Origin of the sequence: Streptomyces sp. NPDC017246 (genome assembly GCF_044331325.1) — a bacterium.
GTDB lineage: Bacteria > Actinomycetota > Actinomycetes > Streptomycetales > Streptomycetaceae > Streptomyces.
Window position 1 is genome coordinate 1 of sequence record NZ_JBIRMW010000017.1, and the last position, 188,445, is coordinate 188,445.

Here is a 188,445-nt window from a genome sequence, read left to right on the forward strand (position 1 = left end):
CCTGTGGGAGAGTAGGACGCCGCCGAACAATCATTGTGGGAAAGCCCCGCACCTCATGGTGCGGGGCTTTTCTGCGTTTACGGTCCGGATCCCTTCCGGGCCCGCCCGGACCGGGCCGTGCGGTGGGCGGGACCCGGCGGAAAAGACCCGTTCAGGTCAGGCCGGCGTGACGAGTTGGGTGTCGTACGCCAGGATCACCGCCTGGACGCGGTCGCGGGCGCCGGTCTTCGCGAGAATGCGGCCGATGTGGGTCTTCACCGTCGATTCCGCGAGGTGGAGGCGCTCGGCGATCTCCGTGTTCGTCCACCCCTGGCCGATGACCGTGAGGATTTCGCGTTCCCGTTCGGTGAGGGCGGTGAGGCGGGCGTCCTCGGGGCCCGGGTCCGTCGTGGCGGACGCCGGCAGATGGTGGATGTAGGCGTCCAGGAGACGGCGGGTGAGGCTCGGGGCGACGACCGCGTCGCCGCTCGCCACCGCGCGGATGCCCGCGAGGAGTTCCTCCGGCTGGGCGTCCTTCACCAGGAAGCCGCTGGCGCCGGCCCGTAGGCCGTCGTACGCGTACGCGTCGAGGTCGAAGGTGGTGACGATCAGGATCCGGGTGCGGGCGCCCGTGGCGATGATGCGACGGGTGGCCTCGATGCCGTCGAGGCCGGGCATCCGGATGTCCATCAGGACGACGTCGGGGTGGTGCCGGTCGACCAGCCGGATCGCCTCGGTGCCGTTCGAGGCCTCGCCGACGACGGTCATGTCGTCCTGGCTCTCCAGCAGCATGCGGAAGCCGAAGCGCTGCATCGGCTGGTCGTCGGCGATGAGAACGGTCGTCACGAGGGGGAGCCCTCCCGGGGGAGTCGGAGTCTGACGAGCCAGCCGCCGGTCGGCAGCGGGCCGCTTTCGAGTGTGCCGTCGTAGAGGGCCGCGCGTTCGCGCATTCCCGTGAGGCCCTTGCCGTGAGCCTGCCCCTGAGCTTGTCCCTGGCCCTGGCCCTGGTCCTGGGCGGTCGGCGGGGTGTCGTTGCCGGTGCTCGTGTTCGTGATGTCCGCCCGTACCTCCAGGGGGGTGTACGTCAGGAGCACGGTCGCCCTCGCGCCCTCGCCGGCGTGCTTGAGGGTGTTCGTCAGGGCTTCCTGGACGGTCCGGTAGACCGTCAGCTGGGCGCCCGGTGTGAGTGGTTGGGCCATGGGGGCGTCCTGGACGTCCAGCCGTACCGGCAGACCCGCGTTGCGGACCCCGGTGATCAGGGTGTCGAGGTCGGCCAGGGTGGGCTGGGGCGCGCGGTCCGCCGCCTCCTCGTCGTCGCGGAGGACGCCGAGGAGGCGGCGGAGTTCGGCGAGGGCCTCGCGGCTCGTCGTACCGATGGCGTCGAGGGCCTGGGCGGCGCGCTCGGGATGCCTGGCGGCGGCGTACCGGCCGCCGTCCGCGAGGCCCGTGATGACCGCGAGGTTGTGCCCGATGATGTCGTGCATCTCGCGGGCGATCCGGGTGCGTTCGGCCGCCGCGGCGAGCCGTACCTCCTGGTCGCGTTCGATCTCCAGTCGGCGGGCCCGGTCGACGAGTGACGCCGTGTGGTCCTTGCGGGAGCGGACCGCGATGCCCAGGAGGGCGACGAGCGCGTAGGTCCACAGGGTGGGGACGACGTGCTGGTCCCAGCTTCCCCGGGGGAAGCGGACGGCGCCCGTCACGAGCGGGGGTACGAGCAGGGCGGTGGCCCACAGAAGGGCGCGGGGCCGGCGGGTGAGCGCGATGTGGAAGAGCGGGATCAGCTGGAGGTAGCCGGCCTGGAGGAAGGCGCCCGAGGCGGCGCTGACGAGCGCGGCGCAGGCCATCACGGCGAGGACGGCCGTGGGTTCGCGGCGGCGCCGGTACAGCGGGAGGGAGAGGAACAGGCTCAGGGTGACCACGAGCCAGACCGGGACGGTCGGGTCGGGGGCGGTGTTCCGCCAGCCGCCCGACGCGTCCACGAGCGCCGCCGCCGTCCAGAAGAGGGTGAGCGCGGTGTCCCACGGCCAGGGGCGGCGGGCGTCGAAGGTCCGGACGCGGGTGAGGAGCCGCTGGATGTGGGTGCTGAGGCCCGTCGTTCCGGTCGTCTCCGTGGTCACGTGATCATCATCCTCATACGTCCCGGCGCTTGAGCAAGAGCGCGGGCACGGCGATGGCCGCGGCCGCCCACAGGAGCAGGGCGAGGAGGGCGGCGCCGGGGGACGCCGCCCCGGGCAGCGGGGTCGCGGAGCCGAGTGCGCCGGCCGCCTGGGTGGGGAAGTGGCGGACGACCGTCTCCATCACCTCGTACGGGAGCATCCCGAGGACCTCGGGCAGGATCATCACGCCGCCGACGAAGGCGCCGATCGCGCCGGGCACCGAGCGGAGGCCGGCGCCGAGTCCGAGGGCGATCACACCGAGGAGGGTGAGGCCGACGGCGTTGCCCGCGAGGGCGGCGAGGACACCGTCGTCGCCGAGGGAGGCGGCCTGGTCGGAGTCGGAGAGGAAGACCTGGGCGGCGAGGAAGGTCGTCACGTTGGTGAGGAACGAGACGGTGAGGACGACCCCGGTGTAGACGGCGGCCTTCGCCGCCAGGACGGGGAGGCGGCGCGGGACGGCGGTGAGCGTGGCGCGGATCATGCCGGTCGCGTACTCGCCCGCCGTGACCAGGATGCCGAGGACGGCGAGGGCGATGGCGCCGAGCTGGGAGCCGTAGAGGGTGAGGATGACGGTGTCGACGTCGGAGTCGCCGCCGTCCGAGGTGTAGGTGGCGCCCATGAGGATGCCGACGCCGAGGACGAGTGCGACGGCGCTGAGGACGGTGATCCAGGTCGAGCGGACGGTCCACAGCTTGTGCCACTCGGAGCGGAGCACGCGCGCGTGGGTGAGGGACGGCGTGAAGACCGGTGCGGCGGGCGGCGCCGGGGTCGGGGTGACGGCCGGGGCGGCGGACCGAGTGGTGGTCATGCGGTGGCTCCCTGGTACTCGACGGAATCGTGGGTGAGGGCCATGAACGCCTGCTCCAGCGAGGGGGCCTGCGGGGTGAGTTCATGGAGGGGGACGCCGTGGGCGGCGGCCGTCCGGCCGATCTCCGGTGCGTCCGGGCCGGTGACGAGAAGGGTGTCGGGGTCCTCCGTGGTGATCCCGGCGCCGGGAAGCAGGGTGCGCAGTCGGCCGGCCTCCGGGGTGACGACCTTGACGGAGGTGCCGCCGGAGGTGCGGACGAGCTCGTCGACCGTGGTGTCGGCGAGGAGCCGGCCCCTGCCGATGACGATGAGATGTTCGGCGGTGAGGGCCATCTCGCTCATCAGGTGGGAGGAGACGAGGACCGTACGGCCCTCGGCGGCCAGGGACTTGAGGAGGGTGCGGATCCAGAGCACGCCCTCGGGGTCGAGGCCGTTGACCGGCTCGTCGAGGACGACGGTGGCCGGGTCGCCGAGGAGTGCCGCGGCGATGCCGAGGCGCTGGCCCATGCCGAGGGAGAAGCCCTTCACGCGCTTGCGGGCGACATGGCCGAGGCCGGTGAGGGCGAGGACCTTCTCCACGCGGGCCCGGGGGATGCCGTGGGTGTGGGCGAGGGCCGTCAGATGGTGGTGGGCGGAGCGGCCGGGGTGCACGGAGCGGGCTTCGAGGAGGGCGCCGACGCGGGTGAGCGGGGCGCCGTGCCGGGTGTAGGGGCGGCCGTCGACGGTGGCGTGGCCGCGGGTGGGGGCGTCGAGGCCGAGGATCATGCGGAGGGTGGTGGACTTCCCGGCTCCGTTGGGGCCGAGGAAGCCGGTGACGACGCCGGGGTGGACGGTGAAGCTGAGGTCCTGGACGACGGTGGTGTCCCCGTACCGCTTGGTGAGGTTCTCTGCTCGGATCATGTCTTCGACGTTAGGGAGCGGGCGGCGGTGGGACGTCCGACCGCGGGCGGGAGCCGGGCGGTGGGCGTAGTACCCGGGTACGACAGGGGAAAAGCCCTTGTCAGGGGCGTGCGGTGGTGGGGAGGATCGGGCGCATGGACTTTTCGATACGTGTCATCCGCGCCGACGAATGGGAGCGGACCCGCGAGATCCGCCTGGCTGCCCTGCGGGACCCGGTCGCGCATCTCGCGTTCCTCGAAACGTACGAGACGGCCGTGCGGCAGCCGGACTCCTTCTGGCAGGACCGTGCCGAGGGGGCGTCCGACAGCGGTGGCGGGAAGGTGCGGCAGTTCGTGGCCGAGGCTCCGGACGGGAGCTGGGCGGGCACGATCTCGCTGCTGGTGGAGCGGACTTCGGACGAGGTGCGTTTCGGTGATCCGGCGAAGGTCGACCAGACGCACATCGTGGGTGTCTATGTGCGCCCCGAGGCGCGGGGGACCGGTGTGATCGACGCGCTGTTCCGTGCCGGTGTGGAGTGGTCCTGGTCGCTGGCGGAGCGGGTCGAGCGGGTGCGGCTGTACGCCCACGAGGACAACGCGCGCGCGGCCGCCTTCTACCGCCGCTTCGGGTTCGTGGCGACGGGGGACCGGGTGGCGGTGCCGGGGAACGACAAGGCGATGGAGATCGAGTACGAGATCAGGCGCACCGCTTAGCGGCTCGGCGGCTTCCGGGACCGGTGTCTCGCGCGGCCTCGGGACCTCGCGCGGCCTCGGGACCTCGGCGGGCCGGTCTTTCGGGGCCTCAGCGGCTGAGGGAGGTCTCCGGCCAGCGGCTGCGGGCCTGTTCGCGGGAGCGGAGCAGCGCCAGGGTCGGGAGGCCCTGGGTGTGTCCGGTGGCGAGGAGCTCAGGGAGCTGCGGGAGCGGGGCCACGGCCGCGACGTCGTCGAGGACGAGCGTCATTGGTGGGTCGAGCCGACCGTCGGATGACCGTGCGGCCATGCGGCGGCCGTGCTCGACCACGCTTGCGGCGAGCGCCGTCAGGAGCGGCATCGCGCCGGGGTGGGTGCGGGGATCCTCGATCGGTTCCCCCACCACGTAGAGGGTGCCCCCCTCGGGCAGGAAAGATGCCAGCGCCAGCGAATCCGTTCGATTCGGTGTGCAGGCCTCGCGGATGTGGATCGAGGACAGCGAGGCGAGCGCACGGGCCGTCAGTTCCTGTGCCAGGCGGCGGCTTTCCGGGTGTGCGGTGAGGGCCGATTCGAGGAGCCCCGCGTGGCCGGAGGCGGCCTTGGGGTGGCTGCGGAGGATCCGTACGGGCTCGTGGGCGCCGGCGCCCTGTGCCCAGCGGTGGACCTGGCGGAACGGGCGCCCGTCGACGGCGGCGGCGTGCAGCCAGCAGCGCAGGAGCGTTTCCGCGGTGTCGGCGGTGGCCGCGTCGAGCCGGGAGTGCGGGCGCACGGGAGCGAGCAGGGCGATCGCCCGCTCCGTCGCCACGGCCGGGTCCTCGCAGCGTTCGGACGGCGACCAGTGGAGCCGGGCGGGGGTGTCGCAGAGATGGCCGGGGTCGTGGACGAGGACCGGGCCGAGCTTGCCGCGCGCGTCCTTGGTCGCGGACCAGATCGTGGGGTCGGAGGTGACGACGAGGACCGGGCCCTCGGCGTCCTGGATCGCCTGTACGGCGGCGGGACGGCGGGCCTCCGGGGGGCCGTAGAACGTCCGGGGAGAGCCCTGGGGGGTGGGAGCGGGGATCGCGGCCGCGCGGGGCTCCGGCGCGGGTGGCTCCGGAGCGCGCTCCGAAGCGGGCTCCGAGGCCGGTTGGCGCGGGGCCGGGGGAGCGTCCTTGCGCACGGACTCCCCGGCGAGGGGCTGCCCCGCGGTGGACTCCCCGGCGACGGACTGCCCTACGGCGGACTCTCCGACGGTGGCCTTCTCGGGGACGGAGCCCTCGGCTGAGGTCTTCTCGTGCGCGGCCGTCCCGAGCGGCTGCTCCTCGTCCACGGGCTTCTCGTGTACGGGCTCCTCCCGCGCGTGCCTCCGCGGCTGCCGCCCGGGCTTCTCGCGTACGGGCGCCCGCCTCTCCCGTACGACCGGCTCCCGGGTCTCCCGTACGGACTCAGGGGCCGTCCCGTACGCCCCGGCCTTCCTGCCCGCCCGCACCGCTCGCCAGCGGGCGATCGTGCCCAGGGCGAAGACGGCGAGGACGAGGAGGATCATCGCCTCGCCGATCAGCAGGCCCCAGAAGAGCCCGTACCCCGACAACTGGCCCGGCGGGGCGGTCGGCCAGGCCGCCGCGAGGTCCGTCGGGGCCGTCACCAGGGAGCGCAGAGCCGCAGGGGTGCCCGTGTAGGCGACCCCCTGCGGCCAGGCGCCGTGGGAGAACAGCCCCGCCAGACCGGTCGCCGTCCACACCAGGACCGTGAGACAGAGGAGGAGGCCGAACAGGCTGAGCAGCAGCCCGTCGGAGACCCCTCCCCCCTTCCGTGCCGTGTCCATCTAGGCCACCGTCGACTGCGACGTGCCGTTCATCTGCTGCTCGACCAGGATCGCGCGCTGCTCCGTCTCCCACTCCAGCTCCGGGTCGACGGAGGGATCCGAGGACTCGGTCATGGCGCGGTCGGTGTAGACCAGCGGGCGTTCTCGTTCGGTGATGAGGTGTTTGACCACCTGTACGTTGCCGTTGACGTCCCAGACCGCGATGCCGGGGGTGAGGGTCGGGATGATCTCGACCGCCCAGCGGGGCAGGCCGAGGACCCGGCCCGTGTTCCGTGCCTCGTCGGCCTTCTGGGCGTAGATGGTCCGGGTGGAGGCCATCTTGAGGATCGCCGCCGCCTCCTTCGCCGCCGCTCCGTCGACGACGTCGGAGAGATGGTGGACGACGGCGACGAAGGACAGGCCGAGGCGCCGGCCGAACTTGAGCAGCCGCTGGAACAGCTGCGCCACGAACGGGCTGTTGATGATGTGCCAGGCCTCCTCGACGAGGAAGATGCGCTTCTTCCGGTCGGGGCGGATCCAGGTGTGCTCCAGCCAGACGCCGACGATCGCCATGAGGATCGGCATCGCGATGGAGTTGCGGTCGATGTGGGAGAGGTCGAAGACGATGAGGGGCGCGTCGAGGTCGATGCCGACGGTCGTCGGACCGTCGAACATGCCCCGCAGGTCACCGTCGACCAGCCGGTCCAGGACGAGGGCGACGTCCAGGCCCCAGGCCCGTACATCGTCTATGTCGACGTTCATCGACTCGGCCGATTCCGCCTCGGGGTGGCGGAGGCGCTCGACGATGTCGGTCAGGATCGGCTGGCGGTGGGTGGTGTGCTCGGTGACATGGGCGTGGGCGACCTTGAGGGCGAAGCCGGAGCGCTCGTCGAGGCCGTGACCCATCGCCACCTCGATGATCGTACGGAGCAGGGCGAGCTGTCCCGTGGTCGTGATCGAGGGGTCGAGCGGGTTGAGTCGGATCCCGGAGTCGTTGGCGACCATCGGGTCCAGGCGGATGGGGGTTATTCCCAGCTCCTGGGCGATGAGGTTCCATTCGCCGACGCCGTCCTCGCCCTGGGCGTCGAGGACGACGACCTGCCGGTCGCGGAAGCGCAACTGGCGGAGCACGTACGTCTTCTCGAGGGCCGACTTGCCGTTGCCGGACTCGCCGAGGACCAGCCAGTGCGGGGCGGGCAGCTGCTGCCCGTACAGCTGGAAGGGGTCGTAGATGTAGCCCTTGCCGCTGTAGACCTCGCGGCCGATGATGACGCCGGAGTCGCCGAGCCCGGGGGCGGCGGTCGGCAGATAGACGGCCTGGGCCTGGCCCGTGGAGGTGCGGACGGGCAGCCGGGTCGTCTCCACCTTCCCGAAGACGAAGGCGGTGAAGGCGTCGGTGAGGACGGACAGCGGATCTCGCATGGGTCTGTGCCCCTTCGGCCCTAGCGGCGGATGCCGGTCGCGAACGGCAGGGTGTTCACAAAGGCCCGGTGGTGCTCGCGGTCGCACCACTCCAGCTTCAGATACGACTTGCCGGCGGAGGCCCTGATCGTGCGCTTGTCCCGGGCCAGGGCCTCGGGCGAACGCGACGACACCGTGATGTACCCGACCAGGTTCACTCCGGCCGCGCCACTGGCGAGATCTTCACCCCGCTGGTCGAGCCGGCCGTGCGCGGCGATGTCGCGCGGGTCGACCGTGCGGTTCATCTTGGCGGCGCGGCTGGCGTCGGCCTCGTCGTTGGTCTTCTCGGTGAGCATCCGCTCGATGGCGACCTCGGTGGGCTCCAGGTCCATGGTCACGGCGACCGTACGGATCACGTCCGGGGTGTGGACGAGCAGCGGGGCGAGGAAGTTGACGCCGACCGGGGTCATCGGCCACTCCTTCACCCAGGCCGTGGCGTGGCACCAGGGGGCGCGGGTGGAGGACTCGCGGGTCTTCGCCTGGAGGTACGTCGGTTCCATCGCGTCCAGTTCCGCGGGCCAAGCGTTTCGTTTCGTCATGGCCTGGATGTGGTCGATGGGGTGGTCCGGGTCGTACATGGAGTGCACGAGGGAGGCGAGCCGCGACTGGCCCAGGGGCTGGCGGACGCGGATGTCCGCCTCGGCGAGGCGGGCGCAGATGTCGGTGAGCTCGCGGGCCATGACGACGGCGAGGCCGGCGTCGCGGTCGAGCTTGCGGGCGCCGGAGGCGTGCTTGGCGGCGCGGGCCATGGCGTTGGCCTCGGCGGCGAGATCGCGCGTGTAGTGCATACAGGCGACGAGGTAGGCGCGGTGCTGCTCGCTGGAGGTGGAGACCATCGACTGGAGCTGGTCGTACGACTCCATGAGCCAGGTGGGCGCGTGCGGGTCGCCGCGCTGGCCGACGTCCTTGGCGTGCGCGTCGGGGTCGGCGGGGAGGGTGCGGGCCAGCATCTGGAGGCGGGTCACGAAGCCGTCGCCGTTGGCGACGTGCTTCAGGAGGGTGCCGAAGCGGTCGACCAGGGCCTCCTGGTCCTCGCTGTCGCGCAGGCCGACGCCGGGGCCCTCGATCTCGATGGCGGCGGTGACCGTACGGCGGTCCGCGTGCAGCAGGACGGCGATCTCGTCGGGGCCGAAGGGGGCGGCGAGCCAGCCGACGCGGCCGATGCCGGGCGGCGGGCCGACCTCGACCTCGCGTCCGTCGAGGCGGGTGCCGGCCTCGGTGACGACGGAGCGGTAGGCCGTGCCGCGCTTGAGCATCCGCTTGTAGCTGCGGTTGATCTCGAACCACTTGTAGAAGGTGCGGTGCTTGTACGGGAGGTACACGGCGGCGATCGCGACCATGGGCAGGCCCGCGAGGAGCGCGATCCGCAGGGGGAGGAGGGGGACGAGGAGTCCGCTCATCATGCCGAGGAAGGCACCGACGATGATCAGGGCGATCTCGCCGGTCTCGCGGTTCTTGCCGACGATCGCGTTCGGCCGGGCCCGGCCCACGAGATACGTACGGCGGGGCGCGACCGGCTGGGACTGGGTCGTCAACGCCCTGCACCTCCAGAGTTCTTGCGGTTGCTGTGCGGGGTGCCCGCGGTGGGGCTGCTGCTACGGGGCGCGGGCGGGGGAGTCGCGCCGCCGCCGCTCCCGCCGCGGCTGCTGTGGGCCGCCATGCCGCCGGACATCGGGTTGGCGGGGCGGGCGGGCTGGGCGCCCTGGCCACCGCCGCCGTCGCCGCGGGCACTGTGGGTCTTGATGCCCTGGGAGACGAGGGAGGCGGGGGAGGAGATGACGGCCGCGGCCGCGTTCTCGCCCGCGCGGTGGAGGCGGTTGTTGCGGGAGGCGGCGATCTCGTCGCCGAAGCCGGGGACGAAGCGGTAGATCATCGCGGAGGCGAAGATCGCGAGCAGGATGATCGCGAGGCCGGACACGACGGCGGAGAAGGAGTCCGGGCCGGTGCCGGAGGAGAGCGCGCCGGCCAGGCCGAGCACGATGACGATGACCGGCTTGACCAGGATCACCGCGATCATGATGCCCGCCCAGCGGCGGACGTGGCCCCACATGTTCTTGTCGACGAGCCCGGCGTAGACGACGACACCGAGGAGGGCGCCGACGTACAGCATGACGGCGCGGAGGAACAGCTCCAGGTACAGCACGCCCGCGGCGAGGACGGTCACCAGGGACACGATGATCAGCATGATGGGGCCGCCACCGATGCTGTCGCCCTTCTGGAGGGCCTGCTTGAAGCTGCCGAAGAAGATGTCGGTCTGCTGGCCGGTGCCGGAGGCGATGACCTCGGTGACGGCGTCGGTGGCGTTGACGACGGTGTAGAGGATCAGCGGGGTGAAGGCGGAGGCGAGGACCGTCAGCCAGAGGAAACCGATGGCCTCGGAGAGCGCGGTGGTCAGGGGAACGCCGCGGATCGCCCGCTTGGCGACGGCGAGCAGCCACAGGAGGAGCGTGAGGAAGGTCGCGGCGGCGAAGACGATCGCGTACCGGCCGAGGAACTCCAGGTTGGTGAAGTCGACGTCGGCGGTCTCCTTCACGGCTTTGGAGAGGTAGTCGATGGTGGCGATGGCGGCGTCGGCGCAGCCGCGGGCGAGGGAGGAGAGGGGGTCGACCGCGGAGGTGGGGTCGGTGACGGGGGCGCCGCCGCCGCTGCCGCCGGTCTGGCCGCGTTCGCAGAGATCCCTTGCCGGGCCGCGAATCAGGTCGCAGTCGCTGTTGCCGGCACTGGAACTCGGGCTCGGGGTGGGGGTCGGTGCCGCGAAGGCACGGCCGGAGAGCAGGATGAGGGCTGTCTGTGCCGCGCCGAGCGTGGCCGCGATTCTGGTGCCGCGCGAAAGGCGCTTACCGGGCATAGGTGAAGCCTCCGAACTGGCCGACAGCGTCGCTCATCTCCTGCGCCGTGGACGCCCGCTGGTCGCGGCCGACGGGAACAGGACCGTCCTTCTGGCTGAGGCCGGTGACCTTCCAGTCGCCGTCCACCCACTGCAGTTCGATCGAGTTGGTGTACCAAGCCTCGGAAACGGGGTGCTTGGAACCGTCGCCGGCCAGACCGAACAGGGACGAGTACCAGACGGATACCGTCGCTTTGTCGTCGGCGTAGCTATCCACCTTCGAGCCCACGGGGATGGTGCGGGAGATGAACGTCAGCCCCTGCGGAGCGGTGCCGTCCTCCTGGAGGCCGACTCGGTTCAGGAACCCCTTGTCGGTGTACACCTTGTCGAAATCGCCCTGGCGCGCGGTAGCGACGGCGGGTGAGTAGACCGTGGTGACGATCTCGTTCCGCGTGGCGGTCGCGAACATCTCCGCAGAGCCCAGCGCCACCGCGTAATTCGTCGCCGCGCTCTGCGCGCCCTGGTCGTCGTGTGCGTAGCCCGTGGGGATCCGGCCGTTCTCACCGGTGACCGGGCGGACGCCGGTCGCCGCCGTGGGGGCCGATGTGCCGGGGGTGTCGGAGGAGGGGCCGGCCGCGTCCGCGGGGTCGCCGCCGCCGCGGTTGGCGAAGGCGATGGCCGCGACGAGGAGGACCACCACGCCCACGACCGTGATGAGGGAGCGGGAGCTGCGGACGGGGCGGCGGGCTCCGCCGTAGACGTCGCCGCTGTTGCCTTCGGGCAGGCGGGTCCGGGTCTGGCCCGAGCCGCCCACGCCGCCGAAGCTGTCGTGCTCGTCACCGGGACTCATGCCGGGAACGCCCCCTCACTGGTTCGCGGTACGGGCAGTGCTGCAACATGACTGGACATCAGGGAACGCAATCTCAGGTGGATGGAGTCCGACGGGGAATCAGACGGCCATCCCGTACACGATGGTGAAGAGGGTCCCCAGGGATCCGATGATGAAGACACCGGTGAGTCCGGCCACGATCAGGCCCTTGCCCTGTTCCGCGCTGAAGGTGTCGCGGAGGGCGGTCGCACCGATGCGCTGCTTGGCCGCTCCCCAGATGGCGATGCCGAGGCAGAGCAGGATGGCCACGGCCATCACCACCTCGATCATGATCTTGGCCTCGGCGCCCAGGCTGCCGAAAGGGCCCCAGTTCGGGGCGATTCCACCGATGATGGTGGTGATGTCGCCCTTTTCTGCCGCCAGGTACATGTAACTCACCGCCCCTGTTGGGTAGTTAGTTGCCCCTGCCGGACGGCATGGGTCATCGCCCTATCTTCGCTGATGAAACCGCTCGCGTGTGACGGCTTGACGGCTCTCTTTACCCGATCCCCGCACACTTGACCGGTCTGACCGTCTTGACCTGCGGTGGTGTGGCCGGTTTCTATGCGAAGAAGCGTATGGTCACTCTGTGTATCACGCAGAGTGACTCCGGGCAATGATTGTCGTTGTTGCACTCTTGGGGCGGCGTCGGGTGGCGCCTCGCCGCCTAGACTGGCCCGGGGGCGTACTGCCATGAGCCGAGGGGTGGTTGACGGTGCGTAGGGCCGGCAAGGCGTGGCTGTGGGGTGGCGGGGCCTTCGGGGTCTGCATGAGCTTTGTCGCACTGCTCGTCGTCGGTACGTACTCGGCCGCGGCCGGGCTCGTCGGCGGTGCGGGCAGCGGCAAGAACGGCACGGTGGCCCTCGCGAAGGGCTCGGTCCCCGCGCTCTACCAGGGGCTGGTGCAGCGGTGGGGGAACCTCTGCCCCGCGATCAACCCGGCCCTGCTCGCCGCCCAGCTCTACCAGGAGAGCGGCTGGAACCCGCGGGCCGTGTCCTCGGCCGACGCCCGGGGCATCGCCCAGTTCATCCCCGGTACGTGGGCCGGGCACGGCGTGGACGGCGACGGGGACGGGGACCGTGACATCTGGGATCCCAAGGACGCGATCCCGTCGGCCGCCTCGTACGACTGCGAGCTCGCCGGCTATGTGAAGAACGTGCCCGGGGACCCGGCGAACAACATGCTGGCCGCGTACAACGCGGGCGCGTACCGAGTGATCAAGCACGGCGGGGTGCCGCCGATCAGCGAGACCCGGAACTACGTGCGGATCATCCGGTCCCTGGAGAAGAGCTTCGCCCGGCCGCTGGGCCGGGTCGATCCCTCCCGGCAGGCGGCGGGCGCGATCCACTACGCGCAGCAGAAGCTCGGTACGCCGTACCTCTGGGGCGGTACGGGCACGGCCGCGCAGAATGGCCGGTTCGACTGCTCCGGGCTCACGCAGGCCGCGTACGAGAACGTCGGCATCGATCTGCCGCGCGTCGCCAACGACCAGTACAACGCCGGGCCGCACCCCTCGCGCGAGGAACTGCTCCCCGGGGACCTGGTCTTCTTCTCCGACGACCTGACCAACTCCCGGGCCATCCGGCACGTCGGCATCTACGTCGGCGGCGGATACATGATCGACGCTCCGCGCACCGGCGCGGTGATCCGTTTCGACCGGATCGACACCCCGGACTACTTCGGTGCGACCCGGGTCACGGCGGAGGGGGCGGCGGCGCTGCCGACCCATCTCCCGCAGGCCTGAGCGGAGTGGACGGGCCGTCCGGTCGTACCGGACATGGCCGGAACTCTCCGTCATGCACAGGCCCTGAGCTGCGGTGAACCGTCACTCTTCGATAACGTCATCATGATCCACCGGAGAGAGCGGAACGTGCGCCTCAGGCGGTTCGTTCCCTGATCCGACCGCTCTGACCACGGGGGTTGGAAAACCAGACACGACAGCAAGGGGCCGCAGCTCATGGCTGGACTCGCATCGGACGGTTCGAACCCCGATGTCAGCCTGCTCTACGACATCAACGGGCTGGCCAAGGCCGCCCCGCCGTGGTTCGACCGCGTCATGGGGTTCGTCGGCGAGTACGGGATCATGCTCGCGATGGCCCTCGTCGTGCTGTGGTGCTGGTGGAGCGTCCGCCGCCGCGGTGCCCTCGCCGACTCCGTCTCGGCCGTCACCGGGCTCGTCTGGGCCCCGCTGGCCGCCGGAATCGCCCTCCTGGTCAACATCCCCATCCGGGGCTTCGTCGAGCGCCCCCGGCCCTTCAAGGACCATCGGGGGCTGGAGGTCCTCGTCGGGGGGAAGACCGACTTCTCGTTCGTCAGCGACCACGCCACCCTGGCGATGGCCCTCGGCGTCGGTCTCTTCGTCGCCCACCGCAGGTTCGGGCTCGCGGCCATCGGTCTCGCCCTCGCCGAGGGCTTCGCGCGCGTCTACATGGGCGTCCACTATCCGACCGATGTGATCGGCGGCTTCGCCCTCGGTACGGCGGTGGCGCTGCTCCTCGCCCCGCTCGCCCTCGCGCTGCTCACCCCGGTGGTGTCCGCCGTCGCCCGCTCGGGCCGCGTCGGCCGGCTGGTCCGCTCCCGCCGGGCCGACGTGCCGCGGCACCCGGAGACGGTCGGCATCCCCGAGCCCCGGATCGGCGGCGCGGCCCCCGGCTCCGACCGCAACGACCTCGCGGCCTGAAGACCTCGCGGCCTGAAAACCCGCGGCCCGGGGGCCCAGGGGTGTTCTCCCGCTCGGGCCGGACCGGGGACGGCAGCCCCTAGGGCTCCTCGCCGCCCGCGCTGCGGGCGTGGTCCGCCGCGTCCGTACGGGCGCGGTCGCGGGATCTGCGGGCCGGCCCCGTCCAGCCGCAGCTGCACCGTGCCAGCGCGAACGATCCGCGCTCCGTCGTCGTGGTGGTGTGGGGAGAGGCCTGCGCGTGCACCCGACCACCGTACTGCGCGTGACGACACGCCCCGACCGTCGTTATGCGGATCGGGTGTCCCCGGGCCCGCGGGTCCCCGGGCGGGTCGGGTCCCGGGCAAACAGCGGTGAGGCGTTGGGGGTTGGCAGGCGATGGTGGTGCAGCGGTACGTGCGTCCGCAGGGTCGCGGGAGCGGGGCGTTCGCCGTCACCGCCGTCCTGGTCGGCTCCCTCGTCGGAACCGCGGCGGTCACGGGCTGCGCCGCCCCCGAGGACCCGAAGCCGACGGTCGATCCCACCCTCGCGGTGCGGAGCGCGGCGGACGCCCTGACGAAGGCCGGCAGCTCCAAGGCGAGCACCTCCATGGAGATGGCCGCGGGCGGGACCCGGGTCACCATCCGGGGCGAGGGCGGCTACGACTTCCGGCGCCGTACCGGCCGGCTCCAGGTGGTGCTGCCGAAGGACGCGGCGGGCTCCAGTGAGCACCGGCCGATCACCGAGCTCCTCACCCCCGGCGCCCTCTACATGAAGAACCGGGGGGCCGGGGTGCCGGCCGACAAGTGGGTCCGCGTCGACACCACGACCCTCGACGACGGGAACCTCGTCACCGGAGGGGCCACCGACCCGGCGGCCGCGGCGGAACTGCTGCGGGGCGCCCGTCGGGTCACGTACCTCGGCGAGGTCGAGCTGGCGGGGGTGCGAGTCCGCCACTACCGGGGGGTCGCGGACATCGCGCACGCCGCCCGGGTCGCCTCGCCGCAGCTCCGGGGAGCGCTCGCCGCGGCGGCGAAAGGGTTCGCCAAGGACACCGTGCCCTTCGACGCGTACCTCGACGGGGAGGGGCGGCTGCGGAAGGTCCGCCACCAGTTCAGCTTCAGCAACCAGGGCCGTACGGTCGCGGTCGCGTCGACGACCCTGCTCTACGGCTTCGGGATCCCCGTCCAGGTGACGCTGCCGGACCACCGGGACATCTACGCCGGGAAGATCAGGACCTGAGGGCCCGACCTGGCCGGGTACGGGCGTGGACCATCGGCAAAATGGTCCGGACGTGTCATGCGCGGTGCGTGTCGCCGTCCCTACGCTGGGAGACCGCTGGGAGACCGACGCCGGCAGGAAGAGGTGGATGCGCGTGGCCCCGCCCGGTACAGCAACCGTGCCCGCAGACCCGGACTGCGTCGCCCTTGCCGAGATCGAACTGTGCGGCGAGCTGATCATCGCCGCCTCCGCCGCGGACGAGGAGCGGCTCAGCGCCGACCGGATCGACGAGGTGCTGAGGGTGGCGGCGGAGCGGGCCGTGGAGGATCGCTGACGGTACGGCCCGGCTCACCACCCCGTACGGAAGGAGGGCCTCAGGTGCGCATCATGCGGGCGATGGCCTTCGTGGCCTCCTCGACCTTGGCGTCGATGCCCTCGCCGCCCTTGGCCGCCGCGTCGGCGACGCAGTGCCGCAGGTGCTCCTCCAGGAGCTGGAGCGCGAAGGACTGGAGCGCCTTCGTCGAGGCGGAGACCTGCGTGAGTATGTCGATGCAGTAGACGTCCTCGTCGACCATCCGCTGGAGACCGCGGATCTGGCCCTCGATCCGGCGGAGTCGCTTGAGGTGCTCGTCCTTCTGCTTGTGGTAACCGTGCACGCCGTGCTCGTGGTCGGCCGGCCCGACGGCCTCGGGGGTGACCTGGTCCGCCTCGGTGGTCGTCATCGCGTCCTCCCGTTGTCCATTAAGGGGGTGTATACCCCTCGTGGGTATATGGTACCGATCCCCGCCGATCCGAACGGGGGTCCGTGCTGTTCACTGTGCCTGATGGGCGACACTGAGAGACGCCGGTTAGCCGTGGCCGGATGATGCGCCTAGCATCAGCCTGACCGAAACCCAGCACCCCGAGGACCTCACGTGCGATTTCGTCTGACCCCCAGGGAGACGAGCTTCTACGACATGTTCGCCGCGTCCGCGGACAACATCGTCACGGGCTCCAAGCTCCTGATGGAACTGCTCGGCGCGGAGCCTTCCGCCCGGGCCGAGATCGCGGAGCGGATGCGGGCAGCGGAGCACGCCGGCGACGACGCGACCCATGCGATCTTCCACCAGCTGAACTCCTCCTTCATCACGCCGTTCGACCGTGAGGACATCTACAACCTCGCGTCGTCCCTCGACGACATCATGGACTTCATGGAAGAGGCCGTCGACCTGGTCGTCCTCTACAACGTCGAGGAACTCCCCAAGGGCGTCGAGCAGCAGATCGAGGTCCTCGCGCGGGCGGCGGAGCTGACCGCCGAGGCGATGCCGAACCTGCGGACGATGAAGGACCTCACCGAGTACTGGATCGAGGTCAACCGGCTGGAGAACCAGGCGGACCAGATCCATCGCAAGCTGCTCGCCCAGCTCTTCAACGGCAAGTACGACGCCATCGAGGTGCTCAAGCTCAAGCAGATCGTCGACGTGCTGGAAGAGGCGGCCGACGCGTTCGAGCACGTGGCCAACACGGTGGAGACCATCGCGGTCAAGGAGTCCTGAGGCTTCGTGGACACCTTTGCTCTGATCGTGACCATCGGTGTCGCGCTCGGCTTCACGTATACGAACGGTTTTCACGACTCGGCCAACGCCATCGCCACCTCGGTGTCGACGCGGGCGCTGACGCCTCGGGCCGCCCTGGCGATGGCCGCGGTCATGAACCTCGCCGGTGCCTTCATGGGCAGCGGGGTCGCCAAGACGGTCAGCGAGGGGCTGATCGAGACGCCGCACGGCGACAAGGGGATGGGCATCCTCTTCGCCGCGCTGGTCGGCGCGATCATCTGGAACCTGGTGACCTGGTACTTCGGTCTGCCGTCCTCCTCCTCGCACGCACTGTTCGGCGGCATGGTGGGTGCGGCGCTGGCCGGTGGCACGGAGGTCATCTGGGGCGGGGTGCTCGACAAGGTCGTCATCCCGATGTTCGTCTCGCCGGTCGTCGGTCTGATCGCCGGTTACCTGGTGATGTGCGCGATCATGTGGATGTTCCGCAAGGCCAACCCGCACAAGGCCAAGCGCGGCTTCCGGATCGCGCAGACCGTGTCGGCGGCCGGTATGGCCCTCGGTCACGGTCTGCAGGACGCGCAGAAGACCATGGGCATCGTGGTGATGGCCCTGGTCATCGCCGACGTCCAGGACGCCGGCGACGACATTCCGGTGTGGGTGAAGATCGCCTGTGCCGTGATGCTCTCGCTCGGTACGTACGCGGGTGGCTGGCGCATCATGCGGACGCTCGGCCGGAAGATCATCGAGCTGGACCCGCCGCAGGGTTTCGCGGCGGAGACCACGGGCGCGTCGATCATGTTCGGCTCCGCGTTCCTCTTCCACGCGCCGATCTCGACGACCCATGTCATCACCTCCGCGATCATGGGTGTGGGTGCGACGAAGCGGGTCAACGCGGTCCGCTGGGGTGTCGCGAAGAACATCATCCTCGGGTGGTTCATCACGATGCCGGCGGCCGCGCTCGTCGCCGCCGTGAGCTACTACGTGGTGCAGCTCTTCTTCGGCTGAGGCCGGCACTGGCTTGAAATGGTCGGGCCCGGCTCCCCTGTGGGGGAGCCGGGCCCTTCGTCGTACGGTGGCACCGCCATGCAGCACCGCAGACGAGTCTCTGTCCGAGGATTTATCCGAAGCGGCCGGAGATGTAGTCCTCGGTCGCCTGGACGCTCGGGTTGGAGAAGATGCGCTCGGTGTCGTCCAGCTCGATCAGCTTGCCGGGCTGGCCGACGGCCGCCAGGTTGAAGAAGGCCGTACGGTCCGAGACGCGGGCGGCCTGCTGCATGTTGTGCGTCACGATGACGATCGTGAAGCGCTCCTTCAGCTCGCCGATGAGGTCCTCGATCGCCAGCGTCGAGATCGGGTCCAGGGCCGAGCAGGGCTCGTCCATCAGCAGGACGTCGGGCTCCACCGCGATGGCGCGGGCGATGCACAGACGCTGCTGCTGACCGCCGGAGAGGCCGGAGCCCGGCTTGTTGAGGCGGTCCTTGACCTCGTTCCAGAGGTTGGCGCCCTTGAGGGACTTCTCGACGATCTCGTTGAGCTGGGACTTCTTGTACTTGCCGTTGAGACGCAGGCCCGCCGCCACGTTGTCGAAGATCGACATGGTGGGGAAGGGGTTGGGGCGCTGGAAGACCATGCCGACCGTACGGCGCACGGCGACCGGGTCGACGTTCGTCCCGTACAGGTTCTCGTCGTCCAGCATCACCTTGCCCTCGACGCGGCCGCCGGGGGTGACCTCGTGCATGCGGTTCAGGGTGCGCAGGAAGGTGGACTTGCCGCAGCCGGAGGGGCCGATGAAGGCCGTAACGGAGCGGGGTTCGACGGTCATGGAGATGTCGTCGATCGCCTTGTGGGCGCCGTAGTAGGCGGAGAGGCCGCTGACGTCGATTCGCTTGGCCATATCAATTCACTTCCAGGGTGACCGCGTCAGCGGCCGGTCTTGGGGGCCTTCCAGCGGGCGATGCCGCGGGCCACCATGTTGAGGATCATGACGAAGGCGATCAGGACGAGCGCGGCGGCCCAGGCGCGGGCCACGGCGGCGTCGGTGCCGACCGCGTACTGCTCGTACACGTAGAGCGGCAGGGAGGACTGGGCGCCTTCGAAGGGGTTCGGGTTGATGAGCTTCGTACCGAACACGAGGAGCAGGATCGGGGCCGTCTCACCGGTGATACGGGCGACCGCGAGCATGACGCCCGTGGTGATGCCGCCGATCGCGGTGGGCAGGACCACCTTCAGGATGGTGCGCCACTTGGGGATGCCGAGGGCGAGGGAGGCCTCGCGGAGCTCGTTCGGGACGAGCTTGAGCATCTCCTCGGTGGAGCGGACCACGACCGGCATCATCAGGATGGCGAGGGCCATCGCGCCGGCGAAACCGGAGGGGCCGAAGCCCAGCATCAGGTTCCAGGTGGCGAGGATGAAGAGGCCGGCGACGATCGACGGGATGCCCGTCATGACGTCGACGAAGAAGGTGACGGCCTGGGCGAGCTTCCCGCCGCCGTACTCGACGAGGTAGACGGCGGTCAGCAGGCCGATCGGGGCGGCGATCACGGTCGCGATGGCGACCTGCTCGATGGTGCCGAGCAGCGCGTGGTAGACACCGCCGCCGGCCTCGGCGTCGAGGACGCCGTTCATCGAGTGGGTCAGGAAGTAGACGTCGAAGACGGCCATGCCCTTGCTGATCGTGACCCAGGCCAGCGAGACCAGCGGGACGACGGCGAGGACGAAGCAGACCCAGACCAGGCTGGTGGCGACGTTGTCCTTGGCCTGACGCCTGCCCTCGACCTTGGTGGTCAGGGCGTACGTCGTGAGGACGAAGAGCAGGGCGGCGATCATGCCCCACTGGATCTTGCTGTGCCAGCCGGCGGCGAGGCCGATGCCGATGCCCGCGGCGACGGAGCCCGCGGCCACGGCGGCCGGGGTCCAGCGGGGGAGGCGGGCGCTGGAGAGGGATCCGGTGTGCTTGACCGTCGTGACCGGACGATCCTGAATGGCGTGGCTCATGCCGCTGCCCCCGAGTACTCCTTGCGGCGGCCGATGATCCAGCGGGCGGCGCCGTTGACCAGCAGGGTGATGGCGAACAGGACGAGACCGGAGGCGATCAGCGCGTCCCGCCCGAACTCGTTGGCCTCGTTGAACTTGGCGGCGATGTTCTGCGCGAAGGTGCCGCCACCCGGGTCGAGCAGGTGGCCCGAGATGAGGAAGCTGGGGGAGAGGACCACGGCCACGGCCATGGTCTCGCCGAGCGCGCGGCCGAGGCCCAGCATGGAGGCCGAGATGATGCCGGAGCGGCCGAAGGGCAGCACCGACATGCGGATGACCTCCCAGCGCGTGGCGCCGAGGGCGAGGGCGGCTTCCTCGTGCATCTTCGGGGCCTGGAGGAAGACCTCGCGGGAGACGTTGGTGATGATCGGCAGGATCATGATCGCCAGGAGGATGCCCACGGTGAAGAGGTTGCGGGCGACGCCGTCCTGGGACTTGTCGAAGATGTACGTCCAGCCGAGGTACTGGTCGAGCCACTCGTTCAAGCCGGCCAGGTAGGGGACGAGGAAGATCGCGCCCCAGAGGCCGTAGATGATGCTGGGCACCGCGGCGAGCAGGTCGACCACGTACGCGAGCGGCTTGGCCAGCTTGCGCGGGGCGTAGTGCGAGATGAAGAGCGCGATCCCGATCGCGACGGGCACGGCGATGAGCATCGCGATGATCGACGAGACGACCGTGCCGAAGGCGAGGACGGCGATGCCGAAGACCGGCGGGTTGCCCGCCGGGTTCCACTCGAAGGTGGTGAAGAAGTTCGTGCTGTCCTTCGAGATGGCGAGGACGGCGCGGTAGGTGAGGAAGCCGGCGATCGCGGCCATGATCACGAGGAGGGTGATGCCGGAGCCTCGGGAGAGTCCGCTGAAGATGCGGTCCCCGGGGCGCGAGGCGCTCTTGGCGCGCCGGCTCCTCTTTATGTCTGGTGTGGTGGTAGCCATCTGCTTCTCCGGTCTGCGGGGCCCCTACGGACGTACGGGCTCCTGGCGGCGGTGCACCGGATGCCGGGTCCGGCCCCCCGCGTGGGGGCCGGACCCGGCCTGGGGTCAGGACAGGGTGGGGACGATCGCGCGGACCTTCGCGGCGATCTCGGCCGGGAGCGGGGCGTAGCCGGCTTCGGCGAGGACCTTCTGGCCCTCCTCGCTCACGGTGTAGTTGAGGAAGGCCTTCAGGGTCGGCAGGGTCTCCGCCTTGTTGCCCTTGTCGCAGGCGATCTCGTAGGTGACGAGGACGATCGGGTAGGCACCCTCGGCCTTCGTCGTGTAGTCGAGGGAGAGGGCGACGTCGTTGCCCGTGCCCGTGCCCTTGACCTTGGCGGCGGCGATGGCCTTGGACGCGTTCTCCGAGGAGGCGGCGACCGGGGCGGCGGCACCGGTGTTGATGCTGACCGTGGAGATCTTGTTCGCGGTGGCGTACGAGAGCTCGAAGTAGCCGATGGAGCCCTCGGCGTCCTTGACCGCGGTGGCGACACCGGAGGAGCCGTTGGCGGCCTGGCCGCCCTGGGCGGGCCACGACTTCGACTTCGGGTCGTGCTTCCAGTCGGCCGCGGCGGCGGTCGAGAGGTACTTGCCCAGGTTCTGGGTGGTGCCCGACTCGTCCGAGCGGTGGAAGGCCTGGATCGTGGTGTCCGGGAGCTTGGCGCCGGGGTTGAGCTTGGCGATCGCCGGGTCGTTCCACTTGGTGATCTTGTTGTCGAAGATCTTGGCGATGGTGGAGGCGTCGAGGATCAGGTTGTCCACGCCGTCCAGCTTGTAGCCGATGGCGATGGGGCCGCCGACCATCGGGAGGTTGACGCCCTTGCCGCCCTTGCAGATCTTCTGCGACTCGGCGACCTCTTCGTCCTTCAGGGCGGAGTCGGAGCCGGCGAAGGCGACCTGGCCCTGGTTGAACTTGGTGATGCCGCCGCCGGAGCCGATGCCCTGGTAGTTGATCTCGACACCGGAGCACGCGGCCTGGAAGTTCTTGACCCACAGGTCCATCGCGTTCTTCTGCGCGCTGGAGCCGGCGGCGAGGAGCTGGCCCTTGGCGCCCTCGCAGGCGATGTTCGAGGCGGCGGCGGAGGTCTTGGTGTCGCCTTCCTTGGCCGGCGTCTCCGTGTTGTTGTCCGAGCCACACGCCGAGAGGACGAGCGCACCGGAGACGACGAGGGCACCGATCGCGGAGGCGCGAAGCCCGTTCTTGCGCGAAAGCTTCACTTTCGGGTGTTCCTTCCAGAAGCCGCCTGTCGCGGACCGAGTGTCCCGAACGTTCTACGGCGGCGTGTGTCGGTGGGCGGTGCATCGCTGTGCTCTCTGCACCGTGTAAGGCCGAAATTAGGCAGAACAGGTGAAGCGGTCGACGGGAGAGGGTGAACGGGAAGTGAACCGTGCCGTAAGCCCGGGTGCGGGGTCCTCGGGCGGACGGCGGCGGGGGGTGCTGCCGGGGGCGCTTCGGGGGGCGCTGACGGGGGTGCTTCCGGGCCCTGGCAGGGCCCGGCCAGCGGTGTCGCCGTCGGGCCGGCCGCCGGTGGCGGGCCTTGTGCGGCGACCGGTGGGGGTCAGCCGGTGGTCGTGGTGACCGCCACGTCCAGGAGTTCGCGGTCCCTGGGCTGGGTGAGGCGGGCGCGGGCCGCGGCCGGGGGGAGCCAGACCAGGTGGTCCACCTCGTGGCTCGGGGTGAAGGTGCCGTCCAGGGCGCGGGCCGACCAGTACTCGACCGTCTTCGGGCGGCCGTCCACGGTGTAGTGGACCGTCGGCAGGCGCGGGCCGAGCGCGCAGCGCCGGCCCGTCTCCTCCTGGACCTCGCGCAGCGCGCATGCCTCGGCCGGCTCCCCGCGCTTCCGCTTGCCCTTCGGGTGGGACCAGTCGTCGTACTTCGGCCGGTGGACGAGGGCGATCTCGATGCCGTGGCCGGAAAGCGCCGGGCGCCAGAGCACGCACCCGGCAGCCAGGATCGGGGGATCGGGAGCGGTGCTCATGGGACCGGTGCCGTCGTTCTCCGCCAGGCGCGCTGGAAGGCGAAGCGGGCGGCTTCGACCTCGTGGCGCTGGTCGGCGTGGAGGACGCCCAGGGCGTACGCGGTCGCGGGGGCGATGCGCGGGGTGCGGGCGGCGGTGGCCGCGGCGGTCGCGGCCTCGGCGGCGTCCCGGTGCCGGTCGAGGGCGCGGGCGGCCTCGTACAGGGCGGAGTCGGGTTCGCCGCCGGTGTGCAGGGCCTCGGTGGCGTACCGGTGCAGCCGCAGCAGGAGCCGGGTCTGGTGCCAGGGCGCGTCCTGGCTCTCCCCGGTGGCGAGGGCGAGGGCGTCGGCGTTGTACGGGTGGGCGGCCCGGCTCAGGGGCAGGGCTCCGACCGCGTCCAGGAGGCGGCGTTCGGCGACCTCGGCGGGGCCGTCCAGGACCTCGACGGCCGGGGCGGTGCCCACGGGGCCGAGGGGGACTTCGGAGGCGAGGAGCGCGACGGCGTCGGCGACCGCGTGGAAGCGGGCCGAGCCCAGTGCCTGGAGGGACGCCGAGTGGGCGCGTGTCCGGGCCAGGGTCAGCTGCCGTTCGAGGAGGGCGCCGGCGCGGGCGGCGCCCACGGTGAGCCCGGCCGCGTCGCCGCCCCGGGCGGCGGGGACGGGTCCGCCGCCGCTCGTGGCGTTCGGCGCGCCCGTACCGTTCGACAGCCGGGACAGCGCGTCCACCAGGCGGATCAGCCGGGACATGCAGGCCTGTTCCAGGGCGAGCGTGCCCGAGAGCCAGGCGAGCTCGGTGCGCAGCTGGTCCGCCCAGGCCGGGTCGAGCAGCGGCCGGAACGTGTGGAGCGTTCCGCTGATCCGGCGGGCGGCGCCGCGCAGGGTGCGGGCCGCCTCCTCCGCTCCGGCCGTGTCCGAGCGGCTCTCGCCGTGGAGCCGCAGGCCGCGGAGGAAGTCCGCGGCGCGGGCGTGCAGGTAGGGGGCCAGGACCTCGCCCGCCGTGACGTCCTGCGTGTGGTCAGGGTTGTGCACGCCGGCGCCTCCGCGCGTCGATGAGCATCTCCTGGACGTGCCGTAGGGGGCGGCCCTCGGGGTCGGTCGCGTGCCGCGTCCAGTTCCCGTCGGGGCCGAGGTGCCAGGAGGAGGTGGTGTCGGACATCCCGGTCTCCAGGAGCCGGGAGAGCGCTGCCCGGTGCGCCGGGTCGGAGACCCGTACGAGGGCCTCGATCCGGCGGTCCAGGTTGCGGTGCATCATGTCGGCGCTGCCGAACCAGACCTCGGGTTCGCCGCCGTTGCCGAAGGCGAAGACCCGGGAGTGCTCCAGGAAGCGGCCGAGGATCGAACGGACCCGGATGTTCTCCGAGAGGCCGGCGACCCCGGGGCGTACGGCGCAGATGCCGCGGACCCAGATGTCGACCGGGACGCCGGCCCGCGAGGCCTGGTAGCAGGCGTCGATGACGGCCTCGTCGACCATCGAGTTGACCTTGATCCGTACGTACGCGGGCCGGCCGGCGCGGTGGTGGGCGATCTCCTTGGTGATCCGGGAGACCAGTCCGTCGCGCAGTGACTTCGGGGCGGTGAGCAGCCGGCGGTACGTCTCGCGGCGGGAGTAGCCGGAGAGCCGGTTGAACAGGTCGGAGAGGTCCGCGCCGACCTGCGGGTCGGCGGTCAGCAGGCCCAGGTCCTCGTAGAGGCGGGCGGTCTTCGGGTGGTAGTTGCCGGTGCCGACGTGGGAGTAGCGGCGCAGCAGCTCGCCCTCCTGCCGGACGACGAGCGACAGCTTGCAGTGGGTCTTCAGGCCGACGAGGCCGTACACGACGTGGCAGCCGGACTCCTCCAGCTTGCGCGCCCACTTGATGTTGGCCTGTTCGTCGAAGCGGGCCTTGATCTCGACGAGGACGAGGACCTGCTTGCCGGACTCGGCGGCGTCGATGAGGGCGTCGACTATCGGGGAGTCGCCGGAGGTGCGGTACAGCGTCTGCTTGATCGCCAGTACGTCGGGGTCGGCGGCCGCCTGCTCCAGGAAGGCCTGCACGGACGTCGAGAACGAGTCGTACGGGTGGTGGAGGAGCACGTCCCGCTCGCGCAGCGCGGCGAATATGTCCGGCGCGGACGCCGACTCGACCTCGGCGAGGTCCCGGTGGGTGCCGGCCACGTATGTGGGGTACTTCAGCTCCGGCCGGTCCTGCCCGGCGATCCCGAAGAGCCCGGTCAGGTCGAGCGGTCCGGGCAGCGGGTAGACCTCGGCGTCGGAGATCTTCAGTTCGCGGACGAGGAGATCCAGGACGTACGGGTCGATGGACTCCTCGACCTCGAGGCGGACCGGCGGCCCGAAGCGGCGCCGCATGAGCTCCTTCTCCAGGGCCTGGAGCAGGTTCTCGGCGTCGTCCTCCTCGACCTCCAGGTCCTCGTTCCTGGTCACCCGGAACATGTGGTGGGCGAGCACCTCCATGCCGGGGAAGAGCTCCTCCAGGTGTGCCGCGATCACGTCCTCCAGGGGCACGTACCGCTGCGGGGAGGCCTCCGGGAAGCGGGAGAGCAGCGGGGGCACCTTCACGCGCGCGAAGTGGCGGTGGCCGCTGACGGGATTGCGGACGACCACGGCGAGGTTGAGCGAGAGCCCCGAGATGTACGGGAAGGGGTGTGCCGGGTCCACGGCCAGCGGGGTGAGGACCGGGAAGATCTGCTGCCGGAACAGGGTGAAGAGCCGCGCCTGTTCCTTCTCCGTGAGCTCGGGCCAGCGGATCAGGTGGACGCCCTCGTCGGCCAGGGCCGGGGCCACGTCCTGCTGGAAGCAGGCGGCGTGCCGGGCCATGAGCTCGCGCGACCGTGTCCAGATCAGGTCGAGGACCTCGCGGGGCTGGAGGCCGGAGGCGGAGCGGGTGGCGACGCCGGTCGCGATGCGGCGCTTGAGGCCGGCGACCCGGACCATGAAGAACTCGTCGAGGTTCGAGGCGAAGATCGCGAGGAAGTTCGCTCGTTCGAGGAGGGGGGTCGTGGGGTCCTCGGCGAGTTCGAGCACGCGCTCGTTGAAGGCGAGCCAGCTGCGCTCCCGGTCGAGGAAGCGTCCCTGCGGCAGCTCGTCGCCGAGCGCGCCGTCGTCCTCGTACGTGTCGGGATCGGCGTCCAGGTCGGGGTCGAGATCGGTCACGACGGCGCCGTTGGTCACCTGCCCGCGGTGTGCGGCGATGGGGCCGAGCGACGACGGAGTGGACGACGAACCGGACGACGGCGCGGACGGCGCGGCGGTCGGCGTGGCGGAGGGCTGGACCGGGACCTCGGCGGGCTGCTGGCTCATGGCCCCATTCTTCCGCGCGAAGGGGTGGTCGGGCGCGTCGGAGCGGGCCGTGGGGGAGGGAAGTCTCCCTTTGGGGAGAGCGGACACGGAGCGCTTCATTGCGTGAGCGTCGCAAGCGCGTCTGAATGGCCGGTAACGACGACATGTCGTTCGGGAATCGGGGGCGGGGCCGTGTGCGGGCCCCGCCCCCGATTCTCCTGCGGGTTTCTCAGGGGTGCCGGGCGCGCAGGACGCGGAGGGCGGCGATGAGCGCGAGGGCGGCGAGGGCGAGGACGATGCCGCTCTCGATGAGCTGGGTGGGCCAGAAGTGGGACTCGGGGTGGTAGTCGAGGTACTGCGCGGCGATCGGCTCGTCGGTGCGGCAGGCGCCGACGGGGGTTCCGTCGGTGAAGCAGAACCAGCCGGGCAGCCGCTGCCCGGCGGTGCTGATCAGGCCCTGCTCCACGAGCAGGCCGTGCTCGGGCATGGCGAGGGCGGCCCCGTTCTCGAGGGCCGGGCCGGTGATCGTCGTCACCGGGAGGAAGTCCCAGCGGAAGGCGCCGAGGACGAGCAGGACCAGGCCCACGACTCCGCCGGTGACGGCCATGGCCACGAGGGTGCGGCGGATCAGCTGGCCGACGAGGGCGCCGACGGCGATGCCGAGCAGGACGTAGGCGACGAGGACGGGGCCGGTGGCCTCGTACGGCCCGGCGTCCGACCAGCGGAACTTCCAGGTGTCGGAGATCTTCGTCCAGCCGATGAGGTAGACCGCCATGAGGGCGAGCGTGGCGGTGAGGCCCGCGGCGGTCGCGGTGAGGAGCTTGGCGCGGAGCCAGGCGCCCGGACCGATCGACTGGGTGAGGGAGAGTCTGTACGTCCCCGACTCCAGCTCGCGGGCGATGAGCGGGCCCGCGACGAGGGCGCCGATGACCAGGGGCAGGGCGACCATGCCGTAGGAGAGCAGTTCCATGGCCCCGCGCAGGAGGTGATAGCCCCTGTTGTAGTCGGCGAGGACCTCGGTGCCGTTCTCGACGCGGACGTGCTCGGTCTGCGCGGCCCACAGGCGCAGACCGCCGATGACCGCGAGGGACACGGCTGCCAGGCCGCCCGCCAGCCACAGCGTCCGCCGGTACTGGCGGACCGTCACCCAGTAGGGGCCTCTCAGGGCGAGGCTGCTCATGCCGGGGCTCCTTCGGTGGTGCGGAGGTGGGCGAGGAGGAGGTCCTCCAGGGAGGGTTCGGTCGTCTCCCAGGGTCCTTCGACCGGGCCCTGGCGGCGGATCAGGGCGGTGAGCTGACGGCCCGTCGTGCGGGATTCGACGACCGTGTGCGGGGCGAGGTCGGCGACGGGGCCCCTGAGCAGGGTGTGGGCGGAGAGGAGTTCGTCGACGGGGCCGTCGAGGCGGATCCGGCCGCCGTGGAGCAGGAGGAGGTGGTCGCAGGCGCCCTCCAGCTCGGTGAGGATGTGCGAGGACATGACGACGGTGGTGCCGTGTTCGGCGGCGTCGGCCATGAGCAGGCCCATGAGCTGGTGCCGGGCGAGCGGGTCGAGGTCGGCCATCGGCTCGTCGAGGAGCAGGAGTTCGGGCCGCTTGCCGAGGGCGAGTGCGAGGGCGACACGGGTGCGCTGGCCGCCGGAGAGGGTCCGTACGACGGCGTGGGGGTCGAGCGTGTCGGCCATGACCCGCCGGGCGGCGGCGTCGTTCCAGCGGCCGGGGTTGAGTTCGCGGCCCATGCGCAGGGTGTCGGCGACGGTGAGCCGGGGGTGGAGCGGTTTGTCCTGGGCGACGTAGGCGAGGTGTTCGCGGGCCGGTGCCTGGATGGTGCCCTCGGTGGGGCGCAGGAGCCCGGCGGCGAGGGCGAGGAGGGTGGACTTGCCGGCGCCGTTGGGGCCGACGAGGGCGCAGACCCGGCCGACGGGGAGGGCGAACGCGCACTCCCGCAGGGCCCAGCGGCCGTTTCCGCCCCCGTATCTCTTGCCCAGGAGACCGGCCTCCAGCGCGATGCCGTCTCTTGTCATGCGTCGTCCCCCTCGAAGTGTTCCTTCAGTACGGATGTGAAGAGCGCGGCCACGTCCTCGCGGTCCAGTCCGGCGGCGCGGGCACGGCGGGCCCAGTCGGCGAGTTCGCCGCGCAGGGGCGAGTCGGCGGGGCCGGTGCCGAGCGTGGCGCGGACGAAGGTGCCGAGGCCGCGGCGGGCCTCGACGAGGCCTTCGCGTTCGAGCTCGCGGTAGGCCTTGAGGACGGTGTTGGGATTGATGGCCGTCGCTTCGACGACCTCGCGTGCGGTGGGCAGTCGGTCGCCCGGCTCCAGGAGGCCCATCCGGAGGGCCTGTTTCGTCTGTTGGACGATCTGGAGGTAGGTGGCGACGCCACTGCGCCGGTCGATGCGGTACTCGACCACGATCGCTTCCACCACCCTTTCACTAATCAAGTAGTGAAAGGGTGGTGGAAAGAAGGGGGCGGTGTCAACCGCCCCCCCCGTTACTTCCGTGTTCAGGACTCCGTGCGGTACATCAGATCCACCTCGTGCGTGACGAAGCCCAGCCGCTCGTACACCGTCACCGCCGCCGTGTTGTCGGCGTCCACGTACAGCATCGCCGTCGGCAGACCCTGCGCCGCCAGGTGCCGCAGACCGGTCGCGGTGAGGGCCTTGCCGAGGCCGCCGCCCTGCGCGTCGGGCAGGATGCCGACGACGTACACCTCGCCGAGCTGCTCCTCGGCGTGCGTCTTCGTCCAGTGGAAGCCGACGAGCCGGCCGTCCTTCTCGGCGAGGAAGAAGCCCTTCGGGTCGAACCAGGGCTCGGCGATCCGGTCGTCGAGGTCCCGCTGGGTGAGCGAGCCCTGCTCCGGGTGGTGGGCGAACGCCGCGGAGTTGACGGCCAGCCAGGCCGTGTCGTCCTGACCGGGGACGAAGGTACGGACGGTGACGCCCTCGGGGAACACCGGCTCCGGGATGTCCAGCGGGGTCAGGGTGCGCCGGAGCTGGCGCAGCTCGCGGAAGAGCGTCAGGCCGAGGACCTGGGCGAGGTGCCGGGCGGCGGACTTGCCGCCGTGCGCCCAGACGCGCAGCCGCTTGCCGGAGGCGCCGAGCAGGGCGGTGCCGAGCGCCCGGCCGTGGCCGCGGCCGCGGTGGGAGGGGTGGACGACCAGCTCGGCGGCGGGCGCCTCGATGGGATCCGTCTCCTCCAGCTGGGCGTAGCCGTACAGGTGGGTACCGACGGTCAGCAGGAAGTGCCGCACGCCCTCGCGGCTGCCGTGACGGAGGTAGAGCCGGCCCTGTTCGGACACGGCGTGCATGCCGTCGGACTGGGCCGCGGCCTCCAGGAGATCCAGTACGTCCTGGATCTGCTCGGGTGTGAGCTCGTCATACGTGTGGATCTGCCGTCCGGGTTCGAGGGCCGGCGCCGCGTCGGAAGTCATGGACCGAGCCTACGGCGACCCGCCGCCGCGCCGGGGAAAGGCGGCGGCAACTGTCTCGTAACCTGCTACCCCCTGTTGCGCTACGCGCGTTGACTCTAGGCTGCACCGGCAGACGTGGGAGTACGTCAAGACCGCAAATGGGGCAAGGGGAGAGATGGCAGCGACACCGAGGAAGAACAAGATGGCGCGGCGAATTCTCGCCGCCGGGGCGGGACTTGTGACGGTGGGGGCGCTCGTCGCCGCCATGCCGTCGGCCGGGGCCAGCGGCGACGCGTTCGCCGCCGGGCACGGCGAGGGCTGGGGCCGGATGGTCGACGTCCAGCTGCTCTCCTTCAACGACCTCCACGGCAACCTGGAGGCGCCGGCGGGTTCGTCCGGGCAGGTCACCCGGGTGAAGGAGGACGGCACCACCGAGAAGATCGACGCGGGCGGCGTCGAGTACCTGGCCACGCATCTGCGCCAGGCCCGCGAGGGGAATCGTTACTCCGTGACGGCGGCGGCCGGTGACCTCATCGGTGCGTCGCCCCTGCTGTCCGGGCTCTTCCACGACGAGCCGACCATCGGGGCCCTGAACAAGCTGGACCTCGACGTCACCTCGGTGGGCAACCACGAGTTCGACGAGGGCGCGGTCGAGCTGGCCCGTATGCAGAACGGCGGCTGTCACCCGACCGCCGGCTGTTTCGTCCAGGGCAAGAAGTTCAAGGGCGCCGACTTCCCCTACCTCGCCGCGAACGTGACGAAGGAGAAGACGGGCAAGCCGCTGCTCGACCCGTACTTCATCTGGGAGAAGAACGGCGTCCGGATCGGCTTCATCGGCGTGACCCTGGAGGGCACCCCGAACATCGTCACCGCCGAGGGCGTCAAGGGCCTCGCGTTCGGCGACGAGGTCGAGACGATCAACAAGTACACGAAGATCCTGGAGCGCAAGGGCGTCAAGTCCATCGTCGCCCTGATCCACGAGGGCGGCTCGCCGGCCTCCAGCTCGTACAACTACAACTGCGACAGCCCCGGTCCGGGCGACGGCATCTCCGGCCCGATCACCGAGATCGCCAAGAACGTCTCGCCGCAGGTCGACGCGCTGGTCACCGGTCACACGCACCAGGCGTACGTGTGCACCGTCCCCGACCCGTCGGGCAAGCCGCGTCTGGTCACCTCGGCGTCCTCGTACGGCAAGCTCTACACGGACACCACGCTGACCTACGACCGCCGCACCAAGGACATCGTGCGGACGGCCGTCGCCTCGGCCAACCACGTCGTCACGCGTGACGTGCCGAAGGCCGCGGACATGACGAAGCTGATCCAGGACTGGAACGCGCTGGCGGCGCCGATCGCCAACCGTCCGCAGGGCTGGATCGCCGCGGACATCAACGGCCGCGGCTCCACGGCGTACGAGAAGCCGCTCGGCGACGTGATCGCCGACGCGCAGCTGGAGGGCCTGGCCCCGGCGGACAAGGGCGGCGCGCAGCTGGCCCTGATGAACCCGGGCGGCATCCGCTCGGACCTCGTCCACAAGGCGTCCGGCGCCGAGGGCGACGGTGTGGTGACGTACGGCGAGTCGTTCACCGTGCAGCCCTTCACCAACATGATGAACGTGGTCGACCTCAGCGGCGCGAACCTGATCGCCGCGCTGAAGCAGCAGGTCAGCGGCTCGAACCTGAACGCCATCAAGATCCTCCAGGTCTCGAAGGGCCTCACCTACACGCTCGACATGACCAAGACGGGCGCGGACCGCGTCGTCGATGGCACGGTCAAGCTGAACGGCGAGCCGATCGACCCCTCGAAGTCCTACCGCGTCGCGATGAACGAGTTCCTCGCGGGCGGCGGCGACGGCTTCCCGGCCCTGGCCACCGGCACGAACAAGCTGGTCGGCGCCTCGGACCTGGACGTCTTCAACGCCTACCTGGCGGCCCACTCCTCGGCGGCGGCCCCGCTGCCGGTCCCGGCGGCGGACCGCATCACGGTCGTGCAGCCGTAGTTCCGACAGGCCCCTGACGGGGGCGGCGGTCCGCTTCGGCGGCCCGCCGCCCCCGTTCTCCGTTCTCCGTCGCTGTGCCCGGAGGGGCGACGCACCCTGGCGGGCTTTGTTGTGGACCTGTCATAGTGCGGCCCATGGAGCGACGACGCTTTCTCACAGGAGCCGTGGGCGCCATGGGCGCCGGGGCACTCCTCCTCGCGGGAGCCCCCACCGCCTCGGCCGTGGACACGCGCGCGTGGATGGGCGGACACGCGGACGGAACACCCCTCCAGCGGCTCACCATCCCCGGCACACACGACTCCGGCGCCCGGTTCGGCGGACCCTGGTCACAGTGCCAGAACACCACCATCGCCCAGCAGCTGGACAGCGGCATCCGGTTCCTGGACATCCGGTGCCGGGTGACCGGCGGATCCTTCGCCATCCACCACGGCGCCTCCTACCAGAACATGATGTTCGGGGACGTCCTCGTCGCCTGCCGGGACTTCCTCGCCGCACACCCCTCCGAGACCGTCCTCATGCGGGTCAAGCAGGAGTACTCGGAGGACTCCGACGCCACCTTCCGCTCGATCTTCGACGACTACCTCGACGGACGCGGCTGGCGCTCCCTCTTCCGGATCGGCAACGGGGTACCGCTCCTCGGCGAGGCCCGCGGACGGGTCGTGCTCATCGCCGACAACGGCGGCCTGCCCGGTGGCCTCAGATGGGGCGACAGCTCCGTCCTCGCCCTCCAGGACGACTGGAACGCGCTCCCCGACCCCAAGTACGCCAAGATCGAGGCCCACTTCCGCGCGGCCGTCCAGCAGCCCGGGCGGCTGTACGTGAACTTCGTCAGCACCTCCGCCTACCTGCCGCCCGTCTGGAACTCCGACCGGCTCAACCCGCGCGTGCACGGCTATCTGGACAGCGCGGCCGCGTCCGGCGCGAAGGGACTCGGGATCGTCCCCATGGACTTCCCGAACACCCGCTCAGGACTCGTCGAGGCCCTGCTCCGGCACAACTGACCCCTCCGGCGGTGGTGTCGGCGCCCCCGGCAGCCGTACCGTCGCCACCGTCCCGCCGTTCTCCGCCGGGGACAGGACGACCGTGCCGCCCGCGTGGTGGACCGTACGGGCCACGATCGAGAGGCCCAGACCCGAACCCGGGAGACTGCGGGCCGAGGGCGAGCGCCAGAAGCGGTCGAAGACGTGCGGGAGCTCGTCCGGGGGGATGCCGGGGCCCTGGTCGCGGACCGTCAGCTCGCCCCGCATCAGGACCACCTCGACCGTGCCCCCGGGCGGCGAGAACTTCACCGCGTTGTCCAGGACGTTCATCAGCGCCCGCTCCAGGGCGGCCGCGTCCGCCCGCACGTACCAGGGCGCCAGGTCCGTGACGAAGCCGAGCTCGGGGCCGCGCAGCCGCGCCCGGTCCAGGGCCGCCCGCAGAATCGTGTGGAGCGGCACCACTTCGAGCGGGCCCGGCTGCGCCGTGTCCGGGCGGGCCAGCTCCTGGAGGTCGCCGATGAGCGCCGCCAGCTCCGTCATCTGGGCCTTCACCGAGGCCATCAGGGCCCGCCGGTCCTCCGGCGGGATCGCCCGGCCCGTCTCCTCGCTGCGCGCGAGCAGTTCGACGTTCGTCCGGAGGGAGGTGAGGGGCGTGCGGAGTTCGTGGCCGGCGTCCGCGATCAGCTGCGACTGCCGGTCCCTGGACGTCGCGAGCGCCGCCGTCATCGCGTTGAACGAACGGGACAGACGGGCGATCTCGTCCTCGCCCTCCACCGGGATGCGGACGGTCAGGTCCTCGGTCGCCGCCACGTGCTCGACGGCGCCCGTCAGCCGGTTCACCGGTTCGAGGCCGGTCCGCGCCACCCACAGGCCGGCCGCGCCCGCGCCGACGACGCCGATCCCGGAGACCAGGAGCAGCACCCAGCGCAGGGTGGACATCGAGTTGTCGATCTCGGCGAGCGGCCGGGCGACGGAGACCGCGAGCCCGATCGGGCCCTCCTGCGGGTAGGTGTAGACCCGCATCTCCCGTCCGGTGTCGTCCTTGACCGTGTGCAGGACGAACTCCAGCTGCCCCCGGGCCACCGCGAGATCGCCGTCCCCCGCGGGGATCGCGGCCTTCCCCGAGGTGCACACGCTGCCGTTGGCGAGGATCACCTGCACCGTGTACGAGCCCGCCACCGGCGGCGGTGTGCTGCCCTGCCGGCAGAGGGCGAGCAGGCTCTGCACCCCGTTCGGGTCGAGCCGGGTGCTGCGCAGCGAGGAGTCCATCTCGGCCTCCAGCTGCGCGCGCGTCACGAACCAGCAGGCGAGCGAGACGGCCGCCACGGCGACCGCGACCGCGACCGCCGTGAGCAGCGCGAGGCGGGAGCGCAGGGGTCGCGAGCGGAACCAGGTCAGGGGCCGGAAGCGCGCCAGGGGACCCGTGCGGGGACCGTTCACTCCCCGCCCCCTCCGCGCAGCGCGTATCCCACGCCCCGCACCGTGTGCACGAGGCGCGGCTCGCCGCCCGCCTCCGTCTTGCGTCGCAGATACATCACGTACACGTCCAGCGAGTTCGAGCTCGGTTCGAAGTCGAAGCCCCACACGGCCTTGAGGATCTGTTCCCGGGTGAGCACCTGCCGCGGGTGCGCCAGGAACATCTCCAGGAGCGTGAACTCGGTGCGGGTCAGCTCCACCGTCCGCCCGCCGCGGGTCACCTCGCGGGTGGCCAGGTCCATCCGCAGGTCCTCGAAGGCCAGCACGTCGCCGTCGGCCGGGGAGGCGGCCGTGGCCCGGGCGTACGAGCTGCGCCGCAGCAGCGCCCTGATCCGGGCGAACAGTTCGTCCAGCTCGAAGGGCTTCACGAGGTAGTCGTCGGCGCCCGCGTCGAGCCCGGTGACCCGGTCGCCGACCGTGTCGCGGGCGGTGAGCATCAGGATCGGCACGGTGGAGCCGGAGGCCCTGATCCGGCGGGCGGCCGTCAGCCCGTCCATCCGGGGCATCTGGACGTCGAGGACGACGAGATCGGGGGCGTACGACTCCATCCGGGAGAGCGCGTCCAGACCGTCGACGGCGTCCTGCGTCCCGTATCCCTCGAAGGCGAGGCTGCGGCGCAGGGCCTCGCGCACGGCGGGCTCGTCGTCGACGATGAGGATGCGTTCGGCTTCGTGTCGCTGGTCGGTCATGGGCTCAGCGTCGCATGCCGCTCGTTCGCCGGTCAGCTGTCTCCGCCCGAGCGCAGGCTCTCCAGATCGGCCTTCACCGTGTCGACCGGGATCGCGAATCCGAGGCCGACGCTGCCGGCGGTGGAGCCGCTCGAAGAACTGGGCGAATACATGGCCGAATTGATTCCGATGATCTCCCCGTTCATATTGATCAACGCGCCGCCGGAATTACCCGGATTCAGCGAGGCGTCGGTCTGGAGCGCCTTGTACGTGGTCTTCGAGGAGCCGGTGTCGCCGTTGAACTGCTGTCCGCCGAACTCGAACGGCCAGCCCTGTCGCGGATCGTTCTGCTGTTCCTGCTGCCCGCTCCGGCTGTCGTCGTCCTTGGCGACGGTGACGTCCCGGTCGAGCGCGGAGACGATGCCGCTGGTGACGGTGCCGGTCAGACCCTCGGGGGAGCCGATGGCCACGACCTGGTCGCCCACCCGCACCGTGGACGAGTCGCCGAGCTTGGCGGTCTTGAGGCCGGAGGCGCCCTGCAGCTTGATGAGCGCCAGGTCCTTGTCGGGGTCGGTGCCGACGACCTCGGCCTTGTAGGACTTGCCGCTGCTGAGCTGCACGGTGATCTCGGACGCGCCGGAGATCACGTGGTTGTTGGTGACGATCTCGCCGTCGGAGGTGATGATCACGCCCGAGCCGGTGGACTTGCCGGCGTTCGAGCTCGCGGAGATCTCGACGATGGAGGGGGAGACGGCCTGGGCGACGCCGGCGACCGTGCCCGCGGTGCTCGCGGAGACGTTGGTGCCGCTCACCTGTGAGGAGGCGGTGACGGGGGTGTCGGAGGCGAGCTGCTGGACCAGCGTGGCGGTGCCGCCGCCGATCGCCGCCGCGGCGATGGCCACGGCCGCCATGAGGCCGACCCCGCGCTTGGCGCGACGGCGGGAGCCGGGGCCGCCGGCAGGAGCGGCGGACGGGGCGGACCCGGTGACGGGAGGGACCGGGGGGACGGTCGGCGGGACGTGCCCACCGGACGGCCAGACCGTGGTGCCGGGCTCGGTGACGATCGGCCGGGTGGAGAACGGCTGCGTGGCGTGCGGCTCGGTGACGATCGGCTGGGCCGCGGTCTGCTCGGCGCCGGTCGGCTGCGGGCCGCCCGGGGCGTACGGCGGCCTCGGCGGGTGCGGCGGGTAGTAGGGCTGCTGCTGCGGCTGCTGCTCCTGGAAGTCCGTCATGGCTCTGACTCTCGGATCCGTACATGAGAGCCGTCTGAGGACCGGCTGAGAAGCCCGACAGAAGCCTGTATGCCCGATATAAAGAACCCTCCCCGGGGGGAGGGTTCTCAGGGATCACAGGGCTCTCGTGGCTCAGCCGCCGTCGCAGCCGCAGGAACGGCGGACGACCAGGGCCGACGGGAAGAGCTTCACGCGCTCGCGGCGCGAACCCGCCACCCGGATCGAGTCGTCGAGGACCAGGTCCACCGCCGCCCGGGCCATCGCCGGCCGGTCCGAGGAGATCGTGGTCAGCGGCGGGTCGGTGAGCGCCGCCTCCTTCACGTCGTCGAAGCCGGCGACCGCCAGCTCCGAGGGCACCTCGATGCGCAGCTCGCGTGCCGCGCGCAGCACACCGAAGGCCTGGTCGTCGGTGGAGCAGAAGATGGCCGGCGGCCTGTCCGGGCCGGCGAGCAGCTTGAGGGCCACCTGATAGGCGTCGTAGCGGTTGTACGGGGCCTGGAAGAGCCGTCCCTCGATCGAGCGGCCCGCCTCCAGCATGGCGCGGCGCCAGCCCTCCTCGTGGTCGGCGACGGGGTCGCCGACGGCCGGGGTGTTCGGGATGCCGCCCATGCACGCCACGTACGCGTGGCCGTGCTCCAGGAGGTGCCGGGTGGCGAGCTGGGCGCCGCCGATGTCGTCGGTGACGACGGCGACGTCGTCCAGGGCCTCGGGCCGCTCGTGCAGCAGCACCACGCGCGCGTCCCAGGCCTCGATCTCGCTCGCTGCCCGCTCGCTCATGCCCTGGCTGACCAGGATCAGTCCGGAGACCCGCATGCCGAGGAAGGCGCGCAGGTAGTGGACCTCGCGCTCGTCGCGGTAGTCCGAGTTGCCGACGAGGACCATTTTTCCGCGCTCGGCGGCGGCCTGCTCGACCGCGTGCGCCATCTCCGCGAAGAACGGCTGCCGCGCGTCCGGGACGATCATGCCTATGAGGTCCGTGCGCCGGGACGCCATCGCCTGGGCGACCCGGTCGGGGCGGTAGCCCAGTTCCTTGATCGCGGCGAGGACACGCTCGCGCGTGGCCGGGGCGACCGGCCGGGGTCCGTTGTTGATGACGTAGCTCACGACCGCGGTCGAGGTACCTGCCAGTCGAGCTACGTCATCCCGCGTCACCTTGGCCACGCGCGGCAGTCTACGCGGGGTGACCTACCTACCGGCAGGTCGCACTGTGGCATCCGCCACGTTCCTGTCCTCCGAGGGGGTGACGTCCCCCGTGGCGTCCTTGACGCGGGTGTCCGCGCGGGCGCCCTCCTTGGTGCGGGCCTCCTCCTTGGCACGCGCCTCCTCCGCCGCCCGCTCGACCTTCTCGGGGGTGACGAAGCGGTAGCCGACGTTACGGACGGTGCCGATCAGCGACTCGTGCTCCGGGCCGAGCTTGGCCCGCAGACGCCGTACGTGGACGTCGACCGTCCGGGTGCCGCCGAAGTAGTCGTACCCCCACACCTCCTGGAGGAGCTGGGCACGCGTGAAGACCCGGCCCGGGTGCTGGGCCAGGTACTTGAGGAGCTCGAACTCCTTGAAGGTCAGGTCCAGGACCCGGCCCTTGAGCTTCGCGCTGTACGTCGCCTCGTCGACCGACAGGTCGCCGTTGCGGATCTCCATGGGGGAGTCGTCGGCGACGATCTGCTGGCGGCCCATCGCGAGGCGCAGCCGCGCCTCGACCTCGGCGGGGCCCGCGGTGTCGAGGAGGACGTCGTCGATGCCCCAGTCGGCGGTGACGGCCGCGAGACCGCCCTCCGTGACGACGAGGATCAGCGGACAGCCGGGCCCCGTGGAGCGCAGCAGCTGGCAGAGCGAACGTACCTGCGGCAGGTCGCGCCGCCCGTCGACGAGGATCACGTCCGCGCCGGGGGTGTCCACGAGGGCGGGGCCCTCCGCCGGGGCGACCCGGACGTTGTGCAGGAGAAGGCCGAGGGCGGGCAGCACCTCGGTGGACGGCTGGAGGGCGTTGGTCAGGAGCAGCAAGGAGCTCATGCCGCCTCACCCGCCGTCGGTCGGTCGTGCTTCGTTCGCTCGCTCATCACGCGGTTCCTCCTCGGTCCCTGCGAGGACGTGCACTGCTTCGTACAGATCACTGCCGGCCCTCGCGCCCTGAGAGCTCTTGTTCATCCGTCCGTAACAACGGTCGGAAAACGCAAAAGGACCCGGGGGCTACGTCGCCCGGATCCTCTGCACAGGAGAATAGCCCACATGAGTTCAGAGGGAGAGGGTGGATTTCATATGGTGGATGTCTCCCTGATCACTTCCGGCTCCCGTCGGGCAATGTTGCGTACCGATGACGGTGTCCGTATCGAGGCGGTTTACGAACCCTCCACGGCAAGTGTCACCGATACGGCGGACACCGGTACGGCGGTGGTCGTGGCCCACGGGTTCACCGGGGCGGCCGACCGGCCCGCCGTCCGGCGCGCCGCCCGGGTCCTCGCGGAGCGCGGCGCGGCCGTCGTCACCTTCTCCTTCCGCGGCCACGGCGGCTCCGGCGGCCTCTCCACCGTCGGCGACCGGGAGGTCCTCGACCTGTCCGCCGCCGTCCGCTGGGCACGTGAGCTCGGCCACGCGCGCGTGGCGACGCTCGGCTTCTCCATGGGCGGGTCCGTGGTCCTGCGCCACGCCGCCCTGGACCGGGAGACGGAAGGACGCGCCGACGCGGTGGCCGCCGTCTCCGCGCCCGCCCGCTGGTACTACCGGGGTACGGCTCCGATGCGCCGCGTCCACTGGGTGGTCACCCGCCCGGCGGGCCGCCTCGTCGGGCGGTACGGCTTCCGCACCCGGATCGACCGGCGCGCCTGGGACCCCGTGCCCCTCTCCCCCGTGGAGGCGGTGCCGCTGATCGCGCCGACCCCGCTGCTCGTCGTGCACGGCGACCGGGACGCCTACTTCCCGCTCGACCACCCGCGGATGCTGGCCGGGGCCGGCGAGGCGGAACTGTGGCTGGAGCGGGGGATGGGCCACGCCGAGAACGCCGCCGACGAGGAGCTGCTCGCCCGGCTCGGGGACTGGCTCACCCGCGCGTAGCCCATCATGGGGGGCGGCGCGCACACGAACGAAGGGAGCGCCGCTATGGCAGCGGGAACCATCCGCTACTGGGCCGCGGCCAAGGCCGCCGCCGGTGTCGCGGAGGAGCCTTACACCGCCGAGCACCTCGCCGAGGCCCTCGACGCGGCCCGCGCGAAGCACCCGGGCGAGCTCGTCCAGGTCCTCCGCCGGTGCTCGTTCCTGGTCGACGGCGACCCCGTCGGGACCCGGAGCCATGAGACGGTACGGCTTGCCGAGGGCGGCACGGTCGAGGTGCTCCCCCCGTTCGCAGGAGGGTGAACCCCACAGCATGAGCAATGACCAGCACTACGGCGGTCAGCAGTACGACCCGTACGCGAACGGGAACGGGCAGCCGGACCAGGGTGAGCGGAGCCGCGAGCAGAGCCGCGAGCAGAGCCGCGAGCAGAGCCCCGACGTCACGCAGACGTGGGAGGGGCAGACCTGGGACACCCAGTACCAGCCGGCCGTCTCGTACGAGCAGCTCCAGGCCGACCGGGCACAGGCCGCGCAGGCGCAGGCGCAGGCACAGGCCGCCCAGGCCCAGCAGCAGTACCAGGGTCAGGCCCCCGCGCCGGTGTCCTACGGGGCGCAGGAGGGGTACCCGCAGCAGCCGTACGAGCCGTACCGGTCCGCGCCCACGCCCACGTACGAGTCGTACGGGACGCCCGCCGCGTACTACGCCGAGCCGCAGCAGGCCCAGGCACACGCCCAGGCACACGCCCACGCGCAGGCGCAGGCGCAGGCGCCGGCCCCGGTCCAGGCCCCCGCGGCCCCGGTGGAGACCGCACCCGCGCCCGCCCCCGTGGCCGAGGCGGGGCCGTCCTACTCCTCGCCCACCACCTCCGGGAACACCCGGATCACCGATGCCCAGCGCGCCCGCGCCGAAGGGCGCTCGCCCGTGATCGAGCCCGGGATGCAGCCCGCCGCGCTGACCGCCGTCCTCGGACTGCTGATCGCCGGCGGCGCCGCCCTCGGCACCTACGGGCTCCTCCTCCCGCTCGTCCTGCTCCAGGGCCTCACCGCCGCCGGCTGGTTCCGGCTCAACGGCATGTGGCCCGCCCGGCAGGGCATCGCCCTCGCCTTCGCGGGCGGTCTCGTCGCCGACGCCGCCCTGCTCGCCACCGGCCGGGAGAACGCGGCCCCCGCGATCCTCGGCACGCTCGGCGTCTGGGTGCTGCTCTGCCTGGTCCTCCAGCTGCGCAGCCACGCCGACCCGGACGAGCGCATGTACGGCCTGATGGCCACCATCGCCTCCGCCGCGCTCACCGTCGTCGCGACCGGACTCCTCGGCGCCGATCCCGACGCGGTCGTGGTCGGCGGGATCGCGGTCGCCGCCGCCGTCCTCGCCCGGGCGCTCCCGCTGCCGGGACCCGTCTCCCTGGTCGCCGCGCTGCTCGCCTCCGCGGGCGCGGGGATCGCGGCCGGCGGCTTCACCGACCTGGGCGCCTCCGGGGCGCTCCTCGGCCTCGGTGCCGGGGTCTGCGCGCTGGTCGGCCTGCGGGCGGCCAGTTACGACTACCCGTCCCGTTTCGTGCACATGACGGCCGGTGTCGCGCTGCCGCTGACGGCCGCCGCGCCCGCCGTCTACCTGCTGGGCCGGGCCCTGGTCTGACCCGGACCGGACCCTGATCCGGCATTCCACGGGAACCAACCGGCCCCCCGGCACGTCGATCTTCGTGTCGGGGGGCCGAACGCATATTCACTTCCATCGGGGGGACACACAGCCCATGCGAGCACTGCGGATTCTGTTGATCGTGGCCGTCGTGCTGGGCGGGGTCCTCGTGGGGATCGACCGGCTGGCCGTGGCGTGGGCGGAGGACGAGGCGGCGGGCCGGGTGAAGCTGTCCGCCGCGCGCACCGAGTCGATCGAGGTCGACATCAAGGGCTTTCCCTTCCTCACCCAGGTCGCCGGCAAGCGGTTCGACGAGGTGGACGTGAAGGCGGCCGGGATCACCGCGACGGCGGGCGACAAGCAGATCCGGGTCGGCGAGCTGACCGTGGCGCTGCGGGACGTGACCGTGACCGGTGACTGGGCGGGCGCGAAGGCGGGTTCCGCGAGCGGGACCGCCCTCATCTCGTACGCGGACCTCACGGCCGCCTCCGACCAGGAGGCCACCGTCGCCTACGGCGGCAACGGCAAGGTGAAGGTGACCGGCGGAGTGAAGGTCATGGGCCGCACCCTGACCCGCACGGTGGTCTCGACGGTGAGCGTGGTGAACGGCGACACGATCCGGGTCCGCGCCGACGAGGTGCCCGGCGAGGGCATCCCCGGCATCGAGGAACTGGTCCGCGCGCGCACCGACTTCGAGCGGCCGATCGGTGCGATCGCCGGGATGAAGGTCGAGAAGGTCGAGCCGCGACCGGACGGTCTGGCCGTCTCCGTGACCGGCAAGGACGTCGTCCTGGCGGGCTGACAGCCCCCCGCTCGGCGCTCGGATACTCCTCGGTACGTACCCGTTGGTCACATGCTGAGACGCAGCTGTCCGATCCGTAGAAACACTGGCGGACGCCTCGCTCCGGAGGCGCCCGGAGCCCCCTCGCGCAGTGATCGCGTCTCGCATCTCGGACGATCGCGTCTCAAAATACGACACGCCGGTGACACGGCCGCCTGTCCGTCCCTACGATCGTGGGCATGAAGCGACAGGCGGATCTCACGAAGCGGCGGGCAGTAGACCTGTGCCGCGTCGCCGCCATGCTCTGTCGCTCCGTCTGAGCGGGACTCACCACTCCCGTATTCCTCAGGCCCTCCGACGAGGTCAGGGCCGCCCTGTGTAGAGCCGTACGCACGTCCGTTCCGCACGTCCCTCACGCCCGTGACGACGCGTACGCAGCCACACCCGCACCACACCGCCGCACACTGCCCCGGAGGAGAACAACATGGCTCGCAGCGACGTCCTGGTCGACGCGGACTGGGTCGAGGCCAACCTCGACAACCCGCAGGTCGCCATCGTCGAGGTCGACGAGGACACCTCGGCCTACGAGAAGAACCACATCCGCAACGCCGTCCGTATCGACTGGACCCAGGACCTGCAGGACCCGGTCCGCCGCGACTTCATCGACCAGGAGGGCTTCGAGAAGCTCCTCTCGGCCAAGGGCATCGCGAACGACACCACGGTCGTCCTCTACGGCGGCAACAACAACTGGTTCGCCTCCTACGCCTACTGGTACTTCAAGCTCTACGGCCACCAGGACGTGAAGCTCCTCGACGGCGGCCGCAAGAAGTGGGAGCTCGACTCCCGCGACCTGGTCGACGGCTCCGCCGTGCCGGCCCGCCCGGCCACCGCGTACAAGGCCCAGGCCCAGGACTCCTCGATCCGCGCCTTCCGCGACGACGTCGTGGCCGCGATCGGCGCCCAGAACCTGGTCGACGTCCGCTCGCCCGACGAGTTCTCCGGCAAGCTGCTCGCCCCGGCGCACCTCCCGCAGGAGCAGTCGCAGCGCCCCGGCCACGTGCCGAGCGCCCGCAACATCCCGTGGTCGAAGAACGCCAACGACGACGGCACCTTCAAGTCGGACGACGAGCTCAAGGCCCTCTACGAGGACGAGCAGGTCGATCTGGCGAAGGACACCATCGCCTACTGCCGCATCGGTGAGCGCTCCGCGCTCACGTGGTTCGTCCTGCACGAGCTGCTCGAGGTCACGAACGTCAAGAACTACGACGGCTCGTGGACCGAGTACGGCTCCCTCGTCGGCGTGCCGATCGAGCTCGGCGCCAACAAGTAATTCCCCGGATCCTCCCTCCTCCGGACCCCTCGACCGTAAGGACAGAACGACATGTGTGGAGCGCAGCCCGGCGGCCCCGACGCCTCGACGATCAAGCCCGGTGAGACCACCATCCAGGGCTTCGTGACCAAGGACGGCCAGCCCGTCACCGGTTACGTCCGCCTCCTGGACTCGACCGGCGAGTTCACGGCCGAGGTCCCGACCTCCGCCACCGGCCAGTTCCGTTTCTACGCGGCCGAGGGCACGTGGACCGTCCGCGCCCTGGTCCCCGGCGGCACCGCCGACCGTCAGGTCGTGGCGCAGCACGGTGGCCTCGCCGAGGTCGCCATCGCGGTCTGACCCGCGACACCGAACCGGCCGAAGGGTCGTGCCTCCTGGGGGGTTGGACGCCATTTCCAGGACTTGAGGCACGGCCCTTCGGTCGTACCCTGAAGGTGTGTACGCACGACGTCGCCACGTCTACTTCTGGATGATGGGCGCCTGCCTGCTGCTCTTCGTGGGCGCCTGGGCCGTCGTGCGGCTCTTCTCGATGCCGGTGGCCATCGGCATGTGCGTGGTGGCCATGGTCATCCCCCCGGTCGCCGCGATGGTCGCGAACCGCAGGGGCCCCGAGGACCGCTGGTGGGACGACCCCTCGGGGGACCCGAAGTCGGACGAGTGGTGGGACGAGCTGGACGGCAAGAAGCGCCGGGAGCCGTGACGGCGGCCGGCTAGTAGACGAGCGCCTGCGTCCCGTCCGCCATCGCCTCCTGGACGAAGAGCTGGGCGCCGGCGATGCGGAAGCCCTCCAGGAGGTCCTTCTCCTCGATCTCGCGGCGCGCGGCGCACTGGGTGCAGACCGTGATGCGGCCGCCGGCCGCCAGGATCGAGTCGATCAGGTCCGGCAGCGGCGCGGCGTGCGGGAGCTCGAACTCGGCGGCGCGGCCCGGGAGCGCGAACCACGAGGACTCGCCGGTCAGCCAGAGGGACACCTCGACGCCGCTGGCGGCGGCGACGGCGGCCACCGTGAAGGCCTGTGAGCAGCGTTCGGGGGCGTCGGCCCCCGCGGTCACCTTGAGCACGAGCTTGTTCGGCATATACCGAACTGTAATGTGCCGCACCGCAACCCCCTGTGCCCCTCGCGTGTCTCGTGGGTGCGCGGATGACGGAATCCGCGCTTCAGGTCTCGTGGGGGGACTCTTGAGCGTCGAAGAAAGTATCCAAAATCCGGAAACGGCTCCGCCGCCGGAACCGGAGCCCGGGGCGGAAACGGTCCCTCCGGTCGCCTCGGAAGGCGAGCCGGCGGATGTGTCTCCGGCCACACCGGCCGCCGCACCTGCCGCTGCCGCACCGGCTGCCGCACTGCCGGCCCAGCCGTCGGACGCACCGTCGGACGCGCCGTCGGACCCGCAGCCGGCCGTACGGCCCCGCCGCCGTGTCCTCCGTACGGTCGGGCTGATCGCCGTCGCCGCCGTCATCGGTCTCGTCGGCGGCACCGCCGTCGGCTACCGCATCCAGGCCGACCGCGAACCGACCGCGCTTCCGCCGCTGAACCAGCCGGATCTCGCGTACCCGGCGAAGCTCACGAAGGGCGCGAAGCCGAAGCCGCTGCCCGCCTCCGAGGACCTCCGGGCCAAGGCGGAGGGCGACCTGCGGAAGCTGCTGCTGCCGAGGCCCGCCGGATCGAAGAAGAGCGACTTCGCCGACCGTGACGGCTGGATGCCGGTCAACGAGTTCGCCGCGAACTTCAAGGACCAGGGCTCCGCCCTCGACCACCAGCTGGACCTGGGGGTCCGGCGGATCGCGGTCACGTCCTGGAAGACCGGCCGGTTCAAGACGAGCGAGATCCGGCTGGTCCAGTACCGCTCGGGCGACGTCCTCGGAGCGCAGGAGTTCGTCGACGACCAGCAGTCGTACATGCCGGACGAGGACTTCGCCGACAGCGAGGGCACGGAGCTCAAGGGCTCGACCAACGGCCGCTACTACCTCTTCCCGGTGAGCCGGGAGGCCGGGTACATGGACCTGTACGAGGCCCGGGCCTACTTCTACCGCGGCGACATCGCGGTCGAGATCTTCGTCGTGGACACGAAGAAGATCTCCGAGAAGGACATCCGTTCGCTGGCCGAGCGACAGCTGGGGCGCCTGTGAGTGAGGACCGGAACGACGTGACCGAACCCCTGACCGACTCCGTTCACGAGGTGCGGCCGGCCGGGAGGAAGAAGGGCGCCCGGCGAGTTCTGCTCGGTGTGGTCCTGCCCGCCGTGGTGGTCCTCGGCCTGGTCGGCGGCGGCGTCACGTACACCGCCGTCACCGTCTCCTCCGCCGACCGCACCGCGCCGACGGAGCTGTGGGGTGCGACCGGGAAGACCGCGCAGGACGAGGACCCGGCCGCCGCGCTGACACGCGGCAAGGCCGGAACACCGCTGAGCAAGCTCCTGCTGCCGCTGCCGGAGGGATACGAGTTCGGTCCCGACGAGGAGCTGTACGGGAACGACGGCGAGCTCGGCGCCGCCGAGGCCACCGCGCTGATGAAGCAGGTGGGCGAGGGGCTCTCCGGCAAGAAGCGCCGCGCGTTCGAGAAGAACATCGACAAGCTCGGGGTCGAGGGCATCGGAGTCCGCTCCTTCGCCGATCCGGACAACGACGTCGTCGTCTCCATCGAGATCGCGCGGATGAAGGACAAGAAGCGGATCAAGGAGAGCTACCGGCTGCGCACGGAGGTCATGGACGCCCTGGAGGCCCGGAAGGGCCCCAAGGTGAAGGACCACCGGAACGCCGTCTGCTACCGGTCGCCCGTGGACGATTCGCTGGACAAGAAGGAGCGGGCCACCGCGCTGGAGGAGATGATCTGCCTCGCGTACGACTCCGAGGTCCTCGTCACCGTCAAGGCGGCGGGTGCCAAGCCGTTCGACATGACGCGGGTGGCGGACCTGCTGAAGAAGCAGCTCGACCACATCGAGTCTCCGGGGGAGTACGTATGACCGAGCAGACCCAGACCCAGACGCAGCCGGAGCCCGAGACGCGGCCGGAGCCCCAGGCCCAGCCGGAGCCCCAGGCCCCGCAGGTGCCCGTGCTGCCCGCCCCCGCGCCGAAGAAGTCGAGACGGCCGCTGCTCTGGGGGATCGTCCGCTGGACCGCCGCCGTGCTCGTCTGCGGCGGTGTCGGCACCGGTGCGGCCATGGGGATCACCGCCATGGAGCGCACCGACGTGCCGGGGCTCGCGACCGAGTCCGACGGCCGCTGGGAGTACCCGAAGCTCGCCCTACCGGCGCTGCCCGAAGGCACCCTGCGTCCCTACACCGACGGCAACGACGGCGAGATCCACCACGCCGACCTGCGGAAGCTCCTGCTGCCCGCACCGACGGGCGCCACGGTCGACCCGAAGCTGAAGGGCGGCTGGGCCGGCCTCGACTCGTACCTCGCGCTGCTGGCGGAGAAGGACCGCGGCGAGGTGAAGGAGTACATGGCGGACTCGGCACTCCGGCACGTCGCCGCCCGCGGCTGGACCACGCCGGACGGCACGACCACCCGGATCCACCTGCTGCGGTTCTCCTCCGTTGCGTACTCGGAGGCGTTCAAGGACGAGGTCACGCGCGAGATCTCCCAGAGCAGCCGGCTGCCCCTCGGGGTCGAATCGGCGGAGATCGACACGGCCACCCAGGGCGTCGACGTGCCGTACCTCTCGCTCTACTCCTACAAGGAGACGGAGCCGTACGGCCCCCTGCAGACCCGCTGGTCGTACATCCAGGCGGGTGACACGTTCGCGGTGATCACACAGACCCGGAAGGGCGAGGTGCTGACCGTGCCGTTCCAGCAGACCGTGGCCCTCCAGGCACAGCTGCTGGGCTGATCATCGGCGAGACCCACCTCACCGAGTGGGCCGGGCCCCCGCCCACTAAGCTGGGGTCCGGCCCGTTCCGCCTTCACCGCTCAGTCGAGGAGCACCCTGTGATCATCTTCTTCGAAACCCTCCTGGTCCTGGTCGCCGTCGGCGTGATCGCCTTCGCCGGTCTGGCCGTGAAGAAGCTGTACCAGGGCCAGCGCTAACCACTTCTAGAGAACGCCAGAGCTGCTCATGATCGAGATCCCGTCCGACCTCAACCCGGACCTCGTCCCCCTCGCGTTCCTGCTCGGTACGTGGGAGGGCGCGGGCGTCTCCGACTTCCCCGGCGCCGAGAAGTGCAACTTCGGCCAGTCCGTGACGTTCAGCCACGACGGCCGGGACTTCCTCGAGTACACCTCCCACTCCTGGGTCCTGGACAACGAGGGCAACAAGGTCCGTCCGCTGGAGAGCGAGAGCGGCTACTGGCGCATCGACAAGAACCGCCAGGTCGAGATCGTCATGGTCCGCGACCAGGGCATCGTCGAGATCTGGTACGGCGAGCTCGCCGACCAGAAGCCGCAGATCGACCTGGCGACGGACGCCGTCGCCCGGACCGCGGCCTCGGGCCCGTACACCGGTGGCAAGCGCCTCTACGGCTACGTCAAGAGCGACCTCATGTGGGTGGGCGAGAAGGCGACCCCCGAGGTCCCGCTGCGGCCGTACATGTCGGCGCACCTGAAGAAGGTCGTGACGCCGGAGGAGGTCGCGGAAATGGCCCGCAACCTCCCGGACATGCCGGACGACGGCATCGCCTTCTTCCGCTAGGACCTGGGGTGACGCGCCGCGTCCTCCTACACTGGGGGGCGTGGTGAGCACCGACTGGAAGAGCGACCTGCGGCAGCGCGGCTATCGGCTGACGCCGCAGCGCCAGCTTGTCCTGGAGGCGGTCGACGCGCTGGAGCACGCGACGCCCGACGAGATCCTCGTCGAGGTCCGCAGGACCGCCTCCGGGGTGAACATCTCCACCGTCTACCGGACCCTGGAGCTCCTGGAGGAGCTCGGGCTGGTGAGCCATGCCCATCTGGGGCACGGGGCTCCGACGTACCACCTCGCCGACCGGCACCACCATCTGCACCTGGTCTGCCGGGACTGCTCCGGGGTGATCGAGGCGGACGTGGAGGTGGCCGCCGAGTTCACCGGGAAACTCCGTGAGACCTTCGGGTTCGACACGGACATGAAGCACTTCGCGATCTTCGGGCGGTGCGCGGACTGCGCCGCGAAGGCCGAGGAGGCCGGGAAGGCCGCCGCCGGCGGCGCCGAGAAGCCGGCCGCCGACGGTGCCGCCGACCGCGCCCGGAAGGACACCCCCGCCGAGTCGTAGGCTTTCTTCCATGAAGAGCCCTCTGCTGTCCCTGCCCGGCGCCGTCGCCGCCGAAGGCCGCGACGAAGGTGTCGCCGCGCACTACGGCGACCTGTTCCGCGAGCAGCGCGCACTCGCCGGCGGACACGGTTTCGTCGACCTCTCGCACCGCGGTGTCGTCGCCGTCACCGGTGACGACCGCCTGAGCTGGCTGCACCTGCTCGTCACCCAGCACATGACCGACCTGCCGCCCGGGCAGGCCACCGAGGCGCTCATCCTCTCCGCGAACGGGCACATCGAGCACGCCCTGTACCTCGTCGACGACGGCGCGACGCTGTGGGCGCACGTCGAGCCGGGGACGCGGGAGGAGCTCGTCGCGTACCTGGAGTCGATGAGGTTCTTCTACCGGGTCGAGGTCGCCGACCGTACGGACGACATCGCCGTCGTCCACCTCCCGGCCGGCTCCATCGCCGAGGTGCCCGAGGGCGCCGTCGTACGGGAGACCCCGCACGGCCGCGACCTCTTCCTGCCGCGCGCGGACCTGGAGGCCTTCGGCGCCTCGCACGGGCCGGCCGCCGGGATCCTGGCGTACGAGGCGCTGCGCGTCGAGGCCCACCGGCCGCGGCTCGGCTTCGAGACCGACCACCGGACCATCCCGCACGAGGTCGGCCTCATCGGCAGCGCCGTCCATCTGCAGAAGGGCTGCTACCGGGGCCAGGAGACCGTCGCCCGGGTGCAGAACCTGGGGAAGCCGCCGCGCCGCCTGGTCTTCCTGCACCTGGACGGCAGCGAGGTGCTGCTGCCCGGTCACGGCACCCCGATCCGCCTCGCGGCGGACGGCGAGGAGGGCCGGCAGCTCGGCTTCGTGACGAGCTCCGTCCGCCACCACGAGCTGGGGCCGATCGCCCTCGCCCTGGTGAAGCGGAACGTGCCGGTGGACGCCCCGCTGGTCGCCGGGACGACGGCGGCGGCCCAGGAGACCGTCGTCGAGCCGTAGGCCGCAGGCCGGGGCCCCGGCCTCTCAGACGTCGATCAGGACCGTGAACGGGCCGTGATTCGTGAGCGAGACGCGCATGTCCGCTCCGAACCGGCCCGTCTCCACGTGCGCGCCCAGTTCCCGCAGCCGGTGCACGACCTCGTCGACGAGGGGCTCGGCGACAGTGCCGGGCGCCGCCGCGTTCCAGGTGGGCCTGCGGCCCTTGCGGGCGTCTCCGTAGAGCGTGAACTGGGAGATGACGAGCAGCGGCGCGTTCACGTCCGAGCACGACTTCTCGTCGTCCAGTACCCGGACGGACCAGAGCTTTCTGGCCAATTGGGCGGCCTTCTCCGGGGTGTCGTCATGGGTCACCCCGACCAGCACGCACAAGCCCTTGCCGGTGATCTCACCGACGGTCTCCCCTGCGACGACGACACTCGCGCCGTCCACCCTCTGCACCACTGCACGCATACGCCCCAACCTACCGAGCGGCCGCCAGTCCGGCGGATGAGGGGCCGAACGGGTGCAGAGCGCCTGCACGCGTGCGTGCAGGAGTGGCACCATGCGTGTCAGGCGGTGCGGCTCCGCACCGGTCGAGGGGACGATTCTCATGAGTGCACCTGGCACCGGGCCGACGCCGTCCGGCCCCGTACCGCTGATCCGCTCCGGAACCCGGGGTGGTGGACCGGGCGGAGGCCCGGCCTCGCGACCACCCGTGCAGCGGACCGCCGAGCCCGCCCTGCCGGACCGGGCGCAGCCGGACCTCGGCGCGCTGCGGCTGCCGGAGCTGCGCGCGCTGCGCCGGGAGGCGCAGAGCGACGAGGCGGACCTGAGCTATGTGAGGCGGATGCTCCAGGGCCGGATCGACATCCTGCGGGCCGAGCTGGCACGCCGTACCGATCCGGAGTCCCCGGTCCTCGACCGGCTCTCCGAGATCCTCGCCGACGTGCCCTCCCGGCACCGCAGTTCGGCCCGGCACGTGACGCTGTCGACGCCACGCAGCGAGGAGTACCGGCGGCTCGCGACCGAGATGCTGTCGGAGGTCGAGCTGTCGGACCTGACGGCCCGGACCGACGACGAGCTGCACACGGGGATGGGGCGGCTCGCGGGGTACGAGCAGCAGATCTCGCGCCGTCGGCAGCACCTCCAGCGGACCGCCGACGACTGCAGCGCGGAGATCGCACGCCGCTACCGGGAGGGCGAGGCGCAGGTCGACGACCTGCTCGCGTGACCGTGTCGGGGCCCGGAGCCGCCCTTTCGCCGTGCGGGAAAACTCGGGTGCGGGTGCGCCGGGGCCGTGCGTAGGGTCGAAGGATGACTGTCGACGTACGCGCGGTGGCGGAGTCCGAGTTCTCCGGCTGGCAGCGCGCCCTGCGCACCGGATTCCTCCGCCCGCCGGTCGTGACCGACGCCGAGACCGCCGACCGGCTGGCGCACGCCGATCTCGCGCGGACGCTCGGGGCCTTCGACCGGGACCGGATCGTCGCCACCTTCCGGTCCTTCCGGCAGGAGGTCAGCACGGTCGGCGGGGGCAGCCTCACGGCCGACGCGATCACCCAGGTCACGGTCTCCCCGACGCATCGAAGGCGTGGGCTGCTCAGCCGGATGATGACCGCCGACCTGGCCGCCGCCAAGGAGCGGGGCGACGCGATCGCGACCCTGATCGCCGCCGAGTACCCGATCTACGGGCGGTTCGGCTTCGGCCCGGCGAGCTGGGCCGCCGAGTGGAGCGTGGACGTGCGCCGGGCCGGTCTCGACCCGCGCCGTTCGGGCCGCCCGGAGGACGGGGGCCGGATCGACCTCAGCGACGCCGAGGAGATCCGCAAGGTGGGCCCCGAGGTGCACCGCCGGCTCGGGGGTGTCCGCGCCGCGGTCACCGACCGGTCCCCGCGCGACTGGGCGGTCGGCACCGGCCTCGGTGTGCGGAGCGAGCCGTGGAAGGAGCCGTTCTACGCGATCTACCGCGCGGAGTCCGGCGAGGCCGAGGGGTTCGTGGCCTACACGGCCGACGACAAGTGGGACGACGCCAAGCAGCCGTTGAACACGGCGACCGTACGGGACCTGATCGCGGTCACCCCGGCCGCGGAGCGCGCCCTCTGGCACTACCTCTGCTCCGTCGACTGGATCACCACGGTCCGCTCCGGCTACCGCGCCACCGACGATCCGCTGCCGCTGCTCCTGCCGGACCCGCGTGCCGCGAAGGTGCTGACGCACGCGGACATGCTGTGGGTGCGGGTCCTCGACGTCGTCCGGGTCCTGGAGAGCCGGACGTACCCGGTGGCGGACGGTCTGGTGCTCGATCTGCGGGACGGGGACGGGCTCGCGGGCGGGCGCTATCGCCTGGACGCCTCCCCGGACGGCGTCTCCTGTGTCCGTACGGCGGAGTCCGCCGATCTCGCCTTCGACATCGCGGAGTTGGGCACGCTCGTCTTCGGCGACGAGTCGGCGGTACGGCTCGCCCGGCTCGGGCGGATCGAGGAGCTGACGGCGGGCGCGGCGGGCCGCGCCGACCTGCTGTTCCGTACCTCGCTGCGCCCGTTCTCGCCCGACATCTTCTGATCCCGGGGAGCCTTCCGGCCCCGCGCATGGCTCACCTCGCGCACGGCCGGCCCCCGCGCACGGCTGCCCCGCGCATCGGTGGACCCGGTGCGACCGTGTGGACTGGCACCCGTCGGCGTACTGCGTATGCCATACGCGTTACTGCGTAAGGGTTACGCATTACTAGGATGGGCGTCAAGCGTGCGAGGTGGCCGGGAGGCGGCGGGTTGTGACGAACGGCGAGGAACGTGCGGGCGGCGGCGCGGAGGCCGACGGTGGCGCCGGGGGCGGCGGGAGCTTTCTGCCGCCGAGCATCGAGGCGGCCTGGGGGCTCCGGGAGCGCCCCTCGAAGGGGCCCAAGCCCGGCCTGACCCTGGACCGGATCGTCGACGCGGCCGTCTCCCTCGCCTCGGCCGAGGGGATCGGCGCCGTCTCCATGGGCCGGGTCGCCAAGGAGCTCGGCGCCTCGACGATGTCGCTCTACCGGTACGTCTCCGCCAAGAGCGAGCTGTACGTCCTCATGCGGGAGGCCGCCACGGGCGCCCCGCCCGAGCTCTTCCCGCCCGGCACCGGCTGGCGCGAGGCGCTGGAGTCCTGGGCCTGGGCGCTGCGCGAGGTCTACATCCGCAACCTCTGGATGCTGCGGCTCCCCGTCTCGGGCCCGCCCGCGACACCGCATCTGGTCGCCTGGTGGGAGAAGGCCCTCGTCGCCCTGGAGGGCACCGGCCTCGACGCGGGCCGCAAGATCTCGGTGACCCTGCTGGTCGGCGGTTTCGTCCGGAGCGACGCCCTGGTCATGGCCGACCTCGCCGCCGTCATCGCCACGGGCGGCGCGAGCCCGGAGGAGGTCCTCGCCCGCTACGGCCGCACCCTGCGGCGGCTCGCCGACCCGGAGAGGTACCCGGAGGTGGCGCGTGTGCTGGCCTCGGGGGTGATGGACGTCGCCGACGACCCCGAGACCGAGTTCCGCTTCGGACTCACCCGGATCCTGGACGGGGTCGCCGTGCTGGTGGAAGGGCGTGCCTCATGACCTCGGACCGCGGCGCCGCCGCTCCCGGGCTGCGCGAACGGAAGAAGGAGCGCACCCGGCAGGCCCTGTCGGACGCGGCCGTCGCGCTCTTCCTGGAGCGGGGCTTCGACGCCGTCTCGGTCGCCGAGGTGGCCGCCGCCGCCGAGGTCTCCAAGCCGACCCTCTTCCGGTACTTCCCCGCCAAGGAGGACCTGGTCCTCCATCGGTTCGCCGATCACGAGGACGAGTCGGCCCGGGTGGTGGCCGAGGGGCGTCGTGCCGGTACGGCGCCCCTCGACGCGCTGTACGCGCACCTGCTCGACGGCCTCGCCCGGCGCGATCCGGTCACCGGGCTCTGCGACCACCCGTCGGTCCTGTCGTACCTCCGGCTCCTGTACGGCACGCCGGCCCTGGTCGGCCGCCTCCACGCGTACCGGGTGAGGTCGGAGGCGGCCCTCGCGGACGCGCTGGCCGCCGGCCCGGGCGACCCGCTCCTGGCGCGGCTCGCCGCCGGGCAGATCGTGACCGTGCTCCGGGTCCTCGCGGAGGAGAACACGGCCAGGATCGCGGGCGGGGAGACGGCCGACGGGCTGGAGGCGGAGGCGGTGGCGGCGGCGGGTCTCGCCTTCGGGGCGCTGCGGGAGGGGCTCCCGTACTGAGCCCGGCCAGGACCCGTACGAGGGGCCGCTCCGGTGTGCCGCCCGAAAACCGCTCGTAGACAAGTAAAAAATGTAACCCAGTAACGTTTTCGGTTAGGCTTGCCGGAATGACGGAACTGGACCTTGAGCTCGCCCGCGAACGCTCCCATCACGACGCCTGCCGCGCCGCCCTGATCCGCATGACCGAGAACGTCGCCGAACAGGTCGTCACCGGCGAGGACACCGCCGCGTCCGGCGCCGACGCCGAGGCGCTCGGCCGGCACCTGCGCAGCCGCGCCAAGGAGATGAGGGAGCAGCCGCCGGGGCCGCTGTTCTTCGGGCGCCTCGACCTGGACGACGGGCGGATCCACCACATCGGCCGCCGCCGGATCGGCGAGGACCCCGCCGCCCCGCCGCTCGTCGTCGACTGGCGCGCGCCCGTCTCCCGCGCCTACTACCAGGCAGGCGCCCACGACCCGCAGGGCGTCCTCCGGCGCCGCCGCTTCGGCTGGGCCCCGTACAGCGGCGGCGTCTCGGAGGACCTGACCGCACTGGAGGACGAACAGCTCACGGCCGGCGGGGCGGTGACGGTCAGCGCCCTGCTCGCCGGGGAGATCGAGCGCCCCCGGGTGGGCCCGATGCGGGACATCGCCGCCACCATCCAGCCCGAGCAGGACGATCTCGTACGCTCCGACCCGGCCGCCTCCCTCTGTGTGCAGGGCGCGCCCGGCACCGGCAAGACCGCCGTGGGCCTGCACCGGGCCGCGTACCTCCTCTACACCCATCCGCAGCGGATCCGCCGCTCCGGCCTCCTCGTCCTCGGCCCCCACCGGGCCTTCCTCTCCTACATCGCCGAGGTGCTGCCCTCGCTCGGCGAGACCGGTGTCCGCCAGGCCACCCTCGACGAGGAGATCGCCCGCCACCCGGTCCGCGCCGAGGACGGCGGGGCGGCGGCCCGGATCAAGCACGACGCGCGGATGGCGGGGGTGCTGCACCGGGCGCTGTACGGCAGGGTCGACCCGGCCCCGGCGGACGACCTCGCCGTCCCGGACGGCTCGTCCCACTGGCGGCTGCCGGCCGCCCGGCTCGCCGAGATCGTCGCGGACGTACGGGAGGAGGCGCCGCCCTACGCGACCGGCCGCGAGCGGGTCCGCGCCCGGATCGTCCGGGCCCTCCAGCTCCGTGCCGAACGCCGCTGGGGCCCCATGGGCGCGGCCTGGGCGCGGCGGATCGAACGGGCCGGGGCGCTGACCGCGTTCCTCGACGCGTGCTGGCCGAGGACCACCCCGGAGGAGGTGCTCGCGGACTTCCTCACGGACCCCGCCGACCCGGCCCTGACCGGGGCCGAGCGGGCGGCGATCCGCTGGGAACGGCCGCCGCGGTCCTTCCGCTCGGCGCGCTGGACCGCCGCCGACCTCGTCCTCCTCGACGAACTCGCGGGCCTGATCGAACGGCCCGAGAGCTACGGCCACGTCGTCGTCGACGAGGCCCAGGACCTCTCGCCCATGGAGTGCCGGGCGATCGCCCGCCGCACCGCCTTCGGTTCGCTCACCGTCCTCGGCGACCTGGCCCAGGGCACCACGCCGTGGGCGGCCCGCGACTGGCACGAACAACTCGCCCACCTGGGCAAGGCCGGGGCGCCCGTGGTGCCCCTCACCCTCGGCTACCGGGTCCCCGCGGCGATCGTGGACCTCGCCAACCGGCTCCTTCCGCACCTGGGCGCGGACGTACCGGCGGGCCGATCGGTCCGCGGGGACGGCGAGGTGACGTTCCGCCGGGCGACGGACCTCCTCGCCGCCACGCGCGAGGCCGTACGGCAGGCGCTCGCGTCGGAGGGCTCGGTCGGGGTGATCACGGCCGACGGCCCGGCGGGCCGGGTGGCGGAGGCACTGCACGGGTGCGGGGAGCGGGTGACCGTGCTGCCCGCGAGCCTCGTCAAGGGCCTGGAGTTCGACCATGTCGTCGTGGTCGAGCCGGCCGCGATCGTGGCCGCCGGGGCGCGCGGACCGAACCGGCTGTACGTGGTGCTCACACGGGCCGTGTCCCGGCTGACGCTGGTGCACGCGGCGGAGCTTCCGGAATGGCTGACGGCGCCGACTGCTCGTAGAGCAGGGTGAGTTCGGCTCCGATGCGGGCGAGGGCCGTACGCGCCTCGGGCGGGTCGAGGAGTTCCACGCGGGCGCCGAGACCGGCCAGCCGGGCGGCGATCACCTCGGGGGAGGGGCCGTCCGCCTCGAAGGGCGTCCAGCCGTCCCCGGTGCGTGTCCCGTACCGTATCCGCCCGCCGATCACGGCCTCCAGGACCGGCTCCGTGCCGGGGGCGGCCCGGCCCCGTACCGTCGCGGCGACCATCCGGTCCTCCATGCGGGCGGCCAGCGCACGCCAGGCGGTGGGCAGGTCGAAGCCCTCGGGGCGTACGGCGGGGGCGCCGGTCCCGGTCACGGAGGTGACCCGGCCGATCCGGAACGTCCGCAGCCCGTGCTCCGTGTCCGCGACGAGATAGCGGACCCCGGACTTCGCGGCGATCCCGAGCGGCTGGACGGTCCGCTCGCTCGGCTCCCGGCCGGGGCGGGCGTAGCCGATCCTGACCTCCCGGGCCTCGACCACCGCCCGCTGGAGCGGGGCGAGCAGGGCCTCCTCCGTCTCCGTGCCCGCCCAGTCGGTGCCGTCGGAGATCCCCGCGCGGGCGGCGGCCTCCGCGCCCTCGCGGAGCGTCGCCGGGAGGGCCCGTACGAGCTTCCGCAGCGCGGTCCGGGTCTGCGGGCTCGCGCCGGCGTCCGGCCCGGTCAGCAGGAACAGCTCACGGATCTCGGGGGCGGTGAGGCCGGTCAGGTCGGTACGGGCTCCGCCGACCAGGGACCAGCCGCCGCCCTGGCCGGCCTGGGAGTAGACCGGGACCCCGGCGCTCGCGAGCGCTTCGAGGTCCCGGCGGGCGGTCCGTTCGGACACGTCCAGTTCCGCGGCGAGTTCGGCGGCGGTGACGCGCTGCCGGGTCTGCAGGAAGAGCAGGGCGGCGACGAGTCGGTCGGCTCTCATGGAGCCATTGTCGCCGGGGCCTTCGCCTCCTCGGGCGCCTCCTGCTCCGGGCGGGCGGCCGGGCGGCGCAGGACGGTGAAGGCGATGGCCAGGGCGGCGAGGAGGAGACCGGCGCCGACGGCGAAGGCCAGGTGGTAGCCGCCGGTCAGGGCCTCGGCGGCGGGCCGGCCGGCCCGGGTGAGGGACTCGGTGCGGGCGGCGGCCAGGGTGGAGAGGACGGCGACGCCGAGGGCCATGCCGATCTGCTGCGTGGTGTTGAAGAGGCCGGAGGCGAGGCCCGCGTCCTTCTCCTCGGCACCGGACATGGCGAGCGAGGTGAGAGCGGGGAGCGCCAGGCCGAATCCGGCGGCGAGCAGCATCACGGGGAGCAGATCGGTGGCGTAGGAGGCGTGGACGGGGACGCGGGTCAGCAGACCGAGGACGCCGAGGAGCAGGACGAGGCCGGTGAGCAGGACGTTCCGCTCGCCGAAGCGGGCGATGAGGGGGGCCGAGACGGTGAGCGAGACGGCGCCGATGACGGCGGCGGCGGGCAGCATCGCGAGGCCGGTCTCGGCGGCGCCGTATCCGAGGACCTTCTGCAGGTAGAGCGCGACGAGGATCTGGAACGAGAAGAGCGCGGCGACCATCAGCATCTGGACGGCGTTGGCGCCGGAGACGCTGCGCGAGCGGAGGATCCGCAGGGGCATGAGCGGGTTCGCGGCCTTCGCCTGACGGACGAGGAACCCGGCGAGCAGGACGGTCGCGAGGGCGCCGAGGCCGAGGGTGTGCGCCGAACCGGCCCCGTACTCCTCGATCTTGACGACCGCGTAGATCCCGGTCATGAGCCCACCGGTGACGAGCAGCGCGCCGAGGACGTCGGCGCCGGCCCCGAGCCCGAGGCCCCGGTCGGAGGGGAGGGCGTGGAGGGCCACGAGGAGGGTGGCGAGGCCGATGGGCAGGTTGATGAAGAAGATCCAGTTCCAGGCGAGGGCGTCGGTGAGGACACCGCCCAGGACCTGACCGAGGGAGGCGCCGGCGGCGCCGGTGAAGCTGAACACGGCGATGGCGCGGGCGCGTTCCCCCGGCACGGTGAAGAGCGTGACGAGGATGCCGAGACCGACGGCGGAGGACATCGCGCTGCCGACGCCCTGGAGGAAGCGGGCGGCGATGAGGACGCCGGGGGAGGTGGCGACTCCGGCGAGGAGCGAGGCGGCGGTGAAGATCCCGGTGCCGACGAGGAACATCCGCTTGCGGCCGATCAGGTCGCCGAGGCGGCCGGCGAGGAGGAGGAGCGAGCCGAAGGCGATCAGGTAGGCGTTGACGACCCAGCTGAGGCCGACCGGGGTGAAGCCGAGGTCGCTCTGGATGGCGGGCATCGCGACGGTGACGATGCTGCCGTCGAGGATCGTCATCAGCATGCCGGTGGCGAGGACGCCGAGGGCGAGCCGGCGGGAGGGGATGCGGGCGGAGGTGGGCACGGGGATCACTCCTGTTCGGTGGAGCCGACAGGAGTGACATTAACAGAAGGTTTTGTTGCAGACTATTTTTTACGGAACGGATTTGGGGTGGGGTGGGGAGAGGGGTCGGAGTGCGTGTGGGGGTGGGGGCCGGGGCGTCAGCGGGCCCGGTCCGGGCGGCCCCTAGCCGCGCTGACGCGCCCGGCGGGCGGGCCTCGGGCTCTCGACCGGGGTCTCCAGATGGCCGGTGACCAGCCGGTTCATGGCGCGCAGCAGAACGGTGCGCTCGTCGTCCGGGAGGGAGGCGAGGGCGCTCTCGTGCACCCCGTCGACGATCTTCTGGCTCTCGTGGGCGACCTCGGCCCCCGCCTCGGTCACGGCGATGATCCGCGCGCGCCGGTCGGTGCTCGACGGCCGGCGCTCGGCGAGCCCGGCCTTCTCCAGGGCGTCCACGGTGACGACCATGGTCGTCTTGTCCATGTCCCCGATCTCCGCGAGCTGCGCCTGGGTGCGCTCCTCCTCCAGGGCGTGGACCAGGACGCAGTGCATCCGGGGGGTGAGACCGATCGCGTCGAGCGCGGCGGACATCCGGGTGCGCAGGACGTGGCTGGTGTGGTCGAGGAGGTAGGAGAGGTCGGGCTCGGTGCGGGTGGGCGCCATGGCGGTCATGCCTGTCAGGGTAACGAGAATCGATCCGTAACGGATTATCGAGAAGGGGACGAGGTCGCGGGGCCACGATGGAGGCATGACGGATCCGTCTCCCCTGCTCTTCCTGGACGTGGACGGCCCGCTGATCCCCTTCGGGGCGGCGAACGGCCGGGAGTACCCGACGTACCCGCCGACGCCGCCCGTGTCCGTGAGCCCGCTGCTCGCACGGCTCGACCCCGCGCACGGGCCACGGCTCGCGGCACTGCCGTACGAACTCGTCTGGGCGACGACCTGGGAGGAGGACGCGAACACCTGGGTCGCCCCGCGACTCGGGCTGCCCGTACTGCCGCTCCTGCCGTGGCCTCCGGGCGACGGGCCCGCCCTCGCGCCCGGACTCCACTGGAAGACGCCGGAGCTCGTGGCGTGGGCGGCCGGGCGGCCGTTCGCCTGGGTGGACGACGAGATCGGTGCCGCCGACCGGGCCTGGGTCGCCGCCCACCACCCGGGCCCGGCGCTGCTCCACCGGGTGGACCCCGGCCGCGGGCTCACGGACGCGGACTACGAGTGGCTCGCGGCCTGGGCGGGGTGAGCGGACCCGGGGGATCCGCAGGCGTCCGTGACGGTCCCCCGCGCGCGGACCGCGGGGGACCCGCGAAGCGGGGGCCTACCCGCCCCCGACCCGCGGGACGGGTGCCTACACGCCCCGCGCGCCGTCGATCCGCTCGCGCAGGAGGTCCGCGTGGCCGTTGTGGCGGGCGTACTCCTCGATCATGTGGACGAGGACCCAGCGGAGCGAGACCGTGCCGCGCCAGCCGTCGTGTCCCGAGACGTCGAGGTCGGGGGCGTCGGCGGCGAAGCGCTCGGCGAAGTCCACCGCCTCCCGCCAGGCCTTCCAGGCGAGGTCGACGGACGCGGGGTCGGCCGAGGCGCCGTCGAAGTCTCCGTCCGGGTCCTCGGCGGAGGACCAGAGCGGACCGGCGTCGTCCTGCCCGGCGAGCACCGCCTGGAACCAGCGGCGCTCGACGTCGGTGAGGTGCCGGACGAGGCCGAGCAGCGAGAGGGTGGACGGTTCGACGGCCCGGCGGGCGATCGCCGCCCCTCCCTCGACCTCGTCCAGGCCCGCGCACTTGAGGACCAGGGTCGCCCGCTGGTCCGCCAGGAACCCGGCGAGCATCGCCCGCTCCCCACCGGCCGTGGGTCCGGAGAAGCGCCGGGGCGAGGCGCTGCCCGTCTCGTCGAGGACGTCCCCGCGGCGCTGCCGACCGCTCACCACGGCTGCTCACCGCTCCCGGGGGCGGGGACGCTCTCCCCGGCGTGCGGCGGTACGGGGCGCCGAATGCATTCAACTGGCATGTGGAACCTCCCTGTTGACCTTGGCCACATGGTGGCACGGCGAAGGTCGACAGGGAGGCTCGGCCGGACGGGGGTAGGGCCGCGGGCTTACGCGGACCAGGGGAAGGGACGCATGGGCCGGGGGAAGCGCCGCAGGGGCCGGGAAGGGTTACGCGGAACGGGGCTGGGTGAACCGGAGCATGTTGCCGGCGGGGTCGCGGAAGGCGCAGTCGCGGACGCCGTACGGCTGGTCGACCGGCTCCTGGAGGACCTCGCCGCCTGCCGCCCGGACGTGCTCGAAGGTGGCGTCGACGTCCTCGGTCGAGAAGATCACGCCGCGCAGCATGCCCTTGGCGAGCAGCTCGGCCACGGCCTGGCGGTCGGCGGGGGAGGCGTTGGGGTCGGCGAGCGGCGGTTCGAGGACGATCTCGACGTCCGGCTGCGCGGGCGAACCGACGGTCACCCAGCGCATCCCCTCGAAACCGACGTCGTTGCGGACCTCCAGGCCGAGGGCGTCGCGGTAGAAGGCGAGCGCCTTGTCGTGGTCGTCGACGGCGATGAAGCACTGCGAGAGCTTGACGTTCATGCGGTCGACGCTACGGCCGGGCGCCGGATTCCGCTTCTCCGATCCTGACCGTTCGGCGGCGCGCCGTCGGGCCCGGCCTGGGGATCCGGTACGGGCCCGAGGCCGACACTTCCGGCCGGTGTACGTCCGCGGTCAGCTCTTCCGGACCGGCCGGGTCCGGACCTTGGCGACGCACGCGGGGATGGCGGCGCCGTCCTCGTGGCGACGGGCCCGATAGGAGGACGGAGTCTCGCCGACGAGTTCGGTGAAGCGCGAGCTGAACGACCCGAGCGAGGTGCACCCGACGGCGAAGCAGACGTCCGTGACGCTCAGATCGCCCCGCCGGAGCAGCGCCTTGGCGCGTTCGACCCGCCGGGTCATGAGGTAGCTGTACGGGGACTCGCCGAAGGCGGCGCGGAAACTGCGGGCGAAGTGCCCGGTCGACATGAGGGCGACTCCGGCGAGGGCGGGAACGTCCAGCGGGAGCGCGTAGTCGCGATCCATCACGTCCCGCGCCCGGCGCAGCCGTACCAGGTCCTCCAGCGTCACGCCCACCAGCATGGCAGCGGGTGCCCTCCGTCCGCATCTGCATGCAGATGCAAGCGGGTGCTTGCAATAGTTAGCAAAGGCTGGCATGGTCGGGGCATGGCATCGCTCAACGTCGGCAATCTCGGTGAGTACCTCCGCGAGCAGCGGAGGACCGCACAGCTGTCCCTGCGGCAGCTCGCCGACGCCGCCGGGGTGTCGAATCCGTACCTGAGTCAGATCGAGCGCGGGCTGCGGAAGCCCAGCGCCGAGGTGTTGCAGCAGGTCGCGAAGGCCCTGCGGATCTCCGCCGAGACGCTCTACGTACGGGCCGGGATTCTCGACGAGAAGGAGCGGGACGAGCTGGAGACGCGCGCCGTCATCCTGGCCGATCCCTCGATCAACGAGCGGCAGAAGCAGGTGCTGCTCCAGATCTACGACTCCTTCCGCAAGGAGAACGCCGCCGAGGCCCAGGCCGAAGCTCAGGCCCAGGCGCAAGCTCAGGCCCAGGCGCAAGCCCAGGCCCAGGCCGGACCCCGGGCCGAGGCCGGAGCAGCGGCCGCCGAGGCCGCAGCCCCCCGGCCGGCCGGCGCGCCCGATGCCGAAGAACCCCTGATTCCCTGATCCACTCGCTCGATCCACTCGCTCGAACGTCACACCCGGGAGGACCACCAGCATGGCCATCATCGACGAACTGCGTACCCCTCTCTACTTCGCCGCCGGCACCGCCGACCTCGCGGTGCAGCAGGCCAAGAAGGTTCCCGGCCTGATCGAGCAGCTCGCCGCCGAGGCGCCCGGCCGGATCGAGGCCGTGCGGAACACCGACCCCAAGGCCGTGCAGGAGAAGGTGACCGCCCAGGCCAAGGAGGCCCAGGCCACCGTGCAGTCGAAGTTCGCCGATGTCGTCGGCGGTCTCGACACGGACCTCAAGAAGCTCGGCGAGACCGCCCAGGACCTCGCCCTGCGCGGTGTCGGCGTCGCCGCCGAGTACGCCGTCAAGGCGCGCGAGAAGTACGAGGAGGTCGCCGCCCACGGCGAGGAGGCCGTCAAGGCCTGGCGTGGCGAGGCCGCCGAGGAGATCGTCGAGATCGCCGTCGTCGTCGAGCCGTCGGAGACGAAGGCCGAGGACGAGCCGGCCGGGGAGCCGAAGGCCGAGGCGTCCGCCGAGGCCGGGAAGGCGCCCACCAGGAAGACCACCGCGCGCAAGGCCCCCGCCAAGAAGGCGGCCGTCGCCGCCGAGAAGGAGTAGGGCCGGGCACCAATTCGGGTAGCCGGTGCGTTGAACCGGGTACCTTGACCGCGAGGCGCTCTTTCCCTCTTCTCTAGGCGGTGCTCAGCATGTTGCGCGCGGGATTCGACTCCCTTCTCTCTCTGGTGATGTTCCTGATCTTCACCGGCTTCGCCGTCGCCGCGCTCGTCTTCGCCGCCATGGCGCGCGAGGACGCGTACCGTGCCGCCGAGAAGCAGACGAAGAAGTTCTGGCTGATCGTCCTGGGCATCAACCTCGCCCTGAACCTGCTGTTCCCGATGCTGTTCCTGCAGATCGCGGGCGTGATCGCGGCCATCGTCTTCATGGTGGACGTCCGCCCCGCGCTCGCGCAGGTGTCGGGCGGCGGCGGCCGGGGCCGTCGGGGCGGTGGCTCCAGCAGCGACGGGCCGTACGGCCCCTACAACGGCGGCCGGTAGCCGACCGGCGACGACCGGCCGGTGGCGGCGCGGCCGCCGCGGGCAGCGGTCAAGGCCGACCGCCGGACGGCCGGACGGCCGGCGACATGACAGGTCGGGCCTGAGGACACGACGGCAGGCCCGAGGACACGACGGGCAGGGCCCGGGGACTATCCCCGGGTCCTTTCCCTTTCCAGGGCCAGGACCGCGACGTCGTCCGTGAGCTCGCCGCCGTTCAGGGACCGGACCTCCGTCACCGCCGCCTCCAGGAGCTCCTCGCCCCGCAGGCCCGACGCCAGCTGCCGGTTGATCATCCCGACCATCCCGTCCTGGCCGAGCCGCGGCGAGCCGGGTCCGGCCGAGCGGCCCTCGATCAGTCCGTCCGTGTACATGAGCAGGCTCCACGAGCCGCCGAGCTCGACCTGTCGGCGCGGCCAGCGGGCGCGCGGCAGCAGACCGAGGGCCGGGCCGCCGTCCTCGTACGGGAGCAGCCGTGCCGCCCGCCCCTGCCGGGCGATCAGCGGCGACGGGTGGCCGGCCAGGCAGAGGCCCGCGCGGCGTCCGTCGGGTGCGATGTCGACGGTGCAGAGGGTCGCGAAGATCTCCTCGCTCTCCCGCTCGTGCTCCAGGACCTGCTGCATCGTGGAGAGCAGCTCGTCCCCGCAGAGACCGGCGAAGGTCAGGGCCCGCCAGGCGATCCGCAGCTCGACGCCGAGCGCGGCCTCGTCGGGGCCGTGTCCGCAGACGTCGCCGATCATGGCGTGGACGGTGCCGTCGGGCGTGCGCACCACGTCGTAGAAGTCGCCGCCGAGCAGCGCGCGCTCGCGGCCGGGCCGGTAGCGGGCCGCGAACCGCAGGTCGGAGCCCTCCAGGAGCGGTGTGGGGAGCAGTCCGCGCTCCAGGCGGGCGTTCTCCTGCGCCCGGAGCCGTGACTCGGCGAGCTTCACCTGGACGGCGTCGGCGCGCTTGCGCTCGACGGCGTACCGGATGGCGCGGCTGAGCAGGCGTCCGTCGAGTTCCTCGCGGAAGAGGTGGTCCTGGGCTCCGACGCGTACGGCCTCGGCCGCCAGCTCGGCGTCGGCGGAGGTCGCGAGCGCGAGGACGGCGTGGCGCGGGGCGAGCCGCAGGATGTGGCGCAGGGGGGCGAGGGGGTCGTCGCCCGCGGCGGCCCGGGGGCCGGGCAGGGAGAGGTCGACGAGGACGCAGTGCACGTCGTCGGTGAGGAGCCGCTCGGCCTCGGTGAGGTTGCGGGCGGTGCGGATACGGACCCGGGTGCCGGCGGCGTCCGCCGCGTCGAGCAGTTCGGGTACGGCGAGGACACCCGCCGGGTCGTCCTCGACGACCAGGAGGGTGAGATCGGTGCGGTCGGTGCCTGTGACTGTGCCTGTCATAGCGGTGGCGTCCATAGCGGTGGCGTCGCCGGGTCCCGCAGCAGCAGAGACGATTCTCTGACGCGGTACGGATACGGGCATCGGTCCGGGTTCCTTCCCTCCCCCGAGGGTGCGCAGGGCGCCGGGTGGCGTCCCGCCCGTCCCGGACCATAGCGGTAGGGCGGTGCGCAGTGGAATGGCGATCAGCGGGTGGGCCGCCGCGTCGTTATTGGCATATGCCGCGGAAGGGGAGGTACTTGCCCTCGTACGCCGCGTGGGAGCGTCCGAAGGCAATGAGAAACGTCACGCCGGGCGGGGTCCGTCCGGTTCCCGCTCCGCGAGTGCACTCCGTCACGTCGGGCGGACGACTCCCAGGATCTCCATGGAGCCCGCACCCGCGAGCGTCACGTTCCGCCCGGGGCGGGGCGCGTGCACGATCCTGCCGTTCCCGACGTACATCCCGATGTGGCTCGCGTCCTTGAAGTAGACGATCAGGTCGCCCGGCCGCATGTCCTTGATGTCGACGCGCGGCAGCAGGCGCCACTGCTCCTGCGAGGTGCGCGGGATGGGCAGGCCCGCGGTGCCCCAGGCGCTCTGGGTCAGTCCCGAGCAGTCGAAGGAGCTCGGACCCTCCGCCCCCCACTCGTACGGCTTGCCGATCTGGCCGGTCGCGAACTCGATCGCCTTCTTCGCCGCAGGCGAGGTGTCCGCCTTCAGGCCGGCGAGGACGCCGGTGCCGAGCCAGCTGGTCTGGGCCCTGTCCCGCGCCTGTTCCTCGAGGCGGCGCAGCCGCTCGCGCTCCTCGGCGGCGAGTGCGGACTCCAGCTGCTTCGCGGCGGTGATCTTGTCGTTGATCTCCTTCTTCGCCTGGGCCTGCCGGACGCGGTGAGCCTCCAGCTTGGTCCAGTTGACGCCGGCGTCCTTGGCGTAGACGTCCAACTGCGCCTGGGTCCGCGTCATTTCGCCGAGGAGGTCCGTGCTGGCCTTCGCCCCGGCCTTGAGGCGTCCGGCGGTGTCGAGGAAGAGCTGCGGGTCGTCGGTGAGGACGAACTTGGCGTCCTCGGGAAGCCCGCCGTTGCGGTATTGGGCGCGGGCCGCGGCGCCGGCCTTCGCCTTGAGGTCCTCGATCTTCTCGCGGCCCTCCACGATCATCCGGGCGACCCGGACGATCTCGGCGGACTGCTCCTTGGTCTTCTCCTCCGCGAGGTTGTACGCGTCGGTGGCGACGGCGGCCTGCCGGTACAGGTCGTCCATCTCCTTGCGCACCTCCTCCAGGCTCTTCTTCGGCGGCGGAGGAGGCAGCGGCGCGGCCGCGGCCTGGAGGGTCAGCGCGGGCGAGGCCAGCACGGTCAAGGCGCAGATCACGGTGATCGCGGCGGTGGCGTGGCGGCGTCGGTTCACGAGCTCCCCCTCGAGTGACCAAATCTGATTTACCGTCAGTAACTTAGTGGTGACCTTGGCGATAGTGCCATGCGAAACCGGAAAGCAACAGGGGAAACCGGGGCCTGTCGGGCCTGCTCCCCCCACGGGGGACGAGTGATTCGCGCGGGGCGTTCCCGGCGTACGGGAAATTCGGCGGGAGTTGGGAAAAGAGGCACCTAGTCCCCGTCTCCGGCCGGCCCCCGCTCCCGCCCGGTCCGCCCCTCGGACTCAGGCGCCGCCGCTCCCCGCCCGCCCCTCACCCCCGGGGCGCCAGCGCCTCCCAGCGCACCGTCACCTCGCCCTGGCGCCACCGCCGGGGACCGTCCGTCAGGGGCCAGTCCGCCGCCAGGTCGCGGACGGAGCGGATCCACCGCTGCCGCGCGCCGAGCGAGGCGTACGGAGCCGCCGCCGCCCACGCCCGGTCGAAGTCCCGCAGGAACGCGTGGACCGGCTCGCCCGGCACGTTCCGGTGGATCAGCGCCTTCGGCAGCCGCTCCGCCAGGTCCGACGGCCGCTCCAGCGAACCGAGCCGGGTCGCGAAGGTCACCGTGCGCGGCCCGCTCCCGTCGAGGGCCACCCACACGTGCCGGCGCCCGATCTCGTCGCAGGTGCCCTCCACGAGGAGTCCGCCCGGCGCGAGCCGTCCGCACAGACGCCGCCAGACGGCCGTGACCTGTTCCTCGTCGTACTGGCGCAGCACGTTCGCCGCCCGGATCAGGGCGACCCGGCCGGGCACGGGGACCTCGAAGCCGCCGTGCACGAAGGAGAGGCCCTCGTGTTCGTACGGCTTCGCGGCCTCGACGCGGGCGGGTTCGATCTCGATGCCGTAGAGGCGGGTGCGGGGTTCGGCGGTGCGCAGCCGGGCGAGGAGTTCGACGGCGGTCCAGGGGGCGGCTCCGTACCCGAGGTCCACGGCGAGCGGCGGTTCGGTGGAGCGGCGCAGGGCCGGGCCGTGGACGTCGGCGATCCAGCGGTCCATGCGGCGCAGACGGTTGGGATTCGTGGTCCCGCGGGTCGGGGTGCCGACGGGGCGGGTGGTGCGCGGGGCCATGCGAAGAGCGTAAGGGGTGGGTGCCGTGGGGGCGCTCGTCCGGGCGGCTGCCCGCCCGCCCCGGCAATGAATTGGCAAAGCGCCGTGCGCGATGGAAATGAAAGGGTCCATTCCGGTGTTGTCCGGGCCGGAGGGCGCACCACGCCCTCCCGCCGTCATGCCCACGGCGCCCGAGCTCAGCCCCCCGAGCGGAAGGACCGCCGACGTGAGCCAGTACGTGTCCCGGTTCGCCGGCACCCGGCACCGGCACCCGGCACCGACGCGACTCCGGCTTCCCGGCCGGAACCGCACCCCACGCAGGGTGGCCATGCTCAGTGTCCACACGTCCCCGCTGCATCAGCCGGGCACGGGCGACGCGGGCGGTATGAACGTCTACATCGTCGAGCTGGCGAAACGACTCGCCGCCATCGACATCGAGGTGGAGATCTTCACCCGGGCCACGACCGGCGGCCTCCCCCCGGTCGTCGAGCTCACCCCCGGCGTCCTCGTCAGGCACGTCGACGCGGGCCCCTACGAGGGCCTGGCCAAGGAGGAGCTGCCGGCCCAGCTCTGCGCCTTCACGCACGGTGTGATGCAGGCGTGGGCGGGCCACCGCCCCGGCCACTACGACCTCGTCCACTCCCACTACTGGCTCTCCGGGCACGTCGGCTGGCTCGCCGCCGAGCGCTGGGGCGTCCCGCTCGTCCACGCCATGCACACCATGGCGAAGGTCAAGAACGCGGCGCTCGCCGCGGGGGACACGCCCGAGCCCGCGGCCCGCGTGATCGGCGAGACTCAGATCGTCTCGGCCGCCGACCGGCTGATCGCCAACACGGCCGAGGAGGCCGACGAGCTCGCCCGCTTCTACGAGGCGGACCCCGGCAAGATCGCGGTCGTCCACCCGGGCGTCAACCTCGACCACTTCCGGCCCGCCGACGGCCGCGCCGCGGCCCGGGCCCGGCTCGGGCTGCCGCAGGAGGCCTTCATCCCGGTCTTCGCGGGCCGCATCCAGCCGCTGAAGGCCCCGGACATCCTGCTGCGGGCCGCCGCCGAGCTCCTGGACCGGGACCCCTCGCTGCGCTCCCGCATGATCGTTCCCGTGGTCGGCGGCCCGAGCGGCAGCGGTCTCGCGAAGCCGGAGGGGCTGCAGAAGCTGGCCGCCCGGCTCGGCATCGCGGACATCGTGCGCTTCCACCCGCCGGTGGGCCAGGACCGCCTCGCCGACTGGTTCCGCGCGGCGAGCGTCCTCGTCATGCCCTCGTACAGCGAGTCCTTCGGTCTGGTCGCCATAGAGGCGCAGGCGGCCGGTACGCCGGTCGTCGCGGCTGCGGTGGGCGGTCTGCCCGTCGCCGTACGGGACGACGTGACCGGCTTCCTCGTCCAGGGGCACGATCCGGTGGACTACGCCCGTGCGCTGGGCCGGTTCGTGGCGGATCCGTCGCTGTCGGCGCGGATGGGCGCGGCGGCGGCCCTGCACGCCGGTTCCTTCGGCTGGGACACGGCGGCCTCGGGCACGGCGGATGTGTACACGGCCGCCATGCACGACCATCGGCTGCGCGACAACCGCCGTCGCGTACGCTCCCACCATGGCTGAGACCGAGGACGTTCGGCGGATCGTCGAGGACACCTTCAAGGACGCGGAACTGGAGTGGGAGTCCCCCGAGCCGGGCTCCTACGTGGTCAAACTCCCCGGGACGCGCAAGCTCTTCACGACGCTCTCGCTGCGCGTCGGCCGCCACTCGCTCTCGCTCAACGCCTTCGTCGTCCGCCACCCGGACGAGAACGAGGCGGGCGTCCACCGCTGGCTGCTCGAACGCAACCTCAAGCTGTACGGGGTGAGTTACGCGGTCGACGGCCTCGGCGACATCTACCTGGCCGGCAAGCTGCCGCTCTCCGCCGTCACGCCCGAGGAGCTGGACCGGCTCCTCGGCTCGGTCCTGGAAGCGGCGGACGGCGACTTCAACACGCTCCTGGAGCTGGGCTTCGCCTCGGCGATCCGGCGCGAGTACGAGTGGCGGGTCTCGCGCGGCGAATCGACCCGGAACCTCGACGCGTTCAAGAGCCTGACCCGGAAGCCCGCCGAGTAGCCGACTCCTCGGGCGCCGCAGAACCTCTCAACTGACCTCTTCCCGTACGGGGCTTCCAGTGCCATGCTCTCGCCCGGCGCACATCTGAACACCGTTCATATACATGAAAGGTTCAGGGGTATGGCACTCAGCAGAAGGCAGTTCGTCGGCGGCGCGGTGGCGGTGGCGGGAGCCGCGGGTACCACCGGATTCACCCCACCCGCCCGCTCCACCCCGCTCTGGCGGGAGTTCGCAGCCGCCCCCTACGCCCACCCCCAGATCCCCTACGTGGGCCGGGCCGGCGCCCACGCGGGCGCCCGTCGTTCCCCCCGCCCACCCGTCGTGGCGAACGCCCTCACCTACGGGGCCACCCCCGACGGCTCCGCGGACGCGGCGCCCGCGATCAACCGCGCCCTCGCGGAGGCGGGGGAGCGCGGCGGCGGCACGGTCCTCCTGCCGCCGGGCACGTACCGGATCGACGACTACCTCCGCATCGGCCACAGCGGCGTCGTCCTGCGCGGCGCGGGCTCCGGCCGCACGACCCTGCTCGCCACCCGGAACCTCACCGAACTGATCGGCCCGTACGGTTCCCGCTACGGCGGCGACAAGTCGTCCTGGTCCTGGGCGGGCGGTCTGATCTGGCTCTCCCCGCACGCCCGGCACGCCTCCCTCGTCGCCGCGATACGCGACCGGGCCTGGCCCTTCGAGGGCTGGACCGGCAACCGGCGCGACGAGTGGACCACGCTGACGACCGTCCGCCCGGCCCGGCGGGGCGACCGCTCGGTCACGGTCGACGACCCCACGGGCCTCCGGCCCGGCCGCGTCGTCGTCCTCCGCCTCGCCGACGACCCCGCGCACACCCTCCTGGAGCACATGGCGGGCGGCGGCCCGGGCCCGGAGACGTACACCTGGGACGACAAGACGAAGCTGACCAGCTACGTCCCCTACGAGTGGCCCGTACGGATCACCGCCGTACGGGGCCGGACCGTCACCCTGGAACGCCCCCTGCCGCTCGACGCCCGCCCCGAGTGGGACCCCCGACTCGTCTCCGGGGCGGCGCCGCTCACCGGCTCCGGGGTGGTGGGCCTGACCCTGGAGGCCGTGGAGACCCCGCAGTCCCCGCACCTCCTGGACAAGGGCTACAACGGCGTCACCTTCCAGTGCGCGTACGACTGCTGGGCGGAGGACGTGGTGGTCCGGCACGTCGACAACGGCTTCGGACTCGTCGCCGCCTCCGCCTGCACCCTGCGCCGCACACGCGTGGAGGGACGCGGCTCCCACCACCCGTACTTCTGCCGGGAGGGCGCCCACGACAACCTGGTCGAGGACTTCCGCATCGCGGCCCGTACCGTCCCCGCCCCGGCCGGAACCCAGCTCCACGGCATCAACGTCGAGGGCCTGTCCAGCCACAACGTCTGGTCGCGCGGGGTGATGGAGATGGGCACCTTCGACACCCACCGGGGCATGCCCTTCGCCAACGTACGGACCGAGATCACGGTCGAGAACAACGGCCGGCACGGCGGAGACGCCTCCGCGGGCCCGCTCTACGGAGCCCGGTTCGCCCACTGGAACGTGACGGTGACCAACGGCCGGGCCGGTCTGGTGAAGATCGACACCATCGCCCCGTACAGCGCGACCGTGGGCATCAGCGAGGTCCGGGAGTTCGACCAGACCGACGTCCCCGACTTCACGGGCGACCTCCACGCGCGCGTGGAGGCGTACGGAAGCCCGGGATCCGTGCGCCCCGTGAACCTGTACGAGGCACAGCGCGCGCTCAGTCGGCGATAGCCGCGCCGAGAGCGGTCCTGTACAGCCCGGGCGTCGTGCCGAACTCGCGGCGGAAGGCGTGCGAGAAGGCGTACGGCGTGCTGTAGCCGACGCGCCGGGCGACGGAGGCCAGCGGGTCCCGGGTGTCCCGCAGCAGCGCGGCGCCGCGGGTGAGCCGCCACCAGGTGAGGTAGGCCATCGGGGGCCGGCCGACCAGGGAGGTGAACCGGCGGGCCAGGGTGGGGCGCGAGACACCCGCCTCCGCCGCGAGCAGGTCGTTGGTCCAGGGGGCGGCCGGGTCGGCGTGCAGGGCCCGCAGCGCGGCGGCGGTCACCGGATCGCCCAGAGCCGCCGGCCAGGTCCCGACCGGGCCCCCGGAAGCTCCCGCGGGGGCGCCCACGGAGGCACCCGCCGGGGCGCCCGCGGAGACGTTCGCGAACGTCCAGGAACGGACCATGTAGACGAGGAGCAGGTCGAGCAGGCTCGGGAGGGCGACTCCGGAGCCGGGGAGCCGTTCCCCCACCTCGCGGCCCAGCAGGTCGATGGCGGAGCGGAGTCCCGAGTCGGCGCCGTCGCCCCGGTGCGGCAGATGGACGACCGGCGGGAGCTCCGCCAGGAGCGGATGGACGTGGCTGCGGTCGAGCCGGTACTTGCCGCACAGCATCTCGACCGCCGTGCCGTCCCCGGGAGCGACGGGCGGGGCCGGCCGCGACCCGGTCCCGTCCTGCCAGCGCTCGAAGGGCACTGCCCGCGCGAGCCTCGCCGCGTCGGCGGACCCGTCGGCGATCACATGCCCGGTCCCGTGCGGCAGCAGGACGGCGTCGCCCGGACCGAGTTCGACCGGATCACCGCCGTCGGGCAGCAGCCGGCAGCGCCCCTCCAGGACGACATGGAAGCCCGCCCCCTCGTACGGGGCGAGGCGGGTGCACCAGCTCCCGGCGACCCGCACCCGCTGGGAGGAGGGCCGCCCGATCCGTACGGCCGAGATCGCGTCGCTCACCACGTCCATCGCGCCAGCGTAGCCCCGCCCGGCGACGCGACGGTGAGACGTACGCGTATCCAGGGGAGCCGTGCGGGCATTGAGAGGCTCAATCGAGCTCCCTAACGTCGACTGCATGACACAGGAGAGCGCACAGCGCACGGTGCTGGGAGACGTGGAGATCATCCGGGTCGTCGAGTGGCAGGGGCCGTTCGCGGCCACCCGCGAGCTCGTCCCCACGGCCGGGGCGGAGACGTGGAAGGACAACGAGGACTGGCTGGCACCCGACCACTGGGAGCCGGAGGGCGACCGGGCGGTGATGGCGCTGCAGACCTGGGTGCTGCGCAGCGGGGGCCGGACGATCCTGGTCGACACGGGGGTGGGCAACGGGCGGGAGCGGCCCGGCTCACCGCAGTTCCACCACTGGCAGGGGGACTTCCTCGGCCTGCTGGAACGGGCCGGCGTCCGTCCCGAGGACGTGGACGTCGTGGTCAACACCCATCTGCACGCCGACCACGTCGGCTGGAACACCCGAGCCGCCGACGGGGCCGGTGGGGCTGGCGGTGCCGGTGGGGCTGACGGGGCCGGTGCGGCTGACGGTGTCGGCGGGACCGGCATCGAGTGGGTGCCGACCTTCCCGCACGCCCAGTACCTCGTACCGGCGGCGGACGACGCCCACTTCGGGCCGGACAACGCCTACGGCGGCGGCCGCACCGAGGACGACCGGCTCGTCTACGAGGACAGCGTCGCGCCCCTCCACCGCGCGGGGCGGACCGTGCTCTGGGACGGCGTCCACCGCATCGACGAGAACCTCACCCTGGAGTCCGCGCCCGGCCACACGCCCGGCTCGGCCGTGCTGCGGCTCGCGTCGGGCGGGGAGCGGGCGGTCTTCGTCGGGGACCTCCTGCACAGCCCCGTGCAGATCCTCGACCCCGCGCACAGCAGCTGCTTCTGCCTGGACGCGGCAGGGGCGGCGACGAGCCGCCGCCGGATCCTCGAACGGGCCGCCGACGAGCGGGAGCTGGTCGTGCCGGCGCACTTCGGCGGATCCGGCATCGCCGAAGTGCGCAGGGAGGGGAGCGGTTTCCGGGTCAGGCGTTGACGGAGGACTTGCCGGCGGAGCCCCCGGCCACGTCACCCTCGACGACGACGCCGCCCTCACCCTCGACGATGACGACCCCCTCACCCTCGACGATGACGACCCCCTCACCCTCGACGACGACGCCCTCGCCTTCGGTGTCACCGCTGTCGACGAGGGCCTTGCGGAGCCGCACGGTGTAGCCGACGGCGGCGAGGATGCCGATCGCGAAGGTCGCGGCCCAGAGGACGCTCGGGCCGGGGCCGTCGACGATCGCGCCGGCGCCGATCGGGGCGACGAAGCCGGCGACGGCCCAGGACATGCCCATGACGCCCTGGTAGCGGCCGCGGGCGTGCTCGGGGGCCAGACGGGCGGTGGCGGCGGCGTTCGTCGGGACGTGGATCATCTCGCCGACCGTCCAGACGATCACGGTCGCGGCGAAGGCCACCGACGAGCCGGCGAGGGCGGTGGCACCGGTGCCGAAGGCGAAGAGGAGCGAGGAGAGGCTCAGCAGGAGGACGGGGGAGCGCTTGTCGGTCAGCCTGTTGACGAGCAGCTGGAAGCCGACGATCACGACGCCGTTGACGGCGATGACGACGCCGTACGAGGAGGGGGAGAGGCCCTGGTCCGCCATGGTGAGGGGCAGACCGATCCAGGGGGCGGTGAAGACCAGGCAGACGAGGAGGTTGAGGAGGACGAGGGTGCGGAAGGGGGCGTCGCGCAGCACGGTCAGCATGCTGACCTTGTCCTCGACGACCGGCTCGCCCGCGGTGTCGGTACGGGCCTCGGGGCGGGTCTCGGGAAGGCGCAGGAAGACGATGACGGCGCACAGGACGGTGGCGACGGCGTCGACGAGGAAGAGGGTGCGGTAGCCGAGGAAGATCGCGGCGCCGCCGCCGATGGACGCGATGGCGAAGCCGAGGTTGAGGGCCCAGTAGTTGAGGGCGTAGGCCCGGCGCACGTCGTGGGCGGGGACCATGTCGGCGATCGTGGCGTTGATGGAGGGGCGGACGGCCTGCATCGCGACGCCCATGAGGAGGACGACCGCGGCGATGGCCCAGGCGCTCGTGACGACGGCGAGGGCGGCGGCGCAGGCGGCGGCCGCGAGGTGCATCGTGACCATGGTGGGGCGGCGGCCCCAGCGGTCGGTGAGCGTGCCGCCGAGCGGGGAGCCGGCGACGCCGCCGAGACCGTGGAGGGCGACGACGAGTCCGGCGAACCACGCCGAGTGCCCGAGCTCCACCGTCAGATAGAGGGAGAGGAACGTCAGGACGAAGGCCCCGGTCCGGTTGACCAAGGTCGACAGCCAGAGCCACCAGAAGCCCTGCGGGAGTCCGGAGACCGTCGCCCGGGCTGATCGTCTGAGCGAGTCGATGGACATGTGTGGCGGCCCCCTGGTCTGCGTAAGCCCTGCTTCCGGCTTCCGTAACTTACGCATCTCATGTGTCGGACGCCAGCCAATTGACGACGCGCGTCAATCGTCAGCGGTCTATTAGGCTCGTACGCATGGCCGACGCACCGTACAAGCTGATCCTCCTCCGCCACGGCGAGAGCGAGTGGAACGAGAAGAACCTGTTCACCGGTTGGGTGGACGTGAACCTCACCGCGAAGGGCGAGAAGGAGGCGACGCGCGGCGGCGAGCTGCTCAAGGACGCCGGTCTGCTGCCCGACGTGCTGCACACCTCCCTCCAGAAGCGCGCCATCCGCACCGCCCAGCTCGCGCTGGAGTCCGCGGACCGCCACTGGATCCCGGTCCACCGCTCCTGGCGCCTGAACGAGCGCCACTACGGCGCCCTCCAGGGCAAGGACAAGGCGCAGACGCTCGCCGAGTTCGGCGAGGAGCAGTTCATGCTGTGGCGCCGCTCGTACGACACCCCGCCGCCGGCGCTCTCGGCCGACAGCGAGTACTCGCAGGCGCACGACGCGCGCTACGCGACGATCCCGCCGGAGCTGCGCCCGGACACCGAGTGCCTGAAGGACGTCGTGGAGCGCATGCTCCCGTACTGGTACGACGCGATCGTCCCGGACCTCCTGACGGGCCGTACGGTCCTGGTCGCGGCCCACGGCAACAGCCTCCGCGCTCTGGTCAAGCACCTCGACGGCATCTCGGACGCGGACATCGCGGGCCTCAACATCCCGACGGGCATCCCGCTCGCCTACGAGCTCGACGAGAACTTCAAGCCCCTCACCCCGGGCGGCACCTACCTCGACCCGGACGCCGCCGCGGCGGCCATCGAGGCGGTCAAGAACCAGGGCAAGAAGAAGTAAGCACAGCGATCATGCCCCTGACCTGCGCCCATGGCGCGGATCAGGGGCATCGTCATGCTCCGGGCCCTAGAACGTCGTGCAGGCGGCCTGGGAGCTGATCTGCGTCGTGCCGACGTACAGGACGCCGAACTTGTTGATGTCGACCGTGCTGCCGCCGCCGCCGTAGGTGTTGCTGTGCCACACGGCGGTGTTGCTCCACCTCGGGTACATGACGAAGTTGCCGTCCTGCTGGTAGGTGACGTAGTTCCCCCCGCCGATGTACTGCGTGTTCGAAGCCCAGCAGACCTTCCGGTCCCCGTTCGAGTACTTGACGCGGTACAGCACCAGGTTGCCGTCGGACTGCATGATCAGTCTGAAGTAGCCGTCTCCGGAGTACGTCATGCGCTCGATGTAGTCGCCGGCTCCGAGGTACTCGCCCTTCACGAGCTTCTCCGCGTACGCGTGCGCCGCCGAGGCGCTTCCCGCTGTTCCGGTCACGACGACAGCGGCCATGGCGGCCGCGGTCAGTGCTTTCGCCGTGATGCCACGCATGCTGATGGACATGGTTCCCCCTGGCTCTCGCGGTGGCGGGATCCGCCCCGGTCGAGGGGAGTCTTGCCTGTACCCGCGTCCCATCGAAGCCCTGACGGCCTCCGGGACGTCCCGAGACGCGGGGGGTGTGTCGTTCCGCCCCGGCCGGTAATCCCCTACGGCGACGCCGCCTGGCCGCGGCTGATCTTCGACGGCGACCGGCTCGTCGGATTCCTGATGGCCTTCCTCGACCTTCCCTGGAACGAGAAGAAGGACCCCACCGACCGGCGCAGCGGCCTCTGGCGGCTCAACATCGCCGCCGAAGGACAGGGCAGGGGCTACGGGCGCTTCGCCGTCGACGCCGTACGCGACGAACTGCGCCGACGCGGCGAGCAGAAGCTGTACGTCACCTGGGAACCCGGCGAGGACGGCCCCGGCACCTTCTACGAGCGGCTCGGTTTCCGTGCGACCGGCGAGACCAGCGGCGACCAGACCGTCGGCGTACTCGACATCTGACGGGCATGCGACAGGGGGTGGGGTGCGGCGAAGCAGCCGCACCCCACCCCCTACGCCGTACGGATTCAGCCCGAGCAGCCGCCGCACTGGCACGGGCCGCCCGACTGGCAGCCGCAGCCGCAGCCCGAGCCGCAGCCGCAGCCGCCCAGTACGGGCAGGAACACCGTCCCGCGCGGCGCCTCCGCCCCGGAGTCGGTCGTCATGGGGGATTCGGCCATGAGGGTCCCTCCCTTTCGAGGCGCACATCGCCTCCCCCCATTGCATGCCCACTCGGACCGGCGCATCAACGGCGCATCGACGCCCGCACCCGGGGCCGGACCGGTCCTACGCGCCGTCCACCGGAGAGTCCGCCGCCTGCAGCTCGTCCGCGTGCTCACCCGTCACCAGATACACGACCCGCTTCGCCACCGACACCGCGTGGTCGGCGAAGCGCTCGTAGTAGCGGCCGAGCAGCGTCACGTCGACCGCCGTCTCGATGCCGTGCTTCCAGCGGTCGTCGATCAGGTGCTGGAACAGCGTCCGGTGCAGCAGGTCCATCTCGTCGTCGTCCTGCTCCAGCTGGAGTGCCAGGTCGACGTCCTTCGTGATGATGACCTCCGCGGCCTTCGCCATCAGGCGCTGCGCCAGCTGACCCATCTCCAGGATGGTCGCGTGCAGGTCCCGCGGCACCGCCGACTCGGGGAACCGCAGCCGCGCCAGCTTCGCCACGTGCTGCGCCAGGTCGCCCGAGCGCTCCAGGTCGGCGCTCATGCGCAGCGAGGTCACCACGATCCGCAGATCCGTCGCCACCGGCTGCTGCCGCGCGAGCAGTGCTATCGCCCGGGCCTCCAGGTCGTGCTGGAGGTCGTCGACCTTCTGGTCCGCGGCGATCACGCTCTCCGCGAGCTTGAGATCCGCGTCGAGCATGGCCGTCGTGGCGCGCCCGACCGCCGACCCGACGAGTCGAGCCATTTCGACCAGGCTCTCACCGATCGAGTCCAGTTCCTCGTGGTACGCGTCCCGCATGGATGTCCCTCTCTAGGCAAAGCTCCGGGGTCCGGGTGGGGCATCGGACCCCCACGCTCCCACGTTCGGCCCCCTACGCGTCCGGTTCCACCCCCTCACATGAACCGGCACCGTCACCAAGGTGAACTCTGGGCGACACGCGCCACCGTGCCCATCGGGACAAATGAACCGGCCCCGTCTTCACGGTGAACTCTGGGCGACGAGTGTTCGAGCAGCCACTCGGACGGCTGGGAGAGTGTCCACCAGCCCGCATAACCTTGAGGCATGGACGTGAACGCGGCGGTCGCCGCATTGGCCGCGATCGCCGGCGTGTGCACCGGCGTGATCGCCATGCTGGCGTTCCGGTGGAGCGAGCGCGACCAGGCGAGACCCACCCGAACCTCACTGCACACCGACGCCGTGCTCCCGCCCGGCGTCGACACCGTGCTGTCCGTGCTGCGCTCCTCCGCGGTCGTCCTCGACGAGAGCGACTCCGTGGTGAAGGCCAGCTCGGCGGCGTACGCCCTCGGCCTGGTCAGAGGCGGGAAGCTGGCCGTCGAGCCGATGCTCAACATGGCCCGTGACACCCGCCGCGACGGAGAGATACGCCAGGTGGAGCTGGACCTGGCCCGGCGCGGCACCGGACGCGGCGAGGCCCTGGCCGTCTCCGCCCGGGTCGCCCCGCTGGGCTCCCGGCTGGTGCTCCTCCTGGTCGAGGACCTCACCGAGGCCCGTCGTATCGAAGCGGTACGGCGCGACTTCGTCGCCAATGTGAGCCATGAGCTCAAGACCCCCACGGGTGCGCTGTCCCTGCTCTCCGAGGCGGTCATGGACGCCTCGGACGACCCCGAGGCGGTCACCCGCTTCGCCGGCCGCATGCAGATCGAGGCGACCCGCCTCACCAACCTCGTACAGGAGCTCATCGACCTCTCCCGCGTGCAGAACGACGACCCGCTGGAAGACTCCGAGCCCGTGTCCGTGGACGAACTCGTCGCCGAGGCGATCGACCGCTCCCGGCAGCCCGCCTCCACCAAACAGATCACCATGGTGTCGGGGGGCGCGGCCGACCTGTATGTCTGGGGGAGCCGCGGCCAGCTCGCGGCCGCCCTCGGCAACCTCGTCGAGAACGCCGTCAACTACTCACCGGCCCGTACGAGGGTGGGCATCGCCGCCCGCCACATCGCGGCGCCCGGCGGGGACCTGATCGAGATAGCCGTGACCGACCAGGGCATAGGTATCTCCGAGCGGGACCGCGAGCGGATCTTCGAGCGCTTCTACCGCGTCGACCCGGCCCGCTCCCGTGCCACCGGCGGTACGGGACTCGGCCTGGCCATCGTCAAGCACGTGGCCGCCTCGCACGGCGGGGAGGTCACCGTCTGGAGCACCGAGGGTCAGGGCTCCACCTTCACCTTGCGGCTGCCCGAGGCGGGCGCCGTACGGGACCGCCGATCCGCCTCGTCCCCCACCCCTGATCTCATGACCGAACCGCTTCCTGCCCCGGAGGTCCTTCCGTGACCCGAGTGCTCGTCGTCGAGGATGAGGAATCCTTCAGCGACGCCCTGTCGTACATGCTCCGCAAGGAAGGCTTCGAGGTCGCCGTGGCGGCGACCGGGCCCGACGGCCTCGACGAGTTCGAGCGCAACGGGGCCGATCTCGTCCTCCTCGACCTGATGCTTCCGGGTCTGCCCGGCACCGAGGTGTGCCGCCAGCTGCGCGGCCGCTCGAACGTCCCGGTCATCATGGTGACCGCCAAGGACAGCGAGATCGACAAGGTCGTCGGGCTGGAGATAGGAGCCGACGACTACGTGACGAAGCCCTTCTCCTCGCGGGAGCTGGTCGCCCGCATCCGCGCGGTCCTGCGCCGCCGCGGTGAGCCGGAGGAGGTCACGCCCGCGGCCCTGGAGGCCGGCCCGGTCCGGATGGACGTCGACCGCCACGTGGTGACGGTCTCGGGCGGCAAGGTCGACCTGCCCCTGAAGGAGTTCGACCTCCTGGAGATGCTGCTGCGCAACGCGGGCCGGGTGCTGACCCGTATGCAGCTCATCGACCGGGTCTGGGGCGCGGACTACGTCGGCGACACCAAGACCCTCGACGTCCACGTCAAGCGCCTCCGCGCGAAGATCGAACCGGACCCGGGCGCGCCGCGCTACCTGGTGACGGTCCGAGGCCTGGGCTACAAGTTCGAGCCGTAGAGAGCGGTGGAGGGCCGCGGACGGTCGTAGAGGGCCCTCCGGGGCTTCCGGGGCTTCCGGAGCTTCCGGAGAGCCGCGACGAGCGGTGAACGCGTGAAAGGGGCGCCCCCGACGGGGGCGCCCCTTTCACATACGTGCGTGCGGTCAGTGACCGGCCGCGTGGCTCGCCTCGCCCGACGGCTCGCCGGAGGCCTCGCCGCCGTGCTCGCCCTCGGCCTCGCCCGAGGGCGACGCGGTGGCGGTGGGGGTGGCGCCCGGGGGAGCCGGGAGGATGCTCGGGCCGAAGTCCTTGAAGTAGTGCGTCGCCGGGACGACGAACGCGCTCAGGCTCACGTCGCCGGTCTTGCTGAGCTTGAAGACGACCTGCTGCGCGTCGCCGTCGCGGGTGGCCTCGCTGCCGTTCTCGACGACGGCGGAGGCGTTGCCCTCGCCGCCGATGACGACGGAGCCGCCGGCCGGGACGACGATCGGGCCGGCGCCGGAGGCTGCCTTCAGCGTCACGGCGGCGCGGCTGCCGGGCAGGCTGATGGACTCGATCGTCTGCGGCTGGCTCCCGTTGTTGAAGACGGTGGCCGAGACCGCGGCCGGGCCCTTGGCCACGTCCAGGGGCTGGGTGATCACAAGGGCGTTCTGGATCTTGACGTCGTCCACCGTGACGGCGGCGTTGTCCGGCCGGATGCCGAGCGTCTGCGCGTCGTTGCCCGCCCCACAGGCGGACAGCGCGGCGATGGAGAACACGATGGCGGTGGCGGCGAGGGCGCCGCGTCGAAGGCTGCGGCTCACGGCGGCGGCATCTCCTAGGACGTACGGACAGGCTAAGGACAGGCTTCGGAGCCTTTGGAACCTTCGGAACCTTCGGAACCAAGGGCGAACTAAAGGTGCGTCAGCGCGCTTAGGTTACCGAGCCGCACTCTCCGTCCCGCACCCGACCCGCCCCTAACCGGCCTCGGGCGTCTCGGGGGCGGTTCCCGGGGGCTTCCGGGGGCGGCCCCACTCGCCGGCTGGTGTCGGCCGTCGTGGCTGGATCACGACCCATTGACCTGTTGTTCACATAACCGCCTTGATCAATTCGAGGGCCGTCCCGCATTCCCCGGAGCCGCACCTCCGGAAAATCCCGGAGCCGGGTCGGCTGATCAATTACGGAATCACCCCGCGATGCATCCGTACGGGTGACCGATCCTCGAACGGAGTAGGTGAAGTAGAGTGCTCTGAAGCCGACAAAACGGGGCATCGCACCTCCCTTGGGGAGCTTCGGGTAGGTGTAACGTGCGCGTTTCTCTCCGTCCGCACAGCCGCTCCGACCTGCGAATACCGCCTTCCGGAAGGCCGCCGCAGCACGTCCGTGTCGCTGTTGTCAAGCCCCGAGATATGCCCTGACCTGCGAAAACGCCATTCAGAAGAAGCCGTATCCGTGTTACCCTGGATAGCCACGGAAGGGGTACCTGTCACATGACGTTCAAGGTTGGCGACACCGTGGTCTATCCCCATCACGGGGCCGCGCTGATCGAGGCCATCGAAACTCGCCAGATCAAAGGCGTGGACAAGACCTACTTGGTGCTCAAGGTCGCGCAGGGCGACCTGACGGTTCGTGTGCCGGCGGACAATGCGGAGTTCGTCGGTGTTCGCGACGTAGTCGGTCAGGACGGGCTGGACCGGGTCTTCGAGGTGCTGCGCGCACCGTACGCCGAAGAGCCGACGAACTGGTCTCGTCGCTACAAGGCAAATCTCGAGAAGCTCGCCTCCGGCGATGTCATCAAGGTCGCCGAAGTAGTACGCGACCTGTGGCGGCGCGAGCGCGAGCGCGGTCTCTCCGCCGGTGAGAAGCGCATGCTCGCCAAGGCTCGGCAGATCCTGGTCAGCGAGCTGGCCCTCGCGGAGAACACGAACGAGGACAAGGCCGAGGCTCTCCTCGACGAGGTCCTCGCGTCCTGAGCGTGCTCTGACGACATCCGAGCGCGCTACCAAGTGAAACAATGCCGCGGTGCCCGCTGGCGTGCTGTGATCCACACAGCGCTGCCGTCGGGCGCTGCGGCATATTCATGTACGCATCGTCACGTACGCATGCTCGGATACGTACCGTCACGTGTACGTACGCGTGGTCCTGTACGTACGTCCCCATCCCCCTCTTACCTGCTCACGTCCGAACTCCTGTGCTGGGGCGGCAACGCCTCGACCGTCGTCACGGAAAGGGCCCGGTCAAGGCGGAGCGTCCGGCACGGTGAGGCCATACCCATGTCGGCCGCGGAAACAAACCTGCCGGAGTGCAACCGATGTCAGACGAAGCGCGTCCTTCTCGTACCGCCGTGGTGATCCCGGCGGCCGGACGGGGCGTACGCCTCGGCCCGGGCGCCCCCAAGGCGCTGCGCGCGCTGAACGGCACCCCCATGCTCATCCACGCCGTCCGCGCGATGGCCGCCTCCCGCGCGGTCTCGCTCGTGGTCGTGGTCGCCCCCTCCGACGGCGCCGCCGAGGTCAAGAACCTCCTCGACGCCCACGCCCTCCCCGAACGGACCGACTACCTCGTCGTCCCCGGCGGTGACACCCGCCAGGAGTCCGTACGCCTCGGGCTGGACGCGCTTCCCGAGGGCATCACCACCGTCCTCGTCCACGACGCCGCCCGCCCCCTCGTCCCCGTCGACACGGTGGACGCCGTCATCGAGGCCGTACGGGACGGGGCCGTCGCCGTCGTCCCCGCGCTGCCCGTCTCCGACACCGTCAAGGAGGTCGAGCCGGCCGAGCGGCCGGGCGACCCCGAGCAGGTCGTCGCCACCCCCGTCCGGGCCCGGCTCCGCGCCGTCCAGACCCCGCAGGGCTTCGACCACGACACCCTGGTCGACGCCCACGCCACCATCGCCCTCACCGGCGAGGGCGCCACCGACGACGCCGGCATGGTCGAGCGGCTCGGCGCGCCCGTCGTCGTCGTGCCCGGCCACGAAGAGGCCTTCAAGGTGACCCGCCCCCTCGACCTCGTCCTCGCCGAGGCCGTACTCGCCCGCAGGAGGGCCAACGATGGCTTCTGACATCCCCGTGCTGCCCCGTACCGGCATCGGTACCGACGTCCACGCCTTCGAGAAGGGCCGCGAACTCTGGTGCGCGGGCCTCCTCTGGGACGCCTCCGAGAACGACGGGTACGGCCTCGCCGGGCACTCCGACGGCGACGTCGCCGCCCACGCCGCCTGCGACGCGCTCTTCTCCGCCGCCGGCATCGGCGACCTCGGCGCCCACTTCGGCACCTCCCGCCCCGAGTGGTCCGGCGCCTCCGGCGTCACCCTCCTCGCGGAGGCCGCCCGGATCGTCCGCGCCGAGGGGTACGAGATCGGCAACATCGCGGTGCAGGTCATCGGCGTCCGCCCCAAGGTCGGCAAGCGGCGCGACGAGGCCCAGAAGGCGCTGAGCGAGGCGGCCGGCGCGCCGGTCTCCGTCTCCGGAACCACGACGGACGGCCTCGGACTGACGGGCCGCGCCGAAGGCCTCGCGGCGCTCGCGACGGCTCTCGTGTACGCGGTCGGCGGCCGCCCGTAGCGGTCCGCGGACATCCCCGGAAGTCCGGAGCGGCCCGTCGGGGTCCACGGACCTCCGGAGGTCCGGAGCGACCCGTCGGGTCCGCGGGGCTCAGGACCGGCGGCACGTCATCACCCCCACCGGTACCGGCCGCCACCGGTACCGGTGAAAAACGTCGTCGGAGAAGGGGAACAGGTATCGGGGCACTACCACACGCCCACTACCCTGGAGTGGTGACTATTCGCCTGTACGACACCAGCGCCCGGCAGATCCGTGACTTCACCCCGCTCACGCCGGGCCAGGTCTCGATCTACCTCTGTGGTGCCACCGTCCAGGCGGCCCCGCACATCGGGCACATCCGGTCGGGGCTGAACTTCGACATCATGCGCCGCTGGTTCGCCTACCGCGGCTACGACGTCACGTTCATCCGCAACGTCACCGACATCGACGACAAGATCATCGCCAAGGGCGCGGACCAGGGCCGCCCCTGGTGGTCCATCGGCTACGAGAACGAGCGCGCGTTCAACTCGGGTTACGACGCGCTCGGTTGCCTCGCGCCGACGTACGAGCCCCGCGCCACCGGGCACGTCCCCGAGATGATCGAGATGATGCGCGGCCTCATCGAGCGCGGTCACGCGTACGAGGCCGACGGCAGCGTCTACTTCGACGTGCGCTCCTTCCCCGGCTACCTGGAGCTGTCCAACCAGGACATCGACGACCTGCGCCAGCCCACCGAGGACGGCATCACCGGCAAGCGCGACCCGCGCGACTTCGCGATGTGGAAGGCGACCAAGCCGGGCGAGCCCGACTGGGAGACGCCGTGGGGCCGCGGCCGCCCCGGCTGGCACCTGGAGTGCTCGGCCATGGCCCACAAGTACCTGGGCTCCGCCTTCGACATCCACGGCGGCGGCCTCGACCTGATCTTCCCGCACCACGAGAACGAGATCGCCCAGGCCAAGGCCTTCGGCGACACGTTCGCGGAGTACTGGGTGCACAACGCCTGGGTCACCATGGCCGGCGAGAAGATGTCGAAGTCGCTCGGCAACAGCGTGCTGGTGTCCGAGATGGTGCGGAACTGGCGCCCCATCGTGCTCCGCTACTACCTGGGCACCCCGCACTACCGCTCCATGATCGAGTACAGCGAGGAGTCCCTGCGCGAGGCCGAGTCGGCGTTCGCCCGTATCGAGGGCTTCGTCCAGCGCGCCACCGAGAAGGCGGGGACGACCGTCGCCCCCGCCGCCGAGGTGCCGCCGGCCTTCGCCGAGGCCATGGACGACGACCTGGGCGTGCCGCACGCGCTGGCGATCATCCACACCACCGTCCGCCAGGGCAACAGCGCCCTCGCGGCGGACGACAAGGACGAGGCCGTCGCCCGCCTCGCCGAGGTCCGTGCCATGCTCGGTGTCCTCGGCCTGGATCCGCTCGACCCGCACTGGGCCGAGGAGACCGGTGGCGGCGAAGAGCTCCACGGCGCCGTCGACACCCTCGTACGGCTCGTGCTGGAGCAGCGCGAGTCGGCCCGGGCGCGCAAGGACTGGGCGACCGCGGACGCGATCCGCGACCAGCTCAACCAGTCCGGCCTCGCCATCGAGGACAGCCCCGACGGCCCCCGCTGGACGCTGGGCAACCGTTAGAAGACGTGCCGCTCGGGCCTCCGGGCGGCACACTTCAGTTACAGACCTTGTACGTGGGCCGAGTACGCCTTCGTACGCAACACCGAGGATGAGAGTAGTCATGGCCGGGAACAGCCAGCGCAGGAACCGTCGCACGTCCAACAAGAAGGGTGCGACGATCGGCAGCGGTGGCCAGCGGCGCAAGGGCCTCGAAGGCAAGGGCCCGACACCCAAGGCCGAGGCCCGCAAGGGCCACAAGGCATACCGCGTCACCAACGCCATGGCCCGGAACGCGGCCAAGCGCAAGCCCGTCGCCCGCCGCGGCGGCAAGGGCCTGTCCGAGATGGTCGTCGGCCGCAACCCGGTCTTCGAGGCCCTGCGCGACGGCGTGCCCGCCACGACCCTGTACGTGCAGCAGTTCATCGACAACGACGAGCGCGTGCGCGAGGCCCTGAACCTCGCCACCGGCCGCGGCAACATCAACATCATGGAGGCGCCGCGCCCCGAGCTCGACCGGATGACGAACGGCCTCAACCACCAGGGCCTCGTCCTCCAGGTCCCGCCGTACGAGTACGCGCACCCCGAGGACCTCGTCACGGCCGCCTTCGACGACCACGAGGACCCGCTGATCGTGGCCCTCGACGGCATCACCGACCCGCGCAACCTCGGCGCCGTCGTCCGCTCCGTCTCCGCCTTCGGCGGCCACGGTGTCGTCGTCCCCGAGCGCCGCGCCGCCGGTATGACCGCCGGTGCCTGGAAGACCTCGGCCGGCACCGCCGCCCGTACGCCGGTCGCCCGCGCCACCAACCTGACGCGCTGCCTCGAGCAGTACCAGAAGGCCGGTGTCACGGTCGTCGGCCTCGCCGCGGACGGTGACCGCGACGTGCACGAGCTGGAGCAGCTGGGCGGTCCGGTCGTCATCGTCGTCGGCTCCGAGGGCAAGGGCCTGTCCCGCCTCGTCGGCGAGACCTGCGACTTCCTCGTCCGCATCCCGATGCCGGGCGGCGCCGAGTCGCTCAACGCCGGTGTCGCCGCCGGCGTCGTGCTCTACGAGGCCGCTCGCCGCCGGATGGCCTGACCCGAACGGGTCACTCCCGGCCGTGGCGTGATCTTGACGGGTCTCGGACATTTCCCATCCGTCAAGGCAGTGTCCTAAACCCAGATCACTCGGTTAGATGAGTGTGGACACCAGAACGCCCCGGCCGGGGTTCGACGATCAGCCCGCGTTGAGCATGGTCAAGGTGGATTCCGATCCCGCCCAGGTGATCGTGAACCACGCCAGCTTCCGTGTGCGGCTCGCGCCCGCCCCGCAGCCGAAGATCGGCGCCGGCGCCCGCGTCGCAGCCCTGTCCGGGGCCGCGGCAGGAGCGGGCGGACCGCGCCGTCGTCCCGTCGTGTGGACCGGAAAGTCCTCACCGGGCGCGACCGGCCTCCTCCAGGCCGTACGCGAGTCCTCCGTCTCCACGCTCGACCCGGCCGTCGGCCCGGGCGGCCACGCGCGTCCGGACGGGGGCGCCACCCAGGCCATCCCGCGCTTCGACGACACCATGCCCACCCCCGTGGTGACCGCCGACTCCGGACCCCTGCTGCCGCCGATGCGCCGCGCCGAGGGCGCGTACGACGAGGTGTACGAGCTCCGCCCCGAGAACGACGGGACCGGCGCGTACGAGAACGGGACGACGGAGGGCCGGGCCGCACAGCGCCACGGACAGGACACCGTCCGGCACGCCTACTACCCCGGCCGCCGGATGAACCTCGGCGTCGTCCTCCTCCCGCTCCGCGTCTTCCTCGGCTTCATCTCCATCTACGCGGGCATGGGCAAGCTCTGCGATCCCGTCTACTTCGACGGCGGCGAACGCGGCTCCATGGTGAAGTGGCTCAACTCCCTCCACCCCTGGGCCCTCGCCGAACCGCTGCGCGACTTCGCCCTCCAGCACCCCGTCGGCGCCGGACTCACCGTCGCCTTCCTCCAGGTCGTCGTCGGCGTCCTGACCGTCCTCGGACTCTGGCAGCGCGTCGCCGCCGTCGTCGGCGCCATGCTCTCCGCCGCGCTCATCCTGACCGTCAGCTGGAAGACCGTCCCGGTCTACGACTCCGCCGACATCATCTACCTGGCCGCCTGGTCCCCGCTGATCATCGCCGGCGCCCCGGTCTACTCGCTCGACGGCCGCCTCGCCGGAGAGGCCTGGCGCACCCTCGGCCCCCGCGCCGACCTCTGGGACCTCCGCCGGCGCGTCGTGCGCCGCAGCACCCTGCTCGCCTCCGTCGTCGTCGGCCTCACCCTGCTCATCGGATCCGTCCTCGGCGGCGCCGTCCGCTCCACCGAGATGGTCACCGTCCCCGGCCCCAACGACGACCCGATCAACCACCTCCCCGGCCAGCCGCTCCCCACCGAGCCGAAGCGCCGCGCCCCCTCCTCCCAGGCCGCGTCCACCGCACCCGCCCCCGCCGCGACCAGCGAGGCCCCGGCGGAGCGCGAGGAGACGCGGGAGGCGACCCGTCCCACCGAGACCACCCGCGAGTCCACCCGGACCCAGGAGCAGCGTCCGACGGCCACGCAGGGCAGCAGCACCGGCGGCGGCAGCCGTACGCCCACCCAGTCCAAGCCGGCACCGCCGCCGTCGACCAGCGACAGCCCGACCAGCACGGGCGGCACGTCGAGCGGCGGCTCCAGCGGCGGTTCGACCGGCTCGCCCGGCACGCCGTCGGAGAGCGGCTCGACATCTGGCGGGGCGAGGAACCCGATCGGCGGCCTGCTGGGCTGACGGCACCGCGGGTAAGGGGCCGACGGCAGCCGGCCACGGCCACGGAATGCGAAGAGGGCGGCACCACGTCGAAATGACGCGGTGCCGCCCTCCCCTTGTCGCTGCTCCCTTGTCCCCGCTCCCTTGCCACTCTTCCCCGTGTGCCCGCCCGTGCTCAGCCCCTCTGGGTGGCGAGTTCCTTCGCGGCCTCGGTGAGGTCCTTCGCGGTGTCGATGGCCCTCCAGTACGCCCCCTGGGGCAGCGGGAAGCCCGCCAGGCGCCGCTCACGCGCGAGCCGGGGGAAGGTGGTGCGCTCGTGGTCACCGAGGTCGGGCAGCAGCTCGGTGAAGGCCGCGGAGAACACGTACACGCCCGCGTTGATGAGGAACGGCGACGGCGGCGACTCGATGAAGTCGGTGATGTGCCCGAAGGTGTCGGTCTCGACGGCGCCCCACGGGATCCGGGGGCGGGCCAGGGCGAGGGTGGCGAGGGCGTCGCGCTCCGCGTGGAAGGCGGCCATCTCGCGCAGCGAGAAACGGGTCCAGATGTCGCCGTTGGTGGCGTACCAGGGCTGGTCCGGCGCGGGCAGACGCGCGGCGGCGTACTTCAGGCCGCCGCCGCGGCCCAGCGGCTCGCTCTCGACGACCGTGGTCACCTTGAGGGGGAGGTCGGCGCTCTCCAGCCACTCCTGGAGCACCTCGGCGAGATGACCGCAGGAGACGACGGCGTCGGTCACGCCCTCGGCGGCGAGCCAGGAAAGCTGATGGCCGATGATCGGGGTCCCGGTGCCCGGGATCTCGACCATCGGCTTGGGGCGGTCGTCGGTGTAGGGGCGCAGCCGTGAGCCCTGGCCGCCCGCCAGGACCACGGCCTGCGTCGGAGAGGTGTGCATAGGGGGAACGATAGGCGCCCCGTACGCGAGAGCTCCGGACGCGCGACGTCGCTCAGTGTGCGGCTGTTCAGCTCGCGCGCATCACGCCGGTCGCGTACGCGGTGTCGCAGACCGGACGGGAGAAGGACTGCGCGCGGGAGGGGCCGTACTGCTCGACGGCGGCGCGGCCGAGCGAGCGGGCGATGGACATGCAGTGCTTGGCGAGCGAGGGCCGGTTCTCCACCTCGCGCTGGAGGTGGGTGAGAGCCGTGCCGGGGTCCTTCTCCTGGAGCTCGGCGAGTAGCTGGTCGCGCAGAATGTCCTGCGGGGCACGGGACTTGGCCCGGACGGAGACCTCGGAGGAGGACGCCGTGAGCTGGGTCCCGGCATCCTGGCCGGCCCACGGTACGGCGGACACCGCGAGCGTTCCCGAGAGCACCAGGACGACGGGCAGGACGAGGGCGAGAGAGCGGCCGATTCGGCGGGCAGTGTGCGTCACGCAGGCGAGCGTAGCGGCCGGTAGTGATATGGCGACATTTAGTCACTCTCGCGGGGGATGGTTCGAAGTGGCTTTTCGAATCCCGTGTTGACGCCGGGGGTGGGGTCGGGCCCGGAATGCCGGGGTTTTCGGCGATAAACCCCTACGGGCACCCCCACTGAGACGAACGGCCCCGCATCCACGAAGGATGCGGGGCCGTTCGGCCATACAGGGAGCCGTCGTGGCTCAGTCGCTGAGGCGGGCGCCCGTCGACGTCGAGAAGACGTGGAGCTCGGCGGCGCGCGGCACGACGTGCAGCGTGGTGCCCTTGGAGGGGACGTCACGGCCGCCGACGCGGACGACCAGGTCCTTGTCCTCGCCGTCGACGCGGGTGGAGCCGTACACGAAGCCGTCGGAGCCGAGCTCCTCGACGACGTTGACGGTGACCGCGAGGCCGTCCTTGCCGGTGGGGCCCTGCACGTCGAAGTGCTCGGGGCGGACGCCGACGGTGACGGTGGTGTCGCCGTTGGCGGAAGCGGCGGCGATGGCGTCACGGGAGACCGGGACGACGCTGTTGCCGAACTTCACGCCGCCGTCGGTGATCGGGACCTCGATCAGGTTCATGGCGGGCGAACCGATGAAGCCGGCGACGAAGAGGTTCGCGGGCCGGTCGTACATGTTGCGCGGGGAGTCGACCTGCTGGAGCAGGCCGTCCTTGAGGACCGCGACACGGTCGCCCATGGTGAGGGCCTCGGTCTGGTCGTGGGTGACGTAGACCGTGGTGATGCCCAGACGGCGCTGGAGACCGGCGATCTGCGTACGGGTCGAGACACGGAGCTTGGCGTCGAGGTTCGACAGCGGCTCGTCCATGAGGAAGACCTGCGGCTCACGCACGATGGCGCGACCCATGGCGACACGCTGACGCTGACCGCCGGAGAGCGCCTTCGGCTTGCGGTCGAGGTACTCGGTGAGGTCCAGGATCTTCGCGGCCTCTTCGACCTTGGCGCGGATCTCGGACTTGTTGACACCGGCGATCTTGAGCGCGAAGCCCATGTTGTCGGCGACGGTCATGTGCGGGTACAGCGCGTAGTTCTGGAACACCATCGCGATGTCCCGGTCCTTCGGCGGCAGGTGCGTGACGTCGCGGTCACCGATGCGGATGGAGCCGGCGTTGACGTCCTCGAGACCCGCGAGCATGCGCAGGGAGGTCGACTTGCCACAGCCGGAGGGCCCGACGAGGACGAGGAACTCGCCGTCGGCGATCTCGATGTCGAGCTGGTCGACGGAGGGCTTGGTGGAACCGGGGTACACCCGGGTCGCCTTGTCGAAAGTGACGGAAGCCATGGTGATGTGTCCCTTCACCGGCAGGAACGTGCCGGACGATCCGAGTAAAGGAAGGATTGAGGTCTAGTCCACCTGGATGAACTCCACGTGACGCTACCTGGCGCCGCCCGATCTGTCAGCACTCCGCAGCGAGTGAGATTTCCGACCGCCGCCGGGACGTCGTTGGTTACACTGCACTCGCTGCCTCCTTAGCTCAGCTGGCCAGAGCACCGCTCTTGTAAAGCGGGGGTCGTCGGTTCGAACCCGACAGGGGGCTCCAGGTGAAGGGCCGGCTCAGGGGCATGTTTCCCCGGCGCCGGCCCTTTCGCATGACCACGGCCGTGCCACCTACGGTGGATCGCTGCCCGGCCTGGCCTGGCGGATCATCTCTGGGCCGGCTCGCCGAGGCGGCGCCTCGTACGACTGTCTGTGTCACGACGGATTCACGCGCCGCCCTCAATGGCGTGGACCGTGCGGCGTCCCTTCGCCCTCACTCCCACGTCCCGCGCCTGAAGCGATCTGCCGTTGCAGGTGGCGGACTCCCTCACGCGCGAAGGAGCTCCCGACCCGGGGTTTCTCCGCCGGGAGGGGGCTCCTTCATGCCGTGGATCCGCCTGCGGGCCGCCAGGGCGCAGGGGCCGCGGAACGTTTAGGCTCCGGCTCCTGCCGAGTCTCTGCCTGGGCGCCGGCGCCCCGAAGCACTGCGACCGCCTCGTCGGCCATGTCCTGGGGCCGTCCCTCAAGGACGGCGACGGGGGTCCGCCGCGTCAACACTCTGCTGTGCCAGAGGCTTAGCCCTGTCACCTCACACAGGGCCCGCACCACGTCCGTCTCGCGCGGTCCGCAATCGAGGAGTACGACGGCGTAGGGCGGTTCGTCGCAGGTCAGCGTGAAGTACTCGGTGACGTCTCCGGCCTCATCCACGCCGCCTCCCCCGGGTTCCTTGGTGACGGTGAGGGTAAGTGCCCTGGAGAGCGGTGGCCACGGCTTTTCGGGTGCGTTCCTGATCTTGCACCGCGCTCCAGCCCGGCCACTGTCCGGACGCATGGCGGCTCGAGTCGGTAGGCGACGAAGCATGCTGCGCCTGAGGGGAACCTCGGGTCAGGGAGATGCCCCCTGCGGGGCGCTCGGACTCGGGATGACGGGGGCTCTGTACGGGAGCTGGGGGTGAGCGGTGGTGAGGCGTCGGTTCCTCTAGTGGCCGTAGACGTGGGCCCGCACCAGATGATCGTTCTCCAAGACGAAGTCCGCGACCTGCCAGAACTCCTTCAACAGCGGGTGCCTCAAGGCGGCTTCGCGGTCGAGCTTGAGCCCGAAGAGCGGTCCGTCGGGGTTGGCCAGGCCGGCGGTCACCAGTGTGGAGGCCGGAGAGGTCTGGCCGGCCACAGGCCCGACACGGCACGCGAAAGCAACGTGATCTGTCCACTCGTCCGGTCCGGCACCCCACGTACCGAAGATCACGTCTATCCACACGTCGTCGTCCTGGCCGGCGTGGTGGTAGCAGTTCGCGAAGTACACGGCGTGGGGAGAGCCGTCGGCGTGGATGAAGTCCCATGCCCGCTTGATGGGGGCGTCGCAGCAGTCGCACGTGAAGTCGCGCGTCTGGCGGTCGGAACCGAGGGTCAGCAGCATGTCGGACATGATGCTCCATGCACGCTGGGCATCGTTTGCAGGCCACCGGCGCAGCCCGGGACTCGGGCGGCCGTGCCACATCCGTGCCAGAAGTGGCGGGGTGGCCACGGGGACTCGGGAGCAGCTGCGGTGCATGCTCCGGGCTGTGCCAGTTGGGCAGTCGAGTCTGTGGGTGTTGTTGCGCGGCGTTCTTCGGGTGGCTTGTGGCCGTGAGGGGTGGAACCGGCGGCTTGAGTGGGACGTCGAAGGGCCATGGCTGAGAGAGCTGGACAGATGATCTGCGCCCTCGTGCTGGTTGCCGGGGTGCTCACGGGCTGTGCCAAGGCCGGCGGCGGGACCGAGGCTGTCCGGGCCGATCCGTCCGTCAGGGCGACGCCGTCCGTCCGGGCGATTCCCTTCGAGCTCTATACGCATTGCGGCATCGACGAGGCCCGTGTCGGTTCGACGTATTTCGAAGCGGAGACCCCGCTCTCCGGTGGCGCGGGGAACCCGCCCGACGGGTGGGACAACCCGACCCAGCGCGGCACGATGACCTTGACGTCCGAGACGGAGGCCGTGTTCACCGACGACGCCGGGCATGAGGTGAAGTTCCGTGCCCGGCCCGGCGCGAGTGCCTTCAAGCGCATCTGCGCTTAGTACTCCAGGTCTGGGATGACTCTGGCTCCGAGGAGTACCAGACCGCCAGGCAGGCTCACGGTGACGCGACCCGGGCGCCCGTACGGTCCTCCGTCGGGACCTCGCCGCTCTGGAGGTCTGACCCTTCGGCCGCCGGCGCCGGTGGGGGCGGGCTGGATCTGGCCTACCGGACCACGACGTTGTGCGCCGGGATGATCGTGGGCCGCAGGTCGGCGTGGCCGAGGTCGGCCAGGATCGGGCCGAAGGTCTTCGCGTGGTGTTCGAGGGCCTCCGCGCTCTCCCAGACCTCGGTCACGCGGAATCCTCCGTCGACGGGTCCCGCCGCGTGGGAGACGAGACCTGTGTTCGGCAGGTCCGCGAACCGCGTGAAACCCCGCCCGTCGGTCACGCGGTCGATGACCGCGTCGTAGATCTCCTGCCCGGCGCCGGGGAGGTCGAAGGTGACGATGATGGCCATGGGAGTGCCCCTGTCTCGGTTCGTCGCGGTGTTGCGGCAACGCCCGCGATCCTAGCGGTACGTGGTGGGGCGAGTTCGGAGAGTGACGGGTCGTCTGTCGGGGGCGTGGCTCGGCCCGGGGGCGCCGAGCGGGAGGGATCCCCGCGTCGTTCGCGGGCGAACGCCGAGGAAGGTCCGGCGTTCTTGTGTTCTGGGGCGTGGTGGTCCGGGACACTTGTGCGTTACGGGGGCGTACAGGTGGTGTGGGGTGTGGTGGGGAGGGGTGCGCGGATGAGTCGGCGTTCCGGTGGGCTGATCGGGGTCTGGGCCGAGCAGCAGCGGGTGGCGCAGCGCCAGCGGGAGGGGCAGCACCAGGCGGTGTTGCGGCAGCAGCGGGATGCGGAGCGGGCACAGCGGGCGTACGAGCGGGACGTCGCCCGGATGCGGCGGGAGCAGCGGGCCGCCTATCGGCAGCAGCGGGACGCCGACGCCCTGCGGCGGACCCAGGAGTTGGACGCGCGCGTGACCGCGCTCGAAGGGTTGCTGGCGGCCGGGTGCCGGGCTCCCGTCTTCTCCGTCGCGTCCCTGCGGCGGGCCGAGGACGTCGAGGCGTTCGCTCCCGGTCCGCTGGCGGAGCCCGTACCCATGCCCGATCAGCGGTTCTATCAGCCTCAGGGTGGTTCCTGGACCGCTTCCGGGCGGGCTCAGGCCGAGCGGGACGCGCGGGCGCGGTTCGAGCGGGACTGGTACGCCGCGCAGGCCGCGGAGGCCCGGCGGGTCGAGCGACTTGCCGCCTACCGGCGGGAGTACGACGCCTGGGCCGCCGCCCGGCTCGCCGAGATCAGGGCGCACAACGCCGGGCTCGCGGGGACCGAGGAGGCCTTGCGCGCCGGTGAGGCCGCGACGGTGGTGGAGTTCTTCTCCGCCGTGCTCTTCGCCTCCACGGCGTGGCCCGAGGGCTTTCCCCGGGAGCTGTCCGCCGCCTACGAGCACGGTGGGCGCGGGCTCGTTCTCGACTGGGACCTGCCGGGGTACGAGGTCGTTCCCGAGGCCAAGGGTGTGAAGTACCTGCCGAGCACCGATCAGGAGAAGGAGGTCCCCCGGCCCGTCACACAGCGGCGGGCGCTCTACCGGGACGTCCTCGCGCAGAGCGTGCTGCTCGCCGTACGGGAGCTCTTCGCGGCCGATCGGTTCGGTGCCCTGCAACAGGTCGCGCTCAACGGGTACGTGGGGGGTGTCGATCCCGCCACCGGGCTTCCCTCGCGGGTGTGCGTGGCCTCCGTCGTCGTGGGCCGGGAGGCCTTCGAGCGGCTGAACCTCGCGTTCGTCGGAGCCGTGGAGTGTCTGACCGGCGCCCTCGACGGGCGTCTTTCCGCCAAGCCCGACGAGCGGGTGGCCGTCCCGCCGATGACGACCCCCGATCAGGTGGGCTCGGACGTGGTCGTGCAGGGGGACGGGGAGGAGCCCGATCTGCTCGCCATGGACCCCATCGCCTTCGAGGGGCTCGTCGCCGAGTTGTTCCGTGCCCGCGGGCTCCAGGCCCTCACCACCCGTCGCTCCAACGATGGCGGCGTGGACGTCGAGGCGCTCGACCCCGATCCCATCAGCGGCGGGTCGATCCTCGTCCAGGTGAAGCGGTACCGGAACACCGTGCCTCCGTCGGCCGTGCGCGATCTCTTCGGGACCGTGCAGGGTGCCGGGGCCAACAAGGGGGTCCTCGTCACCACCTCCAAGTTCGGTCCCGGCTCGTACACCTTCGCCAACGGCAAGCCGCTGACCCTGATCTCCGGTACCGAGCTCGTCGATCTGCTCCACCAGCACGGCCTGCGGGGGCGGTTGGGGTCCGGGATCCCGGCCGCCGCAGAGGTCGCCGCCGCTCCGGCCGAGGCCGACGCCGGCTTCAATCTGCTCGGCATGGACTGGTCCGGGGGCGCCGCGCTCGATGTGTGCGCGCTGGTCTGCGCGGGCAACCGGGTGCTCGGCGACGAATGGTTCGTCTTCTTCAACAACCCCTCCACGCCGGACGGTTCCGTGTCGATGGTCGCCGCCCCGCCGGGCGACCGGGCCGCCGTACGGGTCGGCTTCGACGCGCTGCCGGCCCGGGCCGACCGCCTGGTGCTCGTCGCGGCCGTCGACCCGGAGGTGAACCCCGACGCGGATCTCGGGGGCTTCACCGATGCCGGTATCCGGCTCCGCGACGACTCCGGCGGTGAGCTCGACCGGCTGGTGGTGTCCGACGGGCGGCCCGGCGAGACCGCGCTCGTCCTCGGGTCCTTCCGGCGGCGGGCCGGCGGCGACTGGGACTTCGTCCTGGGCGGGAAGGGGTACGGGGGCGGCCTTGAGGAGCTCGTCGGGGACTTCGGGATCCAGGTGGAGTGAGCCGGGTGCGGCGGGGTGTGTGCGGGGGAGGGGGCGGGTGCGCGGGCGGGCCCCGTACGCCCGCCGCCTCTCCCGCCCCGTCCCTCAGCGGCTGCCCAGTCCTTCAGCGGCCGGTGAGGTCCGCCCCAGTCCTTCAGCGGCCGGTGAGGTCCGCCCCCGTCCTTCAGCGGCCGGTGAGGTCCGCCCCGTCCCTCAGCGCCCGCTGAGGCGGTTCGCCAGGACCGCCACCCTGTCCGTCGCCGCCGTGTGGCCCGTCGCCTCGCGCCGGTCCGCGCCCCGGAAGGCCGCGTACATCGTCTGGACGCCGAGCCAGCGCAGCGGCTCCGGTTCCCACTTGCGGACCTTGTGGTTCACCCAGGGGAGGGCCGTGAGGTCGGTCGGGCCCGACTGGCCCGAGTCCTGCTGGATGAGGTCGCGGAGGGTGCGGGCCGCGAGGTTCGCCGTGGCGACGCCCGAGCCCACGTAACCGCCCGCCCAGCCCAGGCCCGTCGAGCGGTCCAGGGTGACGGTGGCGCACCAGTCGCGCGGGACGCCGAGGACGCCGGACCAGGCGTGGTCCACCCGTACCCCCGCCAGCTGGGGGAAGAAGCGGACCAGGATCTCGCGGAGCGCCTCGATCGTCTGTGGCTGGGTGCGGCCGTCGTTGTCGGTCTTGGAGCCGAAGCGGTACGGGACTCCCCGGCCGCCCAGGGCGATGCGGCCGTCGGCGGTGCGCTGGGCGTACATGTAGGCGTGCGCCATGTCGCCGAGGGTCTCGCGGCCGTTCCAGCCGATCGACTCCCACTGCGCGTCGGTGAGTGGTTCGGTGGCGATCATCGAGGAGTTCATGGGAAGCCAGGTGCGGCGCTGGCCGGTGAGGGAGGCGGTGAAGCCCTCGGTGCAGCGCAGGACGTACGGGGCGCGGACGGTGCCGTACGGGGTGACCGCGTGCTTGGGCTTGATCTCGGTGACCGGGGTCGACTCGTGGATGGTGACGCCGAGCGCCTCGACGGCGGCCGCGAGTCCCTTGACGAGCTTCACCGGGTGGAGGCGTGCGCCGTGCGGGGTCCAGGAGGAGCCGACGGCGCCGGTGACACGGATGCGGTCGGAGGTCTCGCGGGCCCCGTACATCTCCCGGTCCGTCTCGCCGAAGGCGGTCTCGACGGCGTGGAAGTCCTTGAGGCGGGCGAGCTGGGCGGGGGAGAGGGCGACCTCCAGGACGCCGCCGCGGTGCTGGTCGGCCTCGATCTTCTCGGTCCGGCAGACGTCGAGGACCTCGGTCACGGTGGCGTTCATGGCCTGCTGGAGGCGGACGGCGGCCTCGTGGCCGTGGATCTTGGCGTAGCGGTCGCGTCCCGCGATGCCGTTGTAGAGCCAGCCGCCGTTGCGCCCGGAGGCTCCGTACCCGCAGAACTTCGCTTCGAGGACGGTGATGTTGAGGAAGGGGACGGCCTTCTTGAGGTAGTAGGCGGTCCACAGGCCCGTGTAGCCGCCGCCGACGATGCAGACGTCGGCGGTGGTGTCGCCGGGGAGCGGTTCGCGGGGATCGGGGGCGCCGTCCTGCGCGTACCAGAACGAGATGCCGCCGTTGACCGTACTCATGTGTTTCCCTCTTCCGGGTGCGTGGGCGGAGGTTACCCGGGGGCTTGGTCCCGTGGATACGGGCCGTTCGGCGGCGATTCCGCGACGGGGCCGGGCCTGGGTTCGAGGGTGTCCCCGACGGGTGTGTCAGGTGCGGATTCCGTTGCGGCCGTGGACGGTACGAAGGTCGTCGTCGGGGCGGCGAGTGGACGGGGCCGCGCTGCCCGGCGGGGCGGCCTGTACGGCGCCGCCGCATTCTCGAAGGCGGTGCGCGACGCCGGTGTCTAGGCTCGTGGAGTGATTCACGTACCGGACGAACTGGCCGCGTCGCAGGCGAAGTACAACGGTGAGGCGGGGCGGGCGTTCATTGCCGCGCTGCCGGAGCGGGCCGAGGACTTCCTCGGCCGGTGGGGGCTACGGGTCACGGGGCCGTCCATGTACGGGGTGGCCTCCCTGGTCCTGCCCGTCCGGCGGACCGCGGACGGTAGCGGGCCGCGCTGAAGATGCAGCTCCTGGACGACGAGACCGAGGGCGAACCGCTCGGCCTGCGCGTCTGGGACGGGGCCGGCGCGGTGCGGCTCCTCGACCACGACGCCGCCACGGGAACGATGCTCCTGGAACGGCTCGACGAGGCCCGGCCGCTGACGTCCGTCGCCGGCACCGGGGAGGCGCTCGGCGTCGTCGCCGGGCTGCTCGCCTGGCTGGTCGCGGTTCCGGCGCCCGGGGGACTGCGCGGCCTCGGCGACATCGCGGCCGGGATGCTCGCCGAGGCGCCGGGGGCCGCGGAACGGCTCGACGCGAAGGACGCGGCCGTACTGCGGGACTGCGCGGCGGCGGTACGGGAGGTCGCGGGCGAACCGGGCGACCGGCTCCTCCACTGGGACCTGCACCTGGGCAACATCCTGGCGGCCGAGCGGGAACCCTGGCTGGCGATCGACCCGAAGCCGCTCGCGGGCGACCCCGGCTTCGACCTGCTGCCGGCGCTGCTGGACCGCTTCGACCCGGACGAGGTCCTGTGGAGGTTCGATCTGCCGGCCGAGGTCGTCGGGGACCGGGAGCGGGCGGTGGCGTGGACGCTGGGGCGCGTGCTGCAGAACGGCCTGTGGGACGTGGAGGACGGCGAGGAGGGGCTGGACGCGGAGCAGGTGGAGGTCGCGCGGATCCTGCGGGCGGCGAGGGCGTGAGTCCCCGGGGCAGGACGGGCGGGTCGGCGTCGGACCGTGCGAAACCACCTGGCCAGGACCGGTCCGCCCGGGGCAGGCTAGCCCCATGATCCGTACAGCCACACCTGCCGACGTCCCCGCCGTCCACTCCCTCGTCCGCGACCTCGCGGAGTACGAGAAGGCCCTCGACGAAGTCCGTACGACCCCCGAGCAGCTCCACGAGGCGCTCTTCGGCGAGCGCCCCGCCGCGTTCGCGCACATCGCGGAGAACGAGGCCGGCGAGGTCGTCGGCTTCGCGATCTGGTTCCTCAACTTCTCGACCTGGCGCGGAGTCCACGGCATCTACCTGGAAGACCTGTACGTCCGTCCGGAGGCGCGCGGCGGCGGCCACGGCAAGGCGCTGCTGCGCGAACTGGCCCGGATCTGCGTCGAGCGCGGGTACGAGCGCCTGGAGTGGTCCGTACTGAACTGGAACACGCCGTCGATCCGGTTCTACGAGTCCCTCGGCGCCCGCCCGCAGGACGAGTGGACGGTCTACCGCCTGACGGACGGGGCGCTGGCCGAACTGGGCGCGGCCGGCCGGGCCGTCTGACACGGCGCTGGACTCCGCCTGGGCACCGCCTGGCGCCGGGGCTTCCTCTGCGGGTGCTCGTCCGGGAGGGGGAGGCCGGCAGGGGCCTCCGGGACATACGGGTGGTCCCGCGGGAGAACCGGTAGCGGTGACGGGCCCGGTCGGCGCGGGGTGTAGGAAGGTGCCATGGATACGGACATTGAGCAGCGGTTTCAGCGGATCACGGCCTTCGTCGAGGCGCGGTTGACGCCCCTCTTCGACCCGGCGAACGGCAGCGACCACGGTTTCGGCATGGACGACACCTCCCGGGCCCTGCGCGCCACGCGCTACACCGTGCAGGCCGCCTCCGCCGTCAACGGGCTCGTCGAGAAGCGGGAGTCGGCGCCGGAGCTGCGGCAGGTGGTGGACCAGGCGCTGGAGCACAACTGGGACGTGCTGCGCTCCATCGCCCGGATGTGGGAGGACCACCCCGACTTCCTGAAGGAGTTCAAGGCGCACTCCTGGGACGTGATGGGGGTCTGAGCCCCTGAGGGTCCCGCCGGGGAGCCGCGGGACGGCCCCCTGAGGAACTCCGTGCGGCGACCTCTCCGGGGGAGCCGCGGGACGGCCCTTCTAAGGGATCAGGACCACCTTGCCCGTCGTGCCCCTGGTCTCCAGGGCGCGGTGGGCGCCCGCCGCGTCCGCCAGCGGGAAGCGGTGGACCGCCGGGCGGAGGGTGCCCGTGGTCGCCGCGTCGAGGGCGGCGAGTTCGAGGTTGCGGATGTCGCCGCCCGCCTTCTGGATCATGACGGGGCCGAGGACGGACTCCGAGGTGATGCCGCGCGCGGCGAGTTCCTCCGGGGTGAAGGTGAGCGGCGCGCCGTCGTGGAGGCCGGCGCCCGACCAGCCGAACACGAGGTGCTGTCCGCCCTTGCCGAGGAGGCCGACGGCGGCCCTGCCGGTGTCTCCGCCGACCGAGTCGAAGACGACGGTGGCGGCGCGCCCGCCCAGGTACGCGCGGACCTTCTCCGGCCAGTCGGGCTGCTTGTAGTCGACGGCCAGGTCTGCGCCGTTCTCCTGGACGAGGGCGACCTTCGCGGGTCCGCCGGCGAGGCCGACGACGGTGGCGCCGGCGTTCTTGGCGTACTGGACGAGGAGGGTGCCGATGCCGCCGGCCGCGGCCGGGACGATCGCCACCGAGTCGGGGCCGAGTGCGGTGAACCGCAGGATGCCCAGGGTGGTGCGGCCGGTGCCGATCATGGCGACGGCCTCCGCCTCGCCGAGGTGGTCGGGCAGGGCGTGGAGGCGGGCGGCGTCGGTGACGGCGAGCTCGGCGTAGCCGCCGGGGGCCATGCCGAGGTGGGCGACGACCCGCTTGCCGAGCCAGGCCGGGTCGGTGCCCTCGCCGAGGGCGTCGACGGTGCCGGCGACCTCGCGGCCGGGGACGGTGGGGAGTTCGGCGGGGGCCGGGAACGGGCCCGTCATGCCCTGCCTGAGCGCGGTGTCGAGGAGGTGCACGCCGGCCGCCGCGACCTTGACGCGGACCTGGCCGGGGCCCGGTACGGGGTCGGAGGTCTCCTCGTACGTGAGGTTCTCGGCGGGGCCGAAGGCGTGGAGGCGGATGGCGTGCATGGCGGTTTCCCCTGTCGTCGTGAGCCGTGGTGCGATGCGGTGACAGGGAGCAGCCTCCGACCTCAAGCATGCTTGAGGTCAAGTCCCTTCCTGAGGGAGGGGAGTTCCGCGCGCAGCGCCAGCGACACCGCCTCGACCGCGCTCGTGAACGACACCTCCGACAGCACGCCCGGCGCGGCCACCTGGTCGCCCACCAGATACACCCCGTCGCCCCGGTCGACGGCCGGCCGGTCGCGCCAGGTCGTACCGGGCCGGTCGACCGCTCCCGTACGCCCCTGGGACACCGACTCCCGCCGCCACACCGTCCGCTCTCGCCAGCCGGGGAAGCCCAGGTCGAGGAGCCGTTCCGCGTGGGCGACGCCGTCCGTCCTGGTCGCGTCCGGCCCGATCGGCAGCTGGGCCTGGACCAGCTGCTGACCGGCCGGGGCGAGCGCCGGGTCCTGGGCGGTGAACCGTTCCACCCAGCCCGGCGCGTCCAGGTCCGAGATCGCGAACGGGTCCCCCTTCCGGGTGCGCAACGCCAGGTCGAACAGGACCGTACGGCCGCTCTCCCAGGTCAGCGACGGGTCGCCGAGGAGCCGGGCGGCGGCGGGCAGCGCGGTCGCGACGACCACGGGACCCTCACCGACCGGCAGGCTGTCGACCCGGGACGAGGTCTCGATCCGTACGCCCATCTCCCACGCGCGCGCCGCCATCCGCCCGATCAGCTCGCCCCAGCCGCCGCGGATGGAGTGCGCCTCGGGCGGCAGGGCGGCGGCCCGGTGGAGCCGCTCCTGCACGAAGCGGGCCGAGAGCGCGCCGGGGTCGTGGTGGAAGAGGGCGACCGCGGAGTACGCGGCGGCCTCGCGCGCGGCCCGCTCGCCCGCGAGCCCGGTGGCCCAGGTGTGGAAGTCGAGGTCCGCGGGGGCCTTCTCGGCGGTACGGAGGGACTGGCGCAGCAGCCCGAGCGGCGGGGTGCGGCGCAGGACGCCGGCGCGGTGGAAACGGAGCCGGAGGGCCTCGGCGGCCGGCAGCGGGGCGAGCGGTCCGAGGAGGCCGCGCTGCTTGAGCCAGGTCCAGTGGGGGCCACCGGCGTAGAGCGCGTGAGGTCCTTCGTTGGTGCCGTACGTGCCCTCGGCGGTGCGGGCCCGTCCGCCGAGCGTCCGGTGCGCCTCGTGCACGGTCACCCTGGTGCCGGCCTCGGCGGCGGTGATGGCCGCGGTCAGTCCGGCGAAGCCGCCGCCGATGATCGTGAGCTTCCGCATGTCCGTCTCCCTCGCGTACCTGCTTGTCCCGTCCTGAACGGGAGACGGCGGACGGGGGTGCGCGTGTGACATCGGGGGCGTTGTCAGTGGCGTACCTCACTATGGGGTCATGGCGACGACTCGGAAGAAGAAGGTGGCGGGGGCCCGGCGACCGGAGGTGCGACTGCCTCCCCTGGAGGTGTACGAGGGCGGTCTGGAGCCGGACGGGGACTACGACGGCCTGGAGCTGACCGGGCTCGACCTGACGGGCCGGTCCGCGGAGGGCGCGCGGTTCCTGGACTGCGCGCTGCGGGACTGCCGGCTCGACGAGGCGCGGCTGACGGGGGCGCGGTTCCTCGATTCGGTGCTCACCGGCGTTCGGGGGGTGGGCACGGTTCTCGCCGGGGCGCAGCTGCGGGACGTGGAGGTCGTGGACGCGCGGCTCGGCGGGGCGCAGCTGCACGGGGCGGTGCTGGAGAGAGTCGTCGTCCGGGGCGGGAAGAGCGACTACCTGAACCTTCGGGCGGCGAAGCTGAAGGACGTCGTCTTCGAGGGGTGCGTGCTGAGCGAGCCCGACTTCGGGGGCGCCTCGCTCGAACGGGTGGAGTTCGTGGACTGCGTCCTCACGGGGGCGGACTTCGGCGGGGCGCGGCTCAAGGACGTGGATCTGAGGGGGGCCCAGCGTCTGGAGATCGCGCGCGGGGTGGAGTCCCTCGCGGGCGCCGTGATCTCGATGTCCCAGCTCCTCGACCTGGCGCCGGTGCTCGCGGCGCAGCTGGGGGTGCGGGTGGAGGAGTGAGGGAGCGGGAGGGAGCGGACGCGCGGGTGGCCCGAGGGCGGTCGCGGCCGGGGGACCGCGGTGCTGCGGTGGTCGGGCCGCGGGTCAGGGCAGGCGGGGGAAGCGGGCCTGGAGGGACCAGATGGCCGGGTTGTCGCCCAGGCCCTCGTGCATGTCCGTGAGGTCGGCGATCAGGTCGTGCAGGAAGTCGCGGGACTCGCGGCGCAGCGCGGAGTGGTTGAAGGTGACCGGCGGCTCGTCGCCGGGCATCCAGTCGGCCTCGACGTCCACCCAGCCGAAGCGGCGCTCGAAGAGCATGCGGTCCGACGACTCGGTGAAGTCGAGCTCGGCGTACTGCGACTTGGCGGAGCGGTTGCCGCGCGGGTCCTGGTCCAGCTGCTCGACGATGTCGCACAGGGCCCAGGCGAAGTCGAGCACCGGCACCCATCCCCAGGCTGTGGACACCTCGCGGTCCGTCTTGGTGTCGGCGAGGTACACGTCCCCGCAGAACAGGTCGTGGCGCAGCGCGTGGACGTCCGCGCGGCGGTAGTCGGTCTGCGGCGGGTCGGGGAAGCGACGCGAGAGGGAGTAGCCGATGTCGAGCACGGGACCGATGGTGTCACGGCGCCAGGCCCGCCTCGTACGCGAGGATCACCAGCTGCACCCGGTCGCGGGCGTCCAGCTTGGTGAAGAGGCGCGCCACGTGCGCCTTCGAGGTGGCCGCGCTGATGTGGAGCCGCTCCGCGATCTCGCCGTTCGACAGGCCGCGGCCGACGAGGGCGAGCACCTCGCGCTCCCGCGCGGTGACTCCGGCCAGGGCGGGCGGCGGGAGGGGCGCGGGCCCGGGACGCCCGGACCCGGCCCGGCCGGGCTCCGGGCGGGCGGCGAACTCCTCGATCAGACGGCGGGTGACGCCCGGTGCGATCAGGGCGTCCCCGGCGGCGACCACCCGGATCGCCGCGAGGATGTCGTCCAGGGCCATGTCCTTGACCAGGAAGCCGCTCGCGCCGGAGCGGAGCGCGCCGTACACGTACTCGTCGTCGTCGAAGGTGGTGAGGACGAGGACCCGGGGTGCGCCGGGGCCCGCCGTGACGATCCGGGTGGCCTCGATGCCGTCCATGCCGGGCATCCGCACGTCCATCACGACCACCTCCGGCCGCAGGTCGCGGGCGAGCCGGACCGCTTCGGCGCCCGTGCCCGCCTCGCCGACCACGGCGAGGTCGGGGCTGTCCGCCATCAGGACGCGCAGCCCCGCCCGTACCAGCGGCTGGTCGTCGACGAGGAGGACCTTGATGGGGGCGGCACTCACGGGGTGGGGGTTCCTTCCTGGGCCGGGAGAGACGGGCGCGTGCGCGTGCGTGGAGGCGTCGGCGGAGTCGGGTGGGGGAGGGGCAGGACGGCGGTCACGTGGAAGCCGCCGCCGGGGCGCGGGCCGGCGGAGAAACGTCCGCCGAGGAGCGCCGTCCGTTCGCTCATGCCGACCATGCCGTAGCCCGTTCCGCCGGGGGAGGCGGGCCCGGTGCCAGGGCCGGCCGGGCCGTCGTCGGTGATCTCGACGAGCAGGGCGTCCTCGCCGCGTTCCACGGTCACCCGGCAGGTGGGCGTGCCCGCGTGGCGTACGACATTGGTCAGGGACTCCTGGACGATCCGGTACGCGGCCAGATCGACCTCCGGCGGCAGCGACCGCTCCGGGTTCCCGAGGTGCCGGACCTCGACCCGTACCCCCGCGTCCGCCGTCGAGGCGGTGAGCCGGTCCAGGTCGGCGAGGCCGGGCGCCGGGCCGAGCGGAGCGGACCCGTGCCCCGGGCCGTGTCCGGCGGCGCGCCCGGAGCCCTGTCCGGAGCCCTGCCCGGAGGCCTGTCCGGGGGTGTCCTTCGCCGAGGCCCGCAGCGCGCCCAGGGTGCGGCGCAGACCGGCCAGGGTCTCCCGGCTTGTGGTCTCGATGGTGGCGAGCGCGTTGCGGGCCTCGGCGGGCTGCGTCTCGATGACCCGGCGGCCGACGCCCGCCTGGATGGCGATGACGCCGATGCTGTGCGCGATCACGTCGTGCAGCTCGCGGGCGATCCGCAGCCGCTCGGCGGTGACGGCCTCGGCCGCCGTCCGGGCACGCAGCTCCGCCGCGTGCGTGCGCCGCTCACGGGTGGAGTGACCCAGCAGCCCGGCGGTGAGCAGGGCGAGCGCCAGGGCCACGACCGTGGTGACGAAGATGTTGTGGCCGGAGGTCACGTACAGCGCCGCGCCGATCTGCACGGTGAGCGTGACCGCGGCGGCGGGCAGCGTCACCCGGAGCGGACGGTGGGCCGCCAGCCATCCGACGCAGACGTCGGCGGCGAGCACCGGAAGGTACGTCAGCTCGGCCTCCGGCCGGGTCGTGGCCCCGGCGAACAGGCCGACGAGGAGCAGCCCGAGCGCCACCTCGGGCCTGCGCCGCACGAGGGGCAGCAGGAGGCCCACGCCGACGGCGGTGAGGAAGAGCCGCAGCCCGGTGGAGCGGTACGGTCCCGCCTGCACCCCCGCGAAGAGGACGAACGGGTGCGCGGCGGCCGCGCACCAGGCCAGGACCGCGGAGCCCCGCCCGCCGGGGGCGGGGGCGGGCGCGGAGGTGCCGGTGGGCGGGGCGGTGGCGGGCATGGGCCGATCGTAGGTGTGGGCGGGCGGCCGGGCATCGGCCTCCGGGCGTACGCCCGGGGGCCACTGTCGCCGCGCGTTTGCCGCCGGCGGGCCGATGCCGGCGGGGGTGCGGTCCCGGCAGCGTGGACCGGGTGATCGAAGTCCACGAACTGACCAAGCGTTACGGCCGCCGGCCGATCGGCCCGCTGCGGTCGATCCGCCCGCAGTGGCTGATCCGCCCGCGGGGCCCGCTCGGCCCACCGACGCCGCTCGGCCCCGCCGACGGGAAGTCCGGCACGGCGGGCGACCGCCACCCCGCCGCCGCCGACCACCACCACCCCGCCGCCGCCGACCACCACCACCCCGCCGCCGCCGCCGACCACCACCACCCCGCCGCCGGCCGCGGCCCCGCCGCCGACCACCCCGCCGCCGACCACCCCGCCCCCGGCCGGCTGGCCGTCGACCGGCTCGGGTTCACCGTGCGGCCCGGGCGGGTGACCGGGTTCCTCGGGCCCAACGGGGCCGGGAAGTCCACGACCCTCCGGCTGATCCTGGGGCTCGACGAGCCCACCTCCGGGAGCGCGACCGTCGGCGGCCGGCGGTTCCGGGAGCTGCCCCGGGGGCTGCGTCACGTCGGGGCGCTGCTCGACGCGCACGACGTGCACGGCGGCCGGACCGCCGAGGGGCATCTCGCCGCGCTCGCCCGCACCAACGGCATCCCGCGACGCAGGGCCGGGGAGGTCCTCGAAGAGGTGGGTCTCGCCGAGGCGGCCCGCCGCCGGATCGGCGGTTTCTCCCTCGGGATGAAGCAGCGGCTCGGGATCGCCGCCGCGCTGCTCGGCGACCCGCCCGTGCTGCTCTTCGACGAGCCGGTCAACGGCCTGGACCCGGAGGGGGTGCTGTGGGCGCGCGGGCTGTTCCGGCGGCTCGCCGCCGAGGGGCGCACGGTGTTCGTCTCCAGCCATCTGATGAGCGAGATGGAGCACACCGCCGACGACCTCGTCGTCATCGGCCGCGGACGGCTGATCGCCGCCGAGAGCCTGGCGGACTTCGCCGCGCGCGGCACCCGCCGCGGGGCGACCGTGACCGTGCGGACCGCCGACCCGGCGGCCGGGCCGGGCCTCGCCGCGGCACTGGCCGCCGCGGGGGCGACCGTACGAACGGCGGAGGAGGGGCAAGCGACGTTGAGCGTGACCGGCCTTGGCGAGGACCGGATCGGGGTGATCGCCTTCCGGCACGGCACCCCGCTCGCCGGACTGGCCTCGCGCGGCTCGTCCCTGGAGGAGGCGTTCATGGAACTGACCGCCGACAGCGTCGAGTACCGGCAGCGGGGAGGAGCCCGGTGAACGCCCGCTTCCGTGATCTGCTGGCCGGCGAGTGGATGAAGCTGTGGTCCCTGCGCTCCACCCCCTGGGCGTTCGGCGTCGGCGCCCTCGCCGTCCTCTGCGTCAACCTCAACGCGACCCTCGCCGACTACCGGAACTACCCGGGCTACCCCGAGGGCATCCGCGAACTCTTCGTGCCCGTCTGGGCGATGCGGGACGCGTTCACGCTCGGCGGGGCCATGGTGTTCACGCTCGCGACCGGTGCCGTCGGGGCGCTCGTGATCGTCGGCGAGTACGGCACCGGGCAGATCCGTACGACCTTCGCCGCCGTGCCCGACCGGCGGGCCGTGATCGCGGCGAAGACGATCGTCCTGGCGGGCGTCATGCTCGTGTACGGGGCGCTCGTCGCCGGAGTGTCCTTCGCCGCCACCCAGGCGGTGCTGTCCGGCCGGGACGTCGGCATGCCGATCGACTACCCGGGCGCGGCGACCGCCGTCACCGCGTCCGCGCTGCTCGCCCCCGTGTGCGCGCTCGTCGGCTTCGGCCTCGGGGCGCTGCTGCGGCACACGGCGACGACGATCGTCACCCTCACCGGCGTCCTGCTCCTGCTGCCCGCGCTCGTCGACGGCCGCAGCCGCTGGTCGGCGACGGTCCTGCACGCCCTGCCGCAGGGCGCGTGGAAGCGGCTGACGGAGGTGGGGGACTCGCCGGTGCCGGTGGAGTTCCCGTGGACGGCGGGCGGGGCGTGGACGGTGTACGCGGTCTGGTCGCTCGCCGCGGTGGCGGTGGCCCTGGTCGCGGTCCACCGCCGGGACGTGTGAGGACCGGCCCGGGCGAGGAGCGGACGGTCAGCGGCGGCCGTGCACCGCGCGGGCCACGCGCGGGCCCAGCCAGCGCTTGAGGCGGCGCAGCGGCTCCAGCTGCTCGGCGGCCCGGTCGATCCGGTAGTAGAGCTGCGGCGGGATGTGCGGGAGCAGCGGCGAGTGGCGCTGGCCCAGGAGCGCGAACATCCTGGCCGGCTCCAGGCGCATGTAGCGGGGCAGGTTCTCGTACCACTGGGCGCTGTAGCGGGCCGCGCTCTGCGCGGAGACGAGCTCGGCCCGGCGCCGCTTCCCGTACGTGGTGAGCGCGGTGTCGAGGTCCCCGCCGGAGCGCAGCGCGTCCGCGAGGGCGAGCGCGTCCTCCAGGGCCAGGGTCGTGCCCGCGCCGATCGAGTAGTGCGTGGTGTGCGCGGCGTCGCCGAGGAGGACCAGGTTGCCGCGGTGCCAGACCCGGTTGGTGAGGGTGCGGAAGGTCAGCCACTGGGCGGGCTCGTCGGCCCGGTCGCGGCCGATCAGCTCGTGCCGGTCGAGGAGGTCGTGGAACAGCTTCTCCAGGAGGTGGAGGCTGTCGGCCTCGCCGAGCGTGTCCAGGCCGAGGCCCGTCCAGGTCTCCGGGGAGCACTCGACGACACAGGTGGAGCGCTCGCCGCTGAACCCGTAGGCGTAGCACCAGATCCAGCCGTGCTCGGTCTCCTTGAAGGCGAAGCTGAAGGAGTCGAAGACCTTGGTGGTGCCGAGCCAGACGTACTGGTTGCGGCCGCTCGTGACCGTGCCGCCGAAGTGGTCGGCGTGGGCCTCGCGGAGCGCGCTGTTGACGCCGTCGGCGGCGACGACCAGATCCGCCTCGGCCAGTTCGGGCGCGTCCGGGCCGGGGATGTCGTGCTCGAACTCGACCCGTACGCCCAGCTCCTCGGCCCGGTCGGCGAGCAGGGCGAGCATCCGCCGCCGCCCGATGCCGAAGCCCGCGTCGCCCCGGTGGACGGTCCGCTCGTCGCGGACGATGGCGACCCCGTCGGTCCAGGTCACGGAGGCGTCGGAGACGGCGGCCGCGGACTCGGGGTCGCCCGCGCGGAGCTTGTCGAGCAGCCCGGCCCAGTACGTCACGCCCCAGCCGTACGTGGAGCCCGCCGGATTCCGCTCGTACACGGTGATCTCATGGGCGGGGTCCTGCCGCTTCAGCAGGATCGAGAGGTAGAGGCCGGCGGGACCGCCGCCGACGATCGCGAGCTTCACGTGCGCTCCCACTGGAACTGACCGGGCCTGAGGCATGACACCGTGCTGTCGAACGGCAACGCACAGTAGCAGTGGTGAGGCCCCGGGTACGCGCGAAGCGCGGTTCTACGGCAGCAGGCGTCGTTCCTTCGCCACCGCGACCGCGCCCGCGCGCGTGTCGACGCCGAGCTTCGCGTAGATGCGGCCGAGGTGGGTCTTCACCGTCGCCTCGCTGATGAACAGGGCCCGCGCGATCTCCCGGTTGCCGAGACCGTGCCCCAGCTGGCCGAGGATGTCCCGCTCCCGGTCCGTGAGGCTCGGGCCCGCCGCGCCCCGCATCCGGTCCATGACCCGGCTCGCGACCGGCGGGGAGAGGGCGGTGCGGCCCTGGGCCGCCGCGTGGATGGCGGCGAAGAGCTCCTCGGGCCGCTCGGCCTTCAGGAGATAGCCGGTGGCGCCCGCCGCGATCGCCCGGGTGATGTCGGCGTCCGTGTCGTACGTGGTGAGGACGAGGACATGGACACCCGTGGGCGCGATCAGCCGGGTCGCCTCCACGCCGTCGATGCCCGCGCCCAGCTGAAGGTCCATCAGGACGACGTCGGGCCGCAGCTTCGCCGCCATCGCGACGGCCTCCTCACCGCTGCCGGCCTCGCCGACCACCTCGATGTCGGGGGTGCTGCCGAGCAGGGCCAGCAGTCCGGCGCGGACGACGGCATGGTCGTCGCAGAGGAGGATCCGTACGGACATCAGGACTCCAGGGAGAGCGGGATCGCGGCCGAGAGCACCGTGCCCTCGCCCGGGGTGGACTCGACTGTCAGGGTGCCGCCCAGCTGCTGCGCCCGCACGCGCATCGCGGGCAGCCCGTGACCGCGTACCCCGCCCGGCTTCTCCACCGGGTCGAAGCCCCGGCCGTCGTCGGCGATGTCGAGGACGACCTGGTCGTCGAGGTAGGTGAGGGTCAGGGCGGCGGCGTCGGCGCCGGCGTGCTCGCGGATGTTGGCGAGGGCGCCCTGCGCGATCCGGAGGAGTGCCGACTGCACCCGTTCGGGGAGCGGGACCGCGGCCCCGTCGACCCGGAAGGCCGCCGACTCGCGGGCGGCGAGACCGCGCAGCGCCTCTTCGAGGCCGCCGCCCTCGGCGAGGTCGGCGGGCGCCAGGTCGTGCACGAAACGGCGGGCCTCGGCGAGGTTGCGTTCGGCGATGGACTCGGCCGTACGGACATGGCGGCGCGCGGTCGCCGGATCGCTGTCCCAGGTGCGGTCGGCCGCCTGGAGCAGCATCTGCTGGCTCGACAGGCCCTGCGCCAGGGTGTCGTGGATCTCCATCGACAGACGCTGGCGCTCGGCGAGCGTGCCCTCGCGGCGCTCGATCGCGGCGAGTTCGCGCCGGGTGCGGATCAGGTCGTCGATGAGGGCCCGCTGGCGGGCCGCCTGCCGGTCGGAGTACACGAAGACCCCGGTGGCGATGGCGGCCACGGCCGGCGGGGCGACGATCAGGTTCGGGTCCCAGCCGCCGTGCGCGAGCTGAACCTGCGCGAACACCACGAACGCGGTGAGCAGGGTGACCAGGCCGAGCGCGGCCCGCGCGGGGAGGGTGCGCAGTCCCGTGTAGAAGAGCGGCACCGCGCACCAGGCGAAGCTCGGCGCGAGGACGACGAGGAGGATCCAGACGGCGACGACGGTGCTCAGCCAGGCGATCCGGCGGGGCGCGGCGCGGGTGCCGACGACGGGGCCGAGGAGATAGAGGGAGGCGAGGGCGCCGGAGAGGGCGACGATCCAGGGGCTGCGGTCCTCCCAGGGGTGGCGCAGCAGGAAGCGGGCGAGCGAGGCGCCGAGGAGGAGGAAGAAGGCGATGTGCATGACCCGTGCGAGCCGGGGGGCGTCCGGGTCCTGGTCCGTCTCCGTCGGCGGCCGTGTCACATTCTCACCTTCCTGACCTGGGCATATGTGTCCATCCTGGCCCGGAGGGACCACGAGGGCATCAGCCGATCGGCTGACCCGGCCGTCCTCCAGTGTGCGTGAGGAGGGCAGCCGGACCGTGGACCGTACGGCCCGGGTGGCGGCCACAGGATGGATGGCAGAGCGAAGGAGCGGCCCACACCGCACCGCACGGAGCGGCACACCGCACCGCACGGAGCGGCGTACACCGCCCCGCCGCTCGGCCGACCTCCTCACCACCCCCTCCCCGTCCCTCCCCTCACCTCACGGAGTTCCTCATGAAGAAGATCCTCTTCGGTGCCACCGCCGCCGCCGTCCTCGCCGCCGGCACCTTCGGCGCGGTCTCCGCGAACGCCTCCGCCCCGGCCGCGGCCCCCGCCGCCGTCGTCCGCGCCGACGCCGGCAACGACAACCTCCAGCAGTCGACGCATCTGACGATCGAGGCCGCCACCAAGGCAGCGCGGGCCGCCCTGGACGCCGCCGAGAAGGAGAACCAGCGCGTCTCCGTCGCCGTCGTCGACCGCAACGGCAACACCGTCGTCACCCTGCGCGGCGACGGCGCCGGCCCGCAGTCCTACGAGTCGGCCGTCAAGAAGGCCTACACCGCCGTCTCCTGGAACGCCCCGACCTCGGAGCTGGCCAAGCGCCTCACCAACGCCCCGAACCTGAAGGACATCCCCGGCACCCTCTTCCTCGCCGGCGGCGCCCCCGTCACCGCCAAGGGCGCCCCGATCGCGGGCATCGGTGTCGCCGGCGCCCCCTCCGGCGACCTCGACGAGAAGTTCGCCCAGGCCGGCGTCGCCTCCCTCGGCAAGTAGCACGGCCGTGGCCTCCGGCCACCCACAGCCGGCGACGGCGCCCGGATCCCCCGCCGGGCGCCGTCGCCTTTTCCCCATCCGCCCTGCTTAGGATCGGTACGTGACCTCGCGCAACCGGACCGGAGCAGCCGCGGGCGGCCTGGCCGCCGCCCTCACCGCCCTCACGCTGCTCGCGGGCGGCTGCACCGGGGCCACCGGCGGAGTCCGGGGGACCCCCGGGGCCGCCGGGCTGCGCGACCCGTACTTCCCGAAGCTCGGCAACGGCGGCTACGACGTCCGGCGCTACGCCCTCACCCTCGCCTACGACCCGGGGACCGGGCGGCTCGACGGCACCGCCGAGATCACCGCCCGCGCCACCCAGGACCTCAGCGCCTTCAACCTCGACCTCGCCGGTCTCACGGTCGCCGGGGCGGCCGTCGACGGCGCCCCCGCCGCGGTCAACCGGGCGGGGAACGAGCTGACGCTCCGGCCGCGCGAGGAGATCCGGGACGGCGCGGAGTTCCGGACCACCGTCACGTACGCGGGCGTGCCCGAGTCGATCACGGACGCCGACGGCTCGCGGGAGGGCTGGCTGCGGACCGCCGACGGGGCGGTCGCGGTCGGCGAACCCGCGGGCTCGACGACCTGGTTCCCCGGCAACCACCACCCCTCCGACAAGGCCGCCTACACGATCACGCTCACCGTCCCGGCCGGGCTCGAAGGCGTCTCCAACGGTGTCAGGACCGCCCGCCGGACGGAGGCCGACGGCCGTGTCACCACCGAGTGGCGGGCGACCGAGCCGATGGCCAGCTATCTGGCGACGGTCGCGATCGGCCGGTACAAGACGGACGAGCACGTCGGCAGGACCGGCGGCACGGGATCGGCGCCTCCCGCCCCGGTCCCCGTCCTCACCGCCGCCGACCGGTCCGTCGTCGCGAGCACTGCCGCGCTGCGGGGCGAGATCCCCGGGATCCTCACCCGGCAGATCCGGCGCTTCGGCCCGTACCCCTTCTCCGCCGCCGGGGCGATCGTCACCGAGGACGGGTCCCTCGGGTACGCCCTGGAGACCCAGACCCGGCCCGTCTTCCCCGCCGCCTCCTTCGACCGGACGACCCTCGTCCACGAGCTGGCCCACCAGTGGTTCGGGAACTCGGTGTCCCCCGCGACCTGGCGCGACCTGTGGCTGAACGAGGGGTTCGCGACCTACGCCGAGTGGCTGTACACGGAGGAGTACGAGCACGTCCCCGCGCGGACGCACTTCGAGCGGGCCTTCGCGCAGGAGGCCAACTGGGCCTTCCCGCCGGCCGCCCCGCCCGCCGCGGAGAACCTCTTCGACCCGCCCGTGTACCAGCGGGGCGCGATGGTCCTGCACAAGCTGCGCGAGACGGTCGGCGACCGCACCTTCGACGAGATCCTGCGCGGCTGGCCCGCGAAGTACCGGCACGCCAACGCCTCCACGGACGACTTCACCGCCTACGCGGAGTCCGTGGCCGGCCGGGATCTCGACGAGCTGTGGGACGTCTGGCTGTTCGGCGAGGGGAAGCCGGGCGCGCCCTAGGGTCTGTCGTCACATTCCCGTCTGCCCCGCGACGCCTGGCACGCACTCTCGCCGCACCGGGCGAAAGTGCGAGTACGTCCAGTACGAGCACTTCCCCCCCGGCACGCCGAGAGCACGCACCAGACGCCGCAGGGCCGCCCTGCGGGCGACGACGGGAATGTGACGACAGACCCTAGGGGGTGAGGCCTTTGCGCAGGACGACGCACGGGCGGCCGTGGGCGAGGTCGGGGCGGCGGCCGGTCTCCTCGTATCCGAGGGAGGTCCAGAAGGCCAGTGCCTTCGGGTTGTTCTCCAGGACGGCGAGCCGCAGACCGGTGCGGCCCTCGGCGCGGAAGCGGTCCTCGACGTACGAGGCGAGCCGGCGTCCGTGACCGGCCCGGCGCTTGTCGCCGTGGACCATGAGGAGCCCCAGCCACGGTTCGGGTTCCGCCGGGTCGGGGTGCCGGCCGAGGGTCACGGCGACGGCGACGAGCCGGCCCTCGGAGCGGGCGAGGAGGACCTCGGCGGTGGGTTCGGCGAGCTCGTCGGCGAGGGCGGCCGCGACCTGCTCGGGGCGGATGTCGGACGGGTCCGGGAAGTCGCCGCTGAGCTGCTGGAACTCCTCGTTGGACGCGTACAGCGCGGTGAGTTCGGTGAGCAGCGGGCCGGGGAGGGCCGCACCGTCCTCCAGGGCCTTGGGCGCGAGGGTTTCGACGATCACGCGGAAAGGGTAGAGCCCCGGCGGGGAATCCCGGCCGGGGCTCGGCGCTCCGTAGGAGCGGACACGTCGGCGGTCGACGCCGACGCCGCAGGACGATGCCGGCGTCAGCGGTCGACGCCGTACGTCAGAGGTTGACGCCGAAGTCGCGGGCGATGCCCTCGAGGCCCGAGGCGTAGCCCTGGCCGACCGCGCGGAACTTCCACTCGGCGCCGTTGCGGTACAGCTCGCCGAAGACCATGGCGGTCTCGACGGCGGCGTCCTCGGAGAGGTCGTAGCGGGCGAGCTCGGCGCCGCCGGCCTGGTTCACGATGCGGATGTACGCGTTGCGCACCTGGCCGAAGTTCTGCGAGCGGCTGACCGCGTCGTAGATGGAGACCGGGAAGACGATCTTGTCGACGGTCGGCGGGAGGCCCGCGAGGTTGACGTTGATCTGCTCGTCGTCGCCGCCGCCCTCGCCGGTGCGGTTGTCGCCGGTGTGGACGATGGTCTGGTCCGGCGTCGACTTGTTGTTGAAGAAGACGAAGTGCGCGTCGGACGCGACCTTGCCGGCGGCGTCCACACCGATCGCCGAGGCGTCGAGGTCGAAGTCGGTGCCGGTGGTCGTACGGACGTCCCAGCCGAGGCCCACGGTGACAGCGGTGAGGCCCGGGGCCTCCTTGGTCAGAGAGACGTTGCCGCCCTTGGACAGGCTCACAGCCATGGAAAGTCCCTTTCATCGTGGTGTCGTCGCCTGGAGAAACGCGCAGGCACCTCCAGCGGTTCCCGTTGGGTTCCGGGCGAAAACAGGATGACTCCGATGGCCCCCTGCGGGGAACATGGGGGGCATGGCCGGTCCGTATCCCATCCGCGGCTCCGTCTCGCTTCCCGAGGCCGAGCTCCACTGGCGTTTCTCGCGTTCGTCGGGCCCGGGCGGACAGCATGTGAACACCAGCGACTCACAGGTCGAGCTCCGCTTCGACCTCGCGGCCACCGAGGCGCTGCCCGAGGTGTGGAAGGCCCGCGCCCTGGAGCGGCTCGCCACCCGCCTGGTCAACGGTGTGGTGACGGTCCGCTCCTCGGAGCACCGCTCCCAGTGGCGCAACCGCGAGACGGCGGCGGTCCGGCTGGCCGCACTCCTCGCCGAGGCGACGGCCCCGCCGCCGAAGCCCCGCCGGCCGACGAAGATCCCGCGCGGTATCAACGAACGCAGGCTGCGGGAGAAGAAGCAGCGCTCGGAGACCAAGCGCACACGGCAGTCCCGCGACTGGGGCTGAGCCCCGTGCGGCACGCTCAGGACAGGTGCCGGTACTTCCCCTGGTAGTACGTCAGCGGGCCGCCCTCGGGGGACAGCGCGCCGACCGTCAGGACCCGGCCCACGACGAGCGTGTGGTCACCGGCGACGACCCGGCTCTCCGTACGGCACTCCAGGGCCGCCAGCGCGCCGCCCATGAGCGGGGCGCCGCTCTCCTCGCCCCGGGCGTACGGCAGGTCGGCGAAGAGGAGCCGGTCGCTGACGCGGTTCTTCATGGCGAAGCGTCCCGCGATGTGCCGCTGGTTCTCGGCGAGGAGCGACACCGCCCAGACGGGCACGTCGGTGAGCAGGTCGTCCATGCGGGAGCCGTTGCGGAGGCTGACCAGGACCAGGGGCGGGTCGAGGGAGACCGACATGAAGGCGGTGGCCGTCATGCCGACGTCCTCGCCGCGGGGGCCGTCGTCGGGGTCGTGCGCGGTCACCAGGACCACACCGGCCGCGAGGCGGGACATCGCCGCCCGGAACTCGTCGTTGCTCACCCCCTCAGCATGAGGGATGGCCAGATCGGACACGGGGGGCGAGGCGGGGGTCTTCTGCAGCACACTCGCACGCTAGTCCGGTCCCCGCGGGTGCCGCATCGGGCCGGGGGACCAGTCGGCCACCCCCGCCGGTCCTAGGACCCGGGGCGGGACCCGCGGGCCGGCAGGCCTCGGGGGCGGCCCCCGGGGACGGGCCCGAGGCGATCTCCGGGACGCTCTCGGGCGGTCTCCGGGGCTGCCCCCGCGGGTCTCGGGGGCCGCCCTCGGCCGGTCTCCGGGACGGCTCCCGGGCCGTCTCCGGGGCGCCGGGGCAGGCGGGTGTCGGGAGCAGCACGCGACCCGCCATGACCTGCTGTGACTTGAGTCACAGAGCCGAGTATTTGCTGACCCTGTGTACCGGGTGCGCAGCTCGCTGTGATTCAGTGGCGGTGACAGTGCAACACAAAGCCGATGAGAACCCTGGAGTTGCTGTCGAGGTCTCGGGGAGAGCGAGCGATGGAGACCGAGTCGGAGCCGTACGTCCGTCTCTCGACCCTGCGGCAGCTGCATCAGGTCGTGGCGGACCTCAACACTGCGCGCAGCCTGGCGGACACCCTGCAGACCGTCGCCGACGGTGTGGTCGCCGGTCTCAACTACGAGCTGGCCTGCGTCAACCTCGTACGCCCCGACGGTGACCTCGTCGTCGCCGCCTTCGCCGGAAGCTCCGCCGCCGAGGCCCTGATCACCGGCCGGGTCGGCTCCCGCGCCTCCTGGGAGCGGCGCCTCACCATGGCGACCGCCTGGGGCGACCTGCGGTTCATACCCCACACCGAGGGCTGGGTGCTCATGGAGGACGACGTCCCCCAGTGGCACACCGACGGCCCCGCGCCCCGCTTCGAGGACGAGTGGCACCCGCACGACCGCCTCTACGCCCCGATGTACGCGTCGGGCTCCGGCCGGGAGCTCCTCGGCGTCATATCCGTCGACCGCCCGCGCAACGGCCGGCACCCCGGCCCCTGGGGCCAGGAAGCGCTCCAGATGTACGCCTCCCAGTCGGCGATCGCCATCAGCAACGCACGGCTCCGCTCCAACATGCAGCGGGCCCTCGTGCGGCTGGAACGGGAGCAGCAGGCGCTGCGCGCCAGCGAGGAATCCTTCCGGCAGGCCTTCGAGTACGCGCCCTCCGGCATGGCCATCGCCGAGATGGGCGGCGACCAGCACGGCCGGCTGCTCCGCACCAACGACGCCCTGTGCCGCCTCCTCGGCCGGCCCGCCTCCGTGATGCGGCGCTACTCCTTCGCCGACCTCGTCCACCCCGAGGACATAGGGACCCTGCTCCGGACCTCCGCCGAGGGCGGCCGGGCCGAGCTGCGGCTCGGCCGGCGCGACGGCACCTATGTGTGGGTGTCCCTGCGCAACTCGGTCGTCGCCGACACCGCCGACGGGCCCCGCTTCCTCCTCACCCACGTCGAGGACATCGAGGAGCGCAAGCGTCACGAGCTCCAGCTCGCCCACCGTGCCTCGCACGACGCCCTCACCGGCCTCCCCAACAGTGCCGAGCTGCGCTCCCGGCTCTCCGCCCGGCTCTGCGAGCGCCCGGCGGCGCAGGCCGCGGCCGAGCAGGCCGCCGGGTACGGGGGCGGTTACGAGTCGGGGCGGGACGGCGGCTACGACACGGGCCGGGGCTCCGCTCCCTCCGCCTACGTCTCCGGTCACGCCGCCGGCCCCGGCTACGGCTCGGGAAACCCCTCCGGGAACCCGGGCCACTCCGGCTACGAGACGACGTACGAGCACGAGCACGAGCACGGCTTCGGTTTCGAGCCGGCGGGCGGCGCCGGCCCGTACGACCACCATGTCCACATCGTGGCCCCCACCGGTGGTGACGTCGACGACGGTACGAAGGGGCTCGCGGTCCTCTTCTGCGACCTCGACGGCTTCAAGTCGATCAACGACCGCTTCGGGCACCACACCGGGGACGCGGTCCTCATCGAGGTCGCCCGCAGGCTCACCACCGGGGTCCGCGACGGGGACACGGTCGCCCGGCTCGGCGGTGACGAGTTCGTCGTCCTCGCCGACGGCCTCGGCGCGGCCGACGCGGCCGACCTGGCCGTACGTCTGCGCAACGCGATCATTCCGCCGATCCGGGTGGACGGGCGGGCGGTCCGGGTCGGGGCGAGTTTCGGCATCGGCTGGGCGGAATGCGGGATGTCCGTGGAAGAGGTCCTGAACTCCGCCGACCAGCGGATGTACGTCGAGAAGCGCTCCCGCGCCAAGGTGCACCGGCGCGCCGGCTGAGGCTCCTGACACGCCCCGGGCCGCTTCGGGGGCTGGTCCGTTCGAGGTAGGCTCGGCCGGTCGGCGACGGCTGGCGAGCATGGAGAGGAACCCGGATGGCTGCCGGTAACGACGGCGCGAACAAGCCCGAGAACGACGACCCGTTCGGCTACCTGTACGAGGACGGTCAGGCCGCGGGTGCCCAGCCCCCGGGCGGGGGCGGCTACGGCTACCCCGGCCCCGCGCAGGCTCAGCCCGGCGTGCCCCGGACCTCGTACAACCAGGTCAGAACGGTCGGCGAGCGTCAGTACGGCGGTCAGCAGCACGCGCAGCCGTACGTGCCGCCGCAGCAGCAGGCCCCGTACGGCCAGCCGCAGGCGCAGTACGCCGCCCCGGAGACCTACGGCGGTCCGCCGACCCGGCAGGTCCCGCCGCAGCAGCACGGCGGCGGCTCGGGCCGCGGCCCCAACACCAAGGGCATCCTCATCGGCGCGGTCGCGGTCGTCGCGGTCGTGGTGATCGGCATCACGGCCGCCGTGATCTCCAACAGCGGCAACAAGGACGACAAGGACAAGCAGGCCGGCGGCGGCACGACCCCGACGGCCCCGTCCACGGTCTCCGAGGAGCCCACCACCGAGCCGAGCGACGACAAGACCCCGGCCGAACTCCCGAAGCAGGACGCGGCCACGCTGAAGCTGGGCGGCAACGCCGGCCTCGCGAAGGACGTCAAGGGAGCCGAGGGCTCGGACGGCACGTACGTGGCGGGCTTCAACCAGGCCGGATCCTCGGTGACCTGGAAGGCGAACATGCCGACGGAGGGCAAGTACCGCCTGACTGTGCGCTACGCCATCCCCGCCGTCGACGCCAACGCCACCCTGACGGTCAACGGCAAGCCGAACTCGCAGCCGATCGGACTGAAGAACTTCATCCACTCCTCGGACCCGAACCTGGAGAAGAACTGGCAGACCACCTGGGCGCCGGTCACTCTCCAGAAGGGCGACAACGAGATCAAGATCTCGTGCGAGGCGGGCAATCAGTGCGACGTGCTGCTCGACTGGCTGGAAGTCACGCCGCCGCAGTAGTCACGGCCGGTCCGGTTCCTCGACGACCTTCACCCGGGGCAGCAGCTCCTCGTAGGCCGACGGGTCGAACTCGCCGGCCACCGGGGAGAGGACCGTGGCCGCCGAGAGGGCTACCGCGCGGGCCAGGCGGTCGGGCCACGGGGTGTCGTCGACCAGGCCGGACAGCAGGCCCGCCACGGCGGAGTCGCCCGCGCCCGTGGGGTTGCCCTTGACGGCCGCCGGCGGGGTCGCCCGCCACAGGCCCTCGGGGGTCGCGGCGAGCAGGCCTTCGGGGCCCAGGGACGAGACGACCGCGCGGGCGCCCCGGCCGCGGGCTTCGCGGGTGGCGCGCAGGGGGTCGCGGGAGCCGGTGAGCTGGGCGAGTTCGTCGGCGTTCGGCTTGACCAGGTCCGGGCGGGCGGCGATGCCCCGCCGCAGGGGTTCGCCGCTGGTGTCGAGGAGGACGGGGACTCCGGCCGTACGGGCGAGGCGGACGAGTTCCGCGTACGCCCCGACGTGGATGCCCGGCGGGAGGCTGCCGCAGAGCGCGATCGCCCGCGCACCGTCCAGGAGCTCCGTGAAGCGGACGCGGAAGGCGGTCCACTCGGCGGCGGTGACGGTGGGGCCCGGTTCGTTGAGCTGGGTGGTGTCACCGGTCGTGGTGTCGACGATCGCGACGGTGCGGCGGGTGGGGCCGGCGGTCTCGACGAGCTCGTCCCGGACCGGGGTCGCGGCCAGCTGCTCGCGGAGCACGGCACCCGTGGCACCGCCCGCGAAGCCCGTCGCGACGGTCTCGTGGCCGAGCGCGGCGAGGACGCGGGCGACGTTGAGGCCCTTGCCGCCGGGGCGTTCGATGACCTGGGTGACGCGGTGGGAGGCGTGCGGGGTGAGGGCGGGGACCCGGTAGGTCAGGTCCACCGCCGTGTTGAGGGTGACTGTGAGAATCACCTGTCCGACCCCCGTACTCCGTGTGAAGTCTGTGGGAACGCTCGTTCCGACGGGCCCTGATCATGCCAAACGAAAGGCGGTAGGCCCAGCCCCTCGGCCCACCGCCCTTGCACGGGACGTCCGATGACGCCTGATCGGAGTGACTCCTGGTCAGGCGGCGGTGCCTCTCGTCGGGTCGACGATCCACTCGCCCTTGCGCATGACGCCCTTGAGGTTGAACTCGGCGTCGAGGACGACGATGTCGGCGTCCTTGCCGGGTTCGAGGGAGCCGACGCGGTCGTACACGCCGAGCAGGCGGGCCGGGTTGGCGGAGATCGCCTGGACGACGGATTCGACGGGGATGCCGTCGACGGTGACGGAGCGCTTGAAGGCGCGGTCCAGGGTGAGGGTGGAGCCGGCGATGGAGCCGCCCTCGACGAGCCGGGCGACGCTGTCCTTCACCTCGACCTCCAGGGGGCCGAGCATGTAGCGGCCGTCGCCGAAGCCCGCGGCGTCCATGGCGTCGGTGATGAGGGCGACGCGCTCGGCGCCCGCGTGGTGGAAGGCGAGCTCCAGGGCGGCGGGGTGGAGGTGGGTGCCGTCGTTGATGAGCTCGACGGTGATCCGCTCGTCCTCCAGGAGGGCGGCGATCGGGCCGGGGGCGCGGTGGCCGAGGGCGGGCATCGCGTTGTAGAGGTGGGTGGCGACGGTGGCGCCGGCGTCGATGGCCTCGACGGTCTGCTCGTAGCTGGCGTCGGTGTGGCCGATGGCGGCGATCACGCCGTGCTCGGCGAGCAGCCGTACGGAGTCGAGGCCGCCGGGCAGCTCGGTGGCGAGGGTGACCATCTTGGCCCGGCCGCGGGCGGCGTCGATCAGCTTGCGGACGTCGGCGGGGTCGGGGTCGCGCAGCAGCGTCTCGTCGTGGGCGCCCTTGCGGCAGGGGGAGATGAAGGGGCCTTCGAAGTGGAGGCCGGCGATCTCGCCCTGTTCGGCGAGTTCGGAGAGGAGTCCGGCCCGCTGGGTGAGGAAGTCCATCTCGCCGGTGACGAAGGAGGCGACGACGGTGGTGGTGCCGTGCAGGCGGTGGGTGTGGACGCCCTTGAGGACCTCGTCGACGGTGCCGGAGGTGAAGGAGGCGCCGCCGCCGCCGTGGTTGTGCATGTCGACGAAGCCGGGGACGAGCCAGTGGCCGGTCAGGTCGATGCCGGGGGCGCCCTCGGGCGAGCTGCCCGCGATGCGGTCGCCTGCGACGATCACGCGTCCGTTCTCGACGATTCCGGTGGGCAGCACGACGTGTGCGCCGGCGAGAACCTTGTGATCGGCCATCAGGCGGAAACCTCCGAGTCGGTGGGGCGCTGTTCGGCGAGCAGGTCCCAGGCGAGGAGGCCCGCGCCCAGGCATCCGGCGGTGTCCCCGAGGGCCGCCGGGACGATGGCGGGCAGCTTCTGGAACGTGACTCGCTCCTCCACCGCGGCCCGGAGTGGTGTGAACAAGGTTTCCCCCGCCTCGGCCAGTCCGCCACCGATGATGAGCGTGCGCGGGTCCAGCAGGGTGAGCGCCGTGACCAGGCCGTCGGCGAGGGCGTCGACGGCGTCCTGCCAGATCCGGAGGGCCGTGGCGTGGCCGGACTCGACGGCCTTGGCGCAGTCGGCGGCATCGGCCTTCGGGTCGCCGCAGGCCTCGGCCCAGGCCTGGGAGACGGCGGAGGCGGAGGCGTACCGCTCCAGGCAGCCGCGCTGGCCGCAGCCGCACTCCGTACCGCCGGGGCGGACGACGATGTGGCCGATCTCGCCGGCGTAGCCGTGGGCGCCGGCTTCGATGCGGTCGCCGATGCCGATGGCGCCGGCGATGCCGGTGCCGAGGGGGACGAAGAGGAAGCGGTCGGCGCCGTTGCCCGCGCCGATTCGGCCTTCGGCGAGGCCGCCGGTGCGGACGTCGTGGCCGAGGGCGACGGGGATGCCGTCGAGTCTCCGGCTGAGGAGTTCGCGCATGGGAACGTCGCGCCAGCCGAGGTTGGCGGCGTAGACGGCGATGCCGTTCTCGGCGTCGACGATTCCGGGGACGGCGACTCCGGCGGCCGCGGCGGGCTCGCCGTAGCGCTCCTGGCCGAGGACGCGGAGGTCTTCGGCGAAGCCGAGGATCGTCTCCACGACGGCGTCGGGGCCGCGGTCGCGCCCGGTGGCGCGGCGGGCCTCGTGGAGCAGGGTGCCGTCCGCCCCGACTAGGGCGGCCTTCATACCGGTGCCGCCCACATCCAGGGCGATGACGTGTCTCACGGGTGACAGTTTGGCGCGCGGAGACCCAAAAGGTCTAGTCCACTGCCGAGGATTGTTGCGTACGGATACAAATTCGGGACCCGTCATGGGCCCATGGTCCCCGTGACGTTGCGGAAGTGATACCCGAGTGGTGTAGACCTCATACCCGGCCGCAGGAGAGACTTACGGCCCTGCGCAGAGCAAACGTGCGGCTCGATGCAGCTCAACGACGAGCAAAAGGTGGATGAAGCCGTGGAGCGGCGACGATTCCTTGGACTGACCGCGGCCGCCGCCGCACTCGGACTGACCGCCACGGTCGCCGGCTGCGGCTCCCTCGGGGGCGACTCCGGCGACGTGACCCTCAGACTGGTCGCCGCCGACTACGACCTCACCGGTGGCGACACCACCAAGAAGTACTGGACCGACCTCGTCGCCGCCTTCGAGGCCGAGCACCCCGGCGTCAAGGTCGAGGTGCAGATCGAGTCCTGGGACGACGTCGACCGCAAGGTCGCCGAGATGGTCAAGGCCGACAAGGCCCCCGACATCGCGCAGATCGGCGCCTACGCCGACTACGCGGCCGCCGGTGAGCTCTACGCCGCCGACGAGCTCCTCTCCATACCCGTCCAGGCCAACTTCCTCGCCCCGCTCGTCGCCGCGGGCGAGCACAAGCGGACCCAGTACGGCCTGCCGTTCGTCGCCTCCACGCGCCCGCTCTTCTACAACCAGACCCTCTTCGACGACGCCGGCGTCGAGGCCCCCACCACCTGGGACGAGCTCGCGGCCGCCGCCGAGAAGCTGAAGGACAACGGTGTCCGTACCCCGTTCGCCCTGCCGCTCGGCCCCGAGGAGGCCCAGGCCGAGGCCCTGATGTGGATGCTCGCGGGCGGCGGCGGCTGGACCGACGGCACCGACCACTACGCCGTCGACTCCGACGCCAACATCAAGACCTTCGACTGGCTCAAGAAGAACCTGGTCTCCAAGGGCCTCACCGGGCCCGTCGCCCCCGGCAAGCTCAACCGCAAGGCCGCCTTCGCCGCCTTCGCGAGCGGCGAGGTCGGCATGCTCAACGGCCACCCCTCGCTCCTCAAGGAGGCCGCCAAGAAGGGCGTCAAGGTCGGGCAGGTGCCGCTCCCCGGCGTCGACGGCCAGGCCAAGGCCGCCATGGGCGTCGCCGACTGGATCATGGGCTTCAAGCAGAACGGTCACCGCAAGGAGATCGGCGACTTCCTCAACTTCGCCTTCAGCGACGAGAACGTCCTGAAGTTCGCCGGCGACAACGACCTCCTGCCGGTCACCGTCAGCGCCTCCACCCGTATGGAGACCGAGCCCGAGCACGCCAACCTGCGCGTCTTCCTCAAGACGCTCCCGGACAGCCAGCTCCCGCCGGTCGGCAAGACGTCCTGGGCGAAGGTCAGCGAGAACGTCAAGCAGAACATCGGCAAGGCCGTCACCCCGGCCGGGCGCCCCGCCGAGGTCCTGGGCTCGATCGGGCGGGCGGCCACGGCGGCGGAGAACGCCGAGTAATAGGTTGGTCGTATGACCGAAGAGCAGGACGTGGCAGTCGACGAGGGCGGGCTCGGGGAGCGCGAGCAGGCCCTCCTCGCCGTCGAGCGCCGCTCCTGGCCCGGCCCCGGCGCCAAGGAACGAGCGGTCCGCGAGCGCCTCGGGCTCTCCCCGACCCGCTACTACCAGCTCCTCAACGCCCTCCTCGACGATCCGCGCGCCCTCGCCCACGACCCGGTGACGGTGAACCGGCTCCGCCGGGTGCGGGAGGAGAGGCAGCGGCGACGCTGAGGCCGGGGCCCGGGCCTCACGGAGGCCGGTCCGGGGCCGCGGCCGATCCGGACCAGGCGGGTCCGGACCAGGCGGGTCCGGGCCGGCCGGTCGGGGCCGCGGTCGGACGCCCGGGGACGGTGTTCTCCTCGTCGTCTCGTTCGTGCCCCTGACGCGGGCGCCCCGCGTCGGTAGGGTCGTGAGCATGGTCAGCAGCCTCCCGCACCCGACCACCTCCGCCGGCCGCGACGGTCTGGCCGCGCTTCTCGCGCGGCCCGAGAAGGCCGTCGTCGCCCTCGACTTCGACGGCACCCTCGCCGAGATCGTCCCCGACCCCGAACGGGCCCGCGCCCACCACGGGGCCGTCGAGGCGCTCGCCGCCCTCGCCCCCGAGGTCGCCTCGATCGCCGTCGTGACCGGCCGCCCCGCCGGGGTAGCCGTCCGCTACGGCGGCTTCGCCGGTGTCCCCGGTCTGGAGCACCTGGTCGTCCTCGGCCACTACGGAGCCGAACGCTGGGACGCCGTCACCGGCACCGTCCGGGCCGCCGCCCCGCACCCGGGCGTGGCCTCCGTCCGCGCCGAACTCCCCGGCTTCCTCGACCGGGCCGGCGCCTGGCCGGGCGTCTGGATCGAGGAGAAGGGCCGCGCGGTCGCCGTCCACACCCGCCGCGCGCTCGACCCCGAGGCGGCCTTCGAGGCGCTGAAGGGCCCCCTGGGCGACCTCGCCACCCACCACGGCCTCGTCCTGGAACCCGGCCGCATGGTCCTGGAGCTGCGGCCCCCGGGCATGGACAAGGGTGTCGCGCTCGCGGAGTACCTGCGCGAGGTGGATGCCGGGTCCGTGCTCTACGCGGGCGACGACCTGGGCGATCTCCCCGCCTTCGCCGCCGTCGAGAAGCTCCGCTCGGACGGCACCCCGGGCCTGCTGGTCTGCAGCGGCTCCACCGAGGTCCCGGAGCTCGCCGAACGCGCCGATCTGGCGGTGGCGGGCCCGCCGGAGGTGGTGGACCTCCTCGCGGCGCTCGCGCGGGCGGTACGGGAGAGCTGAGCGGGTCCACACCTCGCGCGGTACGGGAGGGCCGACCGCGTCCGTACCCCGTGCCGGTCGTTCCGCGTGACCGTCGGCCGGTCCGTACCCCGTCAGCCCTTGCGTACGAGCAGGTCCACCAGGCCCGTCAGGTCCTCCTCGCCGTCGCCCACGGCGAGCCGTCGGCGCATCAGCTCGAAGTACGGCCGGATCAGCTCCGGGCTGACGCCCTGCTCCTCGGCGGTGGCCAGGAAGGTCGGGGTGCCGGCCACCTGCATCGCCAGGTCGGACACCACGTCCTTGGTGTAGTCGCCGCTGTTCAGCCGCCGGGCGGTGCCGTGCACGGACGGGGCCATCGCGGTGAGCCAGCCGGCGAGGAGCGGGGCGAAGGCGACGGGGTCGATGTCCTCCTCGCGGATCAGGGCGAAGGCGTGCGCCGCTCCCGCGAACATCCCGTACATGGCGCTGAGCAGGGCCACGTCGTGGAGGGCCGCGAATCCCGCGTCCTCGCCGACGTAGGTCGTGCCCGCGGGGACGGCCAGGGTCTCCCGGTGCTCCTCGAACAGCTCCCGCGAGCCGCTGTAGAAGACGTAGCCGCCGGCCTCCGGGACTCCGATCATCGGCGGGACGGCCATGATGCCGCCGTCCAGGTACCGGGCGCCGCGTTCCTCGGCCCACGCGGCGCGGGCGCGAGCCCGGGCGGGCGTGCCGGTGACGAGGTCGACCAGGTCCTTGCCGGTCAGGTCGGCGCCGGCGAGGGTCTCCTCGACCGAGGCGTCGTCGAGGAGGCAGACGACGACGAGCGTGCTCGCCGCGACGGCCTCGGCGGCGCTGCCGGCCGTCTTCGCGCCCTCGGCGGCGAGCGGCAGGGCGCGGGCGGGGGTGCGGTTCCAGACGGTGAGCGGGTGGCCGGCGGCGAGCCAGGTGCGGGCCAGGGCGGTGCCCATCGCACCGAGGCCGAGGAGGGTGAGGGGGGTGAGGGCGGTCTGTGCCGAAGGGGTCGTCGTCATGCCCCTTAGGCTGGTTCCAGGGCCCGGAGGTGATCAAGTACGCACTTCGGAGTGGGTGGTTACCCCGGGGGAAGCCAGCAGGTCGGAAGGGTGGGGGCATGGCGACGCTGAACCGGCCCGACGAGCCGGACGGACACGTCTGTGGGATCGACACCACGATGGAGGTCATCGGCGGCAAGTGGAAGGTGCTCATCCTGTGGGCGCTCGACCAGCAGCCGTACCGCCGGTTCGGGGAGCTGCGCAGGCTCGTCCCGGGCATCACGGAGAAGGTGCTCGCCTCGCATCTGCGGGAGATGGAGGCGGACGGCATCGTGCACCGCGCCTCGTACGACGAGGTGCCGCCGCGCGTCGAGTACTCGCTGACCGAGGACGGCGTCCGGCTCAACGCGGCCCTCGAACCGCTGGCCGCGTGGGGGCGGGAACGGGCGGGCGCCCGGGCCGCCGGGGCCGGCCGGCGCCCGCCGGTCGTCTAGCCCTCCTCCCGCAGGGCCTCCAGCTGGTTCAGGAACCAGCGCTGCGGGGGCAGGGCCGTCGCCGCCGCAGCGAGCCGCTTCGAGCGGTCGGCGCGTTCGGCCGCCGGCATGGACAGGGCGGTGTGGAGGGCCTCGGCGGTCTGCGACACGTCGTAGGGGTTCACCGTGAGCGCGTCCTCCCGCAGCTCCTCGTACGCGCCCGCGCCGGTCGACAGGACGAGCGCGCAGCCCGCCTCCGAGACCACCGGTATCTCCTTGGCGACGAGGTTCATGCCGTCGCGCACCGGGTTCACCAGGGCCACGTCGGCGAGGCGGTAGGCGGCGAGGGACCGGGTGAAGTCGTCCTCCACGGAGACGACGACCGGCTGCCAGTCGGCCGTGCCGAACTCGGCGTTGATCTCCTCGGCCAGTTCCACCACCGAGGCCGTGTACTCCCGGTACGAGGCCAGGTCCTGCCGGGAGGGGTACGCCGAGGCCAGATGAACCACCCGGTCGTGCCACTCGGGGTGGGTGGTGAGCAGCTCGCGGTAGGCGAGGAGGCCGCGCAGGATGTTCTTCGACAGCTCCGTGCGGTCGACGCGGACGATGGTCTTCCGGCCGCCGGCCTCCTCGCGGAGCCGGGCCAGCCGCTCGTCCACCTCGGGGCGGTACGCGAGGGCCCGCAGCTCGTCGCCGTCGACGCCGAGGGGGTACGCCCTGACCCGGGTGCGGCCCTTCCCGACGCCGTGGCGGCGCCACCTCACCCCGTGCCAGGGGTCACCGCTCGGCCACACGCCCTCGGCCACGCCGGTCGCGTCGTCCCGCTGGGAGCAGCAGCCGATGAAGTACGACGCCCATCCCCAGGTGTGGAAACCCAGCTCGTCCGCGCCGAGCATGCCCCACAGCAGCTCCTCGACGATGTCGTCCGGCACCATCCGCAGGTACTCGGAGGACACCCACGGCGTGTGGGTGAAGTGCCCGATCCGCAGGTCCGGGCGGAGCTCCCGCAGCATTCCGGGGACCAGCGCCAGGTGGTAGTCCTGCACCAGGACCGCCGCGCCCTCGTCCGCCTCGGCGGCGAGCGTCTCGGCGAAGGCGCGGTTGTAGGCGCGGTACGCCTCCCAGTGGCGCCGGAACTCCGCGTCGAAGACGGGCTCGCGCGGGATGTCGTACAGATGGTGGTGGAGGAACCACAGCACCGAGTTCGCGATGCCGTTGTAGGCGTCGGCGTACACCTCGGGGTCGATGTCCAGCATGCGTACGCCCGGCTCGCCGGTTCCGCGCCGGACGGCTTCCCGGTCGCCCGCGCCGAGCGCCGCGCACACCCACAGGCTGTCCTGCGGGGAGATGGCGCTCAGCCCGGAGATCAGGCCGCCGCCGCCCCTGCGGGCGTAGAGCTCACCGTCCTCGCCGAGCACGTACGAGACGGGGCCTCGATTGGATGCCACAAGAACAGAAGCCATGGGGCGAACCTAGCCCGTCCCGTAAACGCTCAAACGTACGTATACAAGACGGGCTGATCCGGCCACGGAGGGTCAGCGGCGGGGCGGTGGGGGTCGGCGGGAGGTCGGCGAAGGGGCAGTGGGGGTCAGCGGGGCATCAGGGCTCGCGCCGGCCGCGCATCGCCGCCTTCGCGACCAGGCCCGTCGCCGCGAGGGCGAGTCCGAGCGCGCCGAGGAGCCACAGCCGCTCGCCGTTGTTGCCGGTCTCGGCCATCGAGCCGCTGTTCCCGCTGTTCCCTCGGGGTCCGGGGGCCGGGGGAGCGGGAGGGGCCTCGGCGAAGGCCGGGGTCGGGTCCGCCGGGGTGGGAGTCGGCGTGGGGGTGGGGGTCGGCGTGGGGGTGGGGGTCGGCGTGGGGTCCGCCGGGGTCGGCGTCGGCGTCGGCGTCGGGGTGGGGGTCGGCTTCGGCTGAGGCCTGTCGAGCACCGGCGTCACCTCGCAGGCCGGGTCCTCGCTGCCGTTTCCGCAGGTGGAGCGGGGTGTCTCCACCACCACCCTGGTGCGGAGCCGTCCGTCGCCGGTCGCCGGGTTCTTGATCTTCACCGAGTAGGTGACGGTCGCCGTCTTCCCGGCCGGGACGGTCCCCACGTACCCGATCTTCCGTGCTGTGGAGGTGGCCCTGCCCAGGTTGGTCCTGACGTCCCCGTTGTAGGTGGCGTCGTCGAGGATTCCGGTGAGGTCGTCGCCGAACGTCAGGTTCGGGTAGTCGAGGCCGCTGATGTTCTTCGCGGTGATCGTGTACGTGAGGGTGTCGCCCGGCTTCACCGTGCGGGAGCTCGCCGTCTTGGTGATCTCCAGGTCCGGGACCGGTACGGAGAAGGCGAGGGAGGAGGCCACGTAGGTGTCGCCGCGGGTGGAGAAAGTCAGATCGGCCGAGGTCGCGCCCTGGGGGACGGCCCCGTCGGGGATCTCGAAGGTCTTGGCGTCGATGCTCAGGTTGTCGACGAGCCCGGGGGCGACGGCGCCGTCGTCCTCGCCGACGAAGAAGTTGCCGGCGTTGCCGGTGTGGGCCCCGGTGACGTTCTCGCCGTCGACGAGGAAGGTGTCGCCGGGAGTGTTCCGGTCGCCCTCGTACGCCGTGACACCGGCCCGCGCCGTGCCGCCGCCGCGGCGGAAGCCGTCCACGGTGATCGTGGTGGCGGGCGAGGCCGACCGCTGGAGGACATGGCCGCCGTACACGTACACGTTCCGCCGCACGGGGGCGCGGACCGGGTCGGGGCCGGGGAACCTGTGGACGACGGTCAGGGACCAGCCCGCCACGCAGCCCTTGCCGTCGGGCGCCCAGATGTTGCCCACCGCCACCCGCGCGTCCGTCCCCGTGACGCCCGCGAAGGCGGCCGTGACGTCCGACTCGCCCGTGTAGTAGTGCGGGCCGTTGGTGTCGGCCGGGTCGGCGACCATGCTGTCGATCGAGACGGGGGTCGCCGCGCCCGCGCCGACCTTGATCACCGGGGTGGTGGTCGTCGGGTCGCCCGGCGAGGTCCCGGCATCCGTGCCGGAGATGTCGCAGCGCTTCAGCCGCGCTCCGCTCGGCCCCGTGTACGTGCCGTCGTTGCCGCCCCAGAAGAGCCGGGCGTACGCGACCTCGGCGCCCTCCGGGATCTTCACGTGGCCGGTGCTGGAGCCGAAGTCGACCGTCCCGCCGGTGGCCGTGCCCGCGGCGTCGAGGCGCTGCATCACGAAGGTGTTGTTGTCGTCCGAGCCCTGGCCGCTCGCCGCGGTCGCACAGCGGGCGGCCAGGTCGGCCGGGGCGGCCGGGCAGCCCATGACCGTGTTGCCGATGGTCGTGAAGTCCCCGTACAGCGATGCGTCGTACCGCTTGCCGAAGGGCTCGACCACGTCCGCCGCGGCCGGTCCCGCCGTGGTGAACGCGAGCGAGCCCGCCGTCAGTCCGATGACCGCGAGCACCCTGCCCAGGTGATGTTGTCTGAAGCGCATAAAAGGGCAATGTATGCAAAACGGATCATCATGGGGCGTTACGCCACGCGGCGGCGCGCGTACTCCACGATTTCGGCCATCGGCGGCCGTTCCTCCGTGTCCACCGCGTACGTCCGCGGCTCGAAGCCCTTCTCGCCCCGCTCGAACTGGGTCAGCCGCGGCCGCACCAGATGCCCCCGCGAGAGGCGCAGCTGCGCCGTCCGGTAGATCGCCGCCGCCATCCGGCCGAGCGCCAGCCCGTCCTGGTGCCGGTGCTTGCGGACCCCGACGTCCACCTGGGCGAGCGCGTCCAGGCCCACGGTGTGCAGCGCGTCCACGAGCAGTCCCAGCTCCACTCCGTAACCGACCGGGAAGGGCAGCCGTTCGAGCAGCGACCGGCGCGCCGCGTACTCGCCGCCGAGCGGCTGAACGAAACCGGCCAGCTGCGGCCAGTGCAGATTCAGCAGCGGACGCGCCACCAGCTCCGTCACCCGGCCGCCCTGACCCGCGGTCTTTCCGCCGGTGAGCCCGTTGAACTCGGGGCCGAAGGGCCGGTCGTACATCGCCTTGACGAAGTCGACGTCCGGTTCGGTCAGCAGCGGGCCCACGATCCCCGTCACGAAGTCCGCGGAGAAGTCCCGCAGATCCGCGTCCACGAAGCAGATGATGTCCCCGCTGGTCACCATCAGTGACCGCCAGAGGACCTCGCCCTTGCCCGGCACGGCCGGTATCCGGGGGAGTATCGCGTCCCGCGCGACCACCCGGGCTCCGGCCGCCGCCGAGACCTCCGCCGTGCGGTCCGTGGAGCCCGAGTCGATGACGACCAGCTCGTCGACGAGCGGCACCGCCTCCGACATCAGCTCGCGCCGGATCACGGTGACGATGTCCCCGACCGTCGCCTCCTCGTTCAGCGCGGGCAGCACCACGCTGACCCTCGTCGAACGCTTCGCGGCGAGGATCCGCTCCAGCGGTCGATCCGTCACGGACCAGGACCGCCGGTCCAGCCAGCGCTCCACCTCTTCCAGCACGTGATCTCCATCTCGCGGTTCGGACGGCCGGTCCAAGCGTCCGGGCCTTCGGTTACAGTCTTGAACAACGCGGATGCCCGATGCACGTCGGGGTGCCGACCGCGTCGGAGCGCAGGAACGAAGTTCACCGCGCTTCACAATCGAATACCGCTCATCCAGAGGGGCAGAGGGAAACGGCCCGTTGAAGCCCCGGCAACCCTCCAGTCGGTTACTCGTCCTCCAGCGAGGTCCCCGACTCGGGAAGGTGCCAAATCCGTCGCATGGCGAAAAATTCGTCATGCGAAAGATGAGGAGAAAGGGCCTCGCCTCCATGGCTGTTCAGACTGTTACCCCCGCGACCACCGTCGACCTCGGACCCGCGTCCGGTCTTTCCTGTCGCGAATGCGGTGAATTCTTCCCGCTCGGCCCGATCTTCGCCTGTGAACTCTGTTTCGGACCGCTCGAAGTCGCCTACGAGCTCCCCACCGGTGACCCCGAGGCGCTGCGCAAGCAGATCGAGGCCGGCCCCGCCAACATCTGGCGCTACGCCCCCCTGCTGCCCGTCCCGGCCGACGTCGCCGAGAAGCCGAACCTGAACCCGGGCTGGACCAAGCTCGTCCAGGCCGACAACCTCGCCCGCGAGATCGGTGTCGCCCCCGGCAAGCTCTTCGTCAAGGACGACTCCGGCAACCCGACCCACTCCTTCAAGGACCGGGTCGTCGCCCAGGCCATCGAGGCCGCCCGCGCCTTCGGCTTCACCACCCTCTCCTGCTCCTCCACCGGCAACCTGGCCGGCGCCGTCGGCGCCGCCGCCGCCCGCGCCGGCTTCCGCTCCTGCGTGTTCATCCCGCACGACCTGGAGCAGGGCAAGGTCGTCATGGCCGGTGTCTACGGTGGTGACCTCGTCGCCATCGAGGGCAACTACGACGATGTGAACCGCTTCTGCTCGGAGCTCATCGGCGACCCGCTCGGCGAGGGCTGGGGCTTCGTCAACGTCAACCTCCGCCCGTACTACGGCGAGGGCTCCAAGACGCTGGCGTACGAGATCTGCGAGCAGCTCGGCTGGGTCATCCCCGACCAGCTGGTCATCCCGATCGCCTCCGGCTCCCAGCTCACCAAGATCGACAAGGGCCTCCAGGAGCTCATCAAGCTGGGCCTCGTCGAGGACAAGCCGTACAAGATCTTCGGCGCCCAGGCCGAGGGCTGCTCCCCGGTCTCCGTCGCCTTCAAGGCCGGCCACGACGTCGTCCGCCCGCAGAAGCCGAACACGATCGCCAAGTCGCTCGCGATCGGCAACCCGGCCGACGGCCCGTACGTCCTCGACATCGCCCGCCGCACCGGCGGCGCCGTGGAGGACGTGAACGACGAGCAGGTCGTGGACGCCATCAAGCTGCTCGCGCAGACCGAGGGCATCTTCGCCGAGACCGCGGGCGGTGTGACCGTCGGCGTCGCGAAGAAGCTCGTCGAGAACGGGCTGATCGACCCGAACCTCACCACTGTCGTCCTCAACACCGGCGACGGACTCAAGACCCTGGACGCGGTGGCCGACACCTCTCAGGCGACCGTCACCATCCGCCCGAGCCTCGACGCGTTCCGCGACGCCGGCCTGGCCCTCTGAAAGGTTACGAAGACATGGCCGTGAACGTCCGCATCCCCACCATCCTCCGCACCTACACGGGCGGGCAGTCCGAGGTCCCGGCGGAGGGCGCGACCCTCGCCGAGGTCATCGCCGACCTGGAGAAGAACCACACGGGCATCGCCGCCCGCGTCCTGGACGACCAGGGCAAGCTGCGCCGCTTCGTCAACGTCTACGTGAACGACGACGACGTGCGCTTCGAGCAGGGTCTGGAGACGGCCACCCCGGCCGGCGCCGGCGTCTCGATCATCCCGGCCGTCGCCGGAGGCTGAGCGCCGGGCAGGGTGCCGGCGGGGGAGTCGATCCTCCGCCGCACCTTCCGCCCCACCGCTTGTCCCGTCTTTCTTGAATTGCCCCTTCCGCGTCTATAAGCGGAGGGGGCAATTCTGCATGGTTGAGCGCGGTAGAGTTGGGGAAGTCCCCTCCGCTGCTCATGCCGGACGCATATGAGAATGCGTCCCCGCGCGACAAGAAGCAGCCAAAGTGCGTGTGCGATGTGTACCCTCTGCACGCTTTGCCGGGCCCGACTTGCCCCGTGATTCAAGGGATTCTCCCCAATTCGCCTTTCCGCGACGCCCAGAATTCTCGCTCGATTGACCTGTTGCAGAGGGCAGTTGGGCAGATACATTCAGCGGCGGTCGACGCGTTCCGGCGCAGGGTCTGACCCGGGTCCGCGAAGTGCGGTCCCGCGCAAGGGCCACAGTAATAGGGGAGTTAGGCATGGCTCAGGGCACCGTCAAGTGGTTCAACGCGGAGAAGGGCTACGGCTTCATCGCGGTCGACGGTGGTGCGGATGTTTTCGTCCACTACAGCGCGATCCAGATGGATGGCTACCGCAGCCTCGAAGAAGGACAGCGAGTCGAGTTCGAGATCTCGCAGGGCCAGAAGGGTCCGCAGGCGGACATGGTCAAGCTCGCCGTCTGAGCGCGGCGCGATCGGCCACCGACGCAACGCCGTCGAGGGGCCCGCATCCCTGAGGGGAAGCGGGCCCCTCACGCGTTCCCGCGCCCCCTCACGCCCCTCCGTCCACCTCCCGAAACTCGAGAGTCGCTTGCACTCTCCTAGGGCGAGTGCTAATCATTGGCGTTAGCACTCGGAAGGTGAGAGTGCTACGAGGATCGGGCAGACGAGGCCGCCGGCCGGGTGGGGCAAGGAACCACGCGGAGCTGCGGAGGCCGTCCGTCGCGGGCGTCGGCGCGGTCCTGGAGCGTTATCCACCCCATGTCCGGGAGGACCACTTCACATGGCCAAGATCATCGCGTTCGACGAGGAGGCCCGGCGCGGTCTCGAGCGCGGCATGAACCAGCTCGCTGACGCCGTCAAGGTCACCCTCGGCCCCAAGGGTCGCAACGTCGTCCTCGAGAAGAAGTGGGGCGCCCCCACGATCACCAACGATGGTGTCTCCATCGCCAAGGAGATCGAGCTCGAGGACCCGTACGAGAAGATCGGCGCCGAGCTGGTCAAGGAAGTCGCCAAGAAGACGGACGACGTCGCCGGCGACGGTACGACCACCGCCACCGTTCTCGCCCAGGCGCTCGTCCGCGAGGGTCTGCGCAACGTGGCCGCCGGTGCCAACCCGATGGCCCTCAAGCGCGGTATCGAGAAGGCCGTCGAGGCCGTCTCCGGCGCCCTGCTCGAGCAGGCGAAGGATGTCGAGACCAAGGAGCAGATCGCTTCGACGGCCTCCATCTCCGCCGCCGACACCCAGATCGGCGAGCTCATCGCCGAGGCGATGGACAAGGTCGGCAAGGAAGGCGTCATCACCGTCGAGGAGTCCCAGACCTTCGGTCTGGAGCTGGAGCTCACCGAGGGCATGCGCTTCGACAAGGGCTACATCTCGGCGTACTTCGCCACCGACATGGAGCGCATGGAGTCGTCGCTCGACGACCCGTACCTCCTCATCGTCAACTCCAAGATCTCCTCGGTGAAGGACCTGCTCCCGCTCCTGGAGAAGGTCATGCAGTCGGGCAAGCCCCTGCTGATCATCGCCGAGGACGTCGAGGGCGAGGCCCTGTCGACCCTGGTCGTCAACAAGATCCGCGGCACCTTCAAGTCCGTCGCGGTCAAGGCCCCGGGCTTCGGCGACCGTCGTAAGGCCATGCTGAACGACATCGCCATCCTCACCGGCGGCACGGTCATCTCCGAGGAGGTCGGCCTGAAGCTGGAGAACGCGGGCCTCGACCTGCTGGGCCGCGCCCGCAAGGTCGTCATCACCAAGGACGAGACCACCATCGTCGACGGTGCCGGTGACAGCGAGCAGGTCGCCGGTCGCGTGAACCAGATCCGCGCCGAGATCGAGAACTCGGACAGCGACTACGACCGCGAGAAGCTGCAGGAGCGCCTGGCGAAGCTCGCCGGCGGTGTTGCGGTCATCAAGGCCGGCGCCGCGACCGAGGTCGAGCTCAAGGAGCGCAAGCACCGCATCGAGGACGCCGTTCGCAACGCGAAGGCGGCCGTCGAGGAGGGCATCGTCGCCGGCGGCGGCGTGGCCCTGCTCCAGGCTTCCTCGGTCTTCGAGAAGCTCGAGGCCGACCTCGCGGGCGACGAGGCCACGGGCGCGAACATCGTGAAGCTGGCCCTTGAGGCCCCGCTGAAGCAGATCGCGGTCAACGCCGGCCTCGAGGGCGGCGTCGTGGCGGAGAAGGTCCGCAACCTGCCCGTCGGTCACGGTCTGAACGCCGCGACCAACGAGTACGTCGACCTCATCGCCGAGGGCATCATCGACCCGGCGAAGGTCACGCGCTCCGCGCTGCAGAACGCCGCGTCGATCGCCGCGCTGTTCCTCACCACCGAGGCCGTCATCGCCGACAAGCCGGAGAAGGCGTCCGCGCCGGCCGGCGGCGGCATGCCGGGCGGTGACATGGACTTCTGATCCTCCGGGATCGGTGGTTCATCGCGGAAGGCGCGAGCCGAACGCGAGACGACGAACGAGGGCGGCACCCCCACCGGGGTGCCGCCCTCGGGCGTTGTCGGGAGCCGGCCACTCCCTCCGACCGGGCGGGCCGGTCGGAGGGGTCGGTCGGAGGGGTCGATCAGGCGGGCCGGTCGGAGGGGCCGGTCAAGCGAGCCGGTCAAGTGAGCCGGTCAGGCGAGCCGGTCAAGCCGGTCGATCAGCGCACGTCGACGTAGTCGGCCCACGGGACCGGCGCGTGGAAGTGCGTGGAGTCCCCGTAGTAGCGCAGGCGCCAGGTGCCGTCGGCGGTCGCCTTCGCCTTGAGCGTGATCTTTCCGTTGGCGGCGGAGCGCCCGGTGGCGACCTGACGCCAGGTCGTCGAGCCCTTGGCCTGGAACTGCAGGGCCACGGCCCCGTTCCCGTACGCCCGCCACGCCCCGCTCGTGTGGTGCTGGAGCGTGCCGGTCGCGGTGACGTACGCGCCCTTGCGGACCGGCTCGGGACCGGCGTTCATGCCGATGATCCGGGCCTCGGTGCGGACGAGGCGGAAGGTGGCGCTGACGGCCTCGGCGAAGGCGTCGGACTGCGGGTGCCGCAGCCGGTACCAGCCGCCCCGGCTCGTGGCCGCGACCGTCGTGGGGTAGGAGTTGTCCGCCATGGCGGAGCCGACCTTCCGCCAGCCGGTCTGGCCGTCGGCCGAGACCTCCAGGTAGACCGCCTGCCCGCTGGTGTAGGCCGTGCGGTCGTAGGTGGCGCGCAGCGTGCCGGTGGCGGTCACCCTGCCCTCGTTCGACAGGGCGCGGGAGCCGAGGACGATCCTCGCCTCCTGCGGCATCGCGAGGGGACCGCTCACCCCGCTGTCGAAGCGCTGGTACGGGTCGACAGGGACGGCCGCCCAGCCGGAGACGTACAGCCCAGGGAGGGCGGGGATCTTCGCGGTGAAGCGTCCGTCGGCGTCGGTCGTGACGACCTTGGCGAAGGCGGCGTCGACCGAGTACGCCGAGCCGGGTCCGACGCGGACCTGCTGGCCCGCGACGGGCGCGTTGCCGTTCTGCGGATCGGTCATCCGGCCGGTGACGGTGGCCGCCTGGCCGGGCAGGACCCGGAGCCGGTCGGCGCTCGCCTTCACGGTCACGACGTGCGGGCGGTACTCGTAGAGGGAGTGCCGGTACGAGACGCTGCCGTGCACCTCGTCGCTCTCCTCGGCGTAGGCGACCCGGAACTCGTCGCCCGGCCTGACGTCCGGGTAGGCCTCGCCGGTGAAGGTGCCCGTCTCCGTGGTGACGGGCGACTGCACAGGGCTCTCCAGGGGGGTGATCCGCTGGATGTCGACGGCACGGCCGGCGAGCGGCACGACGTCCCCCGAGCCGGGCTGGACCCCGGTCAGGGTGCCGCCGGGGATCGTGGTGCGGTCGTCCCAGCCGGGGGCGGTGAGGCCGAATCCCAGCTGCGGCTTGAGGGTGAAGTCCAGGACGCCGGCGTCGGTACGGGTGTGGGTGTTCCCCCGCGAGTCGGTGGCCGTGACGTCGATGGCGTACCGGCCGAGGGCGGGCATCGTGCCGCCGTCCTCGGCCAGCTTCAGGGGGTCGGTGAGTCCGAAGCGCCCCTTCATCCACGGGTATTCGGGGACCGAGGGGAGCTCGGCGACGACGGTGTCGCCCTTGCGGAGCGTCGCGGAGACCGTCGCGACCGTGACACCGGGGGTGTCGGTCCAGGCGCTCACCTGGAAGTTCCCGCGCTGGTAGGAGTCGGTGACGGCGGGGCCGATGCCGATCGGGGACGGGGTGTCGGCGGCCGCCGGAGCCGCGGCGGCGCCGAGGAGGAGCCCCGCGGCGAGGGCGGTGGCGAGTCCCGTCGCGAGCGGGGTGGTGAGGGCCGTGGCCAGGGGCCTCGCGAGCGGGGCGGAGGCCCGGCGGAGGTCAGCGCGCATCGATGTACTTCGCCTTCGTCTCGCTGTAGAAGTAGCCGGTGGCCGTCTGCTTCACCAGCGCCCAGGAACCGTCGCCGTAGTTGGTGGCGCGGAAGCTGAACGTGCCGTTGGCGCCGGTCGTGACGTTCCGGGTCACCCAGTACCACTGCGAGTCGTTCTTGGGCTTGAACAGGAGGGTGACCTTGGCGCCCTTGAGGGGCTTCCAGGTGCCGCCGGTCTGCTGCTGGAGAGTGCCGGAGACGGTCATCTTGGAATTCGCGTACGGCCGGGTGGGGCTGATGGCGAACGCGGAGAACCGGGTCGGGACGCGGCCGAGCCGGACACCGCCGGTGGACCTGTTGACGATCCGGTCCGACTCGTAGTGGTGCAGCCGGTAGAGCGCGTTGACGTGGGCCCGGGCGGAGACGTCGAAGGGGCAGTAGCCGGAGAAGCCGCCGCCCGCCCTGACGTTGGCCAGGTTGCGCCAGGTGCGGCCGTTGTCGACGGAGGACTGGAGGTAGACGGGCTCGTCGGAGCAGGAGCCTTGGGTCGTCATCCGGCCGCTGCCCCGGACCCTGCCGTACTCGTCGAGGGAGATGCGCCAGTCGGTGTACGAGAACGGCTGGGGGACCGTGATGGCCCCCTCGTCGTAGGCACGGGACGCGTAGTACACCGAGGGCACCAGCGAGGTGTACACCTGGGTGGCGTGTGCGGCGCGCGCCGGGTAGGAGAAGGTGCCGTCGGCCGCCGAGCTGCTGCTGCCCATGAGCCCGTAGAACGACAGGGACGAACGGGACGGCTCGGAGGACGTGGTGATGAGCGGCGCGCCCGCGTACGGCTTCCAGCCGTCCGGGGTCAGCCGCTCCACACGGCCGGAGACGGTGACGTTCGTGCCCGCCTGGACGCGCCACTTGTCGAGCGTGGCGCTGATCCGGTACGTGACCTTGTCCAGCCCGACCCCGGGGACGCGCGTGGCGAGCCCGGGCGCCGTGTCGGCGGCCGGCGCGACGACGGTCGCGGTGCCGCTCCTGATCTCGGCGTTCGGCGTGAACGGCAGCGAGAAGGTGCCGTTCGCGCCGGTGGTCGCCGTGCCCGTCAGCTCCTTCCACTGGTCCGTGTAGGTGCTGAGGCTGACCTTGACGGTGGTTCCCGCGCGGGCGGGCGTCACGGTGCCGGTGACCGGGTCCCAGGTGGTGGCCGTACCGGAGAGGACGACCTTCCGGTCGGTGAGGCTCGTGGTCTTCCGGTCGAAGGAGACCTGGGAGACCCCGGTGTGCAGCTTGTGGACGTACGAGCCGCCGGTCCACCGCTGGACGGTGCCGCCGGGCTGCCGGTACTCGACGAGGACCGGGTAGGTGCCGTACGGGGTGCCCTCGGGCAGTCGGGGCGCCGTGTCGGTGGTGTACCCGTAGGGCAGGCCGGTGTCCGTGTCGCCGGTCTGCCAGCTCAGGGCGTCGGTCGAGGCGAGCACGGCGGCGCCGGGGGCGGTGGAGGCCAGCACGCTGACCTTGATCCACAGTGGGTTGCCGGCGATCTGGACGCCGAGCCTGGCGTCGTCGGTGGTGTAGGTGGCGGACACGTCGGCCGCGTGGGCGGCCGGGGCGTGTACGAGGGCGGGCACGGTGATGCCCGCGGAGAGAACGAATACGGCTGCGGCACGCACGAGGGCGTGCGGGAGCCTGCGCGTGGAGCGCGGCAAAGGGGACCCCCCACAGGTCTGAAGACGGCGGCTGCGCCATGGTCGGGGCGGCCGCGTGGCAGAACTGTAGCGCTCCCGGTGTTGAACGTGTTCACTTATTCGGCCGGAAGTGCGTGGGCGGGAGCGGCGGGGGGATCCTGGAAGAGTCCCGGAAGGGCCCCTTTCGTGAAGGGAACGGACCATGGTCACCCTCCTGACGACGCCGGCCGACCGCGAGCTGGTCATCACCCGCACCTTCGACGTCCCGCCGGCCCTCGTCTGGGAGGCGTGGACGGTCCCCGAGCACGTACGGGAGTGGTACGGCGCGTCCGGGCTGACCACGACCGTCGTCGACATCGACCTGCGGACGGGCGGCGCCTGGCGCTGGGGCCAGGCCGCTCCGGACGGCCAGGAGATCGTCTTCTCCGGCGAGTACGAGGACGTCGTCCCGGTCGAGCGGCTCGACTACACGGAGGTCTTCGAGCAGATGCCGGACGGCGAACCGGTCCGCGTCATCCTCACGTTCGACGCGACACCGGAGGGCGGCACGGCCCTGACCAGCACGTCCTTCTGGCCCTCGAACGAGATCCGCGACCAGGCGCTCGCGGCGGGCATGGAGGCGGGGGTGCGGGAGCAGTACGACCGGCTGGCGGAGCACCTGAAGACGATGTAGCCCGGGGGCGAGTGGCTCCGCCGGTGCCGCCGGTGGCGGCTCCGCCCCGGGTCGGCGGCGTCGCCGGTGCCGCCGGTGTCAGCGGCGGAAGAGGCCCGTCCAGAGGAAGGACTCGCCGAAGGCGGGGGAATCGGCGGACTCGTCGCGCATGCGCCGGAGTTCGATCTCTGTCAGGTCCTGGAAGAGGGCCCTGAGGGAGGCGTCCGTGTACGCGAGACCGCCGTCCAGCCTTCCCTGCCGGTAGAGGTCGGCGTCCGGGAGCTCGGAGCCCATGCCGCCCTCCCCGGCGGCGAAGGCGGTGAGCGCGAAGTGCCCCCCGGGCGCGAGGAGTCGGTCGAGGAGCGCGAGGTGGCTGACGCGGCGGTGCGGCGGCAGATGGTGGAAGCAGCCGGAGTCGTAGACGAGGTCGTACGGGCCCTCCAGGGCGGTGCCGGGCGCGAAGGCGTTCCCGCAGACGAACCGGACCCCGGTCGCCCCGGCCTCCCGGGCGCGTTCCTCCGCCCAGCGGATCGCGGTGGCGGAGAGGTCGACGGCGTCCACCCGGTAGCCGAGCGACGCGAGGTACAGGGCGTTCCGCCCGGGCCCGCACCCGAGGTCGAGGACCCGCCCGCCGGCCGGGAGCAGGCCCCGCTCGACGTACGACACGAGGTTCTCGTCGGGCTTGGCGACGAAGAACGGGACGGGCTTGTCCCGGTCGGCGTAGAAGCCGTCCCACCAGTCGGCGCCACTGTCGGTCCCGCTGTCCGTCCAGCGATCGGCGCCGGGCGCGAAGAGCCTGTCGAGCAGGGTGAGGACGTCGTCGATCGTGCGGATGCCGCGGTCGTTCCGATCCATGTGGATCTCCCCTCCGAATTGCTTCCAGAATAGAGGTCGGAGGGGTAAAAGCCCAGGTCAGAGGTGGTGTGCTGAGGTGTCGTACGGGGCCCTCGCGGCCCCTCGCGCGCGCCGTGAGGGCCGGTGAGGGGCTCGGCGCCGGATCCGCCGGAAGGCCGCCTCCACGGCCGGGAACGGGCCTTCCCGGCCGCCGTCCAGGCCTCTTTCCGGAAGGGTTCCAAGGGGCCTGGACGGCTACTCGCCCGGTCCACGGGGGCACCCGCACGGACCCGCCCCGAGCGCCCCGAGCCCCCTCGCGAGCCGCAGGAAAGGCGTCAACCTGACAGGCGCCCCGCCGCCACGCGGCGGCCGAAAGGCCCAGGGTGCGAACCGGGTCGTATCGGTCCGGACCGGGCGACCTCTCGGCGCGGCGCTGTCCGGTACGTGCCGCGGGCGATTGGCCGGACTCCCGGGTTGCCCCCGCCCCGGGCCACCGCTAGCGCCATTGGCGGCCCGGGCCGCGCTCCCCATCATCGTCCGGAGGTGCGTGCCGCACCGACCCCCGGGAGGCAACGACCGTGCAGACGACCGACGTTCCGATGGCGGGGCACGGGTGAACGTCTTCACCGGTCACCGCCTCGGCAGACTCATCGCCGACCGCACCGGGCAGCCCGCCCTCGCCCACGACGCCGACGTCGTCGGCCGAGTGCTGCCCTTCAGGGTCACGGCCCACGTCGCCGACGAACTCGTCGACTGGTCACGCGCCCCCGACGACCCCCTCTACCGGCTCTCCATGCCCCACCGTGACCTGCTCGCCCCCGCGGACTTCGCCGCCGTCGAACAGACCCTGCGGGACGGAGACCGGGACCGATTACGGCTCGTCGTCGACGGCCTGCGCGAACGGCTCGACCCGCACCCGGCCGGCCGGGACGGCGCGGGCGTCCGGCGCACGTACCCGGACACACTGCTCGTCCTCCCCGCCCACGGCCGCACCTGCCCCACCCACTGCGCGTCCTGCTTCCGCTGGCCCCGCTTCACCGGCGACCCGGCGCGCCGACGGACGGACGGCGGACCCGAGGCCATGGCCGCGTATCTGGCCCGGCGCCCGGAGATCACCGACGTCGTCCTCGGCGGCGAGGACCCGCTCGCCATGGGGACCGCACAGCTCGACGCGTACGTCTCAGCGCTCCTCGACCGTCCCCACGTACGGACGATCCGCATCGACACGAGGGCGGTGACCCACTCCCCGGAACGCTTCCTCGCCGAAGCCGACGCCCCCGACGGGGCCACCGCCGACGGCCTCCTCCGCGTCCTCGAACGGATCGTCGGGGCCGGCCGTGATCTCTCCCTGCTCCTGCACGTCTCCCACCCCCGGGAACTCGACCCGGAACCGACCCGCCGAGCCGTCGGCAGGCTGCTCGCCACAGGTGCGGCGCTGCGTACGCGGTCCCCGGTCCTCCGGAACGTCAACGACGACGCCGGAGTCTGGGCCCGGATGTGGCGGGAACAGGCCGGACTGGGTCTCGTCCCGTACCGCATGCTCGTCGAGCGCGGCGCGGGCGCGCGCCGTTGCTTCCGTCTGCCGCTGGCCACGGTCCTGGCCATCCACGCGGAGGCGGTACGGCGGGTCCAGGGGTTCGCGCCGACAGCGGGGAGCCCGGTGGGCGTCCCGGTGAGCGGCCCGGTGATGTCCACGGAGCTGGGCCCGCTCGCCGTCGACGGGATCGTCCGGCTCCGGCCCGGCCCCGCCTTCGCCCTCCGCGCGCTCCGGGCCCGCGATCCCGCCCTGGCCGGCACCGTGGCGTACGCCCGCTTCGACCCGGCGGCGAGATGGTGGGACGAGCTCGTCCCGTACGGGCCCCGGGACCGGATCCTGATCCCGGGGGAGCCGCTGACGCCGGCGGACGTGGTGGGCTGAGGCCGCCCAGGAGAGTCAGGCGGACGGGGCGAGCAGCCCGGCGTCCTGCCCGGCACGGCGGAGGGAGTCCGCGACGAAGCCGTTCGCCTTCAGCTCCTCGACGGTGGCACGGAGGAAGGCGACGGTCTCCGGCGCGCGGGTCACCGTCGTACCGACGGCCTGCGGGATCTCCATGAACCGGCCCTCGATCAGACGGACTTCGGGGTGAGCGGCGGCGTACGCGGTCATCGGCTGGCGGATGCCCGCGCCCGCCTCAAGACCCTCGGCCCGGAACGTGTCCACGCCCTCGTCCCCGCGCACGACCGTCGCGTGCGCGAGGGACCGGGACAGGAACAGGTCGTACGCGGAACCCTGCTTGACCCCGATCCGGACGCCGGGCGCGTCCACGTCCTCGACGGTGGCGAGGGCGGAGCCCTGCGGGACGGCGTACACCCCCTCGATGACGACGTACGGGGCGGTGAACGCGACCTCCTTCTCCCGCGCCGGATCCACGGCGAGGAAACAGAGATCGGCCCGGCCGTCCGCCATCGCCTCGAACGACTTCCGCGCCGCGTCGAAGCACAGCAGCTCGACCGGCACCCCGAGCCGCGCCCCGATCTCCCGCGCCAGATCCACGGTGATCCCGGACGGGGCCTCGGGGGTGCCCTGCGCGAGCACCGGGTTCCCGAGGTTCACGGAGGCACGGAGGGTGCCGGTGGGGGCGAGGTCGGCGGCGAGAGCGGAGCTCGGAGTGATCGTCATGAGGACGGAGTCTAGGCAGGCTCGCGGCGGTGCAGTTCGTTCAGGAGGGAGAGGTCGTCGTCGGTGAGCCGGAGCGCACCGGCGGCGACGTTGGCGGCGAGGTGGGCGGGGTCGCCGGTGCCGGGGATGGCGAGCAGATGCGGACCCTGGTGGAGGGTCCAGGCGATCCGGATCTGGGCGGGACTCGCGTCGTGGGCCTCGGCGACGGCGAGGACCTCGGGGCTCTCGGGGGCGGTGGCTCCGCCCTGGCGGCCGGCGGCGGCGATGGCGTAGAAGGGCACGAAGGCGATGCCCTGCTCGCCGCAGTGCCGCACGAAGTCCTCGTACTCGGGGCGGACCCCGATCCCGTACATGTTCTGCACGCAGACGACGGGGGCGATGGCCTGCGCCTCGGCGAGCTGGTCGGGGGTGATGTTGGAGACGCCGAGATGGCGGACGAGGCCGGCCTCGCGGAGCTCGGCGAGGGCGCCGAAGCGGTCGGCGATCGAATCGGTGCCGACGATACGGAGGTTGACCACGTCGAGGTGGTCGCGGCCGAGCTGGCGGAGGTTCTCCTCGACCTGACCGCGCAGGGCCTGCGGGGTCCGGGCGTGCTCGCTCCAGGCACCGGTCGTGTCACGCGCGGGGCCGACCTTGGTGGCGATGAGGAGGTCGTCGGGGTAGGGACCGCCGAGGGCGCTGCGGATCAGCTCGTTGGCGGAACGCAGCGGGGAGAAGTAGAAGGCGGCGGTGTCGATGTGGTTGACGCCGAGGTCGACGGCCTTGCGCAGCACGGCGATCGCCTCGTCGCGGTCGCGCGGGACGGCGTCCTCGACGAGGGCCTCGCCGCGCTGCGGCAGCCGCATGGCGCCGAATCCGACGCGGTTGACGGTGAGGTCACCGAGGGTCCAGGTGCCGGAGGCGGCGGAGGGGGAGGGGGAGGTGGATGCGGCGCTGGCGGCGGGGGTGCCGGTTTCTTTGGTGCTGGTCTCGCTTGTGGTGACGGTCATGCCGGGGATGATCTCCCAGGGGTGGGGGAGGCGCCATCGGATATGGGATTCCGGTTAGGGGCGGGGGCGGGGGCGGAGTCGGGGTCGGGTCGGGGGCGGGGCCGAGAGCGGTGGAGCACCTGGGAGACGCCCGCCCCGAGCAGCGCCCGCCGCCTACTGGGCCTCCAACGCCGCCCACCCGCAAGGGGGTTGCCCCCACCCCCGACCCGCGTGCCTGCCGGATGGGCCGGCCCGTCCGCTTTCGCGAGGCTGTGCCCATGACGACGAACCGTGGTCGCAAGACCCTGCTGCTCACCCTCTCCGCCGCCGCCGTGGCCGGGCTCGCCCTCACCGGCGGTGGGGTCGCCCCCGCCGCTGCCGCCGGGCTCACCTGGGGCGACTGCGACCCCAAGGTGAAGCCCCTGCCCGGGCAGCGGTGCGCCGAGCTCTCCGTACCCCTCGACTACGCCGATCCCGACGGGGAGCAGATCCGGCTCGCCGTCTCCCGCCTTCCGAGCACGCGGCCCGACGCGCGGCGCGGCACGCTCATGGTGATCCCCGGCGGGCCCGGCAGTTCCGGTGTGCAGCGGCTCTCGCAGAAGGGGGCCGCCCTGGCGAACGAGATGAACGGGGCCTACGACCTGGTCGCCTTCGACCCGCGTGGCATCGGCGGCTCCGCGAAGGCCCGGTGCGGGCTCGCCGAGGACGACCGGTGGCTCGTGACCCTGCGCTCCTGGCCCGGTGCGGACGGGCGGATCGACGAGAACATCGCCCGGTCCAAGCGGATCGCCGAGGCCTGCGCCCGCAACGGGGGCGCGATGCTGCGCGGGCTGACCACCGCCAATCAGGTGCGCGATCTCGATCGGCTGCGCCAGGCGCTCGGCGAGCGGAAGCTGTCCGCCTGGGCGGTCTCCTACGGGACCTACGTGGCCGCCGTATACGCCGAGAAGTTTCCCGGGCGCACCGATCGCTGGGTTCTCGACAGCAGCAACGACCCCGATCCCAAGCGGGTCGCCCGGGGCTGGCTGGAAGGTATGGCGCGGGGCGCCGAGGACCGCTTCCCCGACTTCGCCGCCTGGGCGGCGCACCCGGACCGGGCTGAGGACGGGCTGCGGCTCGCCCCACGGGCGGAGGACGTACGGCCCCTGGTGCTCGGTCTCGCCGCCCGGCTCGACCGTGAGCCGCACCCGTCGAACACGCCGGGCGTGCCCCTGACGGGGGCGATGCTGCTCCAGGCCCTCCAGCAGGCGCTCTACTCCGACAACTCCTTCGAGCCCCTCGCCCGGCTGGTCTCGGCCGCGCTCGATCCGAACGGCGAGCCCGTGCTGCCGCCCGAGCTCGCGGGCCCGATGCCCGACGAGGCCGCCGCCGTCAGCGTGGGCGTCATCTGCAACGACGTCGACTGGCCCCGGGCGTCCGTACGGAGCTTCGAGCGGGCGGTCGCCGCCGACCGGGTGCGGCGCCCGCTGACGGGGGGCTTCCCGGTGAACGTCACACCGTGTGCGTACTGGAAGGGCGGGGCCGTCGAGAAGCCGGCCCGTATCACCGACCGGGGACCGTCCGACATCCTCATGATCCAGAACCTGCGGGACCCCTCCACCCCGTACTCCATGGGTCTGCGGATGCGCGCGGCCCTCGGTGAGCGGGCGCGACTCGTCTCCGTCGACCACGGCGGGCACGGCGTCTACCTGGGCAACGGGAACGCGTGCGGGGACCGGGCGGTGACCCGCTTCCTGACGGAGGGCGTGCGGCCGGCCGAGGACGTCCTCTGCAAGTAGCCGGGACGGGGAAGGGCCCGGTCGGAACCTTCCGACCGGGCCCTTCCCCGTACGCGATGCGTCAGACCTTGGCCGGCTCCGGCTCGGTCTCCGGGTTCCTCGGCGGCGTGCCGCCGCCCGTCGCCACCGTCACCTCCGCCGCCTCCGTCTCCGTGTCCACGTTGAACTCCTCCAGGAGCTCCTTGCTGAAGCCCCAGAAGTACGTGGCCACGAACCCGGCCAGGTAGCCGACGAGCAGCCCGCCCGCGTAGATCGCGATCGTCCCGCCCAGGCCGTTGTTGCCGTCGAGGAGCGGGAACAGCGCCCAGCCGGACGGGCCGATCGCCGTCGAGCCGACCTTGTCGCCCAGCATGTTGAAGAAGCCGACGAACGCGCCTCCGGCCGCGCCGCCCACGCAGGCCGTGACGAACGGGCGGCCCAGCGGCAGCGAGACGCCGTAGATCAGGGGCTCGCCGACGCCCAGGAAGCCGGCCGGGAGGGCGGACTTGATGGTGCGGCGGATCGAGCCGTTGCGCGGGAGCTTCAGGTAGACGGCCATGGCCGCGCCGACCTGGCCGGCGCCCGCCATCGCGAGGATGGGGAGGAGGACCGTGAAGCCCTGCTGCTCGATGAGCGTGGTGTGGATCGGGATGAGCGCCTGGTGCAGGCCCAGCATGACGAGCGGGAGGAAGAGCCCGCCGAGTACGAGACCGGCTCCGGCTCCGGCGTTCGCGAGGAGCCAGTTGGCGAAGTCGCCGATGGCCTGTGAGATCTCACCGGCCACGAACATGAGGCCGAAGATGGTGACGAGGCCCGAGATGAGCACGGTGAGGGTGGGGGTGACGAGGACGTCCAGGGCCTCCGGCACCCAGCGGCGGCACCACTTCTCCACGTACACCGCGAGGATCGCCGCGCCGAGCGCGCCGAGCACACCGCCCTGGCCGGGGGAGAGGGTCTGGCCGAAGGCGTCGATCTTGGCGACGCCGGGGAAGACGATGATCGCGGCGACCGCACCGCCGAGGATCGCCGTACCGCCGAACTCCTTCGCCGTGTTGTAGCCGACGAAGACCGCGATCAGGGCCATGAAGCCGCTGGCCATCGCCGCGAGGGCGGGGGTGACGCCGGGCAGCCAGCCGAGGTTGATCAGCAGGCCGTTGAGGCCGGCGATGATGCCGCAGCCGATGAGCGCGGGGATCAGCGGGACGAAGATGTTCGCGATCCGGCGGAGGAAGAGCTTGAACGGGGTGGCGTTCTTCGCCTTCCGCGCCGCCTTGAGAGCCGCGCCCTGGGCCGCCAGGTCGTCCGCGTCGTGCGCCGCCGCCGTGGGGGCCGGCTTCGGGGCCGCCGCCACCAGGGCTTCGAGCTCCGGGGTCACCCGGGCGACGGTGCCCGGGCCGAGGACGATCTGGTACGTGTCGTCCTCCACCACACCCATCACGGAGGGCAGGGCCTTGAGGGCCTCGTCCCGGACCAGCGAGCGGTCGCGCAGTCCCAGCCGGAGGCGGGTCATGCAGTGGGCGACGGAGGAGATGTTCTCGGCGCCGCCGACGAGGGGGAGGATCGCGGCGGCGATGGCGCGGTTCTTGTCGTCTGTGCTCATGGTGCGGTGGTGCCTTGCTGTGCGGGGGCGGGGAGGTTCAGGGCTGCGCGTGCAGGGCGGCGCGCAGATGTCCCTGGGAGTGGGTGAGGCGCTGGTCGGCGGTCTTGGCATCGATGTCGGCGAGGATCATGAGGATGGCGGTCTTCACCTCTCCGTCGGCTGCGGTGAGGGCGGCCTCGATCTGCTCGTCCGGGGCGCCGGTGGCCAGGGCGACGATCCGCCGCGAGCGGGCCTGGAGCTTCTCGTTGGAGGCGCGGACGTCGACCATGAGGTTTCCGTAGGTCTTGCCGAGCCGGATCATCGTGATCGTCGAGATCATGTTGAGGACGAGCTTCTGGGCGGTGCCCGCCTTGAGCCGGGTCGAGCCGGTGAGCAGTTCCGGGCCGGGGACGACCTCGATGCCGTGTTCGGCGGCGGCGGCGAGCGCGCTGTCCTCGTTGCAGGAGAGGCCGATGGTGAGCGCGCCGCGTGCGCGGGCGTGCTCGACGGCGCCGATGGCGTACGGGGTGCGGCCGGAGGCGGAGATGCCGACGACGGTGTCGTCCGCGGTGACGCCGAGATCGGTGAGGTCCTGCTCCGCGAGCTCCTTGGAGTCCTCGGCGCCTTCGACGGCCTTGACCATGGCGGACGGGCCGCCCGCGATGAGGCCGACGACCCGGCTCGGGTCGGTGTTGAAGGTGGGCGGGCACTCGCTGGCGTCGAGGACGCCGAGTCGGCCGGCGGTGCCCGCGCCCATGTAGATGAGCCGTCCGCCGCGGGCCATGCGCGCGGCGGTGGCGTCGATCGCGGCGGCGATGGCCGGGAGCTGCCGGGCGACGGCGGCGGGGACGGTGGCGTCCTCGCCGTTCATGAGCGCGGCGATCTCGGCGGTGGGGAGCTGGTCGATCTCGGCCAGTTCCGGACGGAACGCCTCGGTGGTGAGGGTGGCCAGCTGGGCGCGGAGTTCGGAGTACGTAGCAGACACGTGCGGCTCTTTCGGTGCTGTGGTCGTCAGCGGGTGCTGTGGTCTCAGCGGCGCGCTGTGAGGGTCAGCGGGTGCGGGGCGAGTGACGGTGGGCGAGGGCTTCGTACGAGGCGGCGAGGGCAGGGGCCGCCGTCTCGTACGTGCGCTGCGTCACGCAGGTGAACAGACAGTCCACGACCAGGAGTTGGCTGGTGCGGGACGACATGGCCGCGGGGCGCAGTTCGCTCTCGCGGGCGGTGGAGGTGGTGAGGATGTGGTCGGCGTACTGGGTGACGGGCCCGTCCGGGCGGCCGGTGATCGCGACCGTGGTCGCCCCGTGGTCGAAGGCCACCCGGAGCGGTTCTATGACGTCGCCGGTCGAGCCGGAGTGGGTGATGGCGATGGCGACGTCGCCGGAGCGGAGCTGCACGGCGTTGGTGACGGCGAGGTGCGGGTCGCTGTGGGCGTGCGCGATCAGGCCGATGCGGAGGAGTTTCTGGCCGAGGTCCTGGGCGACGAGGCCGGAGGCGCCGACACCGTAGATGTCGATGCGGCGGGCGACGGCGAGGGCGGCGACGGCGGCGCCGAGCTGGACGGTGTCGAGTCCGGCGGCGGTGTCGGCGAGGGTCTGCTGCTCGTCGTAGGCGAGCTTGGCCACGACGTCGGCGATCGGGTCGTCGACGGCGATGTCGGCGGTGACGGCGGGCGCGCGGCCGGACTGCTGCTGGGCGGCGAGTCCGGCGAGGGCGAGCCGCAGGTCGCGGTAGCCGGGGTAGCCGAGGAGGCGGGCGGTGCGGACGACGGTCGCCTCGCTGGTGCCGGTGAGCTCGGCGAGTCCGGTGACCGTGAGCGCGGCGCAGCCGGCCGGGTCGCCGGCGACGGCCTCGGCGACCCGCTGCATGGAGCGGGTCATGGACGGCGCGAGGGTCCGCACCTTGGCCGCGAGGGCGGCGGGAGCGGGGGGAGCGTCGCCCATGAAACTTTCCTTCACGTCATTGGTCACATCTGAAAGATACTTTCGGGCCGTCGGCTCGACAAGACCCCATCGGTCCCGGATCCGGGCAGGACCTTCGCCCTTTTTCGTGTGGTGGGGGCCGAACGGGTGACAATGAGTCCATGGACGACATCGACCCCGTGGAGCAGGCGCTGCACACCGCTCGCGCGCTGGTAATGGCCGACCTGGTGGCGCGGGAGGTCGCGGCCGCCGAGGTCGTGTCGATGGTGGAGGACGCGGTGACCCACCGGCGCTGGTGGGTCGAGCAGTGGCCCGAGGGCCTGACGTACGTCGCCGGTCTCGTCGCCCAGGACGTCCAGGACGCCCTGCTCGAACGGTACGGCCGCTGGCCGCTCTGCCCGGTCTGCTCGACGGGCGGTCCGCACGCCCTCGACGTGGAGCCCGAGCTGGGGCCCGACCCGCACTGGGTCTGCGGCAAGCAGGGAGTCGTGGTCGCACCGGTGGGCGGCCTGAAGTGACCCTCTACATCGATCCGCCGACCTGGCCGGGGCACGGCCGTATGTGGTCGCACCTGGTCAGCGACGTCTCCTTCGAGGAGCTGCACGCCTTCGCCGCCTCGATCGGAGCCCCGCCCCGCGCCTTCGAGCGCGACCACTACGACATACCCTCCGAGCGGTACGCCGACGCGGTGGCCGGCGGCGCGGTCGAGGTCGGGTCCAAGGAGCTGCTGCGCCGTCTCACGGAGGCGGGCCTTCGTCGCCCGAAGGGCCGACCGGCCTCCTGAGGCGTAAGGGCGTAAGGGCGTAAGGGCGAGAGGCGTACGGGCGGGCGACGCGTGCGGCGTACGGGTCAGGCGATGTGGGCGGCGATGGCGCGCGCGCAGTCGAGTGATTCGCCGTGGGTGGTGTCGACCTCCACGTCGTAGACCACGCCCTGGTGCACGGTCTCCGCCTGCTTCGCGGCCATGCCCGCGACCCGGTCGCCGCGGGCGATCTCGCGGCCCTCGGCGACGGCGCTTTCGCACCGGACGCCGACCCACAGCACCTCCAGGTCGCCGGTGAACCTCCGCCACCGTTCCTGGGCGGCGGCTCCGCTCAGGAAGACGTCGTCGACGATGATCCGGGCGCCCGCGCGGGCCATCGCGACGACGCCCTCGGCCCAGGCGCCTTCGAGGGCGCGGAACTCGGCCCCGATGTTCACCCCGCCGTCGGCGTCGAACTCGATGCCGTCGTCGGAGCTCTGCATCTTCAGGGGCATCGCCTCGATCAGGGAGTCGACCCCGAACGCCAGCCAGGGGTCGGGCAGTACGGCCTGGAGGCACCGTACGATGCCGGACTTCCCCGCGCTGGAACCGCCGTTGAGGATGATCATCTGTGTCGTCACCGCGTCACAGTACGGCGGTGACGACACCGTACGCAGCGGGTTTCAGCCGGCGCGGACCAGCACGGTCTCCTGCGGCGGCCCGCTGAGCAGCTCGGGCCCGGCGGCCATCGCGGCGGCGAGGTGGGGGCTCCTGAGGTGCGCCTCGAAGGACTCCCGGTCGACCCACTCCTCGACGACGATCCAGGAGCCGGGCTCCAGCGGGTCCTCGTACGGCCGGTAGGACAGGCAGCCGGGCTCCTGGAGCGTCGGGCCGACCAGCGAGAGGGCCTGTTCCCGAACGGCCTCCTCCCGCCCGGGCGCGGCCCGGAGCCGTGCGAGCACGGTGACGGCGGGGCCGCCGGTGGGTGTGGTGCTGTCGCCGATGGCCGCGGCGGTGCCGCTGCTCGTGGTCGCGGTGTGGCTGGTGCCGGTGGTCACGGTTTCCCCCCCGTGGGTGACTGGTGGACGTCAGCGGGACGATACGGCCTTCTCGGTCCGCGGGGTGCCGGACGTCACCACGCGGGACGGGGACGTGTGGAGCTTCAGGGCCACGGCGGCCGTTCCGAGGCCGACCGCCGTCATCGCGGCGCCCGCCCAGGCCGTCGAGGCGTAGCCGAGGCCCGCGTCGATGACGGTGCCGCCGAGCCAGGGGCCGCCGGTGTTGCCGAGGTTGAAGGCGGCGGTGGTGGTGGCGCCCGCGAGGGTGGGGGCGGCGCCGGCGACGTTGAACATGCGGGCGTTGAGCGCCGGGGCCGTGTAGAAGGCGGAGACGCCGAGGAGGAAGGTCAGCACGATCGTGGCGACCGGGCTGGACGCGAAGAGGGCCAGGGCGACCAGGAAGACGGTGGAGGCGGCGATGCCGGTGAGGAGGACGCCGAAGAGGTGGGCGTCGGCGACCCGGCCGCCGATGGCCGTCCCGACGACGGCGCCGATGCCGAAGAGTCCGAGGACGCCCGAGACCCAGGCCTCGTCGAGCCCGGAGACGTCGGTGAGCAGCGGGGCGAGGTAGGAGAAGGCGCAGAAGACACCGCCGGCCGCGAGGGCGGTGACGGCGACCGAGAGGAGGACCTGGCGGTCGCGGTAGATGGCGATCTCCCGCTTGAGGCGGGGCTTCGTCTCGGGGAGCGGGATGCGGGGGATGCGGGTCACCACGCCGACGAGCGCGATCGCGGAGGCGGCGCCGACCGCCCAGAACGCGGAGCGCCAGCCGAGGTGCTCGCCGAGGAAGGCGCCGGCGGGGACGCCGAGGACGTTGGCGATGGACAGGCCGCCGATCATGACCGCCATGGCCCGGGCGCGGGAGCCGACCGGGACCATCGCGATGGCCACGGCCGCTCCGACCGCCCAGAAGCCGGCGCAGGCGAGGGCGCTGACGATGCGGGACGCGAAGAGGACGGCGTAGCTGGGGGCGAGGGCGCCGGCTATCTGGCCGAGGCCGAAGACGGTGATGAGGGCGATGAGGGTCGTCTTCCGGGGGAGCCGGAGCGTCGCGACGGCGAGCAGGGGTGCGCCGACGACCATCCCGACGGCGAAGGCCGAGATGAGCAGCCCGGCGCTGGGGATGGAGACGTTCATGTCCTCCGCGATGGGCGGGAGGAGCCCGGAGAGCATGAATTCGCTCGTGCCGAGTGCGAAGACGGACAGGCCGAGGATGTAGACGGCCAGCGGCATGCGGGTGCCGGTGGGGGCGGCTTCGGCGATCGGCGCGGGGTGCTCGGCGGCGGGTGTCGTGGGCTCGGCGGAGGAAGACGGCATGACATGCGTCAACCTGGGGTTTGTGCCTGTCATTCCCGGTTCGCCGGAGATCTCGGGATATGGGACGGTGCAGGTCGGGGCCTGTTTACGGCCGGTGGCGCATGACGTGGCGCGCGCCGGCGTTCGGGGCGTCCTCCCTGCCTACGGCGGCTGCGCGTCACGCGGTTCCGGGCGTGTCCGTCAGTTCCGTGAGTTCGCGTTCCAGGTTTTCTCGGGCCCTCTCCTCCCAGACCGCCGCTCCGTAGGGCGTACGGAAGAGGCGGGGCAGTCCGAGGAGCTGGCGGAGGACTGCCGCGCGGCCCTGGCGGAAGGCGTCGTCGGGGACGAAGCCGTACTCCTCGCGGACCGCTGCCGCATACCTCTCATAGGTAGGGGGGTCGGTCGCCAGGATCGCGAGGTCCGCGTCGCAGAGGGTCTCGCCGTTCAGGTCGCCCGGGGTCGGGTCGTGGGTGATCGTCAGGCGGACGAGGCGGGCGACTTCGGCGACCTCGTGCGGGGTGAGTCCGGCCTCGGTGAGGGCCTTCTCGGCGAGGACGGCCGAGCGTTCCTCGTTCTCGGAGCGTTCCGGGCGGTAGACCGCGTCGTGGAACCAGGCGGCGAGCCGTACGAGCTCCAACTCCCCGCCCTCGCCGCCCTGGTCGGCGAGTTCGTCGATGCGGGTGAGGACCGCCCGGAGGTGGTCGACCGTGTGGTAGCGGCGCTGCGGCTCGGCCCAGCGGGCCAGCAGGTTGTGGCCGTAGGGGGTGGGGTCGGGGCCTTCGCGGCCGGCGCGGGCGGCGTGCAGGGTGGAGTTCCAGCGCTGGAGCAGCTCGGGGTGTTCCTCGGCGGTCATGAGGGCATTCTGCCCGGCGCGCGGGCCGGAAGGCTCGCTTCCCCCGTGTCTCCGGTGGCGCTTTCCCCTCACTCTTACATACCCCCCATGGGTATGCTACGGTGCTGCGCACAGGTACCCCCTAGGGGTATGCCCCGAGTCCCGGTCGGGACCGCTCGGGGGTCGCAGCGAGCGAAGGGTCAGGGCAATGTCAACCGTCAATCCCCGGCGCTGGTGGGCACTTGTCGTGCTCGCCGCCGCACAGTTCATGGTCATCATGGACACGTCGATCATCGGGGTCGCGCTCCCCGAGATGCAGAAGGACCTGGGCTTCTCGCAGAGCGAGCTCCAGTGGATCTTCAACGCCTACGTGATCGTCTTCGGCGGGCTCCTGCTCCTCGGCGGACGTCTCTCCGACCTCGTCGGGGCGCGCAAGATCTTCGTCGCCGGCTGGGCCGTCATGATCGCCGGCTCGGTCCTGGCCGCCGCCGCGCAGACCGCCTGGGTCGAGATCGCGGGCCGCGCCGTCCAGGGCGTCGGCGGTGCGCTCATCGCACCCTCCGCCATGACCCTGCTGATGATGCTCTTCATGCACGACCCGAAGGAGCTCGGCAAGGCGATGGCGCTCTACGGCGCCGCCGCCCCCGCCGGCGGTACCGCGGGCGTCTTCCTCGGCGGTGTCTTCACCGAGTGGATGAGCTGGCAGTGGGTCTTCATCATCTACATCCCGATCGGTCTCGCGACCCTCGCCGCCACCAAGCTGCTCCCGAACGTCGAATCCCGCCGCGGCTCCGTCGACGTCCTCGGCGCCGTCGCCGTCACCGCCGGTCTCGCGCTCGCCGTCTTCGCCGTGGTCCGCGCCCCCGAGGTCGGCTGGGGCTCCACCGGCACGATCCTCCAGCTGATCGGCGCCGCCGCTCTCCTCGTCCTCTTCTTCGTGATCCAGAAGAGCATCGGCGAGCCGCTCATGCCGCTCAGTGTCTGGCGGGTCCCGCGCCTCGGCTCGGCCAACCTGGCGATGACGCTGCTCGGTGCCGCCTGGATCCCGATGTGGTACTTCCTCAACCTGTACCTCCAGCAGGTCCTGGGCTTCGGCGCCTTCGAGTCCGGTGCCGCGCTGCTCCCGATGACCGTGCTCCTGATGGTCTTCATGACGGCCATCACGGCCCGGCTCATGATGAAGTTCGGCGCCAAGCCGCTCATCGGCGGCGGTCTCCTCGTCCTTGCCGCGGGTCTGGTCTGGCTCGCCGCCGTCCCGCCCACCGGCACCTTCGTCGTCGACGTCCTGCCGGCCTCGCTGGTCGCCGCGCTCGGCATGTCCCTCGCCTACATCCCGGCGATGATCGCCGCGATGTCCGGCGCCCCGCAGGAGCAGGCCGGTCTCGCCTCCGGCATCGTCAACACCACGTACAACGTGGGCTCCGCGCTCGGCCTCGCCGCGCTGACCGCCGTCGCCATGTCCCAGGGCGCCGACCAGCTCGGCAACCTGCCCGCCCTCACCGACGGGTTCTCGGCCGCCTTCATCGGCGCCGCGGTCGTCGCCGCCCTCGGCGGTGTGATCACCCTCCTCGTCATGAAGAGCGACAAGGCCGTCGCGGCCGAGGCCGCCGCCGCCCCGCAGGGGGAGAAGGTCTCCGTCTGAACCGCCCCGAAGGGGCCGCCCGATGTCCGTCACCAGGACGTCGGGCGGCCCCTTTCCCGTATCGGGAGAGGAACACCGTGGAACTGAACACCCGTGCCGTCCATGTCGTCAACGAACCCTTTCCGAGCGGCAGTCGGCCGCTCTCCGTGCCTCTCGTGCAATCCTCCGCCTTCGCCTTCGAGTCCGCGGCCGAGCTCGCCGAGGCCATGGCGGGACCCGACGGGCGGTACGTCTACAGCCGCCGCGGCAATCCGACCGTGCGGGCCCTGGAGCAGACCCTCGCGGGCCTGGAGGGCGGCGCCGGGGCCATCGCCTTCGCCTCCGGCATGGGGGCGATCAGCGGGGTGCTGCTCGCCCTGCTGCGGCCCGGCGACCGGGTGGTGGCCCAGCGCTGTCTGTACGGCGGAACCCATGCCGTCCTGGGGGACCTGGCCGAGCGGTACGGCATCGAGGTCGTACGGATATCCGGCGACGATCCCGCCGAGTTCGAGGCCGCCGCCGTGCACCCCGCCACCCGGCTGCTCGTGCTGGAGACCGTCGCCAACCCCACCGGGCAGGTGCCCGACCTGCCGGGGCTGCTCGCCGTGGCCCGGGCGCTCGGGGTGACGAGCGTCGTCGACAACTCGCTCGCCTCGCCCGTGCTGTGCCGTCCCCTGGAGCACGGCGCCGACATCGTGGTCCACTCGACCACCAAGTACCTCTCCGGGCACTCGGACGTCCTCGGCGGCGCCGCCGTGTTCGCGGACGACGGGCTGCGCCGCCGGGTGTGGCCCCGGACGGTCGAACTCGGAGCCTGCGCGGATCCGTTCGCCGCCTGGCTGACCCTGCGCGGGATACCCACCCTGCCGCTGCGGATGCGTGAGCACTGTGCCAACGCCGCCGCCCTCGCCGAGCGGCTCGCCGGCCATCCGGGCGTCACGGCCGTCCACTATCCGTGGCTCGCCGGCCATCCCTCGTACGACCGGGCCCGCACGGTGCTCTCGGGCGGCGGCGGGCTGCTCTCCTTCGAGCTCGCGGGGGGCCGGGAGGCGGGCCGGGCCTTCGTCGAGCGCGTACGGGTGGCCAGGCTCGCGCTCTCCCTGGGCGGGGTGGAGAGCCTGGTGACGCATCCGGCGTCCACCTCGCACCGGGAGCTGGACGAGGCGGCTCTGGGCGCGGCGGGGATCGCGCCCGGCCTGGTGCGGATGTCGGTCGGCATCGAGGACGTCGAGGACCTCTGGGCCGATGTCGAACAGGCCCTCGGACAACCTCTCTGAAACCCTTCTTTTGGGTTGACAAAATAAATGGTCGATTCGTAGATTGGTGTGTGCCAGGGAAAGACCACTCCTAGGTCAAGGGGGACGCGCGATGCGCTACTTCGAGGACTTCCGGCCCGGCGACGTCCACGAGCTGGGCGCCGTCACCGTCACGGCGGAGGAGGTGCTGGAGTTCGGCAGGCGCTTCGACCCGCAGCCCTTCCACACGGACCCCGCGCTCGCGGAGCGGTCGCAGTTCCGCGGCCTGATCGCGAGCGGATTCCACACCCAGGCGATGTTCATGCGCCGCTACGTCGACGGACTGCTCGCCTACAGCGCCTGTATGGGCTCGCCCGGCATCGACGAGGTCCGCTACCTGCGGCCCGTCCGGCCGGGCGACGTCCTCGCCGCGCGCGTCGAGATCCTCGGCTCCACCCCGTCGCCGTTCAACCCCGCCACCGGCACCGTCAAACCGCGGTGCACCCTGGTGGCCCCCGACGGGACGGCCGTGTTCAGCATGATCCTGCACAGCATCTTCCGCCGGCGCCCCGCCGACTCCGAGGCCGACCATCTGTCGTCGATGCCCGCGGCCGAGGACCCCGTCGCCTGTGTGCGACCGGCCAAGACCTGTGTCCCGGTCATGAGCGCCTGACGAGCCGTCCTTCGTCGGGCCCCTGAACACGGCCGTCCGTACACCCGGACCCGTCCGCGCGACCGGACCCCTCCGTACGCACGGACCCGTCCGAAGCCCCGTACATCCACCGAAGTGAAGGGGGACCTCCTGTGGAGGCCGTATCCCGCACCGCCCAGTGGACCGCCGCCGCGCGCGCCCTGGAGACCGAGCGCGAGGACCGGCTGTTCGCCGATCCCTACGCGCGCACCGTCGCCGACCGGATCGGCTTCGAACTGCTCGAGCGCTACGCCGGGGGCGGCACCGTGCCGTTCCTCGCGATCCGCACCACCTACCTCGACCGCGCCATCGTCAAGGCGGTGGAGGAGCGGGGCATCCGCCAGGTCGTCTTCCTCGCCGCCGGCATGGACACCCGTTTCTTCCGGCTGCCCTGGCCCGACGGCGTCACCGTCTACGAGCTCGACCGCCCGGCCCTCCTGGAGGCCAAGGCCGAGATGCTCAAGGACGAGCCGCAGCCCGCCGGCCGCACCCGGATCACCGTCCCCGTCGACCTGACGCAGGACTGGACCGGCCCCCTCAAGGAGGCGGGCTGGAAGAGCGAGGAGCCCGTCCTGTGGGTGGTGGAGGGACTGCTGTTCTTCCTGCCCGAGCAGGCCGTACGGACCCTCATCTCGACGCTCTCCGCGCACGCCGCTCCCGGCTCCGTGCTGCTCGGCGACGTCATCTCGAGGGCCGCCCTGGTCAATCCGCTCGCCCGCACCTTCCTCTCCGCCCTGAAGGACGACGGCAACCCGTGGCTCTTCGGCACCGAGGAGCCCGAGGCGCTGCTCGCCGACTGCGGCTGGGCCGTACGGGAGGTCAGGCAGCCCGGTGAGGAGGGCGCCGACTTCGACCGCTGGCCCTACCCGGTGCCGGCCCGTTCCGTCCCGGGCGTGCCCCGGTCCTTCCTGTTCACCTGCGACCTTCCGGGCACGCACGGCTTCGAGGAGGCGGCGGCATGAGCGCCCAGGACTTCCACCAGCGGGTCATCACCGACGCCGGCGCGGCCGTCCGCGGTCTGACCGTCGCGCTCGGCGAGCGCCTTGGCCTCTACAAGGCGCTGGCCGAGCGGGGCCCGCTCACCTCCGTGCAGCTCGCGGAGGCGACCGGCACGAACGAGCGGTACATCGAGGAGTGGCTGCACGCCCAGCTCTCCGCCGGGTACGTCGAGCGGCACCCGAGCTCCCTCACGTACACGCTCCCCGCCGACCACGTGGCGGTCCTCGCGGACCCGAAGGCCGTCACGTACGCCGCCGGGTTCTTCACCGCCCTCAAGGCGCTGTACGCCACCGAGGACCTGCTCGTCGAGGCCTACCGCACCGGTGACGGCGTCGGCTGGGCCGAGCACGACGCCGCCCTCGACACCGGCATGGGCTCCTTCTTCCAGCCGACGTACGAGCACAAGCTCGTCCCGGACTGGCTGCCCGCCCTCCACGAGGTCACCGGCAAGCTGGACGCCGGCGGCACCGTCGCCGACGTCGGCTGCGGGGTCGGCCACACCACGCTGCTCATCGCCAGGGCCTTCCCGAACGCCACCGTCCACGGCTTCGACTACTCGGAGGAGGCCATCTCGATCGCGCGGGAGCTCGCCGAGGAGGCGGGACTCTCCGGGCGGGTCGTCTTCGAGGTCGCCTCGGCCGACGACTACCCGGGCTCCGGCTACGACCTGGTGTGCTTCTTCAACGCCCTGCACGACATGGGCGACCCGGTCGCCGCCGCGCAGCACGTCCACAAGTCCCTGGACGCGGACGGCACCTGGATGCTCGTCGAGTCGAACGTGTCCCCGCAGGACATCGACGCCCAGACGCCCGCCGCCCGCATGTTCATGGCCCTGTCCGCCGTCATGTGCCTGCCCGTCGCGGTCGCCCAGCGCGGCCCGCACGCGCTCGGCAACCACTCCGGGGAGAAGGCCTTCCGGGCCATCGCGGAGGAGGCCGGCTTCACCCGCTGGCGGCGTGCCACGGAGACCCCGGTGAACGCGGTCTACGAAGTCCGGCCCTGAACACCCCGAAGCCTGGAGGAACCATCATGGGCGCCACCGCCCCCCTGCCCGTCACCGACCGGTTCATGGAGGTCCTGGAGCGGCTCAGCGAGCGCTCCGTCGAGGACTACTACAACCCGTACCAGACCTTCCAGTGGCCCGAGACGCTGGAGGAGAACCGTTTCTGGATGACTCCGGAGCTGCTCACCGTCTATGGCACCGAACACTACGACACCCTCGGTGAGGAAACGCTTCAGCGCCTGTCGAAGTGGGAGTCCGTCAACTTCTACAGCCTCAACGTGCACGGCATCCGCGAACTCCTCATCGAGGTCGTCGGCCGCATCCACATGCCCGGCTTCGAAGTGCCCTCGGACTTCTTCCACCACTTCATCGGCGAGGAGAACGAACACATGTGGTTCTTCTCCGAGTTCTGCCGCCGCTACGGAAACAAGATCTACGGCTCCACCGGCATGCGCGCCGACGCCGCCTGGGAGCCGGAGGTCGAGAACTTCCTGGTCTTCACCCGCATCCTCTTCTTCGAGGAGCTCGTCGACCACTACAACGCCCGGATGGCGAAGGACACCTCGCTCTGCCACACCATCCGCGAGGTCAACCGCATCCACCACCAGGACGAGTCCCGCCACATCGCCTTCGGACGCGAGCTGGTCTCCCTCCTGTACGGCCGGATGTGCCAGGCGGTCGGCGCCGAGCGGGTCCGCGAGGTGGAGGCGTACCTCAAGCGGTACGTCGTCTACAGCATCAACTCCCTCTACAACCCCCACGTGTACCGCGATGCCGGCATCGCCGACCCGCTGGCCCTGCGCAACGCGCTGGTCGCCGACCCGAGCCGCCGCGCCCACGAGCGCAAGGCCGTCCGCAAGCCGCTCGCCTTCTTCCTGAAGACCGGGATCTTCTCCGACGACACCCTGCCCGTCGTCTGAGCGGCCCGCGAGACCTCCCACCCGAGAGGTGAAGAGACCATGACCGTGACGACCCCCGCGCAAGCCGGGGAGAACGCGGGCTCGACGAGGGGCCTCCCCTCGCTCGGCCCCGAGGGGACCCGCCTCCTGCGGCTCCTCGACGACACCTTCGAGAGCTGGGGAGTGACCGCGGGCGCCCGCCCGATGACCATGCCCCCGCTCCTGCCGGCCGCCGACCTGGCGAAGCTGGACTACTACGACAACTTCCCCCACCAGGCGGTCGTCGCCACCGCCCTCGACCTGGACCGCCGGACGGACGCGCCCTTCTCCGCCGACACCGGCCGCTTCCCCGGCGAGGCACTCGAACCCGCCGCGCTCGGACTGCCCTCGGCGTCCTGCTACGCCGTCTACCTCGACCACCGGGGCACCCGGGTCGCCGACGACACCCTCGTCACTATCTGCTCCTGGTGCTTCCGCAAGGAGACCCACTACGAGGGCATGCGGCGCCAACTCGGCTTCCGCATGCGGGAGATCGTCGCCATCGGCGCGCGCGAGCACGCCGAGACGCACCTCGCCGACTTCACCACCCGCATCCAGGCCTTCGCCGCGGCGCTCGACCTGCCGCTGCGCAGGGAGGCCGCCTGCGACCCCTTCTTCGACAAGGGCAGCTCGAAGGCGCTCCTCCAGCGGCTCACCCCGGTGAAGTACGAGTTCCTGTACGAGGACCTGGCCATCGCCTCGGTCAACACCCACCGGAACTTCTTCGGCGACCGGTGCGACATCACCCTGGAGTCGACCGGAGGACCGGCCTTCACCAGCTGCGTCGCCTTCGGCCTCGAACGATGGCTGTCCGCACTGACCCGACGCCACGGCAGCTGGGAGTCCGCCACCGAGGCGGTGCTCGAAGCGAACGCCCGGACGCGGGCCGATGCGAGTGGCGCGGCCGGGCCGGTGATCTGACGTGCCGGCCCGTCCCGCCGCCCCGCCGGCGGGCGGCCTGGGGTGGGCGAACCTCGGCATGGACATCGTGTCCGTCAACCGTGTCCGCAGGCTCCTCGCCCAGTACGGGGAGCGGTTCTTCGAGCGGATGCTCACCCCCGGCGAGCTCGCCGACTGCCGTACCTCCTCCGGGCTCGACGTACTGAGCCTGTGCGGGCGGATCGCGGCCAAGGAAGCGGCCTTCAAGACCTTACGGGTCAGGGGCAGGTTCCTGCCCTGGCCGGACATCGTCGTGCGGCGTTCCGAGGGCGGCTGGCCGCTCGTGGAGCTGCACCGCGCGGCCGCCGAGATGGCCGCCGAGTCCGGCATCACCGAGATCACCGTGTCCATCAGCCACGACGTGGACTACGCGGTGGCGGTGGCCGCTCCGATCATCGCCCCCACCCCCTCGTACGCCCCCACCCCTTCCGTATCCAGCAGCAGTAGCTAGCAGCAGCTAAAGGAGAGCAACCATGGCCGACGGCCTGCAGACGGTGAAGAACTGGATCCTCGAGCGTCACCCCGAGCGCGACGACATCGCGTCCGACCTCGACCTGATCGAGAACCGGCTCATCGACTCGCTGTCCTTCGTCGAGTTCGTCTTCCTCCTGGAGCAGGAGAGCGGCACCGCGATCCAGATGGAGACCCTGGAGGTCGAGTCCATCCGCACCCTCGGTGCCATCGAGCAGCACTTCTTCAAGACCCCGGCGGAGGTCCAGGCATGAGCCGCCGCCTCTTCACCTCGGAGTCGGTGACCGAGGGACACCCCGACAAGATCGCCGACCGGATCAGCGACACCATCCTCGACGCCCTGCTCGCCGAGGACCCGTCCTCACGGGTGGCGGTGGAGACCCTGATCACCACGGGTCTCGTGCACATCGCGGGCGAGGTCACCACCTCGGCGTACGCGCCGATAGCGAAGCTGGTGCGCGAGGCCGTCCTCGACATCGGCTACGACTCCTCCGCGAAGGGCTTCGACGGCGCCTCCTGCGGCGTCTCGGTGTCCATCGGCGCCCAGTCGCCGGACATCGCGCAGGGCGTCGACACGGCGTACGAGTCCCGGGTCGAGGGCGCGGGCGACGAGCTCGACGCGCAGGGCGCCGGCGACCAGGGCCTGATGTTCGGCTACGCCTGCGACGACACGGCCGAGCTGATGCCGCTGCCGATCGCGCTCGCCCACCGGCTCTCGCGCCGGCTCACCGAGGTCCGCAAGAACGGCACCGTGCCCTATCTGCGGCCCGACGGAAAGACCCAGGTCACCATCGAGTACGACGGGGACCGCCCGGTCCGCCTCGACACGGTCGTGGTGTCCTCGCAGCACGCCGCCGACATCTCCGTCGAGGGCCTGCTCACCCCGGACGTGCGCGAGTACGTCGTCGAGCACGTCCTCAAGGAGCTCGTCGAGGAGGGCGTCAGCCTGGAGTCCGACGGCTACCGGCTCCTGGTGAACCCGACCGGGCGCTTCGAGGTCGGCGGCCCGATGGGCGACGCCGGACTCACCGGCCGGAAGATCATCATCGACACGTACGGCGGGATGGCCCGGCACGGCGGCGGCGCGTTCTCCGGCAAGGACCCGTCGAAGGTGGACCGCTCGGCGGCATACGCGATGCGCTGGGTCGCGAAGAACGTCGTCGCGGCCGGTCTCGCCCGCCGCTGCGAGGTGCAGGTGGCGTACGCGATCGGCAAGGCCGAACCGGTCGGTCTCTTCGTGGAGACCTTCGGCACGGGCACCCTGCCGGACGAGCGGATCCAGGAGGCCGTCAGCGCGGTCTTCGACCTGCGCCCGGCGGCGATCATCCGCGACCTGGACCTCAAGCGTCCGATCTACGCGAAGACGGCGGCGTACGGCCACTTCGGCCGTGAGCTCCCCGAGTTCACGTGGGAGCGCACGGACCGCGTGGAGGCCCTCAAGAAGGCGGTCCGTCCGGGAGAAGGGGTCTGAGGGACATGCGCATCGCTGTCACGGGATCCATCGCCACCGACCATCTGATGACCTTCCCCGGCTGGTTCAGCGAGCAGCTGCTCGCCGACCGGCTCGACCGGGTCTCGCTGTCGTTCCTCGCCGACAACCTGGAGGTCAGGCGCGGCGGAGTGGCAGCGAACATCGCCTTCGGACTCGGTGTCCTCGGACTCCGACCCACACTGGTGGGCGCCGCCGGCGCCGACTTCGAGCCGTACCGGGTCTGGCTGAAGGACCACGGTGTGGACACCGACTCGGTGCGCGTCAGCGAGTCGCTCCACACCGCCCGGTTCGTCTGTACGACCGACCGGGCGCAGAACCAGATCGCCACCTTCTACGCGGGGGCGATGGCCGAGGCGCGCGAGATCGACCTGAGGGAGGTCGTCGCGCGGACCGGCCGGCTGGAACTGGTCCTGGTCTCCCCGGACGACCCCGAGGCCATGCTCCGGCACACCCGCACCTGCCGTGAGCTGGGGATTCCCTTCGCCGCCGATCCGTCGCAGCAGTTGGCGCGGCTCGACGGGGCGCAGGTGCGGGAGCTGGTGGACGGGGCGCGTTTCCTGTTCACCAACGAGTACGAGACGGCGCTCCTCCTGGAGAAGTCCGGCTGGGCGGAGGCGGACGTGCTGCGCCGGGTCGGCACCTGGATCACCACCCACGGCGAGGCGGGTGTCCGCATCCGGGGCGAGGGCCGGGAGCCGCTGGCCGTGCCGGCGGTGGAGGTCGCGGCCGTCGTCGACCCGACCGGGGTCGGGGACGCCTTCCGGTCCGGGTTCCTCGGTGGCTGGCTGTGGGGCGTGCCGGAGCGGTGCGCGGCGCAGCTGGGCTGCGCGGTCGCGGCGACCGTCCTCGACTACGTGGGGACGCAGGAGTACCGGCTGCACCGGGATCCGCTTCTGGACCGGATCAGGACGACGTACGGGACGAGCTGCACGGCCACGCTCGTCACTCATCTGAGGGGGCTGTCATGAGGGCATCGCGGGGGCCGGCGTGAGTACCGCACGGCGGTCGCTGCGGGAGGAGTTCGCGACCCGGGTCGTGGTGGCCGACGGGGCGATGGGCACGATGCTCCAGGCCGCCGACCCGAGCATGGACGACTTCCGGAATCTCGAGGGCTGCAACGAGATCCTCAACCTCACGCGCCCCGACATCGTCGCCTCCGTCCACGACGCCTACTTCTCGGTGGGTGTGGACTGCGTCGAGACCAACACCTTCGGGGCGAACCTGGCCGCGCTCGCCGAGTACGGCATCGAGAACCAGGTGTACGAGCTGTCCGAGGCCGGTGCCCGGATCGCCCGCGCCTCGGCGGACGCGCACACGGCCGCCGACGGGCGTCCCCGCTGGGTCCTCGGATCCATGGGCCCCGGTACGAAGCTGCCGACGCTGGGCCATGTCACCTACGAGCCGCTGCGGGAGGCCTTCCAGCAGAACGCGGAGGGCCTGATCCGGGGCGGCGCGGACGCGCTGCTCATCGAGACCTCGCAGGACCTGCTCCAGACGAAGGCGGCCGTCATCGGCGCCCGCCGCGCCCTGGACTGGGTGGGGGTGGACCTGCCGGTGATCGTGCAGGTCACGGTGGAGACCACGGGCACGATGCTGCTCGGTTCGGAGATCGGTGCGGCGCTCACCGCCCTGGAACCGCTCGGCATCGACATGATCGGACTGAACTGCGCCACGGGCCCGGCCGAGATGGCCGAGCATCTGCGGCACCTGTCCCGCCACGCCCGTGTCCCGATCTCGGTCATGCCGAACGCCGGCCTGCCCGTCCTCACCTCCGACGGCGCCCACTACCCGCTGTCGCCGGCCGAACTGGCCGACGCGCAGGAGACGTTCGTCCGCGAGTACGGGCCCGTCCTGGTCGGCGGCTGCTGCGGTACGACCCCGGAGCACCTGCGGGAGATCGTGGACCGGGTGCGGGGCGCGGCCGTCCTCGACCGGCGTCCCGAGCCGGAGCCGGGCGCGTCCTCCCTCTACAGCCATGTGCCGTTCCGGCAGGACACCGCGTACCTGGCGATCGGCGAGCGCACCAACGCCAACGGTTCGAAGAAGTTCCGCGAGGCGATGCTCGACGGGCGCTGGGACGACTGTGTCGAGATGGCGCGGGACCAGATCCGCGAGGGCGCGCACCTGCTCGACCTGTGTGTGGACTACGTGGGCCGGGACGGCACCGCGGACATGGCGGAGCTGGCCGGCCGGTTCGCGACGGCGTCCACCCTGCCGATCGTGCTCGACTCGACCGAGGTCGGGGTCCTGCGGGCGGGTCTGGAGAAGCTCGGCGGCCGCGCGGTCGTCAACTCGGTCAACTACGAGGACGGCGACGGACCCGAGTCGCGGTTCGCGCAGGTCACGGCCCTGGCGAAGGAGCACGGCGCGGCGCTGATGGCGCTGACGATCGACGAGCAGGGCCAGGCCCGGAGTGTCGGGCAGAAGGTGGCGATCGCCGAGCGGCTCATCGGGGACCTCACCGGGAACTGGGGGATCAGGGAGTCGGACATCCTGATCGACACCCTCACGTTCACGATCTGCACGGGTCAGGAGGAGTCCCGCAGGGACGGCATCCACACGATCGAGGCGATCAGGGAGCTGAAGCGGCTCCACCCGGACGTCCAGACGACGCTGGGCCTGTCCAACATCTCCTTCGGTCTGAACCCGGCGGCGCGGATCGTCCTCAACTCGGTCTTCCTCGACGAGTGCGTGAAGGCGGGCCTGGACTCGGCGATCGTCCACGCCTCGAAGATCCTGCCGATCGCCCGCCTGGAGCCGGAGCAGGTCGAGGTCGCGCTCGATCTGATCCACGACCGCCGCAGGGAGGGGTACGACCCGCTCCAGCGCTTCCTGGAGATGTTCGAGGGGGCGACGGCGAAGTCCCTGAAGGCCGGCAAGGCGGAGGAGCTTCTCGCCCTGCCGCTGGACGAGCGGCTCAAGCGCCGGATCGTCGACGGTGAGAAGAACGGTCTGGAGGCGGACCTCGACGAGGCCCTGACGGTCCGCCCCGCCCTGGAGATCGTCAACGAGATCCTGCTCGACGGCATGAAGACGGTCGGTGAGCTCTTCGGCTCCGGCCAGATGCAGCTTCCGTTCGTGCTCCAGTCCGCCGAGGTCATGAAGACCGCCGTGGCCCACCTCGAACCGCACATGGAGAAGACGGACGCCGACGGCAAGGGCACGATCGTCCTCGCCACCGTCCGCGGCGACGTCCACGACATCGGCAAGAACCTCGTCGACATCATCCTCTCCAACAACGGCTACAACGTCGTCAACATCGGCATCAAGCAGCCGGTCTCCGCGATCCTCGAAGCCGCCGAGGAGCACCGCGCCGACGTCATCGGCATGTCCGGTCTCCTGGTGAAGTCCACCGTGATCATGAAGGAGAACCTCCAGGAGCTGAACGGCCGCGGACTCGCCGCGAAGTTCCCCGTGATCCTCGGCGGCGCCGCCCTCACCAGGGCCTACGTCGAACAGGACCTGCACGAGATCTACCAGGGCGAGGTGCGCTACGCCCGCGACGCCTTCGAGGGCCTGCGCCTCATGGACGCCCTCATGGGCGTCAAGCGCGGCGTCCCCGGCGCCGTACTCCCGCCGCTGAAGCCGCGCCGCGTCCCCAAGCGGGACACCCCGGCCCTCGTCACACAGGCACGCGAGCCCGAGCCCGCCGGCCGCTCCGACGTCGCCGCCGACAACCCCGTACCCGAACCCCCCTTCCTCGGGACCCGGGTCGTCAAGGGCATCCAGCTCGCCGAGTACGCCTCCTGGCTCGACGAGACCGCCCTCTTCAAGGGCCAGTGGGGCCTCAAGGACACCGAGACCATCGAGACGGAGGGCCGGCCGCGGCTGCGCGCCTGGCTCGACCGCCTCCAGACGGACCACCTCCTCGAAGCGGCCGTCGTCTACGGCTGGTTCCCCTGTGTGTCCAAGGGCGACGACCTGATCGTCCTGGACGAGGACGGAGGCGAGCGGACCCGCTTCTCCTTCCCCCGCCAGGAGCGGGGCCGCCGCCTCTGCCTGGCCGACTTCCACCGCTCCGAGGACTCCGGCGAAATCGACGCCGTCGCCCTCCAGGTGGTCACCGTCGGCTCCCGGATCGGCGAGGCGACGGCGAAGCTCTTCGCCGCCGACGCCTACCGGGACTATCTCGAACTGCACGGCCTGTCCGTCCAGCTGGCCGAGGCGCTCGCCGAGTACTGGCACGCCCGGGTGCGCACCGAATGGGGCATCGCCGGAGCCTCGGAGCCGGCCGGCATCGAAGGGATGCTGCGCACCGAGTACCAGGGCTGCCGCTACTCCCTCGGCTACCCGGCCTGCCCCGACCTGGAGGACCGGGCGAAGATCGCCGCGCTCCTCCGCCCGGAGCGGATCGGCGTGGAGCTGTCGGAGGAGTACCAGCTGCACCCCGAGCAGTCGACGGACGCGATCGTCGTCCACCACCCCGAGGCGAGCTACTTCAACGCGGGAGGCCGACGCCTGTGAACCCCACCTTCTCGTTCGAGTTCTTCCCGCCGAAGACGGACCGGGGCGAGCGGACCCTGTGGGAGGCGATCCGCCGGGTGGAGGCCCTCTCGCCGGACTTCGTCTCCGTGACGTACGGCGCGGGCGGCTCGTCCCGCGACCGGACCATCGAGGTCACGAAGCGGATCGCGGCCGAGACGACCCTGCGGCCCGTCGCCCATCTGACGGCCGTCGGGCACTCGGTGGCCGAACTGCGGGCGATCATCGGCGCGTACGCCGACGCGGGAGTGCGGGACGTGCTCGTGCTCCGCGGCGACCCGCCGGGCGACCCGCGCGGCGCGTGGACCCCGCACCCCAGGGGATTCACGTACGCCTACGAGCTGGTCGAGCTGGTCCGCTCGCTGGGCGACTTCCGGATCGGCGTGGCGGCCTTCCCCGAGGGCCATCCGAGATCGGCCGGTCCGTCGGACGACCTGGCGCACTTCGTCGCCAAGTGCCGGGCGGGCGCCGACTACGCCATCACCCAGATGTTCTTCGACCCGGAGGACTACCTGCGGCTGCGGGACCGGGTCGCCGCCGCCGGCTGCGACACCCCGATCATCCCGGAGATCATGCCGGCCACCGACGTACGCCAGATCAGGCGCTTCGCCGAGTTGAGCGACGCCGCGTTCCCCGAGGACCTGGCACACCGCCTGGAGGCGGCGAAGGACGACCCGGCGGCGGCGTACCGGACCGGCGTCGAGCACGCGGCCGCGATGGGCCTGCGGCTGCTCGACGAGGGCGCGCCGGGCCTGCACTACATCACGCTGAACAAGTCGACGGCGGCCCTGGAAATCCACCGAACCATCATGAGCGCAAGGAGCGTTGTCCATGTCTGACGTATTCACGGACTACAAGGTCGCCGACATCACCCTCGCCGGGTTCGGCCGCAAGGAGATCACCCTCGCCGAGCACGAGATGCCCGGACTGATGTCCATCCGCCGCGAGTACGCGGCGACGCGGCCCCTCGCGGGGGCGCGGATCACCGGCTCGCTGCACATGACCGTGCAGACGGCCGTCCTCATCGAGACCCTGGTCGCGCTGGGCGCGGAGGTCCGCTGGGTGTCCTGCAACATCTACTCGACGCAGGACCACGCGGCCGCCGCGATCGCCGCCGCCGGTATCCCGGTCTTCGCCTGGAAGGGCGAGACCCTGGAGGAGTACTGGTGGTGCACGGAGCAGGCCCTGACCTGGCCCGGCGCCGACGGCCCCAACATGATCCTGGACGACGGCGGGGACGCCACCCTCCTCGTCCACAAGGGCGTGGAGTACCAGAAGGCGGGATCCGTGCCCGACCCGTCGACCGCGGACAACGACGAGTTCCGCGTCATCCTGGAGCTGCTGGGCGACACCGCCCTCGACTGGGGGACGATCGCCGCCGCCGTCCGCGGCGTGACGGAGGAGACCACGACCGGCGTCCACCGCCTGTACGAGATGCACCGCGAGGGCGCGCTGCTCTTCCCGGCGATCAATGTGAACGACGCCGTGACGAAGTCGAAGTTCGACAACAAGTACGGCTGCCGGCACTCCCTCATCGACGGCATCAACCGCGCCACCGACGTCCTCATCGGCGGCAAGACCGCCGTCGTCTGCGGCTACGGCGACGTCGGCAAGGGCTCGGCGGAGTCGCTGCGCGGCCAGGGCGCCCGGGTGATCGTCACCGAGATCGACCCGATCTGCGCGCTCCAGGCGGCGATGGACGGCTACCAGGTCGCCACCCTGGAGGACGTGGTGGAGACGGCCGACATCTTCGTCACGACCACCGGCAACAAGGACATCATCATGGCGTCCGACATCGCCCGCATGAAGCACCAGGCGATCGTCGGCAACATCGGCCACTTCGACAACGAGATCGACATGGCCGGCCTGGCGGCGATCCCCGGGATCGTGAAGGACGAGGTCAAGCCGCAGGTCCACACCTGGACGTTCGAGGACGGCAAGGTCGTCATCGTGCTCTCCGAGGGCCGCCTCCTCAACCTCGGCAACGCGACGGGCCACCCGTCCTTCGTGATGTCGAACTCCTTCGCCGACCAGACGCTGGCGCAGATCGAGCTGTTCACCAAGCCCGCGGAGTACCCGGTGGGCGTCTACACCCTGCCGAAGCACCTGGACGAGAAGGTCGCCCGGCTGCACCTGGACGCCCTCGGCGTCCGGCTGACGACCCTGCGTCCCGAGCAGGCGTCGTACATCGGGGTCCCGGTGGACGGCCCGTACAAGCCGGACCACTACCGCTACTGATGTGTACGAACGATGACGGGCGCGACCCGTGGCTCCCCGACCGGCTCCTGAGGACGGAACGGGACCTGCTGATGCCCCTCCTCCGCCGGACACCGGAGGAGGCGTACGAGCTCCGCACCGCGTGCCCCGGGTGGACGGCGAGGCAGGTCCTCGCGCACTGCGGAGCGGCCCTGGTCAGGATCGTCGAGGACCGCCTGGAGGAGGGCGTGTTCCTGCCGGAGGCGAACGCGTACGACGTGGCCGAGCGCGAGGACTGGCCGCTGGGCCGGATCCTCGACGAACTGGAACGCGGCCTGACCGAAGCGGGCCCGGTCATCGCCGGGCGGGAGGACGGCCGCCTGGACGCGGTGGCGCTCGGCGAATGGGTCCACGCGGGAGACGTACGGGAGGCCTTCGGCGAACCGCACGCCTACTGCGGCCCGAGCCTGGACCTGGCCCTCCCGCTCCTCTCGGTGACGAGCCGCAAACGGGAGACCCCCCGCCTGGTGGGGGTCCTGAAGGACCGCGCGACGACCCGGGTGTCCCTGGGCAACGCCATCGAAGGCCGGCCGGCGGCCACCTTCGAGGGCGACGCGTCGACCCTGATCCGCATCTACGCGGGCCGCCCCCTGGTGAGAACCCGCTACGAACTGACCGGCGCGACGGAACACGAGCTCCTGATCTACCGCTGAGAACCGTGCCGCCCCCGGCCCCCGCGACACCCCGGCCCCGCCCCTGCCCGGCCCCCCTCCGGCAGCGGCCCGGGGCCGGGGCTCGTAGCGTGCGCCGGCCCCCTCACTGCCAGAGCCGTGGGCCTCGCACGGGTGGGCACACCTCGCCCCCGGGGCCGGCGCCCCCGGCGCCCCCGCGGCCCCGGCCGACCGGCGGGCCGACCGGCGGGCCGACCGGCCGACCCGACCCCGAAGGGACCCTCATGCCCCGCACGCTGGACCGGCTCCTGCACACCGAGACCCTGCACCGTCCCGACGCCACCGCCGTCGTCTTCGAGGGCGAGACCCTCACCTTCCGGGAGCTGTCGGAGGGCGCCCTGGTCCTCGGCCGGTACCTCCGCTCGCTCGGCGCGCGCGCGGACAACCGTATCGGCGTCCATGTCGACCCGTCGCTCGAACTCGTCCTCGGGACCTGGGGCGTTCTCCGCTCGGGAGCCGCCTACGTCCCGCTCTCCCCGGAGTACCCGGAGGAGCGCGTCCGCTACATGATCGAGGACAGCGGCAGCCGTATCGTCGTCACCCAGGACCGTTTCCGCGACCGCGTCACGGATCTGGCCCCGCCCGGCACGACCGTCGTCACCCTCGGCGACGCCGTCCGGCACGCCGGGCGCACCGAGGCGGAGGAGACGCCGGCGTACGACATCGGTGAGAGCGACCTCGCGTACGTCATCTACACGTCGGGCTCCACGGGCAGGCCGAAGGGCGTCATGATCGAGCAGCGCTCGATCGTCGCCCAGATGCGCTGGATGAGGGCGGAGCACCAGCTCGGCCCCTCCGCCGTCGTCCTCCAGAAGACCCCGACGAGTTTCGACGCCGCCCAGTGGGAGATCCTCGCTCCGGCCGTCGGCGCCCGGGTCGCCGTCGGCCCGCCCGGCGTCTACCGCGACCCCGAACGTCTCGTCGACGCCGTCCGCGCGCACGGCGCGACGATGCTCCAGGGCGTCCCGACCCTGCTCCAGGCCCTCGTGGACACCGAGCGCCTCGGTACCTGCACCACGCTGCGCCGCGTGTACTCGGGAGGCGAGATCCTCTCCCGCAACCTCGCGGCCCTGCTCCTGGCGGAGCTCCCGGACACCGAGCTGATCAACCTCTACGGCCCCACCGAGTGCACGATCAACGCCTCCTCGCACACCGTCGACCGTGCCGCGGTCGCCGCGGCCGCCGGTGATGTCACCGCCCCCGCCGCGATACCCATCGGCAGACCGGCGTACGACACGACCTTCCACATACGCGACGGCGAGCTGTGCATCGGCGGGGTCCAGGTGGCGCGGGGGTACCTGGACCGGCCGGAGCTGACGGCGGAGCGTTTCCTCACCACCGACTCCGGCGAACGCCTCTACCGCACCGGCGACCTGGCCCATCGGAACGAGGACGGCACCGTCCAGTTCGCCGGCCGCGCCGACAACCAGATCAAGCTGCGCGGTTTCCGTGTGGAGCTGGACGAGATCGCGCTGGCGGTCGAGAACCACGACTGGGTCAAGAACGCGGCCGTCATCGTGAAGGACGAGCCCCGCACCGGTTTCCAGAACCTGGTCGCCTGTGTGGAGCTGTCCCCGAAGGAGGCCGCGCTGATGGACCAGGGCAACCACGGCGCCCATCACCAGTCCAAGGAGTCCAAGCTCCAGGTCAGGGCGCAGCTCTCCAACGCGGGCACGCTCCCGGACACCGAGCTGGCGGGCCTCCCCGCCGTCGCCCTGCCCGGCATCACACCCACGGAGCGGATGCGCCGTACGGTCTTCGCCCGCAAGACCTATCGCTTCTACGAGGGCGGCGAGGTCACCCGCGCGGACGTCCTGGCGGCACTGGCCCGCCGCCCGGAGGGCATCGGCTCCCGGGCGGTGGGCAGCCTGACGGCGGCGGACCTGGGGGAACTGCTGCGCTGGTTCGGTCAGTTCACGAGCGAGGAGCGGCTGCTCCCGAAGTACGGCTACGCCTCGCCGGGGGCGCTGTACGCGACCCGGCTGTATGTGGAGCTGCGCGGGATCGCGGGTCTGGACCCGGGCACCTACTACTACCACCCGGTCCGGCACCAGCTGTACCGCACGGAGGGCGCGACGGCGGGCGGCGACCCGTACCTCCGTCTCGCGTTCCGGGGCCGGCGGTCGGTGATCGAACCGGTCTACAGGAACAACATCCAGGAGGTCCTGGAGATCGAGACGGGCCACATGGTGGGCCTGTTCGAGGAGGTCCTGCCGGGGTACGGCCTGGACATCAGGCCGTACGGGGAGTCGGCCTTCGAGGTGGTCCCGTACGACGAGGAGTCGCGCGCGGAGCGCACGGACCCGGAGGTGGACGTCTACGTCCAGGCGCACCCGGGCGGGGTGGCGGACCTTCCACCGGCCCAGTACGCCTACGAGGCGGGCGCCCTGCGGCAGATCGCCCCCTCGCTCGTCGAGAAGAAGCATGTGATCGCGATCAATCAGGCGGTGTACGAGCGGGCCTCGCTCGGCATCACGGTGATCAGCCGCACCGCCGACACGAGCCGCGCGTACATCGACCTGGGAAGAGTCCTGCAGCGGCTCCAACTCGGCGATCACGGGCTGGGGTTCATGGCCTCGGGATACAGCTCGAAGTCGGGGCATCCGCTCCCCGCCGCCTGCCGGATGGACGAGATCCTGACGGCGGCGGGCCGGCCGACGGGCCCCTCGTACTTCTTCGTCGGCGGCCGGGTCGGCGAGGAGCAGCGGCTGAGCGAGGGCATGTACGAGGACACGGTCCACATGAAGGGCCCCGCGGAGATGATCCGCGACGACCTCGTCCGTCACCTGCCGGACTACATGATCCCGAACCGGGTCGTGGTCCTGGACCGGCTGCCGCTGTCGGCGAACGGCAAGGTGGACACCAGGGCGCTGGGCGAGCTGGCCGTGGTCAACGCCGGTCTGCACGGCCGCCCGCACGTCCCGCCCCGTACGCGTACGGAGAGCAGGCTCGCGGAGATCTGGGCGTCGGCGCTGAAGTACGAGGAGGTCGAGGCGGTCTCGGTCCTGGACGACTTCTTCGAGTCGGGCGGCAACTCCCTCATCGCCGTCGCGCTGGTCACCAGGATCAACCGGGAGTTCGGCGCGCGGCTGCCGCTCCAGATCCTCTTCGACCGTCCCACGGTCGAGAAGCTCGCCCATCGGCTGGACGGCGCGGCCGCGACCCCCGCCTCCCGTCTCGTCAGGCTGCACGCGGCCGGCGGCCGGCCGCCCGTCTACTGCTGGCCGGGGCTCGGCGGCTACACGATGAACCTGCGGCACCTGGCGGAGGAGATCGGCATCGACCGCCCCTTCTACGGGGTGCAGGCGTACGGGATCAACCGGGGGGAGGAGCCGTACGCGACGATCCGCGAGATGGCGGCGGCGGACGTCGAAGCGATCCGGCGGCGCCAGCCCACCGGCCCGTACACGCTCTGGGGCTACTCCTTCGGCGCCCGGGTGGCCTTCGAGTCGGCGCACCTGCTGGAGGCGGCGGGGGAGCAGGTGGAGAACCTGTTCCTGATCGCTCCGGGCTCGCCGAAGGTCCGGGCGTCGTCGGAGGCGGACGGGGCCTCGTACGGGAATCCGGCGTTCGTGGCGATCCTGTACTCGGTGTTCGCGGGCCTCGTCGACCCGACGGTGGAGGCGAAGGACAGGGAGGCGTTCGTGGCACGGGTGGCGGCGGACCTCCCGTCCCTGGACCCGGAGCTGATCGGCCGGATCGTCGCGATCGTCGAGGAGACCTTCGAGTTCACGTACACCTTCCGGGAGCTCGCCGAGCGGCAGGTGGCGTGCCCGGTGACCCTCTTCAAGGCGGAGGGCGACGACTACTCGTTCCTGGAGAACGCGACGGGCTGGTCGACCCGCCCGCCGACGGTGGTGGAGCTGGACGCCGACCACTACAGCCTGCTGCGTCAGCCGGATCTGAAGGAGCTGGTCAAGAAGATCCGGTACAGGCTGGGGCAGTAGGGCCCCGGCCGGGAAGCGCTCGCTCCTCCCGGGCCGTGATCCGCCGCCCCGGTTCAGTTCGGGGCGACGGAACGGTTCGGGGCGACGGACCGGTTCGCCGACGCGAGCGCCTTCCGCCGGAGGGCCTGAAGCGCGGCGAGCTCGTCGGCGTACCCGGCGCCCAGCGTCTTCTCCGCGTCGTACTGCGCCGCCGAGACGACGGCGGAGAGGCCGATCCCGGCCTGGCAGCCGGCGTCCGCCCTGGACAGCCGCAGCTCGACGCCCGCGACGGCGTGGACCTTGGCCGAGTCCTGCCCGGCCTGCCGGAGCTGCCGGTCCACCGCGGTCCGCGGCTCGCCGAACCCGCCCGCCTTCGCTCCCGCGTCCTCCATGCAGGCACTCCAGGAGGCCTGCGCCGCGAGATAGCGGCGGTCGGTCCGGACCTTCTCGATCACCGCGTCGCCGAGAACCTGGAAGGAGTTGTAGAGCTTGTAGTAGTCGGGCCCGAAGAGCCGGGACTTGGCGTCGGAGACGCAGGAGTCCGCGTGGTGGAAGAACGTCCCGCCCAGCGGCATCGGCAGATCGACGCGGTGCGCGGGCGTGCCCACCAGGGCATCCCGCCATCGCCTGTCCGCGCCCTCGCGGGCGTTGGCGTCCACCGGCGGCTTCGCTTCCAGCGCGGTGCTCGTGATGCCGTAGCCGTCGTGCGTCGCCTGCGCGACGGTGAGCAGCCCGTACGGGTTGGCGTCGGCGGTGCGGTCTCCGGTGACCGGCCGCTGGGGGCGGTAGGTGAAGCCGCGCCGCTTCATGCAGGCGGCGACGAGCTCCTCCTCCGCGGTGTGCAGGGCCGCGCGCTGCGGTGCGGAGTAGTAGGTGACGCCCTGGAACGGGCGCGGTGCGGGGCGGGGCGCGGGGCCGGGCGCGGCGGTGCCGCCGGATGCCGAGCATCCGGCGGCACCGAGACCCAGAAGCAGCGCCACGGCGGTGGACCGTCTCCTGGTGCTCATCGAATTAGTACGTGCACCACTTGTTGGAGCCGATGGTGCTCAGGTTGTCGCCGATGCGGTCGAACCCGGTACCGCGGTCCAGGCGCCAGCCCGTGCCCTGGTAGCCCGTGCTCTTCCACATGGTCACGTTGCAGCTGTTGCCGTTGTTGAAGACCGAGCCGTCCTTCGCGGTCTGGAAGTTCGTGTACATGGTGAGGTTCGTGTTGTCCTGGTAGACCGTCTGCACGCTGCCCGCGTAGTAGGCCTGCCAGTACACACACAGCCCGCCGCTGGCGCAGCCCGAGGGGGCCGCGTTCGCGGCCGGCGCCACGGCCGCCGCACCGAGGGCGACGCCTGCCGCCATGCCGAGGGCGACGAGGGAACGCTTGATGTTCATTGCTTGCTCCGTCTCTCGTGGACCGGTTTTCCCGGTACGCCACGAGGCTGTCAGCGAGGCCCAACGGGCGAGCAACGCACGCTCAACAGTGGGTCGTTGAGGGCGCGGCCGTCGCCGCAGGGTCCTCGTCGGGTCCCGCCGCGTCCCCGGTGGCGGGTGTTCTGTCAGGGGCGGCTCTCGGGGGCGCGCCGGGGGGATGCCAGGGTGCGGTCAGGGTGATCACCGATGGGCTGCGGCCCTCGTGGGGAGCAGAGTCGAGGTGTCAGCAGGTCACGCGTCCACACCGCTCCGGAGAACGTCCATGCGCCTTTCTCTCGCCGCCACCACCCTCGCTCTGGCCACGGCCGTCACCGCCGGCGCGGGCCTGACCGCGGCGGTCGCCGCCCCCGTCCCCGTCCCGGTCGCCTCCTCGGGCACCCGGGTTGCGCCGGTGGTGTTCGTCGCGCCCGCCGCCGGGGCCCCCGCGGCCGCGAACCCCCTCACGGTCGACGACATCCTCGGCCGCCTGCCCGACGACAACATCGCGGGCGCGCTCGTCCGACGGGACGGCGAGGCGGTCACCGCCGGGCCGGTCACCGCCGACGCGCACTTCCGGATCGGCAGCGTCACGAAGACGTTCACCCACACCGTCGTGCTCCAGCTCGTGGCCGAACACCGGATAGAACTCGACGCTCCCGCGCGGAGATACCTCCCCGAGGTCGTGCCGGAGGCGTACGGCGGGGTCACCGTGCGGCAGCTCCTCGACCACACCAGTGGCCTGCCCAGGCCCGCCAGGACCCCGAGCCCGGCCGACGGCCCGGGGTGGCGGTTCGTGTCGGTGACGCCGAAGGACACGCTGCGGGAGTCGTTCGCCGCGGCCGGCGAGGCGCCGCCGGCACCGGGCTCGGAGCAGCAGTACAACGGTCTCAACTCCCTCGCTCTCGGTCTGATCGTCGAGAAGGTCACGGGCCGTTCCTTCGCCGGTGAGCTGGAGCGGAGGATCATCCGGCCACTGGGGCTGCGTCACACGAGCCTTCCCGACGCCGACGACCTGAGCATCCCCGCGCCCCACGCGACGGTGTACGTGGGCGGGCAGGACGTGACGGAGCAGAGCGCGTATCCGTGGGCGGACGGCGGCATGATCTCCACCGCCGCCGACCTGGACCGCTTCTTCACCGCGCTGTTCCGGGGCCGTCTGCTGCCGCCCGCGCAGCAGAAGCTGGTGTTCGACGTGCCGCGGGTGAAGAGCGCGGCGGGCAACAAGAACTGCTTCGGCGGAGACGCCTGCTACAGCGTCGGCGGACTCATGCGCCACAACCTCGCGGACGGGAAGGTCGCCTGGGGCAAGACGGGCTCCCGCCCCGGCTGGGACAGCGGCTTCTTCGCCACCAGGGACCTCCGGCACCGCGTCGTCTACTCCCTGAACGCGAAGGAGACGGGGACGGGCAATCCGCTCCCGTACATCCAGGCGACGGTCGGCGCCGCGCTCGCCGACTGACGCGTCCCGGCAGTGCCTCGTCACCGCCGGCGCGGGTGTCAGTGGGGGGTCGTAGCCTGCGGACACGTTCTCGTGCGGGTGGTGGAAGGGGAGAGGGATGGGGGCACTTGAGGAGATCCGGGCACTCCTGGGCGAGCCGCGCTTCCAGTGGTCGGACCGTGGTCCCTGGGACCGGCTGGAGGAGGAGCTCGGGGTCTCCTTTCCCGCCGACTTCCGGGAGGTGACCGATGCCTACGGTCCAGTGGTGATCAACAACCAGGTGTATCTGGACCACCCCGGTCATCCGGTCAGGAACCTGGGGGCACGGATCAGGGAGTCGATCGAGGACTGGCGCGAGGAGGAGGAGGCGGAGATCCTGCCCGGCCGGGCCGGGTCCGGCCCCGGAGAGCTGCTGCCGATCGCCTCGGCGGTCACGGGCGAGTGGATCTTCCTGCGCGTGCCGGGAGGGCCGTCGGAGCCGTGGGCCGTGGGCGTTCAGGAGATGGACAGCTTCGAGTTCGTGCTCCATGAGATGACGTTCGGCGACTGGTTGCTGGCGTATCTCAGGGGCGAGGACGTCACGGTCCATTCACGCAACCACGCCCCGGACAAGCCGTTCTACGAGTCCCGGACCTGAGGGGCCGCCCGGCGAGCGGCCCACGGCGTGCCGAACGGCCCGCACACCTGCCTGGTGCGGGCCGTCCGACCGGTCCACGGGCCTGCTGGACGGGGGAGACCGCAGGCCGTGGTGAGCGGTCCCACGCGCTCACCCTCCGCCTGCCCCCTCTTTCCACCCTCACACCTGCCTGTCGCGTCGTCGTCGGGACGGGCAGGTGCCGGTACGGTCCGGTGCCGATGCGGGGCGGTGCGGATACGGGTCAGTGCCGCAGCAGGGCGCAGACGAAGTTCTCCTGGACGGCGCGGACCTTGGCCAGGAGGTCCGGCTTGAGGCTCTTGCTGGTCTGGGTGTTGATCGAGAAGGTGAGGGACCGCTTGCCGTCCGCCGTGCCGACCGCGAGCTGGGTGTAGCCGGGGAAGTTGCCGGTGTGGCCGTAGACCGTGCCGCACCGCGTCGTGTAGCGGAAGATCGCCAGACCGCCCGCGTTGACGCCGGGGCCGGCGGGCTCCGATGCGGCGCCGGGGATGAAGGTCCGCTGCTCTCGGCGGGTCTCCTTCGACAGGTAGCCGGGGCCGCCGGCCCAGGCGCGGACGAAGGCGTTGAGGTCCTTCGGAGTCGAGACGATGCCACCGGAGGCCCAGACGCCCGAGGCGCTGAGGACCTCGCTGATGTCCTCCGGCGGTGCGGGCGGCGTCACGTCGTAACCGTGGAGGTACGGCCGCGGCAGCCGGTAGCCCTGGGGCAGGCCGGTCTGCCGCAGGTCGAGGGGCCGGTAGACGAGCTGGTCGAGCAGCCGCTCGTAGCGCTGCCCCGTCGCCGCCTCGGCCATCAGGGCGACGGCGATGTTGTCGGAGTTCGAGTACGCGTACGCCGATCCCGGGGGGAACGCCAGGTCCTCGTCGGCGACGAAGTCGAGCAGTCGGCGGGAGTCGAAGTGGTGCCGGGGATCCGCCTGCAGGATCGCGAGGAACGCGGGCGCCGACGAGAAGTCGGGCAGGCCGCTGGTGTGGTTGAGGAGCTGGCGGAGCGTCACCGGGTGCCAGTCGGTGGGCAGTGACGGCAGGCGCTCGCCGATCGTGTCGTCGAGGTCCAGCTTGTGCCGGTCCACCAGGCGCAGGGCGACCGCTCCGCTGAAGGCCTTGGCGACGCTCGCGATCCGCATGTGGTCGGTCGTACGGGGCGGGCGTCCCGTCCCGATGTCGGCGACGCCCGCCCGGTAGGTCTCCGACCGGTCGCCCCGCCGCAGCAGGGTGATCACCCCGGGTGGCCCGCCGGCCGTACGGACGAGGTCGTCCAGCTGCTTCTGCAGGGCCTTGTCCGGGTGCGGCGGCGGGGTCCCCGTGGCCTGGGCGGGGTGGACCGGGGCGACGAGCGCCGCGGACGCGGCCAGGGCGGCGACGGACAGGCGCAGACGTGCGCCCGCACGGGAACGGATGCCAGGGCGTGCCGACACGGGGTCTCCTTCACGGTGATGCCGGGCGGAGGGGCGCCCGGTCCGCCTCAGCATCGGGCGCGCCGTCGGGACCTGCCTGCCCGATGCTCCATCCGGCCCAGACGCCGCGGGGCCGTCCGCGGGGCCGTCCGCGGGGCCTTGCGCGAGGCCGTCCCCGGGGCTTTCCGGGGGGCCGTCCGCAGGGCGGGGCGGCGGGCCGGGGTGCGGGGTGTCCGCCGGGTGTCACGGCACGGTCTGTGCCGGAGCGCCGGGAGCGAACGGGCCGTCCAGGGCGGCCCATTGGAGAAGCATGATCGTCTTGCCGTCGGTGATCCGGCCGTCCCGGGTCATCGCGAGGGCGTCGGTGAAGGGGAGTTCGAGGACCTCGATGTCCTCGCCCTCCTCTTCGAGTCCGCCGCCCGGCCCGGTGCGGTCGGCCGGCGTGTAGGGCGCGGCGAAGAAGTGGAGGCGTTCGGTGACGGAGCCGGGGCTCATATAGGCGTCCATCACATGGGTGAGGGGGCCGAGGGTGACGCCGAGTTCCTCGGCGCTCTCGCGGCGGACGGCGGTCGTCGGGTCGTCCGCGTCCAGCAGTCCCGCGGCGGCTTCGACGAGCATGCCGTCGGGGTGGTCGTTGACGTAGGCCGGGTAGCGGAACTGGCGGGTGAGCAGGACGACGCGGCGTGCGGCGTCGTAGGGGAGGACGACCGCGCCGTTGCCGCGGTCGTAGGTCTCGCGCTGCTGGGTGACCCACCGTCCGTCGCGGCGCCGGTGGTCGAAGGTGGTCCGGCGCAGGACGTGCCAGCCCCGGGAGGTGAGTTCGACGTCGCGGACGACGACGTCGGGGTTGCGGTCGAGGTCCCGTCCGGCGCGGTCGAGGCCGGTCCGGCCGCGGTGGTCGGGGGAGTCGACGCCGGGGCGGGGATTCACGCGTCCGCCCGGGGGGTGCGGGTCTCCGTGTCCTGCCGCACGGTGCGGTGCGGGATCTGGGCGAGGTCGTCGTAGACGGGCAGGCCGCGCCGGCGGGCGGTGGCGACGTCCCCGTCGGCTCCCGCGGACTCGCCCGGCAGGCGCAGGACCGCGTCGCAGCGGGCGAGCAGGCGTTCGGCGGCCGGGTAGAGCACCTGGTCGGCGAGGGGGTCGGTGGGGCCCGCGCCGGCCGAGTGCAGGACGGGCAGGGCGATCCATTCGCCGATCACGGGGAGGTGGCCGGCGGCGAAGATCGGCCAGGCGGCGGCTTCGAGGCGGGCGAGGTTGGCGGCCATGGCCCGCGGGTCGCCGTCGGTGCCGGAGCGGTAGGGCCCGGCGATGAGGATGAGCAGGGGTTTGTCGGTCGTCATGGCGCGTTACGATACATGCAGAAACATGCAAGAACAGGAGAGAGTGCGGATGCTGGCTGCCGAACGGCGTGACCACCTACTGGATCTACTGGCCCGCCAGGGCAAGATCGTCGCCAAGGACGTCGCCGCCGAACTGGGGATTTCCGAGGACAGCGTGCGGCGCGACCTGCGCGACCTCGCGAGCGAGGGGCTGTGTCAGCGCGTCTACGGCGGCGCCCTGCCCGTCTCGCCGGCCGTGGCGAACTACCGGGCCCGGCAGTCCGTCGCCCCGGACGGCAAACGGAAGGTCGCCGCGGTGGCCGCCGGCCTTGTGCGGCCGGGCGGTGCACTGATCCTCGACGGCGGCACCACCGCCCTGGCCGTCGTCCACGCCCTTCCGAGGGACCTGGCCTGCACGGTGATCACGCACAGTCCGACGATCGCCGCCGCCCTGATCGACCACGCGTCGGCGGAGATCTACCTGCTCGGCGGCCGTATCTTCAAGCACTCGGCGGTCGCCTGTGGCGCGGCCGCCGTCGAGGCCGCGCAGAACGTCTCCGCCGACCTCTGCTTCCTCGGCGTCACCGGCGTGCACCCGGACGCGGGGCTGACCACCGGCGACGCAGAGGAGGCCGCGATGAAGCGGGCCCTGGCCGCGCGGGCCGCCGACACCTATGTCCTGGCCTCGTCCGAGAAGATCGGCACGGCCTCGCGGTTCCGGGTGCTGCCCTGGGAGGAGATCAGCGGGCTGATCACCGATGCCGACCCGCGCGACCCGGTGATCGAGCGGCTCGCGGGGCAGGGTGTCGAGGTCCTGAGGGCCGGCTGAAACCACGGCGGGCGTGGGCGTGTGGGGCCGTCGCTCGTTCGGGATCCGCTGCCGTGCGGGGCCTGCCGCCCACTGGTGTGCTGGTCGGGATTCCCCGCACCGGCCCCCACCGCGTGCCCCCGCCGGGTGCACCCTCACCGCGTGCGCCCACCACGTACAGGAGCGGCGTCATGGCTGTCATCGTCACCGTCGAGATTCCCGGCGGCACCCGTGAGCAGTACGAGGAGACCACGCGGCTGCTCGAAGCCACCGAGTGGTGGCCGCCGGCCGGGTTCCTCGCGCACGCGGCCGGGCCGGACGGGAGCGGCGGGTGGCGGGTCGTGGACTTCTGGGAGTCCGAGGACGCCTTCCTCGCCTTCGTGGAGAAGGCCCGGCCGGTCTTCGACCGGGGTGGCCTCCCGCCGATCCTGCCCACCGTGCAGGAGGCCGTGAACGTCATGGTGAACCGGCCGTCGTGAAGGTGGTCGTCGTGCACGTCGTGGGGAAGCCGTCGTGCAGCCGTCGTGCAGCCGTCGTGACGCCGTCGGCGTGATCGTCGTGGTGAACCGGTCGTCGTGAATCCCCGCCCCCGCAAGGGGGTGAGGCGAAAACCCTTTGCGGGGCGGGACCGGTGGCCGCCAGGCTTCTCCGCCATGACCAGTCATCCTTCCCGGCCCGCCCGCCCCGTCGCGGACCTCTTCTCCGCCGACGGGCGCCTCAAGGCGGTCCCGCGCAGGCCCGCCCGCCGTGAGGCCCTCCTCGCCCACCTCGCCGAGACCCTCTTCGAGGACGGCCGGGACTATCGCGAACCCGAGGTCAACCAGGCCCTGCTCACCGTCCACGAGGACTTCTCCGCCCTGCGGCGCTACCTCGTGATCGGCGGCTTCCTGGCCCGGAGCAAGGACGGCTCGGCCTATCGCCGACAGCAGCGGCCCGCCTCCCCCGAAGGCGCGATTCCCGCCGTCGCGTGACCGCCGTGGTGGTGGCCGGCCTGCTCGCCGGCTACGGCATCGCGATCCCGGTCGGCGCGGTCGGCGCCTACCTGGTGGCCGTCACGGCCCGGGCCGGCTGGCGTACGGGCGCTGGCGCGGCCCTCGGCGTCGCCACGGCGGACGGGGTGTACGCCCTGCTGGCCGTGGCGGGCGGCTCGGCCCTCGTCCCTCTGCTCGCCCCCGTCATGGACCCGCTGCGATGGGCGTCCGCGGTGGTCCTCGTGGTCCTCGCCGTACGGGCGGCGTACGGGGCGCTCGCCGCGTACCGCACGGGCGGGCTCGCCTCCCGCGACGACGGGACCGCGCTCACCCCGGCCCGCGCGTACCTCACCTTCCTGGGGATCACGGTCCTCAACCCGATGACGGTGATCTACTTTGCCGCGCTCATCCTCGCGACGGGCCCCTCCGCCCCCGCGACGCTCCCCGACCGCACCGCCTTCGTCCTGGCGGCCCTCGTCGCCTCCGCCAGCTGGCAGTTCCTGCTCGCCCTGGGCGGGACGCTGCTCGGCCGGACCCTGACGGGGGTGCGGGGCAGGCTCGTCACCGCGCTCGCGTCGAGCACGCTGATCGTGGTGCTCGCGGTGCGACTCGTGGCGCGGGGGTGATGCGGCGCAGGCGGTTGACTCTCGGGTTACCGGAGACGGCACAGTCTCTTGCGTGGACAGGACGAATCTGCTGCCGATCGGGCAGTTCGCGCAGGCCAGTGGCCTTTCGGTCACCGCCCTGCGGCACTACGACGCAAGCGGTGTGCTGACACCGGCCTTCGTCGACCCGGAGAGCGGTTACCGCTACTTCCGGCGCGAGCGCCGTCTCGACGTCCAGCGCTCCGTCGTCCACGGCCTGTTGACCCGGATGACCGAAGGAGCCGGGATGAACCACCGTGTCACCCTCCGCCAGGGCGGCCCCGAGCGCGTCCTCGTCCGCGCGGCGACGGTGAACCATCACCGTCTGGACGCGTTCCTGCGGAGTGCGTACGAGGAGATGTACGCCGTCGCGGGACGGGGGCCGCTCACCCTGACCGGGCCCGCGTTCGTCCGGTACCACGGGCTCTGCGACGAGGAGAACGAGACGCTCGTCGAGGCGTGCCTGCCGTTCTGGGAGTCGGGCGCGCAGCCGGAGGGGCCGGGCGAGGGGTTGTCCGTACGGGACGACCCGGAGTGCACCTATGCCTGCACGGTGGTGGAGGGCGCGGCGACCGCCTTCCCCGAGATCCTCACCGCGTACGACGCCGTCGCGAACTGGATCGCCGGGCACGGCTTCGCTTTCGCCGGCCCGGTCCGCGCGACCTTCCTGCGCTGGACCGGCACGCCGGATCACCCGGACAACCGCCTGGAGATCGCCTGGCCGGTGTCCGAACCGGCGGCCGAGCCTGCGCCCGAGCCCGAGCCTGAGCCTGAGCCTGTGCCCGAGCCCGTCCCGGGACCGGCGGCCGAGCCCGCCCCCGAGTGAACCTGAAGTGCAACCCATCGGTTGCGCACTCTGGAGTCATGTGCAACTCTGGGGTTGCGGTCACTTGTCTGGTGACGCTTCCTACGCGAAGAAGGAGTCCCCCATGAGCGAGGACCGGATCGAGCGCGAAACCCTGATCGAGGCGCCCCTGGAGCGCGTCTGGACCCTCGTCGCCCAGCCCGGGTTCTGGGTGGCCGACGAGGCGAGCGTGGCCGGGACCGTGGCCCGGGAGGGCGAGTCGATGCGCGCCAGCAACTCCGTCCACGGCGACTTCCCCGTACGCGTCGAGAAGGTCGAGCCGCCGACCTATGTCGCGTACCGCTGGGCCAGCGCCTTCCCCGGGCAGGAGCTGAGCGAGGACAACACCACCCTCGTCGAGTTCACCCTGACCGAGGAGGCCGGCGGCACCCGGCTCCGGGTCGTCGAGAGCGGATTCGCGGCGCTGCCGGGCTCCGAAGACCTGCGCGCCCAGGCCGTGAAGAACAACACCGGTGGCTGGCCGGAGGTGCTCGACGCGTTCAGGAAGCGCGCCGAGCAGGCCCCGTCCTCGTGACGCCCGAGCCCATAGGGACGCCGGAGGGCGCGGGGCCGGCCGAGTCCTCCGCCGACAGTGTGCTCGGCGCGCTCGCCGACCCAACCCGGCGGCGGCTGCTCGACCTTCTCGCCGCGCACGGGGAGGCGACCGCGACCGCGCTCGCCTCCCAGCTCCCCGTCTCCCGCCAGGCGATCGTCAAGCACCTCGCCGTGCTCGACGGCGCCGGGCTGGTCTCCTCCGCCCGCGTCGGCCGGGAGGTCCGCTACGCGGTCCGCCCGGCCGCGCTCGACGCCACGGCCCGCTGGATGTCGGCCCTCGCCGCCGACTGGGACCGGCGCCTCGCGAGCATCAAGAGGATCGCGGAGGACGGCTGACCGGACGCCGTCCCCGCGCTCGGCCACCCTCCCGGGATATCTCAATGGCCGGAACCGGCTTGCTCCCGAAGGGGATCAGCAGGGAAGCTCCTGCGCTGGTCGTCTGAAATTCGGGGGGAAACATGACAGGGCGGGTACTCGGCGCCGGGTTGCGGCAGCGGCATCTGGCCATGATCGCGTTGGGCGGTGCCATCGGCGCCGGGCTCTTCGTCGGGTCGGGGTTCGGGATCGCCGCCGCCGGGCCCGGCATTCTCGTGTCGTACGTGCTCGCCGGCGCCCTCACCGTCCTGGTGATGCGGATGCTCGGCGAGATGTCGGCGGCCCACCCCGTCACCGGCTCGTTCGCCGAGCACGCGCGGCGGGCGTTCGGGCCGTGGGCCGGGCTGCTCACCGGGTGGATGTACTGGGGGCTGCTCGTCGTGAGCGTCGCCGCCGAGGCCGTCGGCGCGGCGCACATCGTCGGCGGCTGGGTGCCCGCCGTGCCCGGCTGGGTGTGGGTGGCGGTCTTCATGAGCGTGTTCACCGTGAGCAATCTGGCGGGCGTACGGAACTTCGGCGAGCTGGAGTTCTGGTTCGCCGGCCTGAAGATCGCCGCCATCTGCGGTTTCCTCGTGCTCGGCGCCGTCGTCCTCACGGGTCTGCTGCCCGGCCACCCCTCGCCCGGGACCGCCCATCTCGTCGGCGACGGCGGGTTCCTGCCGCACGGCTGGCACGGGGTGGCCGTCGGCATGGTGGCGGCCGTCTTCGCGTTCGGCGGTCTGGAGACCGTGACGATCGCCGCGGCCGAGTGCGACGACCCGGTCCGCGCGGTGCGGACGGGCGTCCGGGCCGTGATGTGGCGGGTCGCGGTCTGCTACCTCGGCTCGATGGCCGTCATCGTCACCCTCGTCCCGTGGAACGCCCCGGGCGTCACCGAGGGCCCGTACGCCGCCGTGATCGCGAGCTTCGGCGTCCCCGGCGCGGCCGACCTGATGAAGGCGGTCGTCCTCGTGGCGCTCCTGTCGGCGATGAACGCCAACATCTACGGCTCGTCACGCATGCTGTACGCCCTGGTCGGACGCGGTGACGCGCCCCGCGCCCTGGGGCGGGTGCGCGAGGGCGTCCCCTACGGGGCCGTGCTCGCCTCCGCCGCCTTCGGCTTCGTCTCGGTCGTCCTCAGTCTGCTCTGGCCGCGGACGGTCTTCCCGTTCCTGCTCAACTCCATCGGCGCCGCGATCCTCCTGGTCTGGGCGCTGATCGCCGCCTCCCATCTGCGGCTGCACGGCCCCTCGTGGCGTGCGGTGTGCGCGCTCGCGGGGATCGGCGGGGTGCTGCTCTTCATGCTCGGCGACGGGGCGAGCCGCACCCAGCTCCTCACCACCGGGGCGTGGGCGGCGGCCCTGCTCGGCTGGGCGTGGGCCAGGAGCGTCAGGAGCGGACGGCGTACCCGGGGGCGTACCGGGCCAGGAACAGATCCACTCCCGAGCTGATCACCCGCGTCAGTTCGGCGTCGTCGATCTCGGCGTCGGGGGAGAAGGTGCGGACGAGCTGGGGGACGCCCATCGTGGCCGCGACCAGCTGCTGCACGGCGAGCGCGGGGTCGGGCGCGTCCAGGGTGCCGCGCGCGTTCAGCTCGGTGAAGGCCTCGATCAGCGGGCCGTTGTTCATGTCGTAGCTGACCCGGTACCAGAGCTGCCCGAGCTGCGGGAAGCGGTCGATCTCGCCGATCACCAGGCGGCGCAGCGACATGATGTCGGGGCGCAGCAGGATGCGGGCCCAGTCGGTGGTCAGCCGGAGGAGCGCGGCCCGCAGGTCGGGGGCGTCGGCGAGGGTGGAGTTGGAGGGCTCCAGATCGGCGTACGTCTTCGGCAGGACACCGCCGATGACCGCGAGGAACAGGCGTTCCTTGCTGCCGAAGTGCTTGTAGATCGTCGCCTTGGAGACGCCGGAACCGCGGGTGATCGCGTCCATGGAGGCCGCCGAGTAGCCCTCGGCCAGGAACTCGGCGAGCGCGGCGTCGATGATCGCCTGGCGCTTGCGCGAGGCGGCGTCGGCGGGGTCGGGGATGATCGGGATGCCGTACTCGTCCATCGCGTCGGCCTGCGTGTCGGCTCCGGCTCCCATGGGTGTTCCTTAGCTGTGGTGGCGGGACCGTCAGTATATGAACTGAACGGTTTGGTCTGCAAAGGTCGGTGAAGGGCCGGCGGGGGCGGCCGGGGAGCGGACCGGGCCGGCGGGGGAGGCGGCCGGCCCGGTCGTGGGCGCGGGTGCCGGGCCGGCCGCGACGGTGGCCGCCAGGGCCGGGCCGGCCGCGACGCCGATCAGGAACGCCAGATTGAACAGGCCGACCGCGAGCCCGTGCCGGGCCGCCGGAAGCCCGCCGGTCGCGGCGCCCGTGAGCAGCCCCTGGCCGCCGGCCGTGACCAGCGCGCTCGCCCCCGAGGCGAGGAGCACGGCCACGGGCCAGGGCGCGGTCACCGCGAGGACGGCCGCGCCGAGCGACCCGCCGGCCAGCAGGGCGCGGACCCGGCGGGGCCCCAGGGCCGGGGCGGCGCGGACCAGCTGCCAGGACAGCAGGGCACCCGCGAGCGCGGCCACCGAGGCGGCGGCCCCGGTCTCCACGGAGCTCCAGCCGGTGAGCGCGGCGACGCGGCGCGGAGCCGCGTACAACAGACCGAAGTTGACGGTGGCGACGGCGAGCATGAGTCCGGCGGCGGTACGGAATCCGGGGTCGCGCAGGATGTCGAGGGGGAGGGTGACTCCCCGGTCGTCGGGGTTTCCTGTCCGGGCTCCCTCCGCGTCCGCGTCCGCCCTCGCCAACCGCAGCGCCGGCGGCGTCACGAGCAGGCTCAGCAGCGGGAGGACCAGGGCGCCGCGCCAGCCGGCCACTCCCGCCACCGCCGCCCCGGCGAAGAGACCGGCCGTGCCGCCCGCCGCACTGCCGATCGCGACGACGCCGGGGGTGCGGCCCGAGCGGTCGCGGCCGGCGATCTGGAAGGCCGCGACGTTGAGGCCCGCCGCGCCCGCCGCCTCCAGGGCCCGCCCGGCGACCGCCAGGGGGAGGCCGGGGGCGAGGAGGACGAGGGCCGCGCCGAGGCTCACGAGGGCGGCGCCCGCCGTGATGACCCCGGCCGCGCCGCGCCGCCGCCCGGCCGTGGCGGAGAGCAGCGGGGTGCCGACCGCCATGCCGAGCCCGAACGCGGTCATGAGCCAGGCCGCGGACGCGGGGGAGACGGCCAGCTCGCGGGCCGCCTCCGGGAGGGCCAGGCTCGGGCCGGACACCCCCATCGCGGCGGGCGCGGCGAGGGCGCCGAGCAGCAGACCGGACCCGGAACGGGTCGTGCGGGCGGTGGGTGGGGGAGTGGCGGGCATGGGCCGAATGAACTACACCATTCAGTTCACTGTCAAGACTGAACTGTTTGGTTGACAGACTGAACCGATCGGTTTAGCTTCTTGCCCATCGGAGCCCGGCACTCGCCGCCTCCCGCCGATCCGCCGGCCAGCCCGTTCACCGGCTCGCCGTTCCACCAGGGGGAACCTCATGACCGCGTCCACGATCCTCGCCATCTCCGGCTCGCTCCGCGCCGACTCGCACAACACGCGACTGCTCCGCGCCGCACAGAAGTTCAACCCCGGCGGCCCGGAGATCGAGATCTACGAGGGGCTGCGGGACATCCCGCCGTACGAGCAGGACCTCGACACCCCCGAGCTGCGCCCGGCCGCCGTCGGCGAACTGCGCCGACGCGTCACGGCCGCGGACGGACTGCTCATCGCCACACCGGAGTTCAACTACTCCATCCCCGGCGTCCTCAAGAACGCCCTCGACTGGCTGAGCACCGACTGGACCGGCACCGAGGGCCTGCCCCTGAGTCGTAAGCCCACCGCGATCCTCGGCGCGGCGCCCACCAACTTCGGCACCGTCCGCGCGCAGCTCGCGCTCCGCCAGGTCTTCGTGTGGACCGACAGCGACGTCGTGGTCAAGCCCGAGGTGCACGTCTTCCGCTCGCACGAGCGCTTCGACGCCGACGGCAACCTCACCGACGAGGTCACCATCGAGCTGCTCCAGGGCCTCCTGGGCGCCCTCAAGGGCAAGATCGACGCGGCGGCGGGATCAGCCGACGCGTAGCGGTCGGCGGGGTCAGCGGTTCCGCCGTGCGCCGCCCGTCAGGGCGACCGTCCCCACGACCGCACCGGTGACCGCGAGCACCGCTCCCGCCGTGAGCACGCCCCGGCGTGAGCGCCAGGACAGGACCGACCAGCACGACCGCGCCGAGAGCAGGGAACCGACGCTCGCCCAGGAGCCCACCGATCCCGCCGACATGGCGGAGCCGACGGAGCCGACGGACAGGAACGATCCCACCGAGCCGATCGAGAGCGCCGATCCGACCGAGCCGACGGACAGGAACGAGTCCCGCGACCAGAGGGACAGCGACGAACCGCAGCGAGGGGTCATACGCCGATCGTAGACACGCGGGGGCCTGTGCGGCGCGCCGTGCGCCGGGCCGGGGCGGTCGAGTCGGCCGATCGGGTCGGGCGGTCGGGTCCGGCGGTCGGGTCCGGCGGTCGGGTCGGCCGGTCGGGTCGGCCGGGCGGTCGATCCGGTCGGGCCGCCGGCGGCTAACCCGCGCAGGCCGGCAGGAACTCCAGGCCCTCCGGGGTGCCGAAGCGGATCACCGCGAGGTACGCCTCCGGGTAGTCGCAGCCCACGTCGGTCCACTGGAGCGCGAAGAACGTCCAGACGACGAAGGCGGCGAGGAAGAACCAGCGCCAGCTCTTTGACATGAACGCCAAGTACCCGTCGGGCCTGCGGAGGAACCGCTTCCCCGCCCCAGCCGTGAGGAATGCCCCCATGATGAACACCGAGCCGAGCGCACAGCCGAATGCGCGGCCGAGCACCCCGCACCCCCACGTCACCGTGGCCGTCGTCGGGGCCTACGGCCACACCGCCGCCTTCGTCCTCGCCGAACTGAACCGACGCGGCTTCGGCCTCCTCCTCGTCGGCCGCGACGCCGTCAGGCTCGACGCCGCCGCCCGCGCCTACCCCGGGTCCGAGGCCCGCGTCGCGGACCTCTCCGACTCCGCCGCCCTGGACCGCGCGCTTGCGGGTGCGGCGGCGGTCGTCAACTGCGCGGGACCCTTCGCCGCCACCGCGCCGCTCGTCGTCGAGGCGGCCCTGCGTGCCCGTGTCCCGTACCTCGACGTGGCCGCCGAACAGTCCGCCGTCCTGGGGACGTTCGAGCGGTATGCGGACCGGGCCCGGGAAGCGGGCGTGGCGGTCGTCCCGGCGATGGCGTTCTACGGCGGTCTGGGCGACCTCCTCGTCGGCGCGGCGAAGGGGGACTGGGAGGAGGCCGACCTGATCACGATCGCGATCGCCCTCGACAGCTGGCTGCCGACCGAGGGGACCCGCAAGACCGGGCGCAGCAACGCCGGCGGGCACGTGGTCTACAAGGGCGGCCGCTTCGTTCCGCCTGCCGCCGAACCGGCCCTGTCCGTCTGGGAGTTCCCGCGCGGGACCGGCGAGCAGAAGGTCGTCGAGTACACCACGGCCGACCAGGTGACCGTCTCCCGCCATGTGCGGGTCCCGGAGATCCGCGTTCTCATCAACGAGGCGCCCCTGCGCGACCTGCGTGACCCCGGGACCCCGGCGCCCACGGCGGTGGACGCCGACGGGCGCTCGGCGCAGACCTTCGTCGTCGACGTGGTCGTCCGCCGCGGGGGCGAGGAGCGCCGCGCGAGCGCGTCCGGCCAGGACATCTACGCGGTGACCGCACCCCTCGTGGTGGAGGCGGCAGCCCGCATCCTCGACGGCCGGGCGTCCGGGACCGGCACGCGTGCCCCGGGCGACCTCTTCGACGCGACGGACTTCCTGCGCGCGCTCGACCCCGGGCATCTGACGTTCGTCCTGCCGGAGGACACGCGCTGACCGCGCCGACCACGCCGACCGCTCTGACCGTGCCGACCCCGCTGACGGTGCCGACCACGCCGACCGCGCGGCTCGGTGGGACCCGGCGGGCCGGGCGCCCGGGCCGTGTCTCCCGCACAGGGGACGGGAGACACGGCCCGGGGGGGGGGGCCCCCCGGGGGGGCGGGCCGGGGGGGGGGGGGGGGCCGGGCGGCCGCCCCCCCCCCCCCCCCCCCCGCGGGTCCACCCGGGCGCGGGGGGTACCGGTGGGGTGT

Annotated in this window: 190 protein-coding genes, 1 tRNA gene, 1 pseudogene and 1 riboswitch; of the genes and pseudogenes, 101 read left to right on the forward strand and 91 right to left on the reverse strand. The window is 72.1% G+C overall.

Annotated elements, in window-relative coordinates; all coding sequences use genetic code 11:
* Positions 1-156 precede the first annotated feature (156 nt).
* From ACH4MY_RS31045 to ACH4MY_RS31060, 4 genes are read right to left on the reverse strand one after another with little or no spacing between them, the layout of a single operon-like run.
* Positions 157-825 (reverse strand): response regulator, encoded by a 669-nt coding sequence (locus ACH4MY_RS31045; RefSeq protein ID WP_398007120.1) that lies wholly within the window; start codon positions 823-825, stop codon positions 157-159.
* Entirely contained in the window at positions 822-2,096 is a 1,275-nt protein-coding gene (locus tag ACH4MY_RS31050) for a sensor histidine kinase (protein ID WP_398007122.1), read from the reverse strand. The genes ACH4MY_RS31045 and ACH4MY_RS31050 overlap by 4 nt, the downstream gene beginning before the upstream one ends.
* A gap of 13 nt (positions 2,097-2,109) precedes the next feature.
* A complete protein-coding gene (locus ACH4MY_RS31055; RefSeq protein ID WP_398007124.1) occupies positions 2,110-2,943 on the reverse strand; it encodes an ABC transporter permease in 834 nt (277 codons plus the stop codon).
* On the reverse strand, positions 2,940-3,842 hold the full coding sequence (locus tag ACH4MY_RS31060) for an ATP-binding cassette domain-containing protein (RefSeq protein WP_398007126.1): 903 nt from the start codon (positions 3,840-3,842) through the stop codon (positions 2,940-2,942). Before ACH4MY_RS31060 ends, ACH4MY_RS31055 begins: the two co-directional genes overlap by 4 nt.
* A 134-nt stretch (positions 3,843-3,976) precedes the next feature.
* Here ACH4MY_RS31060 and ACH4MY_RS31065 point away from each other — a divergent pair, with 134 nt between their 5' ends.
* Positions 3,977-4,534, forward strand: a complete 558-nt coding sequence (locus ACH4MY_RS31065) for a GNAT family N-acetyltransferase (RefSeq protein ID WP_398007127.1) — start codon at positions 3,977-3,979, stop codon at positions 4,532-4,534.
* A gap of 88 nt (positions 4,535-4,622) precedes the next feature.
* Here the strand turns inward: ACH4MY_RS31065 and ACH4MY_RS31070 are convergent, their stop codons facing one another.
* From ACH4MY_RS31070 to ACH4MY_RS31095, 6 genes are all read right to left on the reverse strand, one after another.
* Complete coding sequence (locus ACH4MY_RS31070; RefSeq protein WP_398007129.1) at positions 4,623-6,314, reverse strand: type IV secretory system conjugative DNA transfer family protein; 1,692 nt, start codon at positions 6,312-6,314, stop codon at positions 4,623-4,625.
* A complete protein-coding gene (locus ACH4MY_RS31075; protein ID WP_398007131.1) occupies positions 6,315-7,715 on the reverse strand; it encodes an ATP-binding protein in 1,401 nt (466 codons plus the stop codon).
* A 20-nt stretch (positions 7,716-7,735) separates the two neighbouring features.
* Complete coding sequence (locus ACH4MY_RS31080; protein ID WP_398007132.1) at positions 7,736-9,289, reverse strand: SCO6880 family protein; 1,554 nt, start codon at positions 9,287-9,289, stop codon at positions 7,736-7,738.
* Positions 9,286-10,602, reverse strand: coding sequence for a hypothetical protein (locus ACH4MY_RS31085; RefSeq protein ID WP_398007134.1), 1,317 nt, complete (start codon positions 10,600-10,602; stop codon positions 9,286-9,288). The genes ACH4MY_RS31080 and ACH4MY_RS31085 overlap by 4 nt, the downstream gene beginning before the upstream one ends.
* On the reverse strand, positions 10,592-11,431 hold the full coding sequence (locus ACH4MY_RS31090; RefSeq protein WP_398007136.1) for a hypothetical protein: 840 nt from the start codon (positions 11,429-11,431) through the stop codon (positions 10,592-10,594). Before ACH4MY_RS31090 ends, ACH4MY_RS31085 begins: the two co-directional genes overlap by 11 nt.
* Before the next feature lie 99 nt (positions 11,432-11,530).
* A complete protein-coding gene (locus ACH4MY_RS31095; RefSeq protein ID WP_017242359.1) occupies positions 11,531-11,839 on the reverse strand; it encodes a hypothetical protein in 309 nt (102 codons plus the stop codon).
* A gap of 379 nt (positions 11,840-12,218) precedes the next feature.
* On the opposite strand from ACH4MY_RS31095, the gene ACH4MY_RS31100 reads away from it, so the two are divergent.
* Entirely contained in the window at positions 12,219-13,193 is a 975-nt protein-coding gene (locus ACH4MY_RS31100) for an NlpC/P60 family protein (protein ID WP_398007138.1), read from the forward strand.
* A 213-nt stretch (positions 13,194-13,406) separates the two neighbouring features.
* Positions 13,407-14,129, forward strand: coding sequence for a phosphatase PAP2 family protein (locus tag ACH4MY_RS31105; protein WP_398007140.1), 723 nt, complete (start codon positions 13,407-13,409; stop codon positions 14,127-14,129).
* Between the two features lie 79 nt (positions 14,130-14,208).
* On the opposite strand, the gene ACH4MY_RS31110 is transcribed toward ACH4MY_RS31105, so the two are convergent.
* On the reverse strand, positions 14,209-14,373 hold the full coding sequence (locus tag ACH4MY_RS31110) for a hypothetical protein (protein WP_398007142.1): 165 nt from the start codon (positions 14,371-14,373) through the stop codon (positions 14,209-14,211).
* Between the two features lie 131 nt (positions 14,374-14,504).
* Between ACH4MY_RS31110 and ACH4MY_RS31115 the strand changes: the two genes are divergently transcribed.
* Both ACH4MY_RS31115 and ACH4MY_RS31120 read left to right on the forward strand, forming a co-directional pair.
* Positions 14,505-15,347: a hypothetical protein gene (locus ACH4MY_RS31115; RefSeq protein ID WP_398007144.1), complete on the forward strand. Its 843-nt coding sequence runs from the start codon at positions 14,505-14,507 to the stop codon at positions 15,345-15,347.
* A gap of 127 nt (positions 15,348-15,474) precedes the next feature.
* Positions 15,475-15,660 carry a hypothetical protein gene (locus ACH4MY_RS31120; RefSeq protein ID WP_398007145.1) on the forward strand — a complete coding sequence of 62 codons (186 nt, stop codon included), beginning with the start codon at positions 15,475-15,477 and terminating at the stop codon, positions 15,658-15,660.
* Positions 15,661-15,700: 40 nt separating this feature from the next.
* Here ACH4MY_RS31120 and ACH4MY_RS31125 read toward each other — a convergent pair whose 3' ends face one another.
* Positions 15,701-16,048 (reverse strand): metal-sensitive transcriptional regulator, encoded by a 348-nt coding sequence (locus ACH4MY_RS31125; RefSeq protein WP_318208456.1) that lies wholly within the window; start codon positions 16,046-16,048, stop codon positions 15,701-15,703.
* 192 nt (positions 16,049-16,240) lie between these two features.
* Between ACH4MY_RS31125 and ACH4MY_RS31130 the strand changes: the two genes are divergently transcribed.
* Both ACH4MY_RS31130 and ACH4MY_RS31135 read left to right on the forward strand, forming a co-directional pair.
* Entirely contained in the window at positions 16,241-16,861 is a 621-nt protein-coding gene (locus ACH4MY_RS31130; RefSeq protein WP_229315230.1) for a DUF47 domain-containing protein, read from the forward strand.
* Between the two features lie 6 nt (positions 16,862-16,867).
* Positions 16,868-17,866: an anion permease gene (locus ACH4MY_RS31135; RefSeq protein ID WP_398007147.1), complete on the forward strand. Its 999-nt coding sequence runs from the start codon at positions 16,868-16,870 to the stop codon at positions 17,864-17,866.
* 112 nt (positions 17,867-17,978) lie between these two features.
* Here ACH4MY_RS31135 and pstB read toward each other — a convergent pair whose 3' ends face one another.
* From pstB to mshD, 11 genes are all read right to left on the reverse strand, one after another.
* Complete coding sequence (gene pstB / locus ACH4MY_RS31140; protein ID WP_189834428.1) at positions 17,979-18,755, reverse strand: phosphate ABC transporter ATP-binding protein PstB; 777 nt, start codon at positions 18,753-18,755, stop codon at positions 17,979-17,981.
* Positions 18,756-18,781: 26 nt separating this feature from the next.
* Positions 18,782-19,855 (reverse strand): phosphate ABC transporter permease PstA, encoded by a 1,074-nt coding sequence (gene pstA, locus ACH4MY_RS31145; RefSeq protein WP_398007149.1) that lies wholly within the window; start codon positions 19,853-19,855, stop codon positions 18,782-18,784.
* Positions 19,852-20,826, reverse strand: a complete 975-nt coding sequence (gene pstC / locus ACH4MY_RS31150) for a phosphate ABC transporter permease subunit PstC (protein ID WP_398007151.1) — start codon at positions 20,824-20,826, stop codon at positions 19,852-19,854. Before pstC ends, pstA begins: the two co-directional genes overlap by 4 nt.
* A 105-nt stretch (positions 20,827-20,931) precedes the next feature.
* The gene (pstS, locus tag ACH4MY_RS31155) at positions 20,932-22,080 is read right to left on the reverse strand and encodes a phosphate ABC transporter substrate-binding protein PstS (protein ID WP_398007153.1); all 1,149 of its coding nucleotides are present in this window, start codon (positions 22,078-22,080) and stop codon (positions 20,932-20,934) included.
* Positions 22,081-22,421: 341 nt separating this feature from the next.
* The gene (locus tag ACH4MY_RS31160; protein ID WP_398007155.1) at positions 22,422-22,841 is read right to left on the reverse strand and encodes an NUDIX hydrolase; all 420 of its coding nucleotides are present in this window, start codon (positions 22,839-22,841) and stop codon (positions 22,422-22,424) included.
* Entirely contained in the window at positions 22,838-23,848 is a 1,011-nt protein-coding gene (locus ACH4MY_RS31165; RefSeq protein ID WP_398007157.1) for a CHAD domain-containing protein, read from the reverse strand. Before ACH4MY_RS31165 ends, ACH4MY_RS31160 begins: the two co-directional genes overlap by 4 nt.
* Entirely contained in the window at positions 23,835-26,114 is a 2,280-nt protein-coding gene (locus tag ACH4MY_RS31170) for an RNA degradosome polyphosphate kinase (protein WP_398007159.1), read from the reverse strand. The genes ACH4MY_RS31165 and ACH4MY_RS31170 overlap by 14 nt, the downstream gene beginning before the upstream one ends.
* Positions 26,115-26,322: 208 nt before the next feature.
* Positions 26,323-27,273, reverse strand: coding sequence for an ABC transporter permease (locus ACH4MY_RS31175; protein ID WP_398007160.1), 951 nt, complete (start codon positions 27,271-27,273; stop codon positions 26,323-26,325).
* On the reverse strand, positions 27,270-28,112 hold the full coding sequence (locus ACH4MY_RS31180) for an ABC transporter ATP-binding protein (protein WP_398007162.1): 843 nt from the start codon (positions 28,110-28,112) through the stop codon (positions 27,270-27,272). Before ACH4MY_RS31180 ends, ACH4MY_RS31175 begins: the two co-directional genes overlap by 4 nt.
* Positions 28,109-28,495: a GntR family transcriptional regulator gene (locus tag ACH4MY_RS31185; RefSeq protein WP_250761656.1), complete on the reverse strand. Its 387-nt coding sequence runs from the start codon at positions 28,493-28,495 to the stop codon at positions 28,109-28,111. The genes ACH4MY_RS31180 and ACH4MY_RS31185 overlap by 4 nt, the downstream gene beginning before the upstream one ends.
* Before the next feature lie 92 nt (positions 28,496-28,587).
* Positions 28,588-29,514 (reverse strand): mycothiol synthase, encoded by a 927-nt coding sequence (mshD, locus tag ACH4MY_RS31190; protein WP_398007164.1) that lies wholly within the window; start codon positions 29,512-29,514, stop codon positions 28,588-28,590.
* 154 nt (positions 29,515-29,668) lie between these two features.
* Here mshD and ACH4MY_RS31195 point away from each other — a divergent pair, with 154 nt between their 5' ends.
* Complete coding sequence (locus ACH4MY_RS31195; RefSeq protein ID WP_398007166.1) at positions 29,669-31,489, forward strand: bifunctional metallophosphatase/5'-nucleotidase; 1,821 nt, start codon at positions 29,669-29,671, stop codon at positions 31,487-31,489.
* 134 nt (positions 31,490-31,623) lie between these two features.
* On the forward strand, positions 31,624-32,490 hold the full coding sequence (locus tag ACH4MY_RS31200; protein WP_398007168.1) for a phosphatidylinositol-specific phospholipase C: 867 nt from the start codon (positions 31,624-31,626) through the stop codon (positions 32,488-32,490).
* Here ACH4MY_RS31200 and ACH4MY_RS31205 read toward each other — a convergent pair.
* The 5 genes from ACH4MY_RS31205 to ACH4MY_RS31225 form a co-directional block, all read right to left on the reverse strand.
* Positions 32,455-33,909 carry a sensor histidine kinase gene (locus ACH4MY_RS31205; protein WP_398007170.1) on the reverse strand — a complete coding sequence of 485 codons (1,455 nt, stop codon included), beginning with the start codon at positions 33,907-33,909 and terminating at the stop codon, positions 32,455-32,457. The genes ACH4MY_RS31200 and ACH4MY_RS31205 overlap by 36 nt on opposite strands.
* Complete coding sequence (locus tag ACH4MY_RS31210) at positions 33,906-34,634, reverse strand: response regulator transcription factor (protein WP_398007171.1); 729 nt, start codon at positions 34,632-34,634, stop codon at positions 33,906-33,908. The genes ACH4MY_RS31205 and ACH4MY_RS31210 overlap by 4 nt, the downstream gene beginning before the upstream one ends.
* Positions 34,635-34,666: 32 nt before the next feature.
* Positions 34,667-35,845 carry a S1C family serine protease gene (locus ACH4MY_RS31215; RefSeq protein WP_398007172.1) on the reverse strand — a complete coding sequence of 393 codons (1,179 nt, stop codon included), beginning with the start codon at positions 35,843-35,845 and terminating at the stop codon, positions 34,667-34,669.
* A 132-nt stretch (positions 35,846-35,977) separates the two neighbouring features.
* Complete coding sequence (locus tag ACH4MY_RS31220; protein ID WP_398007174.1) at positions 35,978-37,006, reverse strand: LacI family DNA-binding transcriptional regulator; 1,029 nt, start codon at positions 37,004-37,006, stop codon at positions 35,978-35,980.
* 24 nt (positions 37,007-37,030) lie between these two features.
* Complete coding sequence (locus tag ACH4MY_RS31225; RefSeq protein WP_398007176.1) at positions 37,031-37,858, reverse strand: response regulator transcription factor; 828 nt, start codon at positions 37,856-37,858, stop codon at positions 37,031-37,033.
* Between the two features lie 216 nt (positions 37,859-38,074).
* Here ACH4MY_RS31225 and ACH4MY_RS31230 point away from each other — a divergent pair, with 216 nt between their 5' ends.
* The 8 genes from ACH4MY_RS31230 (at position 38,075) to ACH4MY_RS31265 (ending at position 43,340) form a co-directional block, all read left to right on the forward strand.
* Positions 38,075-38,896, forward strand: a complete 822-nt coding sequence (locus ACH4MY_RS31230; RefSeq protein ID WP_398007177.1) for an alpha/beta hydrolase — start codon at positions 38,075-38,077, stop codon at positions 38,894-38,896.
* Between the two features lie 45 nt (positions 38,897-38,941).
* Positions 38,942-39,196 carry a MoaD/ThiS family protein gene (locus ACH4MY_RS31235; RefSeq protein WP_189834445.1) on the forward strand — a complete coding sequence of 85 codons (255 nt, stop codon included), beginning with the start codon at positions 38,942-38,944 and terminating at the stop codon, positions 39,194-39,196.
* A 10-nt stretch (positions 39,197-39,206) separates the two neighbouring features.
* Positions 39,207-40,529: a hypothetical protein gene (locus ACH4MY_RS31240; RefSeq protein ID WP_398007179.1), complete on the forward strand. Its 1,323-nt coding sequence runs from the start codon at positions 39,207-39,209 to the stop codon at positions 40,527-40,529.
* Positions 40,530-40,644: 115 nt separating this feature from the next.
* Positions 40,645-41,331, forward strand: a complete 687-nt coding sequence (locus ACH4MY_RS31245; protein ID WP_398007180.1) for a DUF2993 domain-containing protein — start codon at positions 40,645-40,647, stop codon at positions 41,329-41,331.
* Positions 41,332-41,549: 218 nt separating this feature from the next.
* Positions 41,550-41,630 carry a putative leader peptide gene (locus tag ACH4MY_RS31250; RefSeq protein WP_350497993.1) on the forward strand — a complete coding sequence of 27 codons (81 nt, stop codon included), beginning with the start codon at positions 41,550-41,552 and terminating at the stop codon, positions 41,628-41,630.
* Positions 41,631-41,794: 164 nt separating this feature from the next.
* Positions 41,795-42,640 carry a sulfurtransferase gene (locus tag ACH4MY_RS31255; protein WP_398007182.1) on the forward strand — a complete coding sequence of 282 codons (846 nt, stop codon included), beginning with the start codon at positions 41,795-41,797 and terminating at the stop codon, positions 42,638-42,640.
* Positions 42,641-42,691: 51 nt separating this feature from the next.
* Entirely contained in the window at positions 42,692-42,979 is a 288-nt protein-coding gene (locus ACH4MY_RS31260) for a DUF1416 domain-containing protein (protein ID WP_015035121.1), read from the forward strand.
* 97 nt (positions 42,980-43,076) lie between these two features.
* Entirely contained in the window at positions 43,077-43,340 is a 264-nt protein-coding gene (locus ACH4MY_RS31265; RefSeq protein WP_073911713.1) for a DUF3099 domain-containing protein, read from the forward strand.
* A 10-nt stretch (positions 43,341-43,350) separates the two neighbouring features.
* On the opposite strand, the gene ACH4MY_RS31270 is transcribed toward ACH4MY_RS31265, so the two are convergent.
* Positions 43,351-43,716, reverse strand: coding sequence for a DsrE family protein (locus ACH4MY_RS31270; RefSeq protein WP_398007184.1), 366 nt, complete (start codon positions 43,714-43,716; stop codon positions 43,351-43,353).
* Positions 43,717-43,927: 211 nt separating this feature from the next.
* Between ACH4MY_RS31270 and ACH4MY_RS31275 the strand changes: the two genes are divergently transcribed.
* The 6 genes from ACH4MY_RS31275 (at position 43,928) to ACH4MY_RS31300 (ending at position 48,799) form a co-directional block, all read left to right on the forward strand.
* Complete coding sequence (locus ACH4MY_RS31275; protein WP_398007186.1) at positions 43,928-44,767, forward strand: hypothetical protein; 840 nt, start codon at positions 43,928-43,930, stop codon at positions 44,765-44,767.
* Between the two features lie 17 nt (positions 44,768-44,784).
* Positions 44,785-45,600 (forward strand): hypothetical protein, encoded by an 816-nt coding sequence (locus ACH4MY_RS31280; RefSeq protein WP_398007188.1) that lies wholly within the window; start codon positions 44,785-44,787, stop codon positions 45,598-45,600.
* The gene (locus ACH4MY_RS31285) at positions 45,597-46,469 is read left to right on the forward strand and encodes a hypothetical protein (RefSeq protein ID WP_398007190.1); all 873 of its coding nucleotides are present in this window, start codon (positions 45,597-45,599) and stop codon (positions 46,467-46,469) included. The genes ACH4MY_RS31280 and ACH4MY_RS31285 overlap by 4 nt, the downstream gene beginning before the upstream one ends.
* 225 nt (positions 46,470-46,694) lie before the next feature.
* A complete protein-coding gene (locus tag ACH4MY_RS31290; RefSeq protein WP_386475647.1) occupies positions 46,695-47,267 on the forward strand; it encodes an FABP family protein in 573 nt (190 codons plus the stop codon).
* 40 nt (positions 47,268-47,307) lie between these two features.
* Positions 47,308-47,823, forward strand: a complete 516-nt coding sequence (locus ACH4MY_RS31295) for a Fur family transcriptional regulator (protein ID WP_398007192.1) — start codon at positions 47,308-47,310, stop codon at positions 47,821-47,823.
* A 10-nt stretch (positions 47,824-47,833) separates the two neighbouring features.
* Positions 47,834-48,799 (forward strand): YgfZ/GcvT domain-containing protein, encoded by a 966-nt coding sequence (locus tag ACH4MY_RS31300; protein WP_398007193.1) that lies wholly within the window; start codon positions 47,834-47,836, stop codon positions 48,797-48,799.
* Between the two features lie 24 nt (positions 48,800-48,823).
* Here ACH4MY_RS31300 and dtd read toward each other — a convergent pair whose 3' ends face one another.
* Positions 48,824-49,249, reverse strand: coding sequence for a D-aminoacyl-tRNA deacylase (gene dtd, locus ACH4MY_RS31305; protein ID WP_398007195.1), 426 nt, complete (start codon positions 49,247-49,249; stop codon positions 48,824-48,826).
* Between the two features lie 139 nt (positions 49,250-49,388).
* Here dtd and ACH4MY_RS31310 point away from each other — a divergent pair, with 139 nt between their 5' ends.
* The 5 genes from ACH4MY_RS31310 to ACH4MY_RS31330 all read left to right on the forward strand — a co-directional run bounded on the left by ACH4MY_RS31310 (position 49,389) and on the right by ACH4MY_RS31330 (position 55,080).
* The gene (locus ACH4MY_RS31310) at positions 49,389-50,009 is read left to right on the forward strand and encodes an ABC transporter substrate-binding protein (protein WP_398007197.1); all 621 of its coding nucleotides are present in this window, start codon (positions 49,389-49,391) and stop codon (positions 50,007-50,009) included.
* A gap of 83 nt (positions 50,010-50,092) precedes the next feature.
* Positions 50,093-51,337 (forward strand): GNAT family N-acetyltransferase, encoded by a 1,245-nt coding sequence (locus tag ACH4MY_RS31315; protein WP_398007198.1) that lies wholly within the window; start codon positions 50,093-50,095, stop codon positions 51,335-51,337.
* Between the two features lie 208 nt (positions 51,338-51,545).
* Positions 51,546-52,346 carry a TetR/AcrR family transcriptional regulator gene (locus ACH4MY_RS31320; protein WP_398007200.1) on the forward strand — a complete coding sequence of 267 codons (801 nt, stop codon included), beginning with the start codon at positions 51,546-51,548 and terminating at the stop codon, positions 52,344-52,346.
* Positions 52,343-52,984, forward strand: coding sequence for a TetR/AcrR family transcriptional regulator (locus tag ACH4MY_RS31325; protein ID WP_398007202.1), 642 nt, complete (start codon positions 52,343-52,345; stop codon positions 52,982-52,984). Before ACH4MY_RS31320 ends, ACH4MY_RS31325 begins: the two co-directional genes overlap by 4 nt.
* Positions 52,985-53,091: 107 nt before the next feature.
* The gene (locus tag ACH4MY_RS31330) at positions 53,092-55,080 is read left to right on the forward strand and encodes a HelD family protein (protein WP_398007203.1); all 1,989 of its coding nucleotides are present in this window, start codon (positions 53,092-53,094) and stop codon (positions 55,078-55,080) included.
* On the opposite strand, the gene ACH4MY_RS31335 is transcribed toward ACH4MY_RS31330, so the two are convergent.
* The 3 genes from ACH4MY_RS31335 to ACH4MY_RS31345 form a co-directional block, all read right to left on the reverse strand.
* Positions 54,992-55,999: a helix-turn-helix transcriptional regulator gene (locus ACH4MY_RS31335; RefSeq protein WP_398007204.1), complete on the reverse strand. Its 1,008-nt coding sequence runs from the start codon at positions 55,997-55,999 to the stop codon at positions 54,992-54,994. The genes ACH4MY_RS31330 and ACH4MY_RS31335 overlap by 89 nt on opposite strands.
* Positions 55,996-57,396 carry an MFS transporter gene (locus ACH4MY_RS31340; protein WP_398007431.1) on the reverse strand — a complete coding sequence of 467 codons (1,401 nt, stop codon included), beginning with the start codon at positions 57,394-57,396 and terminating at the stop codon, positions 55,996-55,998. Before ACH4MY_RS31340 ends, ACH4MY_RS31335 begins: the two co-directional genes overlap by 4 nt.
* Positions 57,397-57,618: 222 nt before the next feature.
* Positions 57,619-58,104, reverse strand: a complete 486-nt coding sequence (locus ACH4MY_RS31345; RefSeq protein ID WP_398007206.1) for a MarR family winged helix-turn-helix transcriptional regulator — start codon at positions 58,102-58,104, stop codon at positions 57,619-57,621.
* Positions 58,105-58,180: 76 nt separating this feature from the next.
* On the opposite strand from ACH4MY_RS31345, the gene ACH4MY_RS31350 reads away from it, so the two are divergent.
* The gene (locus tag ACH4MY_RS31350; RefSeq protein ID WP_398007208.1) at positions 58,181-58,672 is read left to right on the forward strand and encodes a hypothetical protein; all 492 of its coding nucleotides are present in this window, start codon (positions 58,181-58,183) and stop codon (positions 58,670-58,672) included.
* 105 nt (positions 58,673-58,777) lie between these two features.
* Here ACH4MY_RS31350 and ACH4MY_RS31355 read toward each other — a convergent pair whose 3' ends face one another.
* From ACH4MY_RS31355 to ACH4MY_RS31365, 3 genes are all read right to left on the reverse strand, one after another.
* On the reverse strand, positions 58,778-59,353 hold the full coding sequence (locus ACH4MY_RS31355) for a DinB family protein (protein WP_398007210.1): 576 nt from the start codon (positions 59,351-59,353) through the stop codon (positions 58,778-58,780).
* 231 nt (positions 59,354-59,584) lie between these two features.
* The gene (locus ACH4MY_RS31360; protein WP_327163399.1) at positions 59,585-60,001 is read right to left on the reverse strand and encodes a VOC family protein; all 417 of its coding nucleotides are present in this window, start codon (positions 59,999-60,001) and stop codon (positions 59,585-59,587) included.
* Between the two features lie 132 nt (positions 60,002-60,133).
* Positions 60,134-60,529, reverse strand: coding sequence for a helix-turn-helix transcriptional regulator (locus ACH4MY_RS31365; RefSeq protein ID WP_398007212.1), 396 nt, complete (start codon positions 60,527-60,529; stop codon positions 60,134-60,136).
* Positions 60,530-60,625: 96 nt separating this feature from the next.
* Between ACH4MY_RS31365 and ACH4MY_RS31370 the strand changes: the two genes are divergently transcribed.
* From ACH4MY_RS31370 to ACH4MY_RS31380, 3 genes are all read left to right on the forward strand, one after another.
* Positions 60,626-61,129, forward strand: coding sequence for a helix-turn-helix domain-containing protein (locus tag ACH4MY_RS31370; RefSeq protein WP_398007214.1), 504 nt, complete (start codon positions 60,626-60,628; stop codon positions 61,127-61,129).
* Between the two features lie 52 nt (positions 61,130-61,181).
* The gene (locus ACH4MY_RS31375) at positions 61,182-61,754 is read left to right on the forward strand and encodes a hypothetical protein (protein ID WP_398007215.1); all 573 of its coding nucleotides are present in this window, start codon (positions 61,182-61,184) and stop codon (positions 61,752-61,754) included.
* Between the two features lie 89 nt (positions 61,755-61,843).
* On the forward strand, positions 61,844-62,191 hold the full coding sequence (locus ACH4MY_RS31380; RefSeq protein WP_398007217.1) for a DUF2516 family protein: 348 nt from the start codon (positions 61,844-61,846) through the stop codon (positions 62,189-62,191).
* 149 nt (positions 62,192-62,340) lie between these two features.
* Here ACH4MY_RS31380 and ACH4MY_RS31385 read toward each other — a convergent pair whose 3' ends face one another.
* The 3 genes from ACH4MY_RS31385 to ACH4MY_RS31395 all read right to left on the reverse strand — a co-directional run bounded on the left by ACH4MY_RS31385 (position 62,341) and on the right by ACH4MY_RS31395 (position 66,013).
* Positions 62,341-63,576 (reverse strand): PP2C family protein-serine/threonine phosphatase, encoded by a 1,236-nt coding sequence (locus tag ACH4MY_RS31385; RefSeq protein WP_398007219.1) that lies wholly within the window; start codon positions 63,574-63,576, stop codon positions 62,341-62,343.
* A gap of 315 nt (positions 63,577-63,891) precedes the next feature.
* Complete coding sequence (locus ACH4MY_RS31390) at positions 63,892-64,941, reverse strand: C40 family peptidase (protein ID WP_398007220.1); 1,050 nt, start codon at positions 64,939-64,941, stop codon at positions 63,892-63,894.
* Positions 64,942-65,218: 277 nt separating this feature from the next.
* Positions 65,219-66,013, reverse strand: coding sequence for a class I SAM-dependent methyltransferase (locus tag ACH4MY_RS31395; RefSeq protein ID WP_398007222.1), 795 nt, complete (start codon positions 66,011-66,013; stop codon positions 65,219-65,221).
* A gap of 205 nt (positions 66,014-66,218) precedes the next feature.
* Between ACH4MY_RS31395 and mshA the strand changes: the two genes are divergently transcribed.
* The 3 genes from mshA (at position 66,219) to ACH4MY_RS31410 (ending at position 69,846) form a co-directional block, all read left to right on the forward strand.
* Complete coding sequence (mshA, locus tag ACH4MY_RS31400; RefSeq protein WP_398007224.1) at positions 66,219-67,586, forward strand: D-inositol-3-phosphate glycosyltransferase; 1,368 nt, start codon at positions 66,219-66,221, stop codon at positions 67,584-67,586.
* Positions 67,579-68,079, forward strand: coding sequence for a YbjN domain-containing protein (locus ACH4MY_RS31405; protein ID WP_398007226.1), 501 nt, complete (start codon positions 67,579-67,581; stop codon positions 68,077-68,079). The genes mshA and ACH4MY_RS31405 overlap by 8 nt, the downstream gene beginning before the upstream one ends.
* Positions 68,080-68,199: 120 nt before the next feature.
* Positions 68,200-69,846 (forward strand): glycosyl hydrolase family 28-related protein, encoded by a 1,647-nt coding sequence (locus ACH4MY_RS31410; protein ID WP_398007228.1) that lies wholly within the window; start codon positions 68,200-68,202, stop codon positions 69,844-69,846.
* On the opposite strand, the gene ACH4MY_RS31415 is transcribed toward ACH4MY_RS31410, so the two are convergent.
* Entirely contained in the window at positions 69,833-70,834 is a 1,002-nt protein-coding gene (locus ACH4MY_RS31415) for an AraC family transcriptional regulator (RefSeq protein ID WP_398007230.1), read from the reverse strand. The genes ACH4MY_RS31410 and ACH4MY_RS31415 overlap by 14 nt on opposite strands.
* Positions 70,835-70,940: 106 nt before the next feature.
* Here ACH4MY_RS31415 and ACH4MY_RS31420 point away from each other — a divergent pair, with 106 nt between their 5' ends.
* A complete protein-coding gene (locus tag ACH4MY_RS31420) occupies positions 70,941-71,906 on the forward strand; it encodes an MBL fold metallo-hydrolase (protein ID WP_398007232.1) in 966 nt (321 codons plus the stop codon).
* On the opposite strand, the gene ACH4MY_RS31425 is transcribed toward ACH4MY_RS31420, so the two are convergent.
* A complete protein-coding gene (locus ACH4MY_RS31425) occupies positions 71,896-73,263 on the reverse strand; it encodes an MDR family MFS transporter (RefSeq protein WP_398007233.1) in 1,368 nt (455 codons plus the stop codon). The two genes, ACH4MY_RS31420 and ACH4MY_RS31425, sit on opposite strands and share 11 nt — an antisense overlap.
* A 125-nt stretch (positions 73,264-73,388) precedes the next feature.
* On the opposite strand from ACH4MY_RS31425, the gene ACH4MY_RS31430 reads away from it, so the two are divergent.
* Entirely contained in the window at positions 73,389-74,150 is a 762-nt protein-coding gene (locus ACH4MY_RS31430) for a phosphoglyceromutase (RefSeq protein ID WP_398007235.1), read from the forward strand.
* Positions 74,151-74,216: 66 nt separating this feature from the next.
* On the opposite strand, the gene ACH4MY_RS31435 is transcribed toward ACH4MY_RS31430, so the two are convergent.
* Complete coding sequence (locus ACH4MY_RS31435; protein WP_398007237.1) at positions 74,217-74,693, reverse strand: hypothetical protein; 477 nt, start codon at positions 74,691-74,693, stop codon at positions 74,217-74,219.
* A 51-nt stretch (positions 74,694-74,744) separates the two neighbouring features.
* Between ACH4MY_RS31435 and ACH4MY_RS31440 the strand changes: the two genes are divergently transcribed.
* Positions 74,745-75,176: a GNAT family N-acetyltransferase gene (locus ACH4MY_RS31440; RefSeq protein ID WP_398007238.1), complete on the forward strand. Its 432-nt coding sequence runs from the start codon at positions 74,745-74,747 to the stop codon at positions 75,174-75,176.
* A gap of 65 nt (positions 75,177-75,241) precedes the next feature.
* Here the strand turns inward: ACH4MY_RS31440 and ACH4MY_RS31445 are convergent, their stop codons facing one another.
* Together ACH4MY_RS31445 and phoU are read right to left on the reverse strand one after the other, a co-directional pair.
* Entirely contained in the window at positions 75,242-75,394 is a 153-nt protein-coding gene (locus ACH4MY_RS31445) for a hypothetical protein (protein WP_398007240.1), read from the reverse strand.
* A gap of 106 nt (positions 75,395-75,500) precedes the next feature.
* Positions 75,501-76,181, reverse strand: coding sequence for a phosphate signaling complex protein PhoU (gene phoU / locus ACH4MY_RS31450; RefSeq protein WP_398007242.1), 681 nt, complete (start codon positions 76,179-76,181; stop codon positions 75,501-75,503).
* 264 nt (positions 76,182-76,445) lie between these two features.
* Between phoU and ACH4MY_RS31455 the strand changes: the two genes are divergently transcribed.
* Together ACH4MY_RS31455 and ACH4MY_RS31460 are read left to right on the forward strand one after the other, a co-directional pair.
* Positions 76,446-77,675 carry a sensor histidine kinase gene (locus ACH4MY_RS31455; protein ID WP_398007244.1) on the forward strand — a complete coding sequence of 410 codons (1,230 nt, stop codon included), beginning with the start codon at positions 76,446-76,448 and terminating at the stop codon, positions 77,673-77,675.
* The gene (locus ACH4MY_RS31460) at positions 77,672-78,352 is read left to right on the forward strand and encodes a response regulator transcription factor (protein WP_017242433.1); all 681 of its coding nucleotides are present in this window, start codon (positions 77,672-77,674) and stop codon (positions 78,350-78,352) included. Before ACH4MY_RS31455 ends, ACH4MY_RS31460 begins: the two co-directional genes overlap by 4 nt.
* A 144-nt stretch (positions 78,353-78,496) precedes the next feature.
* Here ACH4MY_RS31460 and ACH4MY_RS31465 read toward each other — a convergent pair whose 3' ends face one another.
* Entirely contained in the window at positions 78,497-79,135 is a 639-nt protein-coding gene (locus tag ACH4MY_RS31465) for a DUF461 domain-containing protein (protein ID WP_398007246.1), read from the reverse strand.
* Positions 79,136-79,801: 666 nt separating this feature from the next.
* Here ACH4MY_RS31465 and ACH4MY_RS31470 point away from each other — a divergent pair.
* The 6 genes from ACH4MY_RS31470 to ACH4MY_RS31495 all read left to right on the forward strand — a co-directional run bounded on the left by ACH4MY_RS31470 (position 79,802) and on the right by ACH4MY_RS31495 (position 86,231).
* Positions 79,802-80,284, forward strand: a complete 483-nt coding sequence (locus tag ACH4MY_RS31470) for a CarD family transcriptional regulator (RefSeq protein WP_003953493.1) — start codon at positions 79,802-79,804, stop codon at positions 80,282-80,284.
* 338 nt (positions 80,285-80,622) lie between these two features.
* The gene (gene ispD, locus ACH4MY_RS31475; protein WP_398007247.1) at positions 80,623-81,372 is read left to right on the forward strand and encodes a 2-C-methyl-D-erythritol 4-phosphate cytidylyltransferase; all 750 of its coding nucleotides are present in this window, start codon (positions 80,623-80,625) and stop codon (positions 81,370-81,372) included.
* Positions 81,362-81,874, forward strand: a complete 513-nt coding sequence (ispF, locus tag ACH4MY_RS31480) for a 2-C-methyl-D-erythritol 2,4-cyclodiphosphate synthase (RefSeq protein ID WP_398007249.1) — start codon at positions 81,362-81,364, stop codon at positions 81,872-81,874. The genes ispD and ispF overlap by 11 nt, the downstream gene beginning before the upstream one ends.
* Before the next feature lie 212 nt (positions 81,875-82,086).
* The gene (gene cysS, locus ACH4MY_RS31485; protein WP_398007251.1) at positions 82,087-83,487 is read left to right on the forward strand and encodes a cysteine--tRNA ligase; all 1,401 of its coding nucleotides are present in this window, start codon (positions 82,087-82,089) and stop codon (positions 83,485-83,487) included.
* Between the two features lie 100 nt (positions 83,488-83,587).
* Positions 83,588-84,544, forward strand: coding sequence for a 23S rRNA (guanosine(2251)-2'-O)-methyltransferase RlmB (gene rlmB / locus ACH4MY_RS31490; protein ID WP_398007253.1), 957 nt, complete (start codon positions 83,588-83,590; stop codon positions 84,542-84,544).
* Positions 84,545-84,641: 97 nt separating this feature from the next.
* Positions 84,642-86,231: a DoxX family membrane protein gene (locus ACH4MY_RS31495; protein WP_398007255.1), complete on the forward strand. Its 1,590-nt coding sequence runs from the start codon at positions 84,642-84,644 to the stop codon at positions 86,229-86,231.
* A gap of 154 nt (positions 86,232-86,385) precedes the next feature.
* Here ACH4MY_RS31495 and ACH4MY_RS31500 read toward each other — a convergent pair whose 3' ends face one another.
* The 3 genes from ACH4MY_RS31500 to ACH4MY_RS31510 form a co-directional block, all read right to left on the reverse strand.
* Positions 86,386-87,102 carry an NDP-sugar synthase gene (locus ACH4MY_RS31500; protein WP_398007257.1) on the reverse strand — a complete coding sequence of 239 codons (717 nt, stop codon included), beginning with the start codon at positions 87,100-87,102 and terminating at the stop codon, positions 86,386-86,388.
* A 67-nt stretch (positions 87,103-87,169) separates the two neighbouring features.
* Positions 87,170-87,580, reverse strand: coding sequence for a hypothetical protein (locus ACH4MY_RS31505; RefSeq protein ID WP_398007258.1), 411 nt, complete (start codon positions 87,578-87,580; stop codon positions 87,170-87,172).
* A gap of 225 nt (positions 87,581-87,805) precedes the next feature.
* Positions 87,806-88,903: an ABC transporter ATP-binding protein gene (locus ACH4MY_RS31510; protein WP_398007260.1), complete on the reverse strand. Its 1,098-nt coding sequence runs from the start codon at positions 88,901-88,903 to the stop codon at positions 87,806-87,808.
* A 182-nt stretch (positions 88,904-89,085) separates the two neighbouring features.
* Between ACH4MY_RS31510 and ACH4MY_RS31515 the strand changes: the two genes are divergently transcribed.
* Positions 89,086-89,162: transfer RNA gene (locus tag ACH4MY_RS31515), tRNA-Thr, on the forward strand.
* 317 nt (positions 89,163-89,479) lie between these two features.
* Here ACH4MY_RS31515 and ACH4MY_RS31520 read toward each other — a convergent pair.
* Positions 89,480-89,959, reverse strand: a complete 480-nt coding sequence (locus tag ACH4MY_RS31520; protein ID WP_398007262.1) for a ribosomal protein L7/L12 — start codon at positions 89,957-89,959, stop codon at positions 89,480-89,482.
* Positions 89,960-90,076: 117 nt separating this feature from the next.
* Positions 90,077-90,514 carry a hypothetical protein gene (locus ACH4MY_RS31525; protein ID WP_398007264.1) on the reverse strand — a complete coding sequence of 146 codons (438 nt, stop codon included), beginning with the start codon at positions 90,512-90,514 and terminating at the stop codon, positions 90,077-90,079.
* Positions 90,515-90,787: 273 nt separating this feature from the next.
* Between ACH4MY_RS31525 and ACH4MY_RS31530 the strand changes: the two genes are divergently transcribed.
* Complete coding sequence (locus ACH4MY_RS31530) at positions 90,788-91,150, forward strand: hypothetical protein (RefSeq protein WP_398007266.1); 363 nt, start codon at positions 90,788-90,790, stop codon at positions 91,148-91,150.
* A 163-nt stretch (positions 91,151-91,313) separates the two neighbouring features.
* Here the strand turns inward: ACH4MY_RS31530 and ACH4MY_RS31535 are convergent, their stop codons facing one another.
* Entirely contained in the window at positions 91,314-91,607 is a 294-nt protein-coding gene (locus ACH4MY_RS31535) for a hypothetical protein (protein WP_398007268.1), read from the reverse strand.
* A gap of 270 nt (positions 91,608-91,877) precedes the next feature.
* Here ACH4MY_RS31535 and ACH4MY_RS31540 point away from each other — a divergent pair, with 270 nt between their 5' ends.
* Positions 91,878-93,965, forward strand: a complete 2,088-nt coding sequence (locus tag ACH4MY_RS31540) for a restriction endonuclease (protein WP_398007270.1) — start codon at positions 91,878-91,880, stop codon at positions 93,963-93,965.
* A gap of 192 nt (positions 93,966-94,157) precedes the next feature.
* Here the strand turns inward: ACH4MY_RS31540 and ACH4MY_RS31545 are convergent, their stop codons facing one another.
* A complete protein-coding gene (locus tag ACH4MY_RS31545) occupies positions 94,158-95,546 on the reverse strand; it encodes an NAD(P)/FAD-dependent oxidoreductase (protein WP_398007272.1) in 1,389 nt (462 codons plus the stop codon).
* Positions 95,547-95,822: 276 nt separating this feature from the next.
* Here ACH4MY_RS31545 and ACH4MY_RS31550 point away from each other — a divergent pair.
* The 3 genes and pseudogenes from ACH4MY_RS31550 (at position 95,823) to ACH4MY_RS31560 (ending at position 97,781) form a co-directional block, all read left to right on the forward strand.
* Positions 95,823-96,709 (forward strand): annotated as a pseudogene (locus ACH4MY_RS31550) (aminoglycoside phosphotransferase family protein).
* An 85-nt stretch (positions 96,710-96,794) separates the two neighbouring features.
* A complete protein-coding gene (locus ACH4MY_RS31555) occupies positions 96,795-97,280 on the forward strand; it encodes a GNAT family N-acetyltransferase (RefSeq protein ID WP_398007274.1) in 486 nt (161 codons plus the stop codon).
* 165 nt (positions 97,281-97,445) lie between these two features.
* Positions 97,446-97,781 (forward strand): hypothetical protein, encoded by a 336-nt coding sequence (locus ACH4MY_RS31560; protein WP_398007277.1) that lies wholly within the window; start codon positions 97,446-97,448, stop codon positions 97,779-97,781.
* A gap of 90 nt (positions 97,782-97,871) precedes the next feature.
* On the opposite strand, the gene ACH4MY_RS31565 is transcribed toward ACH4MY_RS31560, so the two are convergent.
* Together ACH4MY_RS31565 and ACH4MY_RS31570 are read right to left on the reverse strand one after the other, a co-directional pair.
* Positions 97,872-98,870: a zinc-binding dehydrogenase gene (locus ACH4MY_RS31565; RefSeq protein ID WP_398007279.1), complete on the reverse strand. Its 999-nt coding sequence runs from the start codon at positions 98,868-98,870 to the stop codon at positions 97,872-97,874.
* 62 nt (positions 98,871-98,932) lie between these two features.
* Complete coding sequence (locus tag ACH4MY_RS31570) at positions 98,933-100,114, reverse strand: NAD(P)-binding protein (protein WP_398007281.1); 1,182 nt, start codon at positions 100,112-100,114, stop codon at positions 98,933-98,935.
* A gap of 109 nt (positions 100,115-100,223) precedes the next feature.
* Between ACH4MY_RS31570 and ACH4MY_RS31575 the strand changes: the two genes are divergently transcribed.
* Positions 100,224-100,892 carry a pentapeptide repeat-containing protein gene (locus ACH4MY_RS31575; RefSeq protein ID WP_398007283.1) on the forward strand — a complete coding sequence of 223 codons (669 nt, stop codon included), beginning with the start codon at positions 100,224-100,226 and terminating at the stop codon, positions 100,890-100,892.
* A gap of 84 nt (positions 100,893-100,976) precedes the next feature.
* Here ACH4MY_RS31575 and ACH4MY_RS31580 read toward each other — a convergent pair whose 3' ends face one another.
* The 3 genes from ACH4MY_RS31580 to ACH4MY_RS31590 are packed head-to-tail and all read right to left on the reverse strand — an operon-like array spanning position 100,977 to position 103,502.
* The gene (locus tag ACH4MY_RS31580) at positions 100,977-101,477 is read right to left on the reverse strand and encodes a hypothetical protein (protein ID WP_398007285.1); all 501 of its coding nucleotides are present in this window, start codon (positions 101,475-101,477) and stop codon (positions 100,977-100,979) included.
* A 13-nt stretch (positions 101,478-101,490) separates the two neighbouring features.
* A complete protein-coding gene (locus ACH4MY_RS31585; protein WP_398007287.1) occupies positions 101,491-102,180 on the reverse strand; it encodes a response regulator in 690 nt (229 codons plus the stop codon).
* Entirely contained in the window at positions 102,177-103,502 is a 1,326-nt protein-coding gene (locus ACH4MY_RS31590; RefSeq protein WP_398007289.1) for a sensor histidine kinase, read from the reverse strand. The genes ACH4MY_RS31585 and ACH4MY_RS31590 overlap by 4 nt, the downstream gene beginning before the upstream one ends.
* 431 nt (positions 103,503-103,933) lie before the next feature.
* Here ACH4MY_RS31590 and ACH4MY_RS31595 point away from each other — a divergent pair, with 431 nt between their 5' ends.
* On the forward strand, positions 103,934-104,827 hold the full coding sequence (locus ACH4MY_RS31595) for an ATP-binding cassette domain-containing protein (RefSeq protein WP_398007433.1): 894 nt from the start codon (positions 103,934-103,936) through the stop codon (positions 104,825-104,827).
* On the forward strand, positions 104,824-105,627 hold the full coding sequence (locus ACH4MY_RS31600; RefSeq protein ID WP_398007291.1) for an ABC transporter permease: 804 nt from the start codon (positions 104,824-104,826) through the stop codon (positions 105,625-105,627). Before ACH4MY_RS31595 ends, ACH4MY_RS31600 begins: the two co-directional genes overlap by 4 nt.
* Positions 105,628-105,654: 27 nt before the next feature.
* On the opposite strand, the gene ACH4MY_RS31605 is transcribed toward ACH4MY_RS31600, so the two are convergent.
* The 3 genes from ACH4MY_RS31605 to ACH4MY_RS31615 all read right to left on the reverse strand — a co-directional run bounded on the left by ACH4MY_RS31605 (position 105,655) and on the right by ACH4MY_RS31615 (position 108,698).
* Positions 105,655-106,860: an FAD-dependent monooxygenase gene (locus ACH4MY_RS31605; RefSeq protein ID WP_398007293.1), complete on the reverse strand. Its 1,206-nt coding sequence runs from the start codon at positions 106,858-106,860 to the stop codon at positions 105,655-105,657.
* 105 nt (positions 106,861-106,965) lie between these two features.
* Complete coding sequence (locus ACH4MY_RS31610) at positions 106,966-107,586, reverse strand: response regulator (protein ID WP_398007295.1); 621 nt, start codon at positions 107,584-107,586, stop codon at positions 106,966-106,968.
* A complete protein-coding gene (locus tag ACH4MY_RS31615) occupies positions 107,586-108,698 on the reverse strand; it encodes a sensor histidine kinase (RefSeq protein WP_398007435.1) in 1,113 nt (370 codons plus the stop codon). Before ACH4MY_RS31615 ends, ACH4MY_RS31610 begins: the two co-directional genes overlap by 1 nt.
* Positions 108,699-109,054: 356 nt before the next feature.
* On the opposite strand from ACH4MY_RS31615, the gene ACH4MY_RS31620 reads away from it, so the two are divergent.
* Positions 109,055-109,594 carry a heme-binding protein gene (locus ACH4MY_RS31620; protein WP_398007297.1) on the forward strand — a complete coding sequence of 180 codons (540 nt, stop codon included), beginning with the start codon at positions 109,055-109,057 and terminating at the stop codon, positions 109,592-109,594.
* Positions 109,595-109,694: 100 nt separating this feature from the next.
* Complete coding sequence (locus ACH4MY_RS31625; RefSeq protein WP_398007299.1) at positions 109,695-111,131, forward strand: M1 family metallopeptidase; 1,437 nt, start codon at positions 109,695-109,697, stop codon at positions 111,129-111,131.
* A 172-nt stretch (positions 111,132-111,303) separates the two neighbouring features.
* Here ACH4MY_RS31625 and ACH4MY_RS31630 read toward each other — a convergent pair whose 3' ends face one another.
* The gene (locus ACH4MY_RS31630) at positions 111,304-111,831 is read right to left on the reverse strand and encodes a GNAT family N-acetyltransferase (RefSeq protein ID WP_398007301.1); all 528 of its coding nucleotides are present in this window, start codon (positions 111,829-111,831) and stop codon (positions 111,304-111,306) included.
* A 124-nt stretch (positions 111,832-111,955) separates the two neighbouring features.
* On the reverse strand, positions 111,956-112,531 hold the full coding sequence (locus ACH4MY_RS31635; RefSeq protein WP_398007303.1) for a TerD family protein: 576 nt from the start codon (positions 112,529-112,531) through the stop codon (positions 111,956-111,958).
* Positions 112,532-112,646: 115 nt separating this feature from the next.
* Here ACH4MY_RS31635 and arfB point away from each other — a divergent pair, with 115 nt between their 5' ends.
* Complete coding sequence (arfB, locus tag ACH4MY_RS31640) at positions 112,647-113,084, forward strand: alternative ribosome rescue aminoacyl-tRNA hydrolase ArfB (RefSeq protein WP_398007305.1); 438 nt, start codon at positions 112,647-112,649, stop codon at positions 113,082-113,084.
* 16 nt (positions 113,085-113,100) lie between these two features.
* Here arfB and ACH4MY_RS31645 read toward each other — a convergent pair whose 3' ends face one another.
* The gene (locus tag ACH4MY_RS31645; protein WP_398007307.1) at positions 113,101-113,664 is read right to left on the reverse strand and encodes a flavin reductase family protein; all 564 of its coding nucleotides are present in this window, start codon (positions 113,662-113,664) and stop codon (positions 113,101-113,103) included.
* Positions 113,665-114,096: 432 nt separating this feature from the next.
* Here ACH4MY_RS31645 and cdgB point away from each other — a divergent pair, with 432 nt between their 5' ends.
* Positions 114,097-115,875 carry a diguanylate cyclase CdgB gene (gene cdgB, locus ACH4MY_RS31650; RefSeq protein ID WP_398007308.1) on the forward strand — a complete coding sequence of 593 codons (1,779 nt, stop codon included), beginning with the start codon at positions 114,097-114,099 and terminating at the stop codon, positions 115,873-115,875.
* Between the two features lie 95 nt (positions 115,876-115,970).
* Positions 115,971-116,936: a CBM35 domain-containing protein gene (locus ACH4MY_RS31655; protein WP_398007310.1), complete on the forward strand. Its 966-nt coding sequence runs from the start codon at positions 115,971-115,973 to the stop codon at positions 116,934-116,936.
* Here the strand turns inward: ACH4MY_RS31655 and ACH4MY_RS31660 are convergent, their stop codons facing one another.
* From ACH4MY_RS31660 to ACH4MY_RS31670, 3 genes are all read right to left on the reverse strand, one after another.
* Positions 116,937-117,863 (reverse strand): 1-phosphofructokinase family hexose kinase, encoded by a 927-nt coding sequence (locus ACH4MY_RS31660; RefSeq protein ID WP_398007312.1) that lies wholly within the window; start codon positions 117,861-117,863, stop codon positions 116,937-116,939. It lies immediately after the preceding gene.
* A gap of 150 nt (positions 117,864-118,013) precedes the next feature.
* The gene (nagA, locus tag ACH4MY_RS31665) at positions 118,014-119,168 is read right to left on the reverse strand and encodes an N-acetylglucosamine-6-phosphate deacetylase (RefSeq protein WP_398007313.1); all 1,155 of its coding nucleotides are present in this window, start codon (positions 119,166-119,168) and stop codon (positions 118,014-118,016) included.
* Entirely contained in the window at positions 119,168-120,118 is a 951-nt protein-coding gene (locus ACH4MY_RS31670; protein ID WP_398007315.1) for an ROK family protein, read from the reverse strand. The genes nagA and ACH4MY_RS31670 overlap by 1 nt, the downstream gene beginning before the upstream one ends.
* Before the next feature lie 195 nt (positions 120,119-120,313).
* Here ACH4MY_RS31670 and ACH4MY_RS31675 point away from each other — a divergent pair, with 195 nt between their 5' ends.
* From ACH4MY_RS31675 to otsB, 3 genes are all read left to right on the forward strand, one after another.
* Entirely contained in the window at positions 120,314-121,621 is a 1,308-nt protein-coding gene (locus tag ACH4MY_RS31675) for an ABC transporter substrate-binding protein (RefSeq protein ID WP_398007317.1), read from the forward strand.
* A 12-nt stretch (positions 121,622-121,633) separates the two neighbouring features.
* The gene (locus ACH4MY_RS31680; protein ID WP_398007319.1) at positions 121,634-121,891 is read left to right on the forward strand and encodes a DUF3263 domain-containing protein; all 258 of its coding nucleotides are present in this window, start codon (positions 121,634-121,636) and stop codon (positions 121,889-121,891) included.
* A 184-nt stretch (positions 121,892-122,075) separates the two neighbouring features.
* Positions 122,076-122,918 (forward strand): trehalose-phosphatase, encoded by an 843-nt coding sequence (gene otsB, locus ACH4MY_RS31685; protein ID WP_398007321.1) that lies wholly within the window; start codon positions 122,076-122,078, stop codon positions 122,916-122,918.
* A gap of 92 nt (positions 122,919-123,010) precedes the next feature.
* Here otsB and ACH4MY_RS31690 read toward each other — a convergent pair whose 3' ends face one another.
* Positions 123,011-123,907: an NAD(P)-dependent oxidoreductase gene (locus tag ACH4MY_RS31690; RefSeq protein WP_398007323.1), complete on the reverse strand. Its 897-nt coding sequence runs from the start codon at positions 123,905-123,907 to the stop codon at positions 123,011-123,013.
* Positions 123,908-124,005: 98 nt separating this feature from the next.
* Between ACH4MY_RS31690 and ACH4MY_RS31695 the strand changes: the two genes are divergently transcribed.
* Positions 124,006-124,380, forward strand: coding sequence for a winged helix-turn-helix transcriptional regulator (locus tag ACH4MY_RS31695; RefSeq protein ID WP_398007325.1), 375 nt, complete (start codon positions 124,006-124,008; stop codon positions 124,378-124,380).
* Here ACH4MY_RS31695 and ACH4MY_RS31700 read toward each other — a convergent pair.
* The 3 genes from ACH4MY_RS31700 to ACH4MY_RS31710 form a co-directional block, all read right to left on the reverse strand.
* Entirely contained in the window at positions 124,377-125,822 is a 1,446-nt protein-coding gene (locus ACH4MY_RS31700; protein ID WP_398007327.1) for a trehalose-6-phosphate synthase, read from the reverse strand. The two genes, ACH4MY_RS31695 and ACH4MY_RS31700, sit on opposite strands and share 4 nt — an antisense overlap.
* A 136-nt stretch (positions 125,823-125,958) precedes the next feature.
* The gene (locus ACH4MY_RS31705; protein WP_398007329.1) at positions 125,959-127,797 is read right to left on the reverse strand and encodes a hypothetical protein; all 1,839 of its coding nucleotides are present in this window, start codon (positions 127,795-127,797) and stop codon (positions 125,959-125,961) included.
* A gap of 38 nt (positions 127,798-127,835) precedes the next feature.
* Positions 127,836-128,804 carry a glucosyl-3-phosphoglycerate synthase gene (locus tag ACH4MY_RS31710; RefSeq protein ID WP_398007330.1) on the reverse strand — a complete coding sequence of 323 codons (969 nt, stop codon included), beginning with the start codon at positions 128,802-128,804 and terminating at the stop codon, positions 127,836-127,838.
* A 148-nt stretch (positions 128,805-128,952) separates the two neighbouring features.
* Positions 128,953-129,097: riboswitch (SAM riboswitch) on the forward strand.
* Here ACH4MY_RS31710 and thrC point away from each other — a divergent pair.
* The 4 genes from thrC (at position 129,091) to groL (ending at position 133,291) form a co-directional block, all read left to right on the forward strand.
* Positions 129,091-130,401: a threonine synthase gene (gene thrC / locus ACH4MY_RS31715; RefSeq protein ID WP_398007332.1), complete on the forward strand. Its 1,311-nt coding sequence runs from the start codon at positions 129,091-129,093 to the stop codon at positions 130,399-130,401. (Overlaps the previous riboswitch by 7 nt.)
* 14 nt (positions 130,402-130,415) lie before the next feature.
* Positions 130,416-130,691, forward strand: coding sequence for a MoaD/ThiS family protein (locus ACH4MY_RS31720; protein WP_141297765.1), 276 nt, complete (start codon positions 130,416-130,418; stop codon positions 130,689-130,691).
* Positions 130,692-131,139: 448 nt separating this feature from the next.
* On the forward strand, positions 131,140-131,343 hold the full coding sequence (locus ACH4MY_RS31725) for a cold-shock protein (RefSeq protein ID WP_015035246.1): 204 nt from the start codon (positions 131,140-131,142) through the stop codon (positions 131,341-131,343).
* Positions 131,344-131,662: 319 nt separating this feature from the next.
* Positions 131,663-133,291, forward strand: coding sequence for a chaperonin GroEL (gene groL, locus ACH4MY_RS31730; protein ID WP_189836124.1), 1,629 nt, complete (start codon positions 131,663-131,665; stop codon positions 133,289-133,291).
* A 238-nt stretch (positions 133,292-133,529) separates the two neighbouring features.
* On the opposite strand, the gene ACH4MY_RS31735 is transcribed toward groL, so the two are convergent.
* Both ACH4MY_RS31735 and ACH4MY_RS31740 read right to left on the reverse strand, forming a co-directional pair.
* Positions 133,530-135,242, reverse strand: coding sequence for a hypothetical protein (locus tag ACH4MY_RS31735; RefSeq protein WP_398007335.1), 1,713 nt, complete (start codon positions 135,240-135,242; stop codon positions 133,530-133,532).
* Positions 135,232-136,920, reverse strand: a complete 1,689-nt coding sequence (locus ACH4MY_RS31740) for a hypothetical protein (RefSeq protein ID WP_398007336.1) — start codon at positions 136,918-136,920, stop codon at positions 135,232-135,234. The genes ACH4MY_RS31735 and ACH4MY_RS31740 overlap by 11 nt, the downstream gene beginning before the upstream one ends.
* A 181-nt stretch (positions 136,921-137,101) precedes the next feature.
* On the opposite strand from ACH4MY_RS31740, the gene ACH4MY_RS31745 reads away from it, so the two are divergent.
* Positions 137,102-137,572: an SRPBCC domain-containing protein gene (locus tag ACH4MY_RS31745; protein ID WP_398007338.1), complete on the forward strand. Its 471-nt coding sequence runs from the start codon at positions 137,102-137,104 to the stop codon at positions 137,570-137,572.
* A 78-nt stretch (positions 137,573-137,650) separates the two neighbouring features.
* On the opposite strand, the gene ACH4MY_RS31750 is transcribed toward ACH4MY_RS31745, so the two are convergent.
* Positions 137,651-138,406: a class I SAM-dependent methyltransferase gene (locus ACH4MY_RS31750; protein ID WP_398007340.1), complete on the reverse strand. Its 756-nt coding sequence runs from the start codon at positions 138,404-138,406 to the stop codon at positions 137,651-137,653.
* A 592-nt stretch (positions 138,407-138,998) separates the two neighbouring features.
* Between ACH4MY_RS31750 and ACH4MY_RS31755 the strand changes: the two genes are divergently transcribed.
* A complete protein-coding gene (locus ACH4MY_RS31755) occupies positions 138,999-140,303 on the forward strand; it encodes a KamA family radical SAM protein (RefSeq protein WP_398007342.1) in 1,305 nt (434 codons plus the stop codon).
* Between the two features lie 15 nt (positions 140,304-140,318).
* On the opposite strand, the gene ACH4MY_RS31760 is transcribed toward ACH4MY_RS31755, so the two are convergent.
* On the reverse strand, positions 140,319-141,044 hold the full coding sequence (locus tag ACH4MY_RS31760) for a transporter substrate-binding domain-containing protein (RefSeq protein WP_398007343.1): 726 nt from the start codon (positions 141,042-141,044) through the stop codon (positions 140,319-140,321).
* Between the two features lie 11 nt (positions 141,045-141,055).
* Complete coding sequence (locus tag ACH4MY_RS31765; protein WP_398007345.1) at positions 141,056-142,033, reverse strand: oxidoreductase; 978 nt, start codon at positions 142,031-142,033, stop codon at positions 141,056-141,058.
* 257 nt (positions 142,034-142,290) lie between these two features.
* On the opposite strand from ACH4MY_RS31765, the gene ACH4MY_RS31770 reads away from it, so the two are divergent.
* Positions 142,291-143,790, forward strand: a complete 1,500-nt coding sequence (locus ACH4MY_RS31770; protein WP_398007347.1) for an alpha/beta fold hydrolase — start codon at positions 142,291-142,293, stop codon at positions 143,788-143,790.
* 61 nt (positions 143,791-143,851) lie between these two features.
* On the opposite strand, the gene ACH4MY_RS31775 is transcribed toward ACH4MY_RS31770, so the two are convergent.
* The 3 genes from ACH4MY_RS31775 to ACH4MY_RS31785 form a co-directional block, all read right to left on the reverse strand.
* A complete protein-coding gene (locus tag ACH4MY_RS31775) occupies positions 143,852-145,369 on the reverse strand; it encodes a PTS transporter subunit EIIC (RefSeq protein ID WP_398007349.1) in 1,518 nt (505 codons plus the stop codon).
* 37 nt (positions 145,370-145,406) lie between these two features.
* On the reverse strand, positions 145,407-146,333 hold the full coding sequence (murQ, locus tag ACH4MY_RS31780; protein ID WP_398007351.1) for an N-acetylmuramic acid 6-phosphate etherase: 927 nt from the start codon (positions 146,331-146,333) through the stop codon (positions 145,407-145,409).
* Between the two features lie 64 nt (positions 146,334-146,397).
* Positions 146,398-147,315, reverse strand: a complete 918-nt coding sequence (locus ACH4MY_RS31785) for a MurR/RpiR family transcriptional regulator (protein ID WP_398007353.1) — start codon at positions 147,313-147,315, stop codon at positions 146,398-146,400.
* A 113-nt stretch (positions 147,316-147,428) separates the two neighbouring features.
* Between ACH4MY_RS31785 and ACH4MY_RS31790 the strand changes: the two genes are divergently transcribed.
* Both ACH4MY_RS31790 and ACH4MY_RS31795 read left to right on the forward strand, forming a co-directional pair.
* On the forward strand, positions 147,429-147,785 hold the full coding sequence (locus ACH4MY_RS31790; protein ID WP_398007355.1) for a hypothetical protein: 357 nt from the start codon (positions 147,429-147,431) through the stop codon (positions 147,783-147,785).
* Positions 147,782-148,051: a DUF4031 domain-containing protein gene (locus ACH4MY_RS31795; RefSeq protein ID WP_398007357.1), complete on the forward strand. Its 270-nt coding sequence runs from the start codon at positions 147,782-147,784 to the stop codon at positions 148,049-148,051. The genes ACH4MY_RS31790 and ACH4MY_RS31795 overlap by 4 nt, the downstream gene beginning before the upstream one ends.
* A gap of 65 nt (positions 148,052-148,116) precedes the next feature.
* Here the strand turns inward: ACH4MY_RS31795 and cpt are convergent, their stop codons facing one another.
* The 4 genes from cpt to ACH4MY_RS31815 all read right to left on the reverse strand — a co-directional run bounded on the left by cpt (position 148,117) and on the right by ACH4MY_RS31815 (position 151,216).
* Positions 148,117-148,638, reverse strand: coding sequence for a chloramphenicol phosphotransferase CPT (gene cpt, locus ACH4MY_RS31800; RefSeq protein ID WP_398007437.1), 522 nt, complete (start codon positions 148,636-148,638; stop codon positions 148,117-148,119).
* A 54-nt stretch (positions 148,639-148,692) separates the two neighbouring features.
* Positions 148,693-149,067 carry a putative quinol monooxygenase gene (locus ACH4MY_RS31805; protein ID WP_398007359.1) on the reverse strand — a complete coding sequence of 125 codons (375 nt, stop codon included), beginning with the start codon at positions 149,065-149,067 and terminating at the stop codon, positions 148,693-148,695.
* 30 nt (positions 149,068-149,097) lie between these two features.
* Positions 149,098-150,300, reverse strand: coding sequence for a Cmx/CmrA family chloramphenicol efflux MFS transporter (locus ACH4MY_RS31810; RefSeq protein ID WP_398007438.1), 1,203 nt, complete (start codon positions 150,298-150,300; stop codon positions 149,098-149,100).
* 241 nt (positions 150,301-150,541) lie between these two features.
* The gene (locus tag ACH4MY_RS31815) at positions 150,542-151,216 is read right to left on the reverse strand and encodes a hypothetical protein (protein WP_398007361.1); all 675 of its coding nucleotides are present in this window, start codon (positions 151,214-151,216) and stop codon (positions 150,542-150,544) included.
* A 187-nt stretch (positions 151,217-151,403) separates the two neighbouring features.
* On the opposite strand from ACH4MY_RS31815, the gene ACH4MY_RS31820 reads away from it, so the two are divergent.
* From ACH4MY_RS31820 to ACH4MY_RS31895, 16 genes are all read left to right on the forward strand, one after another.
* Entirely contained in the window at positions 151,404-152,837 is a 1,434-nt protein-coding gene (locus ACH4MY_RS31820) for an MFS transporter (RefSeq protein WP_398007363.1), read from the forward strand.
* Between the two features lie 77 nt (positions 152,838-152,914).
* Positions 152,915-154,093: a trans-sulfuration enzyme family protein gene (locus ACH4MY_RS31825; RefSeq protein WP_398007365.1), complete on the forward strand. Its 1,179-nt coding sequence runs from the start codon at positions 152,915-152,917 to the stop codon at positions 154,091-154,093.
* Between the two features lie 91 nt (positions 154,094-154,184).
* Positions 154,185-154,724 (forward strand): MaoC family dehydratase, encoded by a 540-nt coding sequence (locus tag ACH4MY_RS31830; RefSeq protein WP_398007367.1) that lies wholly within the window; start codon positions 154,185-154,187, stop codon positions 154,722-154,724.
* A gap of 131 nt (positions 154,725-154,855) precedes the next feature.
* Complete coding sequence (locus ACH4MY_RS31835; RefSeq protein ID WP_398007368.1) at positions 154,856-155,704, forward strand: class I SAM-dependent methyltransferase; 849 nt, start codon at positions 154,856-154,858, stop codon at positions 155,702-155,704.
* Positions 155,701-156,744 (forward strand): class I SAM-dependent methyltransferase, encoded by a 1,044-nt coding sequence (locus tag ACH4MY_RS31840; RefSeq protein WP_398007370.1) that lies wholly within the window; start codon positions 155,701-155,703, stop codon positions 156,742-156,744. Before ACH4MY_RS31835 ends, ACH4MY_RS31840 begins: the two co-directional genes overlap by 4 nt.
* 26 nt (positions 156,745-156,770) lie before the next feature.
* Positions 156,771-157,664 carry a diiron oxygenase gene (locus ACH4MY_RS31845; protein WP_398007372.1) on the forward strand — a complete coding sequence of 298 codons (894 nt, stop codon included), beginning with the start codon at positions 156,771-156,773 and terminating at the stop codon, positions 157,662-157,664.
* A gap of 39 nt (positions 157,665-157,703) precedes the next feature.
* A complete protein-coding gene (locus ACH4MY_RS31850) occupies positions 157,704-158,603 on the forward strand; it encodes a hypothetical protein (RefSeq protein WP_398007374.1) in 900 nt (299 codons plus the stop codon).
* A gap of 1 nt (position 158,604) precedes the next feature.
* Positions 158,605-159,072: a holo-ACP synthase gene (gene acpS, locus ACH4MY_RS31855; RefSeq protein WP_398007376.1), complete on the forward strand. Its 468-nt coding sequence runs from the start codon at positions 158,605-158,607 to the stop codon at positions 159,070-159,072.
* A 22-nt stretch (positions 159,073-159,094) separates the two neighbouring features.
* Positions 159,095-159,346, forward strand: coding sequence for a phosphopantetheine-binding protein (locus ACH4MY_RS31860; RefSeq protein ID WP_398007378.1), 252 nt, complete (start codon positions 159,095-159,097; stop codon positions 159,344-159,346).
* Positions 159,343-160,563, forward strand: a complete 1,221-nt coding sequence (gene metK, locus ACH4MY_RS31865) for a methionine adenosyltransferase (protein WP_398007379.1) — start codon at positions 159,343-159,345, stop codon at positions 160,561-160,563. Before ACH4MY_RS31860 ends, metK begins: the two co-directional genes overlap by 4 nt.
* A gap of 5 nt (positions 160,564-160,568) precedes the next feature.
* Positions 160,569-161,552, forward strand: a complete 984-nt coding sequence (locus ACH4MY_RS31870) for a carbohydrate kinase family protein (RefSeq protein WP_398007381.1) — start codon at positions 160,569-160,571, stop codon at positions 161,550-161,552.
* A 19-nt stretch (positions 161,553-161,571) separates the two neighbouring features.
* A complete protein-coding gene (metH, locus tag ACH4MY_RS31875; protein WP_398007382.1) occupies positions 161,572-165,048 on the forward strand; it encodes a methionine synthase in 3,477 nt (1,158 codons plus the stop codon).
* Positions 165,045-165,905: a methylenetetrahydrofolate reductase [NAD(P)H] gene (metF, locus tag ACH4MY_RS31880; RefSeq protein ID WP_398007384.1), complete on the forward strand. Its 861-nt coding sequence runs from the start codon at positions 165,045-165,047 to the stop codon at positions 165,903-165,905. Before metH ends, metF begins: the two co-directional genes overlap by 4 nt.
* Positions 165,898-167,304: an adenosylhomocysteinase gene (gene ahcY / locus ACH4MY_RS31885; protein WP_398007385.1), complete on the forward strand. Its 1,407-nt coding sequence runs from the start codon at positions 165,898-165,900 to the stop codon at positions 167,302-167,304. Before metF ends, ahcY begins: the two co-directional genes overlap by 8 nt.
* A complete protein-coding gene (locus ACH4MY_RS31890; protein WP_398007387.1) occupies positions 167,304-167,975 on the forward strand; it encodes a maleylpyruvate isomerase family mycothiol-dependent enzyme in 672 nt (223 codons plus the stop codon). Before ahcY ends, ACH4MY_RS31890 begins: the two co-directional genes overlap by 1 nt.
* Positions 167,976-168,217: 242 nt before the next feature.
* Positions 168,218-171,940 carry an amino acid adenylation domain-containing protein gene (locus ACH4MY_RS31895; RefSeq protein WP_398007389.1) on the forward strand — a complete coding sequence of 1,241 codons (3,723 nt, stop codon included), beginning with the start codon at positions 168,218-168,220 and terminating at the stop codon, positions 171,938-171,940.
* A gap of 53 nt (positions 171,941-171,993) precedes the next feature.
* Here ACH4MY_RS31895 and ACH4MY_RS31900 read toward each other — a convergent pair whose 3' ends face one another.
* The gene (locus tag ACH4MY_RS31900; RefSeq protein WP_398007391.1) at positions 171,994-172,926 is read right to left on the reverse strand and encodes a hypothetical protein; all 933 of its coding nucleotides are present in this window, start codon (positions 172,924-172,926) and stop codon (positions 171,994-171,996) included.
* A 4-nt stretch (positions 172,927-172,930) separates the two neighbouring features.
* Positions 172,931-173,302: a peptidase inhibitor family I36 protein gene (locus tag ACH4MY_RS31905; protein ID WP_398007393.1), complete on the reverse strand. Its 372-nt coding sequence runs from the start codon at positions 173,300-173,302 to the stop codon at positions 172,931-172,933.
* A 301-nt stretch (positions 173,303-173,603) separates the two neighbouring features.
* On the opposite strand from ACH4MY_RS31905, the gene ACH4MY_RS31910 reads away from it, so the two are divergent.
* The gene (locus ACH4MY_RS31910; protein ID WP_398007395.1) at positions 173,604-174,779 is read left to right on the forward strand and encodes a serine hydrolase domain-containing protein; all 1,176 of its coding nucleotides are present in this window, start codon (positions 173,604-173,606) and stop codon (positions 174,777-174,779) included.
* A gap of 97 nt (positions 174,780-174,876) precedes the next feature.
* On the forward strand, positions 174,877-175,395 hold the full coding sequence (locus ACH4MY_RS31915; protein WP_398007397.1) for an SMI1/KNR4 family protein: 519 nt from the start codon (positions 174,877-174,879) through the stop codon (positions 175,393-175,395).
* Between the two features lie 241 nt (positions 175,396-175,636).
* Here ACH4MY_RS31915 and ACH4MY_RS31920 read toward each other — a convergent pair whose 3' ends face one another.
* The 3 genes from ACH4MY_RS31920 to ACH4MY_RS31930 form a co-directional block, all read right to left on the reverse strand.
* Positions 175,637-176,830: a serine hydrolase domain-containing protein gene (locus ACH4MY_RS31920; protein WP_398007399.1), complete on the reverse strand. Its 1,194-nt coding sequence runs from the start codon at positions 176,828-176,830 to the stop codon at positions 175,637-175,639.
* A gap of 222 nt (positions 176,831-177,052) precedes the next feature.
* On the reverse strand, positions 177,053-177,739 hold the full coding sequence (locus ACH4MY_RS31925) for an NUDIX domain-containing protein (RefSeq protein ID WP_398007401.1): 687 nt from the start codon (positions 177,737-177,739) through the stop codon (positions 177,053-177,055).
* Positions 177,736-178,149: a DUF4406 domain-containing protein gene (locus tag ACH4MY_RS31930; RefSeq protein ID WP_398007403.1), complete on the reverse strand. Its 414-nt coding sequence runs from the start codon at positions 178,147-178,149 to the stop codon at positions 177,736-177,738. Before ACH4MY_RS31930 ends, ACH4MY_RS31925 begins: the two co-directional genes overlap by 4 nt.
* 49 nt (positions 178,150-178,198) lie before the next feature.
* On the opposite strand from ACH4MY_RS31930, the gene ACH4MY_RS31935 reads away from it, so the two are divergent.
* The 8 genes from ACH4MY_RS31935 (at position 178,199) to ACH4MY_RS31970 (ending at position 183,755) form a co-directional block, all read left to right on the forward strand.
* Complete coding sequence (locus ACH4MY_RS31935) at positions 178,199-178,957, forward strand: DeoR/GlpR family DNA-binding transcription regulator (RefSeq protein ID WP_398007405.1); 759 nt, start codon at positions 178,199-178,201, stop codon at positions 178,955-178,957.
* A gap of 170 nt (positions 178,958-179,127) precedes the next feature.
* Positions 179,128-179,415 carry a hypothetical protein gene (locus ACH4MY_RS31940; protein WP_398007407.1) on the forward strand — a complete coding sequence of 96 codons (288 nt, stop codon included), beginning with the start codon at positions 179,128-179,130 and terminating at the stop codon, positions 179,413-179,415.
* Positions 179,416-179,589: 174 nt separating this feature from the next.
* Positions 179,590-179,907: a DUF2087 domain-containing protein gene (locus tag ACH4MY_RS31945; RefSeq protein WP_398007409.1), complete on the forward strand. Its 318-nt coding sequence runs from the start codon at positions 179,590-179,592 to the stop codon at positions 179,905-179,907.
* Complete coding sequence (locus ACH4MY_RS31950; protein ID WP_398007411.1) at positions 179,904-180,533, forward strand: LysE family transporter; 630 nt, start codon at positions 179,904-179,906, stop codon at positions 180,531-180,533. The genes ACH4MY_RS31945 and ACH4MY_RS31950 overlap by 4 nt, the downstream gene beginning before the upstream one ends.
* A gap of 52 nt (positions 180,534-180,585) precedes the next feature.
* The gene (locus ACH4MY_RS31955; protein ID WP_398007413.1) at positions 180,586-181,377 is read left to right on the forward strand and encodes a MerR family DNA-binding transcriptional regulator; all 792 of its coding nucleotides are present in this window, start codon (positions 180,586-180,588) and stop codon (positions 181,375-181,377) included.
* A gap of 103 nt (positions 181,378-181,480) precedes the next feature.
* Positions 181,481-181,930: an SRPBCC domain-containing protein gene (locus ACH4MY_RS31960; protein ID WP_398007414.1), complete on the forward strand. Its 450-nt coding sequence runs from the start codon at positions 181,481-181,483 to the stop codon at positions 181,928-181,930.
* Between the two features lie 11 nt (positions 181,931-181,941).
* The gene (locus tag ACH4MY_RS31965) at positions 181,942-182,286 is read left to right on the forward strand and encodes an ArsR/SmtB family transcription factor (protein WP_398007440.1); all 345 of its coding nucleotides are present in this window, start codon (positions 181,942-181,944) and stop codon (positions 182,284-182,286) included.
* 122 nt (positions 182,287-182,408) lie between these two features.
* Positions 182,409-183,755, forward strand: coding sequence for an amino acid permease (locus tag ACH4MY_RS31970; RefSeq protein WP_398007416.1), 1,347 nt, complete (start codon positions 182,409-182,411; stop codon positions 183,753-183,755).
* Here the strand turns inward: ACH4MY_RS31970 and ACH4MY_RS31975 are convergent.
* Positions 183,694-184,389, reverse strand: a complete 696-nt coding sequence (locus tag ACH4MY_RS31975; RefSeq protein WP_398007418.1) for a TetR/AcrR family transcriptional regulator — start codon at positions 184,387-184,389, stop codon at positions 183,694-183,696. The two genes, ACH4MY_RS31970 and ACH4MY_RS31975, sit on opposite strands and share 62 nt — an antisense overlap.
* A gap of 30 nt (positions 184,390-184,419) precedes the next feature.
* Positions 184,420-185,637: an MFS transporter gene (locus ACH4MY_RS31980; protein ID WP_398007420.1), complete on the reverse strand. Its 1,218-nt coding sequence runs from the start codon at positions 185,635-185,637 to the stop codon at positions 184,420-184,422.
* A 169-nt stretch (positions 185,638-185,806) separates the two neighbouring features.
* On the opposite strand from ACH4MY_RS31980, the gene ACH4MY_RS31985 reads away from it, so the two are divergent.
* Positions 185,807-186,391 carry an NADPH-dependent FMN reductase gene (locus tag ACH4MY_RS31985; RefSeq protein WP_398007422.1) on the forward strand — a complete coding sequence of 195 codons (585 nt, stop codon included), beginning with the start codon at positions 185,807-185,809 and terminating at the stop codon, positions 186,389-186,391.
* Between the two features lie 12 nt (positions 186,392-186,403).
* On the opposite strand, the gene ACH4MY_RS31990 is transcribed toward ACH4MY_RS31985, so the two are convergent.
* Positions 186,404-186,718, reverse strand: a complete 315-nt coding sequence (locus tag ACH4MY_RS31990; RefSeq protein ID WP_398007424.1) for a hypothetical protein — start codon at positions 186,716-186,718, stop codon at positions 186,404-186,406.
* Positions 186,719-186,882: 164 nt separating this feature from the next.
* Entirely contained in the window at positions 186,883-187,047 is a 165-nt protein-coding gene (locus ACH4MY_RS31995) for a hypothetical protein (RefSeq protein WP_398007426.1), read from the reverse strand.
* A gap of 67 nt (positions 187,048-187,114) precedes the next feature.
* Between ACH4MY_RS31995 and ACH4MY_RS32000 the strand changes: the two genes are divergently transcribed.
* Positions 187,115-188,191 (forward strand): saccharopine dehydrogenase family protein, encoded by a 1,077-nt coding sequence (locus tag ACH4MY_RS32000; RefSeq protein ID WP_398007428.1) that lies wholly within the window; start codon positions 187,115-187,117, stop codon positions 188,189-188,191.
* Positions 188,192-188,445 lie beyond the last annotated feature (254 nt).

What these genes read in the sequence shown, in the direction of transcription:
- ACH4MY_RS31535 (WP_398007268.1), bottom strand. Translation starts at nt 91,607, where the DNA reads ATGGCCATCATCGTCACCTTCGACCTCCCCGGCGCCGGGCAGGAGATC.
- cdgB (WP_398007308.1), top strand. Translation starts at nt 114,097, where the DNA reads ATGGAGACCGAGTCGGAGCCGTACGTCCGTCTCTCGACCCTGCGGCAG.
- ACH4MY_RS31690 (WP_398007323.1), bottom strand. Translation starts at nt 123,907, where the DNA reads ATGACGACGACCCCTTCGGCACAGACCGCCCTCACCCCCCTCACCCTC.
- cpt (WP_398007437.1), bottom strand. Translation starts at nt 148,638, where the DNA reads ATGATCATCCTCAACGGCGGTTCCAGCGCGGGGAAGTCCGGCATCGTA.
- ACH4MY_RS31360 (WP_327163399.1), bottom strand. Translation starts at nt 60,001, where the DNA reads ATGAACGTCAAGCTCTCGCAGTGCTTCATCGCCGTCGACGACCACGAC.
- ACH4MY_RS31620 (WP_398007297.1), top strand. Translation starts at nt 109,055, where the DNA reads ATGAAGAAGATCCTCTTCGGTGCCACCGCCGCCGCCGTCCTCGCCGCC.
- ACH4MY_RS31930 (WP_398007403.1), bottom strand. Translation starts at nt 178,149, where the DNA reads ATGACGACCGACAAACCCCTGCTCATCCTCATCGCCGGGCCCTACCGC.
- ACH4MY_RS31935 (WP_398007405.1), top strand. Translation starts at nt 178,199, where the DNA reads ATGCTGGCTGCCGAACGGCGTGACCACCTACTGGATCTACTGGCCCGC.
- ACH4MY_RS31945 (WP_398007409.1), top strand. Translation starts at nt 179,590, where the DNA reads ATGACCAGTCATCCTTCCCGGCCCGCCCGCCCCGTCGCGGACCTCTTC.
- ACH4MY_RS31175 (WP_398007160.1), bottom strand. Translation starts at nt 27,273, where the DNA reads ATGAGCAGCCTCGCCCTGAGAGGCCCCTACTGGGTGACGGTCCGCCAG.
- ACH4MY_RS31415 (WP_398007230.1), bottom strand. Translation starts at nt 70,834, where the DNA reads ATGGACGTGGTGAGCGACGCGATCTCGGCCGTACGGATCGGGCGGCCC.
- ACH4MY_RS31330 (WP_398007203.1), top strand. Translation starts at nt 53,092, where the DNA reads ATGACGGAACTGGACCTTGAGCTCGCCCGCGAACGCTCCCATCACGAC.
- ACH4MY_RS31850 (WP_398007374.1), top strand. Translation starts at nt 157,704, where the DNA reads ATGACCGTGACGACCCCCGCGCAAGCCGGGGAGAACGCGGGCTCGACG.
- ACH4MY_RS31235 (WP_189834445.1), top strand. Translation starts at nt 38,942, where the DNA reads ATGGCAGCGGGAACCATCCGCTACTGGGCCGCGGCCAAGGCCGCCGCC.
- ACH4MY_RS31655 (WP_398007310.1), top strand. Translation starts at nt 115,971, where the DNA reads ATGGCTGCCGGTAACGACGGCGCGAACAAGCCCGAGAACGACGACCCG.
- ACH4MY_RS31890 (WP_398007387.1), top strand. Translation starts at nt 167,304, where the DNA reads ATGTGTACGAACGATGACGGGCGCGACCCGTGGCTCCCCGACCGGCTC.
- ACH4MY_RS31060 (WP_398007126.1), bottom strand. Translation starts at nt 3,842, where the DNA reads ATGATCCGAGCAGAGAACCTCACCAAGCGGTACGGGGACACCACCGTC.
- ACH4MY_RS31260 (WP_015035121.1), top strand. Translation starts at nt 42,692, where the DNA reads ATGTGTGGAGCGCAGCCCGGCGGCCCCGACGCCTCGACGATCAAGCCC.
- ACH4MY_RS31845 (WP_398007372.1), top strand. Translation starts at nt 156,771, where the DNA reads ATGGGCGCCACCGCCCCCCTGCCCGTCACCGACCGGTTCATGGAGGTC.
- ACH4MY_RS31170 (WP_398007159.1), bottom strand. Translation starts at nt 26,114, where the DNA reads ATGAGCCAGCAGCCCGCCGAGGTCCCGGTCCAGCCCTCCGCCACGCCG.
- ACH4MY_RS31860 (WP_398007378.1), top strand. Translation starts at nt 159,095, where the DNA reads ATGGCCGACGGCCTGCAGACGGTGAAGAACTGGATCCTCGAGCGTCAC.
- ACH4MY_RS31680 (WP_398007319.1), top strand. Translation starts at nt 121,634, where the DNA reads ATGACCGAAGAGCAGGACGTGGCAGTCGACGAGGGCGGGCTCGGGGAG.
- ACH4MY_RS31900 (WP_398007391.1), bottom strand. Translation starts at nt 172,926, where the DNA reads ATGAGCACCAGGAGACGGTCCACCGCCGTGGCGCTGCTTCTGGGTCTC.
- dtd (WP_398007195.1), bottom strand. Translation starts at nt 49,249, where the DNA reads ATGCGTGCAGTGGTGCAGAGGGTGGACGGCGCGAGTGTCGTCGTCGCA.
- ACH4MY_RS31520 (WP_398007262.1), bottom strand. Translation starts at nt 89,959, where the DNA reads ATGCTTCGTCGCCTACCGACTCGAGCCGCCATGCGTCCGGACAGTGGC.
- ACH4MY_RS31810 (WP_398007438.1), bottom strand. Translation starts at nt 150,300, where the DNA reads ATGCCGCTGGCCGTCTACATCCTCGGCCTGTCCGTCTTCGCACTCGGC.
- ACH4MY_RS31555 (WP_398007274.1), top strand. Translation starts at nt 96,795, where the DNA reads ATGATCCGTACAGCCACACCTGCCGACGTCCCCGCCGTCCACTCCCTC.
- ACH4MY_RS31960 (WP_398007414.1), top strand. Translation starts at nt 181,481, where the DNA reads ATGAGCGAGGACCGGATCGAGCGCGAAACCCTGATCGAGGCGCCCCTG.
- ACH4MY_RS31395 (WP_398007222.1), bottom strand. Translation starts at nt 66,013, where the DNA reads ATGGCCCCGCGCACCACCCGCCCCGTCGGCACCCCGACCCGCGGGACC.
- ACH4MY_RS31070 (WP_398007129.1), bottom strand. Translation starts at nt 6,314, where the DNA reads ATGGACACGGCACGGAAGGGGGGAGGGGTCTCCGACGGGCTGCTGCTC.
- ACH4MY_RS31975 (WP_398007418.1), bottom strand. Translation starts at nt 184,389, where the DNA reads ATGGGAGCCGGAGCCGACACGCAGGCCGACGCGATGGACGAGTACGGC.
- ACH4MY_RS31775 (WP_398007349.1), bottom strand. Translation starts at nt 145,369, where the DNA reads ATGAGCACAGACGACAAGAACCGCGCCATCGCCGCCGCGATCCTCCCC.
- pstA (WP_398007149.1), bottom strand. Translation starts at nt 19,855, where the DNA reads ATGAGCCACGCCATTCAGGATCGTCCGGTCACGACGGTCAAGCACACC.
- ACH4MY_RS31430 (WP_398007235.1), top strand. Translation starts at nt 73,389, where the DNA reads ATGGCCGACGCACCGTACAAGCTGATCCTCCTCCGCCACGGCGAGAGC.
- ACH4MY_RS31760 (WP_398007343.1), bottom strand. Translation starts at nt 141,044, where the DNA reads ATGACGATCACTCCGAGCTCCGCTCTCGCCGCCGACCTCGCCCCCACC.
- ACH4MY_RS31615 (WP_398007435.1), bottom strand. Translation starts at nt 108,698, where the DNA reads ATGCACATCGCCTTCTTCCTCCTCCTCGGCGCCTCGCTCGCCCGCTTC.
- arfB (WP_398007305.1), top strand. Translation starts at nt 112,647, where the DNA reads ATGGGGGGCATGGCCGGTCCGTATCCCATCCGCGGCTCCGTCTCGCTT.
- ACH4MY_RS31720 (WP_141297765.1), top strand. Translation starts at nt 130,416, where the DNA reads ATGGCCGTGAACGTCCGCATCCCCACCATCCTCCGCACCTACACGGGC.
- ACH4MY_RS31735 (WP_398007335.1), bottom strand. Translation starts at nt 135,242, where the DNA reads ATGCGCGCTGACCTCCGCCGGGCCTCCGCCCCGCTCGCGAGGCCCCTG.
- ACH4MY_RS31325 (WP_398007202.1), top strand. Translation starts at nt 52,343, where the DNA reads ATGACCTCGGACCGCGGCGCCGCCGCTCCCGGGCTGCGCGAACGGAAG.
- ACH4MY_RS31090 (WP_398007136.1), bottom strand. Translation starts at nt 11,431, where the DNA reads ATGAGTCCCGGTGACGAGCACGACAGCTTCGGCGGCGTGGGCGGCTCG.
- ACH4MY_RS31420 (WP_398007232.1), top strand. Translation starts at nt 70,941, where the DNA reads ATGACACAGGAGAGCGCACAGCGCACGGTGCTGGGAGACGTGGAGATC.
- ACH4MY_RS31590 (WP_398007289.1), bottom strand. Translation starts at nt 103,502, where the DNA reads ATGCCCGCCACCGCCCCGCCCACCGGCACCTCCGCGCCCGCCCCCGCC.
- ACH4MY_RS31990 (WP_398007424.1), bottom strand. Translation starts at nt 186,718, where the DNA reads ATGACCCCTCGCTGCGGTTCGTCGCTGTCCCTCTGGTCGCGGGACTCG.
- ACH4MY_RS31100 (WP_398007138.1), top strand. Translation starts at nt 12,219, where the DNA reads ATGAGCTTTGTCGCACTGCTCGTCGTCGGTACGTACTCGGCCGCGGCC.
- ACH4MY_RS31815 (WP_398007361.1), bottom strand. Translation starts at nt 151,216, where the DNA reads ATGACCGCCGAGGAACACCCCGAGCTGCTCCAGCGCTGGAACTCCACC.
- ACH4MY_RS31830 (WP_398007367.1), top strand. Translation starts at nt 154,185, where the DNA reads ATGCGCTACTTCGAGGACTTCCGGCCCGGCGACGTCCACGAGCTGGGC.
- phoU (WP_398007242.1), bottom strand. Translation starts at nt 76,181, where the DNA reads ATGCGGGACGCGTACCACGAGGAACTGGACTCGATCGGTGAGAGCCTG.
- ACH4MY_RS31970 (WP_398007416.1), top strand. Translation starts at nt 182,409, where the DNA reads ATGACAGGGCGGGTACTCGGCGCCGGGTTGCGGCAGCGGCATCTGGCC.
- rlmB (WP_398007253.1), top strand. Translation starts at nt 83,588, where the DNA reads ATGGCCGGGAACAGCCAGCGCAGGAACCGTCGCACGTCCAACAAGAAG.
- ACH4MY_RS31380 (WP_398007217.1), top strand. Translation starts at nt 61,844, where the DNA reads ATGTTGCGCGCGGGATTCGACTCCCTTCTCTCTCTGGTGATGTTCCTG.
- pstC (WP_398007151.1), bottom strand. Translation starts at nt 20,826, where the DNA reads ATGGCTACCACCACACCAGACATAAAGAGGAGCCGGCGCGCCAAGAGC.
- ACH4MY_RS32000 (WP_398007428.1), top strand. Translation starts at nt 187,115, where the DNA reads ATGATGAACACCGAGCCGAGCGCACAGCCGAATGCGCGGCCGAGCACC.
- ACH4MY_RS31125 (WP_318208456.1), bottom strand. Translation starts at nt 16,048, where the DNA reads ATGACGACCACCGAGGCGGACCAGGTCACCCCCGAGGCCGTCGGGCCG.
- ispF (WP_398007249.1), top strand. Translation starts at nt 81,362, where the DNA reads ATGGCTTCTGACATCCCCGTGCTGCCCCGTACCGGCATCGGTACCGAC.
- ACH4MY_RS31115 (WP_398007144.1), top strand. Translation starts at nt 14,505, where the DNA reads ATGGTGGTGCAGCGGTACGTGCGTCCGCAGGGTCGCGGGAGCGGGGCG.
- ACH4MY_RS31375 (WP_398007215.1), top strand. Translation starts at nt 61,182, where the DNA reads ATGGCCATCATCGACGAACTGCGTACCCCTCTCTACTTCGCCGCCGGC.
- ACH4MY_RS31315 (WP_398007198.1), top strand. Translation starts at nt 50,093, where the DNA reads ATGACTGTCGACGTACGCGCGGTGGCGGAGTCCGAGTTCTCCGGCTGG.
- otsB (WP_398007321.1), top strand. Translation starts at nt 122,076, where the DNA reads ATGGTCAGCAGCCTCCCGCACCCGACCACCTCCGCCGGCCGCGACGGT.
- ACH4MY_RS31540 (WP_398007270.1), top strand. Translation starts at nt 91,878, where the DNA reads ATGAGTCGGCGTTCCGGTGGGCTGATCGGGGTCTGGGCCGAGCAGCAG.
- ACH4MY_RS31980 (WP_398007420.1), bottom strand. Translation starts at nt 185,637, where the DNA reads ATGCCCGCCACTCCCCCACCCACCGCCCGCACGACCCGTTCCGGGTCC.
- ACH4MY_RS31075 (WP_398007131.1), bottom strand. Translation starts at nt 7,715, where the DNA reads ATGCGAGATCCGCTGTCCGTCCTCACCGACGCCTTCACCGCCTTCGTC.
- ACH4MY_RS31915 (WP_398007397.1), top strand. Translation starts at nt 174,877, where the DNA reads ATGGGGGCACTTGAGGAGATCCGGGCACTCCTGGGCGAGCCGCGCTTC.
- ACH4MY_RS31160 (WP_398007155.1), bottom strand. Translation starts at nt 22,841, where the DNA reads ATGAGCACCGCTCCCGATCCCCCGATCCTGGCTGCCGGGTGCGTGCTC.
- ACH4MY_RS31250 (WP_350497993.1), top strand. Translation starts at nt 41,550, where the DNA reads ATGAAGCGACAGGCGGATCTCACGAAGCGGCGGGCAGTAGACCTGTGC.
- ACH4MY_RS31445 (WP_398007240.1), bottom strand. Translation starts at nt 75,394, where the DNA reads ATGGCCGAATCCCCCATGACGACCGACTCCGGGGCGGAGGCGCCGCGC.
- ACH4MY_RS31470 (WP_003953493.1), top strand. Translation starts at nt 79,802, where the DNA reads ATGACGTTCAAGGTTGGCGACACCGTGGTCTATCCCCATCACGGGGCC.
- ACH4MY_RS31635 (WP_398007303.1), bottom strand. Translation starts at nt 112,531, where the DNA reads ATGGCTGTGAGCCTGTCCAAGGGCGGCAACGTCTCTCTGACCAAGGAG.
- ACH4MY_RS31210 (WP_398007171.1), bottom strand. Translation starts at nt 34,634, where the DNA reads ATGACCGACCAGCGACACGAAGCCGAACGCATCCTCATCGTCGACGAC.
- ACH4MY_RS31725 (WP_015035246.1), top strand. Translation starts at nt 131,140, where the DNA reads ATGGCTCAGGGCACCGTCAAGTGGTTCAACGCGGAGAAGGGCTACGGC.
- ACH4MY_RS31255 (WP_398007182.1), top strand. Translation starts at nt 41,795, where the DNA reads ATGGCTCGCAGCGACGTCCTGGTCGACGCGGACTGGGTCGAGGCCAAC.
- metK (WP_398007379.1), top strand. Translation starts at nt 159,343, where the DNA reads ATGAGCCGCCGCCTCTTCACCTCGGAGTCGGTGACCGAGGGACACCCC.
- ACH4MY_RS31285 (WP_398007190.1), top strand. Translation starts at nt 45,597, where the DNA reads ATGACCGAGCAGACCCAGACCCAGACGCAGCCGGAGCCCGAGACGCGG.
- ACH4MY_RS31750 (WP_398007340.1), bottom strand. Translation starts at nt 138,406, where the DNA reads ATGGATCGGAACGACCGCGGCATCCGCACGATCGACGACGTCCTCACC.
- ACH4MY_RS31570 (WP_398007281.1), bottom strand. Translation starts at nt 100,114, where the DNA reads ATGCGGAAGCTCACGATCATCGGCGGCGGCTTCGCCGGACTGACCGCG.
- ACH4MY_RS31610 (WP_398007295.1), bottom strand. Translation starts at nt 107,586, where the DNA reads ATGTCCGTACGGATCCTCCTCTGCGACGACCATGCCGTCGTCCGCGCC.
- ACH4MY_RS31085 (WP_398007134.1), bottom strand. Translation starts at nt 10,602, where the DNA reads ATGCCCGGTAAGCGCCTTTCGCGCGGCACCAGAATCGCGGCCACGCTC.
- ACH4MY_RS31455 (WP_398007244.1), top strand. Translation starts at nt 76,446, where the DNA reads ATGGACGTGAACGCGGCGGTCGCCGCATTGGCCGCGATCGCCGGCGTG.
- thrC (WP_398007332.1), top strand. Translation starts at nt 129,091, where the DNA reads ATGAGGAGAAAGGGCCTCGCCTCCATGGCTGTTCAGACTGTTACCCCC.
- nagA (WP_398007313.1), bottom strand. Translation starts at nt 119,168, where the DNA reads ATGGCCGATCACAAGGTTCTCGCCGGCGCACACGTCGTGCTGCCCACC.
- ACH4MY_RS31240 (WP_398007179.1), top strand. Translation starts at nt 39,207, where the DNA reads ATGAGCAATGACCAGCACTACGGCGGTCAGCAGTACGACCCGTACGCG.
- ACH4MY_RS31385 (WP_398007219.1), bottom strand. Translation starts at nt 63,576, where the DNA reads ATGGACGCCACCGCTATGACAGGCACAGTCACAGGCACCGACCGCACC.
- ACH4MY_RS31545 (WP_398007272.1), bottom strand. Translation starts at nt 95,546, where the DNA reads ATGAGTACGGTCAACGGCGGCATCTCGTTCTGGTACGCGCAGGACGGC.
- ACH4MY_RS31820 (WP_398007363.1), top strand. Translation starts at nt 151,404, where the DNA reads ATGTCAACCGTCAATCCCCGGCGCTGGTGGGCACTTGTCGTGCTCGCC.
- ACH4MY_RS31245 (WP_398007180.1), top strand. Translation starts at nt 40,645, where the DNA reads ATGCGAGCACTGCGGATTCTGTTGATCGTGGCCGTCGTGCTGGGCGGG.
- ACH4MY_RS31055 (WP_398007124.1), bottom strand. Translation starts at nt 2,943, where the DNA reads ATGACCACCACTCGGTCCGCCGCCCCGGCCGTCACCCCGACCCCGGCG.
- ACH4MY_RS31270 (WP_398007184.1), bottom strand. Translation starts at nt 43,716, where the DNA reads ATGCCGAACAAGCTCGTGCTCAAGGTGACCGCGGGGGCCGACGCCCCC.
- ACH4MY_RS31910 (WP_398007395.1), top strand. Translation starts at nt 173,604, where the DNA reads ATGCGCCTTTCTCTCGCCGCCACCACCCTCGCTCTGGCCACGGCCGTC.
- mshD (WP_398007164.1), bottom strand. Translation starts at nt 29,514, where the DNA reads ATGACTTCCGACGCGGCGCCGGCCCTCGAACCCGGACGGCAGATCCAC.
- ACH4MY_RS31195 (WP_398007166.1), top strand. Translation starts at nt 29,669, where the DNA reads ATGGCAGCGACACCGAGGAAGAACAAGATGGCGCGGCGAATTCTCGCC.
- ACH4MY_RS31985 (WP_398007422.1), top strand. Translation starts at nt 185,807, where the DNA reads ATGACCGCGTCCACGATCCTCGCCATCTCCGGCTCGCTCCGCGCCGAC.
- ACH4MY_RS31575 (WP_398007283.1), top strand. Translation starts at nt 100,224, where the DNA reads ATGGCGACGACTCGGAAGAAGAAGGTGGCGGGGGCCCGGCGACCGGAG.
- ACH4MY_RS31560 (WP_398007277.1), top strand. Translation starts at nt 97,446, where the DNA reads ATGGATACGGACATTGAGCAGCGGTTTCAGCGGATCACGGCCTTCGTC.
- ACH4MY_RS31230 (WP_398007177.1), top strand. Translation starts at nt 38,075, where the DNA reads ATGAGTTCAGAGGGAGAGGGTGGATTTCATATGGTGGATGTCTCCCTG.
- ACH4MY_RS31435 (WP_398007237.1), bottom strand. Translation starts at nt 74,693, where the DNA reads ATGTCCATCAGCATGCGTGGCATCACGGCGAAAGCACTGACCGCGGCC.
- ACH4MY_RS31790 (WP_398007355.1), top strand. Translation starts at nt 147,429, where the DNA reads ATGGACGACATCGACCCCGTGGAGCAGGCGCTGCACACCGCTCGCGCG.
- ACH4MY_RS31840 (WP_398007370.1), top strand. Translation starts at nt 155,701, where the DNA reads ATGAGCGCCCAGGACTTCCACCAGCGGGTCATCACCGACGCCGGCGCG.
- ACH4MY_RS31765 (WP_398007345.1), bottom strand. Translation starts at nt 142,033, where the DNA reads ATGACCGTCACCACAAGCGAGACCAGCACCAAAGAAACCGGCACCCCC.
- ACH4MY_RS31065 (WP_398007127.1), top strand. Translation starts at nt 3,977, where the DNA reads ATGGACTTTTCGATACGTGTCATCCGCGCCGACGAATGGGAGCGGACC.
- ACH4MY_RS31940 (WP_398007407.1), top strand. Translation starts at nt 179,128, where the DNA reads ATGGCTGTCATCGTCACCGTCGAGATTCCCGGCGGCACCCGTGAGCAG.
- ispD (WP_398007247.1), top strand. Translation starts at nt 80,623, where the DNA reads ATGTCAGACGAAGCGCGTCCTTCTCGTACCGCCGTGGTGATCCCGGCG.
- pstB (WP_189834428.1), bottom strand. Translation starts at nt 18,755, where the DNA reads ATGGCCAAGCGAATCGACGTCAGCGGCCTCTCCGCCTACTACGGCGCC.
- ACH4MY_RS31300 (WP_398007193.1), top strand. Translation starts at nt 47,834, where the DNA reads ATGAAGAGCCCTCTGCTGTCCCTGCCCGGCGCCGTCGCCGCCGAAGGC.
- ACH4MY_RS31370 (WP_398007214.1), top strand. Translation starts at nt 60,626, where the DNA reads ATGGCATCGCTCAACGTCGGCAATCTCGGTGAGTACCTCCGCGAGCAG.
- ACH4MY_RS31215 (WP_398007172.1), bottom strand. Translation starts at nt 35,845, where the DNA reads ATGACGGACTTCCAGGAGCAGCAGCCGCAGCAGCAGCCCTACTACCCG.
- ACH4MY_RS31895 (WP_398007389.1), top strand. Translation starts at nt 168,218, where the DNA reads ATGCCCCGCACGCTGGACCGGCTCCTGCACACCGAGACCCTGCACCGT.
- ACH4MY_RS31700 (WP_398007327.1), bottom strand. Translation starts at nt 125,822, where the DNA reads ATGGCTTCTGTTCTTGTGGCATCCAATCGAGGCCCCGTCTCGTACGTG.
- ACH4MY_RS31225 (WP_398007176.1), bottom strand. Translation starts at nt 37,858, where the DNA reads ATGAGCTCCTTGCTGCTCCTGACCAACGCCCTCCAGCCGTCCACCGAG.
- ACH4MY_RS31905 (WP_398007393.1), bottom strand. Translation starts at nt 173,302, where the DNA reads ATGAACATCAAGCGTTCCCTCGTCGCCCTCGGCATGGCGGCAGGCGTC.
- ACH4MY_RS31525 (WP_398007264.1), bottom strand. Translation starts at nt 90,514, where the DNA reads ATGCTGCTGACCCTCGGTTCCGACCGCCAGACGCGCGACTTCACGTGC.
- ACH4MY_RS31695 (WP_398007325.1), top strand. Translation starts at nt 124,006, where the DNA reads ATGGCGACGCTGAACCGGCCCGACGAGCCGGACGGACACGTCTGTGGG.
- ACH4MY_RS31705 (WP_398007329.1), bottom strand. Translation starts at nt 127,797, where the DNA reads ATGCGCTTCAGACAACATCACCTGGGCAGGGTGCTCGCGGTCATCGGA.
- ACH4MY_RS31745 (WP_398007338.1), top strand. Translation starts at nt 137,102, where the DNA reads ATGGTCACCCTCCTGACGACGCCGGCCGACCGCGAGCTGGTCATCACC.
- ACH4MY_RS31095 (WP_017242359.1), bottom strand. Translation starts at nt 11,839, where the DNA reads ATGTACCTGGCGGCAGAAAAGGGCGACATCACCACCATCATCGGTGGA.
- ACH4MY_RS31410 (WP_398007228.1), top strand. Translation starts at nt 68,200, where the DNA reads ATGGCACTCAGCAGAAGGCAGTTCGTCGGCGGCGCGGTGGCGGTGGCG.
- ACH4MY_RS31870 (WP_398007381.1), top strand. Translation starts at nt 160,569, where the DNA reads ATGCGCATCGCTGTCACGGGATCCATCGCCACCGACCATCTGATGACC.
- ACH4MY_RS31200 (WP_398007168.1), top strand. Translation starts at nt 31,624, where the DNA reads ATGGAGCGACGACGCTTTCTCACAGGAGCCGTGGGCGCCATGGGCGCC.
- ACH4MY_RS31335 (WP_398007204.1), bottom strand. Translation starts at nt 55,999, where the DNA reads ATGAGAGCCGACCGACTCGTCGCCGCCCTGCTCTTCCTGCAGACCCGG.
- ACH4MY_RS31180 (WP_398007162.1), bottom strand. Translation starts at nt 28,112, where the DNA reads ATGACAAGAGACGGCATCGCGCTGGAGGCCGGTCTCCTGGGCAAGAGA.
- ACH4MY_RS31565 (WP_398007279.1), bottom strand. Translation starts at nt 98,870, where the DNA reads ATGCACGCCATCCGCCTCCACGCCTTCGGCCCCGCCGAGAACCTCACG.
- ACH4MY_RS31770 (WP_398007347.1), top strand. Translation starts at nt 142,291, where the DNA reads ATGACGACGAACCGTGGTCGCAAGACCCTGCTGCTCACCCTCTCCGCC.
- ACH4MY_RS31340 (WP_398007431.1), bottom strand. Translation starts at nt 57,396, where the DNA reads ATGCTGATGACGATCCTCGACGGCAGCATCGTCACCGTCGCGATGCCC.
- ACH4MY_RS31105 (WP_398007140.1), top strand. Translation starts at nt 13,407, where the DNA reads ATGGCTGGACTCGCATCGGACGGTTCGAACCCCGATGTCAGCCTGCTC.
- ACH4MY_RS31120 (WP_398007145.1), top strand. Translation starts at nt 15,475, where the DNA reads ATGCGCGTGGCCCCGCCCGGTACAGCAACCGTGCCCGCAGACCCGGAC.
- ACH4MY_RS31310 (WP_398007197.1), top strand. Translation starts at nt 49,389, where the DNA reads ATGAGTGCACCTGGCACCGGGCCGACGCCGTCCGGCCCCGTACCGCTG.
- ACH4MY_RS31530 (WP_398007266.1), top strand. Translation starts at nt 90,788, where the DNA reads ATGATCTGCGCCCTCGTGCTGGTTGCCGGGGTGCTCACGGGCTGTGCC.
- ahcY (WP_398007385.1), top strand. Translation starts at nt 165,898, where the DNA reads ATGTCTGACGTATTCACGGACTACAAGGTCGCCGACATCACCCTCGCC.
- groL (WP_189836124.1), top strand. Translation starts at nt 131,663, where the DNA reads ATGGCCAAGATCATCGCGTTCGACGAGGAGGCCCGGCGCGGTCTCGAG.
- ACH4MY_RS31495 (WP_398007255.1), top strand. Translation starts at nt 84,642, where the DNA reads ATGAGTGTGGACACCAGAACGCCCCGGCCGGGGTTCGACGATCAGCCC.
- ACH4MY_RS31290 (WP_386475647.1), top strand. Translation starts at nt 46,695, where the DNA reads ATGATCGAGATCCCGTCCGACCTCAACCCGGACCTCGTCCCCCTCGCG.
- ACH4MY_RS31345 (WP_398007206.1), bottom strand. Translation starts at nt 58,104, where the DNA reads ATGACCGCCATGGCGCCCACCCGCACCGAGCCCGACCTCTCCTACCTC.
- ACH4MY_RS31405 (WP_398007226.1), top strand. Translation starts at nt 67,579, where the DNA reads ATGGCTGAGACCGAGGACGTTCGGCGGATCGTCGAGGACACCTTCAAG.
- ACH4MY_RS31425 (WP_398007233.1), bottom strand. Translation starts at nt 73,263, where the DNA reads ATGTCCATCGACTCGCTCAGACGATCAGCCCGGGCGACGGTCTCCGGA.
- ACH4MY_RS31510 (WP_398007260.1), bottom strand. Translation starts at nt 88,903, where the DNA reads ATGGCTTCCGTCACTTTCGACAAGGCGACCCGGGTGTACCCCGGTTCC.
- ACH4MY_RS31500 (WP_398007257.1), bottom strand. Translation starts at nt 87,102, where the DNA reads ATGCACACCTCTCCGACGCAGGCCGTGGTCCTGGCGGGCGGCCAGGGC.
- ACH4MY_RS31675 (WP_398007317.1), top strand. Translation starts at nt 120,314, where the DNA reads ATGCAGCTCAACGACGAGCAAAAGGTGGATGAAGCCGTGGAGCGGCGA.
- ACH4MY_RS31350 (WP_398007208.1), top strand. Translation starts at nt 58,181, where the DNA reads ATGACGGATCCGTCTCCCCTGCTCTTCCTGGACGTGGACGGCCCGCTG.
- ACH4MY_RS31995 (WP_398007426.1), bottom strand. Translation starts at nt 187,047, where the DNA reads ATGTCAAAGAGCTGGCGCTGGTTCTTCCTCGCCGCCTTCGTCGTCTGG.